The 230,686-nt window shown below is 40.8% G+C and carries 190 protein-coding genes (1 of these 190 running past the window's edge); 80 read left to right on the top strand and 110 right to left on the bottom strand.

The window, feature by feature from the left end:
- Nucleotides 1-339, top strand: partial view of an SGNH/GDSL hydrolase family protein gene (locus PQO05_RS15760; protein WP_273628310.1) — the 3' portion only. The gene continues 738 nt to the left of window position 1, outside the view; the window shows 339 of its 1,077 coding nt (coding positions 739-1,077); its start codon lies off the left edge, out of view; it ends in the stop codon at nucleotides 337-339.
- Nucleotides 340-378: 39 nt separating this feature from the next.
- On the opposite strand, the gene PQO05_RS15755 is transcribed toward PQO05_RS15760, so the two are convergent.
- Nucleotides 379-954: a hypothetical protein gene (locus tag PQO05_RS15755; protein WP_273628309.1), complete on the bottom strand. Its 576-nt coding sequence runs from the start codon at nucleotides 952-954 to the stop codon at nucleotides 379-381.
- 185 nt (nucleotides 955-1,139) lie between these two features.
- Between PQO05_RS15755 and PQO05_RS15750 the strand changes: the two genes are divergently transcribed.
- Nucleotides 1,140-1,829 (top strand): CoA transferase subunit A, encoded by a 690-nt coding sequence (locus PQO05_RS15750; protein ID WP_273628308.1) that lies wholly within the window; start codon nucleotides 1,140-1,142, stop codon nucleotides 1,827-1,829.
- A 195-nt stretch (nucleotides 1,830-2,024) separates the two neighbouring features.
- Entirely contained in the window at nucleotides 2,025-2,654 is a 630-nt protein-coding gene (locus PQO05_RS15745; protein WP_273628307.1) for a 3-oxoacid CoA-transferase subunit B, read from the top strand.
- Between the two features lie 112 nt (nucleotides 2,655-2,766).
- Here PQO05_RS15745 and PQO05_RS15740 read toward each other — a convergent pair whose 3' ends face one another.
- The 5 genes from PQO05_RS15740 to PQO05_RS15720 all read right to left on the bottom strand — a co-directional run bounded on the left by PQO05_RS15740 (nucleotide 2,767) and on the right by PQO05_RS15720 (nucleotide 7,933).
- Nucleotides 2,767-3,411, bottom strand: a complete 645-nt coding sequence (locus PQO05_RS15740) for a uridine kinase family protein (RefSeq protein WP_273628305.1) — start codon at nucleotides 3,409-3,411, stop codon at nucleotides 2,767-2,769.
- Nucleotides 3,404-4,615: a DPBB and LysM peptidoglycan-binding domain-containing protein gene (locus tag PQO05_RS15735; protein ID WP_273628304.1), complete on the bottom strand. Its 1,212-nt coding sequence runs from the start codon at nucleotides 4,613-4,615 to the stop codon at nucleotides 3,404-3,406. The genes PQO05_RS15740 and PQO05_RS15735 overlap by 8 nt, the downstream gene beginning before the upstream one ends.
- A 20-nt stretch (nucleotides 4,616-4,635) precedes the next feature.
- Nucleotides 4,636-5,394, bottom strand: coding sequence for a DUF4905 domain-containing protein (locus tag PQO05_RS15730; protein ID WP_273628303.1), 759 nt, complete (start codon nucleotides 5,392-5,394; stop codon nucleotides 4,636-4,638).
- Nucleotides 5,395-5,585: 191 nt separating this feature from the next.
- Nucleotides 5,586-7,046 carry an OmpP1/FadL family transporter gene (locus tag PQO05_RS15725; RefSeq protein WP_273628302.1) on the bottom strand — a complete coding sequence of 487 codons (1,461 nt, stop codon included), beginning with the start codon at nucleotides 7,044-7,046 and terminating at the stop codon, nucleotides 5,586-5,588.
- 20 nt (nucleotides 7,047-7,066) lie between these two features.
- Nucleotides 7,067-7,933 carry a hypothetical protein gene (locus PQO05_RS15720; protein WP_273628301.1) on the bottom strand — a complete coding sequence of 289 codons (867 nt, stop codon included), beginning with the start codon at nucleotides 7,931-7,933 and terminating at the stop codon, nucleotides 7,067-7,069.
- A 101-nt stretch (nucleotides 7,934-8,034) separates the two neighbouring features.
- Between PQO05_RS15720 and proS the strand changes: the two genes are divergently transcribed.
- The 6 genes from proS (at nucleotide 8,035) to mnmE (ending at nucleotide 14,162) form a co-directional block, all read left to right on the top strand.
- Nucleotides 8,035-9,507: a proline--tRNA ligase gene (gene proS / locus PQO05_RS15715; RefSeq protein WP_273628300.1), complete on the top strand. Its 1,473-nt coding sequence runs from the start codon at nucleotides 8,035-8,037 to the stop codon at nucleotides 9,505-9,507.
- Between the two features lie 85 nt (nucleotides 9,508-9,592).
- The gene (locus PQO05_RS15710) at nucleotides 9,593-9,967 is read left to right on the top strand and encodes a four helix bundle protein (RefSeq protein ID WP_273628299.1); all 375 of its coding nucleotides are present in this window, start codon (nucleotides 9,593-9,595) and stop codon (nucleotides 9,965-9,967) included.
- 38 nt (nucleotides 9,968-10,005) lie between these two features.
- The gene (locus PQO05_RS15705) at nucleotides 10,006-11,145 is read left to right on the top strand and encodes a cystathionine gamma-synthase (protein ID WP_273628298.1); all 1,140 of its coding nucleotides are present in this window, start codon (nucleotides 10,006-10,008) and stop codon (nucleotides 11,143-11,145) included.
- Nucleotides 11,146-11,269: 124 nt separating this feature from the next.
- Nucleotides 11,270-12,088: a TIGR02757 family protein gene (locus tag PQO05_RS15700; RefSeq protein WP_273628297.1), complete on the top strand. Its 819-nt coding sequence runs from the start codon at nucleotides 11,270-11,272 to the stop codon at nucleotides 12,086-12,088.
- Between the two features lie 69 nt (nucleotides 12,089-12,157).
- Nucleotides 12,158-12,730, top strand: coding sequence for a hypothetical protein (locus PQO05_RS15695; RefSeq protein WP_273628296.1), 573 nt, complete (start codon nucleotides 12,158-12,160; stop codon nucleotides 12,728-12,730).
- Between the two features lie 61 nt (nucleotides 12,731-12,791).
- Nucleotides 12,792-14,162, top strand: coding sequence for a tRNA uridine-5-carboxymethylaminomethyl(34) synthesis GTPase MnmE (gene mnmE, locus PQO05_RS15690; RefSeq protein ID WP_273628295.1), 1,371 nt, complete (start codon nucleotides 12,792-12,794; stop codon nucleotides 14,160-14,162).
- A gap of 94 nt (nucleotides 14,163-14,256) precedes the next feature.
- Here mnmE and PQO05_RS15685 read toward each other — a convergent pair whose 3' ends face one another.
- Both PQO05_RS15685 and PQO05_RS15680 read right to left on the bottom strand, forming a co-directional pair.
- On the bottom strand, nucleotides 14,257-14,697 hold the full coding sequence (locus PQO05_RS15685) for a hypothetical protein (RefSeq protein WP_273628294.1): 441 nt from the start codon (nucleotides 14,695-14,697) through the stop codon (nucleotides 14,257-14,259).
- Nucleotides 14,698-14,862: 165 nt separating this feature from the next.
- Nucleotides 14,863-15,273 (bottom strand): hypothetical protein, encoded by a 411-nt coding sequence (locus tag PQO05_RS15680; protein WP_273628293.1) that lies wholly within the window; start codon nucleotides 15,271-15,273, stop codon nucleotides 14,863-14,865.
- 157 nt (nucleotides 15,274-15,430) lie between these two features.
- Here PQO05_RS15680 and PQO05_RS15675 point away from each other — a divergent pair, with 157 nt between their 5' ends.
- The 3 genes from PQO05_RS15675 (at nucleotide 15,431) to msrA (PQO05_RS15665) (ending at nucleotide 18,709) form a co-directional block, all read left to right on the top strand.
- Nucleotides 15,431-17,416 (top strand): tetratricopeptide repeat-containing sensor histidine kinase, encoded by a 1,986-nt coding sequence (locus PQO05_RS15675; RefSeq protein WP_273628292.1) that lies wholly within the window; start codon nucleotides 15,431-15,433, stop codon nucleotides 17,414-17,416.
- Entirely contained in the window at nucleotides 17,403-18,053 is a 651-nt protein-coding gene (locus PQO05_RS15670) for a response regulator transcription factor (RefSeq protein ID WP_273628289.1), read from the top strand. Before PQO05_RS15675 ends, PQO05_RS15670 begins: the two co-directional genes overlap by 14 nt.
- A 164-nt stretch (nucleotides 18,054-18,217) precedes the next feature.
- Nucleotides 18,218-18,709 (top strand): peptide-methionine (S)-S-oxide reductase MsrA, encoded by a 492-nt coding sequence (msrA, locus tag PQO05_RS15665; protein ID WP_273628288.1) that lies wholly within the window; start codon nucleotides 18,218-18,220, stop codon nucleotides 18,707-18,709.
- Between the two features lie 16 nt (nucleotides 18,710-18,725).
- Here msrA (PQO05_RS15665) and PQO05_RS15660 read toward each other — a convergent pair whose 3' ends face one another.
- From PQO05_RS15660 to PQO05_RS15630, 7 genes are all read right to left on the bottom strand, one after another.
- Nucleotides 18,726-19,901 (bottom strand): polysaccharide lyase 6 family protein, encoded by a 1,176-nt coding sequence (locus tag PQO05_RS15660; protein WP_273628287.1) that lies wholly within the window; start codon nucleotides 19,899-19,901, stop codon nucleotides 18,726-18,728.
- Nucleotides 19,902-20,007: 106 nt separating this feature from the next.
- Complete coding sequence (locus tag PQO05_RS15655; protein WP_273628286.1) at nucleotides 20,008-22,419, bottom strand: bifunctional YncE family protein/alkaline phosphatase family protein; 2,412 nt, start codon at nucleotides 22,417-22,419, stop codon at nucleotides 20,008-20,010.
- Between the two features lie 162 nt (nucleotides 22,420-22,581).
- Nucleotides 22,582-24,138 (bottom strand): DUF5689 domain-containing protein, encoded by a 1,557-nt coding sequence (locus PQO05_RS15650; RefSeq protein ID WP_273628285.1) that lies wholly within the window; start codon nucleotides 24,136-24,138, stop codon nucleotides 22,582-22,584.
- A gap of 26 nt (nucleotides 24,139-24,164) precedes the next feature.
- The gene (locus PQO05_RS15645; RefSeq protein WP_273628284.1) at nucleotides 24,165-25,610 is read right to left on the bottom strand and encodes a SusD/RagB family nutrient-binding outer membrane lipoprotein; all 1,446 of its coding nucleotides are present in this window, start codon (nucleotides 25,608-25,610) and stop codon (nucleotides 24,165-24,167) included.
- A gap of 13 nt (nucleotides 25,611-25,623) precedes the next feature.
- A complete protein-coding gene (locus tag PQO05_RS15640; RefSeq protein WP_273628283.1) occupies nucleotides 25,624-29,040 on the bottom strand; it encodes a SusC/RagA family TonB-linked outer membrane protein in 3,417 nt (1,138 codons plus the stop codon).
- Nucleotides 29,041-29,047: 7 nt separating this feature from the next.
- Nucleotides 29,048-30,019 (bottom strand): FecR family protein, encoded by a 972-nt coding sequence (locus PQO05_RS15635; RefSeq protein ID WP_273628282.1) that lies wholly within the window; start codon nucleotides 30,017-30,019, stop codon nucleotides 29,048-29,050.
- 148 nt (nucleotides 30,020-30,167) lie between these two features.
- On the bottom strand, nucleotides 30,168-30,788 hold the full coding sequence (locus tag PQO05_RS15630) for a sigma-70 family RNA polymerase sigma factor (protein WP_273628281.1): 621 nt from the start codon (nucleotides 30,786-30,788) through the stop codon (nucleotides 30,168-30,170).
- A gap of 231 nt (nucleotides 30,789-31,019) precedes the next feature.
- Here PQO05_RS15630 and PQO05_RS15625 point away from each other — a divergent pair, with 231 nt between their 5' ends.
- The gene (locus PQO05_RS15625) at nucleotides 31,020-32,438 is read left to right on the top strand and encodes an inorganic phosphate transporter (protein WP_273628280.1); all 1,419 of its coding nucleotides are present in this window, start codon (nucleotides 31,020-31,022) and stop codon (nucleotides 32,436-32,438) included.
- Nucleotides 32,439-32,463: 25 nt separating this feature from the next.
- Entirely contained in the window at nucleotides 32,464-33,285 is an 822-nt protein-coding gene (locus PQO05_RS15620) for a universal stress protein (protein ID WP_273628279.1), read from the top strand.
- 5 nt (nucleotides 33,286-33,290) lie between these two features.
- On the opposite strand, the gene PQO05_RS15615 is transcribed toward PQO05_RS15620, so the two are convergent.
- The gene (locus PQO05_RS15615) at nucleotides 33,291-35,648 is read right to left on the bottom strand and encodes an ABC transporter permease (protein WP_273628278.1); all 2,358 of its coding nucleotides are present in this window, start codon (nucleotides 35,646-35,648) and stop codon (nucleotides 33,291-33,293) included.
- Between the two features lie 140 nt (nucleotides 35,649-35,788).
- The gene (locus PQO05_RS15610) at nucleotides 35,789-37,858 is read right to left on the bottom strand and encodes a tetratricopeptide repeat-containing sensor histidine kinase (RefSeq protein ID WP_273628277.1); all 2,070 of its coding nucleotides are present in this window, start codon (nucleotides 37,856-37,858) and stop codon (nucleotides 35,789-35,791) included.
- A 307-nt stretch (nucleotides 37,859-38,165) separates the two neighbouring features.
- Here PQO05_RS15610 and PQO05_RS15605 point away from each other — a divergent pair, with 307 nt between their 5' ends.
- Together PQO05_RS15605 and PQO05_RS15600 are read left to right on the top strand one after the other, a co-directional pair.
- Nucleotides 38,166-39,326 (top strand): MFS transporter, encoded by a 1,161-nt coding sequence (locus tag PQO05_RS15605; RefSeq protein ID WP_273628276.1) that lies wholly within the window; start codon nucleotides 38,166-38,168, stop codon nucleotides 39,324-39,326.
- 80 nt (nucleotides 39,327-39,406) lie between these two features.
- A complete protein-coding gene (locus PQO05_RS15600) occupies nucleotides 39,407-39,697 on the top strand; it encodes a hypothetical protein (RefSeq protein ID WP_273628275.1) in 291 nt (96 codons plus the stop codon).
- 76 nt (nucleotides 39,698-39,773) lie between these two features.
- On the opposite strand, the gene PQO05_RS15595 is transcribed toward PQO05_RS15600, so the two are convergent.
- Nucleotides 39,774-40,526 (bottom strand): hypothetical protein, encoded by a 753-nt coding sequence (locus PQO05_RS15595; RefSeq protein ID WP_273628274.1) that lies wholly within the window; start codon nucleotides 40,524-40,526, stop codon nucleotides 39,774-39,776.
- Nucleotides 40,527-40,813: 287 nt separating this feature from the next.
- On the opposite strand from PQO05_RS15595, the gene PQO05_RS15590 reads away from it, so the two are divergent.
- Both PQO05_RS15590 and PQO05_RS15585 read left to right on the top strand, forming a co-directional pair.
- The gene (locus PQO05_RS15590; protein WP_273628273.1) at nucleotides 40,814-42,586 is read left to right on the top strand and encodes a DUF885 domain-containing protein; all 1,773 of its coding nucleotides are present in this window, start codon (nucleotides 40,814-40,816) and stop codon (nucleotides 42,584-42,586) included.
- A 110-nt stretch (nucleotides 42,587-42,696) separates the two neighbouring features.
- Nucleotides 42,697-43,089 (top strand): BLUF domain-containing protein, encoded by a 393-nt coding sequence (locus PQO05_RS15585; RefSeq protein WP_273628271.1) that lies wholly within the window; start codon nucleotides 42,697-42,699, stop codon nucleotides 43,087-43,089.
- A gap of 13 nt (nucleotides 43,090-43,102) precedes the next feature.
- Here the strand turns inward: PQO05_RS15585 and PQO05_RS15580 are convergent, their stop codons facing one another.
- On the bottom strand, nucleotides 43,103-44,662 hold the full coding sequence (locus PQO05_RS15580; protein ID WP_273628269.1) for an FAD-dependent oxidoreductase: 1,560 nt from the start codon (nucleotides 44,660-44,662) through the stop codon (nucleotides 43,103-43,105).
- Nucleotides 44,663-44,751: 89 nt separating this feature from the next.
- Here PQO05_RS15580 and PQO05_RS15575 point away from each other — a divergent pair, with 89 nt between their 5' ends.
- Nucleotides 44,752-46,479, top strand: coding sequence for an ATP-binding protein (locus PQO05_RS15575; protein ID WP_273628268.1), 1,728 nt, complete (start codon nucleotides 44,752-44,754; stop codon nucleotides 46,477-46,479).
- Here PQO05_RS15575 and PQO05_RS15570 read toward each other — a convergent pair.
- Nucleotides 46,476-47,486, bottom strand: coding sequence for a PAS domain-containing protein (locus tag PQO05_RS15570; protein WP_273628266.1), 1,011 nt, complete (start codon nucleotides 47,484-47,486; stop codon nucleotides 46,476-46,478). The two genes, PQO05_RS15575 and PQO05_RS15570, sit on opposite strands and share 4 nt — an antisense overlap.
- 122 nt (nucleotides 47,487-47,608) lie before the next feature.
- Nucleotides 47,609-48,562, bottom strand: a complete 954-nt coding sequence (locus tag PQO05_RS15565) for a hypothetical protein (RefSeq protein WP_273628265.1) — start codon at nucleotides 48,560-48,562, stop codon at nucleotides 47,609-47,611.
- Between the two features lie 280 nt (nucleotides 48,563-48,842).
- Here PQO05_RS15565 and PQO05_RS15560 point away from each other — a divergent pair, with 280 nt between their 5' ends.
- Nucleotides 48,843-49,469, top strand: coding sequence for a chloramphenicol acetyltransferase (locus tag PQO05_RS15560; RefSeq protein WP_273628264.1), 627 nt, complete (start codon nucleotides 48,843-48,845; stop codon nucleotides 49,467-49,469).
- Nucleotides 49,470-49,523: 54 nt separating this feature from the next.
- Here the strand turns inward: PQO05_RS15560 and PQO05_RS15555 are convergent, their stop codons facing one another.
- The gene (locus tag PQO05_RS15555) at nucleotides 49,524-50,111 is read right to left on the bottom strand and encodes a DUF4142 domain-containing protein (protein WP_273628263.1); all 588 of its coding nucleotides are present in this window, start codon (nucleotides 50,109-50,111) and stop codon (nucleotides 49,524-49,526) included.
- A gap of 188 nt (nucleotides 50,112-50,299) precedes the next feature.
- Here PQO05_RS15555 and PQO05_RS15550 point away from each other — a divergent pair, with 188 nt between their 5' ends.
- Complete coding sequence (locus PQO05_RS15550) at nucleotides 50,300-50,662, top strand: hypothetical protein (RefSeq protein WP_273628262.1); 363 nt, start codon at nucleotides 50,300-50,302, stop codon at nucleotides 50,660-50,662.
- An 11-nt stretch (nucleotides 50,663-50,673) separates the two neighbouring features.
- On the opposite strand, the gene PQO05_RS15545 is transcribed toward PQO05_RS15550, so the two are convergent.
- The 5 genes from PQO05_RS15545 to PQO05_RS15525 form a co-directional block, all read right to left on the bottom strand.
- Nucleotides 50,674-51,474, bottom strand: coding sequence for a hypothetical protein (locus PQO05_RS15545; RefSeq protein WP_273628261.1), 801 nt, complete (start codon nucleotides 51,472-51,474; stop codon nucleotides 50,674-50,676).
- A 49-nt stretch (nucleotides 51,475-51,523) separates the two neighbouring features.
- Nucleotides 51,524-52,144: a dethiobiotin synthase gene (bioD, locus tag PQO05_RS15540; protein ID WP_273628260.1), complete on the bottom strand. Its 621-nt coding sequence runs from the start codon at nucleotides 52,142-52,144 to the stop codon at nucleotides 51,524-51,526.
- Nucleotides 52,141-53,265: an aminotransferase class I/II-fold pyridoxal phosphate-dependent enzyme gene (locus PQO05_RS15535; protein WP_273628259.1), complete on the bottom strand. Its 1,125-nt coding sequence runs from the start codon at nucleotides 53,263-53,265 to the stop codon at nucleotides 52,141-52,143. The genes bioD and PQO05_RS15535 overlap by 4 nt, the downstream gene beginning before the upstream one ends.
- Nucleotides 53,266-53,333: 68 nt before the next feature.
- Nucleotides 53,334-53,708, bottom strand: a complete 375-nt coding sequence (locus tag PQO05_RS15530) for a hypothetical protein (RefSeq protein ID WP_273628258.1) — start codon at nucleotides 53,706-53,708, stop codon at nucleotides 53,334-53,336.
- Between the two features lie 66 nt (nucleotides 53,709-53,774).
- Nucleotides 53,775-54,548 carry an XRE family transcriptional regulator gene (locus PQO05_RS15525; RefSeq protein ID WP_273628257.1) on the bottom strand — a complete coding sequence of 258 codons (774 nt, stop codon included), beginning with the start codon at nucleotides 54,546-54,548 and terminating at the stop codon, nucleotides 53,775-53,777.
- A gap of 83 nt (nucleotides 54,549-54,631) precedes the next feature.
- On the opposite strand from PQO05_RS15525, the gene PQO05_RS15520 reads away from it, so the two are divergent.
- Nucleotides 54,632-54,988 (top strand): GIY-YIG nuclease family protein, encoded by a 357-nt coding sequence (locus PQO05_RS15520; RefSeq protein ID WP_273628255.1) that lies wholly within the window; start codon nucleotides 54,632-54,634, stop codon nucleotides 54,986-54,988.
- Here the strand turns inward: PQO05_RS15520 and msrB are convergent.
- From msrB to PQO05_RS15500, 4 genes are all read right to left on the bottom strand, one after another.
- Nucleotides 54,978-55,457 (bottom strand): peptide-methionine (R)-S-oxide reductase MsrB, encoded by a 480-nt coding sequence (gene msrB / locus PQO05_RS15515; protein WP_273628254.1) that lies wholly within the window; start codon nucleotides 55,455-55,457, stop codon nucleotides 54,978-54,980. The two genes, PQO05_RS15520 and msrB, sit on opposite strands and share 11 nt — an antisense overlap.
- A 105-nt stretch (nucleotides 55,458-55,562) precedes the next feature.
- Nucleotides 55,563-56,183: a fasciclin domain-containing protein gene (locus PQO05_RS15510; protein ID WP_273628253.1), complete on the bottom strand. Its 621-nt coding sequence runs from the start codon at nucleotides 56,181-56,183 to the stop codon at nucleotides 55,563-55,565.
- A 100-nt stretch (nucleotides 56,184-56,283) separates the two neighbouring features.
- Nucleotides 56,284-59,484, bottom strand: coding sequence for a DPP IV N-terminal domain-containing protein (locus PQO05_RS15505; RefSeq protein WP_273628251.1), 3,201 nt, complete (start codon nucleotides 59,482-59,484; stop codon nucleotides 56,284-56,286).
- 45 nt (nucleotides 59,485-59,529) lie between these two features.
- Nucleotides 59,530-61,851, bottom strand: a complete 2,322-nt coding sequence (locus tag PQO05_RS15500; protein WP_273628249.1) for a transglycosylase domain-containing protein — start codon at nucleotides 61,849-61,851, stop codon at nucleotides 59,530-59,532.
- Between the two features lie 105 nt (nucleotides 61,852-61,956).
- Between PQO05_RS15500 and PQO05_RS15495 the strand changes: the two genes are divergently transcribed.
- Nucleotides 61,957-62,838 carry a polyphosphate kinase 2 family protein gene (locus tag PQO05_RS15495; RefSeq protein WP_273628248.1) on the top strand — a complete coding sequence of 294 codons (882 nt, stop codon included), beginning with the start codon at nucleotides 61,957-61,959 and terminating at the stop codon, nucleotides 62,836-62,838.
- 136 nt (nucleotides 62,839-62,974) lie between these two features.
- On the opposite strand, the gene PQO05_RS15490 is transcribed toward PQO05_RS15495, so the two are convergent.
- The 8 genes from PQO05_RS15490 to PQO05_RS15455 form a co-directional block, all read right to left on the bottom strand.
- On the bottom strand, nucleotides 62,975-65,563 hold the full coding sequence (locus PQO05_RS15490; RefSeq protein ID WP_273628247.1) for a GH92 family glycosyl hydrolase: 2,589 nt from the start codon (nucleotides 65,561-65,563) through the stop codon (nucleotides 62,975-62,977).
- 95 nt (nucleotides 65,564-65,658) lie between these two features.
- A complete protein-coding gene (locus PQO05_RS15485) occupies nucleotides 65,659-68,799 on the bottom strand; it encodes an efflux RND transporter permease subunit (RefSeq protein WP_273628246.1) in 3,141 nt (1,046 codons plus the stop codon).
- Between the two features lie 56 nt (nucleotides 68,800-68,855).
- Nucleotides 68,856-69,956 carry an efflux RND transporter periplasmic adaptor subunit gene (locus PQO05_RS15480; RefSeq protein WP_273628245.1) on the bottom strand — a complete coding sequence of 367 codons (1,101 nt, stop codon included), beginning with the start codon at nucleotides 69,954-69,956 and terminating at the stop codon, nucleotides 68,856-68,858.
- A gap of 31 nt (nucleotides 69,957-69,987) precedes the next feature.
- Complete coding sequence (locus PQO05_RS15475) at nucleotides 69,988-71,262, bottom strand: TolC family protein (protein WP_273628244.1); 1,275 nt, start codon at nucleotides 71,260-71,262, stop codon at nucleotides 69,988-69,990.
- 80 nt (nucleotides 71,263-71,342) lie between these two features.
- Nucleotides 71,343-72,743, bottom strand: coding sequence for an AcvB/VirJ family lysyl-phosphatidylglycerol hydrolase (locus PQO05_RS15470; protein WP_273628243.1), 1,401 nt, complete (start codon nucleotides 72,741-72,743; stop codon nucleotides 71,343-71,345).
- Nucleotides 72,744-72,909: 166 nt separating this feature from the next.
- On the bottom strand, nucleotides 72,910-75,495 hold the full coding sequence (locus tag PQO05_RS15465; RefSeq protein ID WP_273628242.1) for a phosphatidylglycerol lysyltransferase domain-containing protein: 2,586 nt from the start codon (nucleotides 75,493-75,495) through the stop codon (nucleotides 72,910-72,912).
- A 74-nt stretch (nucleotides 75,496-75,569) separates the two neighbouring features.
- A complete protein-coding gene (locus PQO05_RS15460) occupies nucleotides 75,570-76,349 on the bottom strand; it encodes an amidohydrolase (protein ID WP_273628240.1) in 780 nt (259 codons plus the stop codon).
- Between the two features lie 53 nt (nucleotides 76,350-76,402).
- The gene (locus PQO05_RS15455) at nucleotides 76,403-77,548 is read right to left on the bottom strand and encodes a methionine aminotransferase (RefSeq protein ID WP_273628238.1); all 1,146 of its coding nucleotides are present in this window, start codon (nucleotides 77,546-77,548) and stop codon (nucleotides 76,403-76,405) included.
- 81 nt (nucleotides 77,549-77,629) lie between these two features.
- Between PQO05_RS15455 and PQO05_RS15450 the strand changes: the two genes are divergently transcribed.
- From PQO05_RS15450 to PQO05_RS15430, 5 genes are all read left to right on the top strand, one after another.
- Nucleotides 77,630-78,601: an ABC transporter substrate-binding protein gene (locus PQO05_RS15450; protein ID WP_273628237.1), complete on the top strand. Its 972-nt coding sequence runs from the start codon at nucleotides 77,630-77,632 to the stop codon at nucleotides 78,599-78,601.
- Complete coding sequence (locus PQO05_RS15445; protein WP_273628236.1) at nucleotides 78,601-79,473, top strand: ABC transporter permease; 873 nt, start codon at nucleotides 78,601-78,603, stop codon at nucleotides 79,471-79,473. The genes PQO05_RS15450 and PQO05_RS15445 overlap by 1 nt, the downstream gene beginning before the upstream one ends.
- Nucleotides 79,466-80,215, top strand: coding sequence for an ABC transporter ATP-binding protein (locus PQO05_RS15440; protein WP_273628235.1), 750 nt, complete (start codon nucleotides 79,466-79,468; stop codon nucleotides 80,213-80,215). Before PQO05_RS15445 ends, PQO05_RS15440 begins: the two co-directional genes overlap by 8 nt.
- A gap of 43 nt (nucleotides 80,216-80,258) precedes the next feature.
- Entirely contained in the window at nucleotides 80,259-80,531 is a 273-nt protein-coding gene (locus PQO05_RS15435; protein ID WP_273628234.1) for a hypothetical protein, read from the top strand.
- Between the two features lie 309 nt (nucleotides 80,532-80,840).
- Entirely contained in the window at nucleotides 80,841-81,362 is a 522-nt protein-coding gene (locus PQO05_RS15430) for a tetratricopeptide repeat protein (protein WP_273628233.1), read from the top strand.
- Nucleotides 81,363-81,638: 276 nt separating this feature from the next.
- Here the strand turns inward: PQO05_RS15430 and PQO05_RS15425 are convergent, their stop codons facing one another.
- Entirely contained in the window at nucleotides 81,639-82,082 is a 444-nt protein-coding gene (locus PQO05_RS15425) for a c-type cytochrome (RefSeq protein ID WP_273628232.1), read from the bottom strand.
- Nucleotides 82,082-83,368 carry a PQQ-dependent sugar dehydrogenase gene (locus PQO05_RS15420; protein WP_273628231.1) on the bottom strand — a complete coding sequence of 429 codons (1,287 nt, stop codon included), beginning with the start codon at nucleotides 83,366-83,368 and terminating at the stop codon, nucleotides 82,082-82,084. The genes PQO05_RS15425 and PQO05_RS15420 overlap by 1 nt, the downstream gene beginning before the upstream one ends.
- Before the next feature lie 362 nt (nucleotides 83,369-83,730).
- Here PQO05_RS15420 and PQO05_RS15415 point away from each other — a divergent pair, with 362 nt between their 5' ends.
- Complete coding sequence (locus PQO05_RS15415) at nucleotides 83,731-84,507, top strand: hypothetical protein (protein ID WP_273628229.1); 777 nt, start codon at nucleotides 83,731-83,733, stop codon at nucleotides 84,505-84,507.
- Between the two features lie 201 nt (nucleotides 84,508-84,708).
- Here PQO05_RS15415 and PQO05_RS15410 read toward each other — a convergent pair whose 3' ends face one another.
- Together PQO05_RS15410 and PQO05_RS15405 are read right to left on the bottom strand one after the other, a co-directional pair.
- A complete protein-coding gene (locus PQO05_RS15410) occupies nucleotides 84,709-85,659 on the bottom strand; it encodes an aldo/keto reductase (protein ID WP_273628227.1) in 951 nt (316 codons plus the stop codon).
- 20 nt (nucleotides 85,660-85,679) lie between these two features.
- A complete protein-coding gene (locus PQO05_RS15405) occupies nucleotides 85,680-85,904 on the bottom strand; it encodes a hypothetical protein (protein WP_273628226.1) in 225 nt (74 codons plus the stop codon).
- A gap of 131 nt (nucleotides 85,905-86,035) precedes the next feature.
- Here PQO05_RS15405 and PQO05_RS15400 point away from each other — a divergent pair, with 131 nt between their 5' ends.
- The 4 genes from PQO05_RS15400 (at nucleotide 86,036) to PQO05_RS15385 (ending at nucleotide 88,335) form a co-directional block, all read left to right on the top strand.
- Nucleotides 86,036-86,983, top strand: coding sequence for an MBL fold metallo-hydrolase (locus PQO05_RS15400; RefSeq protein ID WP_273628225.1), 948 nt, complete (start codon nucleotides 86,036-86,038; stop codon nucleotides 86,981-86,983).
- Nucleotides 86,984-86,998: 15 nt separating this feature from the next.
- Complete coding sequence (locus PQO05_RS15395; RefSeq protein ID WP_273628224.1) at nucleotides 86,999-87,262, top strand: DUF3820 family protein; 264 nt, start codon at nucleotides 86,999-87,001, stop codon at nucleotides 87,260-87,262.
- Nucleotides 87,263-87,369: 107 nt separating this feature from the next.
- Nucleotides 87,370-88,029 (top strand): peptide-methionine (S)-S-oxide reductase MsrA, encoded by a 660-nt coding sequence (msrA, locus tag PQO05_RS15390; protein ID WP_273628223.1) that lies wholly within the window; start codon nucleotides 87,370-87,372, stop codon nucleotides 88,027-88,029.
- Nucleotides 88,030-88,095: 66 nt separating this feature from the next.
- Nucleotides 88,096-88,335, top strand: a complete 240-nt coding sequence (locus tag PQO05_RS15385; RefSeq protein WP_273628222.1) for a hypothetical protein — start codon at nucleotides 88,096-88,098, stop codon at nucleotides 88,333-88,335.
- Between the two features lie 117 nt (nucleotides 88,336-88,452).
- Here PQO05_RS15385 and corA read toward each other — a convergent pair whose 3' ends face one another.
- Entirely contained in the window at nucleotides 88,453-89,574 is a 1,122-nt protein-coding gene (corA, locus tag PQO05_RS15380; protein WP_273628220.1) for a magnesium/cobalt transporter CorA, read from the bottom strand.
- Complete coding sequence (locus PQO05_RS15375) at nucleotides 89,574-90,188, bottom strand: WbqC family protein (RefSeq protein WP_273628219.1); 615 nt, start codon at nucleotides 90,186-90,188, stop codon at nucleotides 89,574-89,576. Before PQO05_RS15375 ends, corA begins: the two co-directional genes overlap by 1 nt.
- 39 nt (nucleotides 90,189-90,227) lie before the next feature.
- On the opposite strand from PQO05_RS15375, the gene PQO05_RS15370 reads away from it, so the two are divergent.
- Nucleotides 90,228-91,100 carry a lysophospholipid acyltransferase family protein gene (locus PQO05_RS15370; RefSeq protein WP_273628218.1) on the top strand — a complete coding sequence of 291 codons (873 nt, stop codon included), beginning with the start codon at nucleotides 90,228-90,230 and terminating at the stop codon, nucleotides 91,098-91,100.
- Between the two features lie 9 nt (nucleotides 91,101-91,109).
- A complete protein-coding gene (locus PQO05_RS15365) occupies nucleotides 91,110-92,156 on the top strand; it encodes a glycosyltransferase family 2 protein (RefSeq protein WP_273628217.1) in 1,047 nt (348 codons plus the stop codon).
- Here the strand turns inward: PQO05_RS15365 and PQO05_RS15360 are convergent.
- Both PQO05_RS15360 and aroQ read right to left on the bottom strand, forming a co-directional pair.
- Nucleotides 92,122-94,728, bottom strand: coding sequence for a mechanosensitive ion channel family protein (locus tag PQO05_RS15360; protein ID WP_273628216.1), 2,607 nt, complete (start codon nucleotides 94,726-94,728; stop codon nucleotides 92,122-92,124). The two genes, PQO05_RS15365 and PQO05_RS15360, sit on opposite strands and share 35 nt — an antisense overlap.
- Before the next feature lie 56 nt (nucleotides 94,729-94,784).
- Complete coding sequence (gene aroQ / locus PQO05_RS15355; protein WP_273628215.1) at nucleotides 94,785-95,204, bottom strand: type II 3-dehydroquinate dehydratase; 420 nt, start codon at nucleotides 95,202-95,204, stop codon at nucleotides 94,785-94,787.
- A gap of 41 nt (nucleotides 95,205-95,245) precedes the next feature.
- Here aroQ and xerD point away from each other — a divergent pair, with 41 nt between their 5' ends.
- Entirely contained in the window at nucleotides 95,246-96,145 is a 900-nt protein-coding gene (gene xerD / locus PQO05_RS15350) for a site-specific tyrosine recombinase XerD (RefSeq protein WP_273628214.1), read from the top strand.
- A 216-nt stretch (nucleotides 96,146-96,361) separates the two neighbouring features.
- Here xerD and prmC read toward each other — a convergent pair whose 3' ends face one another.
- Nucleotides 96,362-97,222, bottom strand: coding sequence for a peptide chain release factor N(5)-glutamine methyltransferase (gene prmC / locus PQO05_RS15345; RefSeq protein ID WP_273628213.1), 861 nt, complete (start codon nucleotides 97,220-97,222; stop codon nucleotides 96,362-96,364).
- A gap of 33 nt (nucleotides 97,223-97,255) precedes the next feature.
- Between prmC and ribD the strand changes: the two genes are divergently transcribed.
- From ribD to bioB, 6 genes are all read left to right on the top strand, one after another.
- The gene (gene ribD, locus PQO05_RS15340) at nucleotides 97,256-98,308 is read left to right on the top strand and encodes a bifunctional diaminohydroxyphosphoribosylaminopyrimidine deaminase/5-amino-6-(5-phosphoribosylamino)uracil reductase RibD (protein ID WP_273628212.1); all 1,053 of its coding nucleotides are present in this window, start codon (nucleotides 97,256-97,258) and stop codon (nucleotides 98,306-98,308) included.
- 4 nt (nucleotides 98,309-98,312) lie between these two features.
- Entirely contained in the window at nucleotides 98,313-99,179 is an 867-nt protein-coding gene (locus tag PQO05_RS15335) for a DMT family transporter (protein ID WP_273628211.1), read from the top strand.
- The gene (locus PQO05_RS15330) at nucleotides 99,180-99,794 is read left to right on the top strand and encodes an IMPACT family protein (protein ID WP_273628210.1); all 615 of its coding nucleotides are present in this window, start codon (nucleotides 99,180-99,182) and stop codon (nucleotides 99,792-99,794) included.
- Nucleotides 99,795-99,885: 91 nt separating this feature from the next.
- Complete coding sequence (locus tag PQO05_RS15325; RefSeq protein ID WP_273628209.1) at nucleotides 99,886-100,164, top strand: hypothetical protein; 279 nt, start codon at nucleotides 99,886-99,888, stop codon at nucleotides 100,162-100,164.
- Nucleotides 100,165-100,252: 88 nt separating this feature from the next.
- On the top strand, nucleotides 100,253-101,602 hold the full coding sequence (gene mgtE / locus PQO05_RS15320) for a magnesium transporter (protein ID WP_273628208.1): 1,350 nt from the start codon (nucleotides 100,253-100,255) through the stop codon (nucleotides 101,600-101,602).
- A gap of 27 nt (nucleotides 101,603-101,629) precedes the next feature.
- The gene (gene bioB, locus PQO05_RS15315; RefSeq protein ID WP_273628207.1) at nucleotides 101,630-102,637 is read left to right on the top strand and encodes a biotin synthase BioB; all 1,008 of its coding nucleotides are present in this window, start codon (nucleotides 101,630-101,632) and stop codon (nucleotides 102,635-102,637) included.
- Between the two features lie 188 nt (nucleotides 102,638-102,825).
- On the opposite strand, the gene PQO05_RS15310 is transcribed toward bioB, so the two are convergent.
- From PQO05_RS15310 to PQO05_RS15300, 3 genes are read right to left on the bottom strand one after another with little or no spacing between them, the layout of a single operon-like run.
- Nucleotides 102,826-103,440, bottom strand: a complete 615-nt coding sequence (locus PQO05_RS15310) for an HAD-IB family hydrolase (protein ID WP_273628206.1) — start codon at nucleotides 103,438-103,440, stop codon at nucleotides 102,826-102,828.
- The gene (locus PQO05_RS15305; protein ID WP_273628205.1) at nucleotides 103,419-105,122 is read right to left on the bottom strand and encodes a hypothetical protein; all 1,704 of its coding nucleotides are present in this window, start codon (nucleotides 105,120-105,122) and stop codon (nucleotides 103,419-103,421) included. The genes PQO05_RS15310 and PQO05_RS15305 overlap by 22 nt, the downstream gene beginning before the upstream one ends.
- A 1-nt stretch (nucleotide 105,123) precedes the next feature.
- A complete protein-coding gene (locus PQO05_RS15300) occupies nucleotides 105,124-106,005 on the bottom strand; it encodes a UbiA prenyltransferase family protein (RefSeq protein ID WP_273628204.1) in 882 nt (293 codons plus the stop codon).
- 388 nt (nucleotides 106,006-106,393) lie between these two features.
- Between PQO05_RS15300 and PQO05_RS15295 the strand changes: the two genes are divergently transcribed.
- From PQO05_RS15295 to PQO05_RS15280, 4 genes are all read left to right on the top strand, one after another.
- On the top strand, nucleotides 106,394-107,650 hold the full coding sequence (locus tag PQO05_RS15295; RefSeq protein ID WP_273628203.1) for a putative DNA modification/repair radical SAM protein: 1,257 nt from the start codon (nucleotides 106,394-106,396) through the stop codon (nucleotides 107,648-107,650).
- A 5-nt stretch (nucleotides 107,651-107,655) separates the two neighbouring features.
- On the top strand, nucleotides 107,656-108,411 hold the full coding sequence (locus PQO05_RS15290) for a TIGR03915 family putative DNA repair protein (protein WP_273628202.1): 756 nt from the start codon (nucleotides 107,656-107,658) through the stop codon (nucleotides 108,409-108,411).
- A gap of 814 nt (nucleotides 108,412-109,225) precedes the next feature.
- Entirely contained in the window at nucleotides 109,226-109,807 is a 582-nt protein-coding gene (locus PQO05_RS15285; protein ID WP_273628201.1) for an HD domain-containing protein, read from the top strand.
- Nucleotides 109,808-110,646: 839 nt separating this feature from the next.
- Nucleotides 110,647-112,002, top strand: coding sequence for a PhoH family protein (locus PQO05_RS15280; RefSeq protein ID WP_273628200.1), 1,356 nt, complete (start codon nucleotides 110,647-110,649; stop codon nucleotides 112,000-112,002).
- Here PQO05_RS15280 and PQO05_RS15275 read toward each other — a convergent pair.
- Nucleotides 111,994-114,189 (bottom strand): FUSC family protein, encoded by a 2,196-nt coding sequence (locus PQO05_RS15275; RefSeq protein WP_273628199.1) that lies wholly within the window; start codon nucleotides 114,187-114,189, stop codon nucleotides 111,994-111,996. The genes PQO05_RS15280 and PQO05_RS15275 overlap by 9 nt on opposite strands.
- 180 nt (nucleotides 114,190-114,369) lie before the next feature.
- Here PQO05_RS15275 and PQO05_RS15270 point away from each other — a divergent pair, with 180 nt between their 5' ends.
- Nucleotides 114,370-116,949, top strand: coding sequence for a phosphoenolpyruvate carboxylase (locus tag PQO05_RS15270; protein WP_273628198.1), 2,580 nt, complete (start codon nucleotides 114,370-114,372; stop codon nucleotides 116,947-116,949).
- 136 nt (nucleotides 116,950-117,085) lie between these two features.
- Nucleotides 117,086-117,616: a DUF4142 domain-containing protein gene (locus PQO05_RS15265; RefSeq protein ID WP_273628197.1), complete on the top strand. Its 531-nt coding sequence runs from the start codon at nucleotides 117,086-117,088 to the stop codon at nucleotides 117,614-117,616.
- On the opposite strand, the gene PQO05_RS15260 is transcribed toward PQO05_RS15265, so the two are convergent.
- From PQO05_RS15260 to PQO05_RS15220, 9 genes are all read right to left on the bottom strand, one after another.
- Entirely contained in the window at nucleotides 117,608-118,810 is a 1,203-nt protein-coding gene (locus PQO05_RS15260) for a DUF763 domain-containing protein (protein WP_273628196.1), read from the bottom strand. The two genes, PQO05_RS15265 and PQO05_RS15260, sit on opposite strands and share 9 nt — an antisense overlap.
- A gap of 63 nt (nucleotides 118,811-118,873) precedes the next feature.
- Nucleotides 118,874-119,410, bottom strand: a complete 537-nt coding sequence (locus tag PQO05_RS15255; protein ID WP_273628195.1) for a GDSL-type esterase/lipase family protein — start codon at nucleotides 119,408-119,410, stop codon at nucleotides 118,874-118,876.
- Between the two features lie 311 nt (nucleotides 119,411-119,721).
- Nucleotides 119,722-120,975, bottom strand: a complete 1,254-nt coding sequence (locus tag PQO05_RS15250; protein ID WP_273628194.1) for a tetratricopeptide repeat protein — start codon at nucleotides 120,973-120,975, stop codon at nucleotides 119,722-119,724.
- Between the two features lie 5 nt (nucleotides 120,976-120,980).
- Entirely contained in the window at nucleotides 120,981-122,093 is a 1,113-nt protein-coding gene (locus tag PQO05_RS15245) for a tetratricopeptide repeat protein (RefSeq protein WP_273628192.1), read from the bottom strand.
- 9 nt (nucleotides 122,094-122,102) lie between these two features.
- Complete coding sequence (gene gyrA, locus PQO05_RS15240) at nucleotides 122,103-124,739, bottom strand: DNA gyrase subunit A (RefSeq protein WP_273628190.1); 2,637 nt, start codon at nucleotides 124,737-124,739, stop codon at nucleotides 122,103-122,105.
- 153 nt (nucleotides 124,740-124,892) lie between these two features.
- The gene (locus PQO05_RS15235; RefSeq protein ID WP_273628189.1) at nucleotides 124,893-125,288 is read right to left on the bottom strand and encodes a hypothetical protein; all 396 of its coding nucleotides are present in this window, start codon (nucleotides 125,286-125,288) and stop codon (nucleotides 124,893-124,895) included.
- Nucleotides 125,289-125,406: 118 nt separating this feature from the next.
- Complete coding sequence (gene hemF / locus PQO05_RS15230; protein ID WP_273628188.1) at nucleotides 125,407-126,315, bottom strand: oxygen-dependent coproporphyrinogen oxidase; 909 nt, start codon at nucleotides 126,313-126,315, stop codon at nucleotides 125,407-125,409.
- A gap of 47 nt (nucleotides 126,316-126,362) precedes the next feature.
- On the bottom strand, nucleotides 126,363-127,625 hold the full coding sequence (locus tag PQO05_RS15225; RefSeq protein ID WP_273628187.1) for an MFS transporter: 1,263 nt from the start codon (nucleotides 127,623-127,625) through the stop codon (nucleotides 126,363-126,365).
- A 109-nt stretch (nucleotides 127,626-127,734) separates the two neighbouring features.
- Nucleotides 127,735-127,932 carry a cold-shock protein gene (locus tag PQO05_RS15220; protein WP_074489033.1) on the bottom strand — a complete coding sequence of 66 codons (198 nt, stop codon included), beginning with the start codon at nucleotides 127,930-127,932 and terminating at the stop codon, nucleotides 127,735-127,737.
- Nucleotides 127,933-128,398: 466 nt separating this feature from the next.
- Here PQO05_RS15220 and PQO05_RS15215 point away from each other — a divergent pair, with 466 nt between their 5' ends.
- Nucleotides 128,399-130,183: a glycoside hydrolase family 15 protein gene (locus tag PQO05_RS15215; RefSeq protein ID WP_273628186.1), complete on the top strand. Its 1,785-nt coding sequence runs from the start codon at nucleotides 128,399-128,401 to the stop codon at nucleotides 130,181-130,183.
- Between the two features lie 99 nt (nucleotides 130,184-130,282).
- Here PQO05_RS15215 and PQO05_RS15210 read toward each other — a convergent pair whose 3' ends face one another.
- A complete protein-coding gene (locus tag PQO05_RS15210) occupies nucleotides 130,283-130,576 on the bottom strand; it encodes a hypothetical protein (RefSeq protein WP_273628185.1) in 294 nt (97 codons plus the stop codon).
- Nucleotides 130,577-130,750: 174 nt separating this feature from the next.
- Here PQO05_RS15210 and PQO05_RS15205 point away from each other — a divergent pair, with 174 nt between their 5' ends.
- Entirely contained in the window at nucleotides 130,751-132,835 is a 2,085-nt protein-coding gene (locus PQO05_RS15205; protein WP_273628184.1) for an ATP-binding protein, read from the top strand.
- Between the two features lie 124 nt (nucleotides 132,836-132,959).
- Here PQO05_RS15205 and PQO05_RS15200 read toward each other — a convergent pair whose 3' ends face one another.
- Nucleotides 132,960-134,126, bottom strand: coding sequence for a hypothetical protein (locus PQO05_RS15200; RefSeq protein WP_273628183.1), 1,167 nt, complete (start codon nucleotides 134,124-134,126; stop codon nucleotides 132,960-132,962).
- A gap of 399 nt (nucleotides 134,127-134,525) precedes the next feature.
- On the opposite strand from PQO05_RS15200, the gene PQO05_RS15195 reads away from it, so the two are divergent.
- Both PQO05_RS15195 and PQO05_RS15190 read left to right on the top strand, forming a co-directional pair.
- Nucleotides 134,526-135,413, top strand: coding sequence for a 3-hydroxyacyl-CoA dehydrogenase family protein (locus tag PQO05_RS15195; protein WP_273628182.1), 888 nt, complete (start codon nucleotides 134,526-134,528; stop codon nucleotides 135,411-135,413).
- Between the two features lie 60 nt (nucleotides 135,414-135,473).
- Nucleotides 135,474-135,764, top strand: a complete 291-nt coding sequence (locus tag PQO05_RS15190; RefSeq protein ID WP_273628181.1) for a hypothetical protein — start codon at nucleotides 135,474-135,476, stop codon at nucleotides 135,762-135,764.
- Nucleotides 135,765-136,002: 238 nt separating this feature from the next.
- On the opposite strand, the gene argS is transcribed toward PQO05_RS15190, so the two are convergent.
- On the bottom strand, nucleotides 136,003-138,099 hold the full coding sequence (gene argS / locus PQO05_RS15185; RefSeq protein WP_273628180.1) for an arginine--tRNA ligase: 2,097 nt from the start codon (nucleotides 138,097-138,099) through the stop codon (nucleotides 136,003-136,005).
- 81 nt (nucleotides 138,100-138,180) lie between these two features.
- Between argS and PQO05_RS15180 the strand changes: the two genes are divergently transcribed.
- From PQO05_RS15180 to PQO05_RS15165, 4 genes are all read left to right on the top strand, one after another.
- Entirely contained in the window at nucleotides 138,181-139,623 is a 1,443-nt protein-coding gene (locus PQO05_RS15180) for an arginine deiminase family protein (protein ID WP_273628179.1), read from the top strand.
- A gap of 101 nt (nucleotides 139,624-139,724) precedes the next feature.
- Nucleotides 139,725-140,651, top strand: coding sequence for a citrulline utilization hydrolase CtlX (gene ctlX, locus PQO05_RS15175; protein WP_273628176.1), 927 nt, complete (start codon nucleotides 139,725-139,727; stop codon nucleotides 140,649-140,651).
- 213 nt (nucleotides 140,652-140,864) lie between these two features.
- Nucleotides 140,865-142,259, top strand: a complete 1,395-nt coding sequence (locus tag PQO05_RS15170; RefSeq protein WP_273628175.1) for an arginine decarboxylase — start codon at nucleotides 140,865-140,867, stop codon at nucleotides 142,257-142,259.
- Nucleotides 142,260-142,465: 206 nt separating this feature from the next.
- Nucleotides 142,466-143,188 carry a hypothetical protein gene (locus tag PQO05_RS15165; protein ID WP_273628174.1) on the top strand — a complete coding sequence of 241 codons (723 nt, stop codon included), beginning with the start codon at nucleotides 142,466-142,468 and terminating at the stop codon, nucleotides 143,186-143,188.
- 127 nt (nucleotides 143,189-143,315) lie between these two features.
- On the opposite strand, the gene PQO05_RS15160 is transcribed toward PQO05_RS15165, so the two are convergent.
- Nucleotides 143,316-144,035, bottom strand: a complete 720-nt coding sequence (locus tag PQO05_RS15160) for an RluA family pseudouridine synthase (RefSeq protein ID WP_273628173.1) — start codon at nucleotides 144,033-144,035, stop codon at nucleotides 143,316-143,318.
- Between the two features lie 147 nt (nucleotides 144,036-144,182).
- On the opposite strand from PQO05_RS15160, the gene PQO05_RS15155 reads away from it, so the two are divergent.
- On the top strand, nucleotides 144,183-144,686 hold the full coding sequence (locus tag PQO05_RS15155) for a hypothetical protein (RefSeq protein WP_273628172.1): 504 nt from the start codon (nucleotides 144,183-144,185) through the stop codon (nucleotides 144,684-144,686).
- Nucleotides 144,687-144,814: 128 nt separating this feature from the next.
- On the opposite strand, the gene PQO05_RS15150 is transcribed toward PQO05_RS15155, so the two are convergent.
- From PQO05_RS15150 to PQO05_RS15125, 6 genes are all read right to left on the bottom strand, one after another.
- On the bottom strand, nucleotides 144,815-145,504 hold the full coding sequence (locus PQO05_RS15150; RefSeq protein ID WP_273628170.1) for a response regulator transcription factor: 690 nt from the start codon (nucleotides 145,502-145,504) through the stop codon (nucleotides 144,815-144,817).
- 96 nt (nucleotides 145,505-145,600) lie between these two features.
- Nucleotides 145,601-146,719, bottom strand: a complete 1,119-nt coding sequence (locus tag PQO05_RS15145) for a TlpA disulfide reductase family protein (RefSeq protein ID WP_273628169.1) — start codon at nucleotides 146,717-146,719, stop codon at nucleotides 145,601-145,603.
- Nucleotides 146,720-146,726: 7 nt separating this feature from the next.
- The gene (gene gatB / locus PQO05_RS15140; RefSeq protein ID WP_273628168.1) at nucleotides 146,727-148,196 is read right to left on the bottom strand and encodes an Asp-tRNA(Asn)/Glu-tRNA(Gln) amidotransferase subunit GatB; all 1,470 of its coding nucleotides are present in this window, start codon (nucleotides 148,194-148,196) and stop codon (nucleotides 146,727-146,729) included.
- A gap of 412 nt (nucleotides 148,197-148,608) precedes the next feature.
- Nucleotides 148,609-151,287 (bottom strand): alanine--tRNA ligase, encoded by a 2,679-nt coding sequence (gene alaS, locus PQO05_RS15135; RefSeq protein ID WP_273628167.1) that lies wholly within the window; start codon nucleotides 151,285-151,287, stop codon nucleotides 148,609-148,611.
- Between the two features lie 160 nt (nucleotides 151,288-151,447).
- Nucleotides 151,448-153,622 carry a hypothetical protein gene (locus tag PQO05_RS15130; RefSeq protein WP_273628166.1) on the bottom strand — a complete coding sequence of 725 codons (2,175 nt, stop codon included), beginning with the start codon at nucleotides 153,620-153,622 and terminating at the stop codon, nucleotides 151,448-151,450.
- Between the two features lie 2 nt (nucleotides 153,623-153,624).
- Entirely contained in the window at nucleotides 153,625-155,496 is a 1,872-nt protein-coding gene (locus tag PQO05_RS15125) for a transglutaminase-like domain-containing protein (protein WP_273628165.1), read from the bottom strand.
- A gap of 125 nt (nucleotides 155,497-155,621) precedes the next feature.
- Between PQO05_RS15125 and PQO05_RS15120 the strand changes: the two genes are divergently transcribed.
- The 4 genes from PQO05_RS15120 to PQO05_RS15105 all read left to right on the top strand — a co-directional run bounded on the left by PQO05_RS15120 (nucleotide 155,622) and on the right by PQO05_RS15105 (nucleotide 161,227).
- On the top strand, nucleotides 155,622-155,960 hold the full coding sequence (locus PQO05_RS15120) for a MerR family transcriptional regulator (RefSeq protein WP_273628164.1): 339 nt from the start codon (nucleotides 155,622-155,624) through the stop codon (nucleotides 155,958-155,960).
- A 458-nt stretch (nucleotides 155,961-156,418) separates the two neighbouring features.
- Nucleotides 156,419-158,566, top strand: coding sequence for a ComEC/Rec2 family competence protein (locus PQO05_RS15115; RefSeq protein WP_273628163.1), 2,148 nt, complete (start codon nucleotides 156,419-156,421; stop codon nucleotides 158,564-158,566).
- Between the two features lie 72 nt (nucleotides 158,567-158,638).
- Nucleotides 158,639-159,286, top strand: coding sequence for a hypothetical protein (locus tag PQO05_RS15110; RefSeq protein ID WP_273628162.1), 648 nt, complete (start codon nucleotides 158,639-158,641; stop codon nucleotides 159,284-159,286).
- Nucleotides 159,287-159,358: 72 nt separating this feature from the next.
- Entirely contained in the window at nucleotides 159,359-161,227 is a 1,869-nt protein-coding gene (locus PQO05_RS15105; RefSeq protein WP_273628161.1) for an LTA synthase family protein, read from the top strand.
- On the opposite strand, the gene PQO05_RS15100 is transcribed toward PQO05_RS15105, so the two are convergent.
- Genes PQO05_RS15100 through PQO05_RS15090 form a run of 3 tightly spaced genes read right to left on the bottom strand, consistent with a single transcriptional unit; the run spans nucleotide 161,217 to nucleotide 163,548 of the window.
- The gene (locus PQO05_RS15100; RefSeq protein WP_273628160.1) at nucleotides 161,217-161,843 is read right to left on the bottom strand and encodes a hypothetical protein; all 627 of its coding nucleotides are present in this window, start codon (nucleotides 161,841-161,843) and stop codon (nucleotides 161,217-161,219) included. The genes PQO05_RS15105 and PQO05_RS15100 overlap by 11 nt on opposite strands.
- 2 nt (nucleotides 161,844-161,845) lie before the next feature.
- Nucleotides 161,846-163,111, bottom strand: coding sequence for an adenosylmethionine--8-amino-7-oxononanoate transaminase (gene bioA / locus PQO05_RS15095; RefSeq protein ID WP_273628158.1), 1,266 nt, complete (start codon nucleotides 163,109-163,111; stop codon nucleotides 161,846-161,848).
- Nucleotides 163,108-163,548, bottom strand: a complete 441-nt coding sequence (locus PQO05_RS15090) for an NUDIX domain-containing protein (RefSeq protein WP_273628156.1) — start codon at nucleotides 163,546-163,548, stop codon at nucleotides 163,108-163,110. The genes bioA and PQO05_RS15090 overlap by 4 nt, the downstream gene beginning before the upstream one ends.
- A gap of 209 nt (nucleotides 163,549-163,757) precedes the next feature.
- Between PQO05_RS15090 and PQO05_RS15085 the strand changes: the two genes are divergently transcribed.
- Nucleotides 163,758-164,951 (top strand): pyridoxal phosphate-dependent aminotransferase, encoded by a 1,194-nt coding sequence (locus PQO05_RS15085; protein ID WP_273628155.1) that lies wholly within the window; start codon nucleotides 163,758-163,760, stop codon nucleotides 164,949-164,951.
- Between the two features lie 111 nt (nucleotides 164,952-165,062).
- Here the strand turns inward: PQO05_RS15085 and PQO05_RS15080 are convergent, their stop codons facing one another.
- The 5 genes from PQO05_RS15080 to PQO05_RS15060 form a co-directional block, all read right to left on the bottom strand.
- Nucleotides 165,063-165,641 (bottom strand): outer membrane beta-barrel protein, encoded by a 579-nt coding sequence (locus PQO05_RS15080; RefSeq protein WP_273628154.1) that lies wholly within the window; start codon nucleotides 165,639-165,641, stop codon nucleotides 165,063-165,065.
- Nucleotides 165,642-165,761: 120 nt separating this feature from the next.
- Nucleotides 165,762-166,340: a hypothetical protein gene (locus PQO05_RS15075; protein ID WP_273628153.1), complete on the bottom strand. Its 579-nt coding sequence runs from the start codon at nucleotides 166,338-166,340 to the stop codon at nucleotides 165,762-165,764.
- A gap of 384 nt (nucleotides 166,341-166,724) precedes the next feature.
- Entirely contained in the window at nucleotides 166,725-169,904 is a 3,180-nt protein-coding gene (locus PQO05_RS15070) for an efflux RND transporter permease subunit (protein ID WP_273628152.1), read from the bottom strand.
- A gap of 26 nt (nucleotides 169,905-169,930) precedes the next feature.
- Nucleotides 169,931-171,064: an efflux RND transporter periplasmic adaptor subunit gene (locus tag PQO05_RS15065; protein ID WP_273628151.1), complete on the bottom strand. Its 1,134-nt coding sequence runs from the start codon at nucleotides 171,062-171,064 to the stop codon at nucleotides 169,931-169,933.
- Between the two features lie 8 nt (nucleotides 171,065-171,072).
- Entirely contained in the window at nucleotides 171,073-172,524 is a 1,452-nt protein-coding gene (locus PQO05_RS15060) for a TolC family protein (RefSeq protein WP_273628150.1), read from the bottom strand.
- A gap of 299 nt (nucleotides 172,525-172,823) precedes the next feature.
- On the opposite strand from PQO05_RS15060, the gene spt reads away from it, so the two are divergent.
- From spt to PQO05_RS15005, 11 genes are all read left to right on the top strand, one after another.
- Nucleotides 172,824-174,029, top strand: coding sequence for a serine palmitoyltransferase (gene spt, locus PQO05_RS15055; RefSeq protein WP_273628149.1), 1,206 nt, complete (start codon nucleotides 172,824-172,826; stop codon nucleotides 174,027-174,029).
- Entirely contained in the window at nucleotides 174,026-175,141 is a 1,116-nt protein-coding gene (locus PQO05_RS15050; RefSeq protein WP_273628148.1) for a hypothetical protein, read from the top strand. Before spt ends, PQO05_RS15050 begins: the two co-directional genes overlap by 4 nt.
- A complete protein-coding gene (locus tag PQO05_RS15045; protein ID WP_273628147.1) occupies nucleotides 175,138-176,121 on the top strand; it encodes an NAD-dependent epimerase/dehydratase family protein in 984 nt (327 codons plus the stop codon). The genes PQO05_RS15050 and PQO05_RS15045 overlap by 4 nt, the downstream gene beginning before the upstream one ends.
- A gap of 28 nt (nucleotides 176,122-176,149) precedes the next feature.
- Nucleotides 176,150-177,472 carry an inositol-3-phosphate synthase gene (locus PQO05_RS15040; protein WP_273628146.1) on the top strand — a complete coding sequence of 441 codons (1,323 nt, stop codon included), beginning with the start codon at nucleotides 176,150-176,152 and terminating at the stop codon, nucleotides 177,470-177,472.
- Between the two features lie 386 nt (nucleotides 177,473-177,858).
- Nucleotides 177,859-180,399, top strand: coding sequence for a DUF5686 and carboxypeptidase-like regulatory domain-containing protein (locus tag PQO05_RS15035; RefSeq protein WP_273628145.1), 2,541 nt, complete (start codon nucleotides 177,859-177,861; stop codon nucleotides 180,397-180,399).
- Between the two features lie 20 nt (nucleotides 180,400-180,419).
- Entirely contained in the window at nucleotides 180,420-181,145 is a 726-nt protein-coding gene (locus tag PQO05_RS15030) for a CDP-alcohol phosphatidyltransferase family protein (protein ID WP_273628144.1), read from the top strand.
- A 59-nt stretch (nucleotides 181,146-181,204) separates the two neighbouring features.
- Nucleotides 181,205-181,738, top strand: a complete 534-nt coding sequence (locus tag PQO05_RS15025; protein WP_273628143.1) for a DUF4833 domain-containing protein — start codon at nucleotides 181,205-181,207, stop codon at nucleotides 181,736-181,738.
- Between the two features lie 10 nt (nucleotides 181,739-181,748).
- On the top strand, nucleotides 181,749-182,375 hold the full coding sequence (locus PQO05_RS15020; protein WP_273628142.1) for a sterol desaturase family protein: 627 nt from the start codon (nucleotides 181,749-181,751) through the stop codon (nucleotides 182,373-182,375).
- A 3-nt stretch (nucleotides 182,376-182,378) separates the two neighbouring features.
- Nucleotides 182,379-183,326: a phosphatase PAP2 family protein gene (locus tag PQO05_RS15015; RefSeq protein ID WP_273628141.1), complete on the top strand. Its 948-nt coding sequence runs from the start codon at nucleotides 182,379-182,381 to the stop codon at nucleotides 183,324-183,326.
- A gap of 166 nt (nucleotides 183,327-183,492) precedes the next feature.
- Nucleotides 183,493-184,218: a hypothetical protein gene (locus PQO05_RS15010; protein WP_273628140.1), complete on the top strand. Its 726-nt coding sequence runs from the start codon at nucleotides 183,493-183,495 to the stop codon at nucleotides 184,216-184,218.
- Nucleotides 184,219-184,332: 114 nt separating this feature from the next.
- Complete coding sequence (locus PQO05_RS15005) at nucleotides 184,333-184,911, top strand: CAP domain-containing protein (protein ID WP_273628139.1); 579 nt, start codon at nucleotides 184,333-184,335, stop codon at nucleotides 184,909-184,911.
- A gap of 3 nt (nucleotides 184,912-184,914) precedes the next feature.
- Here PQO05_RS15005 and PQO05_RS15000 read toward each other — a convergent pair whose 3' ends face one another.
- A complete protein-coding gene (locus tag PQO05_RS15000) occupies nucleotides 184,915-185,376 on the bottom strand; it encodes a DinB family protein (RefSeq protein WP_273628138.1) in 462 nt (153 codons plus the stop codon).
- A gap of 59 nt (nucleotides 185,377-185,435) precedes the next feature.
- Nucleotides 185,436-185,825 (bottom strand): DUF5655 domain-containing protein, encoded by a 390-nt coding sequence (locus PQO05_RS14995; RefSeq protein ID WP_273628137.1) that lies wholly within the window; start codon nucleotides 185,823-185,825, stop codon nucleotides 185,436-185,438.
- 166 nt (nucleotides 185,826-185,991) lie between these two features.
- Here PQO05_RS14995 and PQO05_RS14990 point away from each other — a divergent pair, with 166 nt between their 5' ends.
- Both PQO05_RS14990 and PQO05_RS14985 read left to right on the top strand, forming a co-directional pair.
- Complete coding sequence (locus tag PQO05_RS14990; protein WP_273628136.1) at nucleotides 185,992-186,858, top strand: YitT family protein; 867 nt, start codon at nucleotides 185,992-185,994, stop codon at nucleotides 186,856-186,858.
- Between the two features lie 99 nt (nucleotides 186,859-186,957).
- The gene (locus PQO05_RS14985; protein WP_273628135.1) at nucleotides 186,958-189,747 is read left to right on the top strand and encodes an outer membrane beta-barrel family protein; all 2,790 of its coding nucleotides are present in this window, start codon (nucleotides 186,958-186,960) and stop codon (nucleotides 189,745-189,747) included.
- Nucleotides 189,748-189,769: 22 nt separating this feature from the next.
- Here PQO05_RS14985 and PQO05_RS14980 read toward each other — a convergent pair whose 3' ends face one another.
- The 25 genes from PQO05_RS14980 to PQO05_RS14860 all read right to left on the bottom strand — a co-directional run bounded on the left by PQO05_RS14980 (nucleotide 189,770) and on the right by PQO05_RS14860 (nucleotide 221,528).
- Complete coding sequence (locus PQO05_RS14980) at nucleotides 189,770-190,744, bottom strand: D-2-hydroxyacid dehydrogenase family protein (RefSeq protein ID WP_273628134.1); 975 nt, start codon at nucleotides 190,742-190,744, stop codon at nucleotides 189,770-189,772.
- Between the two features lie 77 nt (nucleotides 190,745-190,821).
- Nucleotides 190,822-191,706, bottom strand: coding sequence for a TIM barrel protein (locus tag PQO05_RS14975; protein WP_273628133.1), 885 nt, complete (start codon nucleotides 191,704-191,706; stop codon nucleotides 190,822-190,824).
- A 103-nt stretch (nucleotides 191,707-191,809) separates the two neighbouring features.
- Nucleotides 191,810-192,829 carry a PorP/SprF family type IX secretion system membrane protein gene (locus PQO05_RS14970; protein WP_273628132.1) on the bottom strand — a complete coding sequence of 340 codons (1,020 nt, stop codon included), beginning with the start codon at nucleotides 192,827-192,829 and terminating at the stop codon, nucleotides 191,810-191,812.
- A gap of 3 nt (nucleotides 192,830-192,832) precedes the next feature.
- Nucleotides 192,833-193,795: a T9SS type B sorting domain-containing protein gene (locus tag PQO05_RS14965; RefSeq protein ID WP_273628131.1), complete on the bottom strand. Its 963-nt coding sequence runs from the start codon at nucleotides 193,793-193,795 to the stop codon at nucleotides 192,833-192,835.
- 19 nt (nucleotides 193,796-193,814) lie between these two features.
- Nucleotides 193,815-194,522, bottom strand: coding sequence for a hypothetical protein (locus PQO05_RS14960; RefSeq protein ID WP_273628130.1), 708 nt, complete (start codon nucleotides 194,520-194,522; stop codon nucleotides 193,815-193,817).
- A 23-nt stretch (nucleotides 194,523-194,545) separates the two neighbouring features.
- Complete coding sequence (locus tag PQO05_RS14955) at nucleotides 194,546-195,376, bottom strand: hypothetical protein (protein WP_273628129.1); 831 nt, start codon at nucleotides 195,374-195,376, stop codon at nucleotides 194,546-194,548.
- A 290-nt stretch (nucleotides 195,377-195,666) separates the two neighbouring features.
- Complete coding sequence (locus tag PQO05_RS14950) at nucleotides 195,667-196,221, bottom strand: hypothetical protein (protein ID WP_273628128.1); 555 nt, start codon at nucleotides 196,219-196,221, stop codon at nucleotides 195,667-195,669.
- Between the two features lie 3 nt (nucleotides 196,222-196,224).
- Nucleotides 196,225-197,583, bottom strand: coding sequence for an ATP-binding protein (locus PQO05_RS14945; RefSeq protein ID WP_273628127.1), 1,359 nt, complete (start codon nucleotides 197,581-197,583; stop codon nucleotides 196,225-196,227).
- The gene (locus PQO05_RS14940; protein WP_273628126.1) at nucleotides 197,573-198,493 is read right to left on the bottom strand and encodes a hypothetical protein; all 921 of its coding nucleotides are present in this window, start codon (nucleotides 198,491-198,493) and stop codon (nucleotides 197,573-197,575) included. The genes PQO05_RS14945 and PQO05_RS14940 overlap by 11 nt, the downstream gene beginning before the upstream one ends.
- Nucleotides 198,494-198,566: 73 nt before the next feature.
- The gene (locus PQO05_RS14935) at nucleotides 198,567-199,427 is read right to left on the bottom strand and encodes a hypothetical protein (protein WP_273628125.1); all 861 of its coding nucleotides are present in this window, start codon (nucleotides 199,425-199,427) and stop codon (nucleotides 198,567-198,569) included.
- Between the two features lie 22 nt (nucleotides 199,428-199,449).
- Nucleotides 199,450-201,462, bottom strand: coding sequence for a hypothetical protein (locus PQO05_RS14930; protein ID WP_273628124.1), 2,013 nt, complete (start codon nucleotides 201,460-201,462; stop codon nucleotides 199,450-199,452).
- 114 nt (nucleotides 201,463-201,576) lie between these two features.
- Nucleotides 201,577-206,568: a contractile injection system tape measure protein gene (locus tag PQO05_RS14925; RefSeq protein WP_273628123.1), complete on the bottom strand. Its 4,992-nt coding sequence runs from the start codon at nucleotides 206,566-206,568 to the stop codon at nucleotides 201,577-201,579.
- Nucleotides 206,561-209,236 (bottom strand): hypothetical protein, encoded by a 2,676-nt coding sequence (locus tag PQO05_RS14920; protein ID WP_273628122.1) that lies wholly within the window; start codon nucleotides 209,234-209,236, stop codon nucleotides 206,561-206,563. Before PQO05_RS14920 ends, PQO05_RS14925 begins: the two co-directional genes overlap by 8 nt.
- Before the next feature lies 1 nt (nucleotide 209,237).
- Complete coding sequence (locus PQO05_RS14915; protein ID WP_273628121.1) at nucleotides 209,238-213,011, bottom strand: hypothetical protein; 3,774 nt, start codon at nucleotides 213,009-213,011, stop codon at nucleotides 209,238-209,240.
- Nucleotides 213,012-213,026: 15 nt separating this feature from the next.
- Complete coding sequence (locus tag PQO05_RS14910; RefSeq protein WP_273628120.1) at nucleotides 213,027-213,452, bottom strand: GPW/gp25 family protein; 426 nt, start codon at nucleotides 213,450-213,452, stop codon at nucleotides 213,027-213,029.
- Nucleotides 213,445-213,744 carry a PAAR domain-containing protein gene (locus tag PQO05_RS14905; RefSeq protein ID WP_273628119.1) on the bottom strand — a complete coding sequence of 100 codons (300 nt, stop codon included), beginning with the start codon at nucleotides 213,742-213,744 and terminating at the stop codon, nucleotides 213,445-213,447. Before PQO05_RS14905 ends, PQO05_RS14910 begins: the two co-directional genes overlap by 8 nt.
- 9 nt (nucleotides 213,745-213,753) lie before the next feature.
- Nucleotides 213,754-215,547, bottom strand: a complete 1,794-nt coding sequence (gene vgrG / locus PQO05_RS14900) for a type VI secretion system tip protein VgrG (RefSeq protein ID WP_273628118.1) — start codon at nucleotides 215,545-215,547, stop codon at nucleotides 213,754-213,756.
- Complete coding sequence (locus tag PQO05_RS14895; RefSeq protein ID WP_273628117.1) at nucleotides 215,547-216,224, bottom strand: CIS tube protein; 678 nt, start codon at nucleotides 216,222-216,224, stop codon at nucleotides 215,547-215,549. Before PQO05_RS14895 ends, vgrG begins: the two co-directional genes overlap by 1 nt.
- Before the next feature lie 12 nt (nucleotides 216,225-216,236).
- On the bottom strand, nucleotides 216,237-216,407 hold the full coding sequence (locus tag PQO05_RS14890) for a DUF5908 family protein (protein WP_273628116.1): 171 nt from the start codon (nucleotides 216,405-216,407) through the stop codon (nucleotides 216,237-216,239).
- Between the two features lie 7 nt (nucleotides 216,408-216,414).
- Nucleotides 216,415-216,879 (bottom strand): phage tail protein, encoded by a 465-nt coding sequence (locus tag PQO05_RS14885; protein ID WP_273628115.1) that lies wholly within the window; start codon nucleotides 216,877-216,879, stop codon nucleotides 216,415-216,417.
- On the bottom strand, nucleotides 216,869-217,336 hold the full coding sequence (locus PQO05_RS14880) for a phage tail protein (RefSeq protein ID WP_273628114.1): 468 nt from the start codon (nucleotides 217,334-217,336) through the stop codon (nucleotides 216,869-216,871). Before PQO05_RS14880 ends, PQO05_RS14885 begins: the two co-directional genes overlap by 11 nt.
- Before the next feature lie 46 nt (nucleotides 217,337-217,382).
- The gene (locus PQO05_RS14875) at nucleotides 217,383-218,963 is read right to left on the bottom strand and encodes a phage tail sheath family protein (RefSeq protein ID WP_273628112.1); all 1,581 of its coding nucleotides are present in this window, start codon (nucleotides 218,961-218,963) and stop codon (nucleotides 217,383-217,385) included.
- Nucleotides 218,964-218,987: 24 nt separating this feature from the next.
- Nucleotides 218,988-219,830 carry a hypothetical protein gene (locus PQO05_RS14870; RefSeq protein ID WP_273628111.1) on the bottom strand — a complete coding sequence of 281 codons (843 nt, stop codon included), beginning with the start codon at nucleotides 219,828-219,830 and terminating at the stop codon, nucleotides 218,988-218,990.
- Nucleotides 219,830-220,468, bottom strand: coding sequence for a Pvc16 family protein (locus PQO05_RS14865; protein WP_273628110.1), 639 nt, complete (start codon nucleotides 220,466-220,468; stop codon nucleotides 219,830-219,832). The genes PQO05_RS14870 and PQO05_RS14865 overlap by 1 nt, the downstream gene beginning before the upstream one ends.
- A 190-nt stretch (nucleotides 220,469-220,658) precedes the next feature.
- Nucleotides 220,659-221,528, bottom strand: coding sequence for a helix-turn-helix transcriptional regulator (locus PQO05_RS14860; RefSeq protein ID WP_273628107.1), 870 nt, complete (start codon nucleotides 221,526-221,528; stop codon nucleotides 220,659-220,661).
- A 449-nt stretch (nucleotides 221,529-221,977) separates the two neighbouring features.
- Between PQO05_RS14860 and PQO05_RS14855 the strand changes: the two genes are divergently transcribed.
- Complete coding sequence (locus PQO05_RS14855) at nucleotides 221,978-222,475, top strand: molybdopterin-dependent oxidoreductase (RefSeq protein WP_273628106.1); 498 nt, start codon at nucleotides 221,978-221,980, stop codon at nucleotides 222,473-222,475.
- Here PQO05_RS14855 and PQO05_RS14850 read toward each other — a convergent pair whose 3' ends face one another.
- On the bottom strand, nucleotides 222,476-223,474 hold the full coding sequence (locus PQO05_RS14850; protein WP_273628105.1) for a cytochrome-c peroxidase: 999 nt from the start codon (nucleotides 223,472-223,474) through the stop codon (nucleotides 222,476-222,478).
- Between the two features lie 235 nt (nucleotides 223,475-223,709).
- Here PQO05_RS14850 and PQO05_RS14845 point away from each other — a divergent pair, with 235 nt between their 5' ends.
- Complete coding sequence (locus PQO05_RS14845) at nucleotides 223,710-224,009, top strand: CHC2 zinc finger domain-containing protein (protein WP_273628103.1); 300 nt, start codon at nucleotides 223,710-223,712, stop codon at nucleotides 224,007-224,009.
- A gap of 1 nt (nucleotide 224,010) precedes the next feature.
- Here the strand turns inward: PQO05_RS14845 and PQO05_RS14840 are convergent, their stop codons facing one another.
- Nucleotides 224,011-224,817 (bottom strand): SDR family oxidoreductase, encoded by an 807-nt coding sequence (locus tag PQO05_RS14840; protein ID WP_273628102.1) that lies wholly within the window; start codon nucleotides 224,815-224,817, stop codon nucleotides 224,011-224,013.
- A 164-nt stretch (nucleotides 224,818-224,981) separates the two neighbouring features.
- Here PQO05_RS14840 and PQO05_RS14835 point away from each other — a divergent pair, with 164 nt between their 5' ends.
- The 3 genes from PQO05_RS14835 (at nucleotide 224,982) to PQO05_RS14825 (ending at nucleotide 229,303) form a co-directional block, all read left to right on the top strand.
- The gene (locus PQO05_RS14835; RefSeq protein WP_273628101.1) at nucleotides 224,982-226,256 is read left to right on the top strand and encodes an NAD(P)/FAD-dependent oxidoreductase; all 1,275 of its coding nucleotides are present in this window, start codon (nucleotides 224,982-224,984) and stop codon (nucleotides 226,254-226,256) included.
- Nucleotides 226,257-226,602: 346 nt separating this feature from the next.
- Entirely contained in the window at nucleotides 226,603-227,460 is an 858-nt protein-coding gene (locus tag PQO05_RS14830; protein WP_174314437.1) for a sigma-70 family RNA polymerase sigma factor, read from the top strand.
- 397 nt (nucleotides 227,461-227,857) lie between these two features.
- Nucleotides 227,858-229,303 carry an amino acid permease gene (locus PQO05_RS14825; RefSeq protein WP_273628100.1) on the top strand — a complete coding sequence of 482 codons (1,446 nt, stop codon included), beginning with the start codon at nucleotides 227,858-227,860 and terminating at the stop codon, nucleotides 229,301-229,303.
- Nucleotides 229,304-229,410: 107 nt separating this feature from the next.
- On the opposite strand, the gene PQO05_RS14820 is transcribed toward PQO05_RS14825, so the two are convergent.
- Nucleotides 229,411-229,665 (bottom strand): hypothetical protein, encoded by a 255-nt coding sequence (locus PQO05_RS14820; RefSeq protein ID WP_273628099.1) that lies wholly within the window; start codon nucleotides 229,663-229,665, stop codon nucleotides 229,411-229,413.
- A gap of 37 nt (nucleotides 229,666-229,702) precedes the next feature.
- Nucleotides 229,703-230,590, bottom strand: coding sequence for a DUF6515 family protein (locus PQO05_RS14815; RefSeq protein ID WP_273628098.1), 888 nt, complete (start codon nucleotides 230,588-230,590; stop codon nucleotides 229,703-229,705).
- Nucleotides 230,591-230,686: the final 96 nt, after the last annotated feature.

The raw sequence follows: 230,686 nt of genomic DNA, 5'->3' as shown, positions 1-230,686 counted from the left end.
ATTGTTTTAAAACCGGATAACCCTGAATTTAAACATCGATTCGGCACAACGCCACCCGCTGCTGAAACTATCGTGAATGCTTACCGTGACATGGTTAAAAACATCCGCGTCAAATATCCTAAAGCTCAAATCATTTGTGCATTGGGTAGTATGGATGCTACTAAAGAAGGATCGCCATGGCCGGGATATATTACTACTGCGGTTAATCAGTTAAATGATAAAAATATTAAAACGCATTTCTTTCCCTACAAAAATACCAACGGGCACCCAAGCAAGGCCGAACAGCAGGCAATGGCTGATGATCTGATTAGTTATATTGATAAAAATATTAAATGGTAACAAAAATGCCCCGGTTAATGAACTGGGGCATTTTTGTTATTAAGTTTCTATATGTTCCCGTTCTTCGGGACTGTTGCTTCCGTAATCTGGTCCGCGATTGTAATCTGAGTTCCAGTTAGCTTCGCCGGGTACATTCTGATCGCCGCCATCACCAACTTTATTTTGATTTGGATTGGCATTGGCGGGTTGATTGGGTTGCGTGCCACCATCATAATCAGCTGTGCCTTCCTGGTACTTTTGGGCAGGATTTAAATAACCTTCACCATGTTTTACAGGTTCGCCCTGCTGATGTTCGGGTTTAAAATTATTAAACTCGGGGTGTTCTTCTGATGGTTCGGTGCGGTTAAAGTAAGCATTGGTATTACCTGCATAACGTGACGGGTTGGCCGAATCATTGCCAGATGTAGTTACATTGCTTTTGCCAAAGTTTTTACCGCCTGTTGTCTGTCCTTCGTGCCCTGGACCGTCCGGGTCAGCCATGTGGGCTTCTCCAAAAAGATAGTGACGTTTCAGGTCTTTTTCTTCGAGGTTATGGTCGTCCTCAACCTTATAACCTCTTGGCTGATTGTCGCCGTTCTCAGCATTTTCGGGGTTGTTATATTCTTCTTCACTCATGACTGTAATGATTGGTATAGTTATAAGCTATCGCAATGAAAATTGTTTCGCAATAGTTAATTATTTAGTCATTAGTCATTAGTCATTAGTCATTGATTTAAATATAGAGGCAAAAACATTAAACGTGTAACGCTAAACGTCCAACCTATTTCTTACTTTAGCAGGCAACCAATTATAATATTTTCATGAACAAAGTTGTCAGTGGTGCCGAAGAGGCCATTGCGGGAATAACGGATGGGATGACACTCATGCTCGGCGGTTTCGGCTTATGCGGTTTGCCCGAAAACTGTATTACAGCCCTTGTTAAAAGCGGTATTAAAGATCTTACCTGTATCTCAAACAATGCCGGGGTTGATGATTTCGGTATTGGCCTGATGCTGAAACAACGCCAGGTTAAAAAGATGATCGCATCTTATGTTGGTGAGAATGCCGAATTTGAACGCCAGCTATTAAGTGGCGAACTGGAAGTAGAACTCATCCCACAAGGAACCTTAGCTACCCGTTGTATGGCGGCAGGTTATGGTATGCCTGCCATATTTACACCCGCGGGTATCGGTACAGAGATAGCCATAGGCAAAGAAGTCCGCAATTTTAACGGCAAGGATTACCTGATGGAAATGGCCTTCGATGCTGATTTTGCCATTGTAAAAGCCTGGAAAGGGGATACTGCGGGTAACCTCATTTATAAATCAACAGCAAGAAATTTTAATCCTGTAATGGCGATGGCCGGTAAAATTACCATTGCCGAGGTGGAGGAACTGGTTGAACCAGGAGAGTTAGATCCTGATCATATTCATACGCCTGGGATTTATGTGCATCGAATTTTTAAGGGTGAGGATTATGAAAAAAGAATTGAAAAACGTACTGTACGTTGATTTGAAGTGATTTTTTATAAATAAAATGTAAAACGCCTTGTCATTGCGAGCGATAGCGTGGACAACCGACCGAAGGGAGCTCATTAATACAGGTGAAAACAAACACCTCATTAATAATCTCGTCGCAAGCATATTCGATCTGTATGGCTACGGGATTGCTTCGTGCCTCGCAATGACAAATTATATATTAATAGAATGTGGAACAAGGAGCAAATTGCTGAGAGAATAGCATTAGAAATAAAAGACGGTTACTACGTTAACCTGGGTATCGGCATACCAACACTGGTTGCCAATTATATTCCTGATACGATGGATGTAGTATTACAGTCAGAAAATGGCTTACTGGGCATGGGGCCATTTCCATTTGCGGGTGAGGAAGATGCAGATACCATTAATGCAGGTAAACAAACCATTACCATGCTGCCAGGCTCGGCTGTGTTTGATTCTGCAATGAGCTTTGGTATGATCAGGGCCCAAAAAGTAAACCTTACTATTCTTGGTGCGATGGAAGTATCCGAAAACGGAGATATTGCTAACTGGAAAATCCCCGGTAAAATGGTGAAGGGTATGGGAGGGGCAATGGATTTGGTGGCTTCTGCCGAGAACATTATTGTGGCCATGCAGCACGTTAATAAAGAAGGCGAATCCAAATTATTGCCTCAATGTACCTTGCCATTAACAGGCGTAAACTGTGTAAAAAAGATAGTAACAGAATTGGGCGTATTTGATGTATTGCCCGAAGGCGGTTTTAAAGTGGTGGAATGTGCGCCGGGAGTGACGTTAGAGGAAATTAAGAAAGCGACGAAAGGGAAATTAGTAGACTAATTTAAAATGAAACGTCATTGCGAGGTACGAAGCAATCGCGCGAAGTTTACAGAGCCGCTCTGCTTGTCGGGGATTGCTTCGTACCTCGCAATGACGTGATTGGTGTAAATTGCTAAACGTCCTGTGCGAAAACTTTTTTATGTAACTCCTTAGAAATCTCCTCGGTAATTACAATAATATCTTCGGCTACATGGGTGTTATTGGTGATAACCCTGTCACACTCATTTTTATAGGGTAATAAGTACTCTTCGTAAGCCGGTTGCACGTGGTTGTGCCATTTGTACATCACGTCATCGTGCGAGTAGCCACGCTCTAACAGGTCGCGTTTAAGGCGGCGTTCGAGTGCCACGTGCTCTTCTGTATCAATGAAAATTTTCATATCCAGCAAATCGGCAATAGCTTTAAAATGCAGGATAAACAAGCCTTCAACAATAATAATGGGAGCGGGCTTTACTTCCAATGTTTTGGGTATAGCATTGGGGTTATTAAAAGTATATTCCTGCTTGTAAACCGTTTCATAACGCATCAGGCTTTGAATATCAGCCAGGAAATGATCATTATCTATGGTAGCAGGTAAATCAAAATTGTAGAGCTTATTTTCTTCGGCCGTCATGGTATGGGCCACAGGGATGTAATAATCATCCTGCGAAACAAGGCATACTTCTTCAGGCTTAAAATGTTCTAAAAAGCACTTTAAAAAAAAGGTTTTGCCCGACCCGCTTCCGCCGGCAATACCAATTATATAGGGTTTATTCATTCGGGACGCCGTAACTGATATTTACATGAAAACGCTTATCAAGCGCACCTAACGATTCTGCAACACTCTTCGTCATCACTAATATAACATCTTTAGTCGACTCGCTGTCTGTAAATCTGCCAACTACTTTTGCAAACGTAGTGCGATTCGTCATAGGGTTGGTAATTTTTATAACCGTACCGATAGGTGCAGTGCGGTGTAAGATCAGTTTTTTAGATTGATCGAGGGTTGGATCATCAAGCGTAGTGGCTACACCTTTTTCATTCTTCTCGAACAAACCATATTTAGATGGGGCATGGTGCTCGGCATTTAAACTATCAGCAATAGTTGCCACATTTGTAGTATCGCGTCTTGCCGGTGGTACGGTATCGTTCTTTTCAGGTTTTTCCTGTACAGAGAAAGTCTCAACCGGGTGCGTAGCAGTAACCGGGGCAGTTGCACCAGCAGCAGCGCCTTGTAAAATATTAAGCGTCATACCCGGGCTAAGGCTATTGCTCTTGAGGTTATTGCGTTGCTTAATATCTTCAACCGTGCTGTTAAAGCGTTTAGCCACGCTGTACAGGTATTCGTGCTTGGTTACTTTGTATTGTACAATAGTACCGTTCTCGCCGGTATTGGCAGGTGTAGTTTGTGCCTGTTGCTGTACCGGAGGAGTTACGGGCGTTTGCTGCTGTACTACAGGTTGTGTTTGAACAGGAGCAGGGGCTGCCGCCTGAGTTGCCGGCTGCGCACCTGCACCCTGACGGATATTAATAACCTGACCCGGTTTAAGGTTATCACTTTGCAGGTTATTTAGCTTTTTAATATCCTCAACTGTGGTATTAAAACGGCGTGCTAAACCATATAGGTATTCATGCTGTGCAACTTTGTATTGGATAACTGTACCTGCTGCCACTGTAGAGGTTTGTACTTGCGTTTGTACCGGAGCAGGCGCAACAGCTTGTGCAAATGGCAGGTCGGTTGGTACTTTAACAATATCGCCTTCGTGTAAAACAGCGCTTTTATTAAAGTTTATAACAGCCTGCGGTTTTACGTTGTAACGGCGGGCAATGGCATAGTAAGTTTCTTTGGGGGCTACTTTGTGTAGTATTACTTTTTTACCGCTTTGGTTCTCTACACCAACCGAATCAATAACCGGGTTGGCAAATAACGAAGCCGAAAGGGTAGAAAATGATAGTACAAGTAATAATATTTTCAATCTCATAAAGGGGTTTATGCTGTATTTTACAGGTTTAAAACTTTTACTACAGACCGGTTTTTTAACCAGATCAAACTATTCTTATAAACTATAAACGCCTCGGGTTGCAATTTTTGTATGTCGTTATTCATAATATCGTCAAATAGCAATTCGCCGGTTATGTTAAAGACATGCAAATGTTGTGTTAAATGGCTCCCATCAAGCGCGTGCAAAGATACAATTCTAAAGTTATTGTGCTGGAGATAATGTACCACATTTGCGTGTGGTTTTAAAAATAACAGATCGGGGGGAAGTTCGTCAGCCTGGATCATGTTGGGGAAAAAAATATGGCTATGCATAACATCAGTACCCGGCTCATAGGCACCAACTCTTTGTCCGCTTTGCTCGTTAATTACATACAACTTTTTAGGCTGAATGCGGGCATCGTAAACTACTATTCCTTCGGTGCTAAGCTGTTCAAAATTAATGTTATAGTCTGTCCACAATACGTTGCCAGTTGTGCCATTAATACTGGTTAAACCTTTATGTACCGGAACTGCTTCTGATTGATAGCCATGCAAAAGCAGCACACCTTTATAGGCTGTTTCTATCCCGCTTAACCAGCGCTCGGGCATTACCAGGGCTTTAAAATTAAGGTTGCCGGTGCTGAGATCTATAGCTGCAAAGCTTACCTGCTTATTGGTGCTGTCGCGCAATTCGAGGAAAATGGTGTCGGTAAAGTTGTCAATTTCCATGCGCCAGATAGGCACATCAAAAGCTTGAGTTATAGTTGCGGTCAATAGCATATCGATTTGCAAATATGAAAAAATACCCGGATGCTGCGTTTGTTACTGAAGATTAAAAAACGTAGAGACACAATACTTTGTGTCTCGTTATACAGAATTTACAAACAAGACACAAAATATTAGTCTCTACAGGTGTAAACAACGAAGCCCGATTGTTTTACAACCGGGCTTCGTTTATGGGTTAATTTATCTTAGAATCTCATCCCCAAAGTTAAGAATACATTGTTATAAGTATTTTTAACCTCTGCACCATAGTTTGTTGCAGTAGCCAGCTCGTAAGGGAACTGGGTTGAGTTACCGCTTACGTGGGTATAAGTAGCATCAACATAATAAGCGCCGAAACGATAGCCTAAACCACCGCTTACAGTGTTAATGTTGCCGCCATATTGCGCTAAAGGATTGCCCTGTACACCGTAACCACCACGGATGTAAAGCTGATCTGCTTTAATTTCGGCGCCTACGTGCGCATTTACTACAGATTTATATAAGCGTTTGATGTCGTTATTATCCGGGCCAGAACCGTCATAATCAAGGTTCATGCTCGAGTAGTCTTCGTACTCAACATCACCCGTAATAAAACCGATGGTACCTAAAAATACTGATGCACCACCTGCCACTTTAAGTGGCGTGCGCAGGTTATAGCTAAACGGATAATTGTTTGCACTGGCACCGTTTGATCCGCTGCTTAATTTAGTAGCAAGGGCTTCATTGTAGTTATCGTCGATATTGTACCAGGTAGGGGTGGTAAAGGTTACACCTAAACGTACCACTTCAACAGGTTTGTATATTAAACCAAAGCGGGCGTTGAAACCGTTACCGCGTGTTTGCTGATCTTGCGAATAAACCGAAGTATACTGCCTGTTTACAGCTACGTTATTTTCTAAAACAGATGCGGTACCTGTTTCGGTAAACGCGCTTGTGGTGTTGTAGCGGATATCGGTAATGCCGATACCCAAACCCAGGTAAAGTTTATTGCTGTAGTTGGCACCCATCGAAAGATCGATCTCTGATTGGCCGCCTGTGGTGTACGAGTTTTTAACCTGGTTTACACCTGCAAGTGCATTGCTTTTGTATATACTACCAGTTCCGTTTGCATAAGCATCAATTAGGTTTTGATCATAAGCCCAACTGGCCAGTGAGCCAGGGTCATTAATACCATAAGCATTAGCCTGCTCAGCGTAATAATTACTGATGGATGTATTAGGATTATGGCCTGAGTAAGAAGTATTCTGGTAATAATTATTGGTACGGTTGTATCCCACACCAAAGTTTAAGCTTAACCAGCCTTTTGTTTTATCGGCATTGTTATTATTCAATCTCGAATAAAATACAACAGACGCATTGTTAAGGTTAAGCTGGTTTTGTGTAGCCTGGGTTGACTGGCCAAAATAAGTTGCATTTGTTTTAGATGCATTAAACTCGGGCGTAATGCTCAGTTCAGAATGCGTGAAAAAGCCTAAGCCCGCAGGGTTGTTACCGATAGAGCTTAGATCGCCGCCTACTGCTGTACCGGCATTGCCCAAAGCTTTAATACGCGAGGTTGACCCCGGTTGAAAAGTAGAGAACCTTAATGCATCTTGCGCATATTGGGCATAAGTTGTTTTGGTAATTGCTACTATAGCAATTACGCTTAATAAGTATTTGGTCTTCATTGATGATGTGCTAATTGTAATTAAGGTCTAACTGGTCTTGAGCCACCGCCGCCGCCGCCACCACTGTTACCGCCGCCACCGCTGCTGCTTGGCATTGAGTTGGTAGAACGTGTTGGTTGATATGTTGGATAATCGGTCCTGGTAGGGCGTGTTTGCCTGCCTTGTCCGTTATTATAATTACCATTGCTGTTGCCATAACCATTTGTAGTGATCCTGCGGCCATTACTGTTAACCGCACGGCCCGGATAGTAACCGGCATTTCGATACGCACCGCTATAACCTACGCCACGAACAGAGCGGTTTGCATACGCACCACCTGGCTGTCCAGAGCCACGGTATGGGCGTGGGGTACCTCTGTAACCACCATATCCGTATCCATAACCGCCACCGTAGTAACCGCCATAATAGCCTCCATAACCGTAGGCAGAGTAAATACCCCAATATGGATAACCGCCGCCCCAGCCAATGCCAAAGGGTGAATAACCATAATAGCCACCGTAGCCAAATCCAATACCTAAGCCCCAGCCATAGCCTCCATACGCACCACCGTAACCTGCATAACCACCATAAGTAGGGGCAGAGGCATAATCGTAATAATAATCGTCGTAATAATTAAACGGTGTGTTGTAAGCAAAGCGGTCTATGCGCGATGCATAGCTGTCGTAATAGTAATAATCATCATCGCCATAGGTTCCCGAGTCATCCTGCGGGGTAGTATAAACGTTTTGATTGTATGCAATTTGCATGGGTACCTGTTCACCAGCCTTGGCTTTAGTGAAGTAAACATCGTCGTCAACTTGTTGATTAGATGCGAGTTTCTGTGTAGAACATGAAGCAAATGCCAGTAACCCTATAAGCATTGCCCCACTAATTATATTGCGATTCATGGTGCAGAAGTTAAATTTCAGTTCAAATAAAGTTTAAATTTATAATTTTGACGACAATAATACATAATTGAATAGTCAAAATCCATTCCACAAAACATATTATGAGTAAAGGTATCATCAGTAAAGACGAAGATTATTCACAATGGTTTAACGACCTTGTAATAAAAGCAGATTTAGCCGAATATTCTCCGGTGCGGGGATGTATGATTATTAAGCCATACGGTTACTCGATCTGGGAAAAAATGCAGGCAGTGCTTGATAAAATGTTCAAAGACACCGGGCACAGTAATGCTTATTTTCCGCTGTTTATACCAAAATCGTTCTTCTCAAAAGAGGCAAGCCACGTAGAAGGTTTTGCTAAGGAGTGTGCTGTTGTAACACATTACCGTTTAAAGAACGACGGAAATGGTAATATTATTGTTGACGAGGACGCCAAATTAGAGGAAGAACTAATTGTAAGGCCAACTTCGGAAACCATTATCTGGAACACCTATAAAGGCTGGATCCAATCGTACCGCGATTTGCCTTTGTTAATTAACCAATGGGCTAACGTAGTACGCTGGGAAATGCGTACCCGTTTGTTTTTACGCACCAGCGAATTTTTATGGCAGGAAGGCCACACTGCACACGCCACCGCAGAAGAAGCAATTGCTGAAGCAGAACAAATGCTGGATGTTTATGCAGATTTTGCCGAAAACTGGTTAGCAGTACCGGTTGTAAAAGGCCGTAAAACACCTAATGAGCGTTTTGCAGGTGCTTTAGATACCTATTGTATCGAAGCTTTAATGCAGGACGGTAAGGCTTTGCAAGCTGGTACTTCACACTTCCTTGGTCAAAATTTTGCCAAAGCTTTTGATGTGAAATTCACCGATAAAGAAAACAAGCTTGATTACGTTTGGGCTACTTCATGGGGTGTATCAACCCGTTTAATGGGTGCTTTAATTATGTCTCACTCAGATGATGCTGGTTTGGTAATCCCTCCAATGCTGGCGCCTATCCAGGTTGTTGTTGTGCCGATTTACAAGCACGATGAAGAGCTGGAAAACATCACTGCTTACGTAAAAGGTTTAACAGCTGAATTAAAAGCAAAAAATATCTCGATTAAGTTTGATAACCGTGATACACAACGCCCTGGTTTTAAATTTGCTGAATATGAATTGAAAGGTGTGCCATTGCGCGTTGCCATCGGTAGCCGCGATATGCAGAACGGAACAGTTGAGCTGGCCCGCCGTGATACACGCACCAAAGAAACCGTAGCACAGGAAGGTTTGTCAGAACGTATTGAGAAATTACTGGAAGAAATTCAGCAGAATATTTTCCAGAAAGCTGCCAACTTTAACAAAAAAAATACCACCGAGGTAGATACTTACGAAGAGTTTAAACGTTTATTGGATGAGAAGCCAGGCTTTATATCTGCCCACTGGGATGGTACACCAGAAACCGAGCAACAGATAAAAGATGAGACTAAGGCTACAATCCGTTGTATACCTTTGAACAATAAACAAGAAGCAGGTAAATGTATTTTAACCGGCAAACCATCAACGCAAAGGGTGTTGTTTGCACGGGCATATTAAGCTTTAGTGAGTGGTTGATTGAGTGAATAGTGAGTTGTTGAATAACGCATACTAAGCAAATCTTAATTAACCACTTATAATAGAAATGGCATCATTTACAGATTTGGATGTTTGGAAAAAGGCAAGAGAGATAAGGATCTATATTTCTGAATTGGTTAAATCTTTCCCTAAAGAAGAAATATTTAGACTGTCGGATCAAATTATTCGCTCGTTCAGATCAATTGGTAATAATCTTGCTGAAGGACATGGCAGATACAATTATCAGGATAATATACGTTTTTGTGTAATGGCCAGAGGTTCTTTATCGGAAACTTTAGACCACATGTTAATTGCACTTGATGAAAATATTATAGCAATTGAGGTGCTGGAATCATTTCAAATAGAACATGATAATTGCCTCAAGTTGATAAACGGTTATATTCAATATTTAAAAAAGAAGAAAAGTGAAATGGGAGCTTAGAACTACTCACCACTCACTTAATCAACTATTCACTACAGATGAAATTCGGAACAAAAGCAATACATGCAGGGCAGGAGCCCGATCCATCAACTGGCGCGGTGATGACGCCGATATACCAAACATCAACCTACGCGCAAAAATCGCCGGGCGATAACAAGGGTTATGAATATTCGCGTGGTACAAACCCAACCCGCAGCGCTTTAGAAGGTTGCTTAGCTGCTTTAGAAAATGCAAGATTTGCTTTAGCATTCTCGAGCGGTATGGGTGCTACTGATGCAGTAATGAAATTATTGCAACCTGGCGATGAGGTAATTACAGGTAACGATTTGTATGGTGGTTCGTACCGCATCTTCACTAAAATATTTGCTAACTACGGTATCAAATTCCATTTTTTGGATTTATCTGACCCGGAAATTGTTGCCCAATACACCAACGAAAATACCAAACTGGTTTGGGTAGAAACCCCAACCAACCCAACTATGCAAATTGTAGATATTGAGGCTATCGGTAAAATTACCAAGGCTAAAAATCTAACGTTTGTGGTTGATAATACTTTTGCTTCGCCATACCTGCAAAACCCGATTGATCTGGGTGCCGATATTGTGATGCACTCGGTAACCAAATATATTGGCGGCCACTCAGATTTGGTGATGGGTGCCCTGATGTTAAACGACGAGGACCTATATAAACGTCTCTGGTTTATTTATAATGCCTGCGGTGCTACTCCGGGTCCAATGGATAGCTTCCTGGCCTTACGTGGTATTAAAACGCTTCACCTGCGTATGAAAGCGCATTGCGAAAACGGCAAGCAGGTAGCTGAATTTTTAAAGACCCATCCCAAAGTTGATAAAATTTACTGGCCGGGCTTTACAGATCATCCTAATCACGAAATTGCCAAAAAACAAATGCGTGGTTTCGGCGGTATGATCTCGATTACTTTAAAGGATGCTGATTTGGCAGAGACTTTCCGCATTGCATCAAACTTTAAAGTATTTACTCTGGCCGAATCATTAGGTGGTGTAGAATCTTTATTAAACCACCCCGCTACCATGACCCATGGTTCAATACCTAAAGAGGTACGCGAAAAAGTAGGCGTGGTTGATAGTCTGCTGCGCCTAAGCGTAGGGGTAGAGGATATTGAAGATTTACTGGAAGATTTGAAGAACGCTCTTTCTTAAATAGTAGCAGTTTATAAGTGGCAGTAGCAGTCGAATATCAATCTGTTACTGCCATTTCTTTTTCTATTGCATAGATTTACGATTAACAACACTGCTACTGCTACTTACAACTGCCACTACTTCCATGATCCACGATCTCCAAGCCTTTCTCGACTCCAAAGTTGCCCAGTATAACCGCCCGGATTTTATAACCAATGATCCGATAGTTATACCACACAGCTTTACACAGAAGCAGGATATCGAGATTATGGGCTTCTGGGCAGCTATACTGGCTTGGGGTCAGCGTGTAACCATCATCAATAAATGCCGCCGGCTGATTGAACTGATGGACGGCGCACCATACGATTTCATCATGAACCACCAGGAGCCTGATCTTAAAAAGCTGTTGAGTTTTAAGCACCGTACGTTTAATGATGTAGATACGTTGTATTTCATCAGTTTTTTTAGATGGCATTACGAACAGTTTGATAGTCTGGAAGATGCGTTTCTACCACAAACAAAATTTGTCATTCAGAGCGATAGCGAAGAATCTTCTGCAAGCGACAAAGTGACCGTCGAATTAACGCTCAACCATTTTCGCCGCTATTTCTTTTCTCTGCCCGATTACCCTCATCGTACCAAAAAACACATCTCATCACCTTCACAAAAATCAACCTGCAAAAGGCTAAACATGTTTCTGCGCTGGATGGTGCGTAAGGATGAAAATGGTGTAGACTTCGGTATCTGGAACAAAATTTCTCCAGCCGATCTCATCATGCCCTGCGACCTTCATGTAGACCGTGTGGCCCGTAACCTTAAACTCATTACCCGCAAACAAACCGATTGGCAAACGGCAGTTGAATTAACTGCGCATCTTAGCGAGTTCGATCCACTTGACCCGGTGAAGTATGATTTTGCTTTATTTGGATTGGGGATAGAAGAGAAGTTTGGCTTTGGGTTATAATACTGTATGTTTCTTGTTGATTTTCAAAGATTATAGTTATACTTTAGGGTCAACATTAAACCTACTTACATGCACAAATCAACCTTATTTTATTTGATAGCAGCAGTTGTGTTTTTTAAGACAACTGCTGATGCTCAAGAAATTGTCAAGCCAACATTCAAATACCTGAGTCATATTACATATTCGGTAACTTTGAATGAAAAGGTAGAAATTAGAGATATTGTTGAGATTAATGAGAAAGGCCAATTACATCTTAGAAGCAAATATTATAATGGAGTTGCCGATACAACCTATCAATTAAGTAATAATACAATTAAAAAGTTGAATGAGATTTTCAACGGAAATACTCCATTAAACTCTTACATGACCACCAAAAAATTGCAAAATGGGCATCACTTTGCTGGTCCTCTTGAATATTTGGATTATATTGATCAGCAAAATAAGTCTCATCAAATCATTATTGTTGAGCCTTTTATGGAAAGTAGATTTAATGAAGCATTAGATAATCTTGCGATCCTTCCATCAAAGGGAAATACAAATTTAAAAGAAGTTAAAGATCCAACACTCGAAGATCAAATTCTAAAAACTCATAAAGCCGCATCTTATATACCCAAAATAGAAGAACCTCCACCGATGATGTAAAAAACATGATTTTGCATAGACTTTGCAATACGCAAATTATACCGAACTTTGCAGTATTATCATGAACTATACTACCGACGATACCATAGTGGCCCTGGCCACACCCAACGGAACAGGCGCTATTGGCATTATCCGCCTCTCGGGGCCCGATGCTGTAGCCATTACCCAAAAAGTATTTAAAGGGAAAGACCTAAGCAAACAGGATTCGCATACCATCCATTTCGGCCATATTGTTGATGGTGCAGTGGTGTTGGATGAGGTTTTGGTATCGCTATTTATCGCGCCCAAATCATACACCCGCGAGAATGTGGTGGAGATCTCTTGTCATGGTTCTGCATACATTATCGAATCGGTTATTAAGCTGCTTATCAGGAGTGGGGCAAGGCCGGCCCAACCAGGTGAATTTACTTTAAGAGCTTTCTTAAATGGACAGCTTGATCTATCTCAGGCAGAAGCAGTTGCCGATCTGATAGCTTCTAACTCTAAAGCTTCACAACAAGCGGCCATGAGCCAGTTACGTGGTGGTTTTAGCAACCAGTTAAAAGGACTTCGCGAACAACTGGTAAACTTTGCTTCGCTAATTGAGCTCGAACTCGATTTTTCTGAAGAGGATGTAGAATTTGCTAACCGCGATCAGCTTAAACAACTCATCGTCAATATACTTACTATTTTAAGTAAACTGATCCAATCGTTCGAACTAGGTAACGCTATTAAACAAGGCATTAATACAGTTATTGCCGGCAGGCCAAATGCCGGTAAATCGACTTTATTAAATGCGCTCTTAAATGAAGAACGCGCAATTGTAAGTAATATAGCCGGTACAACCCGCGATACGATTGAAGAAATACTGAACATTAACGGTGTAAATTTCCGTTTAACAGATACAGCAGGCATTCGTGAAGCTACGGATACCATTGAAGCCATAGGTGTGCAAAAAGCTTATGAGAAAATTAGCCAGTCGGCCATATTGATTTATGTGTTCGATGCACTTGAAATTAGTCTGGCCGATTTAAACGCTGATCTGGAAAGCTTGCAGCGCCCCGGTTTCCCGATGCTGGTTGTTGCCAATAAAATTGATTTGCTAACGCCATTGCAAATAGCCGAATTGCCGCATACCGAAAGTATGATGCATGTATCAGCCAAAGAAAAGCAACATATCGACGAACTGAAACATAAAATTTATCACACCGCTATTAAAGGCCAGTTGAGTGGCGACGAAACGTTGGTAACCAACATCCGCCACCTCCAAGCACTTCAAAAAACGGAAGAATCACTAAGCCGTGTATTAGACGGTATAGACAACCCAATTACTTCTGAATTTTTAGCGATAGATATTAAACAAGCATTACACTATTTAGGCGAAATAACCGGCAGTGTTACTACTGATGATTTGTTGGAGAATATATTTAGTAAGTTTTGTATCGGCAAGTAGCACAAAATCAAACATATCTATTCAATCAAATTTGATCCTAATCATAATGTTTAAGTTATCGAGGCTGAATAAACCGAAGTAGTTACAAAAGATATTAGTTTCTTTTTAATTTAAATGCGATGCTATATCCAAGCCCTGATTGTGTCCCAAAAACGGGGAGTGATAAAAACACGCTATCGTATTTAACAGAATAGGTAAATGAACCATTCAATCTTGGGGTAAATGGAAAGTTGCCTTTTATGTAGGCAGCCGCAGAGGTATCTGTGAAAAGAATGGTTTGATTATTGACAAGATACGTCCCATTTCCAACAAAGTAGTTGGCTGATGGATTCGTTGAGCTAAATTTTCCGTTCTGTAAGGAAAAGAGCACATCTGCTCCAAAAGTTACTCCCTGTTGGTTAGCTGCTGAAATAGGGGTTACTACCAATTTACCGGAATAGCTGCCGTTTAAAGTTTTCTTTTCATCATTGGCCTTTTTACATCCTCCGGCTATGAGCAATGGTGGCAAAAGAAATAATAACTTACTTGTTTTCATGGCTTTGTTTTTTTATGAAGACGATATAACCCTGTTTTTGCTACAGTATATCTATGAAGATATATGAATAGATCTGGTACAACGGGCTCACTTCACTTTGAAAACGGAGCGATAAATGTACCGCTCCGTTTTCATCACTGGACAGTGTTCTAATCTAGCTTACAGTTAAAAACTATAGGTCACATTTGCAGCAAGAATCTGACCAGAAGCAGTACCCTGTTTTACCATGGTACCATCCACAAATATTTGCACAGTAAGGGTTGAAGATGCGTTTGCACCCGTTGCTCCAACTGAACACACAGCCTCTACAGTACCGCCAGGTGCTGTAAGTTCCGGGCTTGTCCAGGTTGTTCCGCTAAGGCTCGTCGCGGAGGTTTGTGTTGCATCATATCCATACGCCGCGTTGTTTATGCTGCTTCCTGCGGAAACGGTAGCTTTAAAGTACACTTTATGCGATGCTTTTGACGGTGGTGTAACATTGCTGTCGCCTTTTTTGCTACAAGACGCCAATAATAGCGTGATTGCAATTAACGGAAAAATGCGAAAATGGATTTTTTTAAAGAAATTGTTTTTCATGGCTTTATGATAAAAGATGTTTTATAAGTGTTTAGCAAAGAAAACGATGGTCTGTAATTCATACAATCGCCAGAAACCTGTATTTATTTCTACCTGAAAACAGGTATATCTGAAATCGTCATGTAGCAGATAAAAAAAATTCTGCACATTTATCACCATGTTAAAGTTCATTTTGTCGGGCTGCTGCCTGATATTATTATGCGTTATTGCCGATGGTCAGGGGATTGTACCCACAAATGAAAAAGCCTATACTGACAGCCTTGAGCACGTTTTGAGTGTAACACAGTCGGATAGCATTAAGGCGAGGACTTATTACTTATTAAGCGATTATTGGCGATTAAAAGATACGGTAAGAGGAAAACAATACCTGGCAATGGCCAAAAGCTCAGGGGCTAAAAATGAGTTCAATAAAGCCTTATACTACTACTTTAAAGGGCAGGTATATTTTAACTTTAATACAGATATGGCTGCCGCCGCCTTCATGGAGGCGAGTAAACAATTAGCTGCTTTTAATACTAATGAGGCTCGCAAATTTAGATCGGGTGCTTATTTCAATTACGCCCAGATGCAACAGGGAAAGAAGGGGTATTCGTTTTCTATTGATGTTATTTTAAATAAAGCAATTCCATTAATGGAAAGGGCGGGTGACGACGAAAAGCTTGGACATCAATACTCCCAATTAGGTATTCTTTTTATGTATAATGGCCAGTTTGACAAAGCGGCTATATACATGAATAAAGCGATAGTGTTGTTGCAAGCCAAGTATCCCAAGTCTACCACATTGCTATTGGCTTATATCGGTGCTGCAGCTAATTATTTCTACATGGAAAAAAATAGTGAAGGGAAAAGCATGCTCGATAAAGCTAAGCAAATGCTTGCACCTTATCCCGAATCTATCAATTACCCATATTATTATAATAGTGAAGCACTTTATTATACAGGGATCAGCGCATTTGATAAGGCATTAAAGAGCTTGGATATGGGTATAGCACTCGCCAAAAAGTTTAAGCAGCCGCCCATGCTCCAGATGCTGGTGTTCAGAAAATATAATGTTTTCTATGAAATGAAGGACTATAAAAAGGCAAAGCAATTTCTGGAGGATTTGATTAAGGAAGGTTTGATCACGAAAGATTTGCGCAACCGCAAAACCATATATGACCAACTTGCAAAGACTGATGCACAACTTGGCCTGATGGCCGAGGCCTACAAGTGGTCTACGGCTTACAGCAGTTTAAGTGATAGTATGAGCAATAGCAAGTTTAGAGAAGACATGAATGCACTTGAAATTAAATTTAGAAATGCCGAAAACCAGAAAGAGATCACAGCTTTAGAAAACGATAAAAAGCAATCTGCCTTAGCTGCCAAAAACAACAGGCTGGCCAGCTGGTTGCTTTTAGCTTTAAGTTTGTTCATCCTGGCCGTAGCTATATCGGCGGTTATATATTTTAGAAATACCAAAAAGATAGCAACACAGAAACTAAAAGACATGGAGCAGGAGCAACGTCTTACTGTCAGTAAAGCCATGATTGAGGGGGAAGAGAAAGAACGGGAAAGAATTGCCAGGGACTTACACGATGGCCTGGGAGGGATGTTAGCCGGGGTAAAGATCAATCTTTCCAGCTGGGCCACAAACCATAATGCACCGACACCTGATGTAGAATTATATCAAATTGTTGGCCAGATTGATCGATCTGTACATGAACTGCGCATGATAGCCAGGAATATGATGCCCCAAAACCTAATGACCCTTGGCCTGGAAGCAGCTTTAAAAGATCTGTGCGAATCTATCATAACGGAAGATATTCACATCAGTTTTCAGGCCATTGATATTGACAGAAATATTCCCTTTCCTATACAAATAGCGATTTACAGAATTGTGCAGGAATTGTTGGCTAATGCATTAAAACATGCCAATGCCAAAAATATGGTAATACAATGCAGCCAGGACAAAAACGTCCTTTTTATTACCGTAGAAGATGATGGAATTGGTTTTGACATAGATAGTATCAAAACAAAAGCAGGACTGGGGTTAAATAATATCGAAAACAGGGTTAAGTATTTGAACGGAAAACTTGAAATCAATTCGACCTTAAATGAAGGAACATCAGTAAATATTGAACTTAACATTGATGAACAAGCATAACATTATCATTGCGGTTGTTGATGACCATCCTATTGTAATTCAAGGTATAGTATCGCTCTTAGCTAAATATAAGAATATACAAATAGCAGGTACATTCAATACCGGAAGAGACTTTATGTCTTTTCTACCGAACAATCATATTGATGTGGTCCTGCTCGATATCATGCTGCCCGACGACAATGGCATTGATCTCTGCAGGGAAATTAAGATCATTTCTTCCGGTACTTTTGTTATTGCACTTAGCAACCATACAGAAAGGGGCATGATATTAAAGATGTTACAGAATGGAGCTAGCGGATATATATTGAAAAATGCTTCCGTTGATGAGATTATAAATTGTATATATGCAGCTGTATCGGGTAATATTGCCTTTAGTGACGAAATTAAGGCTATTATAGCTCGTCCTTCGTTGCCCGAATTAAAAGGAAGCCCACAGCTCACCAAACGTGAAAAGGAAGTGTTGCAGTTGGTAGCCCAGGGGAAAACAACCACTACCATAGCGGACGAACTTTTTCTAAGTCCACTTACAGTAGAAACCCATCGTAAAAACCTGATGAAGAAATTTGAAGCAGGGAATTCTATCGAATTGGTTAATTTGGCTAAACAACATTTGATTATTAAACAAAACCCGGATTAACCGATTTTTATCCCCTCGAATGGCATTGTTATTTGCTGTTCGTGGGTCGGTCATTTTTACATCAAATTGGGCCATTTCTAACCCTAAAACCATATAATAATTCAATACATCCTTGCCTTTTATGCATTTGTACCATACCTTTAATTTATTAATAACAATATGATATGAATACTGAAAAAGCCATTCTGGCCGGCGGTTGCTTTTGGGGAGTAGAAGAATTAATCCGTCATCAGCCTGGCGTAATTTCTACCGTGGTGGGATACACCGGGGGCGATGTTGCCAATGCTACCTACCGCAACCACGGTACACATGCAGAGGGTATTGAAATAGTTTTTGACCCAACCCAATTAAGCTATCGCAAACTGCTGGAGTTCTTCTTCCAGATCCATGATCCAACTACCCGTAACAGGCAGGGTAATGATATAGGTACATCTTACCGTTCGGCTATTTTTTACTTAGATGAAACGCAGCACGAGGTAGCCAATGCATTAATTGCAGAAATGGATGCTTCTGGTATATGGCCCGGTAAAATTGTTACCGAAGTTGTACCTGCAACAGACTTCTGGAATGCCGAAGCCGAACATCAGGATTATCTACAGAAAAATCCATACGGCTATACCTGTCACTATGAAAGGCCTGAGTGGAAGCTGAGCTAACTACCAGGTAATTCGATCAATTCTCATTACGTATAACCGGGCTCTTTGTTCCGGTTATTACATTATCAGTAAGCGTATTATTAAAAGGCGCAACATCCTGCATGGTACGCGAAGGATATTTCTTAGTATCGAATTTCCCGGTCCAATCGGCATTTTTACTATCACCAATTAAAATTCCGGTTGTGCAGTTGGTAATGTGATTGTTTTTAATCAGGCAATCACTTGCGGCTATGTAAAAACCAATCTCTGTTTTTCCTTTTGCCATGCCGTACATCAGCCTGATGCCAATAGGCAAACCATCTAATGTATTATTAGTGATGATATGATGCGTTCCATTAACACGGATGCCGCCTGTACCACCTTTAAATGTATTGCTATCAATTAAACAATCATGACCGCCGCGCATTACTAATTCGCCTTGGCAATCTGTAAAATAGTTATTGATATACTTATTGCCCGAACTTTTATTACTGATAACCTCAGCTTCGCCATTACAACGGGTAAAGTGATTATCACGCACAATAGAATAGGCATATTGCGTACCGAGCATTACCGGGTCCTGGCCAATTTGTACGCACTCGCCGCCATTAAATACTTTCCAGCTTACTTTGTCTTTATCCTTAAAATCGTTGTGGTCGATAAGTGAGTGCTGAGGAACTGCATCCGCTGTTATTTTTACCTGTAACTCTTGGTTATCAATATTGCTGATGAAGCTGCAATGGTCAACCCGGTTGCTTTCGCCTTTGCCAGATATAACAACAATAGGCAGGAACTGATCCTTAGCCGCATTCTTTGTGAATGTACAAGCTGTAATGCGGCAGTATTTAGAATTCTTTAGCTCGATCAAAACGCCACCCTGTGCCTTAAAAACATTGCAGCCCGAAAATGTTAAACCCGATATTTCTGTATAAGTGCCTGTAAGTTGAAATACCGGTTTATTGACATCGCCTGAAAAAACTACTTTCCCCGGTGTTTCCGCGCGAATGATAACCGGCTTAGTACTTGTTCCATTAGTATTTACTGTCGATTCCCAGTTGGTGTAATTACCGTTTGCAATCACAATTTCATCACCTGCAACAGCTTTATCTGCAGCGTTTTTAAATTCAGAGGGGCTGGCAACTTTGTATATGTTGCCAGCCATACCTGATAGGGTAAACAGTAAACTGCTTACCAGTATTAGTAAATGTTTCATTTATAGGTTTTATTTGGCTGAGGCAAAATACCTAATAATGAGTACACAAGCTTGAAAACTGACGGGTTTATCTGCGATAACGTATTCGTAAAACTTAGTTTACACTTTAATCATCATCATCTTTTTTCTTCTTCTCCAGTATTACAAACGCACTGCGCCTTGGTGCCGGCATTACAGAATCTTCACCTTTTACAGATTTCCAGATCACATCATTAAGTTCCAGATCAGGCACTGCATCTTCTTTTAAGAAGTTAAAAGTTTCAGACCTTTTGCTGCTTTTATTTACGGTTACATTGCGTTGGTTAAGATCAACACGGGCGGGTTTACATTTGTAAGGGGTTAAATCTGCTTTATTGGTAAAGCACTCGTAAAGTGGCAGCGCAGCAGCATCGTACTGACTCATTGGTGGTAAGCCCAAAATCAATTCGATGGTGCGTAATACCCCAGAAGTAGAATACATGCTATGCACAACCGTATTGCGCTTTACATAAGGCCCGGCTACAAACACAGGCGAACGGTGTGCATCAATATGATCGGGACCATTCTGCGCGTCGTCCTCCAAAATAAATACGACTGACTCGTTCCATATCGGACTATTAGAAAGGTGTTCTATAAAACGACCAATAGCCAAATCATTATCGCCAACGGCTGCAATAGGAGTGTACTTACCTTTCTTTTGGCCGCTGGTATGATCGTTAGAAATACGGATGGTACTTAATTGCGGTACAGCATTAATAGTTACCAGCGAATCAAAATCATGCTCCCAGGCATTTACCCGTACCTGGTCTTTAATATCGAGATCAAAACCCGGCGAAAACGGACTCATGTGTCCTTTCAATGATTTTAGTCCGGTTCTGTCATACTCGCCAAACTCGCCATAGCTGCGATAGGTTACACCGGCACGTTTGCAATAATCCCAAATAAAACCATCGCGTGGGTAAGTTGCCGGGCGGCCACCTTCGTAATTGCCGGTACCACCCCGTTTACCATAGCTGGTAGGCCAGGTTTTCTCAACCACATCGCTCGCATAGGCTGCCATGCTCCAATTGTGACCGTCTGCACTAACTTCGGCATCAACATAAAAGTTATCCATCAGCACATACTCATCAGCAAGGGCATGGTGGTTCGGGGTAACCTCTTCGCCGAATAAGCACAAAGATTTATCACCATTACCTTTTTTCATATCGCCCAAAACCTGGTCGTAAGTGCGGTTTTCTTTGATGATATAGAACACATGCTTAATCGGCGATTTCTCACCTTGTTTACGAGGGATTGGGTTGCCAGCTTCGCCATCAGCGGTAACGGTACGTTTATCTGTAAATGGCGTATTAGCGTAAACCTGTTTAGTGTAAGTTTTCAATTGTTCCTCATTCGGAACTTCAATAAACGACAGTGTGCCTTTAAACAAGCCCGCAATGTATTGTAGTTGTGCATTTGCTGTACTACCTGTCTGGTAACCACTATTGTCGGCTTTCGACATAGGCTGAGGGCCTTCCGGGTTAGGCAGCGAAGTTTCGCCTTTACCATTACTTACCATTAATTTGTTGCCCAGTACTTTAACACTGGTAGGGTACCAGCCAACCGGGATAAAACCCTGGCTTTTGCTATTGCCCTGTACGCTTACGTCAAATACAGCCAGGCAATTATTATCCGCATTGGCAATGTATAAGGTTTTTTCGTTGGGAGATAGCGCCAATCCGTTTGTGGTTGAACCTGTTAAAATAGTTGGATACAATGAAGTTGACATTGTTTCAATTACCTTATTGGTTGAGGTATTGATGATAGAAACCGAATTATCATTCGCATTAGCCACATAAAGTAACGTTCCCTTTTTATTCAACAGTAGTTCGTTAGGATGACTGCCGGTTTTAATCAACCCGGTAATACTTTCAGATTCGGTATTCATCATGGCCACGTCCTGCCCACCCCATAGAGAAACGTAAAGTGTTTTTTCATCGGCTGATAAAGCACAACTGTAAGCGATAGTAGGTAGCTGGATTTTATTGATTACGCTGTTCTTTTTCAGATCGATAATATAAATGCTGCTGTCTTCTTTCGTAACCGTATATAACTTACTGTTATCCTTGTTAAGCACAATACCCGCCGGACTAATCTTTGCTTTCGGCCAGGGCGCACCAAGAACGATAGTATCTGCCGGTCTTAGCTTATTATTTTTGATTTCAAAATTCAGAATGGTATTGTCGTTACCACTTGATACATAAAGATGCTTTTCGTCACTGCTGAAAGCCAAACCGTACCACGATTTATCCAGTTCGCGCTCATCTAATATCTTTTCACGCTGCGGATCAACGAGTTGAAGTGATTGCGTGCTTTGCCCATTGTTAGTTATCGCAAGTAATTTACCGGATGGGCTTAATTGCATATTCAATGGTAAATCGCCCAGTTGAATAGATCGGCCTGACGGGCTCAGTTTCCAACCATTGGGTAATAATATCTGCCCGGTTTGTTTTATTTTACCCGGCAGTTGTGCCACTGTGGCGCTTACTGCAAAACTCATTACTAAGGTTATTATCGAACCCGATTTTCTGAAAAACTTACGCATATTCTAATGTACGGACTATATAATTATTGATGTAAATAAAATGACGACTGCCAATCCTGGTAAAGATCGGCAGTCATCGTGATGCAAGGGTTAGTTTAGTGTTATTATTTTACGCATTTATTTGGTTACCGAGGTAACGTCTGTGCCTGTTTCTATATCGGTTAGGGCAGATGTAGGGCTCATGGTGAGGAAAGTGTAACCACGAGCTTTGGTCCAGATCTTACTGGTCATGTTAAAGGTGCCGCCCAGTTTTACAAATATGCCTGCATCAGCTGGTGTACTGTGTGGTATTACATAGCTATTTGATCCCTGGAAAATAAATGGCTGATCAACTCCGGTAGTAGGGTCTTTCAAATGATAGTGATCGTTATCAACAGCCAGATACCCTTTGCCTGTTGTTGCATTGTAGATAGTAGTAACGCCTGTACCACCAAATAATACAAAATCAACAGGTACCGAAGTATTGGTTACATTAGTGCCCACAAATATGGCTATGCCACCCGCGTTACCACTATTTGGCAATAAACCAGTACTGGCGCTACCAAAACCGTCACCATCTGTAGTTACATAAGCAATTGTCCTGATCCAGTTGGCTGAGCTGATATCTGTTGTGTTAGGGCCATCGATCTTTTTGTTGCTTCCTCCAACATAGAAGAAATCGCCCTGGTTTACTTTGCCGCTGGTAAGGTTAAACTTATAAGTACGGCCACCACCTGTTGCCCAACCGGCTCCCGGTGCATCACCTGCATTAGGGGCAGCAGTACCGGCATTGGTACAGGTTACCACAGCCATTGGCGTTTTAGAGAAATCGATATTCTGTGTAGCCCTAAACTGGAAGTACTCGTAGTTACCATCGGCACCTTTTGAATCGTTTACATAACCGGTAACAATTACCGGGTTTGGACCTAATGAACCATCTGGATCTACAGGCTTAACAATATCGGTAACATCGGCACCACTACGCGGCCAAACCTGGAATATAGTCTTACCTGCTGCATTTAAGCTTTGGAACAGGACACCGGTAAATGTTGCACTGGCAGGTATAGCATTATTGGCATAGCTTGCCGTGGCTTCGGTATGTAATACAATACTATCGGCGCCGTTAACAAGATATTTTTCTCCGGCATAAGTATCCCCGAATTTAGGTACCGGGATAACTGTTGCGGCTGTTATTTTAACTAAAGTACTTTCGTACTGATCGGGATTAGCCTTAATCGTATAACTCGAGGCCGTGCGAACAGTAACAGCATTATTGGCTGAGACTTTAGTGATATTGCCAGCGGTTAAACCTGCTATTTGTAATGCACCATTCACGCGTTTTAATACTGCGCCATTAACGTTAACAATTAATGAATCGCCCGAATGATAAGAAGTGGATGAAGAACCAAGCGCCAGATTAATACCTCGTGTGGCGGATCTTCTGATGTTTTGAAGTACCACCACATCTTTAGGTACGTTGCCAGAATCTGGATTTGATATTACGATACCCACAATCTCGGTAGCACCCTGCATATTTTTATCTGTTAAGGGTACGTCGCTGCCTTTATACAAAGCCCGCAGATCGCTCACGGCGATGATTGGACTTAAAGTACCGTCGGCAAAATCATGCTTTTTACAAGCACTTATCAGCAGCATTGCAAAACAGCAAATGATATATAAAATTCTTGTTTTCATTTCTTTGAGTTTATCCTGATTTGTAATTATGGTTTTTGCCACCAAACTTGCGTACTAATTTCGTCTGGTCCCTGTGCCGCAACTGCGGCTGTATAATTAGCACCATTAGTTGATTGGATATAAACCGGATAATTTAAGCGAGCCGGCATTACGCCATTATTTTTTAAACCTGCGCCTTTAGGCAAAATAGGATGCCCGGTACGGCGGTACTCGAACCATGATTCCATATCGGTGAAAAACAAGCTATAGTATTTTTGCTTGTGGATGAGTTCCATTTTATTATCGAGGCTCTGCGTATCATCCCATTTTACTAATTGGAATGTGAGATAATTGGCGGGTGGCGTTAATCCCCATAAAGTGATGGCATTGGTAACACCTGTCTCGTAATAGGTTTGTGCCGGTTTAGCACTAATCCAGCCTTTGGCAGCAGCTTCGGCCAGTATAAATTGTACTTCAGAATAGTTGAGAACGTTACCTAACAAAGCTTCGGTTTGCAGCGTAGTTGGTAAGGTAGATTTACCTGTTAACAGCTGACCAACCGGGTAGCCGCTTGGTACACCTGCATATTCACCCTGGTAGAGGGTTGCCCATTTGCCAATACGTGGGTCGCTCCAGGCATTCAGGTTGTCTACAAAGAAACTGCCCAGGCTTGGGGTATACCAGTCGGCAGCGCGCCAGGTTGCGAAAGGAGATACATAGGGTGCAACACCATTCCATCTTAAAATGGCAGAATCATCATTACTACCCATAATAGGATAGGTGCCTGGGCTGGTATCAACCATTTGTTTTATTTTGGCCGATGTATTGGTAACATCTTTTGCTGATACCCTTAACAGTAAGCGCAAATACAATGAGTTACCAAACTTGCGCCAGTTGGCTGCTACGCCTTTGAATAATGGGTCGCTTGATGCTAATACGTTTGTACCGCTGGTCAGTAGTTTATTGGCCTGCTCCAGTTTAGCAAACAAGTCAGTATAAATGTCTTGTTGTTTATCAAAAGCAGGAGTGAAGATGCCGTCTTTAGCTTTGGTTGCATTGAAGTAGGGGATATCGCCATAAGTATCTGTCAACATAGAAAATACCCAAGCTTGGCATATTAACGCAATACCCTGATAAGTTGGACTGGCGGTTTGTACGCCACCATCATAGATATCATTAAAATTGGCCAGTTGCAGGTACCAGGCATTCCACAGGTAATCTGCTTCCGATTTCAGGATGTCGTAACGGAAAATCTTGCCGTCGGTATCGCCCATATTAACGGTTACCTGCATCAGCTCGTTGGTAATACGTTGGCTGCGGCTCATATTGGCCGATACTACGCTAGCTATTGCCGGGGCTAATAATGCCTGCGGCAAAGCATGATCGCTGGTATTAGGATTGGTGTTCATATCCTCGAAGCCCTTTTTGCAGGAGCTTGCAGATATGCATACCAATACGATGCTCAAATAAATGGTATATGTAAATTTTTTCATGATCTGTATCTGATTAAATGCCTACAGTTAAGTTAAAACCAAATGTGCGGGTTGATGGAAATTGACCGACCTCGAATCCCTGGTTAATGTATCCGTCGTTAAGGGTACCAAATTCGGGGTCGAAGCCCGGCCATTTGGTGATCATTAACAAATCTCGACCGTAAACACCGATGGTTACACGGGTTAAACCAAAGCGGCTAACCTGGCGTGAGGTGAACGTATAATCGAAACGAGCTTCGCGCAGCTTAACAAAGTCGGTAGAGTAGGTGGCGCCTTCCACATTTGAGCGACCGTAGTGCATAGTATAATAGTTAGTTAAGTCTGTCGCCACTACATCATTTGGCCTGTAAGTACCATCAGGATTTTGGATTACGCCATTACCGATGATACCATTGTAGCGGCCCGGCAAAGTATTCTTCGTTTTACCCTGTTCTGCCAATACTGCTGATGTAAGTGAGTATGCAACTGCACCATATTGCGCATCAACCAAAAAGCTAAAACTGAATTGTTTATAGTTAAATTGGTTACCAATACCGGCTTTCCATTTAGGGTTGGTGTTGCCGATGTATTTCATATCGGTAGTAATTACAGGGTAGCCGTTCTGATATACAATTTGTCCACTAGGTGAGCGTTGGTAGCCGCGGCCATACAAATCGCCCATACTGCCGCCAACTGTGGCTATAATAGCACCATTATTACCCGGGCCGGTTTGCAGTGTTAAGCTGGTTAAACTATCTGTTAATGATAAAATGCGGTTACGGTTGGCCGAGAAGGTGGTATTGATAGTCCAGGTAAAATTACGGGTACGGATTGGGCTGCCATTGGCTGCAATCTCGATACCTTTATTTTGCACAGCACCTGCGTTGATGATCGCAGCACTTACACCAGATGATCTGTCTACAGTAGCCGTCAGGATCTGGTCCTTAGTCTTACTTTTGTAAACCGATATATCGATCCCTAAACGGCTGTTAAATAAACGCCACTCGGTACCCAATTCGTAACTGGTAGTAAACAATGGTTTCAGATCCAGGTTGGCAAGGGTAGTAGGATTAGCCAATCCGCCCGGGAAATTGCTTACCGGTGAATACGAATAAGAAGTTAAATAAGGTGTTTGCCTGCCGCTACCTACACCTGCAATTGATCCGCGAATTTTGGCATAAGAAATGGTTTTAGGCAGTGTAAACATCTCCGACAGTATTGCACTGGCGTTTACTGAGGGATAAAAGAAAGAAACGTTATTGGTTGATGTTGAAGTTGCCAGTACACTGTTCCAATCGTTACGGCCGGTTGCATCTAAAAACAGGTAACCTTTGTAGCTCATAGCCAACAAACCGTAAAAGCTGTTAATAGCATACTCGCTTTTGTAAGGCAAGGCCGTAACCACACCTGCAGAGTTAGCCAGGGTAAATATGCCAGGATACAGTAATGAATCTGCCCTTAGCTCGCTTTTGTTGTAATTGTTTTTAAGCATGCTGCCACCACCGGTTACGGTTAGGTCGAAGTCCTTTTTAATGGTTTTGTGGTAACGCAGCAAGAAATCACTGGTAACTTCCTGCGAAAAGATGTTCTGGGTTCTGTACATACCTTTGGTAAACTTCTCGGTATCATAAGGGCGTTGTTCAGAACGTTGATCGTAGGTAAAATCCAGCGCTGTGCGCACCATCAAGCTTAGGTCTTTGGTGAAGTTGTAAGTAGCCTGGATATTGCCTGTTAAGCCGTTACGGTTAAGCTTATTAGGCATTTGTTCGGCAATGAGGTATGGGTTATCCGGGTAGCTGCTGAAAGGATAGCTTTGTTTGATATTCTCCTGACCCGGCAACCAATAATCCTTTAACCAGCTTACATCGGCATTGGGTTCCCAAAACATGTTCCAGTACATGATAGACTGGTTATTGTAGCCCGTAGCCGGTAAGTTATCGCTGGTTTTGTTAGTGTAGTTGATAGAGGTGGAGATCTTTAATTTATCAGACACTTTCTGATCAACAGCCATAGCAACCGTGTTTCTTTTGTAACCTGTGGTAGGGATCAGCCAGGTATTGTTAACGTTTGTTGCAGAGAAACGTGCTGAAGTTTTATCAGTACCACCGCTCAATGTAACGCTGTTGGTAAAGGTTTTGCCGGTTTCAAAGAAATCTTTACGGGCATCCGGATAAGCAACCCAGGGTGTACGGGTTGTACCACCTGTGTGGGTTGTTGGATCGTACTGGAAAAATGATTGCCCATTAAACGCAGGTCCCCAGGCTGAACTTGTGCTTCTGGTACTTGCACCGTCAGCTGTAGCACCGTAAGAGTAATAGTTGGCACCATCTATACCCTGACCATAATCAAACTGATAATCTGGCCATCTCGAAATAGTTTCTAATGCAGTGTTTGAGTTAATGGTGACGTTAACCTTGCCATCTTTAGATTTGCCGCTTTTTGTAGTGATAATGATAGCACCGTTTGCACCACGCTGGCCATATAGTGCTGCTGCACCGGGGCCTTTTAATACAGTGATGCTTTCAATATCTTCAGGGTTAATATCATTCAATCCGCTACCAAAATCAACAGGCGAATCACTGTCGAGGTAAGCAGCGCTGCCTGTACCTGTAGTACGACCGCTACCATTGTTTATTACCACACCATCAACCACAATCAGTGCTTCGTTTTCGCCGGTCAGGTTACTCTCGCCACGTAAAACGATACGGTTTGAACCAGTAGGGCCCCCGTTAGAGCGGATCAAATTTAAACCTGCCACTTTGCCCGATAATGCATCGGTCCAGTTATTGGATAATGCTTTGGTGATCTGCTCACCTTTAACAACTGTCGCCGAGTAGCCTAATGCTTTTTCATCACGCTTAATACCCAGGGCTGTAACTACCACCTCGTTAAGCGCTGTGGTTGATGCATCCATAATAATGGTGATGCCCGCTGTATTTTTATCATAGGTTTGGGTTTGTGCGCCATAACCCACCATCGCAAAATTTGCTTTGCCACCTTTAGGGATTTGGATAGAGAACCTGCCATCGCCATTTGATGAGCCTAATGCTTTTTTGTTGATATCGCTTATCACCACCCCAATCAGCGGTAGTTTATCATCAGATGAAATGATGGTACCATTTACGGTTACCATTTCCAGTTTTTTAATAACCAGGTTACCATCCACATTCTTAAGGCCAATGCCTGCTTGTTGTAACTGGTTTACCAACTGATCGAAGGAAATAGTTTCTGATGACAGGTTGATCACCTTGCCCATATTTACATCGGCATCAAAAGCAACTTTATAGTGGTAGGTGTTTTTCAGCTTATCGACAATAACCTGTATTGTCGTCTGTTTTTGGCCGAAACTGAGCTGACCGGGATTACTCTGTGCCATTAAACCGGCCGGGAGCGAGAGCGCCAGTATACACATCAATAACCTGAATTGATTAAGTAGAAGTTTGAGGTTCATGTTTAAATTAGAATAGTAGAATAGTTTGAAAATCTTGATAGCGGTATTTAATACCGGTTGCATAGCTTAAGCCTTTCAATAAATTATCGAGGCCGGTATCTTTCATTTCTCCGCTAAAACGAGGATGTTGTTTAGCCGAAGGCAAAGTTTCTACCTTAATATTGTACCAGCGTTGCAGTTTAATGGCTATTTCTTCGGCAGTATTATTTTTGAAGTATAGCGTTTCGTTTTGCAGGGATGTGGCATCAGGCTGTTCTACCTTTTGCATATCAACATGGTGGTTGCTTACCTGGTAGTTTAATTGCTCGCCAGCTTTTAGGAAGTGAGTATGCTTGTCGGCAGTAATTCCGACTAAACCGTTTGCTACTTTAATTTCGGCTATCTCATTTTTACGCGAATAAAAATTGAACGAGGTACCCAACACGGTTAAGTCTACTCCGTTTTGTGCATGGATGATGAAAGGCTTTTTAGTAAGATGTTTTACATCGAAAAAGGCTTCGCCCGATAACTGTACAGTTCTTTTATTTACACCATAACTATTATCATACTTAATGGTCGAGTTTGGTGCCATGTAAACCAGCGTACCATCCGGTAAGGTTGCTTTGCCCCGCAAGTTTACCGGAGTTTTAACCGTGAACTGTTGTTGTTTTGCGGTTTGCTTGTTCGATTTCAAATAAAGCAGACCGAAGGCACTTACCAACAATAAACTAGCAGCAATAGCCATGTAACGGTATTTGTTTGATCGGATAGGTTTAACATTTGTTAAGGGTTCGGCATCCAGTATTCTATTGAGCAGGCTATCCCATTCGATTTGTACTTCGCGGGTTGGTAAGGCATTTTTTGCCTCGTCGCCCCGGCGACGCAGGTAATCGAGCAGGTATTTGTTTTCGGCTTGTTCGTTTAGCCAGTCATTTATCGCTTGGTCTTCGGCCGGGCTAGTTTCTTTATTAATGTACTTTAACAGTATATCCCAATTCACGGTGGTTATTTTGTTAGAAGAGCACCGTGTGGCAGGTTTCCACCAAAAGAAATAGTTAAATGTGTGTTAATATTTTGTAAACCACTAAAAACAAAAAAGCCAGATTAATCTGGCTTAGGTATAGAGTTTGTTTTAGAGTGATTACATTTTAAGAGGGGAAGTGCAGAATGATAGTGAGCAACATCAGCCCACCGGCGATGGTTGCTTTATCGAAATTACCGTGATGTACCATTGTGCTTAAATGTTCAATGGCTTCGCGCATATTGTATTCTACTTTCTTTTCAGATATATCCATAATATCGGCAATCTCATAATTTTTGAGGCCGAGTAAACGAAGTTCGATCATTTCACGGCGCGCCACTGGTAATTTTTGGATAAGCTCCTGAACAATTTTGATGGACTGCTTGGCTACAAATCGCTCTAACGGATTGTAAGTGTCTGTAGGGATTTCAAACAACTCGTCAGAGAATTGTGCGGTTTGACTCGAAAGATTCAATGATTTCAATGCACCATTTCGTGCAGCACGAAACAGGTAAGGCTTGAGTTGCTGTATCTGTAACTTGTCTTTCTGTTGCCAAAGATTCAGGAAAAGATCGGATAATGTGTCTTTAGCCAGATCGCGGTCTTTCACGATGGAGTTAACGTAATGAAACAGCGGTGTATAGTTTTCTTTGAAAATGCTTTCAAAATCATTTGCTGTTATTACAAAGTATGCATTTCCCGAATCCATCTGGGCAGCAAAATAAACCATGCTATGTTTAGTCAACAAAAACCAGAGTTTAACTTTGTGTTAAGTAAGATATTTGTTACGATTAATGGCTCTAATCCATAATTAAGCATTAAAACTAATTGTAAATTTTTAAGTATGAATGGGTTAATATAAAAACTAAACAGATATGATAACAATTTGTTAACACTGATTTTAGGCGAAATAAAGCGCTTATGTTTTTATTTGATGGAAGGTTCATTAGTATAACCATTCACCATTGATTTATAACTTATGCCGCTTTTATTAAATATAACTACGCTTCCTTTTATTGGTGAGGTTAATCTGGTTGGCTCAATGCTGTTAGTATTTTTTATTTGCTTTTTGGCCGTTGTTTGCTTCGAGTTTGTGAATGGCTTTCACGATACAGCTAATGCTGTGGCTACCGTAATATATACTAAGGCCTTAAAGCCAGTTATAGCCATACCCTGGTCGGGCTTCTGGAACTTTATGGGGGTGTTTTTAGGTGGAGTAACAGTTGCCATGGGTATACTTAAACTGGTGCCATTAAATGAGTTAATGCGTTTGCCTGTACAAGTTGGCGCCTGCATGGTTATATCTGTACTACTGGCATCCATTATGTGGAATATCGGTACCTGGTATTTGGGCATACCCTGCTCAAGCTCGCACACTATGATTGGTGCTATGATAGGTGCAGGGCTCGGCTTTACCTGGTATTATGGTGGCAAAGGTGTAAACTGGGGGCAGGCCGAAGAAATTGGTTTATCGCTTATTATATCGCCTATAATTGGATTCGGGCTTGCTGCCTTGCTCATGCTTTTCTTAAAGCATATCATTAAATCAAAGGCATTATTTCATACACCAACGGGTGAGAACGACAGGCCGCCGATACTCATCAGGTTATTACTGATCACAACATGTACCTTGGTTAGCTTTTTCCATGGCAGTAACGACGGGCAAAAAGGAGTGGGGCTGTTGATGTTAATACTCATTGCATTTTTCCCAGCGAAGTATGCTATTAATCATAGCGTGTCAGAAAGTAAAATTCAGAAAGCTTTAAACCAAACAGAACAAGTAATACAACATACACAACAATCAGGTAATGGTATATTTCTGAAGTTAGACTCTGCTGTAAAGGTCTGCAAAACAGATTTGGCTGCCGAAAATAAGACTACAGATAAAAATGCTGCTTTTAAATTTCGCCTCTCCCTTCAAAAGGTAATTACCAATATTAAAAAGATTACAGAGGACGATAAGATTAAGCTGGCCGGGAACGATAAACACACACTTATTTCGGCTTCAGAAGATCTGACCCACGTAACTGATTTTGCACCAATATGGGTTATTGCCACTATCTCTGTTTCATTGGGACTCGGCACCATGATCGGCTGGAAACGTATTGTGGTAACTATTGGCGAAAAAATAGGTAACGAACACCTTAACTATGCCCAGGGTGCTACTGCCGAAATTGTGGCGGCATCAACCATTGGCTTAAGTACCTCATTCGGCTTGCCTGTAAGTACTACACACGTGCTTTCGAGCGGCATAGCAGGGGCAATGGTAGCATCGGGTGGTAAAAACAATCTTAATAATAAAACATTAAAGAATATAGCCATTGCCTGGGTGCTAACCTTGCCGGTAGCTATTGTTTTAGCGTTTATATTGTTTATGGTTTTCCATCTGTTTATTTAATAAACTTTACCTCAACCTATTTAAGATGAAAAAGATACTTGTTGCTACAGATTTCTCTAACAGTGCCCTCAATGCCATGAAATATGCTATGGAACTGGCTAAGGTACTGCACATGGAAGTTTGTGCCATACACGCCATACACCCTACAGAAGGCATCAACAATAGCACCTACAATGCTATTTTTATTGAGGATTACTATAACAACAAAAGACAAGCACTTACAGATTGGGTAGATAATTGCGCCCAGGAAGAACGCTTTAAAGATGTTAAAGTAACAACGCTTTGCGATGTAGGTTTTTTAAAGGCCGTTATAACCCGTTATATTAAGCAGCACCCTGTTGTGTTATTGGTAATGGGTATTACCGGTGCAACAGGTATAACCGGCATTGTGGGCAGTAATACCAGCATGATGGTAACCAAGGTTAAAATACCTACGCTGGTTATCCCACTCGAAAGTAAATTTTCTAAGTTCCCGGTAATTACGCTGGCTACCGATTATGAAACCCGTTTATCTGCCGAAGATATTAACGCGCTCAACGAGATGGTTAAGGCATTTGGATCTGAAAAACTGCGGGTATTATATATCGACGAAAATCTTGATCCCAAACTGCTTGAAGCCGGTGAAACTAAACTTAAAGACCTGATTCAGCATACCGAATTGGAGTTTAATTACATTAACAGCAGCAGCCCGTTAAACGGTATAATGGATTTTATTACTACGCATGAAACCGATATGATCTGTTTGGTAAAACACCACCACAACATTGTATACCGGTTATTTACCCGTAGTACAGTAAACCAGGTAATGAACCGTTCTGTAAAAGCTATACTGGTTTTGCACGAATAGTCAAATTATTCAGCTTTAATACTATTAACCGGATTTGCCAATGCTGCTTTAACAGATTGAAAACTTACGGTTAATACGGCAATAATAATAGCCACCAGTCCCGCAATAGCAAAGGTTACCCAACCAATTTGTATACGATAGTTAAAATTTTGCAGCCATTTATTCATGGCATACCATGCTACAGGTGTGGCTATTACAATGGCAATTAGTACCAGGCTCACAAATTCGCGGGTAAGCATTTGGGTGATACCGGCAACACTGGCACCCAAAACTTTACGGATCCCAATCTCTTTCGATCTGTTTTCGGCCATGTAAGCTGCCATGCCGAAAAGGCCCAGGCATGAAATAAAGATGGTTAAGCCTGCAAAGATGGACGATAGTTTGCCTGTTTTTTGTTCGTCATTAAATTTCTGCTCGTATTCCTTATCAACAAAATTATACGTGAATGGGTAAGCTGGATTGTATTTCTTAAATATTTGTTCTGCCACTTGTAAATCTTTTGCCGTTCCCGATCGCGGGTTTAATCTAATCAATGTATTATAAGCCCATTGTTTTGAGCCAATTACCATCATTGGTCCTGTATTAACATAGGGCGAGCGGATAATGAAATCTTTAAATACCCCAACAATTAAAGTGTTAATAGCACCATTGCGAATAAATTTCCCTACAGGGTTTTTAATCCCCATTTGTTTCACAGCAGCCTCATTGAGCAGGCATGAAGCCGTATCCGCAGGATGCGTTACAAGGTCGATGTCGCGGCCATCTATCAATTTCATGCGCATGGTATTAATAAAATTGCCTGCAGTACCAACGATAGAGAATAACACATTTTGTTGATCTTTATTGGTTCCTTCCCAGCCATAGCCAGAAGCGGTTCGTCCATCGGTGGTTACACTTAAGCTTGTTTTACATACCGAAGATGCGATGCCACGGTTAATCATTTCGTCTTTTATCAGGTCGTAATTTTTCCTGATATCACCCTCAATTGGCACTTCAACCAGGTTGTTGATATTATATCCCGTATCGCGACTCTGAGCAAACTTTATTTGTCTGTAAATAATTATGGTTGATATTACTAACAAAATTGCAACAGCGAACTGAACAACAACCAATACTTTGCGTAGGTTAAAACCATTACGTGCAATTGTAATAGTGCCCTTTAATACTTTAACCGGTTTAAATGATGAAAGCATAAATGCCGGATAACTACCTGCAAGCAAACCTGTAAAAAACATAAAACCAATAAACGACAGCCAGAATAAAGGATCGGCATAGTTAATAAACAAGTTCTTTTCTGTTAGCTGGTTAAATGAAGGCAAGCAAGTCTCAACCAATATTATAGCAATAACACCGGCTATTAACGTAATAACCAATGATTCACTTAAAAATTGATTAATTAAAACACCTCTGGTAGCACCAATTACCTTACGCACGCCCACTTCACGCGCCCTCTTTTGGCTTTGCGCTGTGCTTAAATTCATAAAATTAATGCAGGCAATCAATAAGATGATTAGTGCAATTGTCATTAACAAATGCACAATTTGTATGCGGCCACCTGCCTGTTTACCATTCTCGAAATTTGAATATAAACGCCATTTGCTGAGTGGATGTAGAAATAGCTCCGTGTTAATTTTAGGGTCGTGTTTAAGTAATAGCCCTTTAATTTTATTATTTACACTATTAATGTTGGCATTGGGCTGTAATTGCACATAGGTATTATAGCTGTTGCTATTCCATGAATTATCATATTTAAGATAGGGGTTGGCCTCTATCGATACCAGGTAGTCAAAATCGAATTGTGTATTATTGGGCAGGTCTTTTAAAACGCCTGTTACTTTGTAAGTATCTTTATTGTTGATTTTTACCAGTTTATTGATTGGGTCTGTGTCTCCAAATAGTTTGCGCGCTAACTTTTGGGTTAAAACAAGGCTGTTTACATCGTCAAGCAAATGATCCTGGCTGCCTTTTAACAGCGGAAAGGTAAACATGCTAAGAAATGGCTTGTCGACATCATTTCCTTTAGCCTTAAAGCTTTTATCACCATAACTAAATAAGCGTTCGGTGGTCCAATAAATACGGCTCGAATATTTAACCTCGGCATAATCGTCCTTTAAAGCTTTAGCTACAGGCCCGGCGGTTACATCCCAACACCCTGCATATTCTTTACTGATGGTACGGTTCCAAACTTTGTAAAGCGTGTTCTTATTAACGTGGAAGTCGTCATAGCTATATTCATTTTGTATCCATGCAAAAATGAGTATAGCACCTGCCATACCAACTGCTAAACCGGTTATGTTAATGAATGAGAAACCTGGTTTATTCCGGATGTTTCTCCAGGCAATTTTGAAGTAATTTTTGATCATGATGGGCTGGCCTTGTATCTAATTAAAGAGCAAAGTTGTGCCAGTATTTCAATTGGTTGATTTTTAGATTATTATGAATTTAAACGAATGTTAAACTGTACGAAAACGAACATCTTACGTACGATAGTATTACAAGATTGTTAAGAGGCAATTGGCAGCGAAATATAAAACGTAGTCCCCATACCCACCTGGCTTTTAAACCATATACGGCCATTATGTCTTTCAATGATCCGTTTGGAAATGGACAGCCCTAAACCGAATGGCTGCTCGCCATTGGTTCCAAATTTTTTGGCTGGGGTAAACATCTCAAAAATACTATCACTTTCTTTATCAGGGATGCCAATGCCGCTATCTTCAACAGCAATAAGCACGTCTGCACCTTCTTGCTGTATAGTTACATTAATAGCACCACCTTCATGACTAAACTTAATGGCATTTACGATGAGGTTGTTAAACACACGCCATATTTTTTCGTGGTTTACGTTGGCCACAATAGGAGAGTCGCCACCATTGAAAGTTATTTCCTGGCCTTTTTCTTTAGCCTTAAACTGCAATAGTTCAACCGAATCGTATAGGAGCGCCCTTAAGTCGAGATTCTGCTTTTCTATAACTTCGCTTTCATCGGCAAGGCCCGACTTTAACAGCTCACTAATCATTTCCATAGAGTAGATCCCTGTGGTCTCAATCAGCTTCAGCATGTGGCGGCTTTCTTCCGAAAACTCGTCTTCGCCCAAAAGCATGGTGGCCAGGCCTGTCATGCCCGATAAAGGGTTTCGCAGATCGTGCGCCATAACCCGCATAATACGGATGTAGTTTTTATTTACGCGTTCCAACTCGTCGAGCGTTACATGCAGTTGTTGATTATGGATAGTGGCATTCTTATGGTTACGTTGTGTTTTTTTCAGATTACGTATCATCATAACCATAATCACCAAAGTTAAAACTACTATAACGCCTATGCCGGTGAGGTATATTTTTTTCGATTGATTTCTGCGTTGCAGATCTGAAAATGATTGCCGCTGATTTAAAGTATTCAGTTCACGCTCTACATCTAATTGATACAGGCTAGCCGAAGTAGTATTAATTGAATCCTTTATCCTGATATAATCTTCCTGATATTTATAGGCATCAATAGGTTTCTGTATCTTGAAAAGGTAAGCTGCATATTGGTGGTTCCATTCAAGGTTCAAATCGGGATTATCTTTATAGTACAGGTTTAGCAACGCACGTGCATGGCTAAATGCCTCTTCGGCCTTTTTATAATCGCCAGATTGTATGCTGAGCTCAGCCAGTTTAATGTAAGGAGGAATATGCAATCCATCAACTTCTTTCACAGGTATGGCAAAACACGAGTCGAGATATTGCCTGGCTAAAGTCCAATTACCCTTTCTCATGTTCAGGCCCGCAAGGTTATCATACACAACTTCTCTTGCGCCGTTTATGTACATATTGCCAACCAGTTTACTCTCCTCTGCTTTAGCAATCAGTTTCAGGTCTTCAATAAAGTAATATTGCGCGCTATCATTAATCCCCGCTTTAAAATAAGCGAATCCGGCATTGCTAAAAGCTCCCTGGCGCATAAAAAACAAGCGTTGCGGTGTGTATTTATCTACGCAATGCAGTAATTTGCTACCACCTTCGGCCCAGTACTTCGCGGCAAGCTTATACTTTTTCTGGCTAAAATAAATGTAAGCCATCTTTTGCGCAAGGTTTCCATCATCGCAACTGCCATCGGCTAATACTTTTTTTCCTTTGTTGTAGTAATCGAGGGCAGCAATGTATTTTTTTGCTCTCATACAAGCATCGCCTTTAAGTAGCACAGCCTGAAAATATTCGTTTGGATATTCTTTTATCCGCGATTCGTTCTTGAAAAAAGCAATTGCGCTATCGGCATACAGGTTCATTTTTGCAGAATGGGTGCCGCTAAAAGTTCCATCATCGTTATGATTTGCTTTTATAAAATAATAAGTGGTGATTACTGGGTTATCTGAAGCTATTTGCGGGCGAAGCTGCTCTGTAAGTTTTAAGGCGCTGTCTTGCTTACCGGCAACAAACAGGCTGTCTACCGTTTGAAAATCTTTTTTTAGCTTATTATATGAGGTGTTAGTTTGTTTAACGCAGGATGAAGTTAAAAATATAAGAATGAAGGTGACTGTTGTAAATTTAAATTGATTAATCGAACGAATTGCTTTTAGGCAGAGTAACTTCATAAAGAGAGCAAGTTGTGAAAATTAACAGGGCATAAATATCCGCAGAAAATCATCGAGCCCTTAATTTAATAATTTCAATTATAAATAAAGCTCAACAATGGCGATTCTTAATATATAGGTTTTTAATTTTTCCTTTATTGAAAAACTACTTATCTATTAAGAAAACCGGATCTATTTAAACCAATTAAAATTCGGTTTAGGCATTGGCATCAAATACGTGAAAACCTATCTGGCAGATTTTACAAAATGATTTTATTGTGTAATTGCCTGATTGTTAAATATTAAATATACGTTAATTTTGCGGCAAATGTCTCATATACGTACTATTGGTACTTCGCCACGCAACATTCGGATAGCCAACGCCATTTTCTTTTTTATTTCAGGTTTCAGTTACTCGGCCTGGGCTGCACGCATACCTACAATAAAACATAATTTACATTTAAACGAAGCCCAACTAGGTGCTATTTTATTTGCATTACCTGTTGGTTTAATGCTAACCATGCCCTTAACTAATTATTTATTGGGCAAGTACAGCAGCCGGGCTATTATGCTTTTGGGCGCATTGTCATTTAACCTGATGCTATGTTTTGTAGGATTTGCCGCGGCACCCTGGCAATTGGTAATTATACTCTTCGGCTTTGGATCGGCACGTAACCTGTTTAATTTAAGTACCAATGCACAGGCTGTAAGTGTACAAAAGCTGTACGATAAATCAATCATCACCACTTTTCATGGTATATGGAGCATCGCAGGTTTTGCAGGTGCTGCGCTCGGTTATATTATGGTGAGCTTTAACGTGGCCACCAACTGGCATTTACCTATTGTAGGTGTAAGCATGATGGCATTATCATTATTTGCATTCTCTAACACATTATATGAGCCTGTGGTGAAAATTCAGGAGCGGAAACCTGTGTTCTCATTGCCCGATAAATTTCTGATCAAGTTTTCGGTGATTGCCTTTGTAAGTATGGCTTGTGAAAATACCATGTACGATTGGAGCGGTATTTATTTCGAAAAAGCAGTGCATAGTTCAAAACCTACTGCAACAGCAGCGTTTGTATTTTATATGGTGGCTATGACGTCGGGCCGTTTTCTGGGCGATAAACTGGTTAGCCGGATTGGTATTAAAAGGATATTGTTTTATAGTGGTATACTAATCAGCACAGGTTTGTTAATTGCTGTGTTATTGCCATATACTGTACCGGCCATCATTGGGTTTATATTTACGGGTTTAGGCGTGTCGTGCATCGTTCCGCTCATCTATAGCCTCGCGAGTAAATCAACCAGTATGAGTAGCGCCCGTGCGTTAGCCTCTATTTCAACAATCAGTTATCTGGGCTTTTTAATAGTGCCGCCAATGGTTGGCTTTATTGCCGAAGCAGCGGGTATCAGGTTCTCCTTTGCTGTGATTGCAATGATGGGTAGTATTGTGATATGGATGGTATCGAAAATTAAGGAAGGCGAGTAGGGGATTCCAGCCAATCGAAACAATTATAGATTAACCCTGTTGGTTTTATGAAGAGTTTATTAACTTAAAATAAAACAACTATGGATAAGATAAGGAAATTTGATTTGATGGAAAAGATTGTCCACGAATTAGAAGACTTAAAAAATAGTCAACAAGCCATCATTCAAAAACTGGCCAAAATTGAGGTCGATAATATCGATCTTGGCGATAAAAGGCTTGATAAAGATTTACCGGATATGCACCAGCGCGTGTCAGATAACCTGGATAGCATTGCAGCAATACTTGAATATTTTGCCGGCCAGGCCGATGAGTTTAACAACAAGAATAATATTGCTGCCCTTAAGGAGCAGGAAACCATTAACAATCTATAACAGATAGGTTTATAAAAGAAGAAAGCCTGCTGATAAATTATCAGGAGGCTTTCTTCTTTTATATTGTTTATGCAAACTATAGTGCAAAACGCAGACCTAAGCTGGTTTGATACACTTGCATTTCCTGATGGCTTACATAACGGCCCTCATGGGCATCATTTTTAATATTGAAACCGGTTGGGGTATCCAGATAATTTTCTCGTAATACTAAACCAACACCTTCAGATAATTTCCAGGTTAAGGCAAGGCTTGCACCGTAAGCAAGCGCAAATGATTTTGAGCTATATTGGGTAAACGTAGCTGTTTGTGTACCTGCATAGTTATCTAAAACGGTAACTATCTCTGGGGTTGAGAAACTTTTTATTACACCACCAACAATGCGGCCATCAATAATAAATTTACTGCCCAAATTGTGGTTATACTGCGGGCCAACCATTAAACCGAAACTGCTGTAACGTTTGCTTGCTGTAACGGTAGATGTATAAGCGTTACCATCAACACGGTAACCGTTTGATAAATTGGTAACATCATTTTCATTTAAACGGCCCTGATCCTGGTAGGTTAATGATACTGCAAAGCCCCAGTTTTTATGAAGATAGAAACCGCCTTCAAAATCATACATCACACCTTTTTTGGCAAAACCTGCTTTGTTGTTTGCACCGCCACCAGTTGCACCGTAATCAGCTTGTTTAAAACTGGCCATTGGTGCCGAAAGGCCGCCGGATATACTTAAATAATTGCTTGGTTTATCTTGAGTATCTTGTGCTTTTGCGTTAAAAACAAAAAGTGTACAGCAAAGTAGGGGTAGTGATAGTATGAGTTTTTTCATGTGAAACTTAACGACGGGACTATTTTATTATTACATTATATTTCCGAATCAAAATTAGTTAAATCTGCCAAATAGAGGCAGGTTTTAAACTAAAATGAAAGGTATTTCACACTTTTTAACATATATAACTTACTAACAAGGCTTTAATGTAGTATTACCGATGTGTCTCGACTAACGCAATAAGAGATTTGTTAGATACGCTAATCTTCAAATATTTACCGAATAATGGTGATTGCTGTAACTTTTAAGTAATAAACATATCTTAGTTGCATAATAAATTTTTCCTGATGAAAAGAAATTCTATTCTCTGCACAGCTACCTTAGTTGCTCTGTGTATTGCTCCATTAACTGCCAGGCTACAACCTAAAGCCTGGGTAGCCAAATCAGATCAGTACACTCAAAAATTGATTGATCTGGATAAAAAATATTCGCCCGAGTATGGGTCATCACAAGGTTTGGCCGAGTATGATACTAATATATCTGTGCCCACATTGGCTAATCAATTAGCGGAGAGGAAGGATGAAGAAGCTTTAGTAGCTGAATATACAGCCGCCTTAAAAACAGAAACATCTGCCCCTGTTGCGCAAGATTTAAAGATCTTGATCGGTCACCTGAAATTAGGATTTCGCCAGCAGGATTTTGAGATGCAGAAAGAAGTTCCGTTTATGAATGCTGCCGAAAGTATTTATAACGGCTTAGATATTTTGCTTGACGACCAGACACCCGAAGCACGCCATGCAGCTGCGGTAATGCGTATCCGCAAGTATGCAGGATTAGAGAAAGGATACAGGCCAATAACTGCTATACTTCAAGAGCGTGTAGCACAGCAAATTGCCAAACCAAATATGATTTATCCGGGCAAGCAACAAATGGAAGTCGCCTTATCGCGCAATGCCAGTATTATTGCCGGGATACCCGAGTTATGCAAGAAATATAAGCTGACCGGTTGGGAAGAACCTTATGCCGAGTTGAAGAAACAAGTTGAAGCATACGACCAATGGACACGCGAGCATGTATTAATCAAAGCCCGTACAGATTTCCGTTTACCCGCCGAAGAATATAAACTTAACCTGGAAGGCTATGGTGTTGATATTGCGCCTGCAGATTTGGCCAAAATGGCCCATGCAGCTTTTATCGATATACAAAACCAGATGAAACCAATTGCCGAGGAAGTTGCCAAACAACGCCACCTGCCATCGAGCGATTACCGGGATGTAATTCGTGAACTTAAAAAAGAGCAGATCCATGGCGATTCTATTATCCCTCTATATGAACGCCATTTAAAAGATATTGAAGGTATTATTCGCGAACACCAATTGGTAACCCTGCCAAATCGCCCGGCTATTATACGTTTGGCTACAGCTGCCGAAACAGCACAAGGCCCTGCACCACACATGGTACCTCCGCCATTTTTAAATAATACAGGCCAGCGCGGTGTATTTGTATTGCCTTTAAATATGCCGCCTGCACCTGGCGAAAAGGAAACTGCCAAGTTTGATGATTTTACTTTCGATGCTGCATCGTGGACCATCATAGCACACGAAGCACGCCCGGGCCATGAATTACAATTTGATAAAATGGTAGAAGAGGGCGTATCTAAAGCACGTGCCCTTTATGCTTTCAACTCAACCAACGCAGAAGGTTGGAGCTTATATGCTGAGTATATTACACGCCCTTATATGCCTTTAGAGGGTCAACTAGTATCGTTAGATTATCGCTTGTTACGTGCTGCTCGTGCATTTTTAGATCCGGAATTGCAAGCCGGTACTGTTACACAGCAACAGGCGCTGGATATATTGATGAAGGATGTAGTACAATCGCGTGCGTTTGCACAACAGGAAGTTGAGCGTTATTCGTTACGCGCACCTGGGCAGGCCAATAGCTATTTTTATGGCTTCACCAAAATGATTGCTTTACGTAACAATGTCGAGATTGCTTTGGGCAGTAAATTTAATGCGTTGCGTTTTCATGATTTCATCCTGTCGCAAGGCTTGCTTCCACCGGCTTTGATCCGCGAAGCGGTGATGAATGATTTTGTTCCGGCCGAGAGAGCAAAGTAAAACGCTGGATATACGGAAGGCTATTAATTGACCATATCAGTTAATAGCCTTTTTGCTTTATATTGATATTATTTAAACAAGCAATTACCATTTGCGTATAAGCTAGTACCATGTATTTTATTATCTATACCAGTTATGCGGCTATCGATTTTAATGATGATCTGCTCAAATCATTACTTATACAATCGCGCGATAGAAATAAGGCGATGAGTATCACCGGCATGTTGTTTTATTTCGACGATACATTTATTCAATTAATCGAAGGTGGGGAGGATGAAGTAAAATTGCTTTACCAGGATATTTGTAATGATACAAGGCATAAACGGGTTATTACCTTAAAACAAGGCGAGCGTTCTGAGCGATATTTTACAGACTGGTCTATGGGTTTTAAATCAATTAACAATAATGAATTAGATACGGTTGAGGCTTACCGGAATTTGCAAGCCCCAACTAAACTTAGCGATTCTGCATTCTTTAATTTGTTAAAGCTTATAGCTGCTTAAATGATAAAAAGCATTATTCTCCCAGGTTAATTTGCTGTAATTCTTTACGGGCCGGGCCAGTTAAAACTTCGCCGTTAATATCAAAACGGGCACCGTGGCAGGGGCAGTCCCAACTTTTTTCTTCCTGATTCCAGTTCACAATACATTTGGCGTGGGTACAAACAGGGCTTAATGCATGTATTTTGCCGGTACCATCACGATAAGCTGCAATTTTTTGTCCGTTCACTTCTACAACTTTACCGCTATCTGGTTTTAATCGTTTTAATGAGTCTGTTTCGTGAATGTTAAACCTGTCGGCTATAAAGTGGTAAGCAACATCCGCATTTTCTTTAACAAACTCAGTAAAGCCATCTATAGGTTTAATGCGAGCCGGGCTGAATATCTTTTCGTATTTCCCTTCATCACCAATAACAAGGTCGGATAATATTTTTGCGGCAATTGAGCCCAACATCATGCCATTACCATTATAACCTGTAGCACAATAAACACCTTGAGGTTCGCCGGGCATTTGCCCGATATAAGGAAAGCCATCTACAGGCACATAATACTGGGACGACCATTTATATTTAACCGATGATACGTTATAGTATTTTCTGATATATTTTTCCAGATCTTCAAATGCTTTCTCTGCATCTTCGTGGCCGGTCTTATGATCATTACCACCGGCAATCAGGAACTTTTGTCCGTCAATTTCGTGTGTACGGAAATAATGATAGGGTTCCTGCATATCATAAACTAATGCATCAGGATATTTATCGTCTGTTAATTTAACTCCCAATACGTAACTTCGATAAGGCGCACAGCGAAAGTTAAACACATTAACGCCGGGCGGCATGTGTGTGGCGTAAATAATTGCACGTGCACTAATTGGGTTATTATTGGTTGCAACCTTAAACAACCCACCCGACTGCTCAAACTCTGTAACCTGTGTATAATTAAGCACTACGCCACCAAGTTCTATAAATTGCTGCTGAATTGCCTGCAAATACTTAAGCGGGTGAAATTGTGCCTGATCTGGTAATGCCACAGCCTTTTGGTATTCAACCGGTGTCGGCACATCATCCGTATAATTAATAGATACACCTACATTTTGAGTGCCCGTGTACAAGTCATCCAATTGTTTAACCTCATCATCGGTTTCTGCATATACAAATCCGGTTTTGGTTTCATAATCACAATCAATTTTATAGTGTTTTATATTGCTGTTTATAATATCGAAACCCTCATTAATAGCATCAGCAAATAATTGGGCACCCTCTTTACCAAAAGCACTTTCGGCTTCGGCATAAGTAGTATCAGCAAATGTATTCAAATGAGCACTTGTACCGCCAGTGGTACCAAATCCTGCTACATAACTATCTGCTACCACACATTGCTTCCCTGCCTTTTGGAGCATCAGGGCGGTTGTAATACCAGTAATACCTGCGCCAACAATTAATACATCATACGAAGTATTAATTGTAGCTTCCTGATCTTCTGTTAAAGATATGCCGGTTTGCCAGGGGCTTTGATGTTCACCATCACGCAGGGCAGGGGTAGGTACTGTTTTTTTATCACTTGCTTTATTTTTCATAATTGTAGATATATTATCACTACAATTAAATTACAGGTAGTGTTTGAGTGCTGCGCTTTCATTTTACATTATAAAAAACCTATTTTTACATGGTGCGTAAAAAGACTAATCCGCATAACATCAAAATCAGCTACCAAAATTTGGCACATACAGATACAACAAAAGCGAGCATCCAGGCAGATATTGAGGCCGTTGGCAAAATCCCGGTCGTAGATTCCATTCTTGAAGTAATTTGCCGTACTACGGGAATGGGGTTTGCTGCTGTTGCACGTGTAACAGACCAGCAATGGATAGCATGCAGTGTACGTGATGAAATAAACTTTGGCCTTGTACCAGGTAGTGAATTACAACTGGAGACTACCATTTGCCACGAAATACGGCAAAGCGGTGAGAGTGTTATTATAGATCATGTTTCTGAAGATCCTCAATTTTATGCTCACCATACCCCGGCCATGTATGGTTTTCAAAGCTATATATCAATACCCATCGTTCGCAAGGATGGTACATTTTTTGGCACTTTGTGTGCAATAGACCCCAAACCTGCTAAGCTAAATAACCCACAAGTTATTGGCATGTTTAAGCTTTTTTCCGAATTGATCTCTTTCCACCTTAATGCAATAGAACTATTAGACGTTAGCGAAACCAAGCTTACCGAAGAACGGAAAAGCAAGAAATTACAGGAGTTATTTAATAAAGAATTATCTACAGCCAACAAGAAACTGGCAGAAACACAATATAATCTTCAAACCATGGTAAGTAAACTTACCGAAAGTGAAGATAAGCTAAAGCAAGCAATAGAAACTGGCCGGATGGGCACCTGGAGTATCAACCCCAATACTTACGAAGTAACCATGTCGAACTTTGTGAAAGAGATGTTTGGCTTCCCGCTGGATCAGGAAATATCAATAGAAGAAATTGTAGAAGCGGTTGACCCGGATTATCGCCAGATGCTGATGGATGTTTTAGGCAATGCCATTGCCCGGCATGAATCGAGCGATACCGAATATCCGATAACCAACGTTGTAACCAATGAGCGTAAATGGGTTAAAGCAACAGGCAAAGTGTTTTTGAACGCCAATGGAGAAGCTGCTGAGTACTCGGGTATTTTTATGGACATTACCGAACGCAAGATGGACGATATTCGCAAGAACGATTTTATCGGCATGGTTAGTCATGAACTTAAAACACCCCTCACATCATTAAGTGCTTACATCCAGATGCTGCATGCCAAAGCGAGGAGAACAGATGACGTATTTACCACTGGTGCCCTTGAAAAAGCGAATACGCAGATCAAAAAAATGAGCACCATGATCAATGGCTTCTTAAACGTATCCAGGCTTGAATCGGGTAAAATACAGCTATTAAAACAGGCCTTCCTTTTAGATCAGCTGGTGAGGGACGTGATAGAAGAAACAACGCTTACCGTATCCAGCCATACTATCACATTTATACCCTGTGAACCACTTACTATTACGGCCGATCGTGATAAAATTGCCAATGTGATCTCTAACTTATTAAGCAACGCCGTTAAATATTCGCCCAAAGGTAAAAATATAGAAGTGCGGTGTGAAATCGTTGACGGTAAGGCGCAGGTAAGTGTAAAGGATGAGGGCATGGGCATTAAGCAGCAAGACCTTGAAAAATTATTCAGTCGTTTTTACCGTGTAAATAGTAAACATACCCAGCATATATCAGGCTTTGGTATAGGACTTTACTTAAGCGCCGAAATTATTGAACGCCACGATGGCCGGATCTGGGTAGAAAGTAAATCTGGAGTAGGATCAACATTTTATTTTGGCCTTCCGTTCAAACGTTAATCGGCTGTTTTATCAATGATACGTTTAATAACAGCATCCAGTTCCTGGGTTGTTGTTTTCAAATGCTTTACCAGCTCGCTTAATGAGCTATCCTTAATCAGTTCCTTATCAAACAATTGCATTAAACCCAAAATGCTAGCCACAGGCCGCCTTATTTCGTGCGAATTAATTTGTGCAATTTCCATCAGTTGCTCATTTTGCTTCATAATGCGGAGTTCTTTTTCTTTGAGCTCCGTAATATCCTGCATAGCGCCAACCATTCTTATCGCTTTCTTATCCAGGTTTCTGATAATATACCCCTGATCGATAATAAAGGCTACAGAATTATCAGCCTTAAGATAACGGTATTCTTCGCGCCAAAATTTAACGTCTTTGCTATTAATAGCCGCATTGATACTCTTTAAAACATACTCTTTATCATCGGGGTGGATGTGGTCGGCCCAGGCATCGATTGGTCCGTTCTTGATATCTTCGGTATAGCCAAAACTGGATTCAAAACTTTTACCCCATTTAAGCCGGTTATTTTTAAGGTTCCAATCCCAGATTACATCTTTAGTGGCTGCAGTAACTAATTTATAACGCTCGTTACTTAAACGTAAGCGTTCTTCGGCTCTTTCCTTTACCCTGCGGGCCTTTATAATTTCTGAAATATCCCTGGCCGATGCATATAGCGTGCCATCCGGCAACTGCGTAGCATTCCATGATAGTGATTTATATTCACCGTCGATACAGCGATATCGGTTATAAAAAAGTAAAACAGTTTCATTACGATTTAAAGCATGATATTGCTCCATCGTTTCCGGCACATCGTCCGGGTGAACAAGACTTATGAAAGGGCGGCCTAATAAATCTTCATCCGCATAACCCAAAGCATCCTTAAAAGCACAATTGGCTTTTATAATAAGTCCGTCGGCCGAAAAATGGCACAACAGATCGGGCGAAAGGTTAAAGAGCATATCGAGGCCCGCAGCATAATCAACACATTTTAAATCAACGGCACTATCCATTTTATAACTATTAATTACTTTTCTTTTTATGCCCTTGACATTTTTTACAACATGTCAGTAAAGTACAAAAAGGTAATTAATGAAGTTTTGTTCATTTTGGTCAGTTCGCCATTGTGGGCTTATTACTGGCCTTTGGTAGTGGTATGCTTATCTGTTTTGGGTGCAGCTGTAATACCTTTAATGTGGATAGAAATAATACTTGCATGAGACATGCCCAATGTTGAACCCGGAATTATCTTAAAGAAATATTTAAGATAAGTATTCATAATATCCTGAGATTCTTTAATATATGTAGCTTTAAATCCTTCCTCCATAAACGCAACTAAAGGAATGCGGTAAATCATATTTCCTTTATCATCTACATATATCGAAAATGAATAATAGAAATCGCGATACGCCTTATTAATTACAATATCAAAAGTAGGGTCGAGGTAGTCGTCAGAAGTATCGAAATTGTTCTCCATAGTAGGTTCCGTTTTACGCTGCTCAACCTTAACCATTGGGCTTTTGCTAATCAGCTGAACGGGCTGCCGGGCGGCAAATGCAGCTTTATAATTACTATTGGCCTTAGCTACCAGTTTGCTGATAAAAATACTGTCTTTGCGGCCTGGTCTGCGTAAAATGGTACTGTCACTATGCAAAGTGTTTTTGATGTAATTATCAGCATACAAAATCATGTATACCTGTGCCCCGGTAACATCAATAAGCCCGTCTTTGTATTTCAATATTTCAATCACCAGGCTATCTTTACTCATTTTTTTTACCTTGAGCCAGGCACGTGCTGTATTAAAAATAGAATCGTAACCCCGGCTTAGCGGGAAATTGATCAATTGTTTTTTGATGGGGCTGTAGATACGTGCAGAATCATCTGAAATAAAACTCATCTTCCATTGTGGTTCCAGTTGGTAACCATAATCGTTAAACGATAAGCCGTTTTTCATCCGCCGTGCCACTTCGGTATAAGTAATGCCTTGTATTGATTTGAAGGAGATTAAATCTTTAGCACCGTTATGAGATACAATACCTTTACGCTTACAGCCGGCACCAATTATAGTGAAGGCTAAAAGCAATATCATTCCGAATATTTTAGCAGTTTTTTGTTGAATAAGAAGCATAAATCATAGGTGTACTTTGTAGTTTCGAATATAAATTGTTTTTACACAATGTTTGGATTAAAGATATTTTAAAGCATTTGTGTTAAATACTAATTAAACTTAAATAGCACTAATTAGTGTTAATGTTTAATAGAAATGCATTTGTATATAACGTGTTACCTGGTTGTAAAACTGATTTGTTTTATGCTGCCAATTATAGGCGGATGATTATTATTGCAGAATAATAACTCCCTGCCAGAATATGAAACAAAAATTAGATATTGATAGCTGGGCCCGTAAAGAACATTTTAAATTTTTCGGCCAGTTTGAAGAGCCTTATCATGGTGTTAATGTAAATATAGATTGTACAGCCGGGTATCGCTTTGCCAAAGAAAACGGTGTTTCTTTCTTTTTATACTACGTGTATCAATCACTGTCTGCGGCTCATATTATCGAACCGTTTAAATACCGATGGGAGGGGGGGGATGTTTTTATTTATGATAGAATAGATGCCGGATCGACCATTGGCCGCAGTAACGGTACTTTTGGTTTCAGCCATATCAATTATTCACCATCATTTGAAGAATATATAGAGGGGGCCAACCAAGAAGTTAAACGTGTGCAGGAAAGTACACTACTAGAGCGTAACCCTGCAGGCAATGTGATCCGCTATTCGGCCTTGCCCTGGATCGATTTTACCGCGCTATCACATGCACGGATGTTCTCATTCCGCGATACCTGCCCCAAAATATCATTCGGTAAAATAACCGAAAGCAATGGTAAAAAGACGATGCCGGTTTCTATCCATGTACACCATGCGCTTGTTGATGGGCTGCATGTGGGTCAATATATAGATTGCTACCAGGAACTAATGCACAAAGGACTATAAACAAAAAGGGAACAGCTATACAGCCGTTCCCTTTTTGTTATTGCTCAAAAGAACTTATTTTAAGCCGTCTTTGATTTTTTTGATAGCATCTAAATGCGCCTGTACAATTGGAGCTGTTTCGGTAGCAAAGGCTTTTAAATCAGCATCTTTACCGTCTTTAGCTTCGCCGTTCATCAGGTCTAAAGTCTTTTTGTGACCATCAACCATAGCATCAACATAAGCTTTATCGAAATCTTTACCGTTTAATTTGCTCAAATCATCCATTTTTTTCTGGTGATCGGCATCAACTGTAGCTGGTAAGGTGATGTTTTTTGCTTTAGCAATTGCCATCAGTTTTTCGTTAGCTTTACCGTGGTCTGATACCATCATATTAGCAAAATCTTTAACTGATGGGTTAGTGGTTTTAGTTAAAGCCAGTTTGCCTAAAGCAACTTCGGCCATACCGCCATTAGCAGCATCGGTAGCAAATTTAGAGTCTGACTGATCTACTGCGATACCGCCTGTAGCAGCAGCATTAGTAGTTGTGTCTTTAGTTTTGTTTAAACTGTCTGCGCTTTCTTTAGCATCTTTTGGTTTGCTGTTACAACCCTGGAACGCAAATGCGGCCGCAGCGATCATAACCATGTAACTTAACTTTTTCATAGGTGTTAGTGTTTTTGATTTGTTTTAGAACACACTATGTTAAATTAAGTTTTAATTAAAATATTATTGTTTATATATCAGGAAGGAAATACAATTTAATATTTAGAATATATGTAATTGTGAAATAGTGTTAAATGAACTGCAAATGAGATAAATATCATTTATATTGCTTTGAAATAACTAATTAGATGAACAACTTTATCGCTGCAATTTTATTTACATCAATCTTTAATACAGTTGACTTACCCATTATACCCGCCGAAGTGGTATCCAAACACATGGGAGAGACTGTAAAAGTTGTAGATAAGGTTTATAGCAGTAATACCGATACTAAAGATATAGTACTAAAGGTTGGTGGGGCTTCAGATCATCAATATCTCACTGTAATTATTAAATTAGATGGGCAGGAGAAGGCAATATACACCGGTTATAATATTTATGTAACCGGCAAGCTGGTTAAATATAAAGGAGCACCGGCAATTATTGTCAATAATTCAAAACAGATCGGTATTGTAATGGCCGACCATGATCTTCGTAAAGCCTTTAATTAATTGGAGGAAATTTATCGTACGTACTGCCCATTTACAAACTTGTAGGTTATTGCCGAATCAATCTTAATAACCCTGCCTTTACGCAAATCTGTGCCCTTTTTGGTGACGAGGATATCGTTGAAATCTTTCCCTGTATTTAAGAATTGAATTTTTCCATTGTAGCTATAACAACTGTTAGGCTTTTTAGGATTACAATTACCCTGGTTTGTATAACTCATACCGGTTATATGAGCGATTTGCTTAAAGTTATTGTTGTAATAGGTATATAAAATCATCGACTCTTCAAGTTCACCCATATTAAGGCCTGCTCCCCCAAATACAAAGCCAATATTCTTTCCAATAGTTTTTACCTCGAAGTTGCCTGCTTCACCCATTTGGCCTATTCCATCTGTAATATTTTCAGATACTTCGGCCCAAACATTACTTGTTTTGTTGAGGACTATAAATTTAAAGGCGGGAGAGCAAGCCATACATCTAAGCATATCATCGTCGGGGTTTAACGATAGCAATACGTATAGCATTTTACCATCAATTGTAACCAGGCTATCGGCATATAAAATCTTAGAAGTAAATGGCATAGGTGATGTTAATGAAAACTTGTTCAACACGTCCGGCTCATTACATATAAACTTCGAGCTATTGGTTTTGATATCATAATTACCCTGGTACAGGGCCTGCATAATACCTTGCTTAGTTAATGGTTTTGCAGATCGCAGTTTTAGTTGAGCCTGAGTTGTGAACGTGGCGAACAATAATAAAGAAACAGCTAATGCTAATTTGCAAAAATGCTTAGGGGTAAAAAGCAAATACATGAATAATTGTGTTAAAGATTAAGTACCAGTGAAGATAATTATTCTTTTATTAAATAGCTGTGATTAAATCACACGCATTAATAATAGCCTGTTTATCAATAGTCTCCAATTGTGGAACCTTACCAAGGAGTTTTAACCCAGTATACTGTAGGATATATCTTTCCGATTCAGCATCTGTTTCGCCATTAAATATGATGCCTTTAATTGGGATATTTTCCTGTTGTAATGCCTTCCATGATAATATGGTATGATTAATACTGCCCAGGTAGTTTTGTGAGATCAGGATCACTTCGGCCTGTAGTTTTTTGATCAGATCGATCATTAAATCATACTCATTCAACGGCACCATTAGTCCGCCTGCACCCTCAATAATCAATATGTTATCAGTCTCTGGTATTGAAAAAGCATTCATGTCGATAACAATACCATCAATAGCAGCCGATTTATGTGGTGAATAAGGTTGCGTAAGCCTGTAAGTTTCGGGATGGAATACAGTTTGGGTATTAGATACCAGTGATTTAACTTTCAGGGTATCGCTCTCGTCTAAGTCGCCTGATTGGATAGGTTTCCAGTAGTCTGCTTTCAATTTTTCAGTTAATACGGCAGATGTAACTGTTTTGCCTATTCCGGTGTCTATACCGGTTATAAATATTGGGTTTTGCTTAGTCATTTGATCAATTTATTTAAAGTATTAGCCAATAATTCAATTTGCTGGTGTGTGTTGTAAGCATGCATGCAAATACGCAGGCGCTCTGTACCAACAGCAACCGTTGGGCTAAGTACAGGCCGAATATCGATACCTGCATCTTTTAGTTTCTCTGATATATGTTTAGCTTTCTCATTGCTACCCACCAGTACACAATGTATAGCACTTTTACTTTCCGAGCCAATTTGAAAATCGACCAGGTATTTGTTCAATAGCTGAATATTTATATGCAGCTTTTCTATTTCAGATTGAGCTTCATCCAGTAAACGGTACGCCATCTTAATAGCCGCCAATTGGTGAAATGAAGCTGCTGTACTATAGATAAATGATCGTGCGAAATTAACCAGGTATTCGCGCAGTAAATTACTGCCTAATACAATAGCACCATGTGTACCCATCGCTTTGCCGAAAGTAATAACACATGCAAATATTTCTTGCTGCAAGTTTAACTCATCTATAATTCCCTTACCGAATACGCCGATAGCATGCGCTTCATCGACAATTAACTGGGCATTATATTTTTTAGTCAGATCAAGCATAGTGGTAATAGGAGCGATGTCGCCATCCATAGAATAAACACTTTCCACTACCACGTAGATCTGTCCTTTAGCATTTTTGAGCTTTTCTTCAAGACTGGTCAAATCATTATGGCGAAATGTATATCGATTTGCATTACTCAGCCTGATGCCATCTATAATAGAGGCGTGTATCAACTCATCGGTAATTACTGTATCTCCACGTTGCGGCAAACTCGAAAACAATCCCAGATTGGCATCATAGCCCGAATTAAACAGCAATCCAGCTTCGTGACTATGATAATTTGCGATCCAACGCTCTAAATCTTCTGCATAGCCCAGGTTGCCACTCAATAAACGTGAACCCGTTGATCCATTTAAATGATTAGGATGTTTCGCCAATTCATCAGCAATTAATTGCTTTAAAACCAACGAGTGCGCAAAGCCGAGATAGTCATTCGATGAAAAATCAATCAGATCAGTATTTTCAGGTTTTAGTGTCCTGAAGTTACCGGCTTGCTTACGTTCGTTAAGCCGATTGCTGAGATATAAATCTGCGGAATGCTTCATTTAATTTACTGCGAAAATAAAAAAAGCGGCATGATAGCCGCTTCTTATTCTTTTTAATTTAGATAAAATTAGTTTTGTTGAGGAGCGCCACCGCCACCGTTTTGCATACGGGCACGCATATCGTCCTGCATTTTTTTGTAAGCAGCTGCTTGCTCTGGTGTTAAAATAGTAGCAATTTTAGCTTGTGTAGCCTGTCTGATTGGCTGCATGCCAGTCATCATAGCTTGTCTGTCGCCATTGGCAGCTGTACGAACGCTATCCATTTTGGTAGACTGCGCAGTAAGAATAGAAGTTATTTTAGCTGTTTGGTCGTCAGTTAGTTTTAACTGCGTTTGCATAGATTTTGCCTGATCTTCAGGGCTCATACGCATACGGCCACCTTGTGCATGTGATGCTGCAGCAAATCCTACTACCAGGCAACACATTAAAAAGATTTTTTTCATTGTTTTTTAGTTTTATTAGTTCTTTGATAAAGATATACCCTTACGGTTTAATAACAAGCCTGTAACTTAATTGTTGCTTTGTAGCTTAGATATAGAACGTTGCATTTGGGTCATCATTGCCGTTAGGCTCTCCATAGTAGGTTCTGGAGTGGGCTGCGGCATGTGTGTGCTGAAATAAGCTTTAGCCTTCCATACCTCTAAAATATCCTCACCATTAATCTCGTAAGGTTCGTAAACCGGATTATCTGATACTAATTTTAACTTCTTATTTTCTTTGTATTTATTACCGATACGTTTATATACTACGCCCTCTGTTTTCGAGATCACTACGTAAGTTTCGGTAGCCTTGATGTCCGACCAATTCTCTACATATTCGCCAATTACAATACTGCCCGATAACAGAGGTAGCATCGAATCACCCTTAATCTCGAAAGCCCGGAAGGTGCCCTGCTTAAACATAGGTAAATAAAATTTAGGCAACGTACCTACAAATTCAGGATCGGCATAACCATTTAAATAACCGGCACTGGCTTTAACGGGCACCAGTTCTATATTCTCGTTATCTTCTTTATCAACTGTAATACTAAGCACTCTTAAATTAGCAGGGTTGCCTTTTGGTTTAGGCGCCCACTTCTCGTCAATTGTTTCATTGATCAATGCATCTATACTTACGTCAAAAAACACTGCTAATTTTTTTAGCAGATCATATTTCGGATCGGCACGATCTTCTTCATAAGCACCCACTAACGACCTTTTTATATCCATTTGGTCTGCAAATTGTTGTTGGGTTAAACCTTTTTTCTTTCTGAGAAATTTTAGGTTAGATGAAATTATTGACATAAAATTTGGAATTGCTAATTTTGTTAGTAACTTTATGCTCATAAAATTAGTAATTATTTTTTGACTACCAAAATTTATATCAAATGAAAAGGTTCATCTATATTATTACAGACAGAAACAGAAACAATTTGCACGTGGGTTTATGCTCAGACCTGGTTAAAACCCTGAAGTTTTACAGCGATATGCCGACCTTATTTTTTGATAGTGCCCAACAATTGAACCGCCTGGTATATTTTGAGGAGATCAACAACGAAGATATGGCGATGGAACGCTTTAAGTTTGTCAGCACCTTTACCCGCAGCCAAAAAGAAAAAATGATCAGATCTGTAAATGCGGATTGGGTAGACCTTACCATCGGTTTAAAATACGAGCAGGGGATACGTACCAGAACTTACGTTCGCCCGTCATTTGCATCGCGTATGCAAAAAGCTACTGCTTAATAAACTTAAGCGCGCCGGAGTTCATGCAATACCTTTTGCCGCCACGGTCGGCAGGGCCATCGTCAAATACGTGGCCAAGGTGTAAGCCTGTACTTTTTTCTACTACCTCTGTGCGTTCCATTCCGTAGCTGTTGTCGGTTACTACGGCTATTTTACTTGTATCAACAGGCCTAACAAAACTTGGCCATCCTGTGCCGCTGTCAAATTTATCGGCAGAATTAAATAATATTTCACCGGTTGCGGCACTCACGTATACACCTTTCTCGTGATTGTTCCAGTAAGCGTTTTTAAAAGGCGGTTCTGTGCCTTTGTTTACCATTATATCGTACTCGTTAGGCGTAAGCTTATTTTTCCACTTATCAGCCTGCACTTTTGTTGCTTTAGTATTATTGCTTTGCTGTCCGTTCATTTGTTCGCACCCAAACAAAACCAACGCGCTGAACAGAAATACATTTACTAACTTTTTCATCTTAAACTATTTAGTTATTAGTCGCTTAATAAGCTTTTTCCTTACAAATATTTAAAAGCTTATAAATTAAGTACGTTAGCGTGGTAAGTATAGTTTGTGATAAGATTAAATAGCTTTTGTTTTAGGGATTAATACACCATTTATGACATGAATTATACCATTGCTTTGTTCAATGTCATCAATTTCAATTGTGCTTTTGTTGCCGTTCTCGTCCGTCAAGATAATATTGTCGTTTTTATCTATTGTTGCCTTGATGGTGCAGCCCGCTAAAGTGATTAATACAGCTGTGCCTTTACCTTTGCGGATTTTTTTAGTTATACTTCTTTTATTCAATATACCCGAAACCGCATGGCAGGTTAATACATTGCACAGATCAAGATTATGAGCGGGTTTCATCAAGGTGTCCAGTTTCCCCGCGGGTAGTTTTTTGAAAGCCGCATTGTTAGGAGCAAATAGCGTAATCGGGCCTTTGCTCTTAAAAGTGCCGGTTAAGCCATCTACTCTGATGGCTTTTACCAGTATGCTAAACTCAGGATCGATGGTTAGGTTTTGGATAATATCTTTAGCAGCAAACATATCCACACCATCAACAGTCTTAACTTTTTTACTCTTGTTAATTTTCACCCTCACACTATCAGTAACAGGGGCCGAAGACATAGCCACTTTTTGCCCATAAGTTGTTATGCTTACACAAATCAGTATGAAAATTAATAAAGCCTTTTGCATATTACCGTTAATCCTAAACTCTACTTAACTATTTACACTACAGGTTGTTTTAAATAAAAAAAGCGACCAATAAAGCCGCTTCAGTTTTTTATTAAGTTGTTTACCAACCAGGTGTAAAGCCTAAGCCAAATACAGGCTTGCTAACATCATTACGGTTAATTGGGTAAGCCAGGTAAGGCTCTAACACAAAGAAACCAAATAAGTTAACCCGCATAGATATACCAAAACTTAATGCCGGTACACGCTGATTTGTGTTATAAACCGGTGCAATTACAGGTTTGCCATTAGCACCATTAATTACATTGCCAGATGCATCAGTTAGCGGTGCATACCCAATAATGTCCGGCGTTTTCTGGAATTTGATCTGGTTTCCTGCATTCCAGGCTAAACCGGCATCGAAGAATAAGTTTAATTCAGTAAACAGAAATTTCGATTTAATCTGTGATAATTTTTCTGGACCTGTAAATGGTAGCCTAACCTCAAAATTACCTACTGCAATGCGGTTACCCGATAACTGATCGACCGTAAACCCATTGGTGCTTACCTTGCTGCTATTATAAAAACTATCATACTCATATCCGCGAATCAGGAAAGGATACCCCACAAACATAGGGTACAGTAGGTCGTGCGTATCGCCAATCCGCCCATAGCCGTAAAAACGCGCGGCTAATGTTATGGGTGCGAGTCGTACATATTTACGCAGATCAATGCTTGGTGCAAAATAACGTGCAGTACCAAAATCATATTCGGCTTGCAAACGGTATCTATAACCATTTAAAGGTGATGCTATACCGAAGAATGAGTTATCGCCCACCAACGCCGTATTTACATTAAATAATGTAAACGGTTTAATGCTGATGCCATTGTTGTAGGGGTCTGATTCATAATCTGAGCGAGAAATATGCTGCCTGTCTGTAGCTATAGCCTGGTGAGATGTAGTGTCGTAATAAGTACTGTATCGGTCTACCCGGTAATAGTAATGCGATATACCAGTACCAAACTCAACGCGGCTGGTTTTCGAGAATGGATACGAAGTAAATATGCTTGCCTGATCCTGAAAAATACGGATCACATCGTAACGTTCCTGATCAACCGGTATATTTTTGCCCTGATAATTATAGGTTGACGGCACAAAGTTATAGTTCACATATTGGAAAGGAATATGCGATATAGACACGCCGAAATTCCATCTGCCTTGCTGGTTGATGTATGCCAGCTGGGCACCAAAATCATAGATCTGCCCATTTACTGAAGCCCCGGCATAAATCTGGTTTCGTCCTAATATATCACTAAATACACCTTGTATACCGCTGGCTAAACCTGCACCATAAGTACTTACGCCCACACCAACACCACTGCTTGCTAAATAATCGAGCTTAAATTGCGGGCGGTATGGCGTATTCTTGATAGAATCTGTAGGGATACGCGGATAGGCCAGATAGTTATTTAAATTGGCATTAATCAGATCAACTCCAACTGAGCGGGGAGGAGGCAGCATGGCCGCATCGAAATTGGTAAGCCCCGGATCTATAACTAATGGTTTAAACTCCGAAGCTTTGGCGTTATACAACGCGTATTTCTGCGAACGATAGTATGAGTAAACAATATCGTCGTTATTAGAAATGCTCAATGCCGGAGAATATTCTGTAATACCACTGATACCGGTAAACAGATCTGTCATCTGCTCGGTTTTACCGCTTGATGGGGTATACCGGTACATATTGCGGAAACCATCTTTATTCGACAGGAAATAGATTTGCGAACCATCTGCCGAGTATTGCGGGTTAAGATTATTAGCCCCGTTAAATACTTTAATATCCGTTATCTTATGCGTAGCCAAATCCAACTCGGCCAGGTTAAAGGTAATTTCCTGGGTTAGCGATTGATCGTAAGTGGTACGGTCTGATGAAAAGATGATCTTTTTACCATCCCTCGAAAAGCTGGGCTGGTAATCAGAATACTTGTCATTTGTGAGCTGGGTTACCTTTTTAGTATCCAGATTGTAGCTATATAAATCGCCCTGACCTTCTGACATCCCCTGGAAAACAATATCCTTGCCATTCGGCGACCACGATAGGTTACTGAACTGTTCTGCTTTCCCCATGGAAACATCCTGTAATACATGCCCGCCCGGGATACTCACAATCAGCATCCGGTTACGGCCACCTTTAAATACACTGAATGCAAATTTCTTCCCATCAGGCGACCAGGTTCCAGCCGATTCGATAAAGTTAAACTCGTCTATGTGGGTGTTAGATATTTTACTCGTGAGTTTCCTGATGACTCGCCCTGTTTTGGCATCCGCGAGGTAGAGATCGACCGTAAACAAATCCTTTTCCGACAGGAAAGCCAGATATTTACCATCCGGACTAATGGCCGGCGCAACGTTCATCTCACCAGCGTTCTTATTGTCGATGAGCCTTTTACCAATAGGTTTCTGAACCGTATCTATTAAAAATGGCTTGTAAGTGGCTTCGATAGAATTTTTCCACAGCTTGGATAATGTTTTATCATCATAACCAAACGTTCGCCTGATACCATATTCCAGACCAAAACGGGCTGTATTTTTAAAGAAAGGAACGATGATCGTATCGCCATAAGTAGAACCTAAAAACGACCAGAATGCTTCACCATATCGATAAGGGAAGTATTTAGTACTCTCTGTCAAATCTTTGACCGTAGGTATATCATGGTTCAGATAAGCATCGCGCATCCACATTGCGGTGTAGGCATCCTTTTTACCGAGCGAAAGATACTCGGCCATACCCTCAATCATCCATAGCGGCAAGTTATTAAGGCTTGCCAAACTGGTTGTATCGCTTTGCAGTAAAGAATGGTATTGAAATGCGTGTACCAACTCGTGGCCAATTACGTGGCGTGTAGTTTGGTTGGTTTCCATTACTGGCATTACTACCCGATTTTTTAATCCTTCGGTAACACCGCCCGTGCCTACACTAATTTCGCCATCAATAGCGGTAGTCTGCTGAAAATCGGGGTGATTGGCGTACAGGACAATCGGGTTAGCCTTACGAAAGGTATCCCTGAAAATCTGCTGATGTAAGGTATACCAAAGCTCGCTTTCTTGTGCAAAGCGCTTAACGAGACTATCATTTTTCATGTAATAATAGATCTCGAAATGCGGGGTTTTATAAACCTTAAACTTCAGATTTTTATAACGAACCTTGTTTTGCCCAAAGTACTGTGCATTTGCTTTGTGCGCATTTAACAGTACCATTACCAGGCAAAGCGAGGCAATAACAAGCCGTTTTAATTTATGTAACGCTGGGTATAGTTTAGGCATATAATCAGCAAGTTATCGTTTGTTAAATTTAAACAATTATGTTCATCAAAATGGTGTGGTCGGCTGTGTTGTTGGCGGTTCTACCGGTACAGGTACAGCCTGTGTAGTATCAATCGGTGCCGACAAAGTATCTGCAGAGGTAGTATCAACCGAAATACGTGGCGACGGGCAATTATATTCTTTCGTAATTTTGCCCCACGGTTTCGGGAAAGGCCCTGGCTGATAACCACTTTTCGGATCGGCATAAACCTTTTCCATAAAACGGCCGAATATCGGCAGTGCAGTATGTGATCCCTCACCACTTTCTGATGTATTGAAGTGTACGCTGCGATCATCAGCACCAACCCAGATACCTGTTACCAGATCTTTGGTGATACCCATATACCAGCCATCAACATAATCGCTCGATGTGCCGGTTTTACCGCCAATCTGGTTGCTTTCTTTTTTCCATAAGCCCGGATATTCCCAAAGGGCTTGCGAAGTACCACCCGGTTCTTCCATACCACCACGGAACATGTACAGCATCAGCCATGCAATTTCGTCGCTCAGTACTTTTTCTGTCTTCAATGTAAACTCTTCCAATAGGCCACCACTTTGATCGGTTATCTTGGTTACGAGCAAAGGATCGATTTTGTTGCCTCTGTTTAAAAAAGTACTGTAAGCACGTACCATTTCAAAAACAGAAACATCATTTGAGCCTAATGATACCGAAGGCACAGACTTAAGCGGGCTTTCGATACCACATTTGTGTGCATATTGAACCACTTTGTCCCAACCCACTTTCTCAGTCAGTTGCGCGGTTATAGAGTTAACCGATTTACCCATAGCCCAACGCAGCGACATTTCGCGGTACGAGAATTTAAAGTCGGCGTTGTTTGGCGCCCAAACATCGGGCTTGCCGTTATCCATATAACTGATAGATACCGGCTTATCGGTAAATTTATCGCAAGGGGTATAACCGTTATCCAACGCGGTTAAGTAAGCAAAGGGCTTAAATGTAGAACCCGCCTGGCGTTTAGATTGGTTTACGTGGTCGAAGTTGAAGTACTTATAATCGATACCGCCCACCCAAACCTTAATTTTACCGGTGGTTGGCTCAATGGTCATCATCCCGGTGTTCAGGATTTTAGCATAGTATTTAATAGAGTCAATGCTTGATAGGGTAGTATCGCGATCGCCATTCCAGCTAAAGATCTTCATCTTTTTAGGCTTCTTAAAATAGGCCTGTATTTGCACGGTATCGCCTTTATATTTCTTGTCTAACAGATCGTAGATTGGTAGTTTCTGCTCGGCCTTTAACACGAAATCTTTAATCTCCACACCGTGCGAATCGCGCCATGGAGCTTTTTTACCCCAAATGCTGTAGAAACGCTTTTGCAGCATCTTCATTTTCTCGTTCACTGCTTCTTCGGCATACTGCTGCAGGCGCGAATCGATAGTGGTATAAATCTTCAAGCCATCCTGATACAAATCATAATCATTGGCTTTTAACCATTTATCCAGCCATTTTTCTACCGCGTGGCGGATGTATGAATCGCCCTGAGAATCATTCTCAACATAACTCAAATCAAGATCTAAAGGCTTTTTAGTGTTTTCGTCGTAAATGGTTTTATTGATATAACCATATTTTTGCATTTGGCCCAATACGGTGTTACGGCGCTCGATAGAACGTTCAGGATAGCGGATTGGGTTATATACCGATGTTCCTTTCAGCATACCGATCAGCATGGCTGCCTGTGCAGGGTCGACCTCATTAGGGTTTTTATTGAAATATTTTAGCGTAGCTGTTTTTATACCGAATGAATTATTGCCAAACGGAACGGTGTTAAAATACAGCGTGAGAATTTGCTGTTTGGTGTATAAATGCTCTATTTTAAAAGCAGTAAGCCATTCTTTACATTTATAAACTATGGTACGTAATACCGGGATATGTTTGATAACACCCTGCGATTTACGCTTACGGGTTGAAAACAAATTCTTAGCCAGTTGTTGTGTTATGGTACTGCCACCACGTTTGTCGCCTTTGGCAGTTGATAATACGCTGGTAGCGAACGAAAAGAAATCGACGCCCGAATGCTTATAAAAACGTGCATCCTCGGTTGAGACGAGCGCGTTGATAAGGTTGGGTGAAATGTCTTTAAATTCGACAGGGGAGCGGTTTTCTTTGTAGAATTTGCCGAGAAGCTTACCATCGGCCGAGTATATTTCTGACGAAACCGACATGGTAGGAGTTTTAATATCCTGCATATCAGGCGTGTACCCAAACAACCAAAGGAAGTTAAGCTCTATGGCACAGAAAAATATAATTACGAAATAGATGAAAATTAAAAAACTACGTAGGAATATATTGTTTATTCGTCTGAACATTGGGTAAAGATGTGAAATTAAGCCACTATTTCATAGTGATCAACAAATATTAACAACGTAATTAAAACCACGAAATTTTACTTAAAATACTTAATAATTTTACTAATGGATAATATAGTTCAGGAATTTAAAATAACAGGCGAAAAAAAGGTTTCTTTAAATGACTACGACACCGCTTACACAAGTTCGTACAAAAAGGATGATGCCGAAGAGGTTCTAACTAATTTGATTAAGGAAACTGCCGAACTGCAAACTAAACTCTACGCAGATAATAGCTACTCGCTCCTTATCATTTTTCAGGCGATGGATGCGGCTGGTAAGGATGGGGCAATTGCTCATACCATGTCGGGCTTAAATCCGCAGGGCTGCCAGGTTTACAGCTTTAAACAACCAAGCGCCGAAGAACTGGATCACGACTTTTTATGGCGACACTATATTGCCCTGCCCGAGCGCGGCCGCATTGGTATCCATAACCGTTCGCATTACGAAAACGTGCTCATCACTAAAGTGCACCCTGAATTTATAATAGGAGAGCGGATACCGGGTATAAATAAGGTTGAGGACATTACCGACGACTTTTGGAAAGACCGCTATAAAAGCATCAAAGAATTTGAAAAACACTTAACCCGCAACGGCACCAAGATCATCAAATTCTTTCTCCACTTATCAAAAGACGAACAGAAAGACCGTTTTCTCAAACGTTTGGATACACCTGCCAAAAACTGGAAATTCTCTGCCGCAGATATCGAGGAGCGCAAATATTGGAAAGATTATATGAAGGCTTATGAAGATGCCATCAACATCACATCAACCGATGATGCGCCATGGTACATTATCCCGGCTGATAAAAAGTGGTTTACAAGGATTGCTATTTCGAGTATAATCCTCGATACGATGAAAAAAATGAATTTGAAAGACCCGGTGATTTCGGCGGAAGAAAAAGCCAAATTTGATGGAATCAGGAAGATGTTGGAGGAAGAGAAATAGATTTCTGGACAGAAGGACAAAAGAGTAAAGACCACCATTGCCGTCATTGCGAGGAACGAAGCAATCGCGAACTATACAGAGTGGCTCTGTATGCAGGGGATTGCTTCGTTCCTCGCAATGACGGAACTTACGATGCTTATTTCGACTCCCTGGTAAAAGTACCTGCATCAACAAAACTGCTTTTACCATCCTTAATAGCAATTGCTTTAACGGTTGTTGTTGCTGAAATTGAAAATGGTTTGCTATAAATTGTCGATGCTGCTGTAGGAGTACTGCCATCTAATGTATAGTAGATCTTAGTGTCCTTCTCCGCGCATTTAATTTCCATACTAAAAGGTTGGCTGAATGTTTTAGCTGAAGTACTGAAATATGGATTAGAGATAATCAAATCATCTGTTATTTTAGAAGTAGGTTTTTCCAGGTCATTTACAAACAGCTGATTAGGCAAACGCCCCATAAACACTTCAAATTCGCCGCCATTGATAATGTCATCATTGGTGATATATAGTTTATTGTAGGCATGTTTAGCCAGGTTCATACCCTGTAAATAGATATTACCTCGACCAACACTTGCATTTGCATTAAGGATGGTAAACTTCTTACCATTCTCAAGATTAATCACCGCCTTATCAAACTGCGGCAAACCAACCTGAAATTGATTTTGCCCCGGAGCAATATTATATAAGCCCAATGAGCTCATCACATACCAGGCCGACATTTGTCCGCAATCTTCATTGCCGGCCAATCCATCTGGCTTGGCGCTGTAAAGCGTATTCATGATCTTATTAAGATAAAGCCGTGTCTTATTGGGGTTTTCTGTAAAATTAAACAAATAAGCCATGTGGTGGCTTGGTTCGTTACCATGCGCATATTGGCCGATTAATCCACTTATATCATCCTGCTTACGGCCTGTGAGTGGCTCGGTTGTAGTAAACAATTCATCCAGTTTGGCTTCAAAAGCTTCTTTACCGCCAATACGGTTCATAAGCCCCTCCACATCCTGTGCCACCAGGAAAGAGTATTGCCAGGCATTACCTTCGGTATAATTATCATTTACATCGGTAGCTTTAAATGGTGTAAACCAGCCACCATTGGTACGGCCTTGCATAAAACCATTTTCGGTATTATTTAAGTTTTTCCAGTACTGAGCACGTTTAATATACTCATGGTAATCGGCATCATGATTCAGCATTTTGGCCATTTGGGCAATGCACCAATCATCATAAGCGTACTCTAAAGTTCTTGAAACGGATTCGTGTATGTCATCAATAAGTACTGCGCCATTTTTTCGGTATGAATCGAGACCAAACTGGTCGCGATTTACAGTAGCCTTCATATCTGTAAAAGCTTTTTCGGCATCAAAATCCCTGATACCTTTAGCATAAGCATCAACAATAACCGGGATAGAGTGATTACCAGTCATGCAAAAGGTTTCGTTCGATGCCAGTGGCCATACAGGCAACACTCCACCCTGATCATACATCGTTAAAAAGCTTTTTACAAAGTCGAGGGTGCGTTTACGGTCAATCAGTGCAAACAATGGGTGTTCTGCCCTGAAGGTATCCCACAACGAGAAAACCGTATAATAAGTAAAGCCATCTGCCTTATGCACCTGTTGGTCCATGCCACGGTATTGGCCGTCTACATCGCTGTAAACATTTGGGGCTAGCATGGTATGATATAAAGCGGTATAAAATATAGTTTGCTTTTGTTTAACGTAGTCAATGGGTTTTTCATTACCTTTTTTAGAGGATACTTTATTCGCCCCATAAGGGTTATAAGTAGCATTTTGCTGTTGTTGCTGCGATTGCATATTAGGCGCACCGCCTTCAATCTCAATCTTAGCTAAGGCATTTATCCAGGTGGTTTTGGCTTCTTTTTGTACACGCTTAAAATCGAAGTCGGGAACTTCGGCATTCAGGTTTTTTAATGCACCATCTGCACTTACCGATGAGATCCCTACTTTGGCGATAACCTCTTTAGGGTCATCAAATGTGATGTACATCTTTATATTTTTGCCCTGTAATTTTTCTTTTCCGTGTTGTACAACATCATTTAAGGCTATACCATAAGTTTTCAACGGTTTAGAAAACTTAGCGTAAAAATAAACCGATTGATCTTTAGCCCATGATTTAGACCGCCGAAACCCACGGATCTCATGATCGTTCACCACCTCAATCCATGAATCCAGAACCTCATCCCGGTGTTTCAGATCTATGATGATATTGGCATCGCCAGAATTTAAGAAGGTATACCGATGAACACCCACACGTGTTGTAGCTGTAAGCTCTGCGTCGATGTTATATTTCTCTAAATGCGTTTTATAATAACCAGGGGTTGCTATCTCGTTCTTCTTTTTAAATACAGAGCGATAATCAGTATTCAGCAATTTGGGATCGCCGGTGGTGGGCATAAACAATACATCGCAATAATCTGCAATGCCGGTACCGCTTAGATGGGTGTGTGAGAAGCCATAAACCACCGTATCGGTATAATGATAGCCTGAGCAACCATCCCAGCCTTCGAGCCTTGTATCGGGACTTAGCTGCACCATTCCAAATGGCACAACAGCACCGGGGTAGGTGTGCCCATGGCCGCCTGTGCCAATAAAGGGATCAACCAAAGGTGTGTAATCCTTTTTCTTTTGAGCTGATGCTGTGGTAATATAAAGCAGGGCAAGCAGCGTTAAAAAGGGCTTGCAGATGTTTGTTTTTCTAAGATGCATTATTTCGGTTACAGGTAACAACACGCAAATTAACAAGATTACCGGTATGTACCAACAAAAAACGCCCCGTGATTTACGGGGCGTTTTATTCATTTTTATGATTTTTTGATAGCGCCTATTTTGGCTAACAGTTTCCTGTTTTCGCGCCTGTGGATCAATCGATGCACAATGGCGTAAATAATAGGAAGAATCAGTAAGGTCAATATAGTTGAGGTTACCAAACCACCGATAACCACAATGGCCAAAGGTTTCTGTGTTTCTGAACCGATACCGGTTGATACCGCAGCCGGCATTAAACCAATTGCGGCCATCAGGGCAGTCATTACTACCGGACGAACACGGGAGATAACACCTTCCAAAATTGCAGTATCCAGCGGCATCCTGGCATCCAGATTTTTGCGGAATACCGAGATCAGGATCACACCGTTCTGGATACAAACCCCGAACAAGGCGATGAAACCAATACCTGCAGAGATACTGAAGTTGATACCTGTAATATGCAGGGCTAAGATACCACCAATTAAAGCGAACGGTACGTTAAGGATTACCAGTGTGGCATCTTTGGCGTTACCGAATGTCATGAACAAGATCAGGAAGATCACCAGTAAACAGATCGGCACCACATGCGATAATGTTTTTGATGCACGGATCTGGTTCTCAAACTCACCATTCCAGGTAAAGCTGTAGCCATGATCTAATTTTACTGCTGCACCAACTTTTTGCTGGGCTTCGGCAATGGTACTACCTAAGTCGCGGCCACGCACCGAGAATTTAACAGCGATGTAACGCTGGTTATTATCACGATAAATAAATGCTGGACCAGTTAGGGTTTTAATGGCCGAGATTTCTTTAATCGAAATCTTAGCACCATTCAACGTCGGCACCATCAGGTTCTCGATCTTTTCCTGTGTATCGCGGAAATCTTTTTGATAACGAACGCGGATATCAAACTTGCGCTCGCCTTCATAAAGCTGGGTTGCGGCTTTACCACCGATAGCCATCTCGATAACAGCATTGGCATCGGCAGTAGAAACGCCATATAAGGCCATCTTGCGCTGATCCAATTCTATCCTGAATTCGGGCTGACCTAAGTTGCGCAGCACACCTAAATCTTCAACACCCTGGATATTTTTCAACACGGCCATAACCTGGTCGGCTTTATGATCCAGCACGTCAAAATCTTGTCCGAATATTTTAACCGCCATTGATGCTGGTACACCGGCAACAGCCTCAGCCACGTTATCGCTGATCGGTTGCGAGAAGTTGTAGATAATGCCCGGGTATTTGCTCAGCTTCTTATACATATCGGCAATAAGCTCATCTTCGGTAATATTGCGTTTCCACTCTTTGTGCGGCAGTAAATCCACCTGGATCTGTACGTTAAAGAAACCTTTAGGGTCGGTACCGTCATTGGTACGGCCAACTTGCGACAGGGTTTGTTTAACTTCCGGATAGGTTGATAAGATCTCGCGCATTTTGTTGGTCACGTTCACCGAACTTTCGAGCGATGTACTCATTGGCAACTGTGCAGTTACCCATAATGCACCTTCGTTCAATTGTGGTAAGAACTCTGTACCCAAAAATTTGGCAGAAGCAAAAGTTAAAACCATGATCACTAATGACACGATTAAGCTTAACTTCTGATTTTTATAAGTGAAGGTAAACATGCGGCGGATACCGTTTTCGAAGAACAGTACAACCGGGTTATGTTTCTCTTTTACGTTTTTGTTCAGTAAAATACTCGATAGGGCAGGTACCAGTGTTAAAGTAAATATTAACGCTCCAATTAAGGCAAAACCTAAAGTGTAAGCCAATGGTGAGAACATTTTACCTTCTACCTTTTGGAAAGCGAAGATGGGAACCAAGCAGGTAAGAATGATAACCTTAGAGAAGAAGATGGATTTACCCATCTCTGTACCCACGTTTTTAAACAAGCTTAGTTTAGCCAGCTTGTTAAATTTCTCCATACCAACCTGGTGCGCCTTATGATCCAGCGCTACGAAGATTCCCTCAACCATTACCACGGCCCCGTCGACGATGATACCAAAATCGACAGCACCCATTGATAACAAGTTGGCGCTCATGCCTTTTAATCGCAAACAGATAAAGGCAAATAACAACGCTAACGGAATAACCAGTGTTACGGTTAAAGTGGTACGCCAGTCGGCCATGAACAGGAATACGATAACAGTTACCAGGATAATACCTTCGCAAAGGTTATGGATAACCGTTTCAGTACAAAAGTCCATCAAATTGGTACGATCGTAAAACGTATCGATCTTCACATCCTTCGGCAAAACGTTTTCGTTCAGGTCTTTTACCTTGTCACGAACGCGTTCCAATACCTCGGCAGGGTTTTCACCTTTACGCATTACCACAATACCTTCAATGGCATCGTTTTGCTTATCGCGGCCAACCTGGCCTAAGCGTGGTAAACCGCTTTCTTTTATTTCGGCAACGTCTTTGGCTAAAATCGGTACGTTGTTTACGTTCTTGATAATGATGTTCGAGATCTCATCGGTATTATTAATTAAACCGATACCCCTAACTACATACGCCTGGTCGTTTTTCTCAATTACATCTCCACCCACGTTAATGTTACTGCGGTTAATGGCATTGAAAACGTCAAGCGAGGTCAGCTCATATTTACGCAGCAGGGAAGGGTTAACACTTACTTCGTAGGTTTTTTCTTCACCACCAAAGCTGTTCACATCGGCTACGCCGGGGATAGCTTTAAACTGACGGTCTAACACCCAATCCTGAATAGCAGTAAGCTCGTGCAGTGATTTGGTGCGGCTTTTTAAAGTATAACGATAGATTTCGCCGGTTGGGCCATAAGGTGGCTCAACCTCCGGCTTAACACCGTCCGGAAGATCAGCATTGCTTAAACGGCTTAATACCTGCTGGCGCGCAAAGGCATCATCAACACCGTCATCAAAAATAATACGGATATAAGATAAACCGAATGAAGAGGTGGTACGCAGGTTAGATTTGCTCTGAACCGAGTTCAACACAGTCTCCATCGGGATGGTAATCATCTTTTCAACCTCCTCGGCACTACGTCCCGGCCATTGGGCTATGATGATGATCTGGGTATTGGTAACGTCGGGAAACGTTTCAATAGGTGTATTGCTATAGCTCCATACCCCTAAACCAGCCAGTACCGCCGTCATAAAGAAAACGAAGTACCGGTTTTTCAGGGAAAATTGTATGATGCCTTTAATGAATTTATTCATTGTTTCAATTAATCAATAATTAGCGATTAAACTTAATAAACTACTGTTAATCAATATTATTCAGCAGTTAATGCATCATATAACATCAGCTGATTTTTTGATACAACCAGGTCGCCGGGTTTTAAGCCAGAGCTGATATATGAAACATCATCAACGCTTTTTATAACGCTTACTTCGCGCACCTTTAAATCGCATTTGCTGTTGTAAACCACTACAAAATATTTGCTGTTATCAAAAACTACAGCCTTAGCAGGGATTGATACAGCCTGCTGGTTTTCGCTGTTGCTGATGGTTACGCTGGTAAACATTTCAGGCTTTAAAAGCATCTCTGTGTTAGGCAATACAATTTTAATTTTCATTACCTTGTTATCAGGATCAAGCACCGAGCTAATCTCATTTACCTTGCCTGTAAATACTTTACCAGGGTAAGCCAGGGTAGTTACTTTAGCAGTATAACCTTGTTTAACCTTACTGATGTCAGACTCGAACACGTTAGCCCAGATCCAAACATCCTGCATATTAGAGATAGTGAACATGCTCCCCGCGTTATCCTGGCGAATGAAGCTTCCTTGTGTAATGTTCTTCTCAACAATAAAACCGCTTTGTGGCGCCTTAACAACTAAAGTACCCGTTGCACTGGTGTTACCACCGCCATTGATAGCCAATTGTTGTTTTATTTTGCTGCTGGCAGCTACGGCTTTATTATAGTTTTCCTGAGCTTCGGTATAATCACGTTCGCTCGAGATACCGTTTTTGTATAAATATTCTGCCTGTGAAAGCTGGCGTTTAGCAATTGCCAGGTCTGCATTGGTTGATGTTAAATCGGTATAATTACCTGCAACATCGGCACTGCGGATAACAGCCAGGGTTTGGCCTTTGGTTACCCTGTCGCCCAAGGATACTTTAACTTCTAAAACCTGCCCGCTCGAGAACGGGAACACTTTAACTACATTATTATCATCAAAAGAAACCTCGCCCGATAGGTTCAGTTCATCTTTCATGGTGGTTGTTTTAGCAGTATCAATGGTAATTAGCTTGGCCATTGAATCGCTTACACATACCTGTTTATTTTCAACAGTTTCTTCTGTTTTATGCTTACACGCAGCAAGCAACGTTAAAGCGGCAAAACCGGTTACTAACGCTTTTGTCTTCATCATTTATAGTTTGTTGTTATCGAGTTAAAATTAATTATGGCTTAATTACGGTAACGCCAACGGCAAAGTTGAGGTCGGCGATAGATTTCTGCAGGTTATATTGCTGCTGCAAAATCTTAAGTTTGGTGTCTTTATAGCTATCAAAAAAGTCTATAAACTCCACTAAACCAATCTGGCGCTGCTTTAAGCTGGTCGACATGGCATTAAACAACTTGTCGTACTGCTCATTAAACTGCGTTTGCTGTGTAGTAAACAATTGCTGGTTCAGTTTATACTGATTAATAGCTTGTACTACATCATTACGTAAACGCACCTCATTATCCTGCAAAGTAGCCTGCTGGCTCATTACATCGTACTTGGCCGATTTAATATTGCCCTGGTTGCGGTTAAACACGGGTAGGGGAAGGCCGATTTGTAAACCGTAGTAGTTAGGAGCGTAACTGCTATTTTTATCGTACGAACCACCGATAGTAATATCTGGTGCAGCCATTGCTTTTTGTAAAGCCAGGTTATGCGTAGATGAGTTTAACTGATATTGGTTCGATAAATAATCGGGGCGGTTAGTTTTGGCCTGTTCAATTAAGGCAACTGCGTCAAGATTTACATCCTGTACAGGTTTGTCGTCGATAATTGGCAAAACAAAGCTGGTTTCTTTTACGTGCAACAGGGTTTTAAGTTCTGTTTGCAGTTCATTGATCTGGCGGCTGTTCTCAACCATATCGTTTTGTAAGCCAAATAATAAGGCTTTTAAACGGATTAGGTCTTTCATAGAAGTGTTGCCTGCATCGAAAGTTTTTTGCGTTGCATCAACAAGGTTACCTGCAGCTGTAATTTCTTTCTGATAAACCTGGCCTTGCTGAACCAAAGTAGCAACCTGACCAAAATCGAGTTGCAAATTGTAGCGCAGGTTACGCATCAGATCATTAAAAGCAGCTTCCTGAATTTGTGCATTATCTTTAGCAACCTGTATTTGTTTGCCACGTTTGCCGGCGGTAGTAAATACCTGGCTTAATTGTACAAACACCTGTCCGTAACCGTTTGAGTGGTCGAAGAATTTTCGGCTTGCACCGTCCCAGATGTTTTGATCGGTACTGAGGGTGGGGTTGTCCCAAAGTTTAGCCTGATCGATAAGTGCTTTAGTTGATTCTACATTATACTTTTGCGCAACCAAACTTAAGTTGTTCTGCAGAAATTGCTTTTCAGCATCCTGAAAGTTAAGCCTAAGTGTATCTGTCTGTGCTTTAGCGGTTAAGGTAGAAAAAAGTGTAAGAGCGGGTAATAAAAAAGTTAGATTCTTTAGTTTTTGCATGTTTCTGATCCCTATTCAACGTTACAAATCTTATAAACAGATATGAATTTTAGATGAAGTAATAATGCAAAACCTTCATTTTATTGCGGAATTACATTTTTATAGATCACATCGAAACTATTTTCGTAATGATGCCCTCCATCTAAAAGTATTACCTTGCAATTTTGTTTTGGCAGCTCATTAAGGGGAACGTCATCCTCGTCTTTTCCGAAAAAGCATGTGATTTTAACGTCGGTCATTTTCTCAATTTCGGCAGGTACTTTCAACTCCCTGTCGGACGAACCAAAGTTTAGTAAATCTGATACATGCACTTCAAAATCTGTATCCTTAGATGGCGATAACAAGCCTACATTATGTACTCTTTTTTTGATAGCCTCCGGTAAACGGTTGTAAATAAACGGCATTACATCGGCACCGAACGAATAACCCACCAGCACAATATTTTCCTTTTTCCAAAGTGCCGAATATTTTTCAATTAACGTTAAAGCATCTTGTGCAGTTTGTTCCGGCGTTTTCTTGTCCCAGAAATATTTTAAGGAATTGAGGCCAACTACAGGGATGCCATGCGATGCAAATTCAGAAGCGATTTGCTGGTCGAAGCCCGTCCAGCCGCCATCGCCCGAGATCATCAAAACCATATCATTGGTTTGGGCTGAACCCGTTGCTTCGGTTACTTTGATGGGCAAATCAATTTTCATGCTTGCTTCATTTGGCGCAAGTGCTTCCTGTGTTATAGATAACAAGTGAGCGTAAGCTTGTTTGAATTGCGGAACCCAGTTTTTTTCGACGGTATAACCGTGACCCACTTTTGGCAGCGAAACAACTTCGGCATGAGGCACCTTTTTAAGGAATGCAACGGTTGAGGCATAATCACAAATTTGGTCTGTAGTGCCCTGCATGGATATAAATGGTGCACTTAAATTACTAACCGGGCCAATATCATAACCCTTGTTATCATTTCGTTTAATACACTCAAATTTACCCGAACCTTTGCAAAGCGGTTTGTTGATATCAAGATCGGGACAAAATCCAAATGCAATTGCACCTTTAAATGTATTCTGCGGAGCTTGGGCCAACAAACCATAAACCAATGTGGCGCCTGACGAATAACCTAATAAGATTGGCGTGAAATAAGTTTTATAGCCCATTTCTTTCTGCACAAACTGGCTCATTTCCTCAAAATCGGTAGCCGGGTAAAGGCATTCAGCTTTGCTCTCGCGCATGTATTTGAGGATATGGCGAACATCAACTCCAATCAATAAAGTATTCGGCGATTTAACCTTAAGGGCAATACTTTCAATACCCTCGTTCCAGCCACCATCACCTGATACGCAGATAATTACATTATTGACCGCTTGGGTTGGTTTATATAAGTACATATAACCGAAGCCGCTGTAACGAATGGAGTCTGTGGTGAGGAGTTTGGCCTGGGTGGAGGTGGTGATTAAAGCCAGAATAAGTACTAATATGTGCTTTTTCATTAAGTCTGAATTATTACCGTCATTGCGAGGAACGAAGCAATCCCCGATTAGCAGAGCCTCTCTGTAGAGTTCGCAATTGCTTCGTACCTCGCAATGACGCGCTTATTTATGATAGGTATGTCTTATATATTTAAATCCGAAATCGAACCTCCGAAATCCGAAATCCCTATGGTTTCATAACTTTCGATATCGCCATAGGCAATTGCAATAAATCATAAGTATTCTCATAAACCAGATATTTATTGCGCCACAGCGGATCGAACTTCTCTTTAAAATCCCTCAACCCACGATAATGCCTAAACTGCTGGATCTTCTCATAAGCAAACTTGATGGTACGCTCGGGCAGATCTTGTGCCTTTTCGATACCCGACATAGGAGCGAGGCCCATATTCAAATACTGGTAGCCTTTGCCTTTGCAATAGTTAATCAGCTCGATAATCAGTACATCCATATTACCACCCGGTGCATCAGCCGTTTTACGGATTAGATCGTAAGTGGCTTCACCGGCGGCATAATCGGGGATTACGTTCAGGAAAGCCAATACCTTTTCATCCTCGTTTTCTAAAGTAATAATAGGTTGATTCTTCAACTGATCCCAATCAAACATACCTTGTGAGAATACAAGCTCTTCGCGGTCCATAGTGCGGAGCCATTCGTCGCTTACCAGTTTTAGTTTTTGCAGTAACCCCTCTTTAATTGGCGCTTCATATATTTTGGTGATGAAGCCTTTTTTCTGCATACTGTTAACCGCGTTACGCATTGATTTACGATCTTTACCTTCAAGCGTGAAAGTATTCAAATCCAGTATCGCTTCCTGGCCAATCACCATCCACTTTTTACCCAGATAGCCAAACAAATCGAGGCTGATGCCATCCACACGGTAATAAGCCGGTTTAATTCCCTGGTGCTGACAAAAACGCTCGAATTCACGCAAAATATCAGATTTGGTGCTCACGTTATCCTCGCAAACCGGCTCCTCCAGTACAATAGCGAAGTTATTAGCTACGCGATAAGCCAGAAAACCTTCATGCGCTTCGGAAAAGAAGAAGAGCTTATCGGCATAAGTTTTAAAGTAATCGACAGGAGAGTTGCCATACTTTTCTAAGAGATTATTAGCATCGTGAAGCTCGGTTTCGTCTATCTCACGCTCCAGAAAATAAGGTTTGATAAACGCATAAAAGACTAACCCAATAGCTACAACCCCAAAAACATTGATAGAATAAAGGAAAGTATGCGCGAACCGGGTATGCGGAACAATGCCACCCGAGTTAAGCAGAATGAAATTATCGAAAGTGCTGCGTATAGCAGCTACAAGCGAGAAATCAATATCGAAATGTTTTTTATCCAGATAATAAAAACCTACAATGCCGTATATAGTTACAGCTGCAAAAATCCACAAGGCAGCACCCAGGCTAAGGCTTTGCAGGTTGCGGTTGGTACGGATATAATATTGCTTCTGGGTAAGTAAAAGCGCAATCAATACAAATAGCGCAACCAACGATTCCTCATAATCAAAAGCCTTGGTAATGTGTCCGATTAAGGAAAATACACATAAAGCTAATGCAAAATACCAGGCATTGCGCAGTCCTCTGATGAGGAAAGCCGATGTTACAATCAGTAATATACCAATAATGATAACCAGGAAATTGGAGAAATAAATTGCTTGTACAGGCAGGAATTCACTCAACAACTTCACCCTCGATTTAATGGCTGGCGTTGATACCGAAATGATATTAACCATCCCCAAACCAAACAGCAATATGGCAGGAAAAATTCTTAAGATAAGATTGCCTTTATTAAATATAAAGCTAAATATCCCGGCAACCAGCGGTAACCAAAACTCGAACAAGCGATAGAGCAGGGTAATGGCCGCAGCCTCTGTTGTGCTGAAGCCACCGTAATGTTTCAGGAACAAAGTGAGTGACAATTCTATCGCACCCATGCCCCGCAAAAACGGAGAGATGATGAGGAACAGCGTGGCGATAATGTACCCCACAGCTGCCGCCTCGAATGATGGAACTTTACCTATGGCGGCCATTGCGATGAGTAAATGAGCTATCCCCATAAACTCGATCAGTAACGAAATCAGTACTGTTTGGATGAAGGCTTTGTAAGAGAATTTATCGGCCATAATCTCGTTCCAAATCAACTCAATCTCCGGACTTATGCGAATAATCAGCCTAAAAACTATTCCTCTTTTAAGTAATGAAAAAGTAGCCCATAATAGCACAATAATGAGCAGTCCGACACTACCGAAGGCCCACATTTCGCCCACAAACTGCTGGTTGGTGAGCATCAGCCAAAGCATCACCGGGATGGCCACCAAAAACACGGTGAAGATGCCTACAAAACCATAGATATAAGAGGCAAAATTGATGCGGCTTTTAGAGACATTTTTTTGCTCAATTTCCTTAGTGAAAAATGCCAGGGAAGTGACACCACCGCCGGGCAAAAAAACGCTGATGAAGTTGCGTTTCAGAAAAAGCTTGATGCCATCCCAGAGTTTTATGCGTGCACCAACCGTACGGAAACTGTACACATACATGTAAGCCTGGGTGGCTATGTATAAGAGGGTAAGGCAAATGCCGATGATGATCCAAACTGCTTTTGAACCGCGGAGCACACTGCCGGTACTCTTTAGTTCGGCTGATTGGTGGCGGATAAAATAAACGGCAAACAGCAGGAACAGAAACCCTAAAATTTCTTTAAAGTAAAAGTTCTTGTTTTTTAGATGTATCTGATAGCTCTTCATCTTTAACTTATCCCTCGTTCAATGATGCAATGTTCAAGAACCGGGATGAAGTTAAAGTGAAGTTCAATTATTCATCATTCCGGTATAGTAAACACGTCGGCATCCTTTAAAAAAGGGAAATAACGCCGTGCTTTAATAACTTCTTCTTTCAGTATCGAGAAAGTGTAAACATCTTCTTCGTCCCGTTTATAGTAAACAACGTTACCGGCCGGGTCAATACATTCCGAATCGCCCGAATGGTAAACCTCGTTACCATCGTGCCCCACACGGTTAACACCAATAACGTACGCAAGGTTTTCAATAGCTCGCGCAGGTATTAATGTGCGCCAGTGTAACGATCGTTTTTCGGGCCAGTTGGCTACCACAATCAGCAGGTCGTATTCGGCATTAACATTACGCAGCCATACCGGGAAACGTAGATCGTAGCATATTACCGGGCAAATTTTCCAGCCGTTTAATTCTACAATTAATTTCTCTGTTCCGGCCGTGTAAGTATCTTCTTCTTTGGCCATGGTAAACAGGTGGCGTTTATCATATTGGGCATAAGTGCCATCGGGGCGCATCCAGATGAGGCGGTTATAATAATGGCCGGCTTCCTCTATAATCAGGCTGCCGGTAACTACTGCGCCAAACTTCTGGGCAGTCTCCTGCATCCACTGCATCGACTTGCCGTACATTGGCTCGGCCAGTTTTTCGGCGTTCATTGAATAGCCGGTACTAAACATTTCGGGCAGAATAATTAAATCCGTTTTTTCACGAATACCCGCTAAGCGCAATGATATATTTTGTAAGTTTTTATCAATGTTCTCCCAAAAAAGGTGTCCTTGAAAAATGGTAATTTTAAGGTTCTCCATAAAGTTTTGTTACGGCTTGTAAATTATTGTTAATGTAATTTCAGAGCTAAAGTTTACAACTTTACTAATCTATCAACGGCTTTATCCAGTGTTTCTTGCCTTTTTGCAAAACAAAAGCGCAATACCTGGTGGTCTGTCCCCCTCGAATAAAAGGCCGAAACCGGGATGGCAGCCACGCCAATTTCTTTGGTTACACGTATAGCAAAATCGCTATCTTTCTCATCTGCTATGTTTTGGTAGCGCACCGATTGAAAGTACGAACCACTGCAAGGCAGTAACTCAAACCGCGTTTGCTTTAATCCCTCTCTAAAGTAATCTCGCTTCTGTTGAAAGAAATCGGGCAGACTTAAATAAACATTTTCGTCCTTAAGGTACGAGGCCGCAGCCACCTGCATCGGTGTATTCACACTAAACACGTTAAACTGGTGGATCTTCCTGAACTCCTGCATTAAATAAGCTGGGGCCATACAATAACCAATTTTCCAGCCTGTGGTATGGAACAGCTTGCCGAACGATGCGATAATAAAGCTACGCTGCTGTAGATCGGGGTAACGGGCCATGCTTAAATGTTGTTGACCGTCGAATACCAGATGCTCGTAAACCTCATCGCTTAGGATAATAATATCGCGGTTGTTTACAATGTCATTCAGTTGCTTAATATCATCTTCCTGCAAAATGGTAGCAGTTGGGTTATGCGGCGAGTTAAGGATGATCATCCGCGTTTTGTTGTTCACCAGCTTTTTCACCATATCCCATTGAATGCGATAATCAGGCGGATGCAACTCTAACGATTTTACGATGCCCCCCATTAACTTAATAGTAGGGGCGTAGCAATCATAAGCAGGCTCGAAAATGATTACCTCATCATTAGGATGAATAATAGCACTAATGGCTGTAAATATAGCCTGTGTGCCACCGGCAGTGATGGTAATCTCGGTATCGGGATTGTATTGTGCGCCATAAAGTCTTTCCGTTTTCTGGCTGATCTCTTCGCGAAGTGATAGCAGTCCGGGCATCGGAGCGTATTGATTATGACCATCTTTCATGGCCTTTTGCACTAATTTTTGCAGAATAGGCGAGCACTCGTAATCAGGGAATCCCTGAGATAGATTAATAGCGCCAACCTCATTAGCCAGGGCCGACATTACTGAAAATATAGTAGTGGGCGTTTGCGGTAGTTTTGAAATCACTGGTATCATGTAATGCCAAATTAACGTAAAAATGGCTTAAGGCGTATACATTTATAAACCTTATGTTTCTTAAATGTTTATTTTAGGCCCATGAAGCAGATTTTTAAGTTAGCCCCATTACTATTTGTTTTAGGCCTTGCAGCATGCAAGCAAAACGCACCCAAAGGCGTACCTGTTGTTGGTTTTGTTGATGCTTTTGAGGATGCAACCATTTCACAAGCCCGTGTTGGTTTCACCGATGCACTAAAGCAAAATGGTTTTAGTGAAGATAAAAAGACAGTCGAAATTAAATATAGCAATGCAGAAGGGAGCATCCCAACTTTAACCCAGATTGTTAACCAGTTTGTAAGCAATAAGGTTGATCTGCTGGCTACCTGCACTACTTTGGCCTCGGTTACGGCATCGCAAAAAACTAAAACAATCCCAGTATTTATGATGGTTTCGCCAACGCTGGAGCGTGCCCACTTAATACCTGCCGATGGTAAAGCACCAACCAATTTGTTTGGTGCTGTTGAAGATCTGCAATACATTGATACCTCATTCGCCCTGATACCTAAAATTCTGAAACCCAAATCAGGTAAACTGGTGGTAGGGATGATCTATAATCAGTCAGAACCACAATCAGCCGATGCTTTGGCACGGATCCAGTCTCTGGCTAAAGGTTTAAATGTTACGATCGTGGCATTACCCGTTAATTCATCTGCCGATGCACAACTGGTTACCCAATCACTGTTAAGCAAAAACATCGATGCCTTTTTTGCCAATCCTGATAATACGGTATTCGCATCATTCGAAACTATCCTGAAAAGCTGTAATGAAAAAAACGTACCGATTTTTACCAGCGAAGCCGGTTTAGTACAGCGTGGCGCAGTTGCTGCTTTTGGTGCAGATATTTACCAATGGGGATTTCAGGCGGGCTTACAGGCAGCTCAGTATTTAAAAACACACAGCACCGCAGGTTTAAAACTAGAGATGGTGAAGATCCGCAAACGCGTATACAATCCTGCTGTTGCTGCTAAATATCATCTAACTATACCTCCAAATTTTCAGGCTGTTAAATAATGGATTTCTACCTCACCGCTTTATTGCAGGGTTTATGCCTGTCGGCCATTGCGCTGGGGGTATACCTTTCCATGAAGATCTTTAACATCCCCGATATTACTACGGATGGCAGTTATACCTTGGGTGGAGTGGTTACGGCTACCATGTTAACGCACCATCAATCGTTATGGATAACTATTCCGGCGGTATTGGTTATCGGTGGAATTGCAGGTGCAGCTACGGGTTTAATTCATACCAAATTAAAGATCAATGCATTATTGGCAGGGATATTAGTAATGACGGCTTTGTATTCTGTTAATTTGACTATTCTCGGTCGATCTAATGTGCCATTGCTTAATACGGCTTCGATATTCAGCTTATTGAATATAACATCAGACTCTAATCAGAATAGCTTAGTTATATTATTAATCATAGTCATTTTACTTGTTACGATGATTGGTTACCTGCTTAAAACAGATTTCGGTATTGCGATGCGTGCAACGGGCGACAGTGAGCAAATGATCCGCGCCATGGGTGTAAATACCGACCGGATGAAAATTACCGGGCTAGCCTTAGCCAATGCGCTAACTGCTTTAAGCGGTTTTATGATGACCCAGTTTCAAGGCTTTGCCGATATTAATATGGGGATAGGCATTGTAATTACAGGACTTGGCTCGGTTATTATTGCCGAAACGCTAATTAATTGGTTCCGCATTACATCTGTTGTTTGGAGCTTGTTAATGGTTATTGGCGGCGCTGTAGTATTTCAGTTAGTACTGGCTGTTACGTTAAGTATTGGTATTGATGCCAACCTGCTGAAATTAGTAACCGCTGTATTTGTATTATTAATTGTGAGTTTACCACGTTTATCATTCCGGAGGCAACATGTTTGAGATAAGGGATGTATATAAAACCTATAATAAGGGGCAGGTAAGCGAAGTGAAAGCCTTAAATGGGATTAACCTCAATATTGCCGAAAAAGATTATCTGGTAATTGTAGGCTCTAACGGCTCGGGTAAATCTACCTTGTTAAATATTATTGCAGGTAGTGTGTTGCCGACTTCAGGTAGTATTATATTGGATCAGGAAGATATTACCAAATTGCCCGATCATCAGCGCAGCAAATGGCTGGCAAGGGTGTTTCAAAATCCACTGAGCGGCACGGCATCAGGATTGAGTATAATAGATAACTTTAGGCTGGCGGCTATCCGTACGCAACCCAAAGGACTTAAAATTGGTATCAGTGACCAGTTTGTAAAACAGGTGAAGGATAAAATAGCCACACTGGGTTTAGGTTTAGAGGATAAGATCAATCAGCAAATGGGAACTTTGTCGGGCGGCCAACGTCAGGCTTTAACGCTGCTAATGAGCGTAATGGACCATTGTAAAGTGCTACTACTGGATGAGCCGACTGCTGCGCTCGACCCAAGGTCAGCCAATATAGTAATGGAGACAGCTGACCGCATTGTAAAGGAATTTAACCTTACAGCAATACTGATTACGCATAATTTAAAAGACGCTTACACATACGGTAACCGCCTGATACAAATGGGAGAGGGACAGATTTTGCGCGATTTAAACGGCTCTGAGAAGGAAATACTCCAACAAAATCATTTATTTGAGTGGTTTAGTTGATCTTAAAAATTAATGGCAAAGTAATTGCAATAGGGTAATTACTATGAAAAACATTAATTTTAAAGAAATAAAAGACGCCTACCAGTTGGTAGAAGGCGCTAAGATAAAAGGTAAAAATTACGAAGAGATTTTCGAACTTGGGCATTACGATGCCAACAAACGTGGGTACACCCTTTACCCGTTTGAAGATGGTGTACGCTTCGAAGATTTTTGTGTAATTGTATCAGAACGCGAACTCAAAACTAATTATGTAATTGAAGGAGTAAACGTAAATATCCCGATTGTAGAGCAACAATCTGTGCGTTTATCAGCCTAAATTAAATGTCCATATTGATAGTATGCATATACATTTACTTTGTATGCATACTATCATCTTTTAACAACAAATTTTGAAGCTATAGTTTAATTAGCTATATTGCATAAGCTTTTTAAAATTATGTTGTACAGAAAACTCCAATTCATCATTATCCGCAAGCAGCCTACAGCCGGTTTGCCTGGTAATGTTTAGCTATTTGATAGCCACCTTAGCCCGATTTAAAGGGCACTCTTCATCTATCTACTTTTTGTTTTTTTATTAATGATCGGACTAAAAAGACTAACCGATCGAAGGATTTTTTTATTTAGAATGGACACTTACTATAACATCGAAGAGAAATATCTCCTGGCTGTTGAAGAACTGAAATACGGAGAAACCCCCAAAAGTTTGCAATTATTGAATGAGATCATCGCTAATGATCCGTTACACGCACGTGCACACTTTCAACTGGGTAAAATTTATTATTACGATTTAAACGATTACAATACTGCAGGCTTCCACTTTAAAACAGCAAATGAGCTGGAACCTAATTTTCCGGATGTTTATTTCCACTACCTGCACCTGCTGCAGTTTTTACAAATGGAAAAACAGTTTGAAGTGGTACGCGCCAAAGCAGTGACTGTACCGGGTGTAAACCTGGCTTCAATTTATTTACTGGCCGGTTTAATTGACGAGCGCCACAAAAACTGGACTGCCGCAACGGATAACTACCGTCGTGCTTTTTTAGAGGTGATCGACAGCGCCTTGAAGCAAGAAATTGAGGATAGCCTGAAACGTATTAGCCAAAAGGTTAAAAAATCTCAGGATATTTCGTATACGGTTATTGATTAAAAGATTCAAGAATCGAGAATCAGGAATCAAGACAGCCCCTCAAAAACAAGACAGCCATTCAGTGATGAATGGCTGTCTTGTTTCCCGCCCGTCATTGCGAGGAACGAAGCAATCGCGAACAGTACAAGTCGACTTTGTAAAGCTACTCTGTAAGTAGGGGATTGCTTCGTACCTCGCAATGACGGGCTTAGGGGTAACAAGAAAGGCTTCCCAAATTGGAAAGCCTTTTTTGTTTAATATAAATCCGAAATCGAATATCCGAATTCCGAAATAATCCTACTTTTTCCCTCTTAAAGCAGTAACCTCACTAACCTTAACTGCACTTGCTTTATTAGTAAAGCTGTTACGAACGTAGGTTAATACATCAGCAATTTCCTGATCTTTCAGCATATCGAAAGATGGCATGGTGTTAGAGTAGCTATCACCATTAATGTCCACATCCTCGCTAAAGCCATGCAGCACAATTTTGATGATCTTGCTCTTGTCACCTAATACGTAAGTGGTTTTAATCAACGGTGGGTTCATGTGCTGTACACCGCCGCCATCAACCTGATGGCATGATACGCAATATTGCATGTAAACTTTTTGCCCGGCAGCAATCGACGAACTTAAACTTGCAGCAGGTTTCTTAGCTGCAGTTTTTTTATGTTGTTGGGCATAACTGCCGATAGCTAAAAAGCAGAAGGCTATCAGCAGCAATGATCTGAAATAAACGGTCATTATTTTTTGTATGATATTTTATAGATAAAACCTTTAGAGTCGTCGGTTACATAAATAGAACCATCTGCAGCCTGGGCTAACCCGCATGGGCGATGCTCGGCGCGGCCAGAGGCAACGTTTTCTGGTGATCCGGCAAAGTTATCAGCAAACACTTCCCAGTCGCCAAAAGGTTTACCATCCTTAAACGGTTGGAAAACTACAAAGTAACCAGCTTGTGGTTCTGGTGCGCGGTTCCAAGAGCCGTGGAAAGCGATGAACGCACCATTTTTGTATCTGGCAGGGAATTGGTTGCCGGTATAAAACAACAAACCATTCGGTGCCAGGTGACCAGGGAATGCAACCGCAGGATCGATAGCGTTTTCACCGCCGGTTTTCTTGCCATCGCCGCCATACTCAGGAGCTAAGATCTTTTTGTGTTGCTGCTGATCGTAATAGATATATGGCCAGCCGGCATTGTCGCCTGGTTTAATGGCATATAAACATTCAGCAGGTAATAAAGCTGATTGCTGTACGGTAAACATATCCGGGAAAATATCGTGCAACTGATCGCGGCCATGCTGCATTACGAAGAGTTGGTTTAACTCGGTATTCCAGTCCATACCAACTACGTTACGTAAGCCTGTAGCATAACGCACGCCGTCTTTATAATGCTGATCTGGTTTATCAGCTTTAAACTGCCAGATACCGGCAGCCGAGTCCAGGATAGGGCAACCTTTCTGCCCCATTGAACCTTTCTGACGGTCTTTTTCCTGACAAGAGTTTGAGTAAGCACCAATGTTAACATACAGGTTACCTGCATTATCTAACAAAATAGCCTTAGCCTCATGCTCATGACGGCTTATTAAACCGGTCACAATACGTTCTGGTTTAGTTGGATCTATTACTTCGTTCTTATCATTCAGTTTATAACGGAAAACTTCCTCGTCTGATGAAGCATACAGGTATCCGTTTTTGATGTAAACGCCGGTACCGCTAAAATCACCGAATTTGGCCTTGATGGTAGTAGTACCATCGCCGTTATCGTGTAAAACAGTAATGCCTTTAGCATCTTTATTACGCCTTGCGTTAAAGTTGCTTTTTACATAAATGTCGCCTTGGGGGGTAGCGGCAATGTGGCGGGTAGTGCCCAGGCCTTCAGCAATAACATCTGCCTTAAAACCTGCGGGTAATTTAAGTCCTGCGGGTGTAGCAGTTGTGATATGCTTTTTACCTGGCGTAGTGAACGACAGCAGGCCGACTACAGCCACCGTCGATAATAATGAGGTGATTAAAAACTTGTTTTTCATAATGCGATGAGTCTTATACCTCAAAATAACTCAATATCCATTAATTATCGAAATATGATTGCTAAACGATGGTAACAATATTGCCTACTTTATTAAAAAAATATTTTTCAGGATTTTCCCAATAAAATTCTTTTGAAGCGCAACTAATGTTTAAACTCAGAATTATGTACCGATATAAATTAAATTATCAATATATAATTCTTTATATATAAAATATAATGGTATTTATACTATGTGTGATTAAACCTTGGCCTCATTTGCATAGTCATATATGCAAATCGAAACAAAACGGATACGATCAGAAAATCAATTAAAAACAACCGAAATTCTGAAAGTGTCAAAACACTTTAAAACGAAATAAAATGAAAAAGTTAGCAATAATATTAGCAGTAGGCGCAGCCGGATTATTAAACGTTAAACCCGCTAACGCTCAAATACATTTAGGCCTTAATTTACATTTTGGTAATGTAGGTGCACATGTAGTAGTTGCCCCTCCGGTACAGGTTGTTAATTATAATGCCTACGATAACGATGACGACTTCTACTACTTACCAGACGCTGAAGCTTATTACGACGTAGCACAACAATGCTACTACTATAATGATGGTGAACAATGGATCCACGCCGCATATTTACCAGGCCGCTTCCGCGATTTCGATTGGAGAAATGCCCGTCACTACGAAGTACGTGCCCGCCGACCATACATGAACCACGACCAGTACCGTACCCGCTTCGGTGGCTTTGACCCAAGAATGGGTGGTTATGATAACCGTTATGCCAACCGTGGCGGATTTGACCACAGGGATGACAATAGAGGTGGATGGAATGGGGACAATCGTGGTGGATTCGACCATAGGGATGATAACAGAGGCGGTTGGAACGGTGATAACCGTAACCAACAACCTAACAGAGGTAACTATGGCCAGCCACAACAAAATAATGGCGGGCAACAAAACCAAGGCCGTGGTGGCAACTACGGTCAATCTGCCGGTCAAAATAATGGTGGACAACAAAACCCAAACCGTGGTAATGGCCAACCACAAAACAATGGAGGCCAAGGTCAAGACAGAGGTGGCAACAGGGGAGAAGAGCACTTTGCTGCCAACAAAATGGGTATGATGCGCCCAGCCAGGTTCTAAGCTAATTAACTCCCATATATATGCTGAAAAGGCCACCGATGTTATCGAGGTGGCCTTTTTTATGAATTGATTTTTACGTAGAGACACAATACTTTGTGTCTCTTTTGTGTGGATCAATCTGTATAGAGACACAAGGTATTGTGTCTCTTTTGTGTGGATCAATCTGTATAGAGACACAAGGTATTGTGTCTCTACGATTTCTTAATATTTGCTGGCTTTATCTAAAAGCTCAATTGCATCTTGCGATAAATTCAATTCAACAGCTTTGGTAATTTCGCTCAACTGCTCTACACTGGTAGCACTTGCAATAGGCGCAGTAATACCCGGGCGGGCAATTAGCCATGCTAAAGATACAGCTGCTTGAGTAGCGTTATATTGACTTGCAACTTCATCCAAAGCATCCAAAATACTATGACCACGATCATTCAGGTATTTTTTTATACCTGCACCACGTTTGCTTTTGTTCAAATCATCTTCCGAACGGTATTTACCGGTTAAGAAACCGCTGGCTAATGAGAAATAAGTAATTACACCGATGTTGTTTTCGAGAATAACCGGCTCCAGATCGTTCTCATAGCCTGCACGTTCGTATAAATTATACTCGGGTTGCAGGGTTTGGTAGGCAGCAAAGCCGTTATCCTTACTCACCTTCAATGCTTCTTGTAAACGTGCGCCAGTAAAGTTTGATGCACCGATAGCACGTACTTTACCGGCTTTAATCAGCTTGTCGTAAGTTTCCAGGGTTTCTTCAAGTGGCGTATCCTGGTCGTCATCGTGCGATTGATATAGGTCGATATAATCAGTCTGTAAGCGGTTTAATGAATCCTCAACAGCCTGGTTAATGTATTTGGCCGATAAGCCTTTTTTGCCTTCACCCATTGGCTTGCCCACTTTAGTGGCAATAATTACATCATTGCGTTTTCCACGGCTTTTAAGCCAGTTACCAATAATGGTTTCAGATTGTCCGCCTACGCCGTTATGTGCCCAGTAAGAGTATACATCAGCCGTATCAATAAAGTCTAAACCGCTATCAATAAAAGCGTCTAAAAGTTTAAATGAGGTTGGTTCATCAATGGTCCAACCGAACACATTACCCCCAAAGCAAAACGGCGCTACCTTGATGCCCGATTTGCCCAATTCACGTTTTTCCATAGGTAGATTTTAGTAGGTAATTATTTGATCTGATCAGCTAATTCATCAGCCCAGCCACTAAAATAAGGGTCGGTACCTGCTACACGGATCCAATTACCGTGTTCTTTAGCAATTAGCAAGTGGATGGTTTCGTCAGTAGAAATAAACTCATAAGCCTCATCATAAGCGCTGTGGTCTAATCTTTTAGCAATGCCTTCAACGGGGCCATCAGACCCGGTAAGTATAACATCAAATTCTTTTTCCATAATATTTTCGTTGGTGGTGTAACAGCAAATTAAAGCATTGTGTTTAACATTTATGGTTTTGTATTTCGAAATGCGCATTAAAACCATACCTCCATCGTTTTGTTGAAAAGAACAGAAACCTATTTTATATAATGATTAAGAAGAATAATGTAAACTTTTTCCAGGTTGCGCAAGGCGTTTGGGGAATGAAACTAATGTTTGTAAACGTATTTATGATTGCCAATCGCCGTGGTGTAAGAAAGGGCTGGGTATTGGTTGATACCGGTCCGCAGGGTTCGGCTGATAAAATTATAGCGATGGCCGAAACACTGTTCGGTGTGGGGACAAGGCCTTCTGCAATAATACTAACGCATGCTCACTCAGATCACAGTGGTTCATTAGAAGCTCTATTAAAACACTGGAAAGTACCCGTTTATGCCCATGAATACGAATTACCATATTTAACCGGAAAATCCTCCTATCCGCCAGCCGACCCAACAGTTGGTGGCGGCATTATGAGTCTGTTTTCAGTATTCTTCCGCAGAAAACCATTAAAACTGGGTAATAAAGTTAAGGCGATTGATATGGCCGAAAGCCGGATCCCTGAACTACCCGAATGGAGGATCTTAGCTACACCAGGTCATTCGCCGGGTCATATTTCTTTATTTTTCCCGCTGAATACAACATTGATTGCGGGCGATGCTTTTACAACTACTAAATCAGAATCAGCCATTTACCTGCTCAACTCTATTAAACAGCTATCAGGCCCGCCAATGTATCTTACGCCCGATTGGGAATCGGCAAAGAAATCAGTTGTTAAACTGGCCGCTTTACATCCGCGTATAGCTGTAACCGGGCACGGACCCATTATACGTGGCCACGAATTGCGGGAAGCATTAGATAACCTGGCCGAAAACTTCGACGAGCTTGCTGTGCCAACCAGCGGGCGTTATGTAAAGCAAGCTGCCCTGGCGGATGAAACAGGCGTTTTGTATGTACCGCCATTTAAAGCCAATACTAAATTTGTTGCCGCAACCATCATTACTGGTTTACTGGCCGGATTTATAATTGCCCGGCAGATACATAAATCGGTAGCATAGCCGTATCTTTACCGGGTGGAACCAGTACAACCAGACACCTCTATTTTAATTGATATTTTACGCACTAAAATGCCCTATGGTAAACATAAGGGCATTTTAATTGTGGATCTGCCCGTCTCATACCTTGAGTGGATGCACAGCAAAGGCGCTATGCCTGCCGGCAGATTGGGTATGATGATCGCTACCATTCATGAAATTAAAATCAACGGCATGATGGCGATACTATATGAATTGAAGAAGCGATTAACTGATACTCCTCAAAGAAGAGGGGACTATTAGTAAGTCTCCTCCTTTGGAGGAGATTTAGAGGAGGTTATTGCACTCCTCTTACAAACCCCGTAAACCATAGCCCATTATACTACGTTAGTACTATAAATCAATTAGCTATGATCAACAAATTTGTTTTCTATATAGCCGGCATTATGATGTTGGCCGGATGCGCTAATGCGCAAACTTCAGAAAGCGGCAATGGCTTTGCTGTTGTGCCCCAGCCTAAGCCGGGGCAGGAGGTGGCTACTTTCGGCGGCGGCTGTTTCTGGGCCATGAGTGAATCCATGTCCGAACTTAAAGGCGTAGATAAAGTTGTAGCAGGCTTTGCCGGTGGCAGTACTAAAAACCCAAGCTATGAGGATGTTTGTACCAAAACTACAGGTCACGCCGAAGTAGCGCAAGTATATTTCGATCCTAAAGTAATCAGTTACGAAACATTGGCTGAGGCTTTCTTTTACGCGCATGACCCTACCGAATTAAACTACCAGGGGCCGGATGAGGGTACTGATTATCGCTCTATCGCTTTCTATCGTACACCAGAGCAAAAGGCGACTTTAGAAGCCGTGATTAAAAAGGTGAATGATAGCAGGCATTACAGCAAAAAGATTGTAACCCAGGTTGTACCCTTCAAAGTGTTTTATCCCGCCGAAAAGTATCACCAGGAATATTATAAAACGCATGGCGATAGCCCATACATCGCATCAGTTTCTGAACCCAAGGTGATGAAAATGCGTGCAGCAATGCATGCTTATTTGAAGCCCGAGTATCAGAAATAATAATAGCTTTTCAAACAATCATTGTTTAACTTAGTTGTGATAAATAACATCTAAAAATTAAATACTATGAGCATCCCTGAAAACGAAATTGCCTTAAACAACGAGGACAACGATAACCCAAGAAATTCAAGCAACGAACAAGAAAATTTCCAGACACAAGAAAGTGATTTATCTGGCGATGGTAATGATGTAGAACCTGCTGACGAGACACCAGATATCCAAGGCTTAAATACTGCTTACGATGCAGCCGAATCGTCATTCACGCTTGACGTTGATCACGGTATTGCACCGAAAAAAGAAGATTAAGCATATATTTGCATAAACAAGAAAGCCCTTCGATAATCGAAGGGTTTTTTGTTTTATCATTATTGTCGTTCCTCCTCGCAATGACAAATTATAGAATAGATGGTATAAATAAAAATATTACAATCTATTAAACCACCCTTTTCTCCAAAAAATAAACACCAATCCAGCCGCTATTAACAGCATAGCTGCCAATGCAATAGGGTAGGCATGATGCATATAAAGTTCGGGCATGTTATCCGGTATAATATGGCCTTTATCATCCTGGCGGGCAAAGTTCATCCCGTAAATACCGGCTATGAAAGTTAGGGGGATAAATATAACCGAAATGATGGTGAGCACCTTCATAATCTCGTTCATGCGGTTGCTTACCATTGATAGGTACAGGTCCATAATACTGGTGGTGATCTCTTTGTAGCTATCAATAACATCCATAATATGGATACAATGGTCGTAAGCATCGCGCAGATAAGTTTTAACCTCGGGCGTAATCAGCGGACTATCGCTGCGGATCATATCATTAATCTTGTCCCGCTCTGGCCAGCTTACTTTACGCATCATAATCAGCTCACGTTTCATGTGCTGGCTATCGTACATAATGGTTTTATCGGCACTTTCGTAAAGGCGGTCTTCCAGTGTATCCAGCGATTCACCAATATCTGCCAGTACAACAAAATAAGTATCAATAATGGTATCCATCAGCGCATAGCACATATAAGCAGGCCCCGCTGTACGAATGGCACCTTTGCTTAAATTAAGCCTGTTTATCACAGCCTCAAAACAATCATTATAATGCTCCTGGAAACTGATGATCAAATCATCTTTTACAATTACAGAGAATTGCGTATTAAAGATCTCATCCTGCGCTGCCGATAGTTCGATAATACGACTGGTAGCAAAAAAGTAACCTTCGTACTCATCAAATTTGGGGCGTTGGTGGGTATTGGTAATATCCTCCAAAACCAATGGATTGATCTTTAACAGTTCACCCATTTTTTCAATCAGGGCAGCATCACCAAGTCCGTTAACCTTAATCCAATGGGTGTGGTTCTTGCATTTAGCAAACTGATCGAGAATCACGCCTATATCATCACCTTTTGACGATACTACCTCGGCTTCGTTGTAAGAATATACGGTAATTTTAGGTTTAAGCGCGTCATCTGGTATGCGTACCATGCCTGGGGCATCGCCAACTTCGCCCATGCGCTTATGCTTAAAACGTGATCTCTTGTTTTTGCTCATTACAAATAATTTATTGCTTGGGGTCCCTGGTTAAATAACAGGTCAACAATGCTCAGGTTCTTTAAAAAACCTTTACGTTCTTCAAAAACCTGAAAGTACGGCTTTTGTTCAGTAGCAACTTCTTTTTTAGCACTAAAAGCATTACGCAGATCTGTTACCGTTTCGGGATAACGGGCCTCATAAGTTTCAGTATAATTGGGCGGCGTTTTAATTTTCAACAAGCGCATAATCAACTCCAATTGTTTCTGATTATAGTCGAACAAATACGTTGTTTCTTGCTCGTAAAAAGGGGCAAAGTCAGCCTCGTAATACTCAAAATAGGCCGAACGGCGATAACAAGCCTGCAGGCTCATCCAGTGTAAACGCTGCCATCTAAAATCGTAGCTTATCTTTACATCTTTGGCTGGTGTATGGACTTTTGATCCTTTTACAACCGGTACAACAAGCGTTAAAAGGCCATCGGGCGAATATATATTGGCCCGGTTACGGTATGTTTGTTTGGGGAAATGCTCGTCGCGTTCTATCCACAAATCGGGTTTATACTGGGTAATTTTAGTAAAATACTCAACCGGTGGCAGATAAAACATGGGCAGCAGCGCACCTTTTTCAATCATATTAGTTTATGTTTGTAGCTTAAAAATTTTTCGAAATTAATGATAAAAAAAGGGCTTACAAGTTTAGCTATCTTCTTTTTATACCTACTATCGCTACTGCCGTTCTGGTTTTTATACCTCATAGCCGATTTTCTGTACCTTATTCTGTTCTATATTGCGGGCTACAGAAGAGCTGTGGTGCAAGAGAATTTAAGAAATTCATTCCCCGAGAAAACTGAAGACGAAAGAAAAATTATCGAGAAAAAATACTTTCATTACCTGGCCGATTTATTTGTTGAAACCATTAAGGCCATTTCCATGACCGAAAAACAGGTTAAACGCCGTATGTATCTGCTGAATGAGGAAGTGGTACAACATTATTTTGAACAGAACCGAAGTATAGTTGCTGTTGTAGGCCATTATGGCAATTGGGAATGGGGCGCGTTGCGTACCAGTTTTTTAACCAATCATAGGCGGATAATTATTTACAAACCATTGCACGATAAAGCATCGGATGAGCTGTATAAGAAAGTGCGCAGCAAGTTTGGCGTTACACTGGTGACCATGAAGGCTACGCTGCGTAAAATGGTTGAATACCGGAATGAACTATCAATAAGTGTTTTTGCATCCGATCAAACTCCTGTGCGTGAAGAGGCACATTTTTTTACACCATTTTTAAACCAACCAACTGCCGTTTTTCTTGGAATTGAAAAAATAGCCACACTATTTAACTCGGTTGTTATATTTGCCGATATACGCCGTGTAAAAAGGGGATACTATCAGTGTACGTTTGTGCCATTGATAGAGGAACCAAAACAAACCGCTGAATACCAGATAACCGAAGCGCATGTGCAATACCTGGAAAAAGTGATCAGGGAAGAGCCGCCATACTGGCTGTGGTCGCATCGGAGATGGAAGTTTAAGCCGGAATAAAGAAACTAAATGGACATTAAACCTAAAGTAGCTGTAGTAATATTAAACTGGAACGGACTAAAATATTTGAGCCAGTTTTTGCCTGATGTGGTACAATCCACCTATCCCAACCTGGAAATTGTGGTGGGCGACAATGCCTCGTCAGACGGTTCGGTTAATTTCCTGAAAGCGCAATTCCCTGCCGTTACCATTATACAAAACGATGCCAATTACGGCTTTACGGGTGGCTATAACCGTGTTTTAGCAAAGGTTGAGGCTGATTATTACATTCTGCTTAATTCGGACATTGAAGTTAGCCCAAACTGGATAGAACCAGTTATTGAGCTGATGGAAACCGATGTCATAATTGCTGCAGCTGCTCCTAAAATTAAATCATACGCACAAAAAGATCATTTTGAGCATGCAGGCGCTGCTGGTGGCTTTATAGATCATTTAGGCTATCCTTTTTGCCGTGGCCGGATATTTTATGATGTAGAAGAGGATAGAGGCCAGTATAACCAATCAGGAGAGATCTTCTGGGCATCGGGTGCGGCTTTATTCATCAAGAAAAAATATTGGGGTTTATCCGGCGGTTTCGACGAACAGTTTTTTGCGCACATGGAGGAGATTGATCTTTGCTGGCGATTAAAAAACATGGGCTACAAAATAATGTACTGTGCCGAATCTGAAGTTTTCCATGTGGGCGGCGGGACATTGGATAAGGAAAACCCTTTTAAAACTTATCTCAATTTCCGCAATAATTTATTGCTGCTGAAAAAGAATATGCCTGTATACAAATCGGTACCTATTATCACTATCCGTTTCTGGATGGATTTGCTGGCCATTTTCCGCTTTATGAACGAAGGCAAACGTAAAGATGCCTGGGCTATTAGCCGTGCGCATCAGAATTTTGTGCGTAAGCTATTCTCGCCGGCAGATAAAAAAACTAAGACTAAACCCGCTGTAAAGGATCAGGCAAATTTAACCGGGATGTTTAAGAGCAGTATTGTAAAAGAGTTTTTCATCAACAAAAAGAAACACTTTACTGATCTGGACCCTCGTCAGTTTTACCGGTAGTCGATTTATCCTCGCTTTCTCTCAAATTAGTTTCCTTCGCTTCTGTTTTATTGGCTGCAAGCGTGGGTTGCGGGCTAACCGCAATTGAAGTAGATGGTGTTGAAACCGGTGATGGGTGTGGTAAAGGCAGTTCAGCATCTTTATCCCAGTATAAATGCACATCCTGCTGCGGGAATGGTAAAGAAATGCCTTCGGCTGCAAAAGTGGTATAAACCTCGGCTAAAATGCGGCTTTTAAGTTCCTGCCATACGGCGATGTCGGCTGCCCAGAAAAGCATCCTGAAATCTACAGAACTCGCGTTCAGGTTGTGCAGCAACACCACAGGAGCAGGATCAAGCATAATATCATCGCGACCGGTCAGTAGTTTTTTCAGAATCTCTTTAACCTTTTCTACATCAGAACCATAAGCCACCCCAATAATAAGTTCAACACGGCGGTTGCTGTTACTAAGCGTCCAGTTAATTACGTGCTGCGATATCAGGTCGCCGTTAGGGATAATCACTTCCGCACCATCACCGGTTAACAATTTGCTCGACCGAATACCGATCTCCTTAATAGTACCAGATTTACCGGACACCTCTATAACATCACCAATCTCTACCGGTTTTTCAAATGCCAGTATTAAACCCGATACCAGGTTGTTTACAATATTCTGCAAACCGAAACCGATACCCACACCAAAGGCACTAATGATAATGGTGATCTTATCCATAGGCACACCCGAAGCTGCCACTGCGATAAAAAAGCCAACGGCAAACACACTGATGCGCACAAGCAGCATCGAGGTTTTATTTTTGCGCTTTTGTGGCTGTGTACCTTTATGTTGGCCAGCAAAATCGTAGAAATAATTAATAATTTTCGCAGCGACTGATGATAGCCAGATCACCACTATAAATACAACAATGCTGCCCAATGTAAATTGCGTACCGCCCAGGTTATGCGATATTTGCATCAGGTTGGTTAGCCAGTCCCAGATGTTATCTTCAACACCAAGGTTTTGTGCCAGCATTATCGCCCACATCAATACAGCGGCTTTATTAAGTATGCTCCTGAATTTGCTTTGCAGTAACTTAAAATCGAGAAATGAACTGATGCCCGTATCGCTTTTGTTGGCTTCCAGTTGTAAAAACAGGCTTTCCATTAATATTTGTACAAACAGGTACAAGGCAAAGGCCAGCCATAAATTAAGGTTGCCAGTAACCGCTGTAATTTTGGCAAGCGTAAAGCGCCCGCTAACATTAAATACAAATGAGATTACCTGCAGTACGACGAATATCTTTAAGATAATTCGCCAGTACGGTGGAAATTCTTCGGGCTCCTTATGATCCCTTAAAAACCGGTAGCCAATAAATGCAGAATATCCCGAAACTATTAATACAATTACCCTATCTACGTTGGAAGTCTCTACAAAGAGGTTACTGATCGCATAAATGATGGAAATAAAGAACAGCGTGCGCAAAAACTTATAAAGTGTTGGCGGAAATACTTTTCTTACCAATAACAATACACAAGTGGTGGCGATCAGGAAAAGCCCTTCCAAAAATACGGCAGGTGGGTGATCGTAAAAATAGGGTTGGATAACCATGCAAACAATAATAGCCGAGAGCATTGGGTGCCTGGCCACATAATTGGTTTGCAATAATATTTTATGCGGATCTGTACGGGTGTTTGAAATTTTACGGCGATTAGCGAACACCCAGATAAAGAACAACGCCAGGATAAAGAAGCCCACAAAATGCATTACCATTTCACGGCTGATCATAAACTTCAATAATTTGTAGTTCATGTTTATGGTATCATCCAGCGCAGAGGCAAAGGTAGTACCTGGGGTGGCTTTCATATCCCAGATATAGTTACTCTCTGACGAGAATGCCTGTTCGCCAAAGTTGCGTATCTTAATATTGAGGCGGTCTTTTTGATCGAGGATGGAGATATAAATATCAGCCACCCGGTTTTGAAGCAAGCCGATTTTTAAAAGGTTAACCTTATTAAGCGAATCGAGCTGTTTATGTTTAGACATTACCGCCTTGATAGGCTGGTTTGCTGTTTGCTGCAAGCTTGTATCGGCAGGAACAGTACTGAAAGTCGAGTCTTTCTTAATCTCATTCAGATCAGAGCGCATTTGCACCAGTTTGCTGTTGATGTCGGCGAGCTGATCCTGCCACTCATCTAACTGGTCTTCGGCACGGGTTAAAATATCTCGTATAGCATACAGGTAACGTAGGGTGTTCGATTTGTCCTGATCGATCAGATTTTTAACAATAGTAACTCGTTTTTGAAAGCTGGGTAATTGCTTGCTGATCTCGAGGGTATCAAAACCGTGCGACAGGGTTACGCTGATCTGAGTAAATGAGTTATTATAGTACTCCACCTTTTGCAAAAGCATATTCAGCGAGGTATCCGAACGTTTCAGGGTACGCATCATCGAATCGCGGTGCAAAATACTGGCACGCAATGAATCGCTTTGGGTACGTTTCTTCCTGCGCAGCTGGCCAAAGCCATCATCGGTAAAAGAACATACCAGCGCTCCGGTTAACAATACTAAAAAGAGATACTTTAAATGTTTTTGCATCAGCATGGCTTCATTAACGCAGAATGTATGTTTCCGTTTTAAGGGATTTCAGAAATTTATTTGGTCAGATAATGCTCCAACGCCAAACGGTACGAGTTTAAGCCGAAACCGGCAATAACCCCCACACAACTTGCCGCCAGCATAGAGTGGTGTCTGAAAGCTTCACGTTTGTGCACGTTAGAAATATGTACCTCGATAACCGGCGTATTAATGGCCGCAATAGCATCGGCAATGGCGATAGATGTATGGGTGTATGCGCCCGCATTCAGGATCACACCATCATAGCTAAAACCAATTTCATGCAGTTTATCAATCAGTTCGCCTTCCTTATTGCTTTGAAAATATTCGATCTCTACTTCGGCATATTGTTTACGCAATTGCACTAAATAGCTTTCGAAACTATTATCGCCGTAAATAGATTTTTCCCTTACGCCAAGCAGGTTTAAATTTGGCCCGTTAATAATTTGTATCTTCATCAATCCAAACTTAACTATAAATCGGGAAAACTAAAATCAAGGTGGAGTGGCAGCAGGCAATAAAAGGGTTTAAAAGTTATTTGAAGTTAGAAAAATCGATGTCGGCTAACTCTATACAGGCTTATAGCCGGGATATATATAAGCTACAACAATTTGCAGAAACACAAATAGTTATACTAAAACCAACTGCGGTAACCTTAACCGATCTTCGCCAATTTCTAACCTGGATCAGCGAATTGGGCATGATCCCAACTTCGCAAGCCAGAATTTTATCAGGGATTAAGGCTTTCTATAAATATTTGTTGCTCGAAGATGAAATTAAGATTGACCCGTCTGAATTATTAGAGTCGCCCAAAACACGTCGCAAGTTACCCGATACATTAAGCATGGTTGATATTGATATGCTCATCTCAGCCATCGATCTTTCTAAACCCGATGGCGCACGTAATAAAGCCATTCTGGAAGTATTATACAGTTGCGGCCTACGGGTATCTGAATTAACGGAGCTAAGAATCTCCAACCTATACCTCGATATCGAATTTATTAAAGTAGTAGGTAAAGGCAGCAAAGAACGCCTTGTGCCTATTGGTAGTTCAGCAACAAAAGCATTAAAGATCTGGCTTGAAGAAGTTCGTGTACATATCCCCATCAAAAAAGGAGAGGAAGACCTGGTATTTCTCAATCGCCGTGGCAGTCGCTTAAGCCGTGTTTATATTTTTATGGTGATTAAGGATCTGGCCGAAATTATTGGATTGAAGAAAAGTATTAGTCCGCACACGTTCCGTCATTCATTCGCTACCCATCTTGTTGAAGGCGGCGCCGACCTGCGCGCTGTACAGGAAATGTTGGGCCACGAAAGCATTACCACTACAGAAATTTATACGCATCTGGACAGGGATTATTTGAAAAGTACGATTACGCAGTATCATCCGAGGAGCTGATTAGTTATTAGGTTATTGGAAACCTGAATCTTATTAGCCGTTTCGAGCGTCCACGCTTGAAACTAATTCTAATGGAGCGTCTACGCTCCTGAATATCATTGGCCGGTTTGCATTTTTACTTTTGACAAGAGCGTGGACGCTCTATTAGAAATATAATTTAAGCGCGGACGCTTAAATTGGCGGGTGAGCTATCGAATAACTTAGTAACTCAATAACCTAATAACTAGCCCAACCACATTTAATCATCCTATCCCGTCCGCTCATATCTTTCCTTAACTCAATGTTTATGAATGATTTGTTATTTAACATCTCAATCGTTTCTTCACCATAACTTTCATTGATCTCAAAGAATAGTAATCCGTTATCATTAAGGTTTTTTGTAGCGAAATCAGCAATTGCATTGTAGAATAATAAGGGATCTTCTTCGGGTACAAACAAAGCTGTATGCGGTTCAAAATCTGTTACATTGGTATGCATCTGGCGCTTATCAGTTTCGGTAACGTAGGGTGGGTTACTTACGATAACATCAAGCTTTTTATCCAGTTTAATATTTTCGTGAGCCAGTATATCAGCATGGATAAAGTTTACCTCGACCTGGTTGTTAGCAGCATTTCTTTTTGCCGTTTCTAATGCACCGATTGAGATATCGATGGCCGAAACCGTAGCTTGTTTTAATTCATGTTTCAGTGTAATGGCAATACATCCGCTGCCGGTGCCAATATCAAGTATATTTATTGGTGGTAATTCTGAGCTTTCAATAATCCAGCCTACTAGTTCTTCAGTTTCCGGACGGGGGATAAGTACATTAGGATTTACTTCGAATTTAAGTCCATAAAATTCAGTATGGCCTAAAATATATTGTAAAGGTTCGCCGGTTTGTAGTTGATTTAGTATTGTGGATAGTTTTTCAGATTGCTCATCAGTCAATTCAGTTTCTGGGAAAGCCTTCAATTTTGCTTTGCTATAACCCGTTAACTCGCTTAATACCAAAGTGGTGATCGCATCGGCCTCTTGTACATCGTACAATGGAACCAACATTTGCTTGAAGGTATTAAAAGCATCCTGCACAGTTTTCATTCAACAAATAAACATAAAAGCTACCTTTGCGCCATGTTTGAACATGAAAAATATATGCAGCGATGCATCGAACTGGCCCGGTTAGGTGCAGGCTATGTAAGCCCGAACCCGATGGTAGGCGCTGTAATTGTTCACAATGATAAAATAATAGGCGAGGGGTATCACCGTCAGTACGGCGGTCCGCATGCCGAAGTTAATGCCGTAAACATGGTATTAACCAATTTTGCCGATGCTGAAGAGCTGCTCAAAGAATCAACCATCTACGTTTCGCTTGAGCCCTGCGCGCATTATGGCAAAACACCTCCCTGTGCCGATTTGATTATCAAACACCAAATCCCAAATGTGGTTGTTGGCTGCCGAGACCCTTTCGACCAGGTAAATGGCAAGGGGATAGAGAAACTACAGGCAGCAGGTATTAATGTTGAAGTAGGAGTTTTAGAAAAAGAATGCCGGGAGCTGAACAAACGCTTCTTCACCCGCGTAAAAAGTCAGCGTCCGTACATTATATTAAAATGGGCAAAAACAGCTGATGGCTTTTTTGCGCCGGATGACGACAGGCAATTTTGGATCAGCGGACCAGAGTCGCGCCGGTTGGTGCACCAATGGCGTGCCGAGGAAGATGCGATATTGATCGGCAAGAATACCGCCATGATTGATAACCCGCAATTGAACCTGCGCCACTGGGAGGGTAAGGCGCCTAAACGTGTGGTGATTGACCGTAGGCTAGAATTGAGCAAAGATTTAAATATATACGACCAAAGTGTTGAAACATTGATATTTAACGAGATTAAAACCGATGTTGAAGACAATATTAAGTATATTGCGCTCGAAGATTTCGACCGGTTTGTGCCGCATTATATTTTATACCAGTTATACCTGCAGGATATCCAGTCGGTAATAATTGAAGGGGGCGCACACACGCTTAATAGTTTTATTGAAGCGGGATTATGGGACGAAGCCAGAGTATTTACCGGCAACACAGTTTTAAATAAAGGCATACCTTCACCTGCTATTATGGGTGTTGCTGCCGAAGAATACAGGGTAGGAGAAGATACCTTAGCAATTTTATACCATCAACCTAATTGAGTAAATGATATACATTTTTTTAAGCGTTTGCTGCAGTGTGGCGGTTTCCATTATGCTGAAACTGGCCAAACGCTACAGTATTGATGTTTTTCAGGCTATCATCTGGAATTATTCTATCGCTATTATACTTACCTGGATTTTCCTCAAACCGCAGTTAGGCTCACTGCCATCAGCGCCTGTATCCAGCTATGCTATACTTGGCTTCTTGCTGCCGGCCGGGTTTTTAATTATTGCTTTATCTGTAAGGGTTATCGGTATTGTACGTACAGATACAGCGCAGCGCCTTTCACTAATAATACCGTTGCTTGCTGCTTTCTTTTTATTTAATGAGCAACTAACCGCCTTTAAGCTTATTGGCATTGCCGTAGGCATTTTAGCGGTTATTTTATTATTAATTAAACCGGTGGACCGCCGCAACAATATCCGTAAAACCGGGACTCTATTGTATCCAATAGGTGTATTTATAACCTTCGGTATTGTTGATGTGATGTTCAGGCAGTTATCAGTGATAAAGGAAGTAACATTCCCAACCTCACTTTTTGCCATTTACATTATTGCTTTTGTGCTCTCGCTCATTGGCTTGTTTTACATGGTACTTACCAAAAAGGCAAAGTTTCAGTGGCGATATATCGGTTTCGGCTGGATATTGGGCGTGGCTAATTTTGGCAACATCTTATTTTACATATTGGCGCACAAGGCTATGGCGAAAAGCCCTTCAGTAGTATTCTCAGCCATGAATATTGGTGTTATAGCCGTGGGTACACTTGCCGGTACATTTTTATTTAAAGAAAAAACAAGCTGGGTAAACCGGATGGGCATTTTACTGGCCATTGCAGCTGTTATGATTATTGCTTACGCGCAAACGCACTAAATGTTATTCGACGATACTTATTTAACCATTGCCGAGCCTGTTGAAGGCATACACCGGGTAAGCGGCAGTAAATTTTTAAGCTTTGCTTATCCCATAAAAAGCGAGGCAGAAATTAAGCCGATTATCGCTAAACTAAAAGCATTGTATCCACAAGCAAACCACCATTGCTGGGCTGTAAAACTGGGGACGGATCAGTCGGCTCAACGTTTTAATGATGATGGCGAACCTGCGGGATCTGCGGGCAGGCCTATCTTAAATACGCTTTTGTCCAAACGGCTAACCAATATTATGGTGGTTGTAGTCCGTTACTTCGGCGGAACCCTGTTGGGTATCCCGGGTCTGATCAGTGCTTATAAAATAGCGACCGAAGAGGCTTTGAATACGGCAAAGATCATCGAGAAAACGTTCAACGATGTTTACCAGGTTAATTTTGATTACCTGCAAATGAACGATGTAATGAAGGTAGTAAAGGATTTAAACCTTGAGGTGCTGGAAACCCAGTTCGATACAACATGCGTGCTAAAATTCAGCGTTAGAAAAACTCATATCGACCAGGCTGAGCAGAAATTCTTAAAAATCAGCAATGTGAAATTAACTTATTTGTATAGTAGTTAATCAACAAAGGAAACTTTTTAATTATTTAAGAAATTTTTAAAACATTCTTGTTTACATAGTGTTGTTAATTGGTTATAAACCTTGCAACAAAATGAATACACTACCAATTGGAATCTACCTCGAAGCCGAAAAACGGTTCGAATTTGATTTCGTTAAACATCTTTTAAAAATTTCTTTCTTTAAAGAAAGACGTAAAGCTGGCAGCATTGTATCGCCGTTCCGTATGGTGAAAAACAATGATGATTTGTACCTGCTGATCCACAATTATGGCAAGCTGGGTGAGCGTAAGATCATGATCGAATCAATGGATCAAAATCAACTGGTGATCAATCACGAAAACACTTCCTACAAGCTTCAGAAAGTGGCTTAAGATATTTTTTTAAACTGAATAAAAAGGGTGATTTATAATCGCCCTTTTTTGTTGAATATGCCCTGTATAATGCTTATTTTGGGCAGGTATGCAATCTTTCGAAATAAATAAATCAGATCTCCTGAAGATAAAGAATGCGCTTGAAGCTAATGATACTGAGCTTCAACGTGTTTTGGGAGAGTACCACGCCTCCGAGATTGCAATTCTATTTGAACGGCTTACCCCCGAAGAGCGCGAAAAAATTATCAATGTTCTGCCATCTGACATTGCTTCGGAAGTTATCTCCGAAATGGACGAGGAGAACCACCCCGAGCAGATCTTGTTTAATCTTCATCCCGAGAAACGTTCGGAGATTATTGAAGAACTGGATTACGATGATGCGACGGATATTATCTCCCAACTCGAAGAACACGAGCAGGAACAGGTATTAGAACATATCGACCAGGAGGATGCCACCAACATCCGTGCCCTGTTACATTACGACGAGGATACGGCCGGCGGTTTGATGAACACCGACGTTATTAAACTCAATGCCAACCTCAATAAAAAAGACGCACTGGAAGAAGTAATTAGACAGTCGGAGGAGAAGGAAGAGTTTTATACTATTTACGCTGTTAACGATCGTGATATTCTGCAAGGTATTGTGTCGCTGAAGGATATCATTAAATCCAAACCGGATGTAATGGTGCACGATCTTTTAAAAACAGATTACGTTTACGTTAAAGCCGAAGTTGACCAGGAAGAGGTGGCCCGCTTGATGTCGCAATATAACCTAACCAGTATCCCGGTGGTGAACGACCACCTGAAACTGCTCGGCCGCATTACCATTGATGACATCATCGACGTAATGGAAGAAGAGAATACCGAGGACATTTTGAAGATCTCCGGTGTATCTGAAGATGAAGAATTGAGCGGTAACTGGAAAGATGCCGTAAAAAGCCGTTTACCATGGTTAATTATTAACCTGGGTACTGCTTTCTTAGCAGCCTCAGTTATCAGGCATTTTGGTAATTTAGAAGCCAAGCTACCCATTATAGCTGCCTACATGACCATTATTGCGGGTATGGGTGGCAATGCAGCCACACAGGCCCTCGCTGTTACGGTAAGGCGTATCTCATTAAGTGATTTAACAGATGCGCAGGCCTACAATACCGTATTAAAAGAGTTTTTAGTAGGGATGATTAATGGCGCCGTTAACGGTATCATTGTATTAGTGGTAGCTTTATTTTATGATGCCAACCCAATGCTGGGCCTTGTTTTGTTTTTAGCCATGACGGGTAACCTTATTGTTGCAGGTTTAACCGGAGCATCCATTCCATTGTTATTGAAGCGTTTGGGAATTGACCCCGCAGTGGCATCATCAATAATTATTACAACTTTTACAGACTGCATAGGCTTTTTGCTGCCTTTATGGTTAGCATCCGCACTTTTATTATAAATTTGAAGCTTTATAATTTCATCACACATGACTGAAGTAAGATACAACTGGACGAAAGAGGAGATTGCTGAAATATATCACACCCCATTACTGGACCTGATTTATCAGGCAGCAACTGTTCACCGCGAAAATAAAGATTATGCCGAAGTACAGATCAGCTCGCTGATTTCTGTAAAAACAGGTGGTTGCCCTGAAGATTGTGCGTATTGCCCGCAGGCGGCACGTTATAACACAGGTGTAAACGTGCATGCTATATTACCTAAAGAAGAAGTAATTGCTGCTGCCGAAAAAGCTAAAGCAGGCGGTGCATCACGTTTGTGTATGGGTGCCGCATGGCGCGAAGTACGCGATAACCGCGATTTCGACAAGGTACTGGAAATGGTTACCGCCGTTAACGACCTTGGTATGGAAGTTTGCTGTACCCTGGGTATGCTTACCGAAAGCCAGGCGCAACGTTTGGCTGATGCGGGCCTCTATGCCTATAACCACAATTTAGATACGTCTGAAGATGATTACAAGCGAATTATCACCACCCGTACTTATGATGATCGTTTACAAACCCTGGATCACGTGCGTAAAGCCAAGATCAGCGTTTGCAGCGGCGGCATCATTGGTTTAGGTGAAACCGTTGCAGATCGGATCTCGATGCTGAAAACATTATCTAACATGCCTAAACACCCCGAGTCTGTACCAATCAACGCATTGGTGCCGGTAGCAGGTACGCCACTGGCCGACCAGCCACGTGTTTCTGTTTGGGATATGGTACGCATGATTGCTACTGCACGCATCGTAATGCCTAAAACGGTAGTACGTTTATCGGCAGGCCGTACAGAGATGAGTACTATTGAGCAAGCATTATGTTTTATGGCAGGCGCTAACTCCATCTTCGCAGGCGAGAAACTGTTAACCACACCAAACCCATCTTTTGATACCGATATGGCCATGTTTGAGCTGTTAGGCCTAACCCCACGCAAAGCCTTTAAAAACGGCAGACCGAACAGGGTAGAAGAGGTTAAAGAAGAAGTAAGTATTTAATTAGAATACGATATAAAAGAAAAAAAGGTCGATGTGTACAACATCGGCCCTTTTTATTTCCTATTAATGCATCCTCCCCAGCGCGTCATTGCGAGGAACGAAGCAATCGCGAACTTTACAGAGCGGCTTTGTAGGTCGGGGATTGCTTCGTTCCTCGCAATGACGCGCTGAGTTATTAATAATCGTGTTTAATAGCTCCTGTAAAACGAATGATCTGCAAAAGCCAGTAACTCTTTATCACCATTACTATCGCCGTAGGCATAGAGAATATAATTCTTGCGGTCGGGATAGGCGGCAAGCAGGCGGGCTACTTTCTCTGGTCCGTGGCAGTTTTTGGTTAGGAATACCCCTGTAATTTTATCATCAATTACCTGTAATTGCGTAGCCAATACCGTTTTAATGCCCTGCTCAATAGCCCAGGGATTAATCCAGTTTTCGGCAGAGGCGCTGATGATGATTACTTCGTGGCCTTGCTCATGGTGCCATCTTATTTTAGCCAGGGCATCGGGATTAACCAATTTATCTATAACGGATTTAAATCCTGTGCATAGTGCTGTGAACTTATCCACTTTAACCCCGGCAAAAAAGGCTTTAAATAATCGTTCTTTAGCCTGGTAATTGGGGATTACCTTCAGCTTAAATAAAGCTACGAAAGGCACAACCATTAAGGTGCCCGATAATATGCGCCAAAGTTTGGTAGCATACCATACAAACACAGGCAGGGTATCGCGTGTGGTTATGGTGCCGTCGAAATCGAAAGCGGCGATTACTTTTTTATCTGTTAATTGAATTTCTCCGCCCATTTTAAAAATTTTGATTCGGGGTAATTGGCAACATTATCAGGTATTATAAATTTAGAATCAGACCGGATGAAGATCTCAACCTTTGGAACTCCATCAAGAATTGCTTCTTTATACGGAATATGGTTTTCCTCCAAACGAAAACGGTTCGCCTTTAAATCACCAAACTGAACGGTGATGGTTTGATGCGCGGCTTTCAACTTGGCAATCTGATGGTTCACCAGCATTGTCATCATTAAATTCCAACCGAAACCGCCAAAGGTTAAAACCACATTAAAAATAATGAAGAGGTATAAAAAGCCTCTTAATATTTTGTGTTTGGTATGATATAATTCGGCAGCCAGTAATACCACAATAGGCAAATACCATAATTGCGGAATATACCTTGCCCACCAGGATTCGGGCATGATCAATACCACTGCTAAAATTACAGCTATCAGGTAAACCAGGTTTTTAATTAGCGCAAACTTACCGGGCTTCAGCAGCAATACAACCAGCAAAGCGAAGGCGAGCAACAGTATCCCGCTAAAAAACGGACCAAAGCCTGCTATACGCGTATCTGGCTTAAATGAATTGGTAAAATCTGTTTTATTAACCGTGAAGGGAATTTTAAGTGTTACGGTCTTTTGTTTATCAGAAATCTGGTTATCGGTATGGGCAAGCAGCGAAGTAAAAAGCTTATCCATACCACCTTTCTGCTCAAAACCAGGCGGCAGGTTATAGCCCACAATATCTACTTTATTTTTACCCATTAACGGATAAAACGGATGCTGAAACTTAACCGTATTAACTACATAAGGATTATAGCCCACAATCAACACAGCTACAATACCGGATGCTATTGCCGTATAAATAACCTTCTTAAACAACTCAATCTTTTTAGTATACAGCAACCAACCTAAAAAAGCTGCTGTAAATATCACCACATAAACCAACCCTGTAAACTTTACATTAGCTCCAATAATAACCACCACGGCAAGTAAAAGCAGGTTATAAATACTGCTATCAAAAACAAGCCAGATAGCTACTACAAACAAGCATTGTACCATCATGGCCAGTTGCCCATCAACATAAGTGCTGATTAGCTGGTTAATAATAATAGGGTTACAGGTAGCCAGTATAGCTATCAGTATACATCTCGGCATCGTTAGCTTATTTAAGCCTAATAGCAACGATAACATGAGGCAGAATGTAGCAATAAGTAATATCAGGTTGGCGGCCTTGCCAGCTTCAATATGCCCGGTTAAGGCGTACAATGTGCTCTGCGGGATCTCGACACCCTTACCGTAATGATTAATATAGATAGCCATATTAACCGATTTTGGCAGTAAGGTTTTAAACGTATTCCAGCCATGTGCTAATTGGTAGATACCTTCCTGGTGGTACGATTGGCCATCGTAGGTAACATCATAAAAACAGCAGGCAATTATAACAGAGGCGATTATTACTAAAGCACTTATTATTACAGACTGGATAAAAGCACCGGTGTTGTTGAGTTTGTTTTTGCTGATGAAGTAATAAAGCCCCCCAGTTAAAATAAACGCCATTGGAAACTGCCATGCAGCAACCGTAAACCCTGCAAAAAAACAGAGTGCCACTATGATCAATACCATAGCAATGGTAGTAATCAGCATACCGCCTGTTAAAAATAAAACCCGGTTATTGCGTTGTAAAGAAAGCTGCATATTAAACCTTCAGGTAAATAATTAAGAAAAACGATACGATCCAACCGAGGATAATCACTTGCAGAAAGCGGTTTTTAAGCAGCACCATAGTAGGGCTACCGCTAATTAACCAAACAAAGGTAAGCTGCAGGTATCTTAATATACCGAGTATCACAAAAAACGAGGTGAGGTAAGTATTGCCCCCAAACCGCGATGTAATTTCGGGCGAAGTGCAATACATAATGTAACACACAATTACTACGGTAGCCATTACGGTAATAGCTACGTTTAAAAAGTCGAGATTATAACCTTCTAAGTTTTTGCGTGCTTTCTGGTCTGTCTGCACATAAATATAAACATCATCGCGGCGTTTGGCCAGGGCCAGGAAAAGCGCCAGCACCAGGGTCATCAAAATGATCCAGTGCGAGAGCCCTGTATTTGTAGCTGCTCCGCCAATTAAAATACGCAACACAAAGCCGGTAGAGATCAGCATTACATCCAGTAGCGAAACATGCTTGAGTTTAATGGTGTACAAAATATTTTGCACAAGGTAAACACCTGCTACTATGCTGGCAACCGTGTTACCTAAAACAGCAAATAATAACGCGGCTGCAATAAGCAAAACAACAATTAAAACAATACCTTCTTTAACGCTAACTGCGCCGCTGGCTAAGGGGCGGTTACGTTTTTTAGGGTGTATTTTATCCTCCTCAATATCCAGCATATCGTTAAAAACATAAACAGCGCTGGCTAAAAATGAAAATCCAAAAAATGCCAGAAGGCAATTATGAATAACAGCTGGCTGATAAAGCTTTAATGCGAAGAAAGCCGGCAGGAAAATAAACAGATTTTTGCTCCACTGGTGTACACGGAGAAGCTTTAGGTAGGAGCTGAGTTTTTGCATATTTGTCCATAAATATAGCGTATTTTCTGACCTTTAGCGCCGATGTCAAGCGTAAAAAATACGATACTACTGTCTTTTCGAGTTACTTAGAGCATTAAGTTGTGAATTAGTTAATAATATAAACTAATCCGTTGTACTCTAACTTTCCAAGAATATTTTGATTCTCGATTCTTGTCTCTTGATTCTATTCTGCTATTACCTTCACATCCATGCTTCCCCTGGTAGCTTTAGAATACGGACAAATAATGTATGCTTTATTAGCCAATTTCTGAGACTCTTCAATGTTAATATTGGTTCCATGCTCTGTAATTTTTATCTACAACCTGAGGCACTGATAAAGGTTTAATAGAATTTTTATTTGCTAATATTTTTAGTAATTTTGATTTGTATGAATGTGGAGAGGATTACCGAAAAGTTAAACATATTGGCCGATGCCGCTAAATACGATGTATCGTGTGCATCGAGCGGGAGCAAACGGCAAAACAAGGATAAGGGTTTAGGCAATGCCAGTAACGGCATTTGCCATACCTACACCGAAGACGGGCGATGTGTTTCTCTATTAAAAATCCTGTTTACCAACGTTTGTATTTACGATTGTGCCTACTGTGTATCGCGCAAAAACAATGACATTAAACGAGCCGCATTTACGGTGCAGGAAGTGGTGGATCTTACCATCAGTTTTTACCGCCGTAATTATATAGAGGGCCTGTTTTTGAGTTCGGGTATTTTTAAGGATGCCGATTATACGATGGAACGTTTGGTACAAGTAGCTAAAAAACTTCGCCTCGAACATAATTTTAACGGTTATATCCATCTTAAAAGTATCCCCGGTGCCAGTGACGAATTGATGCGTGAGGCTGGCCTGTATGCCGATCGACTGAGCATTAACCTCGAAATGCCAACCGAAGCAGGGCTTAAACTTTTAGCGCCAGAGAAAAACCGGCAGGACATGATCACGCCGATGAATTTCCTGAAAGATGAGATCATCCTGCGTACCGAAGAAAAGAAACTGTTTAAGAAAGCACCTATGTTTGCTCCGGCTGGTCAGAGTACCCAGGTAATTATTGGTGCCACGCCGGAGACCGATCAGCAGATCCTGCAAATGTCTGATCAGTTTTACAAGGGCTTTAAACTCAAGCGCGTTTACTATTCGGGCTATGTGCCGGTATTGAGCGATAGTCGTTTGCCTGCTCTAAACACAGCTGTACCCATGGTCCGTGAAAACCGGCTTTACCAGGCCGACTGGCTGATGCGCTTTTATCACTTCAAGGTAAATGAAATTGTAAACCATGATAACCCGCTGCTCGATCTGGATATTGACCCTAAACTGAGCTGGGCAATACGTAACCTGCATGAATTTCCTGTAGATATTAATAAAGCCGATCTGCGAATGATATTACGCGTGCCGGGCATCGGCGTACAATCGGCGCAAAAAATTGTAGCTGCAAGGGCTTTCCGTAAATTGAACTGGGATCAGCTTAAAAGACTGGGCATTGCTATAAATCGGGCACGGTATTTTATCACCTGTAATAGCCCGCAATATGAGCGGCGCGACCTAACCGGCACGGCCATTAAACAATACATCCTGGCCGAATCACAGAGTAAATACATTAAAAATTCGACCGTACAATTAAACCTGTTTTGATTGAGATGACCACCCTGATTTATGACGGTACGTTTGAAGGTTTACTGACGGCCGTTTTTGAGATTTACGAACAGCGCCTTACCCATGTACGCATGCAGAAAGGGGAGTGGCACAATACCGCCCTGTTTGAAAACGTGGTTAAAGTAGTAACAGAAAATACCCGAGCTACCCGCGTATTAAAAGGATTAAAGCAGAAACTCTCTGCGCAAGGCCTGCAACGCCTATATGCCGCCCACATGGCCGAAATGGAAGGGGAGGACGACAACCTTGTTGGCTATATCCGCTATGTATTTGATTCGCCAAAAAATGTTGAGGAAGATTATGGGAACAAATATGTAATGCGTGTATCGGAAATTGTGCGGATGGTTAGGCGTGAAAAACACCGGATGGAGGCTTTTATCCGTTTCCAGGAATTGAAGGATAAAACCTATTACTCTGCCATAGAACCTGACTATAATGTGCTGCCATTGCTCATTAAACACTTCAGAAATCGTTATGCCGATCAGAAATGGATTATTTATGATATTAAGCGCAGTTATGGCTTGTATTATGATCTGCACGAAACCCAATATATCTCACTCGATTTTGCCACCATTAACCCCGGTAATGTAATTTCGGCTTATGAAGATAATGAAGCTGTATACCAGGAACTCTGGCGTAATTATTTTACCAGTGTAAACATACCTGCCCGCAAAAATACCAAGCTGCATTTACGCCATGTACCCAAGCGTTATTGGAAACATTTGACAGAAAAAATTTAAAATTAGTTTTTTGAGAGGGACTAGAAACTATAAAAACATCAGAATATGTTGATAAGCAGTATGTTAATTACGTATTGCAAATCTGCGTTTTTGATACAATAAAGCTAATTAATTCATTTTTAAGCTGTTAATAACTTGTGCTTTTCTGTTGGTAAACCTGTTAAGAAAAACTATCATTTTTTATTTGCAAAACATACTGTAGCACAGTACCTTAGAAATATCAGAACGACGTACTTTGACAGCCTTGGGATACGGAAATTGAAATCGGGCGAATCTTCGGAGGAGCTAAAGATCAAGGGAAGACCCTAAGTTACCACGGATAATCACTATCATTTAAAAGGTGCAGCCACAACGCAAGTGACGGCGCATTAAGTGATGAACCGCGCAAGCGGGGATACATGAATACGAATATATTACCGGGATAACTTACCAGAGGTATTGTGGTTTGCACGCTTGAACGTGGTGCCTTATGGGGTGCAGCGTGAAATTGCAAACAAAAGCAATGATTATGACAAGTAGGTACTGCTTCGGCAGCACAGAAAACCAGATCGGTTAAATTACTAAAAGCGTTTATTGATGCTTTATGAGCAGCTACGGTTGAACATAAGGTTGAGAACGGAGGCGACATCTTAACGAAGTCGGCCTCCGTTTTCGCGTTATAGCAAATCTCTTTCCCATTTGTCATTCAGAGCGATAGCGAAGAATCTTCTTCGATCTGCATAGCTGTCATATTTACAGCAGAAGATTCTTCACTGCGTTCAGAATGACAAAAGAAAACCCCTACCTTTAAATCACAAACCACTCCTAATAATTTATGAAAACCGAAATCAACAAAATCCTCCAATTCTTACATGTTGCAGAAAACCTTAAAAGATTAACCCGCCATAGCTGGTTATCAGATGGCCGCCGCGAAAGTGTGGCCGAGCATACCTGGAGGGTTTCTATTATGTATTTATTGGTTGAACCCTATTTGGGCATTAAGGTAGATTCGACCAAGATCCTGAAGATGATCATCATCCATGATATTATTGAAGCTTTAGTTGGTGATGTACCTGCTTTCGATACTTTTAATGAAGAAGTGAAACAGCTAAAGATTGAAAATGAAACCCGTGCTATTGAGGATATAAGGATGCAACTGGATAATGAAGTAGGAGACAACTTCTACCACCTATGGCACGAGTTTGAAGCCAAGGCTACTAATGAAGCGAAAGTTGCCAATGCACTTGATAAGCTGGAAGCCCAGGTTCAGCATAACGAAGCCGACATTAATACCTGGCTGGATATTGAGAAAGAAATGCTTTATATGATGGATAAGCATGTAAACTTCAATGAGTTTCTGATACAGTTAAAAGATGCTATAGTTGAAGAGGGGGCTTTGAAACTGGCAATGTTGTAACTCTTTACTAGTTTGTCATCTCGACGATAGGAGAGATCTTATACGATGAAAAGGCAAGCTGTACAAGATTTCTCCTATCGTCGAAATGACAAATCCAATAAAATGAGTTCTATTTAAATTATTCTCATTGATTTACAATTAATTATAATAATTATTAAAAATAATTATGCTTTTTACTTGACACGTATAGTATTTTAATCCGATATTGCATTTATCAAGAACGACGTACTTTGACAGCCTTGGGATACGGAAATTGAAATCGGGCAAATCTTCGGAAGCGCTAAAGATCAAGGGAAGACCCTAAATTACTACGGAAAAATCAATGTCACTAAAAAGGGTGATAGACCACGTGAGTGGAAAACCATTCAAAAATGAAGATATGCGCAAGCAGAAGATCATTTAAAGGTGTTAAATTACCGGAGATAGTTTACCAGAGGTATTGTGATTACAAATTGAGGTGTTGTGCTCTACGGGGTACAGGGCTGAAAAAGTGGAATCAGAACAATGATTTAACAAGTAAGCTACTGCGTTGCAGTTAAGAAAGGTAAATCGGTTAAATTACTAAAAGCGTTATTGGTGCCTCGCGAAAGACTACGGTTAATCAAGAGGTGTAAAACGGAGATCACATTGAACAAATGTTGGTCTCCGTTTTCGTTTATAAGAGGTTTTGGGCCGCCAAACACCCGCTGTGTCATTGCGAGCGATAGCGTGGCAATCTCGTAGCTATACCGATCTAATAATGCAGGCGACGAGATTGCTTCGTACCTCGCAATGACAAAATTATACAGATAGCTTCCATTACATACTTCACCATTCCTAAAATCTTTTAATTTAGCATTATGTCTAAAGAGAACAGGAGCCGTGCTGCTGCAGGTGCTAAAAAAATATTTGTATTAGATACTTCGGTGATCCTTTACGATCATAACGCTTTCGAAAACTTCCAGGAGCACGATGTAGCCATCCCGGTGCAGGTTCTTGAAGAATTGGATAACATGAAAACGGGCAACGATACCCGCAATTTCGAAGCACGCAGCTTTATCCGTTTAATGGACGAATTTGCTGGTCAGCATAACCTTAACGCATGGCTACCTTTACAGGGACATAATAAAGGACAGTTTCGGGTAGTAATGAATAAGCCATCAGTGATGATGGATGCCGAGGCTATATTTGGTCCGGGTAAAACCGATCATAAAATCCTGAACGCCGCCTTAGCTTTACAGGAAGAGCATCCGGATAAAAAAGTGATCCTCGTGTCCAAAGATATTTGCCTGCGTCTCAAAGCCAAATCGCTCGATCTAAATGCTGAAGATTACGAAACCGGCAAAATCAAAAACCTCGACGAACTATATACCGGCAAAACAGTACTGGATAAACTGACTGAAAAAACCATTAACCAGTTTATTAAACAACGTGTTGCCGCGCCAGAAACTTTAGGTATTAAGCCGCCGCCGGGTAACCGCTTCTATATCCTCAACAGTAAAAACAAATCAACCCCTGGGTTCTATAACTCAAGCACAGCTTCGGTAGAGCACGTCTCAGATCAGTCGGTATTTAATATATCGCCCAAAAACACAGAACAGGCTTTTGCTATACATGCATTGCTCGATCCTGAAATTAAACTGGTAACTATACAGGGAAATGCAGGTACCGGTAAAACACTGATAGCGCTTGCAAGTGCTCTTGAGCAACGTAAAACTTACAGGCAGATCTATGTTACCCGGCCAATTGTACCGCTGAGTAACAAAGATATTGGCTTTTTGCCCGGTGATGTAAAAAGTAAGGTAGACCCATACATGGCACCAATATGGGATAACCTCAAATTTATCCGTGAGCAATTTGCTGATGACCCTAAGATGCAGGGGAAGATAGATGAACTGGTTACTACCGATAAGATCTCTATCGCTCCTCTGGCCTTTATTCGTGGCCGTACGCTGACTAAGATCTTCTTTATTGTAGATGAGGCCCAGAATTTGACCCCGCACGAAATTAAGACCATTATTTCGCGTGCAGGTGAGAACAGTAAGTTTGTGTTTACCGGGGATATTTACCAGATAGATACACCATATCTGGATGCCGAAAGTAATGGCTTATCATACCTGATCGACAGGGCTAAGGACCATCCGCTTTACGCACACATCACCCTGCAAAAAGGTGAACGCAGCGAACTGGCCAATCTGGCTACAGAGTTATTGTAAAATAAGGTTATCAGTAATACGCTGAATATCGTTAGCTATTTTATTAATGAAACCCAGTTGCTCTTTCAATAATTCCTGATCGGCTACTTTTTCGTCAGTTAGCTCATCTTCATTAACGCTTTGTTCGGCAGTAAATTCAAAACTGTTGCCACCTAATTTTTTGCTTACCTCATTCAGTACAGCAATATCGCGTTTCAGCATTTTAAGGTTATCAGCACGCAGGTGGATCAGCATGCTGGCACCGGTTATGTTTGATGCAATGGTTGCCAGGTAAGAGGACAGGATATGGTTCAATACCACAAACTTATGCACATCTTTGCTCTGTTTCTGTTTACTCTTCGGTTCAGAAACCATACGCTCAAATGCTGCCGATAAGTTGGCCGATTTTACAAAAACATCTTTCCGCGCCAATTTATAATCGGTAGTACTTTGTGGTTTACCGGTTAAATGCTCGCCCAAGGTCATTAGATACCTAATGTTCGCATCAACAACTTCCAATAAGGTTTGTCGTAGTTGTTCAGACTCCCATGATGGGAATATCAGGTAACTGGCTAAAAATGCGATAGATGAGCCTATAATGGTATCTATAATCCGTTCTTCTGCCACATCCAGATGCCCTACACCCAAAAAGCGGAACAGGATGAGCACATAAGGTGTCATAAAAATAACGCTGGTGATGTAGTTGATTCGCAGAAAACTGTAAGCTCCCATCATAAATACCATCAGTAATGCTACTTCGAGGGTTTTGTTGTGTACAAAGGTGAGTACCAATACGCCAATAGCCCCGCCGATAATGGTACCAAATACGCGCTGGTAATTGCGTTGTTTAGATAGGCTGAATCCTGGCTTCAGAATCACAATAATGGTGAGCAATACCCAGTAACTATGGTGTCCGAAAACGATCTTCTTACCCGTGAAATGATTGATCAACTCTAATAACCCGTTACTCTTGGTAATCACAAAACCGGTTAAACAAACCAATGCTACACGTAAAGCATGCTTAAATGTGGCCGAAGTAAAGGTAAGGTTATCGAAAAAGATGTGCGGCGTATAATCCTGATGGGCAACAAATTTGGTGTACTCCACATCGCCCTTTTTCTTATCGATCAGGCTTTCTGCCGATTTAGAGTTATAGTATTTGCATACATCCGATATCTTTTGGTTTAGATCACGAACATTAATCAAGATCTTCTTTAAAACCAGATTGCTCGACCCACTTAAATGACTGGAAGTAGCGTCAATCTCATTCTTTAAATTTTCCAGATCAGGGCCAAAGTTTTTAATCCGGCGATATCTCGAATTGGCCAGTATGGCATAACCTATATTATCCAATTCGCCGGCCATTTGGTGTACCAGTTTTGCAATATGGGGTAGCACCTCAGTTCCTTCAAAACGGTCGCGAATTTCCTGGTAATCGTAATGTGTGGCCATAATCTGCTCAAACATATCAACCAGATCAACAAAGGTTAATACCAATACACGGCTGGCATGGGTTGATTCTCTTACAATTAAGCGGGTTTTAAACAATAGCTCTCGAACATTATCCTGATGCTGACTAACCTTTATTTGCTGCGAAACCAGTTTCTTGTAATTGTCTTCAATATCAGTCTCCGGCAGATAAAAATCGGCTTTTATGCGAAGGAACTTAACCACGTCAACAATGTTCTCGCCTAATGCCTGCTGCGCCGCCCGGTATGGCCGGATACCGAAGAAAACAAGGCTCATAATCATATACCAAACGCCGCCTACAGTAATCAGTAAACTATAATGCAGTACTTCGCCAGGTTGCAGGCCTTTATCCATCATAAATATCATCACCAATAATGATGATGTACCAACTGCAGCAGCGCGGTTGCCATACACCGTAAACATGGAGAACAAGAAAGAAAAAGCAATAACCTCGATACCCAGCGTATACACATTAAGCCTTGCAAAGCCTGTGGTAATGGAAACCAAAAGCAGCAAAGCATTACAGGCCAGCATAGCATTACGCTTATAAACTTCGGGCCCTGGCGTATCAACCACACAAACGCAAATAGCACCTAATGATAAGGTGAGGCCTAACTCGAGCTGATTAAATTGTGCAAAGATGAGTGAGGGGAGCAAAACGCCTATAGTAATGCGTAATCCGTCTGAAAAATACTGGCTGAAGAAGAAACTTTTTATTTCGCGGGATGGTACGGCCATTTTAGATTTTTCGGGGGATTGGTACTGCAAATTTATAACAAATAACGTTTATACATTAAATAGGTTGAAGTTTGTAACAAAAACATTGTCGATAATCTCAGTAGATAATTATATTTACCAACAATTCAAAACAGGTTATAAAAGAAACCTGTTTTTTACTCAGATCTCTCTAAATCGTCTATGTCATCTGCAAACAACCTTAGTCAGCGTGAATCCGTCTTTAATCAGGAAGTAATTACACGTTTTGAGCTTTACAACAGTCTGTTTTTAACCCTGCCTTTTTACCAGGTTAAAGATACCGGTAACCTGTTGCCATTTTTTAGCGCACATTGCGAAAAGGGCACAGCCAACCAGGAATCACCCGCTGAAATTATAAAGTCGTTCTTTAAGAAGTACGTACCAGATATTGATCACCAGGAACAACTTAACCGCTTATTCCGCTTTATACAGTATATAGAAAGGCAAGTTGTATTGTTTGATGCCATTGAAGATTCATCATTCAGTAAAACCACCAAGTTCGACGAGAGCGGTACACTGCAAACTTTGTTACAACAAATTGCAGGCGACGAAAGCCAGCGCGAAACCATTAAAGAGAAGCTTAAAAACTTTTCACTGCGCTTAGTCCTTACTGCGCACCCAACCCAGTTTTACCCAAGCCGAGTGTTGGGTATCATGACTGATTTGATCGAAGCGCTTAAAACAAACGATATCAATAGCATTAACTTGCTGTTACAACAACTGGGTAAAACGCCGTTCTTCAATAAAACATCGCCAACACCTGTTGATGAGGCTGTGAGCCTGATCTGGTTTTTAGAGAATGTTTTCTATCATGCATTAGCCGCTACACAATCAAAATTAAATGAAGCTTTTGATGTGGATGGCTTAGCTAACCAACTACTCGAAATGGGCTTTTGGCCGGGCGGCGACCGTGATGGTAACCCTAACGTTAAAACAGATTCTACCAAAACAGTAGCTTCATTATTAAGGCAGATCATTTTCCGCTGTTATTACCGTGATTTCCGTAATGTGAAACGTCGTATCACATTTAGAGGTGTTGAAGATGCTATGAAGGATTTGGAAACCATCCTTTATGATAATGCATTCAACCCACAGGAAGATCCTGAAAATTTACAGGGCGAAATGCTTACATTATTACAAACAGTAAAGGATAAGCTGATTGCAGACAACTACAGCCTGTTTGTTGACATCATAGATGATTTGTCGCACAAGATCAAATTATTTGGCTGTTATTTCGCTACGCTGGATATCCGCCAGGATAGCCGTGTATTGCGTAATGTGTATGACTACATTGCACCTAAAGTTGGTGTAATACTTCCTGAAGGTTATGATGATTTAAGCGAAGCTGATAAATTAAAAGCAATTGAGTTTGCCACAGAAGCAGATTTTGTTTGCCCTGATGATGCTGATCCGTTGATTCAGGATACACTTAACACTATTCGCCTGGTAAAGCAAGTGCAAAAACAGAATGGCGAAAAAGCTTGTCAGCGATTTATTATCAGTAACTGTCAGCAAGCATCTGATATTTTGCAACTGATTAACCTGTTTTTATGCAGCGGCTGGAAGAAAGACGAGCTGACCATTGACTTTATGCCGCTTTTTGAAACCGTTAACGATTTAAAAGTTGCGGCCGAAGTAATGGAAACACTTTATACCCATCCATTCTACAAAGAGCATCTGGCAGCAAGAGGCAATAAGCAAACTATTATGCTTGGTTTCTCTGATAGTACCAAAGACGGTGGTTACTTAATGGCTAACTGGTCTATCTACAAAGCCAAAGTTGAACTAACCGCAATGGCTAAGAAATACGACATCGACCTGGCGTTTTTTGATGGCAGGGGAGGCCCACCCGCACGTGGTGGTGGCAAAACACACCGTTTCTATGCCTCAATGGGTCAGGAGATTGCTAATAACCACATCCAGTTAACTATACAAGGCCAAACTGTGAGTTCGCAATACGGTTCTGTTGATACGGCAAGGTTCAATATCGAGCAATTATTTAATGCAGGTATTGCTTCTGCATTGCATCAAACACAAAAAGATTTGCTGGATGATCGCCATAAAGAGCTAATCTCGATAATGGCTGATGAAAGTTATAGTTTGTTTATGGGCCTGCGTAAACATACGTTATTTACCGAATACCTGGAGAAACTGAGCCCGCTTAAATTGCTTTCTGGTGCAAACATCAGCAGCCGCCCAACTAAACGTAATGGTGATGCGCCTTTAAAATTGGAAGATTTGCGTGCTATCAGCTTTGTAACGGCCTGGAGCCAGCTAAAACAAAATATCCCTGGCTTTTATGGTGTTGGTGCTGCACTGAACAAAATAAAAGGAGAGGGGCATTGGGACGAAGTTGTAGAGCTTTACCACAAATCTGGCTTCTTTAAAACGATGATCGATAATTGTATGATGTCGATGTCGAAATCAGATTTCAGGGTTACTGCGCACTTAAAGAACGATCCTAAATTTGGCGAGTTCTGGCAAATGCTATATAACGAGTTTGAGCAAACTAAGAGATTACTCCTTGAACTAACTGATACACAGGTATTAATGGAAGCTTATCCAACGGAAGGAAGATCAATTGCCATCCGGGAAAAAATTGTGCTTCCGTTAGTGATTGTTCAGCACTATGCTTTAGAATGTTTGAATAATACTACTGATGAAGAGCTGATTAAGGTTTATAATAAGCTAGTGATCCGCACGGTTTACGGCATTGTAAATGCCGGTAGAAACCTGGCATAACCCTATTAATAATAACTTGAAAAGCCGGATGAGTAATATTTCATCCGGCTTTTCTTATTAATGGCTAAATGTCATATAATTGTAAACCAATTAATGCCTGTGTATGTTACAGGTATAGCAACCATTATTTTATAACATGACTAAAAACTTGATGTACGTATCAGCAATGATTTTGTTGATTGCCGGACAAGCTTGTAATAATAGAAAAGCAAAAAACTTTAACCAAAGTACATTGGTTGATGACCAGGGTGCAAAATTTATTGTGGCTGCCAATGAGGCTGGCGTTACTGAAATTAAAGCCGCTTCATTGGCCGAGAATAATTCTAAAAATCCACGCGTGCTCGATTTCGCCAAAATGATGCTTAATGATCATGTAAAAGCGGGACAAGAACTTAAAAAGATAGCTGTAGAAAAATATGTGAGCCTCACTGATACGATTTCGCAGCAACACCAGGCTATGCTGGGTGATTTAATGAAACAAAACGGACCAGCTTTCGATAAAGCTTATATGCAGATGATGGTAAGTGACCACGATAAAGTGATTCAGCTATTTAATGAAGTTGCCGAGAACACCGATAAAAAACTGGTTGATTTTTCGAACAAAACCACACCGATTTTAAAAATGCATTTAGATTCTGCAAAAGCAATCAGCGCTTCGTTAAAATAGACGTAACTGCTGCTCTACAGGCGGTTTTGCTTTACCCATAACTGTACGGCCGCCATGTCGCCACGAATTTTCACGTTCCTGCTGTATTACCTGGTCAAAATTGGCATTAGGGGTAAAATCCTGTTCGGCTCGTTGCGCTATTGCCGTTAAACTGCGAATAGCATCCTTTTTTTCAGATTGACCGATTTTTGCTTTATATATTGCAGTCTGCAAAGTTTTTAAAGTTTCATCATAAACCTTAATGGGGACAGGGAAGGGGTGACCATCCTTTCCACCATGTGCAAACGAAAACCTTGCCGGGTCTTTAAATCTTGCCGGCGTTCCGTAAATAACTTCGCTAACCAAAGCCAGTGATTGTAATGTTCGTGGGCCTAAACCTTCGAGTAATAATAATTCTTCAAAATCTTTAGGCCGTTTTTCATGCGCCAGCCATAGTACCGCACCTAAACGTTTCAAATCAACATCTTCGGCGCGTACATCATGATGGTTCGGCATCATCAGTTTGTTTATTTCGGCCAGCATATCATTCGGATGTTCATCAGCCATCTGCATAATGGCATTGCGCGACGGATCAGCCGCTTTATCAGCCATGTTTAAAATCATACCGGCATTTTGCCCGTAAATAAATGTATGCGGATCGTTTACAAAAGATTTTAAACCTTCAGAATGCCAGTGATAACGGCGAGCGGTCTTATTTGTCGCACTCATACCTTGCTGTACAACAGTCCATTGCCCGCTTTTACTTACAATAAAATTGTGGGTATACAATTGGTAGCCGTCCTGTATAGCTGTATTATCAACCTTGGCAGCCAGCTTGCTGCATTTAACCAGCTCTGTACCATTTAAACCGGTTTGATTACCAATTTTAAGCAGCTCATTCGGCGTTTCGCGCGAATATTTTCCTTTGCCGCCGGTTATATAAATTCCAAGTTCTTTAGCATGCGGATTTATTGATCTTTTCAAAGCGCCCATAACCGATGTAGTAATTCCGGACGAATGCCAATCCATTCCCATAACAGCACCCAAACTTTGAAACCAAAACGGATCGCTCAAACGGCGAATAAATTCATCGGTACCAAAATCCATTACAATGGTTTCTGCAACAGCGAGGCCAAGTTTCGCCATACGTACGGCAAGCCACTGTGGTACATAACCATAATGTAAAGGTAAATCTGCAGAACCCGAACGTTTCATTTACTAACAAAGTTAGCAATATGGTTTAAATAAACCTAAAGCAGCAGTGATATAATAATGAATTTAATTAGAAGCTAAATAAGGCTTTATAATTTGAGCCAATAGTATATTCCCCCGTGCATTTAAATGTAAAGTATCGCCACCGTTAAATTGTGGGTTGAGCATACCAGCACGAACAAATTTTGAATAAAGATCTATATAAGTTATATGAGAGCTGCCGCATAGATTAAAAAGCTTTTTATTATAATCTTCAATAAGACCTTTATAATCGGCAGAACGCGGCAAAAGTGAATTAATATATATTTTTGTTTCTGGAGAAATTGAATTAGCACGTTTCAAAATTTTGTGCATGTAAGCTAAACATGTATCATTGGGCTGATACCGCATATCATTAGTACCAATTTCTATAAAAATTTTTTTCGGATGGCCTAGTAAAACATCATCAATTCTATGATAAACACCGATGGTGTTATCACCCAATATACCACGATTTAGAATATCGGCATTTTTAAAAAGCTCAGCAGCATCAAAGAAAAAAAATTCACTGTCGCCGATAAAAACTACATTGTTTGAAGTTACGCCTAATGTTTTATATAGCATATCCCGATGGTATAAATACCCGGTATGTTGATATGCAATAGTGCTGATTTTATTATTTTCTTTATGCCTGTATATATAAAATGTGATAACAAACACATTTAGAAAAATAGAAAAAACAAGGAGCCTAATAAGATTAGATTTTGTAATTAACATAAATTAAGTATCTACATGGTATACTGTAAAACTAATAATAAGTACAGTGAATACAATATATTACAATTATTTAGTCACTTATTTTAAGTCCTATAATTAACATTATGTTAAGTAAGTATTGTGTTAAAAAGGCCTCTCTTTCGAGAAGCCTTTAAATATTATTTTAATGCGTCGATCTGCTTTTGAATCTCAGTTGCATGTGCTGTATCCTTTTTACCTAAGTAATAAGTTTTAAGGTTGTTTAATGCATCATAAGATTTTGGGTTAAGCTCTACCGCTTTTTGCAGGTATGGCTTAGCTGTATCAAATTGTGCGCCTGCTTTAGCTACAGCAGCATCGTAAGCTTTTTGCTGATTTGCAGGTAATTTATTAGCAGCATTATACATATCAATAGCCGGGTTAAGCAATACATAACCCAGGTTAAGGTTAGCTTCGAAATAGTTCGGATCAATTTCTAATGCTTTTTTGTACATATCTGCTGCTTTAGCAAAATTTTCTTCTTTTGCTTTTTGCGCTGTTGCTTTGCTTGCAGCATCTTTGGCTTTAGTTAAATCTTTGCCTGCAGATTCTGCTGCTTGTGAGTAAGTTAAACCAGCATAGTAGTACAATGATTTGTTTTTAGGATCATTAGCAATAGCTGCGTTGATTTTGTCGATCACTTCTTTTTGTCTGCCTGTTTGCAGGTAAATTTCTACCTCACGTTTGCGAAAATCTGCGTTAGTTGGATATTTAGTAACAGCTTCGCTTACAGTTTTTAAAGCACCTGTAGTGTCTTTATTTAATAAATAAATTGAAGATAAATCTGTATAAATGTGTTGTTTACCAGAATAGTTAGTAGTTAACAATTTGTTATAATTGGTAATAGCTTCCGGGTACATATTGGCGTTAGCTGCTGCTAAACCTGTGTAGTAAATTGCGTTTGTATCTTCAGGCAATACAGAACGATAGTAATCAAATGCTTTGTAAGCGTTTTTGAAATCCTTGTTCTGATACTCTCTAACACCCTGGGTTAACTGGTATTGTGCCAGGTTAACATTAGCGTGATCGATCAGTTTTTTATTTTCGCCTTTGGTGTCTAATTCTTTAGCTTTTTTAATAGCCTCTTCTGCAGTTGCAAATAATGGAGCTGATGTAGCCGGAACTGAATCCTGGACTGCTAACGACGAGTAAATAGCACCTTTTAATGCAAAGGTTTGCGGCATTACCGAAGTTTTCTCGTTAAGAGCTGCTTTATCGATCGAGGTTTTAGCATTAGCAATGCTTGTAGCAGCAATAGCGGCAGTTAATTTGTTACCTCTTGAGGTTTCATATTTATCGTACTCGCTTTGTGCGTTATTTAACTCCCCTTTTTGCGCAAATGTTGTTGTCGCAACAAGGCCAAGCAAGCCGGTCATTAAAATCCTGATTTTCATACTTATTAATTTGTTAGTTGTTTTAATTTATCGTTAATCCTATTTAATTGGTCTTCGTTCCTGGTTTTCAGATAGGCCCATTGCAATAATTGTAAACATTGCAAATTGTTCGGCAATATAGTATTTGCTTTTTCAAACCACTGAATTGCACGCCCAATATTTTTCTGCTGGTCGCCATCTTTATTGGTATATTCTTTAAAGTACAATAAACCTAAATTAAAAACAGCATCATAATACCTGCTTCTTAATTCAATGGCCTGTAAATATAATGACTCTGCCCTATCGCCATCGTTTAAATGATCGTAACAATTTGCTGCCATAAAAGCCAACTGAGCATTTTTAGGATTTTTGCTCAATAATTGTGGCAGTAAGGGTGCTAATGATTTATAATCTTTACGATTTGTGTAAATGTTTGCTTCATCATAAAGTAAGGCATCATCTTCAGGTAATAATTTGCGGCCTTTTTGAAGTACCTGTAATGCTTTTGTAGTATCGCCCAGGGATTTATAAACATTGGCAGCTGCAACTATATCTTCACTTTGTACCGTGTCTGTATTTAATAATAAGGTATAAGATCGGGCCGCATCAACATATTTACCCAACAGATTGTTAGTATAGGCGATGTAGCCATTAATGCGGCGGTAACGGGGAACAAAGTGTTGGGCCTTTTGGAAATTACCCAGTGCGGTTTCATATTTTTTATCCTGTAAAGCAGCAGCGCCTTTGCGGATATACACATTACCAAGACAGCGTTTAGAGAAATCCATCTCCACCTGGTATTTAAAGATCTGACCGCTGCCCGAAAGATGATCTACCAGCGCACTGATCTGATCCAAAGTATTAGCGGGAACCCCTAATTTATTCAGCGAATCGGTATACAATATACTACTGTAAACCACTGCCCTGAAAACGCTTTTGGGCACGTTTGATGAATCTTTTTTAGTTTTTATCAAACTATCAACCTGCTTGCGGGCATTGGTAAGATACTTAAGATCTTTCTGTTGCCTGTAAAAAGCCAGGTTGTTTACTACACCTTTCAGCGCCTCCGTTTGGCTAAACGCGAACGGTGTAGTAAACAATAAGATAAAAAGCGATAAAATTATTTTACGCCCCAGCATAGTTATTTGTTATTCTTCTTCAGTTTCGTCCTGATCTTCTTCTGTATCGGGCTCGTCTGTTATTTCATCGGCATCTTCAATTGTGTCAGTCGCAACACCCATAGTATCAGCTTCTGTTGGTAGTTTTGTACCTTCGGTACCTTCTTCTACAACTAAAGCCTCTTCTAATTCCTCTTCTTCGCTGTGCTCAATTTTAGCTACCGATGCAATCTCGTCGTTGTTTTTAAGGGTAATTAACCTCACCCCTTGTGTTGCACGACCCATTACACGCATTTCGCTCACCGCAATACGGATGATGATACCCGATTTATTGATGATCATTAAATCATCCTGATCAGTAACATCTTTTATGGCAACAAGTTTGCCTGTTTTTTCAGTTACACTGATAGTTTTAACACCTTTACCGCCACGGTTAGTAACGCGGTAGTCATCAATGTCAGTACGTTTACCGTAACCTTTTTCTGATACCACCAATACCGAAGTACCCGGATCATTAATGGCGATCATACCAACAACCTCATCCTTATCATCTTCCAGCGTAATACCACGTACACCGGTTGCAGTACGGCCCATCGGTCTAACAGTCGATTCGTTAAAGCGGATCGCCCTGCCCGAACTGATGGCCATTACAATTTCGCTGGTACCTGTAGTTAATGTCGCAGCCAGTAAAGTATCACCATCGTTAATGTTAATAGCGTTGATACCGTTTGAACGCGGACGAGAATAAGCATCCAGAGATGTTTTTTTGATGGTACCTTTAGTGGTACACATAATGATAAAGTTATTCTCCAGATATTCTTTATCTTTCAGGTTGATCAGCTTAATGTATGCTTTGATCTTCTCTTCTTTAGGAATATTGATGATGTTCTGGATGGCACGGCCTTTTGAAGTACGTGTGCCTTCCGGAATTTCAAATACGCGTAACCAGAAACAACGGCCTGCTTCGGTAAAGAACAGCATGTAGTTGTGGTTCGATGCAATCAGTAAGTGCTCAATGAAATCTTCATCGCGGCTGTTACTTCCTATAGCACCTTTACCACCACGTGCCTGGCGACGGTATTCGGTTAATGCAGTACGTTTAATATAACCTTCGTGCGAGATGGTGATAACCACGTCTTCATCCTCAATAAAGTCTTCAGTTTGCATTTCTGCTGCTGAGTGTACTATTTCGGTTTTACGCTCATCGCCATATTTCTCACGGATCTCGATCAGCTCATCTTTGATGATCTGCATACGCAGGCCTTCATCGGCAAGGATAGTTTTTAAGTAAGCAATGGTTTCCATTAAGGCTGCATACTCATCTTTAATTTTATCACGCTCCAGTCCGGTTAACCTTCTGAGGGTCATATCCAGAATAGCACGTGCCTGTATGTCGCTTAAACCAAAACGGCTCATTAAACCTTCGCGGGCTTCTTCAGGCGTATTTGAGCTACGGATCAACTGAATCACTTCATCCAAATGATCTAAGGCGATCAATAAACCTTCTAAAATGTGTGCGCGTTTTTCGGCTTCCGCCAAATCGTATTTAGTACGACGGATAACCACCTCGTGACGATGCTCCACAAAGTGGTGGATCAGGTCTTTAAGGTTCAGCATCATTGGGCGGCCTTTTACCAGCGCAATGTTATTTACACTGAAAGAGGTTTGTAATGATGTGTATTTGTATAAGTTATTTAAAACGATTGAAGAGTTAGCCTCACGCTTAATTTCATAAACGATACGGATACCTTCGCGGTTTGATTCATCACGGATGGCAGAGATACCTTCGATCTTCTTTTCGTTAACCAACTCGGCGGTACGCTCAATCATCATCGCTTTATTTACCTGGTAAGGTATTTCGCTGACAATGATACGTTCACGTTCGCCATTGTAAGTTTCAATCTCGGCACGGGCACGGATCACAATCCTACCACGACCGGTTTCGAAAGCCTCCCTCGCTCCTTCTACACCATAAATAATACCACCTGTAGGGAAATCGGGGCCTTTGATGTGTTGCATCAGTTCGCCAACTTCCGCATCGCGGTTGTCGATATAAGCTATAGTTGCGGTAACAACCTCGGTAAGGTTGTGCGGGGCCATGTTAGTAGCCATACCTACCGCGATACCAGAGGCACCGTTTACCAGTAAGTTAGGGATTTTTGCAGGCAGTACAGTTGGCTCTTCCAGCGAGTCATCAAAGTTCAACTGATAGTCGATAGTATCTTTGTTGATGTCGGCCAGCATCTCTTCAGCAATGCGCTCAAGTTTTGCCTCTGTATAACGCATTGCCGCCGGTTGGTCACCATCGATAGAACCGTAGTTACCTTGTCCGTTAACAAACGGGTAACGTAAGCTCCAGTCCTGCGCCATACGCACCATCGCATCATATACCGAAGTATCACCATGCGGGTGGTACTTACCAAGTACCTCACCTACAATACGTGCAGATTTTTTATGTTGTTTATTGGCATTTAAACCCAGATCAAGCATACCGTAAAGTACACGGCGGTGAACCGGCTTTAAACCGTCGCGCACATCGGGAAGTGCACGTGATACGATAACAGACATTGAATAATCAATGTACGCCGAGCGCATCTCTTCATCAATATTTATCGGAATTATTCTGTCTTCTTTGTGTGGATTTTCGTTTCCTGTATCTTCAGCCATTTTTTATTTATTCAGTAGAAAAATGTTACGCTTGTAACTGGTTTTAAGATGTTTTTATAGCGACCTGCGAAGATAAGAAATTTAACATAAAAACCACATTAAGTTACCAACACTGCGTATGGCATTGGGCTCTCGTTATGTATTTGAGGCCTATTACTTTACTTTTCTCCAATATTCTTCCACCTGCATACCCGATGGCAATTTACCACTAAAAGTCAAAGTATCATGATTAAGTTTAATATGGTAATGGATGGTTTTACCGGTAAGGTTTGATGGCTGCGTGCTGAATGTTTCTGTCTCTAAGCACGTATCACCCAGCAAGGTATAATCGCCGCCCTGGTATTTTATAGGTTTCTCTTTGGGCTCGATGATAAAGGCATCAAAATGAGTGGCATCGTACTTGCGTTGTAGCTTATACTCGTTGGTGCCGCTATCTATCTTGCCATTATAAATACCGCCTACAAACTGCCAGGTACCTTTTAGGGATTTAGGTTGTTGAAAGGCAGAGAGGATAAGTATGGCTGGGATGATGAAGAAAAGTTTTTTCATGATGGTTTAAACTTTACCGTCATTGCGAGGAACGAAGCAATCGCGAACTGTACAGAGCGGCTCTGTAGGTCGGGGATTGCTTCGTTCCTCGCAATGACGTTCTTATGGGTGATTGGCATTACACCCAATCAATCCCCTTTTTTAGTAACGATAAAGTGCGCTCTTCATTGCTACCGGCTTCTGGTTTAAAGTTGTAGAACCATTTGGCCGTAGGCGGTAAGCTCATTAATATCGACTCGATACGACCATTGGTTTCCAGTCCGAATTTGGTACCGGCATCATACACCAGGTTAAATTCGGCATAACGGCTGCGGCGTAAGTATTGCCATTCCTGCTCGGCTTCAGTATAGGTTTTGTTGCGGTTACGGTTAACCAGTTCTGTATAGATGGGTACAAATGAACGGCCTATCGCTTTAGAAAACTCGAATATGGTTTCCCAGCTCAGGTTATCATCAGCTTTTAAACGATCATAAAATATACCGCCTATGCCACGGGTTTCTTCGCGATGTTTGATGTAAAAATAGTCATCTGCCCAGGTTTTAAATTTGGTGTAGAATTCGGCATTAAACTGATCACAAACCGATTTCAAATGATTGTGGAAGAATTTGGCGTCATCCTCAAACACATAATGCGGGGTAACATCAATACCACCACCAAACCAACGGATTGGCTCCTCTCCTGCTTTGGCAGGCATCTCGAAGTAGCGGATATTCATGTGGATGATGGGTACCATCGGGTGGTTGGGATGCATTACGATAGATACACCAGTTGCAAAAAAATCATCGCTATCAGCATTAAAAGCTTTTTTAACAGCATCAGGTAATTCGCCATGTACAGCAGAAAAGTTAACACCACCTTTTTCGAGGATGTTTCCGTTTTGTAGTACACGGGTACGGCCACCACCACCGCCTTCACGTTCCCAAAGTTCTTCTTCAAATTTGGCAACACCGTCAAGGGCTTCTAAACCTGCGCAAATTTCATCCTGTATCTGGCGATAGCTTTCGGCTATCAGTTCCTTAGTGATCATAGGCGCAAAAATGCAGAAATAATAGAACTGACAAAAACTATTATCACTTAAGCTACATTGGCATGACCAACAGGTTCATCACCATCAGTTTCTACATAATTAAGATCTTTACCAAAGCTCTCTTTTAAACGGCTGAGCGCCAGCAGCGCCACTACTGTAAGGATCACCATCATAATGTAACCGCTTTTAATCATGCCATAATGCACAACCAGTAAATTAAAACCTGCGCTGATTGGGATTAATGCCCCACGCACAAAGTTTGGAACCGTAGTAGTAACGGTAGAGCGGATATTGGTACCGAACTGCTCTGAAGCAATGGTAACAAACGTAGCCCAGTAACCAACTGTGCAGCCCATAAAGAAGCTGAGGGCGATAAATTTTTCGGTAGTAATACCTGTGCTGCCCAAGTAGCAGAATGTGCTTACCAGCGTAAGCAATAAAAACACCAGCATAGTCAATCTGCGCGATTTGGTGAACTGCGCAAATAAGCCCGCTGCAATATCGCCAATGGCAATGCCGATATATGAGTACATGATGCCTGTACCCGGGTTTAAAACTTCTTTAGCACTCAATGCCTTACCAAACTCGGGCGATTGGGTTATCAAGATACCAACCACATACCATAGCGGTGCGCCAATTAAAATACAACACAAATATTTGCTAAACCTGCCCCAGTTGTTAAACAACATTAGCATATTGCCTTTAGATACATTACTTTTTTCTACCTGCTTAAACATCCCCGATTCGAACGTACCCAAACGAAGCAGCAACAAACAAATCCCTAAACCACCACCCACAAAATAAGCTATGCGCCAGTCGTGTTTACCAACTTGCGCAGCAGCAACTGCACCCAACAGGCCAATAACGGCAACAATCATAGTTCCGTAACCACGTTTCTCTTTGCTTAGGGTTTCGCTGACCAGGGTAATGCCTGCGCCAAGTTCACCTGCCAGGCCTATACCGGCTATTACACGCACTATTGCGTACCAGGTAATATCGTGTACTAACCCGTTGGCAAAGTTGGCCAGCGAGTACATTAATATCGATCCAAATAATACTTTAATACGGCCATATTTATCGCCAATAATACCCCAGATAATACCACCTACCAACAGGCCGAACATTTGCATATTGAGTACAAATGCACCGGTTGTGCGCATATCTGCCTCGGGCACACCAATATCATGTAAACTTTTAAGGCGGATTACAGAGAATACAACCAGATCATATATATCTACAAAATAGCCCAGTGCAGCAACCAGTACCAGGAAAATTACATTTTTAGTGAGCTTATCGGCGTTGTTGGTCATTAGTATTTTTAATTGGAGAGCCTAAAGTAGTAAATGTACTTTAACAGCAAAATAAAAAGCATAAAAAAACCCCTGCATTGCAAGGGTTTCATCATATCAGAACGATAGATTATATCTTTTTCACTTTTACAGCTTGTAATCCTTTTCTGCCTTCTTCCACATCATACTCTACGTCATCATTGTCCTTAATGGCATTTACGCCACCTTGTACATCTTTGAAATGTACAAAAAGGTCTTTACCATCTTCGGTCACGATAAAACCGTAGCCTTTTTGTGTGTTAAACCATTTTACTTTTCCAGTTTTCATAATTATAAATACGTATTAAATTTTTTATTGAAGATTAATGTCATTAGCCCAACTGAAAAATAAAACTTAATTATCAGAAAGCAAAAGGCTTAACCCTTACTTTTCAAATATATAAAAATGTATTTAAAATAATAAAAATTAATTTTTTATGAATTTTTGTAAAAAACTGCTGATTTATAGCACGTTTCGACGATAATTTAAAGCAAGTTTCTGCTTTTTTGAAGAAAAATAATGAGAAATGAAGCAAGAGCCGGGAATCAAGAATCGGGACAAAAAACCAGTTACTTTTTGTGTCTAAAAGACGCATTTTACGAAGGGAACCAAGAGTCGGGGATCAGGAATCGAGACAAAAAATAAACACGGCTACTCATTGTCAAATTAGCTAATTACCAAATAGACAAATTGACAAATTGTCAAATTAAAATCCCATCAACAAATTCAAGAATCCCTTGTTACAACCCTTATCATGGAAAGACACGTTTACGAGACCGGGATTATAGGCAACTGCGGTTTCCTGGCCCACGTTAATAAAAATACCAATATAGACTGGCTTTGCTGGCCCCGATTTGACAGCACTTTTATTTTCGGAGGCCTGCTGGATACAAAAAAAGGCGGCGAGTTTAACATCCGCCCGGAAGGCGCTTATACCAGCAATCAATACTATCTCGAAAATACCAACGTACTGATCACCGAAATTACCCTGGCTAACGGCGAAAGCTACCGGGTAACCGATTTTGCTCCACGCTTTTTTGAGCACCAACGTTATTATAAACCTTTGATGCTGGTACGTAAGGTAGAGGCTATTGAAGGCTCGCCACGTATTACGGTAAGGTGTTCGCCTGTATCAGATTATGGCGAAACCCAGTTAACTGTTAACCGCGGCAGCAACCATATCCAGTTTTTGGGTGGCGATGAACGTATCCGTTTGACAACCAATATCCCTATCAGTTATGTGTTTGATGAACAAGCTTTTGTACTCAATGAGGTAAAGTATTTGGTACTTACCTACGGCGAACCTCTGGAAGCTCCACTAATCAGTACAGCCGATCGCTTTTTGAGCGAAACTACGGCTTATTGGCGCAGATGGATTAAGCACTCCTCTATCGCCGGCTTTTACCAGCCTTTTGTGATCCGCTCGGCTTTGGCTTTGAAGATCCATCAATATGAGGATACCGGGGCTATCATAGCGGCAAGTACCACCAGCCTGCCCGAGTTTCCGGGTAGTACCCGTAATTGGGATTACCGTTATTGCTGGCTGCGCGATACTTATTATGTGATCCAGTCGCTTAACCACATCGGTCACTTCGAGGAGATGGAGAAGTATTTCAGCTATGTAACCGACATTTCTTTTGCCGAGGATAACCGCTACCAGCCCCTGTACGGTATCACTGGTAAAAAGACACTTACTGAGATCATCTTAAATGATTTAGATGGCTACATGGGCGAAAAACCGGTGCGTATAGGGAATCAAGCCTATGAACATATCCAGAATGATATTTACGGGCAGGTAATGGTTTCGATGTTGCCACTGTATACAGACCACCGTTTTATCTTTGCAGAACGTAAGGATTCGGCCAAGTGGATCGGATACATCCTGAACAAGATTGAAGCCACCATTGATGAGAAAGATGCGGGGATCTGGGAGTTTCGCAATATGGCAAATATTCACTGTTACAGCAATCTTTTCCAATGGGCGGGCGCTAATGCTGCCGAGAAAATGGCACGCACCATTAACAACCAGGAACTGATTGATAAAGCCGTAAACTTGAAAAACCGTGCTGCCGAGCATATTGAAAGCTGCTACGATCCCGAACGCAAGGTATATACCAACGCGGCCGGTAGCACCTATCTTGACGCAAGTACGCTGCAACTCATCAACATGAACTACCTTGACCCTACCAGTGATCGCGCAAAAGACCATTTGATAGCCCTTGAGAAAGAATTAAGAACACCTAACGGATTATTTTACCGCTATCTCCACGCCGATGATTTTGGAAAGCCTAAGACTACCTTCTTAATCTGCGCCTTCTGGTATGTAGAAGCTCTGGCTTGTGTGGGCCGACTGGATGATGCTCAGAAAGAGTTTGCCAACCTACTGCAATACAGCAATCACCTGAAACTTTTCAGTGAAGATGTGGATGAAGAAAGCGGCAGTATGTGGGGTAACTTTCCGCAGGCCTATAGCCACGTGGGGTTAATGAATGCCGCCTACCGCATTGCCATGAAACTGGACAGGCCGATATTTTTATAGTTGTGAGTTTTGATCCGATAGCTATCGGATTAGGGAGTGAAGATTAAACCAAAAAAGGCCGGGTAATTACCGGCCTTTTTTGGTTTATAGAATTTTAGATTAATGTTTTGTAGTACTTTTTTTAGTAGTACTTGTAGTGGTTTTGTTTGCGTTATACCTCATGTCGGGCGTACCATCTTTTTTAGTTGGCCCGGTTGTGGTTTTTGTAGTGGTTTTGTTTGCACTGTACCTCATATCTGGCGTGCCATCTTTTTTAGTTGGTGCAGTAGTTTTTGAGGTTGAAGTTGAACTGGCTTTCTTAGTACTTGATGTAGCCGTTTTGGTTTGGGCGCTTAGCATTGTAGTGCTTAATGCCAGTAGTAGTACGGATGTGATTTTGAGTAGCTTTTTCATAACAATCCAATTGGTTTATTTATACAACTTATTGGTATTAATTTTGTTTTTCAAGCATTTTAAAATGCATGCTGTATGATACTTATTCCCATCATCTCTAAAAGAACATTATTTAGCCCTTACTGTTATATGAAAATATTTTAACTTAGGCGTTTACTCTATGATTAAGCATTAATGAGCCCCTCCGACTATCTTTTAAGCAATGAGCAACTCATAGAAGTGCTTTCACTCACCAACACGGCTACCGCCATACATGTTACAGAAGATGCTATAATTCAGCTGGCTAACGATGCCATGTTGCAGATTTGGAATAAAGATAGCAGTGTAATAGGCAAAACTTTAGAAGATGCCCTTCCCGAACTGAAAGGCCAGCCGTTTATCGAAATGTTTAAACGTGTTTGGAATGAGGGGATCACCATTTCGGGCACAGATACCCCTGCCGATCTGATAGTTAATGGCAAATTACAGACCCTATATTTCGATTTCGAATACCGCGCCATTAAGAATGCCGAAGGTAATACCATTTGCATTTTACACACTGCTACAGATATTACTGATCGTTTTCTGGGGAAACAGGCCATTGAGCGTGCTATAGAAAAGGAAGAGGCCCTGCAGCGCGAACAAGCTTTAAATGAAGAACTTGCCGCCGCTAACGAAGAACTTGGAGCCGCAAATGAAGAATTAAATGCGATTAATGACGAGCTGCAGGAAACTCAAAACACTTTAAACAACCTTAATAACGAACTGGAAGAGCGGATCTTTGACCGTACGCTGAAGCTGTTTACTTCGCAGGAAAATCTGGAGAAGCTGAATAAAGAATTACATGACAGCGAAACCAAACTGGATCAGATACTGAGCCAGTTACCGGCACCCGTTGTAGTTTTAGAAGGCCCTAATCAGGTAATTACAACTACTAATGATTCCCTGCTTTCATTCTGGGATAAAACCAGGGAACAGGTTATGGGCAAACCCATGCTGGAAGTTTTTCCCGAACTGACCAATCAGCGCTTCCCGGCACTTTGGAAACACGTTTTTGAAACCGGCGAGGTAATAACCAATCGCGAAACCCAGGTTATCTTTAACAGGCCAAACGGCGGCAAAAGGTTGTTCTATGTCGACTACTATTATCAGCCTCTTAAAGATACTGAGGGCAACACCACAGCCGTATTAGCCACCGTTATTGACGTTACAGACAAAGTATTGTCGCGCCAGCGGGTTGAAGAGGCTGAGAACAAGCTAAGAATGGCAATTGAGTCATCCGAACTTGGCACCTGGTATTACGATGTAGAGAAAAGGGAGTATGTATTTTCAGATCGTTTAAAGCAGATCTTTGGATTTTATCCGGAAGATGAAGTAACAAACGAACTGGCAACTCAACAAATTACCGACGAATACCGGGATGAGGTTGTAAGACTGGTAAATGAAGCAATAACAAATAATACCAACTATCAGGTTGAGTATGCTATTACAGGATTTCACGACAAGCAACTCCGCTGGATACGTGCAACCGGGAAATTGTATCCGGCACATGGTGTACACCCGGCCAATTTTTCGGGTATAGTAATGGACATTACCGATCTGAAGGTTGAGGAGCAGCGTAAAGACGATTTTATCAGTATTGCCAGCCACGAGTTAAAAACGCCCACTACTGCTTTAAAAGCCTCATTACAGCTTTTGGACCGGATGAAAGAGAAGCCATCCCCAATATTTCCAAAGCTGATTGAGCAAGCCAACAGAAGTATGGATAAGATAACAGGCTTAATTGATGAGTTGCTTAACTCTACACGTACAACTGAAGGCCAGCTGCACCTCAATAAAGCCACATTTACCATTGCCGATATGTTGAACAGCTGCTGCAACCACGTACGTATGGCAGGCAAACATAAACTGATTTTGCAGGGCGACGAACATTTGCAGGTTTTTGCCGATGAGCACCGTATAGACCAGGTGGTGGTAAACCTGGTAAACAACGCCGTAAAATACGCACCCGACAGTATCGAGATTTATTTTATTGTAGAAAAACTTGGCGATATGGCCAAAATATCGGTGAAAGATACAGGCCCTGGCATTAGTGCCGACAAAATCCCCCACCTGTTTACCCGTTACTACCGTGCCGATTATGCCGGTTCGCAATACTCTGGTTTAGGTTTGGGCTTGTACATCAGCTCAGAAATTATTAAACGCCACGGTGGGCAAATTGGGGTTGATACTGAATTGGGTAAAGGCAGTACATTTTGGTTTACGTTGCCGTTGAAGTAAGTATTTTTCGTAGGAACACAACCATGTTGTCATCTCGACGAAGGAGAGATCTTCTGCGTGTAGAAGTCCTACTTTACAAGATTTCTCCTCCGTCGAAATGACAAATTCTAACAAGTCATTTTTACTACATCCCCTTAGTCAACTCTCCCATCTTCTCATTAAAATTTCCCTTATTAATCCCGACAATCTGATCTAAAGCTTTGAAGTAATTTTCATCGCCTGCTTCTTTTTTGCCGCAGCTTAATAATTGTATTACCGCAGGGAATCCTTTTTCGGCTTCAATCTTTCTTACAATCAAAGCATTCAGCATAAAAGAGACTCTCAGTGTTTTAGGCGCGGGTGAAAAATTTGCTGCATCGAGGTAAAGTTTCAACCAGTCGGCATCGGGGTGTTCGGCAATGTAGGCTTTAAACTTAGTTTGTAATTCGGGCCATGTAAAACCCCAACTCCCGCCGTATAGATAGGCACAACCTTCGTCTACAGGGCGGTTAATTACATCTGATGATACTACAGCACGTAAACGCTCATGCCATAAATCATGCGGATCGAAACGGTATTTAAGGTCGGTCCAGGCATTTAGCATCAGGTTCTTATTATTCTCTTTTGTTGCGAGAATGTCGTTAGGGATGCCGTTATATTCCAAGCGGTAATCAACACCCAGTATCTGCTGCGCTTCGGTAAAATTATCGCAGTAGTAAATATCAGTCAGTTCATCGGGAGCTTTCAGTTTTTTATTATAAAACTGAACCTTTTTGTAGTATTCATCCGCATCAACGGCGCTTAGGGTATCTTTATAATAAAAAGTGAGCGTGCCTTTCTTTTTGCTTTTCCAGCTGTGGGTATACATTTTCAAGGGCGAGCTGAAATAGAATTGATTGCCCTTTTTCTGAGCCAATAGTTTAAAGTTTGCCCTTAAAACAGGTTGCCCATCTTTTATCCCCATGTAAGCTAACTGTACAATTAGGCTTCCGCTACCGTCGCCTACTAAGTTAGTGAGGTATGCTTTGTAAGGAGCAGGATCTTTAAAAGCGGCATTTTGTTCCATGCCCTTCATTTCATCCAGCAAGGCAGAGGTTGCCAGCAGGTTTTCATTAAGCACGTAAGTATTATCCTTGTTAGGCTTTTCCTTGTGTTTAAGGAATCCATTTAGAGAATTGATAAGCTGTGATCTTACAACAGTGTCTTCGGGTAAATGGAGGTTATTTGAAATGATAACCGTTTGACTATATACCGATAAAGTAAGACAGCCGAACAATACCGCAATGAAAAGTCTGATTAAATTGTGTTGCATGATGTAGGTTTTATAAGCAAGATACTTATTTATGGTAAAATGTTGCTGGTTAGGTAATTTATCTAAGAAATTATAGAGCGTACTGCCCTTAAATCATAAACCCGGGGGAAGCGGATACCGGCCATGTGGCTAAGGCCTGTGTAGTATAAGCGTAAAACGGGACTACAGCAACCGACAACATACTGCAATTGATTTACGAGGTATTTAAATACAACTGATAACTTAACCTCGCAGAAGATTATTAATGAGGTGTTCATTTTATCGGTATTAATGAACTCCCTACGGTCGGTTCTTCGCTGTCGCTCTGAATGACAAAAAATGTAAAATTGAAGAAGATATTTCAAACGTTCAATATGACAAACAGGATGAAACTATTAAACCTTTTTTACACATTTGGATATGGAAAATATTACGGTAATAGGTTCGGGTACTATGGGTAATGGCATAGCCCATTTGTTTGCACAGTATGGATATCAGGTTGCACTAGCGGATATTAATCAACAGGCTTTAGATAAGGCCATACAAACTATTACCGCAAATTTCGATCGCCAGATTAAGAAAGGCACTGCAGATGAAACAACCAAGCAAAAGGCGCTCGGTAATATCACCACCTTTACAGATTTGCAACAGGCGGTAAAAGGCGCACAACTGGTTATTGAGGCAGCTACGGAGAACAGTGAGATTAAACTCGATCTGTTTAAACAATTGAGTGAGTTATGTGCCGATGATACCATACTGGCCAGTAATACATCATCTATTTCTATCACCAAAATAGCTTCAGTAACTAAAAATCCGGGTAATGTAATTGGGATGCATTTTATGAACCCGGTACCGGTGATGAAATTGGTTGAAGTGATTCGCGGGTATACCACTACCGATGCTGTTACTGCCACAATCATGCAACTGGCAGAAAAACTGGATAAAGTACCTGTTGAAGTAAATGATTACCCGGGCTTTGTGGCCAACCGTATTTTGATGCCAATGATTAACGAGGCTATTTATACCCTCTACGAGGGCGTAGCCGGCGTGTACGAGATAGATACAGTGATGAAGCTGGGTATGGCCCACCCGATGGGTCCGTTGCAACTGGCCGACTTTATTGGCCTCGATGTTTGTCTGGCAATTTTAAATGTTTTACATGCAGGTTTTGGCAACCCTAAATATGCGCCATGCCCTTTGCTGGTTAATATGGTAACCGCTGGGCATAAGGGAATTAAAACCGGCGAAGGTTTTTATAAATACACAGCGGGCAGTAAAGAACTAATTGTAGCACCAAAATTTGCATAAACAGGGTTAAACTTTCGGTGTTATTAGTTGTCAGACGAAATAAATAACAACTAATAACTTATGAAAGCAGCAACTAAATTAATATTAGGGTTAGGCTTGGTTGGCACACTTTTTACCTCATGTGCCGGCGACTATTATGTTAGCGAAAGACCAGCAGAACCCTATTATGTGCGCCCGGCATCCCCTTATGCCGACGCTTATTGGGTACCCGGCGAATGGGCCTGGCGTGGAAACCGATATGTTTATGTTAACGGATATTATACCCATGCCCGCCACAATCATGTTTATGTAGCCGGATACTGGCGCCACACCAACCGTGGCCATGTTTGGGTACACGGGCATTGGAGATAGTTTTTGATTTCGGAAGTCGGATATTCGATTTCGAATTTATTCTTAGCACGAAAGGCTTTCTGTTTAGAAAGCCTTTCGTATTTTATACATCACGTCATGCCGAATTTATTTCGGCATCCCACAGGACAGGTAGCAAACTTTGTATATCCGCTTAGCATGTGGGGTGCTGAAACAAGTTCAGCATGACGGACGGAGAAAGAAGAGCGATAGATTAACTCAATCAACCACTCACTATACCTTACATCCTTTCCGGCACTTCAATACCCAACAATCCCATTCCTTTGCTTATCACCCTTGCCGATGCAGCTGATAATTGTAGACGGAATTTCTTCAGAGTTTCATCCTCAGCCTGTAATATCGATTTTTCGTGGTAAAACTTGTTGAAGGTTTTAGCGAGTTCGTAAACATAGTTTGCTATAATAGCCGGGCTATAGTTTTTAGCCGCCTGACTGATTATTTCCGGGAACTGCGTTAAGGCAATGATCAAGTCGCGCTCAACGGCATCTAAAGTTTCTATCGGCAAAGTTTCGCTATAATCAACTCCTGCCCTGCTCAATACCGATTTGATACGTGCATGGGTGTACTGTATAAACGGACCAGTATGCCCCTGAAAATCTATCGACTCATTAGGATCGAATAACAGACGTTTTTTCGGCTCAACTTTAAGCAAAAAGTATTTTAGAGCTCCCATACCAATGATGTGGTAAAGATGATTTTTATCTTCTTCGCTGTAACCTTCAACCTTACCTAATGCTTCGGTTTGGGTTTTGGCGGTTTGCTCCATTTCAGAGATCAGGTCATCGGCATCAACAACTGTACCTTCACGCGATTTCATTTTACCCGATGGCAGGTCGACCATACCGTACGATAAATGGAATAAACCTTTTGCCCATGTTTTGCCCAATTTCTGGAGGATCAGGAACAACACTTTAAAGTGATAATCCTGCTCATTACCAACCACGTAAATAGATTCATCCATGTGGTAATCATCGTATTTCAATTGTGCAGTACCCAAATCCTGGGTAATGTAAACCGAAGTACCATCGGCACGGCGTACCAGTTTTTCATCAAGTCCATCAGCAGTCAGATCTATCCAGACAGAGCCATCTGGCTTTTGGAAGAACACGCCACTTGCTAAACCTTCTTCTACAATATCTTTACCCAATAAGTAGGTGTTAGATTCGTAGTAGAATTTATCGAAGCTAACACCAAGTTTATTGTAGGTTTCTGTAAAACCTTCATAAACCCAGCCATTCATCGTTTTCCAAAGACTAATTACCTCTTCGTCGTCAGCCTCCCATTTTTTTAACATTCCTTGTGCCCGCTTGGTAAAAGGAGTTGCAGATTTTGCAAGTGCAGTTATCTCTTCTTTTTCTTTTTCAATTTTTTCTTCACTTTCTAAAGCCGTTTTTAACAATTTGTTTAGTTGTTTCAATTTAACCTCTTTGTCTTCTGCTGAAAATTCAGATGTAGTTATTGCAAATAATTGTTTAACAGAGATTTCTTTATCAAGAATAGATTCACAATTTCTGTGAAATGGGAGACCGAAGTAATTGTAACCAATCTTACCTAAATCATCGATAAGTCTATCAATATCGTTGTAAATATTATTTTCTAAGACAGATATCTTTTCAAGATGGCTTTTTACTTTAACTAATGTACTAGTAGAAAATATAGATAAATCGTTTTGTTTATAAATCCCGTCAAGAATTGAACTTAATTCTTTTTTAATCTGTTTGTCGGCAATTACATAATATTTACCAACCAATTTATCACCTTTCATGTGCGATGAAACCGGGGTCTCACCATTGCCAAAATCTTGCCAGGCCAGCATTGATTTGCAGATGTGGATGCCGCGATCGTTCACCAAATTAGCTTTAATCACTTCGTAACCATCAGCAGCCAGAATTTCCGAAACAGAAAAACCCAACAGGTTATTGCGTACGTGCCCCAAATGCAGAGGCTTATTGGTATTTGGCGAAGAATATTCAACCATTACTTTTTTACCGTTTGGTTTGCCTACGGTAAAATCAGGTGTAAGGATGGTATTGTTCAGCTGATCTAACCAGTAGCTATCGCTTAACGAGATATTCAGGAATCCTTTAATCACATTAAAGCCTGATACCTCGTTTACTTCATTCTGAAGAAATTCGCCAATATCAGTACCGGTTTTTTCCGGTGATTTTTTAGAAAACCGGGTAAACGGAAAAGTAACGATGGTTACCTGGCCTTCAAACTCTTTGCGGGTTTCCTGCAAATTAATATCGGCTTCGGCAATATCGGTATTATATAAAGTCTTAACAGCTTTGACAGCCGCTGCTATAATAAAATTCATTCGGCAAAATTAATAAATTGCCGCAACCCGCCCGAAATATTTATATCCTGAAAATTTGATATAGATTTGTGTTAATACTTTATGATAAACGATAAACATTTTAAGATCAACGTTACCTCAGAAATTGGCCGTTTACGTGCGTTGTTAATACATAGTCCCGATAGCGGTTTGGGTAAAGTTGTGCCCTCTAAAGCGCAGGACTGGCTTTTTGAAGACATTATTCACCTGGATACCATGCGCAAGGGCGAGTATGATTACTACGTTAAACTGCTCATGTATTTCCTGGACGATGCAAAAATAAACGGACGATTAGCCGAGATCGATTCATCAGAAAACGAACGTGCTTTCTACAAGCCGGATAACAAAAACTTCCACGCATCTAATAAAGTCATCGAATTTCAGTCGCTATTGACAGATATTTTGGCTGATGAAGAAACCCGTTTAAAACTGGTAGCCTCGGTGTGCGCCATTGAAAGCTGCAACTATCGCCTACAGGAGCAGCTGACCAATACAAACCCGGTTGATCTGGCTAAAGTATTTATATCAGGCTCGTTAAGCGACGGAAAGATGATCTTTGCCCCCATCCCCAACCTGATCTTTTCGCGCGATATTGGCATCATCATTAACGGCCACGTACTCATTAACAAACCTGCTAAAAAAGCACGCTCGCGCGAAACTTTGCTGGCACGTTATATTTTCTTTAATCATCCGCTGTTTGCTGCTTACCAGGACAAGATCATCGAGATTCCGGAGATGGAGCAATATTTCCTCCGCCCTGGCGAGGATAATGATGAACGTACCACCCTCGAAGGCGGCGACGTAATGGTGGTAAGTGCCGACCATGTAATTATCGGTTGCAGCGAGCGCACATCCGCCAGTGGTGCTAACGAGGCCATTAAACTGCTGTTTGAGAACAAGGTGGTAAAGAAGGTTACCGTAGTTAAAATTCCGCATAAACGTGACTACATGCACATCGATACCATTTTTACACAGGTAAAACGAAACGTTTGGGTACTACTGGGTTCGCTGGCCATAACCAAGGCAGCAGTGAATGAAATTGAGCCAATCTCGTGGTTTGTAGATAAACGTTTGAAAGACCGTCCGGAGATTATCCAGTTTTTCAGCGATCAGCAGCAGCCACGCCACTTTAAGAGTTTGGAGGAGTTACTGGATGATATTAGTCAAGTTGATCTGCAAAGTACAGAACCTACAAAGTTCATCTATTCAGGCAATAACACCTTCCCTTTTGATGCCCGCGAGCAATGGACGGATTCGTGCAACCTGCTAGCCCTTAAAGAAGGCGTTGTTTTAGGCTATGACCGTAACGATAAAACAGTAGAAGCATTTAAAGCCAGTGGGTTTAAAACCGTGAAAGTAACCAAGCTACTACAACAGCTTGAAAATAAAAAGATTACGATTGATGATTTGCAGGATCTGTTGATACTAATGCCATCGTCTGAGTTATCCCGCGCACGCGGTGGTTTCCACTGTATGAGTATGCCGCTGTTAAGGGACGAAATATAAATGTTCATTGGTTCACTTGTTCATTGGGTTCATTAGTCTAAGAGCAGACTATGCAACAAGTACCAATGAACAAGTGAACCAATGAACCAATGAACTAAAAAATGAACCAATCCACATCTACCATATTAATGATCAAACCTGTTAGGTTTGGTTATAACGAGCAAACGGCCGAAAGCAACGCTTTCCAAACCAACATTGATTTAAAGGCCGAAGAAGCACAGGTCAACGCATTAAAAGAGTTTGATGCGTTTGTAGCTATGCTGTACAGTAACGGCGTTAATGTGATAGTGATTGATGATACACCATCGCCGCATACACCAGATTCCATATTCCCAAACAATTGGATCTCGTTTCATGATAATGGCGACATATTGCTCTACCCCATGCAAGCAGAGAACCGCCGACTGGAACGTCGGAAAGATATTATCCGCCAACTCGAAGAAAGTTACAGCGTTAAGCATGTGATAGATCTGAGCCATTTTGAAGAATTGAATCAATTCCTGGAAGGTACCGGCAGTATGGTTTTGGATCGGATTAATAAAATTGCCTACGCCTGCCTCTCCCCTCGCACTGATGCTGAAGTACTTGAAGCATTTAGTAAGCAGGAAAATTATAAAGTACTGTTATTTAATTCAGTAGATGCAAATAATCAACCTATATATCATACCAATGTGGTAATGTGTATCGGTACTGCTTTTGCTGTTATTTGTCTCGATAGTATTAAAGATGCGCAGGAAAAACAACTGGTAGTTAACACTTTAAAACAATCTGGTAAAGAGGTAATCGATATTACTTTCGAGCAGATGAACCAGTTTGCCGGCAATATGCTGGAAGTTGAAAGTATAAGTGGGGAAAAGCTATTGGTAATGTCGCAAAAAGCCTATCAATCTTTAACCGCAGAACAGGTTACTATCCTCAGCAAATACGCCCGTTTAATTTATGCTGATCTTGATACGATTGAAACCCTCGGTGGTGGCAGCGCACGCTGTATGTTGGCAGAGGTACATTTACCTAAAATTGTAGCTTAGAAATTTATAGTTTTTTCTGTAAGGTATTAAAGTATCGAAAAGTGCGCGAATGTGTTTATATTTAATTGATTACCAGTTGTTTCTGTCGGTCATTTTTCTCTAATATTTAACATAAACGTTAACTAAAAGTAATCATTTCAACATATTAAAAAATAAAGCGCTTTGTTAATTAAAAAAATCACATTTTTGCGCAAAATATAGTAGTAAAAATAGATGCAAAGTTACCAGGAGTTCCTTGACCTGAGTGTGGGTTTCCCGCAGGAGGGTTTCGAGATCATAGAAGACGAATTATTCTTTAACGATCTGAACCTGATGGAGATGATAGAAACGTACGGCACCCCCCTGCGTTTTACCTATCTGCCCATTATCTCAAAAAAAATACAACAGGCCAAGCTGATGTTTCAGCAGGCTATTGTGAAAAACAACTACCGCGGTAGTTATAAGTATTGCTATTGCACCAAGAGTTCGCACTTCAAACATATTGTTGAAGAGGCGTTGCGCAACGACATCCACCTTGAAACATCATCAGCCTTTGATATGCCGATGATTGATGCGCTGGAGAAAAAAGGTGTGGTAACCAAAGATATTACTGTGATCTGCAATGGTTTTAAAACCTTCCAGTACAAACAGTATATTATTGATATGCTGCACGATGGATTCAGTAACATCATCCCGGTGCTGGATAACAAAGAAGAGTTCAACATTTTTGATGACGAGATTGAGATGGACACCCCTTGTAACCTGGGTATCCGTATCGCAGCTGAGGAGCAACCTGATTCGCAATTCTATACTTCGCGTCTGGGTATCCGCCAGGAAGACATCATCGATTTTTACTACAACAAAATTGAGAAAAACCCTAACTTTAAATTAAAGTTACTGCACTTCTTCATCAATTCTGGTATCTCTGACACGCCCTATTACTGGAACGAGCTGGAGAAATATGTTACCCTGTATTGCAAGCTGAAAAAGATCAACCCGGATCTGGATACTTTGGATATTGGCGGTGGTATGCCGTTTAAAGATTCGCTGGTATTTGATTTCGATTACGAATACATGGTAAACGAGATTGTAAGCCGTATCAAAGAAATCTGTGCCGAGAATGACACCATCGAACCGGATATTATCACCGAGTTTGGTAAATATACCGTGGCTGAAGCTTCCGGTATCCTTTACAAAGTATTGGGCCGCAAGCAACAGAACGACCGCGAGCGCTGGTTAATGCTGGATGGTTCATTCATTACCAACCTGCCTGATGTTTGGGCTCTGAACCAAAAATACATCCTGCTGCCAATTAACAACTGGGATTCTGAATACGAGCGTGTAAACTTAGGTGGTATTACCTGCGACGGTCAGGATTATTACAACCAGGAAGCCCACATGAACAGTGTGTTTATGCCGAAGACACGTAAGGTACAATACCTGGGTTTCTTTAACACCGGCGCTTACCAGGAAGTATTGAGCGGTTATGGTGGTATCCATCACTGCCTGCTGCCATCGCCTAAACACGTTATCATCCGCAGAAACCGCGACGAGACATTCAACTTCGAGGTATTTGGCGAAGAGCAAAATAGCAAACAAGTATTGAAGATACTGGGCTACACGACTTAGTGGTGAGTTGTGAATGGTGATTAGTGAGTAGTTCACACATAGTATTAAATAAAAAAGGCGCAAATAATGCGCCTTTTTTATTTGTATTTTTTTTGCTGACAACTGATAACAGACAACGGACAACCAAATAATTGCTCGATAGTTAAACTTTTAATATATTAGTTCTATTCAAAGTACAAATACCAGATAACCTTAAACCTGTATTTATGACTCATGAAGAAGAACAGCGACTGAAAGATCTTGTAAAAGATGCTTTAAAAGAACAGAAGCCCGGCTGGTTAACGCTTATTGAAAGAATCATTATTCCCATTATTCTTTGTATTTCTACTGTAGTATTAGGGGTAGTTGGATGGCGATCAAACGAAACTCAATTAAAATTAACTGCGGATAAACAGAAGTTAGATTCTATTAATACCGACAGAAGTTTCCAGCTGAATTTGGTGGAGCAATATTCTCAGGATATTTCGTCTGGTGATACCTTAAAAAGAAATAATGCCAACTATCTGCTTAGGTTAATGGATAGTACTTTCGCAAAAAAGGTATTATCTTATCCCTGGTATTCTTCTTATCAGGAAAAAGAGGGTGTGGTTTATAATAAAGAAGGTAATGACATTATTAAAAGTCAGAGCGATATACTTTTAGGCTATTCAAATATCAAAGTTTATTATTCCGACGCTTCACAAAAAACAAAAGCAACTTCAATAAATAAACTACTAAAAGATCACGGCGCACAATCAGATGTATCAGTCCCTAATTACTCGCTATCGAAGGTTAATAACCAGATTGTTTATTATAGCGTTTCGCAGCTAAATTACTGTAAGGCAGTGCAGAACTTACTACAGAAAAGCAACTATGGAAACTTTGAAATAAGGCAAAGCTCAGGCGCATCGCAAACTATTCCCTATTTCAAAATCTATGTCACTCAATAGACCTTAGTAGTGACTAGTGATTATGTGAGTAGTTCATCAATAATATAAATACAAAAGGCGCATTATCTGCACCTTTTGTATTTATATTATTGCCGACAACTGATAACAGACAACCGACAACTAAGGGCTACGAGTCGAATTTATCCAGCAATTTCAATAATGTGTCAAAATCTTTAGGATACGGTGCGTGGATAGTTACTTCAGTTTCTTCATTGATTTTAAAGGTAACCTCGAAAGCATGCAAGGCGAAACGTTTCATAATCGGTTGCTCTTCCTGGTCTTTACCTAAATGGTATTTGCGCTTAAGCGACGACAGGAACACAGGCTTACCTTTATACATTTCGTCGCCGGCAATTGAGGCGCGTTGGGTAGCCAGGTGGATACGGATCTGGTGCATTCGGCCTGTTACCGGGCGGCACTCTACCAGGGTGTAATGTTTATAATATTTTAAAGATTGAAACCAGGTTTCGGCCCGTTTGCCATCTTGTCTGCTGATGCTTACACTGCCTTTACCGGTGTTAAGGATGGGCAGGTCTACAAATAGTTCTTCAAACACATGCGTGCCTTCTATCACAGCATGGTATACTTTTTTAACCTTCCGGCGCTCAAACTGCATAGATACCAGGCGGTAAGCTTCGGGGTTTTTAGCAATAATCAGTGCGCCAGAGGTCTCTTTATCCAGGCGATGGCATATCTGTGCATCGTCGTGATAGCTTTTGGCTAAACGCAGCATGTTAATCTCGGCGCCTTCGCGCTCATCGAGGGTACTTATAAACGGGGGTTTGTTAACTACAATTATATTATCGTCTTCAAACAATATCAGGTCTGCAAATTTTGGAATCTTCATATTTAACGGCCACAAAAATACGGTTAATTACTGATACACTCCACCTTAACATTTAACAAGCACTTAAGTACTGCAAAAACAAAATATTATTATCCATGTTAAGCAATTATTATCCAAATATTTACTTACATCAAACCCTATAATAACATGAGCACTAAAAGTAAAACCACCGCATCCGAAGAAAAAGGTTTCTTCGAAAAAATAATCGACCAGGTTTCAGAAATCTGGGAAGGCACCAAGGATAAAACTGAGGACATTGTAGAAACAGTGGAAGACAAAGCTACTGACGCTAAAGAAGCCATTGCTAAAACGGTAACTAAAGCTACTAAAGAGATAAAAGCTAAAGTTTCTACAGCTAAAGCCAAAGCACCTGCTGCTAAAAAATCGGCAACAGCGGCTGTTAAAGCGGCACCGGCTAAAGCAGCATCAGCAGCAAAAACCACGGCTACTAAAGCTAACACAGCAGTTAAATCTGCAGCAGATACAACTGCACATAAAGCGACAGCAGCTAAAGCAAGTGCAGCAAAAACTGTTACCAAAGCGGCTGATAAAACAAAGGCAGCCGTAAAAAAAGAAACCAAGCCTGCTGCCAAAGCAACAAAGGCAGCTGCGCCAAAAGCGGCAAGCACAACAAAAAAGAAAACAGCCTAACACCGTAGAGACACAATACCTTGTGTCTCGTATACAAATTAATCAGGAGACACAAAGTATTGTGTCTCTACAAAAGAAAAAGAACCATATAACAAAAACGGCCCCCGAATTATCGGGGGCCGTTTTTGTTATGCTTCAAATTTGTAGCCTACTCCTTTTACTGTGGCAACATATTGTTCGCCCAGTTTTTCGCGTAGTTTGCGGATGTGCACATCAATGGTACGGTTGGTAACTACTACCGAATCTTCCCAGATGTTTTTCAGTATGTTTTCGCGGGTGTATACTTTACCTGGTTTTGAGGCCAGTAAGTACAACAGCTCAAATTCCTTTTTGGCTAATACCACCTTGTTTCCGTTCTGGAAAACCAGATAAGCTTCACGGTCAATAACAAGGTCGCTCACTTCAAGCTTATTGTCGCTCACTTCTTCCGGAGAAGAGTTTCTGCGTAATATGGCGTTGATGCGGCTTACCAGTGCGCGTGGCTTAATTGGTTTGGCAATGTAATCATCGGCGCCAACGTTAAAGCCGGCAATTTCAGAGTACTCTTCGCTGCGTGCAGTTAAAAACACCATAAAGGTATTTTTAAACTCGGGCATGGTACGCATAATGCGGCAGGCTTCTATCCCATCCATTTTAGGCATCATAATGTCTAAGATGATTAGGTCTGGCAAAACCTTTTTAGCCTCATTAACACCTTCCTGGCCGTTGCTTGCCGAATAAACCTGATAACCTTCTTTCTTTAAATTATATTCTATCAATTCAAGAATATCCGGTTCGTCGTCAACAATTAAAATTTTGTGTTTGGTCGAAGTACTCATAGAGCTAAATTTTGCATAAAAGTAACTGCTTTAAAGCACCAAATGATTAGTTAATTGTTAACAAATTGTTAATCTTCATAATTAGTTAACAATAAGTTAGGGCTTGCTGAACGTCTTCTTTAAAATTTCTTCAAGATCAAGGCCGGTTACGTTCTTAGCTACAATAACTCCCTGTGGGTCAATGAAAAAGTTTGACGGGATAGCTTCGATATGATATAACACCTCGGTTGGGCCTTCAAAACGTTTTAGGTCTGATGCATGTTGCCACGTTAATTTATCAGCATTCACCGCTTTCTGCCAATCACTTTTATCAGTATCCAATGATATACCCAGGATATTTAAGCCCTTATCATGATACTGTCCGTACAGTTTTACAACGTTAGGGTTCTCGGCACGGCAAGGTGCACACCATGAAGCCCAGAAATCAACCAGTACGTATTTGCCTTTAAAGTCCGACAGTTTCACCGGCTTGCCATTCATATCATTGGTGGTAAAATCAGGTGCCTTATGCCCTACCGAAAGCGGCTTGGCAGCCATCATTTGTTTAATAAATTTTTGCACGCCGGGGTTATCCTTAAATTCTCCCTGGATGTCATCTGCATATTTCACCAGGTCCGACTCGTAGCGCATGCCATCTAACGAGGTTGCTGCATAGAAACCGGCCAGTGATTTCTTATTATCGTTAACAAATTTCAAAACAGCTTTGCTGTAATCGCTCAGGTTGTTTTGGAAAATCGGTGTATAGATTTTCAGTAATGAATCTTGCTTACCACCCGCTGCTGCTTTAGACTGATATTCTGCAACCAATTTGGAGTTTTTCTCACCGTACAAATTACTGATCTTGTTAAAGTCCTGAATTTTTGCTGATTCATCAGAACCGCTTACCTGGTAAGCATGAGCCGAATCGGCCAGGTTTGTTTTGAAATTAATTTCATCACCGTTTTGGGCAATCAGATCAAAAATGGCGTCATTGGCGCGGATCTTAAATAAATTGCTGTATGGGGTCGATCTTTTAAATTCAAATTTACCATCCGGTGCAATCTGGGTCGAATCAACAACCGTTACACTCGCCGTATCAGCGGCCAAAAGATAAACCTTTTTGGCTTTACCAAAATTGCTAACCTCGCCGTCAATCTTAAATCCGTTTTTATCCTTGCACGATGCCAGTGCAGCAACCATTAACGCTGCAGTATAAATTTTATATGTGTTTTTCATTTGATGTTTATGCGTTTTCTAATGCTTTCATTAATAGCTGATTTGTTTTTTGCGGGTCGATCTTCCCTTTCGAGCGTTTCATAATTTCGCCCATAAACAAACCTAAAACTCCTTTTTTTCCTTTTTGGTATTCCTTTACCTTATCAGGATGTTTTTGCAACGCTTCCTGTATAAATAGCTGCAGGTCGTCGCTGTTTTCGCTGATCAGCAAATTTAGCTGTTCTGCCAGTTCTACCACACTTTTGCCCGAATGTTTTAACAAGGCCGGGAAAAGCTTTTGAGCAGCCACTGTATTATTGATCTTACCGCTATCAACCAAAGCTATTACGTCAGCAAGATCTTTGGGGTTTAATCCCGATTCAATTAAAGTTGAACTGTGCTCGTTCAGATACGATTTAACCGGCCCCATCATCCAGTTGGCAGCCGATTTATAATTAGCCGTATGCTGAATCAACTGCTCGAAGAATAAAGCCAGCTCTTTATCTGATGTTAATACCGAAGCATCATAATCAGTTAAGCCTAAATCTGTAATATATTTATGATATAGCTCTGATGGCAAAGCCGACATTCCTGCCTTAACACGTTCAATATATTCGTGCGAAATGCTTACCGGTACCAAATCGGGCTCGGGGAAATAGCGGTAATCGTTTGCCATTTCCTTGCTTCTTAAAACAGAAGTCTCACCAGTATCGGCATTAAAATTCAGGGTATTTTGGTCGATATAGCCACCGTTTTCAATTACTGCAACCTGACGCAGAAACTCGTACTCAATAGCCCGCTGCACGTTACGCACCGAGTTTAAATTCTTTACCTCACAACGGTTACCATATTCTGTCGCTCCTTTTTTGCGGACTGAGATATTTACATCACAACGTAAACTACCCTCTTCCATATTGCCATCGCAAATATCGAGGTAGCGTACAATTTTGCGGATCTCGTTAAAATATAGGGCGGCTTCTTCGCCACTGCGCATATCGGGTTCAGAAACAATTTCCAGCAACGGTACACCGGCACGGTTTAAATCGATCAGTGAGTTTCTATCATCCTGATCGTGGATGCTTTTACCGGCATCGTCTTCCATGTGGATATGGTGAATGGCAATTGCTTTTTCGGTACCGTCACTTAAACGGATGGGGATCCGGCCGCCAATGCAAATCGGCTGCTGATCCTGCGTTATCTGGTAACCACGCGGCGAATCGGCGTAGAAATAATTTTTACGGGCAAAAGTATTGTAAGGATTTATTGCGCAGCCGCAAGCCAGGCCCATTTTAACTGCATACTCAACCATACGCTCATTAGCGAATGGCAAAGTACCCGGGTGACCGATTGACACCATACTTACATGGTGGTTTGGCATTGCGCCATAAGCAGCCGAATCTGAACAGAAGGCTTTGCTTTGCGTTGATAACTGGGCATGAACCTCGAGGCCTATTACTAACTCGTATTGTTCAATTACCCTGTCTGATATTTCTGTCATAGCAAAATTCGGTTATACCTGATTTGCATCATATATAACGCTGTATAGTTATTAAAGCGCAATATAGTGTTAATCGGTATAAAGTTTAAAATCAGTTTCGATAAATACGACGAATATTATAGCAGAAATTTGTGTTTGCAGATTTACAAATAGGTTATAAATAGTCAACGCGCTAATTTAACTTACAGGAGGAGTTAAACTAACGCGTTTATAATTGGCTGGCCAAATCTAAATGATATTTTAAAATATGCAAAGTTTTTTTGCGATACGTCATGGGTACACCATACACGTCATGCTGAACTTGTTTCAGCACCCCACAGGACGGGTATGCAGTATACCAAGCACGTTTGCCTGTCCTGTGGGATCCCGATCCCAACGATAGTCGGGACGGGATGACGGGTTGAGATTTACGTTATTGAATAAACGAAACCGCTTTACTCAACACCTTATCCAAACCACTCAAATCCTTACCACCAGCTGTAGCAAAGAAAGGCTGGCCACCGCCACCACCCTGAATCTCTTTGGCCAGTTCGCGAACGATGTTGCCTGCGTTAAGGCCTTTATCTTTTACCAGATTTTCGGCAATCATAACAGTGATGTTAGGTTTGCCGTCAAAATCTGCAGCTAATACCAGGAACAGATTGGGTACAATATCTTTTAACTGGTATGCCAGGGTTTTAACAGCATCCGCATTTGGCAGGGCTACACGCTCTGCAATGAAATTGATACCGTTAATATCTTGTGCCTTCTCTGCCAGTTCTGTTTTTAAACCAGATGCTTTAAGCTGGATATTTTTCTCTATTTCCTTTTTAAGCTTAGCGTTTTCGTCCAGTAAGTTTTGCACGCTTGCGGCAACATCTTTCGGGTTTTTCAGCAATTCCTTTAATTGCTGCACCAGTTTACTTTGGTCGCTGATATAGTTTTCGGCAATAACACCGGTAATGGCCTCAATACGGCGTACACCGGCTGCTACGGCACTTTCTGATATAATTTTGAAGAACCCAATTTGCCCGGTTGATTTTACGTGTGTACCGCCGCAAAGCTCTTTCGAGAAGTTATCATCGAAAGTAATTACGCGTACAAAATCACCATACTTTTCGCCAAAAAGTGCGGTTACACCGCTATCTAAAGCTTGCTGGTATGGTACGTTGCGTTCTTCTTTCAAATGTACATCCTCGCGAATCTTAGCGTTAACAGTTCGCTCAATTGCTTCCAGATCCCCATCAGATATTTTGCTGAAGTGCGAAAAGTCGAAACGCAGGTAATCTGCATTTACCAATGAGCCTTTTTGTGCTACGTGGTCGCCCAGTATTTGTCTTAACGCTGCCTGTAACAAGTGGGTTGCCGAGTGGTTGCTTTCGGTAAGCATGCGTTTACCATTATCTATAATTGCGTAAACAGGCGCTGTAAGATCAATATTAGGGTTAATAGCATCAGTATAATGCACAATCAAACCGTTCTCTTTCTGGGTATCAGTAATGATTATATCATCATAATCCTTATAATCCTGGCTATCGTCTTTTTTAAACTTAGTTGGACTTAGTACACCGCTATCACCTACCTGGCCACCGCTTTCTGCATAAAAGGGAGTTTCATCCAATACAATCTGGTATTGCTCTTTGCCTTTGGCAGTTACCTTACGGTATTTGATAATGCGTGCTTCGGTTTGAAACTGATCATAACCAACAAAATAAGTTGGTTTGTCGCGGCCCACCATTACCCAATCGCCGGTATCAACGGCGGTTGCTAAACGTGAGCGGTTCTTTTGCTTTTGAAGTTCGATCTCGAAGCCTTCAATATCTACAGAAAAACCTTTTTCACGGGCAATCAATTCGGTTAAATCGAACGGAAAGCCAAATGTGTCAGAAAGTTCAAATGCTGCTTCGCCAGAAATAATTTTGTTATCAGTTGTAGCTACTGCTTGATCAAAACGGCTTAATCCTGTTTCAAGTGTTCTTAAGAAAGAGTTCTCTTCTTCCAAAACTACTTTCTGCACAAAATCTTTCTGTGAATACAACTCGTCAAACACACCCTTAAACTGATCGGCCAGTAAAGGCACTAACTGGTTTAAGAATGGCTCTTTAAAACCCAGATATTGATATGAATAACGCACAGCACGGCGCAGAATCCTGCGGATTACATAGCCTGCCTTATTATTTGATGGTAACTGACCATCTGATATCGCAAAGCTGATAGCACGGATATGGTCAGCCATTACACGCATGGCTACGGCATCATTCCAGTCGGCATCACCGGGTACGGCAGCAGCATTATATTTCTTACCGCTTTTCTCTGCAATGAATTGGATCATTGGCTGAAAAACGTCGGTATCGTAGTTCGAAGTCTTATTTTGCAGTACACGCACCAAACGCTCGAAACCCATACCGGTATCCACGTGTTTGTTTGGCAATGACTGTAAGCTACCGTCTTTAAGGCGGTTAAACTGCATAAATACGTTGTTCCAGATCTCAATAACGTTCGGATCATCAGCATTTACCAGGCTTGCGCCCGGTACTTTGGCACGTTCTTCATTGCTGCGGCCATCGTAGTGGATTTCAGAACACGGACCGCAGGGGCCGGTTTCGCCCATTTCCCAGAAGTTGTCCTTTTTGTTACCAGGCAAGATGCGGCTTTCGTCTACATATTGTTTCCAGAAATCGTAGGCTTCCTGGTCTTTAGCTAAACCTTCTTTCTCGTCACCCTCAAAATAGGTAACGTACAGGCGGTCTTCATCAATGCCGTAAACTTTTGTCAGCAGTTCCCAACTCCAAGCAATGGCTTCTTTTTTAAAGTAGTCGCCAAAGCTCCAGTTGCCCAGCATCTCGAACATGGTGTGGTGATAGGTATCGATACCCACCTCCTCCAAATCGTTATGTTTGCCCGATACACGTAAACAACGTTGGGTATCGGCTACACGAGGTGCCTTGGCGGGTGCTTCGCCTAAAAATATATCCTTAAACTGGTTCATACCAGCATTGGTGAACATTAAAGTAGGGTCGTTTTTTACAACGATGGGTGCCGATGGCACGATGGTGTGCCCTTTAGAAGCAAAAAAGTCTAAAAAAGCCTGACGTATTTCCTGAGCTGTCATAAGGATGCAAATGTAGTATTTAGTCGGGAAGTCCGAAAGACAGGAAGTTCGTAAGTTTTTAGTAACAGTGGTGAGTGGCAGTAGCAGGAGTTACCTATTAAATAAGAAAGCACATTGATATAAATACCAATGTGCTTCTTTGCCCTTCTCCGAATGGTTGTTAACCTTGTTTTTCTAAAAGGATTTGCTTGCCATTAAACTCGGCAGCAGCGTCTATAATAGCCATCAGCGATTTCCAGTCGGTCACCTTTTCGAAATTACTGTTATAAACACGCGTAACTTTGATATTTAAAACATTACCGTTAAGTGTTGCTGTTGATGCAAACGAACCTGTTTTATTAGAGCTGTTTTTTACCAATTCTTCCAGCCCCTTAACGCTGTATCCTTTAGGGATATTAATTGAAATAGTATAGGTTATGGTGCGTGCAGCATTCATATACACATCAATTTTGCGATCTTTTTCTTTATCGGTAAGGGTTAAAAAGCCACCGGTTAGTTTACCCGCATCTACTATATAATTAGCCCCAGCTTTTTTCACCATGTTATTTAACACAAAGGTTGAATTATATTCAAAAACAGGGTTTGTATTTTCAAGTGCATTATTAACTATTTTAAAGTTGCTCAACTGTTCAGGCTCCTGATCGTATTGCGCTTTGATTTTGGCTGTAAAAATTTTAGGGATATTATTTCGCGAATCATTAAAAGCAGCCTGAAATGCATCATACATTCTACTGGTTTCAGGAAACTTACGAAGCCGTTTTTGTAAATCGTCGCCTTTTACCAAATTGGTATAATAATTATCTATTTCGTCATAGGCCAAAAGGTCCTTTTGATCGTCATGTCGCATATCCCCTGTTTCTCTAACCTGCCTTTCAATCTTTAGCTTCTGCATGTTATCCGGCAATAATGAAACATTCAACTTCTCTGATAGCGTATTTTCTGCACTTGGTTGTATCGGCATTATATCTACTCCTTCAGTAAAAGAATAGGTGGTTATACCTTTTCTTTTGGGATATAAGATAATTGCATTTTCACCTTGGTACCTTGCCGGAATTTCATTAAAATGGGTTACCACATCATCAAAGCACATATAATATGTTTTTCCGCCATCTTTTACTCTTACTATTGCTGTAAAATCATCCGGATTAAAAACATTCTCCAGTGTATTACTGGTTCGCGAACTTACAAGGGCAATATCGTTTTCAATTTTGAGATCATTTAACAGCAAGGTCATCATCATGGCATTGTATGAACCATTTGCCCGGCGGGCATTAAAATCTATGCCGTCCTTAATGTTATCTGCCGTATAGGTACAAAAAGTATTATATTTCCATATATCGTACAGAACCTTCAATAAAGTATCTTTTGATGCGGCTTTAACACCTTTATTGCCATCAAAATAATCTTTCAGCTGTTTTTCAGGGTCTTTAAAATAGTAATGTGTATTTTCATTGAAGGTGCTTTCAAAATCGCTTTTATTCGAATCAAATGCTGTTGGGGTTTTGTCACGCTTACGACCAAAAGCTGTTTGTTCCATACCAAATTCGCTGCCAATTTCAATATAAGGATATTGCCTTAGCGGCGAAGTCCATAAGTATGTTTGGTATTTAGGCAGGTTGGTTAATGTTATAGCAAAAATGCGGTTATCATCTTTGTCCTTAGTTTCAGTAAAATGTGGTGCATTGTTTCCATAAACACATTGTACATCTAATTTGCTATTGAACTGAAATTTCAGATCATAAAATAATATCGGGTATTCATTGGTTAGCATAATCAGGTTATCGTTTTCCTGGTATGATTCGCCTGATCTCATTAATGAAGATTTAGAATATGATACGTAATAATCTAAAATATCTCCTGTTTGTAAACCAGAAACAGCAATTTTTCCCGTCAGATTTTTACCATTCTTATCGTTCTTCAATAATACTTCTTCATTCGTTGGCACAATTATTTCGCTGCCGTTAGGTTTAATAATTTTTACCCCAACAACTGTTTCTTTGGTGTTGCGGGATATAAAAAAGCCTGTTACCTCACGCCGCTGATATTCGAGTGTCGAATACTTTTCAAGTGCAACCTTGTCATTAATTTTCACTCTTTCATGAAATAACCTAGATATTTCGCTCTTAATGTGTACAGATCTTTTTAAATTGAAAGACCTGGCTATAACCACAGCACTTTCTTTATTTAAATCTTCGGGGATTGATGTTACCTTAAATTCGGGGCTGGCTGCGTCCCATACTTCCTTCTGCAGGGCCACCTGTTTTTGATCATAAGTTTGCGCAAAAAGGCTTAAGGAAAGGCTTAAGAAAGAAAGGCTTAGTAAAGTTTTTTTCATTTTTATGATAAGGGTTTTAGTACTACGGTTTCGTTATATGCTTTATTTAATTGTTCGAGATCTTTATTCCACTGCTCAAATTTGGCCTGGTTAAGGTGGGTGTTTTTTATCAGCAGTGTCTTCTTATAGCTTAGCTTATTCCCCTGCATAACATACTGAATATGAAATTCATAATCGGTATTTACGATATTAAGGTTCTGCGGCATTTCGGCCACTTTATAATTATCGGGGATGGTTAACTCCGTTTCGCGGTTAAGGTTAATGGTGTGCGAAAACCAATAATCGTGCTTGCGTTCACTTGTTTTGATGGCTGCATCATTAAGTTCTTTAACTTTATCAAACTCGATATAGTAGGTTTTACTAAAGTTTGATACCGCATTTTTATATTCAAAATCGTAACTGGCGTTTAGGTTACTACCCTGATCGGCCAGGTTACTTACATTGAGGTTTTTAACGTGGTAGTCGTTATTAAAATGGGCTAAAAAGTGGGTAAATACCTCATCTGTATTTTCTTTTTTAACGCTGTTAATGCCCGATAAAACATCTTCTTTATCTTCACCCTGCCACAAGTGGGTAACCTTTCCAACAAAATCATTCCCGCTGATGGTTACTTTGTCTACCTCATTATCTGCATTCTGGCCGGGCAAAGCTTTGGGTACGTGGTTTAAAATATATTTTTCGCCATCCTCAATTAAAATATGGCGGCCCTGTATGCGTTCGGCATATTCATCGATCCCGATGTAGGTTTCTGTAGCATCCAGAAAGTAGGTTTTGCTCTTGTACATCAGGGCGCATATCATGTGATTATCTACTGCAAGAGATGGTGTCGAATAATCATAAGCGATATGATTGGTACCCAGCCAGCATAAACGGGCATCGTATCCTAATGAAATCAGCAAGGCTTTGGTGAGGTTGGCCATACCTTTACAGTCGGCATATTTTTTACGCAGCACTTCATCAGGTTTTTCGGGTTTAAAGCCGGCAATCCCGTTTTCAAAAGCAATATAGCGGATGTTGTCCTGCACCCAGTAATACACCGCCTTAATTTTATCCAGATCGGTTGTTGCTTTAGCAGTTATCTCTTTGGCTTTTTCTTTAATCTCCGCATCGGAATAAGTATCCTTTGTGAGTTCGTGGTACCAGGCATACTGATCGGCCAAAGAACCAAAATAGGTAAACTTTTGGCCGCCAACGGAGGCTGATTTACACTGAATGAGCAAATGCGGGTATAAGTAAGTTGGACCGGGGCTGTGGTCTTCCCGCTTTTCGGCAGGCAGGTTTTCGGCCGTATATGTAATTAAATCCGCATCCTCATTTTGCAAGTAAACGGATGTCTTTTTAATGTCGAGCCCATTAAAATTAAACTCTTTAATGTCGACAGACATCCAGCGGGGTACTTTAATAGTTATTTCTTTATGCGCAATATCAACTTCATCGCTGAAACTTATGCTTGTGAAATACCGCGGATCGTTGTATGTTTCTTCTACCTTAACTTCTCCTTTGCTCCCTTTATTTTTTAACAACATGGGGAACAGGCAAACCTTAGCATCAGAATAAAAAACATCGCTTACGGTATAAAAACCATAGTAAGGCTTAAAATCTGAAGGCGTATGCCCATCTACCTTACATGATACCGAATTGATCTTGATCTGATCGTTATACATAATGGCAATGGGCATCGTAGCCTGGTAGCCCTCGCTAACGTAAGTTGTAGCCTGATCCTGGTTAATCTCGACCCTGGATGTTTTGGAATTATAAACGATCTGGTAATTATCTTTTGCCGACGAAATATGGATGGTAGAATCGGGACCGGTAGCAGCTGACGCCCGCAATGCAAACAAGGCACCGCCAAAAAGGAGAATAAGGTTTTTCAATTCGTATAAATTCAGGTCTCTAAAGATATATTTTTTACGAAATAATTAATACACTCAACTACTTTTTTTAGTTACTGATTTTGAGAAAAATGAAGAATAATTAAAAAACCAATACATTTGTGATTATGGCTTATAAAGAACGCGAGGAGATCAACAAAATTTATTATACCATGGGCGAAGTATCGGCCATGTTTGATGTTAATCAATCTTTATTAAGATACTACGAGAAGGAGTTTGATATCCTTCAGCCTAAAAAGAATAAAAAAGGCAACCGTTTTTTCACTGCCGAGGATGTAGAGAACATCAAGGTAATACTGCACCTCATCCGCGATAAGAAATTTACCCTCGAAGGCGCCAAAGAGCACATGCGCCAAAATATCAACGCAGCGAAAGACCAACAGCGGATTATTTCTTCGTTAGAGAATATGAAGAAGTTTTTGCTGGAAGTAAGGGATGCTTTGTAAATATCTATAAAGTAGAGGCCTGTCACACTGAGGCACTCGAAGTGTCGCGCGCAGATGCCCACCCACCATACTTCGACGGAGCTCAGCATGACATCCGCTGCCGCAAGTTTCTAACCCAGCACGTCATTGCGAGGAACGAAGCAATCTCAGACCGATTAGCACTACCTTCAATACCGCAGAATCAGTTTTCCATTAGGATATGGTTTGAAGTATATGAATCGTCAGTGGATGTACTTTTTCTTTTTCCGCAAAAGAAAAAGTACCAAAAAGAAACTTAGCGTAGCGATCTCATGAACACCTTAAAAAACAAAAACTTGTGAATAAACTCGTGGCTGCTTTATTTTCTATTAAAGTAAGTGCTGTGGCCACTGTTGTGCTACCCGAAAATCAAGAGGCCACATGAGAACGATTATTTACGGTTCTTCCGAGCTTTCGCAATTCTTTAAAAAACTCTTATCTTGGCCTTAGCAGCAATAACACTGCTTAACAACCTTACACAATTAAAAATGATTGCCGAACATAAAGGTGAAGTGCCTTTTGTTGTATATACCCTACCCTTTTTAGCCGGTATATTTTGTGCGTTATTTTTTAATATCCATAGTATTTCTGTTCCAATTGTTGTTTCTGCCTGCCTGTGCGGAACGTTTGTACTGCTTAATTTACTTTACAATCGATTTAAACTCTATCATTATCAGTGGGTTGGTGGTTTACTCATCCATCTGATACTATTTACCATTGGCATAACAACCGTACAACTTCATAACGACCGTAACTACGCCGATTACTTCGCCAAACAAAAGGCCGATCACATACTGGTAAAAATAAACAGCGAACCAACGCTCAAAGGCAAATACTGGCATTGCAGTGCCAATGTGGTACAAGCCAATAATAAAGGAGTCGGCAGATTAACGCGTGGCAAAATGCTGCTGACCATCATGGCCGATAGTATTACCAAATTTCAATATGGTTATGAGTTATTAATCCCGGCTAATTATAAACCGGTTGATCCACCGTTTAATCCGGGTGCTTTTAATTATAAGGCCTACCTGGCTAACCAGCATATTTATGAGCAGAGCTTTTTGTTTCCGGGCCAGTTTAAGATTATTAATAAGGATGCCGGCAACCCTGTGATGGCATACGCTATTAACCTTCGACAGCAACTGGTTCAGAAATTCAAAACCAATATGGCTGATACGAATGCCGCGGCCGTGGCATCCACATTAATACTGGGCTATAAGGCTGATTTAAACCCTGATGTACTGCAAGCCTACACCAAAACAGGCACAGTGCATGTGCTCTCAGTTTCGGGCGCGCATGTGGCTATTGTGTTTGTGTTTATCAGTTTTATGCTGAGCTTTTTAAATGGCTCGCGGTACGGGCAATGGGTCAAGGCCATAATTTCTATTATACTGATCTGGGCGTATGCTTTGCTTACCGGCTTCTCTCCTGCAGTTTGCCGTGCCGCGGTGATGATTAATATGATAATTTTAGGAAAGGCTGGTTATCGTTATACCAATACGGCTAACCTGCTGGCCTTATCTGCCTTTGTTTTGTTATTGTACGATCCGTTACTAATCGCAGATGTTGGTTTTCAGCTTTCTTACCTGGCTGTGCTTGGGCTCATTATGCTGCAACCCGTGATGTTTAAATGGTTTGAGTTTAAGAATAAGTACATCAGTAAACTGTGGTACTATATTTCGGCATCGCTGGCTGCACAGATCATTACGTTTCCGTTAAGTGCTTTTTATTTTCACCAGTTTCCTATTTACTTTTTGCTGAGTAATTTATTCATCATTATCCCTTCGGAAGTGATTTTGTTCAGCGGGATCATCGCTTTGCTGGTACCGCAGCTACCCTATATCAGCAAAGTTATTTTCTGGGTGTTGGAAGAGACTATCCTGATTATGAACAAAGGGTTGCAATTCATTGAGCAGCAACCCTACTCCTCTGTAGATAAAATATGGTTTAGCAATTACGATTGCGTATTACTGTTCATTGCGGTTATGACTTTCTTTTACTTTGTATATAACCGCAAGTTTTGGTTGTTAAGATTAAGTTTAATTTGCCTGCTGGTTACAGCTGTTTCGGCAAGCTTTCAGAAGATAAAAAGTATGCAAACACAAAGCATAACTTTTTACAGTTTGAGCAAGCATCAGGGTATACTTTTTAAAAATGGCAAGCAGGGAATTTTGCTTACAGACCTGCCTCTTACCGACCCCAATTTTAAGTACTCCATCCAGCCATGTGTTGACAGTAACCGGGTAGATAATTTGCAGATTTCAACATTTTATAGCAATTTAAATGTTACTTATTTAAGGAAGAAATCTTCGCTCGTACAGTTCCTAAATAACCGCGTTTTGATTTATGATCCTCACCTTCAATTTACAAAATTGCCTAAAAAATTGGCCGTCGATTACATTTATGTCACCGGCAATCCGCACAGTTCTATAAATTTCATCAATCATAATTACAGCTATAAAAAATTGGTGATTGATGGGAGTAATTCTCCGCAAACCATTAAAAAGCTTGTAAATGAAGCGGATAGCCTGCATATAAATTATGTGGTTTTAAAACGTAACAAATCGCTGGTAGTGACATCTAACTGACAAACTGAGTTAAACGAAAAAGAAAATTTGTATCTAATTCAGAAAACGAATAACTTGTATCAAATTAAAACCATGAAATTAAAATTCTTAAGTGTTGCTTTTGGCATCGTCCTGTCAGCAACTGCATTTACTGCATCGGCACAAAAAGCTTATACCGAGGGTGTTGTCAACTATACTGCAACAGCAGGCGGACAAACAATTGACTCTCAACTTTTCTTCAAAGGTGATTCAAGTTCAACATCTGGAAAAAGAGGCCCTGCTACCATTAAAACAATTATGGCAAACGGTGGCGACTACCTGGCTATTTTAGTTGATGTGCCAATTGCTAACATAAAAAAAGCAGCTATCGGTACCCCTGCCGAGTTAGAATCTTTTAAAGACTCTGAGCCTCAGTTTACCTTTACCCCAAGTACAGAAACTAAAGTAATTAATGGCTTTAACTGCAAAAAAGTGGCTGTTAAGGATACTAAAAGTGGCCAATCTTACGATGCATGGGTAACTAATGATGTTACTGTGCCGGTTACTATTATTACCAAATATTTTGCATCTGCGGGTGGTTTTCCAATCCAGTTTACTACGTTACAGATGGGCCAGCCATTATCAATTACAGTTAAATCAATAACTGGCGATAAGGCACCTGCCGGTACTTTCTCTATCCCTGCCGGATACGATAAAATTACAATTACAGACCTTAGTACTTTAGGTGGCGGCCAACACTAAGAGAAATTCTTCATTAACAATTCATTAAAAGCTTCTTAACATTGTGGTTAAAATGAGTAATTTTGACCCCTCATGTTAAGGAGCTTTTTTAGTTTTTGCCGGTATTTCGCATACTGGCTCATTATATTTTTTCTAACCCGCCTAACCTTTGAGCTTTACTTTATCAATAAGCTCAGGACTGTCTCTTTTAAAGAGATCCTGCTTACCTATGTACATGGTTTGTGGCTCGATTATTCGGCCGCTGCCTATATCTGTATCATCCCGTTATTAGTGTTCATCGTTAACTGGTTTATTCCTAAGGGCAACGTACCACCCGTATGGCTTAAGGTATATACCTGGTTTTGTGTGCTGGTTATCGCTTTTTTAACCATTATCGATCTTAATATTTTCCGCGAATGGGGTACCAAGGTTAACTATCGTGTATTCAATACCTTATATGTAGCACCATCTGAAGCAGTGGCTTCAACCGGCTCATCGCCTATCGGTTTAAGCATCACCATTGGTGTTACGCTGTTGGTTCTTGGTGTGGTTATATCGCTTTTTGTAGTTGATTTTAAATTCAGGAAACCGAAAGAGACTGTCAGCTTTAAAATTCCCTTCTCACTTTTTCTTTGCTTCGTTACCATCATTATCATACGGGGAGGTTTGTTTGGCTCCCCAATTAATGAACAACGGGCTTATTTCTCGAACAAGCAGATCCTCAACCAATCTGTACTCAATACTGAGTGGAACCTGATGAATAATGTGGTTGATAACCTGCGCGCACCGCACAACACGTATGAGTTTATGCCGAATGAAAAGGCTTTTACTATTGTAAATGACCTGTACACGGTTAAAAAAGACACCACAGTAAAGATTTTAAATACCGACAGGCCTAACGTTGTAATTATCCAACTGGAAAGCTTTACTGCTGATATTATCGAATCATTAGGCGGCGATAAAGGTGTGGCGCCACATTTCGAAGAGTTTATTAAAAACGGTGTACTCTTCAATAATATCTACGCAGCCGGCGACCGTACCGATAAGGGCGTAGTAGCTATATTAAGCGGTTTTCCATCGCAAGCGACACGAACCATTATTACCGAAGATGGCAAGCAGAAGAAACTTCCTGCCATATCATCAAGCTTAAAGAAAGCCGGTTATACCACCTCTTACTTCTATGGCGGCGATAGTGGCTACATGAACTTTAAATCATATATAGAGCATCATAGTTTTGATGACCTGTCTGATGAAGAAAGTTTTTCTAAAGACGAACTCAAATCAAAATGGGGGGCTTATGATGAAGTTACCCTGCGCAAAAGTGTCGATTACCTCGATAAGCAGCAACATCCTTTCTTTTGCTATATCCAAACCCTGAGTAATCACGAACCATTTGAATTACTGGGTAAACCCAAGTTTCCGGGTAAGGATAATGGGATGATGTTCAGGAGCACAGCCTATTACACTGATTCATGCCTGAATGCTTATTTCGAGCAGGCTAAAAAGCAGCCATGGTATAAAAACACGGTGTTTATTTTAGTGGCTGATCATGGTCACCGTTTGCCACGCAATACTTCAGAGGCTTACGATCCGCGTAAATATCATATTCCTTTATTGTTTTTTGGCGAGGCCATCAAACCGGAGTTTCGTGGTAAACAGATGAATGTATTGGGTGGGCAAACAGATATTGCAGCTACGATATTATCGCAATTAAACTTACCACACAAAGATTTTCATTGGTCGAAAGATTTAATGAATCCTTACACTAAGGAGTTTGCTTTTTTTGATTGGGATAACGGGCTTGGCTTTATGCAGCCATCGCAAAGTATTTCTTACGATAATGAGGGGAACAAGGTGATTTACACCGGAAAAACCAACGTCAGGGAATCGCTAACCGACGAAACCCTGACGAAGGGACAAGCTTACCTGCAAAAGGTATTTACTACTTATCTTAATTATTAATAACAGCCGGATTAACCTCTTTAGTCAGTTGGGTAACCCACTGGTTAAAGAGGTCTGTCTCTATTTTCACAGCCTGTTCTGCGTGGTGTTCCCACTCAGGCGAGAAGTGTTTTAATTGGTTAATCATTTCTTCGAGGTGGCCTTCTTCTTCCAGAATAATTGATTTCACGTTTACCTTACTACCGGTCTCGGTTAATACATCCTGGTAGATGGGATAAAGCTCATCGGCGCGCACCTCAATGGCATAAGTAACCAAAAGGTATGCTGCAAAACGCAGATCGCCTCCTGAAAGGTTTAATGTATTTTTAAGATAACGGCAAACCGAAACATCCAGCTGATTCAAATAATATTTACTGCTCGATGGTGCCAGCAAATAATCAACTGCGTAAGTTGGGCAGGTATCGGCAGCAACACGTTCAATTTGTTTTTTAAGATAGAAAGCATGGCGGTGTTCTTCGGCCGCATGCTTTAGTATAATGTATGTAACCGTGGTTGGGTCTTCACTGGCCGAAATTTTACGTGCGCCGGTGTTCTCCATTAATGATAGTGTATTTAACCAGCGGGCGTGTAATTGATCATCACCTACTATTGTCGAAAGCACATTACTTAAACCCATATTTATATCTCGTTTAAAGCGTCAATAATTTTGCTGTAAATATAAGCCAGTTGCTCGTTTGTAATACAATATGGCGGTAAAATATAAATGATATTACCCAAGGGGCGCAATATAATACCGGCATTCAGGAAGTAATTATATAGGCGATCGCGTAGCGGACTCAGGTATGAAGTCGAGTTACCTGTCTCCCATTCCAGCGCAATGATAGTTCCCGTTTGCCTGATGGTACGCACTTTTGGATGGTTCTCAATCTGCGTTCTAAACTGCTGATGCTGTGTGACAATGCGCTCGATATTAGCAGGCGTTTCATCGCTCACAAACAGATCCATACTGGCCAATGCAGCACTACATGCTATCGGATTAGCTGTAAATGAATGCCCGTGGAAAAGGGTCTTCATCTTATCATCAGATAAAAACATATCATAGATCTGGCTGGTACAAGTCGTTATTCCCAAAGCCATGGTACCACCGGTTAGGCCTTTGGAGAAACACATAATGTCTGGTTGCTCGGTAATGTAGTTACAGGCGAACGGCTTACCTGTCCGGCCGAAACCAGTAAAAACTTCGTCGTCAATAGTGAGTACGCCTTCTTGTTTGCAATGCTTAACCAGTTCATTCAGCCATTCCGCCTCGTACATAATCATCCCGGCCGATCCTTGCACCAGTGGTTCGAAAATAAAACAAGCTAATTCGGATCTGAGGTTTGAGATCTGAGATTTGAGATCCTGGATATTTTCTTTTGTTGGAAGATCGATGAACTCTACTTCGAATAATAGATTATCAAAAGCGGCGGTGAATGCGCTTCTGCCACTTACTGCCATAGCTCCAAAAGTATCACCATGGTAAGCATTCTTAAAAGCTACCATTTTGGTCCTCGCTTTGCCTTGATTATTCCAGTATTGCAGGCACATTTTAATGGCAACTTCTATAGCCGTAGAACCATTGTCTGAATAGAAAACCTTCTTTTGATTATCAGGAATGATGGCAAGTAACCGTTCTGCCAGCTCAACAGCCGGCTCGTGGGTAAAGCCCGCGAAGATTACATGCTCCAACTTTTTAAGCTGCTCGGCTACTTTTTGGGCTATATGCGGATGGGCATGCCCGTATAAATTAACCCACCATGATGATACCGCGTCGATGTATTCTTTGCCGTCTTCACCAAACAGAACTGCGCCTTCTCCTCTTACAATACCTACCGGCAATCCGGCGGTTTGCATTTGTGTATACGGGTGCCATATTATTTTGGCATCCCTTTCTGCTAATGTCATTTTTGTTTGTTTAGTAATTTAACAACGTGCTGGTCTATCGGGAAGGTCATGTCACTTACTTTTAAATCAGTTAACGATGCCCATCTAAAAGATTGTAGAGGTTCAACGGTCCCGTCAAAATCAAATATCTTGGTTTTAAAATCCAGATCGAGGCTGGTGAGGTTCTTCACCCAATAATAAACGCTGATGATCTGCGAATCATTGAAAGCAGACTTCAGGTAAAAGTCTGTTGTATAAAAATGCTCCAGCACTTCAATCTCAACATTACACTCTTCCATAAACTCGCGTTTAAGGCCATCTATTAAGCCTTCGCCAAGCTCTAAGCCGCCGCCGGGAAATTTGGTGAACTGGTAACCGTATTCCTGCTCATCGCTGATTAGTATTTCATTATGCTCGTTTACAAGCAAGCCGTATACACGTACATTAAATAGCGCCATTATTGTTTCAATGTGATGGTCCGAGACCGATTTGTTGATGACTTCCGTATTGAATTTGCTACTGTTAGGCGCAAGGTTTAAACAGAATTTAAGACCGCAGTAACATATTTTTCCTTCAAGACGATAAATTGTGGTCAAATTTAAAAACAAGTCATCAATTAGCAGTAAACTAATTTTCTATATTTGCCGCCGACATATAAAATACTGCTATGAGTGCTTTAAGTAACCGGATTAACAATCTGTCTGAATCTCAAACCATTAAAATGGCGAAAATGGGCCGTGAGCTCGCCGCCAAAGGTGTTGATGTAATTAGTTTAAGTTTTGGTGAACCAGATTTCCATACGCCTGAGTATGTGAAAGATGCAGCCAAGAAGGCCATGGATGATAATTTTACTTATTATACCCCTGTTGCCGGATACCCTGAACTGCGAAAGAGTATCGTAGCTAAGCTAAAGAACGAGAACGGATTGGATTATGATGTATCACAAATTGTGGTATCAACCGGTGCTAAACAAGCTATTGCTAATGCGGTGCTTTGTTTGGTTAACCCAGGCGAAGAAGTAATTATCCCTACGCCTTACTGGGTATCTTACTCTGAAGTTGTGAAACTGGCTGAAGGCGAAAGCGTTTTCATCAACACTACCGTTGAACAGAACTTTAAAATTACGCCTGAGCAACTGGAGGCTGCTATTACGCCTAAAACCAAATTATTTATGTTTTCATCGCCTTGTAACCCTACAGGCAGTGTTTACAGCAAAGAAGAATTAGCCGGGTTGGCCAAGGTTTTCGAACGCCACCCGCATGTATACATCATGTCTGACGAGATTTATGAGCACATCAACTTTATTGGTGGCCACGAGTCTATAGCTCAGTTCGATGCTATTAAAGACCGCGTGGTAATCATCAATGGTTTCTCTAAAGCCTTCGCAATGACTGGCTGGAGAATCGGTTACACGGCATCTAACAGTGAAATTGCTGCTGCTTGTGATAAAATGCAAGGACAGATCACCTCTGGTACCTGCTCTATCACCCAACGTGCCGGTACTGCTGCTTATCAGGGTGGTTTAGAGTCGGTATACGAAATGCGCGATGCATTTAAACGCCGCCGTGGTTTGGTATATGATTTATTGAAAGATATCGACGGTGTTAAAACCAACCTGCCTGATGGCGCTTTCTATTTCTTCCCGGATGTTACTTCATTCTTTGGCAAAAGCTACAATGGTAAGACCATTAAAGACGCTGATGATCTGAGCATTTATTTACTGGAAGAAGGCCACGTAGCTACTGTTGGTGGTGATTCATTTGGTGATCCAAAATCAATCCGTATCTCTTACGCTGCTGCTGATGACAAATTGGTAGAAGCTTTAAGACGTATTAAAGAAGCATTAGGTAAATTAAAATAATCTATCTTTTTACAAGAGACACAAAGTATTGTGTCTCTACGGACAATGTATAATGCAAGAAGCCCTTCAAACTGAAGGGCTTCTTGCATTATTAAAGATGTGATTGTTTATTTACAGTTTAAAGCCGTAAGCAATACGTAAAGCAACCTGACCAAAATTATCGTTTTGGCCAGAATAATAATCGTAACGCGCACCAAAGTCTAAGCCAAAATTAGTAGCATACCCAATACCTGGCGATAAAATCATTTTTACATTTTTATCGCTACCTGTAGTTTCAAAACCTGCTCCACCTTCAGCACTTACATAAAGGTTTTGTCCGGCAAAAATTTTAGCGCCAATTTTTACAGGTATTATACCGTAATTATCAAACTTTACATTGTTGTAAACAGTTTTGCCTCCTCCTATTGCAATAGACTGTGTAAACTCACGTCCAAAAAAGTTAGTATAACCAGAGGTTAGCATTAAAGATACAGGGCCTTTAACGTCATACTGTAACCTTAACGACCCACCCAGTGAAAAACGCGACACATATCTGATGTCATTGCCTACCGGTAATCCTGGCTCTACGCCAATACCTAAACGCCAGGTGTTTTCAGAATCTTTTGCTTGTGCTTCAGCATGCTGTGAGATAGATAAACAGGCAAATGCAATAACTGCAAATGCAACTCGTGATAATTGTTTAATGGTCATATATTTTTTTTAGAGGCGCAATGATAAGGAAAATAGTTTTGCTGACTAAAATTAGTTGACAAAAAAAGGCCTTCCGGATAACCAGAAAGGCCTTTTTTAATTAAAGATGTGATTGTTTATTTACAGTTTAAAGCCGTAAGCTACACGTAAAGCTACCTGACCATAGTTAGGACTGTTAGCGCCAGAGTAGTTATCATAACGTACACCAATATCAAGTCCTGAACCCGACATGGCGTAACCAATACCTGGTGACAGAATTAACTTAGTGCCTTTGTCGTAACCGTTATAAGCATTATCATTGGTTTCGAAACCGGCACCAACTTCGCCACTTACGTAAGCATGTGGAGCAAAAAAGGCTTTAACACCAGCTTTTACCGGTACAATACCATAATCGTTTAAGTTGGTTTTACCACCACCTGGTAAATCGTAATTTCTGGCAAAATAGTTTGTATAACCAGATGTAAGCATTACAGATACGCTACCGTTTAAATCTTTTTGTAAACGTGCGGTACCACCTAATGCGAAGTGTGAAAAATCACGCATGTTACCTACAGGTAAACCTGGCTCTACGCCTATTCCAAAACGCCATGCTTGTGAATCATGACCGGTTGATTGAGCTTTAGTAGTTGTGTTCGTAAATAATAAACCGGCAAATGCAATAGCCGCTGCTGCCAATTTAGTTGTTTTTGTAATTTTCATTTCTGTTAATTTTAGTGAACAATTGTTAGATTGTTATTCATGTCCACTTGGGCAAATACTTTGCCATTAACGCCATTTTAAGGCTATTTTAACATTTCAAGGCATGCTGAATCTGATAAATATTATCCTGAAAAAACAGCTTCTATAAGCTGAAGAACAGGTGTTTAATACTCCCTGCATGTTTAACTAAGCGTTAATAAATAGCCTTGTTAAAATAATGTTAACCCATGCCAGTGCCAAAATGAAAATTGTAACACTTAGGATACACTTTGTGTACTAATAAGAATATAATGGTTGGTTTTCATCACTAATTATGACACCCTAGAATACAAAAAAAGGGAAGCAATGCTTCCCTTTAATCTTATTCAAATAACGTTTTCTACATTAATGCTGCGAGAATTTTTTGTCATCATCTTTATGTGCATCCTGTAATTCTTTCAGTTTTTTCTCGCCATAGGCAAACTTGGTAATCACATAAAACAGCACAGGTACTATAAATATAGCCATTGATGTTGCTGCAAGCATGCCGCCAAACACCGTCCAGCCGATTGTTTGCCGCGCTACGGCACCAGCACCAGATGCAATCAGTAATGGCGCTACACCCAGTATAAAGGCCATAGAGGTCATGATAATTGGCCGCAAGCGCAACCTTACCGCATCAAGCGTAGCTTGCTCCAGGTCCATCCCACCATCTACACGTTCTTTGGCAAACTCAACGATCAAAATCGCGTTCTTGGCCGAAAGCCCGATGAGCGTTATCAAACCAATTTGCGCGTACACGTTGTTGGTGAGTTCGGATTTGAATGTTAGGAACAGAATGGCACCGAACGCGCCAAGCGGTACTGCAAGCAATACAGAGAATGGCACTGACCAGCTCTCATACAACGCCGCCAGGAAAAGGAATACGAAACCAATGGACAATATAAATATGTAGATGGTTTTAGAGCCCGACAGGATCTCCTCCCGGCTTAAACCCGAAAACTCATAACCATAGCCCTGTGGCAATGTCTGCGCAGCAACTTCCTTCAAGGCATTTAACGCATCACCGCTACTATAGCCCGGTTTAGGGTTGCCATCAATCTCCGCCGAACGGAACAAGTTATAATGCGAAATTAACGGCGCATTCTCAATGATCTTGTACGACATTACGGTACTCAGCGGTACCATCGTACCGGCTTGGTTCCGTACAAAGTACTGCCCAATGTTCTGGATATTTGTACGGTAGTTGGTATCAGCCTGTGCCACCACGTGGAAGTTTCGGCCATAAATAGTAAAGTCGTTAATGTATGCACTACCCATGTAGGTTTGCAGGGCAGTATTAACATCAGCTACAGTTACCCCCATACGTTTAGCTTTTTCGCGATCGATAGTTAGCTGATATGCAGGTGTGCGTGCCGTGAAGAAACTGAATGCCTTGGCAATCTCCGGTCGCTTATTAACTGCCGCTATAAAGTTTTGCATTACCGTCTCAAAGTTTTTAATATCCCCGCCGGCTTCTTTCTCTTCCAGAATGAATGAGAAACCTGCTGTACTACCCAAACCAGGAATGGCTGGCGGCGGAATAACAATTACGTTTGCTTCTTTAAATCTTGCCAGTTTTTGTTGTAATTGCCCAACCAATGCAAATAGCTGATCTTTTTTCTCCTTTCGCTCGTCCCATGGTTTTAACTGTACAAATATGGTGGCACTATTTGATTTACTGGCAAAGTTAACCGCGTTTAATCCGCCCAATGCAGCGTAGTGCCCTACAGCTGGTATGCTATCCAGTACTTTCATCATCTGATGCAATACCTCAACCGTACGTTGGGTTGATGATGCTTCGGGCAAATCATAAGTAATATAAACCCGGCCGTCATCCTCGGTAGGTATAAAGCCCGATGGTTTGCTTTTAAACAGCAGTACCACGCCTACAATTATACACAGCAAGATTATGCCTACGAGTTTGTAGTGCTTAATACTATGGTCTACACCATTACGGTATTTATTCGTTACCCGATCAAACCAACCGTTAAATTTATCGAAGAACTTATCGAGAAAGTTTTTCTTTTTATCAGGATCGTGTGGCTTTAATAATAAGGTACATAAAGCCGGGGTTAATGATAACGCGATAAAAGCTGAAATCAACACCGAAATAGCAATAGTGATAGCGAACTGTTGATACAATCGCCCTACTATACCGGGCACAAACCCTACCGGCACGAACACCGCACCCAAAATTAATGCAATAGCAATAACTGGTGCAGAAATATCGGCCATGGCATGTTCGGTAGCTTCCCTCGGCGACATTTTCTCTTCATCAATGTAATGCTGCACGGCTTCTACCACCACAATGGCATCATCCACCACAATACCAATAGCCAGTACGAAACCAAACAGCGTTAACGTATTGATGGTGAAGTTGAGCGGTATAAAGAATATAAACGTACCGATAATTGATACCGGGATTGCCAGAACAGGAATTAAGGTAGCCCGCCAGCTTTGCAGGAACAAAAACACCACGATAATTACCAGTACCAGGGCAATAACCAAAGTTTCTACCACCTCGCTTACCGATACCTTAACCACAGTAACAGACTCAAACGGAACTACATAATCAACCCCTGCCGGGAATGATTTTTTTAGTTCGTTCATGGTGGCATAAACGCCTTCGGCAGTTGCAAGTGAGTTACTGTTAGGTGCCTGGTAAACCAATAGATATGAGGCACGTTTACCATCAACAAATGAGTTACCAGAGTAGTTAAATTTACCCAGTTCAACACGCGCTACATCTTTTAGGTGTACAATAGCACCGTTATTAGGCTGGGTACGTACAATGATATTCTCAAACTCTGCCGGTTCAACTAAACGGCCTTTGGTGAGTACGGTATACTCGAAGGTTTGTCCGTTCTCTTGCGGTGGTGCACCTACAGTACCTGCGGCAACCTGTACGTTTTGCTCGGTTAGGGCGGCTGTAACATCGCCTGCCGTCATGCCCAATGCAGCCAGTTTATCAGGTTTAAGCCAGATCCGCATACTGAAATCATCGGCACGGGTAAATACGTCGCCCACACCTTTGGTACGTAATAATGCGTCCCTGATGAATACGTTGGTATAGTTATCTAAGAAAGTAACGTTATGGCTTCCGTTTGGCGAATAAATAGCCACCAGCATTAATATACTGGGGTTACGTTTACGTACGGTTAAGCCCAAACGCTGTACTTCCTGCGGTAAGGTTGGTGTGGCAATGCCCACGCGGTTTTGCACATCTAATGCAGCAATATTAATATCGGTACCAACCTCAAAGTTAACCGTCATGCTCATTTGGCCGTTACTGGTGCTGTTACTTTGCAGGTAAGTCATACCTGGGGTACCATTAACCTGTACCTCAATTGGGGTGGCTACTGTTTGTTCAACAGTCAAGGCATCGGCACCTGTATAGGTTGCTGTTACCTGTGCTGTTGGTGGTGTAATTTCCGGGTACTGGCCTATCGGCAGACTGCTCATGGCCAATAAGCCCACTACCACAATCACTATCGATATTACAATAGCTGTTACCGGCCTGCGTATAAAGGTATCTGCGATCATCTTTTTATATTCTGGTTACCGGTATTTTATTTTGCTTGTTGTTTAGCTCCTGGAGCAGTTTGCTGCTGAGGCGCACCTAAAGTTATTTTTCCACCGTCTTTTAGGCGTTGAAAACCATCGGTGATAATTTTATCGCCTGCATTTAATCCATGTAATATTACAATCTGGTCTTTAATACGTGGGCCTATCATCACTTTGTGCTGATGTGCAACGGTATCGGTAGCAATAAATACAAAGTACTCTCCCATTTGCTCGGTTACTGCTTTATAAGGAATCTGCACACGCTCGCCCGATTCATTATTGAGCACGCTTAACACCCCACTCATACCATCTTTTAACACATCCTTATCATTAGGAAACTCCACACGTACCTTGATACTACCGGTTTGGTTGTTCACCCCACGATCGATGGCGAATATTTTGCCCGGCTTATTATATTGTGTACCATCAGAAAGCTGTAACCTAAAAGTAGAATCGGTGCTGCTTTTCTGGTAAGCATAAAAACGAGGCAGGTCCTGCTCGTTCACCACAATATCAACAGCAATTGGGTTTTCTGTCGATATGGTATTTAACAAAGTAGTACCCGGCGTAACCTGTGCACCCAGTTTTACCTGCGATATACCGATACGGCCCGTAAATGGAGCAGTAATAATAGAGTAAGAAAGATCTGTTTTGGCAGATAATACACCTGCTTTAGCAACTGATACTTGTGCCTGGTTAGTGGCCAGTGCAGCAACTGCTTGGTCGTAAGTCTGGCGCGCAACTGCATCCTGCTTTAATAGAAAAGAGTAGCGATCGGCATCTTTCTGGGCTTTCACCAGATTGGCATTAGCACTTTCCAAATTGGCCTTAGCCTGTTCATAAGCGGCTATGTATTTGCGGCGGTCTATCTCGTAAAGCTCTTTTCCCTTCGGCACCACCTCGCCTTCTTTAAAAAATATGCCTGTGATAAATCCGGCTACCTGGCTGCGCAGCTCCACACTATTAAGTGCTACAACTGTGCCCTGAAAAGGATCATAATAAACGGCATCGGCTTTTTTAGCTTCGGTAACAGCCACAGGCGTTGCCGGAGGTGCGGCATTTTGTTGTGCTTTTTGTTTACAAGATGCCAGCAATGTTAAACTTACTGCCGTAGTTAAACCTAAGTATTTTATGTTCATATAGTTGATTATCTTACTGGTAAAATTCCTAATGCCTTTTGCAAATCAATTTTGCTCGATAATAATGTAAAGAGTGCGTTATAATAATTCAGCTCTGCTGTGCGCAGATCAGACTGTGCTACAATAACATCGAGGTAAGTTTTGATGCCTTCACGATATTGCAGTTCTACAACATGGTACACATCCTTAGCCAAATCCACATTCTGTTTTAACAATATCCAATTAGTGTAATTACTTTTATAAGCAGCCATTGCCTGCACATATTCTGTGTTAATTACATTCCGGGTATTTAATATATCAAGGTCAGTCCTATCGGCTTGTAACCTTGCTTTGCTGAGATTTTGCAGGCGCTTGGTGCCGGTAAAAATGGGCATACTCAGACTTAGGCCTACTAAAGATGTCGGAAAATTATTGTTGTACTGATCGGAAAAATGATCGTTTGCATAAAGAAAATTATAGCTGCCTATTGCCGATAATGAAGGCAGCCAGCCAAATTTGTAATAGCTTACATTTAAAAGCTGCAGGTTTTTTTGAGCTGCCAATTGTCGATATTCTACCCGGTTTTCTACATTAAGCGTTTGGTTGGTATCAATCACAGCCTCCTGCACATATCGGGTTGAATCATATTGCAGGTTCAATGGTTTTTCTGATGGTAAACCCATCACCTGTTTCAAAAAGGCTATTTTACTTTTAATGGCTTCTTCCGTTTGCTTACGGCTGGCTATAGAATTGTTTAAGGAAATAGTTGCCTGTTTATAATCTGTTTTATCAGACACTCCGGCCTGGTACCTGCTTAACGCATCTTTTTGGCTTCGTTGCAGCCTTACAATATCTTCGTTTAATATATCCAGTTGCCTTTCCGACAGCAAAACATCAAAAAATGATTTACTTACATCGGCTACCACGGCAATCTGGCTTACTTCTGTGCCTTCCTTATAGTATAACCTCGAGTATTTGGCTGCACGTGCCGCCAGAAATACATCATTATTATAAATAGTCTGGCTCGCCGAAAAAGTAACGCTGGTTACGTTTTTAGCTATACCACCTATTGAAGATGTTGGTGTAGTTGTTGAAGTACCGGTGCCGGAAGTACCCCCGGTTGTACCACCAGTGCCGGTGCCTACCCCCGTCCCTGTTCCAGTTCCCGTGCCACCTGTGTTTGTACCAGTTCCGCTTCCGGCTGATGTAGCAAGCGTACGTGCCGCACTTTGAAAGTAATAATTATAGCTTCCGTTCGTTGTTACCTGAGGCAACCAGCCCGACAGACCTATGCGGATGTCGCGTTCATTAATCTGCTCGTCAATAGCGGCTTGCCTTACCGCCGGTTGGTTACGCAATGCAAACTCTACACATTGGCGTAATGTTAAGTTACCATTAACGGTATCGGCAGCAGTTTGCGCCAAAAGTTTGTTAGTTACTAACAGCAGAAATAAAAATAATGGGTAGTATGTTTTTTTCATGCAGGTGGTTGATGCTGTAGAAACATATATTTACAATATTAGTTTACTTAAAAAAAATAAAGCTAAAAAAAGTTACAATACTCAAACATAGAATAATTTAGCTCTCTGAATTGAATCTAAAACTGCTTTTCGGGCAGAAAATATTTTGTTTTAGATTACAGGATAAAATAAATTTTTAATTAATTTGCCCAATGGTATTTTATTACGCTTCGTAATGATGTGCAAAAAAATTACACACCAAGTATAAGTTATAAGCTTTTTCATGGTATTTTTACAAAAAATTTAAGCAGAGTTAATACATGGGTAAAAAACTACATGATAAAATCGCTCAGTTTACGGAGGCGGCTGCAGCCCGGGAACGAGGAGTATATCCCTTTTTCAGGCCAATTGAGTCTGGTCAGGATACTGAGGTTATTATCGATGGCAAACGGGTATTAATGTTTGGGTCAAACTCTTATTTAGGTTTAACCAATCATCCCGCAATTAAAGAAGCTTCTAAAAAAGCTATAGACAAATATGGTACCGGATGCGCAGGCTCTCGTTTCTTAAACGGAACGCTTGACATCCACATCGAATTAGAAAACAGATTAGCAGAATACGTTGGTAAAGAAGCTGCTGTTTTATTTAGCACTGGATTTCAGGTTAACCTGGGTGTATTATCAAGCATCACCGGTCGTAACGACTATTTGATCCTTGATGAATATGACCATGCCTCTATCATCGATGGTAGCCGTTTATCGTTTTCAAGAGTAATTAAATATGCACATAACGATATGCAGGATTTACAGCGCAAGCTGAGCCTGTTGCCGGAAGAAGCTGTTAAACTAATCGCTGTAGACGGTATTTTCAGCATGGAAGGCGATATTGTTAAATTACCTGAATTAGTAAAAATAGCAGACCAGTATGGCGCCAACATTATGGTTGACGACGCACACAGTCTTGGTGTTATAGGTGTTAAAGGTGCCGGTACAGCATCACACTTTGGTTTAAATGACGATGTGGACCTTATTATGGGTACATTCAGCAAATCATTTGCATCATTGGGTGGTTTCATTGCTGCCGATCATGAAACTATTGACTACCTGAAACACCGTGCACGTTCATTAATGTTTAGCGCAAGTATGACACCTGGCTCTGTAGCCAGCGTTATTGCAGCCCTTGATATTATTGAATCTGAACCAGAGCGCATTCAAAAATTATGGGATAATACTAATTATGCCATGAAGCTTTTACTGGACGAAGGTTTTGACCTTGGCCCAACCGAAAGCCCGATATTACCTATTTACATACGTGATAACGAGAAAACTTATATGGTTACCAAATACCTGCAAAACGATGGTGTATTTGTTAACCCGGTTGTTTCTCCTGCTGTACCATCAGACTCGTCTTTACTGCGTTTCTCTTTAATGGCCACGCATACCTTCGCACAAATCGAAGAAGCGGTTGATAAGATTTCAAAAGCCTTTAAAGTAGTTGGTGTAAATACCGTTAAAGAAAAGATATGATAAATATACTGCCTGTTAGTTCCAAAAAGGAACTAACAGCTTTTATTGATTTCCCCCACGATCTGTATAAAAATGATCCGAACTACGTACCGGAACTTTTTATAGCCCAAAGAGACCTGCTAACCAAGCACCCTTTTTTAAAACATAATTCGCTACAAAACTATCTTGCTTACCAGGATGGTAAAATTGTAGGCCGCATAACTGCCATATTAAATAACCATCATAACGAATTTAATAAAGCCAATGATGGCTTTTTTGGTTTCTTTGATGCTATTAATAGCAATGAAGTGGCCGATGCTTTATTTAAAGCAGCTATTGCGTGGTTGAAAGATAAAAAGGTTAGCACCATTATAGGCCCTGTAAATTTCTCGACCAATGAACCAAGCGGTTTGCTGGTTAAAGGCTTTGATAGCCCACCTGTAATGCAGATGACTTACAACTATCCTTATTACGAAGACCTGATTAAAAGACAGGGCCTCGAAAAAAAGATAGATCTGATTGCCTATATATTTGGCGATGAAGGTTACAATGAGCGTTCATTTAAGCTACTTGGTGCTTTAGAAGAGCGTTTAAACAGAAGTAACATTACCATCCGCAAGCTAAACCTGAAGAAATTTAAAGAAGAAGCTGAAGCGCTGCATAAAGTATATAACTCGGCCTGGGATAGCAATACCGGCTTTGTGCCATTGACGGATGAAGAATTCTTCTACCTCGCTAATGATCTTAAATTAGTTGTCGACCCCGATTTTTGCAGCATTGCAGAGCATGAGGGTAAAGTAGTCGGTTTCTCGCTAACTGTACCTAATATCAACGAGATCCTGATTAAGATTAAACGCGGACGTTTATTGCCTACCGGTATTTTCAAATTACTTTTAGGTAAAAAGAAGATTAAAGGGATCCGTATTTACGCCTTAGGTGTTATTGAAGGATACAGAAAACGTGGTATAGAGGCTGTGCTTTATGGTAATGTAATTAAAGAATACAAGCTCAAAGGCCTCAAATATGCCGAGGCTGGATGGATATTAGAGAATAACGATATGATGAATAAGGCGCTGCTTGATATCAATGGCGACCCTTACAAAACATACAGGTTATACGAAAAAGCAATATGAAAGAGCGGGTTTTAATAACCGGCGCCAGCGGCTTTGTTGGGTATCATTTAATTGTTGAGGCGCTCAGCCAAAATCTGGATGTATTTGCAGCTGTAAGAAAAAACAGCCAAACAGATCATTTAAAAGATTTAAACATTAAATTTACCTATCCAAAGTTTAGTGATATTGCAACACTAACAGAAGAGATAAAAACTAACCAATACGATTATATTATACATGCAGCCGGTGTAACCAAGGCAAAATCGCAGGCACAGTATAATCATATAAACGCAACATATACCGCAAACCTGGCTAAAGCAGCTGTAGCGGCTGGAGTTAAAAAGTTTGTTTTTATAAGCAGCCTGGCAGCAGGGGGCCCACTTAGTACTCTTAACGGGATTATATCCGAAAGCGATAAGCCGCATCCGGTAACCCAGTATGGTAAAAGTAAACTGCTTGCTGAAAACGAATTAAAGAATATCCCTGGTTTAAACTATACGATTTTAAGGCCAACGGCTGTATATGGGCCACGTGAGCGCGATATATTTATCGTTATAAAGCAAATAGTTAAAGGTTTTGAGCCATACATTGGCCGTGCCGAACAAAAATTAAGCTTTATATACGTTAAAGATTTGGCTGTGGCTACCATGAAGGCAATATATGGCGGCGATAAACGTACTTACAACATAGCCGACGGTAACTTTTACACCCGGTACGAAATGGCGAATATCATCAAAGATATACTCCTTTTTAAAACCATCAAGTTTCATCTACCTGTCACGTTTGTAAAATTAGTTGCATCGTTAACAGAAAAAGTTAGTTCTTTGAGCCGCAAAACACCAGCTTTAAACCGCGATAAGCTAAATGAATTACTGGGTACCAATTGGGCCTGTAGTATTGAGGCCGCGAAACAAGAGCTGGGCTTCTACCCCCTTTACAACTTAGATAAAGGACTGGAAGAAACCATTAAGTGGTACAAAGAACACAAATGGTTAAAATAAATTGAACTCGAATAATAAATTAGAATAAATGAAAAATAACGTTCAACCTGCTGAAGGTAAACTGGGTATCTTAATACCAGGTTTAGGTGCAGTAGCCACAACTTTAATTGCCGGCGTAATTGCCGTTAATAAGGGCTTAGCACAACCGTTTGGGGCTTTAACTCAAATGGGAAATATCCGTATTGGAAAAAGAACTGAAAATAAATACCCGAAAATTAAGGACTTTGTGCCGTTGGCAGATCTTAACGACATCGTTTTTGGTGGTTGGGATGTTTACAGCGACAACGTTTATGAAGCAGCAGTACACGCTAAGGTTTTAGAGAAAGATCTGTTAACTGGTGTTAAAGACGAATTAGAAGCAATTGTGCCTATGAAGGCTGCTTTTGATAAAGACTATGCTAAAAACTTAGACGGCGAGCACGTTAAAACCGGTACCCGTTTAGAGTTAGCGCAACAATTAATGGCTGATATCGAAAACTTTAAAGCAGAGCACGGCTTAAACCGCGTAGTGCTTTTATGGTGTGGTTCAACCGAGATCTATTTCGAAGAGAGCGATGTGCACATGACACTTGCTAACTTTGAAGCTGGTTTAGCTGCTGACGATAAATTGATTTCGCCAAGTATGCTTTATGCTTACGCAGCTTTAAAATTAGGTGTTCCATTTGCAAACGGTGCCCCTAACTTAACAGTTGATATCCCTGCAATGGTTGAGCTTTCTAAATTAACTGAAACTCCAATTGCCGGTAAAGACTTTAAAACAGGCCAAACTTTAATGAAAACCATTCTTGCTCCAGGCTTGGCTGCACGTTCATTAGGTGTTAAAGGCTGGTTCTCTACCAACATTTTGGGTAACCGCGATGGTTGGGTTTTAGATGATCCGGATAACTTTAAAACTAAAGAAGTATCTAAATTAAGCGTACTGGAAGAAATTTTCCAACCAGAGCTTAATCCAGAATTATATGGTGAGTTATACCACAAAGTGCGTATTAACTACTACCCTCCTCACGGCGACAACAAAGAGAGCTGGGATAATATCGATATCTTTGGTTGGCTAGGTTACCAAATGCAAATCAAAATCAACTTCTTATGCCGCGACTCTATCCTTGCAGCACCAGTTGGTTTAGACTTAGCATTGTTCAGCGATTTAGCTAAACGTGCAGGCATGAGCGGTATCCAGGAGTGGTTATCTTTCTACCTGAAATCGCCACAAGCTGCACCAGGCTTACGTCCGGAGCACGATATCTTCAAACAATTAATGAAATTACAGAACACTTTGCGTCACATGATGGGCGAAGATCTAATTACCCACCTGGGCTTAGATTACTATCAGGACTTAATTGAAGCCCTGTAAGTTTCAATACTTATAATAGAAAGCCATCCCGATAATTTCAGGATGGCTTTCTTGTTTCCGGACCACTCCGTTAATTATTGCTCTCTCCCATCTCTCTTCATACAAAATTCACAATTGTTAAGGTTTGTTAATTATTAGCAGCAATTGCGCGTAATAAATCATATTTACAGCGATGTTTTTTGAGAGTATCGCAAAAACTAATCAATCATTTGATTAATTTTTGACTTTATCACAACAATTAAGAAGAATATATTTTTAACCTTTGCCTGTTGGGATTAAACTTCGAATTGATAAAAATGTCTGACCTGATTTGCAAGCTAAAAGCCTGTTGCTATTGATGCAAAATCAGAAAAAACATCAACCGATACGGCATACTGGCTTCATAAATGATTTATAAAAGATTTTTACTTCTCCTGTTATTTGTAGCCTCGTCTGCTGTAGTTTTTGCACAAAACACGGTTGTGAGCGGTACTGTAACTGATGCTAAAACCCACCACCCTCTCTCCTACGTTACCGTTGCTTTTACAGGCAGCAGTATTGGTATGAATACCGACGATCATGGTAATTTCTCCTTAACATCGGCAAAGCCATACACTAAATTAAGCGTATCTACCGTAGGCTACACTACTGCTACATTTGATGTTGAGCCAGGCAAAGAGCAGGTTATTAACGTTAAACTTGTTCCTGTAGCTAAGCAATTGAACGAGGTTGTTATTAAATCAGCCAAAAAAGAAAAGTATCATAATAAGGATAACCCGGCTGTAGAGTTGATCCGTAAGGTGATTGCCAATAAGCCGAAGAATCGCCCCGAGAGTTACAATTATGTAGAGTACAAGGCTTATGAGAAAACGCAGATGTCGTTCATTAACGTATCTGAGAAACTGTCTGATAAGAAGTTCTTCCGTAAGTATAAATTCTTCCTCGATAATAAAGACAGCACCACCATCCCCGGTAAAACCATTTTGCCGGTGTTTATGGACGAAAAGCTGAGCCAGTATTATTACCGTAAAAGTCCGGAGAAAACAAGAAACCAGATCCTCGGCCAAAAAAGTGTCGACTTCGGTAACTTTATGGATAGCGAAGGTTTCGGCACCTACTTTAAGCGTCTATATGCTGATGTTGACATCTACAGGAACAATATTTTCCTGATGACCAACATGTTTCTGAGCCCTATTGCAGATGAAGCACCTACATTCTATAAATTCTTTATCACCGATACTGTTAATGTTGGTAATACCAAACTGATCAGGTTAAGCTTTACGCCACGTAACACGACAGATATGTTGTTCGAGGGTGATATTTTCATCACTTTAGATGGTAACTACGCCGTACAAAAAGCTGATTTAACGATCAATAAAGCCATCAACCTCAACTGGGTTCGAACCATGAACGTTAGGCAGGAATATGAGCAAAATCCTGATGGCCGCTGGCATTTAAGCAAAAGTGATGCACGTGCAGATTTTGGTACCCGCAAAAATGGCGATCACGGCATCTTCGGCGAACGCACAGTTACTTATAGAAATTATAAGGTTAACGTTCCGCATGCTGATACTACTTACGAAAGTGTAGTAGCTTTATCAGATGAGGTTAAACACCGCAGCGACCAGTTTTGGGCAGAAAATCGATTAGACACGCTGAGCAAAGCTGAGTCAAAAGTATACGCCAATGTGGATAGCCTGAAACGTATGCCATCATTCAGACGCACTGCTGATATTGCCACTTTACTACTGGCAGGTTATAAATCTCTCGGTCCGTTTGAAATTGGCCCTGCTAATACATTTTACAGCTTTAACCCGGTTGAGGGTTTAAAGCTTCGCTTCGGTGGCCGCTCTACCCCAGCCTTAAGTAAGCGCTACTATTTCGAAACTTATGCAGCTTATGGATTTAAGGACGAGAAATGGAAGTACTTTTTAAGCGGTACGTATTCGTTAAATAATAAATCGATCTATGCTTTCCCGCAAAATTACATCCGGGCCAGCTTCCAGCGCGACACCAAAATACCGGGTGAAGATTTGCAGTTTGTGGAGGAAGATAACTTTTTGCTCTCGTTTAAACGTGGTGTAAATGATAAATATCTATATAACGATTATTACAGATTAGATTATGTAAAAGAATTTGAGAGCCATTTCTCGTACGCCCTGGGCTTGCGCAAATGGACACAGGCTCCTGCAGGGTCTTTATACTTCACCAATTTTGTGGACGGCCAGCCTAACTCCATCAGTGATTTAACAACTACCGAAGCCACTCTGCAATTACGTTATGCGCCGCACGAGCAGTTTTACCAGGGCAAGCTGTATCGTACGCCAATTTATACCCGCTACCCAATCTTTTCCTTAAACATTGCCCAGGGCTTTAAAGATGTATTAAGGGGCGAGTACAATTACACCAGGGTACGTTTACGCATTGATAAGCATACCTATTTCTCGCAACTGGGCTATGCAGATATTTCGTTAGAGGGTAGCAATATCTTCGGGCAGGTTCCTTATCCGTTGTTGAGTATCCCGCAAGCAAACCAAACTTATGCTTACGATATAGACTCGTATAACCTGATGAACTTTATGGAGTTTGTGTATGATCGTTATGCTAGTTTTAAAATAGACCAGCATTTTAACGGCTTCTTTTTTAACAAGATACCGTTATTCAAAAAATTAAAATGGCGCGAAACACTTTCGGCCAAAGTATTATACGGCAGTTTACGTGACGAAAACAATCCGTCAATCCACCCATCACTATACCAATTACCGGTTGCGGCTAACGGTGTACCTATTACTTACACCATGGGCAATAAACCTTACGTAGAAGGTAGTGTTGGTATCGAAAATATTTTTAAATTTATTCGTGTAGACCTTGTAAAAAGATTCGACTATTTAGACAATTCTAACGTTGCTGAATGGGGAATACGCACAAGAGTCGATTTCAATTTTTAACTTTGCAAACGGGGAAACTTATGGAACAGCAAACAACATCATTACGCACCACACTTCAACTAAGTATCTATAAGGTAATAGATCCTTTTGTTAAGGTGTTAATTAAGCTTGGTTTAACCCCCAATGCGGTAACAACCATTGGCTTTATGTTGAACGTAGGTGTGGCTGTTATTTTTATTTTTGGTGCCGAAGAAGGTAACCGCGGTGATTTAACTTATGTTGGCTGGGCTGGCGGACTAATCCTTTTTGCCGGTTTATTCGATATGTTGGATGGGCAGGTTGCTCGTTTAGGCAATATGAAATCAACCTTTGGTGCACTGTATGATTCGGTGGTTGACCGTTATAGCGAGCTGATTATGTTTTTAGGTATCTGCTGGTACCTGGTAGCTCATCATTACTTTTTAAGTTCGCTGTTTGCGTTTATTGCGCTCATAGGTTCGATGATGGTTAGCTATGTACGTGCCCGTGCAGAGGGATTGGGTATTGAGAGCAAAGGCGGTTTAATGCAACGCCCCGAGCGTGTAATTACTATTGGTTTATGCGCAATACTTTGCGGTGTATCATCATTATACATCGGCGGTGATTATAAACTATTTATTCCTGGTATTAAATACCACGTATTTGAAACCATGTCTATATTTACAATTCCTATTGTTGCCCTGGCATTTTTGACAAATATTACAGCATTTAACAGGTTAATGAACGCAAAAAAAGCCTTGCTCGAAAAGGAAAATTCTGAAAAATAATTAAATTGAGTTTGAAGAGATCTGTTATAATTTTAATGCTATGCATTGGCACTTTGCTTTTGAGCAAACCAGATGCAAAGGCAGCCGTTGCAAATAAGTATCTTGTTACAGATACCACTAAGAAGAAAATTAATTTTCCAACCTTACCTGCCAATATTAACCGCCTGTTTTATGTACAGCGCGACCCGAACACCAACACCATAGTTTACGAACTAAACATGGGTGCTAACGGCGAATTAAATACCGAAGAGCCAATGCACGTTTATTGGATTAAATACAATGAGCATGGACAGCACGAGGAGTTAAACTTTATACAACGTAAATTTGCGTACGGTTTAACCCAAAAACCGTTGGGGAATGGTAAATACGACATCCGTTTTGTATCGTATAAAAAGTTTGCGTTAACTTTAATGAAGTCAGCAGACGGTAAATATCACATTTACGCAACAATTGCACAGAAACAAGCCATACTTAATCGTATTTTTGTTAAAATTGAAGGTGGATCGTTCTGGCTGCCCAACGTTGTGTATGTTGAACTGAAAGGAACGGACCCTGCCACCGGCCAAGAAATAGTAGATAGATTTAAACCCTGATTAGCAAGAAATGAAAAAGAATTATGTGTCAAACTCGCAAGAGTCGGTACGAATGTTTAAGAGCAGTTTATTAGAAAGCTTATCAAAGGTTCATTTTTTCGTACCTATTATTATATATCTGCCGGTTGTGCTGTACTGTTTATACATGGCCATCTTTGATGCACATCAATCTGTAGGCCGTATATTAGTGCTATTAGTTTCAGGTTTATTTATCTGGACTTTTACCGAATACGTACTGCACCGTTTTGTATTCCATTTTGTACCTAAAGCAGAGTGGGCTTTACGCTTACACTTTATATTCCATGGCGTACACCATGATTATCCGAGCGATAAAAAACGTTTGGTAATGCCACCTTCTGCAAGTATCCCTTTGGCGCTGGGCTTCTTCTTTTTGTTTAGGGCAATATTACCACAACACGAAGATGTTTACGCATTTTTTGCGTCTTTCATCTCTGGTTATTTAGTTTACGATATTGGCCACTATGCTATCCACCACTTTAACTTTAAAGGCGGGATCTGGAAAAGCATTAAAAAACACCACATGCTACATCACTACCAGGATCCTACAAAAGGTTATGGTGTAAGTTCTGCGTTATGGGACAAAGTGTTCCGGTCTGATTTTGAGGGTCAAAAATAAAAGATGGACCTCTACTCCTCCGCTGAACTATTTCCTCCGGTAAAAATAAAGACCGCCATTACGCTTGCCCTGCTCTCTGCAGCTTATGTGGCATTGTCGTCTGTACTTTTAGGTTTTAAAACAGATCAGCTGGTATTGATCGGCTTGGTAAATGGGTTATATTATTTATCGGGCTATACACGCAGGTTCGTGACCGGCTTTGCCATATTTATAGTGTACTGGATCATATTTGATTATATGAAACTCTTCCCTAACTACCACTATAACCCTGTTCATATAGGAGATTTATACAATACGGAAAAAAGCTTATTTGGTATCCATACCAACGGAACGATATTAACGCCAAATGAATACCTGAAAGCTAACAGCCGTACCTGGATTGATGTTGTTACAGGTTTCTTCTATCTCTGCTGGATTCCGGTACCGTTAGGATTTGCCGCTTATCTATTATTTACCCGCCCGAAAGAATTTTTAGGTTTTGCATTTACTTTCTTCCTCGTAAACTTATTGGGCTTTGTGGTATACTACACTTTCCCTGCTGCACCGCCATGGTTTATACAAGAACATGGCTTCCATTTTATCCCACTTACTAAAGGCAGCACTGCAGGTTTGGCACGTTTCGATAATTATTTTCACGCAGGTATTTTTAAATCGATATACACTAAAGGTTCTAACGTATTTGCGGCCATGCCGTCGCTGCACTCATCATACCCCGTAATTGTATTGTACTACGGTATCAAAAACCGGTTGAAGTATGCCAACATCGTTTTCGCCATTGTGATGGTGGGAATTTGGTTTACTGCAGTTTATGCCAGTCACCATTATGTGCTCGACGTTTTGGCAGGTATTACTACAGCCGTATGCGGAATCAGCCTGTTTAACCTCATTTTAAACAGAAGCAAAGGTTTTCAACGGTTTATCTCGCGCTATCAACAATTAATTACCCGTTAATTACCGTCCGCAAAAGCAGATATTTTTATTCTATCAGTTAAAGTAACACTTTAACTCAAAATTTTTATTGGCTGATTATAACTTAATTATACTTTTTCCGTACTAATGGGCACAACCTTTGATATTATAATAATTACATTAGTTATATGTTTATATCAGCCTGTATATGAAAAAGTTATCACTTTTTATCTTCATAATATTTGCGACCTTACGTGTTTTCGCTCAAAATACACTGGCCGATAGTTTACAAAAGCAAATAGATACTGCTTCATCAAATGCACTTAAAGCAAAACTTTATAACCAGCTGGCTATAAGTTATATGGGATATGCTGCATTACAAGACAGGCAATTAAAAACTGCTTACCAGGAAAATGTTTTAAAATATACGCTATCAGCCATACACCAGTATTCGCGAGCTGACGATAGCACTGGCTTACGCACATCGTTTGATAGACTGGCCAGAGTATATCGCGACCAGAAAAAATATAGCCCGGCTAAATGGTTCATCCTGCAATCAAATACCATGGCACGTGAACAAAATGATGTACCTAACATTGTGGCCTCGTTAATTACCCTTGCCGGTATTAAGATGGACATTCATGATTTTGATTTAGCCCGCAGGGATCTCCGTGAAGCGTTGCAGTTATCTTCATTAAACTGTTACACCAACCAGCAAATGGATGTGATGTTAAGTTATGCCCGTTTATACAACAGTACTAATGGCGGCAAACAAGCTGCCGAAGCAATGAAGCGTTATACCTTTATGAAAGATAGCGCCGCCCGTGATTCGGAGGCACGTATGACTGCCAAACTGCGCACAAGAAAAAAGTACTATACGGTAAATTACAGGTCACCAAAAAAGAGCAACACACAGAGTATAGCCGCTTTGTAATTGTAAGCTGTTTTATCATAGCAATTATATTGATTGCAGGTATCATCATATTTTACAGACGGAAACGTTAAAAAGCAATTAAACTATTAATTGCTTTTTTTGTCTCAATACTATATGAACAAGAGGTGGATTATAGGCGGGTTATTAACCATATTGCTGCTTGGCATTACGGTATTGGTACAATCACAAAGCATAACTGCGAACGATAGTTTTAAACAAGATTTCTTATCACGTATAAATAAAGTGCGCGCCGTTGGTTGCAGTTGTGGTAAAAAATATTATCCACCCGCTGCCCCGTTAACATGGAACAATAACCTCGAGATTGCTGCACAAGGCCATGCACAGGACATGAACTTTCACAACTATTTTAACCACACCAGTAAAGATGGCCGTAACAGCGAAGACCGGATTGTAGCTGCCGGATATTATTTTAATGGCTATCGCAGCTTTGCCGTTGGCGAAAACATTGCTTACGGACAGCAGAGTATTGCCGAAGTTAGCGATGGCTGGTTTAAAAGCGTAGGCCACTGCCAAAACCTAATGAACCCACAATTTAAGGAAATTGGCATTGCACGTAATGGCCTTTACTGGGTACAGGATTTTGGCGGCCGCGAAAGCTTTACACCAGAAGAGCAAAAGCTGATAAAACAAGGCAACGTGCGGATGATTATCAAAAAAGAACGCTCGGAATAATTATTACCTGTTTAGAGCACGCTTCAGAGCCATAATATAACCCGTGTGTAAACCTTCGTGAAAAGGTAAAAAAGCTATGGCCTCATCAATATTATTGATTTCAAAATTATAGCGCACGGTCCATGGCTTGTAACCGGCAAAAGCATTGCTATTATAATCAAGTTCTAACTGATCTATTGTTGATACCAAGAGGCGTTTAATTTGTTCGAAACCGCCCTCTTCAACATTACCTTCTGGTTTTGTATCTGATTTATAGGTATTGAAAAATACTTCGTCGATATCCGAATGCAAACCTGCACGTTTATAGCATATATTTTGTTGTGCAGCAATTAGATGACCAATATTCCAGATCAGGTTATTATTAAAACCTTCAGGAATTTTATTGAGTTGTTCGATTGATAAACCGTCAACCATCTTCAATACATTAACCCTTGTTTTGCGGATAACTTCAAAAGCGTAATTCATGTGGTAAATGTAAAAAGCTTTGGCCTATTGGCAAGTGCTATCATAAAATATAATAGCTATTATCCGCCTAAATGATAGGCCTGCTTCATGTAGCTTAACACCTCTTCGTTCAGGTCTTCTGGCAAATTCATCCTGAAATGATGATTAAACTGATTTGCATCGCCCGGCACCTGCGCCATTTTTGTAAAGCAGGTATTATCGGGATATAATTGTTTAAACGGGAAAACCACATGGATAAAACTCTTACCCAATTGTGTTATCCAGGCAATACGTTTGTGGGAATTGGAAACCGCGATCATACTTTTGGTTGGATGCAGCGTTACATCATTGCCGAGCTTTTTAAACTCATTCACAAAATGATTAAATAGCATCAGTGTATGTTCTGATTTACCCGCCAAGAAATTTGCTATCTGTTTAGCTTCTTCCTGATTTAATTGATTATCTACCATAAACTCACTGACGATTAATTGTCTACCTAAATTAGTTATTATACAAACAACCATCAATTAAGTCTCAAAACTGTAATTAAACGTTATTGGGGTGTTTTCTTAATCTTAATTCTTTAAATTAGGCACCAAGCCCCTGTTATCGTAACCTTAATATTGATCAACCTATATGAAAGTTAAAGTTAAAGCAGAGATCCAGAATTTCGTTTCCATTATATTGGGCATCCTATCAGCAGCAATCGGATTGAAAGGGTTCTTATTATCCAGTAAGTTTATTGACGGAGGTGTTACCGGTATCTCCATGCTCGTAGCCGAAACAACCGGTTTGCCCATCTCTATTCTCATATTTGTGATCAATGCACCTTTCCTTTATTTAGGTTACAGACGATTAGGATTGCTCTTTGCAATAAAAAGTGCTTTAGCCATTGGCGGTCTATCGCTATGCTTGGCATTTGTTCACTTCCCTGATGTTACGCCTGATAAATTGCTTACCGCTGTATTTGGTGGCTTCTTTATAGGTGTTGGTTCTGGCCTTGCCATGCGTGCCGGCGCAGTATTGGACGGTACAGAAATTGCCGCTGTATTAGTAAGCAAACAAACACAATTGCTAAGGGTCAGCGACGTGGTATTATTGCTCAATGTGATTATATTTTCAACGGCAGCTTTATTTCTGGGTGTCGAATCTGCTTTGTATTCCATTCTCACCTATGTGGCAGCCTCTAAAATGATCGATTATATTCTGAATGGTGTTGAGCAATATACAGGTATTACTGTAGTGTCAACCAAAAGCGATGTGATCCGCAGGGTGATAACCCAAAGATTAGGTCGAGGTGTAACAATTTATTCCGGGAAAAGCGGATATGGTAAAGACGGTCAGATTAACGACCCACGGGATATTATTTTCACTGTAGCTACCCGATTGGAAATCCCATCTATCAAACAAGCTATCTTGAAGATTGATCCGTCCGCATTTATCGTGCAGCAAAGCATTGACGATACAACTGGCGGCTTATTGAAACGCAAAGGCATCCATTAAAGAAGTTACGCTTTGCAACAATTATATGACATATTAATACTGCGTTAAACTAAGGTTTATCTTCATCGTCAATAGGGAAACCCCTTACCCCTATTTTCAATGACTAAAACTTTACTAATTCTTATCTTCAGTATCCTTGTAATCAGCAGGGCATCCGCACAACAAGGCCGTGCCGTAATGGGTACAGTGGCCGATTCAACCGGTGCGCTGCCCGGCATTAACGTAAAACTAACTTCTGATAAGGATAGTACGGTTGTAGCTACCTCGGCCAAAGGTTTATTCAGCTTCCCATCAGTTATCAGCAAAAATTTTAAGGTTACCGTTTATGGTATAGGGTATCAAACTTTTGTACGCCGTTATGTGATGGATAACAGCAACAAGCCCATTCTGCTCGATCCTATCAAATTAGCCATTGAAAGCAAAATGCTGAAAACGGTAAATGTAGTAGCCGTTAACCCTATCACCATTAAAGAAGATACGGTTGAATATAAAGCCAGCGCCTATAAAGTCCGTGAAGGTTCACCGGTTGAAGATCTGTTGAAGAAACTCCCGGGCGTAAGCGTAGATAAAGACGGTAACGTAACTGCACATGGGAAACAGGTAACCAAAGTACGTGTTAATGGTAAAGATTATTTTACCGGTGATGTACAAACAGCTACACAAAACCTGCCTGCCGACATTGTAGAAAACATACAGGTTATTGATGACTATGGCGACCAGGCCAACCTCACCGGCATTAAAACCGGCGACCCTGATAAAATATTAAACATCACTATACAGAAAGGTAAACGCAACGGCAAGTTTGGCCAGGGTACAGTTGGTGCAGGTAATGATGATAAGTATGTAGCCAAAATATCGGCCAATGCTTTTTACGAAGATACTCAGCTCTCTTTACTGGGTACAGTAAATAACAATAACACCAATGCCTTTAATTTCGGCAGCGGCTCAGGGGGAAGTGGTAGCGGAGGCGGCGGTCGTGGTGGTTCACAAAGCAGCGCAAGTAATGGAATCAGTACTGCCAATGGTATCACGATCAATAAATCGTTAGGCTTTAATTACCGCGATGACTGGGGCAAAAAGATTACCACTTATGGCAGCTACAGCTTTGCCGATAAAGACAGGACTACAGAAACCACGTCGCAACAACAAAACCTTTTTCAAAGCGGTGCCATTATTAATAACGATAATACTACCGATAAAAATCACAGCATCAACCATCGCTTTGATTTTAATATGGAGTATAAGATTGATACGGCCAACTATTTAAAAATCAATCCGAGTTTCTCTTACGGATCTTCCAATGATATCAATAATGATATTTTCTCTAACAGCCGGTTAAATACGGTAACCAACGGTACAGATAATAGTATAACCAATGCCAACTCGCCAACTGGTGGTGCTAACATATTATACAATCATAAATTCAAGAAAAAGGGACGTAATTTTAGTGTTTCGGGGAGTGTCAATTTCTCTAAAAGCACCTCAGATCTGGATGACCAGTATAATACACAAACAGATTCTGTAATTGTGCCTCTGCATCAGCAAATTAACACGATGAACACCTCACAGAAGGTTAATGCGCATGCATCCTATATCGAACCTATCGGCAAAACTACTTACCTCGAAGCCAACTACACTTACAGCTATACTAATACCGATAATAACAGGTTGAACTATCGTTTCGACCCGGTTACGCATGTACCCATGTACATTGACTCATTGAGTACTTTGTATAACTACCAATTTATTACCAATAGTTTTGGCTTAAACCTGCGTGGTGTAAAACCCAAGTATAATTATACGGTGGGTTTGGTAGCCAAGCCAACTTCACTTAATGGCGAATCGCATAATTTTGAAACCTCTACCCACACCTTTAACCTGGTGCCTACCGCCCACTTTGTATACAATTTCGCCAAAAACCATACGCTGAATTTCAACTATAGCGGAACTAACAATATGCCAAGCTTTACGCAATTACAGGTACAGCCCGATTATTCTAACCCGCAAAATATTGTGTACGGTAACCCCAACCTGAAACCTGAGTTCAGCAACAATTTCACACTACGTTATAACCAGTTTGATATTGCAAGCGGCAACTCGCTTTTTACCAATTTAACCTTTAACGAAACACAGAATAAAATTGTAACCAATACCCAACCCGTTGCCAATACCGTACTTAACCCTGGTGATAAAAAAGATAGCACTGTGCAGGAGACCCGCTATTTAAACACCAACGGTTTTTACTCAATGGGCGGTAATTATTCGTTTTCGAAACCGTTTGCAAATCGTAAATACACCGTAAGCTTAATGGGTGGCGCTACCTACAGCAACAACGTTAGCTATATTGAGGGCGACAGGAACCTAAGCAAAAACTTAGTGTGGAACCAGGGTGCCAAGGTTAGGTTTGATCTGGATAGTATCATGGATACCGAGGTAAGCGCCAACTACAGCGCTAATACTACCAAATACAGTATCCCCTCATCCGTAAATGGTGATGCCCGTACCTGGACTTTGGGTTTGGATGGACGTAACTTTTTCTGGTACGATTTAATATTAGGCTATAACCTTACCCAAACCATTAATCATGGTTTTAGTAGTACGGTTAAAACCAACCCTACCCTGTTAAGCACTTATGTTGAGTACCAGTTTCTAAAGAAACATATAGCCTCACTACGGTTTCAGGCATTCGATTTATTTAACCAGAACACAGGTATTACGCGTACCGTAAGCAGTAACCAGATTATTGATACGCGCACCAACCGTCTAGGAAGATATTTTCTGCTTTCATTTACCTTGCGTTTACAACAATTTGCCGGCGGACGGAAAGGTGGTGGTTTTAGAAACGGCGGAGGCGGCCGTGGTGGAGGCCGGAGAGGTTCTTTTGAATAGCAAAATGGTTAGATCAGCAGAATTAATGCTGATCTAACCATTCGTTCAAAATATTTACGGTATCGCCATAAAATAAACGATACGTATTTTCGGTTACATAGCCGATGTGTGAAGTAGCAAGCAGATTATCCAGTTTACGAAGTGGATGGTCTGCCGGTAATGGTTCTACATCAAACACATCAATGGCTGCTCCTGCTATCTTCTTCTGTTGAAGTGTTTCAATCAAAGCCTTCTCGTCAACCAATGGACCGCGCGAGGTATTGATGAATAATGCCGTCGGTTTCATCAGATCAAATTCTTGTTGACCAATAATACCTTTTGTACGGGCGCTTAGCACCAAATGGGTGGTAACGATATCCGCCTGTTTAAACAGTTCTTCTTTAGTAACCAGTTTAGCTCCTAAAGCCTCAGCTTTTTCTTCGGTAAGGTTCTGACTCCAGGCAATCACGTTCATATCAAAAGCCCTGGCAAACTGTGCAATTTTTTCGCCCACGCGGCCCAAGCCCACAATACCTATAGTTTTACCAGCCAGATCCATGCCAATTGTTTGCTGCCAGCCGCCAGATTTAAAGTTGGCATTTTCTTGCGGGATATGCTTCGCAAGGGCCATCAACAAAGTCCAGGTAATTTCTGGTGCACCAGTTGACAAGTAACGTGTATGTTTAAGTTCGATATTAAACTCAGCCACCGCTTCATTATCTATTGATGCATTACGTGCGCCGGTTGATACAATCAGTTTTAAATTCGGCAATTGCATTAAAATATTACGCGTTAACGGTGTACGTTCGCGCATTACACAAACAATGTTGAAAGGCAACAAGCGTTCAACAACTTTTGCTTCATCTGCAATGTGATCGCTAAAAACTGTGATATCCGCAACAGATTTCACATTATCCCAGTCTGCCATGTTAAGGGCAACCTGTTGGTAATCGTCTAATACGGCAATTTTAGATTTGTTTTCCATAATAAAATCTGCTGCATAGATAACACTTTCCAAATTAATTTTTTAGTTCTGAAAAAGAAAAGCCGCTTAACCTTCTGAATGGCAAGCGGCTTTAAATATTTAGATATCAATTATACCAGGTTCTTTTTGATATAAGCAATACTTTGCGAAATGCTATCATACGGATCGCCAGGGCATTTATCCTGCTCAACAAAGAAATATTTCAGTCCAGCTTTATCAGCATTGGTGAAGATCTTCTTAAAGTCGATAGTACCATTACCTACCTCGGTAAACATACGCTCAGGAGTTCTGTCCATATCCTTTACGTGCCATAATGGGAAACGGCCCGGATGCTCGTTAATCAATTTAATGGGATCCTGGCCAGCTTTGGTTACCCAGTACAGATCCATCTCCATTTTTACCAGGTTTTTGTCGGTATTGTTCAGCAATATCTCGTAAGGATATTTACCGTTCTCTTGTATAAATTCAAAATCGTGGTTATGGTAAGTTAACTGGATACCATTTTTCTTACATCTTTCACCGGCCTTGTTAAAGGTTTCGGCTATCTTTTTATAATGATCTAAGTTACCACGCTCTGGTAAAGAAAGATAAGCACAAACCATGTATTTAACACCTGCTTCGGCTGCGTCATCAACGGCTTTATCCCAATCGTGCAGTAAAGTACCTTTGGTATCTGCACCGTTAGTTTGCTCTTCACCTAAACGGTAGTGGCTGCTTGGCATTATTAAGCCGTTTTGTTTTAACAATGCAGCAAATGCCTTAGGATTCATGCCATAAAATTTCTCGTCACCAGTATAGGTCGCACCTTCAACAGAGGTAAAACCTATCTGTGCCACTTTAGCTAATGTAGCAGCAGGATCGGCGGCCATGTGATCCCTAACGGTGTACAATTGTAAACCGATATACTTTTTATCATACGCAAATAAATGCGGAGCCGCCAAAAGACCTGCCGATAGCATGGCCGTAGTTTTTAGAAATGAACGTCTTGAAGTCATATAATTGGTTGGTTTATTGTGTAAAAATAACACATTTATTAATTTACCAAAGACTTGCTTAATTTAATTAGGTTTAATTTTCTGTAAAAATGATGTGAACGTTTTAAAAATAGCACCGGTTATAATCAATGCGATGGTAGCCTTTACTTAAATATATCCCAATAGACAACTCGTGCGAACCATAGCTGTAATTACTTAGCGGCGTTAACGAGTAATCGAAAGCATAACCAATGCGTAAACGCTCTGTTGCAAAAAACTCAATCATCCCGATAACTGCATTGGGCTTCTGTAAGCTGTTTTGCAGGTTTGATTTATTGTATAAAGGGATTGCAGAACGATAAGTACTACCGACCCAAATACGTTCGCCCAATAAAAAAAAGGCATTCAGGTCCAGACTGGTTGGCCCGGCCAGATCATCTTTAATTAAAAATGATGGTTTAAATTTAACAGCATCATTAAGCGTAAACATAGCCCCGGCGGTAAGGTAATAGTGCGGTTCGGGCACGGGTACAGATATGGTTGTTGCTGTTGTACCTTTAATTAAATGCGCCACTAAATTATCTACAGAAAAGCCCGCAAAGAAATCGTTATTGGTATATAAAGCCCCTAACCTGGCATCGGGCAAAATAAAACTCTGGCTGCCTACCGGTACGTAAATATCGCCGGGCTGTACGGCATTCAATTTAGATCCGTCAATCCCGTTTTGTATAAAGCCGGCTCCTATACCAAAGCTTAGCCTGCTATTTTCATCGCTGCCAATTTGTAATTTGTAGGCATAATTAGCATACGCGGCAAGGCTGCTTTGTGCGCCAATTTTATCCTGCGATAGTAACAAACCTACTCCCACTTTATTATCCATCAAAGCGGCATCACCTGCTAATGAGAATGTTTGTGGCGCACCTTGCAAACCCGTCCACTGTGAGCGATAGAATGCACTTAGATAAATATCTTCTTTATAGCCTGCATAGGCAGGATTTACATATAAACCGTTAAATACATACTGACTAAACTGGGCATCCTGCTGGGCTTTTGCCGTCAGCGATATAAAAAAGCAAGCCAAAGTAAAGCCAAACAGCTTTATTACGCTCTTTATTTTAAACCCAATATATCTATGTTTATCCATTACTTAACGTGTTTGTTTGGATCTGAGCAGTGTGATGTAGCCATTGTATGTTTCCCAAACCCCCGAGAGGTATTTAACTTTTAGCACATAGAAGTACGTACCTTCATTAAGCCCCTCGCCTGTCCAATCATTGTGATAGCCTTTTTTCTGATACACAGCGTTACCCCATCGGTTAATGATGATGATCTCGTTTTCAGGAAAAATGGAAAGTTCCGGTATTTCGAACGTATCATTTTTGCCATCCCCGTTAGGGGTAAAAACGTTTGGAATACTTAGGCCTGCTATCTGCTTAATATCAGTAGAGGTATTATTCTTAGTGTATGTATCATTTTCAGTCGACGTAACCGTGGCCTTATTAGTAATGGTTCCGCTTTTGTTAGATCGTGCAAGGAACGTTAATTCGGCCTGGCCATAACCTTCAAAATTAGTTATGCTCCAACTTAAAGAGTGGGTAGCCTGATCGAAATTGGGCAAGCCTTTGTCCCAGGTAACCATTGACAGGAACTCGAGTCCGCTCGGCAACGTATCTTTTACCATTACATTGGTTGCCGGGTAAGCGCTGGCATTTTTAACGGTTAATACATAGGTATATGAGGCTCCAACAATCACAGGCTTATCTTCTGACTTCTTAACGATCGCCATATCAACAGGAGCTGTACCGCTTAATACTTGTACTTCTTCTGATGCAGATGATGGACACGATGCAATATTTAACGCTTCTACTTTATATAATCCAGGTTCGGTAGCCTTAAAATTAGGTCCAACAGCACCGGAAATAGGTTGACCATCTTTATACCATTGGTAGCCTGACGCATTTACTGCATAACCATGTATAATAACCGAAGAGCCAGGATCGATGGTAAATGTCTTTTTCTGTGCCGAAGCCTGAGTTATAGGCAGCACAAAGCCTGCTACTGTAAAAAGCAGTAGCAGGCGTAAAAAAGATATGCCAAACCCTGATCCCAAACGGTTAAAGCGTTATAGATTAATTAAAGGTAATAGTAGGTGTTTGCGGTGGATCAACAACAGTAACAGAAGCATTCGCTGTACCCTTACAACCTGAGTTTAAACTATAACTAACCTGTAGCGTATAGGTAATTGCTGTAGCAGAAGAGGCAGTTTCTTTTACAACAAGCGGGTATCCTTTTCCACCGTCTGCATCAGAAACGTTTTGGCCATTTCTTTGCCACTGATAAGTATAGGTATAAGCGCCATCTAATGGTTGTGTAAGTTTTAATGTTCCTGTTGTTTGTCCTCCAGAACAGATCGGATCAATCGGTGTCAACGCTAGGTTTAAGGTAGGCAATACATATACCTTATTTATATTTGTAATTGGAGACGAACAACCAGCTGTATTAATTATTACCAATTGATAATCATAATAACCAGCACCTGAGGCTGTTTCAGAATAAGTATTATCAGTTGTTCCCTCTTTAACTAATTGTTTTGTACCGGTATTATCTATTTTATACCAGTCGTATTTATAACCGGCAATAAAAGCGGGACCGGTAAGGTTAATTGCAGATCCATCGCAATAAATTTTAGAAACATCTGTAGCAGCTGCCGGAGGTGTAGTCAAGGCGTCTTTGCTGGGGCCGTTGACAACAACTGTCGTTTGTGCGAATGATGCTAATGAAGCGGTACATAACAATAGTGTAATTGCTAAGCTTAGGTGTGTAAAGATTCTTTTCATTTGTTGTTGTTTTTAAAAGTTTTTTATCGCGGTGTTATTGTAGGTGTTGAAGGTGTTGGGTCATAAACTACATTGAAATATTTTCGGCAAACGGGTGCGAAAACGATATCATCCAGGGCAAAATCATTACCGCTGGCTATAGTGTTTTTATTGATGATGCTGATTTTAACGGAAGTACTACTGCCCGAATTCCAGGATGTGGGAATAGTAAAGTTTTGCCAAAGACCTGTTGTTGATGACAATGCAAATAATGGATAAGTAATAGTGCCTATTGTAAAACTCAGTTGTGCCGGATTACCCGAATTGGCAGATGCACACCATATAGAAAATATGTAATTAGTATTTGGCGTAACAGTAATATTCTCAGACCATACTATTTTGTCTTTTACAGTATCGCCATTAATTACCATCATGTTACGTGGATTACTGCTACTACCTGTATGATCGGCAAAAGAATCATACCCGTCATGCACACTATGAGGATTAGTTGTAATTGTGTATTTACCTTCTGGGTACAACGTTCCACTACCATTTGGAGTTAAATAACCATAATCGCTGATGAAACCACTTTTGCCACTGGTGAAATCACCATTTACTACTTTATTTTGGCTCATATCACCAGTTTCCCACCAATATAATCCTGCTGTAGACACAGAAATAGATGAAGTCTTTTCACCGGTACTCCAGGTCCAGTAAGGCGCGCCAGCATCAGCATTTAATTGAATAGGAAATGTGCAAGTGGTTTTCTTGGTTGTATCACCGCAGCCTGTAGGCGTATATACACTGGTATTATTATAGTGAGAAAAATCGGTGAGTGTATTAAAACTTTTAAAATGATAAGATGCGTTAGGCAAGAGCGCACTTATTCCCCAACAAAGAATAGTAACACACGCAAAATTTAAATAAGAATGGAACTTAAGATAAGCCCTACGCATAGATGTATTTAATCGCAAACAATATATTAGCTGTTGGAGCAGCCCTTGTTACGTATAAATACGTGCGTAGGTTTAGCGTTTAAAGAAAAAAGTTACCCACAAAGCAATTGTAACACAAAGGTGACACAGGCTTAAACAGCAGGTTTCACCTAAGGAATAAAACAGATTATTTATCGAAATTATTTTAACCGGGTGCGTGTGAAAGCGAATTACAACCTGATTATTTTTACGGGGCCTTTTGCGCCTGAATAATCAATCATTGAGCAGAAATTATAATGTTGAAGGCTTTTTTTCAGCCAGGCTAATTGCGGGTCGAAGAAGATTTCATCGGTCGGCTGGCCGGTAATGAGCCGGATTAGCTTATAGTTTAACAGCTCGTATTGTGTAAACAAACCGGTAAAGGCCTCTCCTGCTTTGGTTCGCATACCATCACCCTGCAGTCGTTGATTTTTCAGGTATTCCTGGTACTGTTTGATCTCTTTTCTTAACGCATCATAAAATATGGTCAGCATATTGTTGAGATCAGCTTTTTCGATCCGTAGAACCAGATACAGGTTTGATGAGGTGATCAGATAACCCACTATATGCAAACCTTTATGATAAGTACAATAATTGAGGGCCTGGGCTATCATCAGTTTGTTTTGATCATCGGGGAAGTGCTGCTTCCATAGCCCGGTTTTCAACAATAAGGCATTAACAGGCACATCAGCAGGCATGTCGATGTTTATATTTAAAGTGATCTCAGTATTGCCTTTCTTTGCCATTGTTTAATGAGAAATGCTGATCGTTTTATTTTCCTTCTTCAGTTCGTTCCGCAATCCCGAAAACAGTTCTTCCTTAGTGACAACCGTATCATTTCTTTGGATAGCTGCGAGCGCACAATAGCGTAGTATATTGATAATGGCCCCGCCCGCCAGTTCATAATCTTCGGCTACTTTATAAAGGTCAATATCCGGGTGCAGCGTGCATTTGCCTGAGAAGGCGTTTTGCCAGAGCTGATAACGTTCTTCTACCGATGGCATGTTGAAATGGATCATAGATTGAAAACGCCGGGTAAAAGCCTCGTCCATATTGGCCTTAAGGTTTGATGCCAGTATCACAATGCCCGGAAAATCCTCGATACGCTGCAGTAGGTAGGCTGTTTGTTGATTGGCATGTGTGTCATTGGATGAATTAGCCGCTGTACGTTTACCGAACAGCGCATCAGCTTCATCGAAAAACAGGATCCAGTCTGTATGTTGTGCGGTATCAAATACCTTAGATAAGTTTTTTTCTGTTTCCCCAATATACTTGGATATGATCATAGATAGATCAACCTTGTAAACATCCCTCCCGGCTGCTTTGCCAATAAGCGTTGCCGTAAGCGTTTTACCGGTACCGGGCGGGCCATAAAACAAACTACGGTAACCGGGTTTAATTTTTTTAAATAACCCCCAATCGTTCATTAATGTTTCGCCATGCTGCAGCCAGGTGTTTATTTCGGTAATCTGTTGCATTACATGTTCGTCAAGCACAACATCCTCCCAATCCATTGGGGTGGTTATTTTTTGTGCCGGGAAAGACGCGCTTTTCTCTATCTGTAACTGCTCGCCTGTTAAAAAATAATTGAACCAGCTATTGTTAAGGCTTAATATCCCATTTAAGCGTGGCAGATAGGCATCTGTTTCGGCCAGAAACAATACTTCTTCTTTTATGAGTATGCTGTCTTTACTCAGCAAATCCAACACCACAGTACGTAACTGCGGATCGGATGATGCAATTAAAAAACATAAGGTTTGCCCCGTTGGTAAAAAGCCGCTATGATTTTTGTCAACTACACCACCAAACTCGGTAAAACCCCTGTCGTAAATTTGGTTTTTTCCAAAAAACACATCCAACACATCTGGCCGTACATGTGGGGCCATAGCCAATACCAATGCCAAACGGCCGTAAATATCCAGCCTCCAATCTTTAACCGAAGCGGCATAAGGGCTGTCTATTTCCGACAGATCTTGAGGCGCGATATCAAGCCAATTATTCTCATGCCCTTCTTGCATCAGGTAGGTTTTAATAACCTGGTCTATAACCTGTTGCAGCCAGTCCATCTCCTGCTGTAGCACCAATAAATCTGTTGGTTTAGATTCCATTATTTAAAAATAGCTTTTCTACATCGTCTAAACTGGTATCGGCCCACCTAAAATAATATAAAGCCGTATTAGGGTTCAGCTGATTAGCCTGCAGCATATCCAGCATACTGGCGGGTGCCCCTGTTGGCAGTTGGGTATTATATAATGTATCGTGGTAAAAGTCGTATTCATAAAATTCGCGGGCCCACTCTTGCTGCACTTGTCGCTGTGTAAGTAATTCGCTTACAAAGTGGTCCAGCTTCTCGTCCTGGATAACCAGTTTGCGGGCTTTAAAAAATGCAGGCCTTCGCTTAGATTCCCTGTTATAAAATTCAATGTCTTTTGACTGGATTGTTTTAACCGATGCCTGGCCGAAGATATCCACCAGTCCAAAATTCTCAGCATCAGTAGCAATTTCCAGTTCTGCGTTATCAGAACTGGCGATGGCCAGTGTCCAATCGGCCGTAGTAGCGCATTCTGTAACCACATAAATATCCCTGAAAGAGTAAATAGTTTGTGTCAATTTAATGATCAACGATTGCTGTATGTTATTCCAGTTGGTGATTTTAACAGCTTCGGGATCGTTGCCTTTAAAAATAAAACTCCCTTCTGACGAAAAGGCCAGGATCTGCTTACTGTATTCAAAATCCTCATCAAGCGGCCCCCGGCCGTTACCCCTGCCCGAATATGGCTTGGCTACGCCATCACTAAAACTCCAGCCTGCCGGGTTTAGTTTTATACCGTACTTAATTTCAACATCATGCGCTGTGATAACCCCGTTTCGAAAGATATTACCCAGGATGATCATTTCTCCATTTCTGATCTGGAAAAAATCGCCCGGGTAAACGTTCTGATTAATTGGCGCCGAAGGAATAAAACCGCCTGTTCTGCTGTATAAATTCCGGTAAAACTTATGGTAAATGCGTTCCATGAGCTAAGGTTTATTTAACAAGGTACATGATCCACCGCTCTTTTTTTATCAGAGCGGTGGATATGTTTTAACATTATGATGCCAGAGCGGCAGCATTTGCAGCTGCAAGGCCGGCTTGTAATGATTTCAACTTAACCTGTGCTTTATCTAACGATGCTTTAGCATCATTAAGTTGGTTGGTTGTTACAATCAGTGCTTTTTCGATACGCTGATAGTTATTTTTTGCGTTTTGGTAAGCTATGTTCAAGGTAGATTCTAATGAATTTGGTTTTAAATTAGATACTGTATTATCCTTGATGGTTGGTTGAGATTTACCGGTAAGGAACTGATAAAAATCAATCGACTGCGTATAACTTAATATCAAAGCAGCTTCAGACTCTATATTTAAGGCATTAGCGGTAAACGAGGATTTAACGGCAACCAGGGTTAACGCCACTGCATTATTCGCATCCTTGCCTGCAGTACCAATGAGGCTAACTAACTCATCAGAAATAAGCGGATTTAAAGCCTTTTTTCTAATAATGGTGGTGGATAGTTTATCAATCAGTTCGGCCGTATAAATTAATTTATCAATTACAGATTTCAACTGCTTATCCAACTCATTAGTTTTATTTCTGGCAACGGCAATTTCCTTTGACGCTATTTCAGAATTGTTTAACAGATCTAAAGCACCTTGTACCATTTGATCTACCAGCTTTTTATTATTATAGGTCTGTGTCCTGTTATTGTCAGCCAAAGACAGAAATCCCTGAAAATTGATGGTTTTTTCTGTAAGTGAGGTAACAATAGATTGAAACTGGTCAACGCTGTGTTGTGCATTTATAACACTTAAATTTAAGGCATCCAACTCTGCCTTTTTACTTTCCGTTATACCATACTTATTAATTCTTCTAATCGGTACTAACGGTGTAATATCTAATATGGGAGTTTTCATAAAATGTAGTTTTTAATAAGGTTTACTTTGTGTATGAAAATTTTGCCTTGTTCTCAAAATCAGATATGGCATTGCTATAATTATTCGCCTCATCCTCACTCACTGTAGCTACAGAAACAATAACCGGAACGTATTTTTTATTTGCAACTAATAGATTACCAAAATTATCGGTAGTATCGGGGCCTATAAATGTAATGTAACTGGTGGTTGTTGGTTTTGCAGCATTGTCTTCACCCTGAGTGGCTGTTGCCGAAAGTTTTTTGCTGCTATCTGCCGGCTTGTCATATTTAATAGCAGGGCTGTAATTACCGGCCGAAACCTGTTCGGCCAATGGCAAATTAAAGAAAAAGCCGGGTTTGCTATGCCGTTGAGCTACCAAGCCCTGGAGTGCATCTGATTTGGTAACCTGCGATTTTGATCCTTTTATGATATCCTGGCTATCAATATTTTGCAAAATCACATATTCTATCTCTATCAATGATTTTAGCGACGTGCTGTTAAGCATTCCATTGGTAACATCCCCCGGCTCGGGCAAAAATATACATCTGTATTGTATATCATCACCTTTAAGTAATGGCTCATCAACATCAAACGTTAATTGCATTGAATAGGATAATTTATCCTTATCATGCCCATCATTTGTAGAAATATCATTTTTTGTACTTTCACTTAATGCGGCTGTAAACTTTGCTTCTAACGATATGTTTTTTTCATTTGCACTAATTTTGCCAACTACGATATCTGTATTTTTTACTTTTTGTAATTTGTTTTTCATGCAAAAAGGTCTTGATGGGGCCGATAGAAAGTCATCAAAATCGTTGAGCGTTTTTTTGTAATCGTTATAATAAGCAGCCATAACAAATACTACATAACTTTCGCCTACGGTTATCGCGTCATCATCAGAATCGTGTAATTCATCCCCCTTATTATCTTTATCTGTTTGTGAATAAATGAGGCCGGATATTTTTGAATCCTTATACGTTAACTGGTCATAAAAGGCCGGATCCCCATCCTCTGTTATCACACGCGGATAAGAAACATATTGGCGCGTAGTGCCGTTTACTAGTTCCTCAGCATTTGAAATAGAGAAGGTATCTTTTTTACTTTCCTTAACAACAAAAACATAATAAGTTTCTACAGGGTAAGTAGGCCTTTTAGCATTATCCTTGGCGGCAAATGGGGTTTTAATCGTATCAAATGATACAGTAATGCTTAAAGGTGGTTTTGGAGGATTTTGAGCTAAAAACAAATCATTGTCAATAGAATCTTGTGAAGTATCGGCATCCACCACCAGGTTTAAATTTAACTCGGCATTGGTTGAATAATAAGCAAACTTTGAAGCGATATAATTTATGCAAATATCTTCAAGCGCCCCCTCAGCAACCTTTTCATTAGCTGAAACTTCTACCTGTGTAGCATTGTCTGCTATTACCGACTGTGAAGCGGCTTCATAATCAGCTGACGTTATTTTAAGCAAATTTTTGATGCTGGCATTGGTTGTTTTCGCTTTATCGAGCACAATTGACGAGGTAACCTGCGAAGTGTATTTCGATACGTCCATGGCTATTTTTGATGCAACCTCAGCCTCGTAAGCAGTTTCATTCATGTAAGCGGCCACTGTTTGCGCCTGATGAAATACATCAGTATCAAAATCGGCCGCATTAATAATGCTAAAGATGCTGCCAATATCACTTGCCAATCTAACGATTGAATTGGCCGCTATTTGCACGTTAGAAGCACCAACAGCTGCATTGGTAACAGCCTGTTTCAGATATTGATCGGCCTGCGTTGCTGTACTTACCAGGTTGTTAGAAATATTGGTATTAACAACTGCAATTTGCTTAATCGTGTTTTTGAATTTTAAATCACTTTTCGAATTTGTAAGCTTATCATCGGCAGTAATAGTAGCTCCCTCTGCATGATAAAGGGTAAACATAGACGAATTGAACTGCGATTGCAGGTTTTTTTCGTCCAGATCAAGGGCCTGTAACGATGCCACTACCGTGGCATTAAGATTTTCGTTGTATGAATTCATAATATTTTAGTTTATTGATTAATAATCTGTTACTTATACATATAACCGCTTAATGCTGGTTAGCTACTGTCTATTCTTTGATATGGTATAATTGCTTCCATAAGGTTTAAGGTTTTAATATGGCCATTGTACGTGGATTGGTTTATCCATCCACGGGTATTTAATAATTGAAAAAGAGAAAGGAGATTTATTGATCAGGATATCATAGGCGCGTTTTTCTACTGTTAGTTCCCATCGCTCATCCAGCTCAACCAACAGGCCATCCCTTACCAGCCAGTTACCTCTAAAACCGGCAATTGAGGTGCTGCCTATGGCGTTCCAATAACCGATAACTGCATTAATCAAACCTTCAATTAACAAGCGCTGCTCCTCTGTTATAGTAATACCACCAGGTATGGGATGTGATAGTGGTACACCACATAGCACTTTATTGAGTGGTAGTAACGGTTCTTCTGTTTCGGTTAACCCGGTTACTACGTATTGCAGATAATGTACAGTGTTGCTTTGAATAGGGGTATCTAAAAACTTCTTGTCGGCAGTAAATCCCAGTCGCTCAAAAAGCATGGGGATATAATTACTAAGCAGTACTATACCCGCATTTTTAACCGGTATGCCCCCTTTAATTGTAGTGTTATTATTCTTTTTCTCGAGCATATTTTTTATTGGTAATGTTATTTCAGTTTTAATTGGAACGGGTTTTATCGTGTTGTGCTGATCTTTCAAATAATTAAAAGAGATGAGTAACGATGGTGGCAGGTAGCTTTGCGATTTGCCGACATCGCGGATAAAATCGGTTTTGTTAATACCACGCTTAACGCAAATATCCCACAGTAACTCATTCCAGATATTTTCGGTAGAGATAATCCGCCAGTTATTAGTACTCCAGGCCTTAATTATTTTTCTGAAAAGGATGTACTGCATTTCTCTGGCAGTAATACCGGTAATAACGATATAGCCCAATGAAGTATACAACTGCCCAATGATATTTAAAAGCGATTGTTTAGGCTTCTCTAAATGTGTTATGGCCGCTATTAATTGATCAATATTAAGCGATTGGCTTAGCCATTGCATTTGCTGCTCAGGCACAACCTCTTGCTTTAATACCGATAAAACCTTCGCCGGATGATGGATAATGAGTTCGTTAAGCAGTTCTTTTATATGCCCTGAGTTTGATTTAAACCAAAACGGGATTTGTTTTTGAATAATAATGGCATAGCTTAATTCATAAAGCAGGTTCTTGCTTTCTGCAGCTATTAATTGCTCGGATGGTAAACCTACAAACCCAATACTCTGATGACTAATGAACGCCGGACTACAAGCTGACAAAGCATCCTGCAATGCCGCGTTAACCCGAATATGATTACGTTGCATAACTGATTTAATAAACACAACGTCCACATCTGCCTGTTGAGTAAGCTGATAGAGGGATTGCTTTACTAATTTATTCAATTCTATAGCCGACCAGGAGCCTACAGTAATTAGCTTCCAACTCTGTTGCCAATATTCATCAATTAGTTTATCGGCTATCTGTGATGATGCCGTGAGCAGAACGATATCATGTAAGATCCTGATGGACTCAATCTCCTGGGATAAATTGCCGGAAGAATTACTCATAATCCACAAAGCAAACTGATTAAACGTAACAGATGATTTAATAAGCGCTAAACGTTTGGGTGTAAATAGAATATATGCGATGAGCTCTCTTAATTTTGCAGGATTTACATCGAGCGCAAGGTTAATAAGCGCTGTTAATTTGATCTTGGTTTTGTTGTATTTTATAACCGCGGCTGACTTAACGAGGCCATCTTCAATTAATAAGAATAACTCATTTTCTGTTAATTGATGTCCATTTTCTGATTTATAGGTTACACTGTGCTGTGTTGATAAATTATCAGGAGGAGTTACAGGCAATAATCCTATATCTGTAACATCAAAGGCTTGTTCTACAGCAGCTTTAAAGATACTTACCGGTAATTGTTTACCATTAGCAGAGCCGGTATATTTTTCGAAACTATCCTTATAAATTGCATGAAGCCGTTTAATAATTTCGGATTCTGCAAACTGTGGAGATATACGGTAAAGAACAGCAGCATAAGTTTTAATCAGTAATTCAAAGCCGGTTTTAAGTGGTACTGATGCGGAATCGATGATCTGATTTGCAGCGATAATAACAGGCGACAAACGCTCTTCGGCAATATTAAATGATGATAATACTGCTTTCCTGAAACGTGCTGAGAATACCTCAATATTAATATCTCTTAATATATCAGCCGCCTGGATTTCCTGATATAAGTTGATCAAGCGTAATCTGATCTCTTGATTGCTAACAGTTTTCAGCTCAGCGGCAACAAGCCAAGTGTATTGCTTAATCAATGCCTCCCCTAATCGTTTATCTGCTGATGTTTCGGTATGGGTTGAGCTTTTAAAATGAATGAGTTGAGGCAAAACGCGTTCATTACTTAATGAAAACTCTGACAAGACTGATTCTCTGAAATATCTTACCAAAGCCCCGCTCCTGCCTTTGTGTTGGCTATACTTAGTTAAAGCGTCTTTGTAAATTTTGGTTAAGCGATTTACGATTTCGGCTTCGGTAATATTAATTAAGATGTGGCTAATTATGGTTGTATATTCTTTGATTATCAGATCCATCAGAATTTTTCCCTGCGGAATAAAGGAATCGGTAGAATTAATACCACTAATGCCAGCTGTTATACTCTGATCGGATATATTAAACTGAGATAAAACTGATGCATTAAAAGACTTCTTGAAACGAGCAACTTGTGCACGATGGATGTTGTAATCAGCAATACATTGCCAATATAGTTCTGTTAGTTTAATTACAATTTCTGTTGATGCTATTTTTGGCAATTCATTGGTAATTATGGCTGTATATTGTTTAAGCAATAATTCCATTAAACGTTCGCCTTGCGGGATGAGATAATTAAGCAAGGCACTACTTAACCGACTTTTATATTTTCTCAGCTCAACAATTTGTGGATGAGTAAAATTGTTTAATAATAACTGTCCTACCTCTGCTTGTTTATTTGAGTAAGTAATGAGCTGGTTAATTTGCTCAACAACAGTAGTTGTGTTTGCTATAGCTATTGTTTTAATTGTATCAGTCGGAATTTCTAAAAAAGGTAGTTTCCTTTGTAGAACTAATCGACCTATAACACCATTAATTTCAGCTACTTGAGTACTTGGTATTAATTGATAAAATTCCCCGAATATCCAATTTAATATAATCTCTGGTTTAAGTTCAGGAGAGATAATCATTGCCTTTAAAGCAATGGTTAACAGGTTTTCATCAACAGCTAAACTTAATGAAGCGTAAATTGAATTTTTTTGAACCTCATTTGATACGAGTTGCAACCGTACAAATACCGGTGATATTTTAGCCTGGTTAATTAGCGCCTGGATTACATAGCTATCCAAAATATAAGGTAAAAGTACTCGCAGCCCTACTTTATCATTATACTGAATGAGTGCATTTAAGGCAATTTTTGGATACAGCCTGATGTTTTTAACTAACGACTTTTGAGTGGATAAAAATGCCGCTTTATTACTTATACCAGTATATAGTTGAGTAATCAGCTCCTCTATCAAATCAGCAAAACGTATGGATATGAAGGTTGAATTACTCCCGGCTTCGTTAATATAAACTGCAGATAAATCGGAATAAGCATCTATAAATGAACCTATTTTACTTAAATCGTGTGCCTTGATATTGGTTAAACTATCCAGCAAATTTATTTTGGATAATGCCGCACTTTTAGCGATTTCGACAATGCAATAGTTCAAAAAAGCTTTGTTATCTACAGACGCATTTTTGTTAGCATATAAAAATTGAAGGGCTATCTGTCTTAATGTTTTAAGATCTGTATTTAGGTTATTGTTTCTTCCTGCCTTGTTTAAAAAACGGATGGTTTCAATTATCAGCGTTGCCGAACTCTCACTTAGAGCATAAAATATTTGTTCAAGTGATACTTCATTTAATAAATAAAAAACACTGTTATACAGATATTTATTATATTTAATCGAAAGAATTAGTTCTCTGAATTTCGAACGATTTTGGCTTGATAAGCTTATAATCAGCTCGTTAAATCCTTTTCTCTCTATTGCAGTATCCGGGGCTTTTTCTCCTTTTAAATAGGCTGATAATGTTTCCCATAAATCGGCTACATCTTCAATTCGTGTGGAACTAATTTGTGTGGCATGGAGATCTTCCTCTTTAATAATGGCTTTTATGGTTTGCAAAAAGTCAGCCTTTACCCCATAGTTTCTGCTTACTATTTCAACGGCACGTTCAATTAAGGCAAGCAGCTCCGCATAGGCAATATTATAATGAGCAGCCATTTGCCTGATGGTGCTTTTCATGTAAGCTACCTTATTAAAAACAGTCCCCCGTTCGGTAAGCAAATAGTTGAGTATCCACAGCCACAATTGCTTTTTAAAATCGCGGGTGCTGGTTTGTACAATGGTTTCCTTAACCTGTATTTTAGTTAGCTCGTTCGAGAACTCAATAACCTGGGTATGATTATTAGGCTCGAGGCCCTCAATAATTTTAATAATATTGGGCTCGCTTATTTGCCAGGCTATACGTTTTCTAACGTTTTCATGCGTTACCCCCACAGATCGCAGCATTTCAATTACCCGCTGCCGGTTATTTTGCAATTCATAAGCCAGCATTTCGTTAACTGTGCCATCTGTAGCTTTATAGCTCCAGGGCATTAGCCCATTTAGTAAAAAACTGCTGATGAGGTAGATATGCGAAGTATCCTCACTTAGTATTTCGAGATTGCGGCCTCCCCTGTTGGCATAAATAATAAGGTCTATCAGTTTTTCATTTAGCTGGGTACGCAGTTTGGTACTCAGTTCAAATTCAAGGTTGTTATAGTCTATCGGACCGAGATCAATTTCGAGCGATTGGATACGCCATGTTTGCTCGGGCGGGCATACTTTATCAAACACCTCGGTAACCTCCTTAGGCATATTTATCCTACTCCAGGTGCTCAGGCGCTCCTGTAGCTCAGAACCTCTTTCCTTTTTATCGAAAAGCGTGTTCCACCTAAACTTAGAGATGATATGGCTGTTATTCTCACTCATTATCAGTCAAATTAAGTTCGGTTAATAATGTGGTGAGTATTCCGGTATATTCACTTTGTGAGGTTACAATTTCGGTTGTTACCTTACTTTGATAAGTAATGCTGTTATGCCAGTTAGTGAATGCAGGGATCCAGTTTTTTAGTGCGGCAGCCTCAACAAAATGATATTTATAAGCTGTTTGCACCGGGAGGTTATCTTGCAAAAAAAGATCTAAGCGATTCTTAAAATCGAGCGTATTAAATGCCGGGATAAATGCCGGGAATACTAACTCCAACCTATTGGCAAAAAGCGGGCTATCTTCAAATGAACCGATCTCGGGTCCCGAGGATATTTGTACGTTAAATGAATACCCTGTACCCTGTATTGGTTTCCAGGTTTTATTGGTCGATTCGCTTGTCTGCCGCGCTGCAGTAAAGGAAGTATTGCTAATAACCAAGCTTCCATTTTGCAATTGTGTTGCCACATTTACCGGGGGATTAAGCCGCAGCACCCGATCAATAATTACCGCCTGATCATAATTAAAGGTATCGCCAATTTTCCAACTCATATTGGTGGTATCATCTTTTATTATAATCACCAGATCAGCAAACTGGGCAAGCAAATTGGTTTCAATCAACAGGAACCCTTTGCGCTCTTGCATCAGCCATAAAGCAAGCCCTATATCACCGGCGTTTGCCACGTTATCATAACTCGCAGCTATAAAATCTTTGTAGGCAACTTTTAACCCGAATAACAAGTTAAGTTTTAACTCGATAGATGAGTAATTAATAAAATCCTGTTCGGTTAACTTTTCTGCTTTATCAATTTCTTTCGAGTTGAAGATAAAGTCATTGGTATAACCACTCAATATTATTTCCTCGTCTTCCGGACTTAATACCGGTATTTCAGCGCTTATTTTATGGGCTCCCGAATAATTATAAGCCCTTTGGCGGTAATAACTTAGCAAACCCAGGTTTTGCAGATAAAGGCTTTTAAATATCACCTGGTCTTTTAAGCTGTTACCAGAATATACCGATCCGTTGATAACGGCATTCACAACCATCGGCGATTCGCCGTGCCGGGCCAGTAAATGATCAAGCATATCGTTTCTCCGGGTCAGGCTGTCGGTTTCATCTTCCATAAAATCCATCAAACCCTTGATGTAAGGATTATATGGGTCATCCTTATATGCCGCCCAGCCGTCAATGTCTAACTGCTCATCACTCTCAATCGCCATACTGAAACTAAATGCATTACTGTTTTTGAGCAAAGGTTTAATGTAAGGCACATCATACAGTGATTGGTAGAAATAGGTTGGCGAAAACACCTTGTAAGGCACTGGGTATTCGCCATGCTCTCTTTGATATTTGTCTTTCTCTTCATAATAATTAGCCCGGTCTGATGGTGTACCTGCCAAAGAATTTTTGAAAGAAAATAAACGATGAACGTTGGCCAACTGTGAAAACTGATTAGCCAATACCTGGTCGAACAAAGTTAGGTACCCTTTTAACTGCCGCGATTGCGCAATCTGGTAATCCAATGCATTGGAGTCGATACCATTAATACCAACTCCAAATATTTCGGGGAAAGTGTTTTGGATCGAATAATAATCATTAATATCCCTGTATTTCCCACGCGGCAAAGCCGGCTCGGTATCTATTGTACTACCAAACACCACGCTAACATCCTGCTGTTGTGATTTTAAAATTGTGGGGCTTAATGCAGCACTTTCGGTTTGCACTTTAACACCATTACAATATATATCAAGCCCATGCACTACAGACTTTGGAATATCAATTTTTAACAGCTGACCGGAGCTCGTCACAATTATACTCCCCGTCGGTTTCTCAGTATCAGTAAAACTTAACGCAGAAACAGCATTAACACCTTTTATATCTTCAATTAAATGGGCCAGATCAATAGTATAAACCTGTGTTCTTTTATCTGTTAAGTCGTCGGATGAGATCCATCCATTATCCAGCAGAGGGCCATTATAAATAATATTGCTCCTAGCACCTTCCGCAATTAATTGATCATAGCCGGTAGGCACAATCTTAGGGAAGATATAATTGTCGACAGCATCCTGGATCAGCGATAAAATAGTGGTCAGGTTTTTAACGTTATCTATATCAATGCGGCCTTTAACCAGTTGTATTACCGGCTGTAAAGGCAGTGGTTTCAGAAATATTTCGCCCAGGTTCCTGTTCTTATTCAGGTAATAAAATGCAGCTATACAAACATCATTAATTGTTTTGCCATCGGTTATAGACTCATCAATAAGCAGGTAAGTTTGATAGATGCTGCTAATTACCGAAAGCTCATTAGTTGCCGGTACAATTACTGCATTATTAACCGGGGCTATACCATCAATTACATATTTGCGGTAATCAATAATAGTTACCGGCGAGGTAGTTAATATGTCTTCGGGCAAATAAAACTGGTTCTTTACCCGTAAATCTCCGTTAGGTTTGGTTAAAATATCGCTTACCGAAAAATTGTTACAATAACCCAATTCGGTTAGTGCAAAGCAAAATTGATCCAATATAGTTACACCGGGGTCGCTTGCGTTAAGGTTAGTCCACTCGTTACCGCTATGCTGCTGGATATAGGCCAAAGCCTCGCTTTTCAGCGATTTAAAATCCTGCGTTATTGGCAGCTGCACGTCGAGTATGTAGTTCGGACTTTCCATATCACTGCTCAATTATAATTTGGTGGCCCATACACGACACGATCAGTAAATCATCAGTCGTTGGCTTTACGCTATGCTGATCCTCTGCCGTATTTATACTAACTTCATCTGTACCTGTTTTAAATGTCACGCTCTTAACTCCCGCTACACCATTTATGCTCCTCAAAAATTTGGCAACTATCGTGTCAGTAATTCCCTGATCAATGGTTAGCTGAACCTGATCACTAATAATCCAGGGTGATAAAAATAGGTTTAAAGCATCATTAATTGTTTTTTGCAGCCCTTTAGGCTCGAAACCTGTATCAATAGTTATGGTAGCCGTGATACACACACACAGGAAATTAAAGTTCGATACAGTAACCCCAGCAAATGTTGAGGCGCGCTCATTTAAAAACTTCGAAATACTGGCCTCCTTGCATTCTGTTATCATCGGCTTATAGGCATCCGGATCAACATCTGTTCTGCTTCGCTTTACCAAGTAAACATTAGTTGTGCGCGTCACCTTATTAAATACAGCTTTAGAATAATAAATTTCGGGGTTTTGATGCTTGATGAGCCGGTAATAATCTTCGGCGTTAACAGCGCGGTCTTTAGTTTTAAGCCTGCTGCTTACACGCTGGTTCATACCGGTTTCATTTTCAGCAGGCTTACCGCCGAAAGATGGAAAAGGCTGCACAACGGTCGCAATCTGTGGGACAAGTGTTTGAAGCTTAGTTATAGCATTGCTTGCCAAATGCGGCGAAACTGTATCAGCCGAAAATAAACTGCCGCTGCGCTTTGCTATAAAGCCATTGGTAGTAACAAAAATAGTATCGGCATAAGATGATGGATCATTAACCTTTGCAGCAAACCAGTATTTCCCATCCGGCATCGCAGTATTTTGGTTGCTGATATCATCAGGCACATTCAATTGAAGTATCCCCGAACAGGTTAAGCCATTTGTACCATCATATAATACCGAAAGATCTTCCCAACCATTTTCGGCCAGATAGCTGTAACTAATTTGTTTATTGAGATTATTGTTGATGCCGTATTTACGGTTAAACTCAAAGTATAAGTTGATGGAGTTGGCAGGTACCAGGTTATCCATCCCTAAAAACAAATAACCGCTATAATTTACTGCTGGAAACAGTGGGATTCCGCCAGTAATTGGCTCTGTAATATCAACAGAATAATAGGCATTAGTATTTGCCTGCGTGCTATCATAAACCACCTGATTTTGAAATGGAGCGTATAGAAAGCATTGTATAGGATAAGTGCCTGTAGCATGATCAAAAACATACTCCTGCGAAGCCGAATAATGAGCAACCAGGTTATTTACAATTGGTGCAAAAGGTGGATTTGCCGGTTGAATAATCTCTGCTTTCTTTTTATCCTGATCTTCGGTATCCTTATCATTGGCTATTTCATAAACCGTGAGTGCGTTGGCTGTAGCAATACTGGCCACCACTTTAGGATAAACCTCGCTGCCGAAACCATACGCAGGTGTAGCCAATGTCATTTTCATAAAGCCCGAATCACTGGTTTCCTCAAACTTTAATGGTGTAAGTTGTAAATTAGGATTGCAGGGCAACGTACCGTTGTTATCGAAAGAAAAGAAACTCGAATTACTTAGCGTATGCGTTACCTCGGTGGTACCACCCGGTTTTACAGCATTACAACTGGTGCTGAATAGCGTACTTGGTAAAGGCGGATCACCGGGCAATGGGTTTTGGATTTGCTGTTTATAGATGCATTCTGTTGTACAGTTTTGCGCGGTGCAAACCATTTGTGTGCTTACCTTTAAATTAGTCCAGCCTTTGGGTTGCAACATCTTAAAATCCACACCAAAACTGCAATTATTGAAAATTGGCTCCGGATTTGGTGCGTTAGGGTCTACAACAACAGGCACTGTGTCAGGCTTATCTTTAATATAATCCAGCACTTTACCGATAAATGATTTCTCTTCCTGCTCTGGCACAACCGGTTTGGGTGGGTTGAGGTAGTTGTTATATTGGTTGTAATAATTTGCGAAATCATCGGGCAAATTGTTCCAGTTCAGTTCAATGCCCAACTCGTTTACCGGCTTGCTAAATATTTCATTGTTACCGATTATAAAACCAGCATTTACAGCCGGTACAGGCCCCCAGAGCGGATATGGCGTTTTGGTACTTACTGCACCATAATCATTATAAAGCTGAAACGTACTGACATTTAAAACATTAACCTCTACATTGATGGATTTGAGAACAGGTGCTGTTTGCGTATTGGTAAACGAGCTAAATTCTATTTTAAGCATCGGCCATACGCTTTGCAAACCATCGGGATTTATTACAAAGGGTTCAATTGGTGGCTGGGCAGCATTTAAATCAATCTCAACAATAAACTGTGTTACCGTATCAGCAATTTTATTGGCTTGAAAGGATGGCGTAACCGTTAACCAGGCTTCTGCTGTACTGAGATAATAAGTAGCCATGATCAGCATTTGAGGATCGATGGCGGTAGTAAAATTTAGCATCACTATTATCTTCCGGCTACCCTCCCTTAATAAAAATAAGGGCGAAGCAAAGGCTATCCCAATTTTTGCAGGTGTACTGGTTGCCGTTACCGAACTGCCGAAGGTTTCCCAAGCCAAAGTTTTACCGCTAGTATCTTGCTGTATAATTCCCGGTGTTGGTATGCTTTTAAGATAAAGCGAAGCCAGTTTACCTTTTATAACCTTATTAAGTGTATAAGCACTGGTAATAACAGCGGGGTTAATATCTGTATCCCTTTCGGTTGCAAATAGTATCGGGTTCTTATCTGCATCAATACCTGCATTGAGTAACGTACCTGCCGGGAGCTTAAAAACAGCATCGTGTTTAGTAAGGGTGGCATAAACAAACACGCTATCGGCTATAGCGGGTTTTATAGTTTGCCTTAAAATATCCTTATAGTAAAACTGTAAATGCTTTTGCGAAATAGCATTTAACTGTTCCTGATGATTTTTCAGCAGATGAACAAAAGTGCGCAAGAGCGTAGTATCAGGAAAACTGCTCTTTTTAACACTCTGGTTTTGGTAAGCTAAATCAGCCTGGGTAATAATAGTGCCGAAAAAATTGAATAAAACATCGCCCGCCTTTTTCAATCCGTTAAATACTCCCCAGAAATTAAACATCGTGTTTATCTTCAGGTCATCTTCCAGATCATCAGGGCCAAGCACCTGCCAGTATGGGGTTTTATCCTTATTCTGTTTCCAGATTATCTTATCGAAACCATCGAACTCGTAATAATTAACAGGATCTATTTCTGAGATCGGCGACGATCGGCTCAGCCTATCTCTCAAAGCAATAACAGCCCAGAAATAGATGCTGATATTGTTTTTAACCTGATCTAATACATACGTTTTAAGGCTGTACTGCGGTGCAGAGCTTTGCATGTAATACGTCCACCGCTCTATCTGTTTAAATACCTTGATAAGCAGGTCAAAAAGCTGATTGACTAAATCAACCATCACAATATTCGAGCGTATATCAGAACCCGACCACTGTTCCAGCTTCAAACAAATATCGATGTATAGCGACTGGTATTGCTTAAAGTCAGTTTTTGAAATAGAAGCCAATAGAAAAACGGGATCTTTAAATAAAAACGGTTCCCAGGTTCCATTTACAGTATTCGTGTTATCATAAAAATTGATCAGCGAAGCAAAATCTGTCAGGAAACAAAGCATATCCCTTTCTGTCCGCCCGTCTATCAACAACGAGGCGGGGAGTAATGCTTTCTCCAGCGATTTTAAAGCGCTAATTTGATCAATCATATTTATCTGTTATCATCACAAATTGGTACCCTCATTCAGGTGAAAAGGGAATACATAATTGTGCCTTGTATTAACCTGGTTATACACGTAAGTAATTGCAATCTCTACTACGCCGTTAACTATATCTATAAAATTGACTATCACATCGGTAACCGTTATTCGCGGCTCATTTTGCAGTAATGAGGTCTTTACCGCGTCTTTGATTTCGCCCTTCAGGGTTTCATCCATTTTGCGGAAAAAGAACTGCTGCAGGCCCGAACCAAATTGAGGTTCCATGCAACGTTCGCCGGTATTGGTTTGTAAAATAATGTCGATCGAATCATTGATATTGTCCTCATAGGCCGTCATATTCAACTGATGGTTACCCGCAGAAAACGTAACCGGGAACGACCAGCCCGAGCCCAAAAAGTTATTTTCCAATTTATTGATCTGACTATCCACCTATCATTACATTAAAAGCGCCTAACATAATTTGCCCCCCATGTGCGGTTGTATCACCCATTCGCGCGGCCGGCATACCACCAATCATAACCGTTGCCGATCCCTGTACAATAGAATCGGGCGGGCCTACACATACGGCCATATCGCCCACACGCGCGGCCGGTAAACTGCCAATTAAAACATTTGGGGCACCCGGCCCTATAATTGGGCCGCCTACATGCGGTATAGGCACAAGGGCCGGTGTTTGCATAGGGCATTGGTGAAAATCTGTTAATCTTGCTGCTGGTGGCATATTTTCAGTTTAGTTAATCATAATCATGGCACTTTTCAGGGTCATTTGCATACCGCTGCTAATCTTGGCAGTCATACTGCCCTCTGCCGAATATTCCATTTGAGCGGTTTCTTTAACATTCAGGCCGCTTATGGCTACATCTCCGCTTGATGACTGGATGGTTATACCCATATCGCCTTTAATGTTCACCTTTTGTGCGGCTTGTATATTGATGTTATTATTACTCTTCATGGTAATACCATCTGACGACATTACTATACTATTGCTGTTCTGATCCTGTATCGTGATACTTTTATCTTTATCACTATAAATCATCGTGTTCTTGTTAGGTGTGTTAATAGTCAGTATCTTATCCGTATCGTTAAACTCCACGTAGATACCCGATTTTGAAACGATAGACTTCAATGAGTTTTTATCATTCGGCGTCAAAATGCTGTAAGGTTTTATTTGGGATGAACTATACATACTACCGAGGATAACGGGGTATCTCGGGTCTTCATTCAGAAAACCCAGTACTACCTCATCTCCTACTTCAGGCAAAAAGAAAGCACCGGCACCGCTGGTTGAATAGAAATTAGACAAGCGCGCCCAGATGCCCTGTCCGCTTATATCAAACATTTGCACATTAACCAGTATGCGGAACTGACCATCAGGATCTTCGGACATTTGCTTAACCGTACCGTTAATCAGGCCACGTGCGGCAGGTAACACACCCGAATTTGGTGGCGACATTACATCAGGCTCTTCTATAAACCAGGTGTTTGGCAAGCCTATGGATGTTTCGGTATTCCAGTTACCATCCGAAATATCATGCACAACAGCAGATACCAGGTGATCCCCATTAAACCTATCACCCAAACCAGCCAGCGTAATATAGTTACCCGGCAATACCAGGCTGCTACCCTGAAACTTGGCCTCGCCTATAATTTTAGAGTATTCGCTTTTAATCAATTGGGCTTTAGCCCAGTCAGTTAGATCAGCAGACTGAAGCGGCGCTGTGGTTTGCACCTGAAATTCGGAAAGCCCCACAACATTAGAGAGCGTTTTGGATGACAGATTTCCTGGTCCTGCCAGGTTATTGGCAGACGATGCTGTGGCAACTGCCTGCGTAATAAAATCCCAACTACTGGCCTTAACTGATCCTAACTGTGTAACAGCATTCAGTTGGGCATTAAACTCCAGCAGGTCAATCCCATAAGTTATGGTTAAAACTGAAGTAGTGTTAGCATCGGGTTTAATAACCGAAACTGTGCCATCAGAAACGGTTACTATCATACCATTGGCTTCGGCGCGTGAGAGTACAAAATCCCAGTCGGTTACATAATATTGAACCTGCTCGGGCCATTGGGTTGTGGTAGCCGTAACACTGGCGGTAAGGCCGGAGTATGTGCGAATTATCGAACTCATAACATCACTATCCTTCTGTTTAGAGAATGTGAGATTTTTCCGACCAACGATCATTTTGATGGCCGAATCCCTGCACTCCACCTCCAGCGCAGAACCAATCAGATTATCAATTCTAATGGTTTGCGCTGTTATAATGCCTTTAAATATTAAAGCGTTTGTAGAATCGTACCCTGCCTCAATAGTTACCTCGGCGCCAGGCACAAAAGTAGAGGAAGAACTAACGGTAAAATTACCCTCGTCAGCCTCTCCGTCCAAAATTGTAATTCTGGCTATGGAGATCTTATTAACCCGTTTCTCTACATGTACCGCATGGATCTGCACCGTATCAGGGACTGCATTGCCGGCAACCTTTACGGTAAAGGTTACCAATCCACCTATTCTGCCAGCTGCTGCCATTACGATGGTTGAATTATAGGTGGGAAAATCAGTTTACTAACCCCTGTAAGGTTTCTGAACTTATTGAGGTTATTGTATTTGGCAACCTGCACATAGTATGAGTTATCATTCCATACCTTTTGGCACAGCTGCGGCAAGCTCATCCCCTCAACAACATTTACCATGTGGGTTACATCCGGCGAAGCCTGTTTGTCTTGCTTTTTAACTGTGGTTGGTGATATATACTGGCTAAACCCAAGCGATATTTTAGCCCGTAACGGGCTGCCATCGGGCTTAAATAAGGTGTAAGATATATCGAACGATTTAAGTACCCCTTTAAAGGTGATGCTACTGCCCCACTGAATTTTTACAAAATTGGGCCGGTGAATGTCACCATTATAAGTGTAGATGATTTTCTCGAGCGCGGAGATTTCAGTGGCCATACTAACCCTTTTGGAATCGACGATACCGGTACAATCAATCACGATGTCGAAATTGAGTTTATCACTCGAGGTACATTTATATTTTTGTGAGGCAGAACTCGAATCGGGTATCTGCTGCTCGTTGTATTCTACATTACGTCCCCATTTAAGCGTATCGGGGTTTATCATTACAGAATATGGCTGGCCGCTTATTGGAGATTGATATTCCTCATCGGTGTAGCCTGTGATCTTTAATAATTCCAAACTGGCATTCATAAGTTGAGGATATTATCGTTTATAAGTTTGTTTCTTTGAAGTTTCGGAAATGATTCTTTTGCATTCTTCGAGCAATTGCCGTTTAAGCATGTTCAGATCTTTCTCTCTTATCGTACCTGCATTGCTTTGCCCGGTAGACGATATTTCTGTTTTAATCACTATTTCTCTGATCTCGATCGGCATAAGTTTTTTAATCAAACAGGTTACCAAACATGGTATCGGGCGAAACGGCGAAATAGGTATAAGCCAGTTCGATGGATTCCATCACGATCTCATTTTCCTGCGATTTAAGATCGGATACCGCGTATTTAACCGGGTATGCGTTATAAAAAGTCCATAGCACACATACGGTTCCGTCAGCACTTAAAAGGCTTAATGAAACATCGTGTGTGGTAATATTATTAACCAGTCCTTCATCAATTGTGGCAGCGCACCAGTCAACCAGTTGCGAACCTTCGGGTATCAACGCTCTTTTCAGTACCAGGTTTTGACTGGTTGATACAGTGGGGAGCCGGTATTTAAACCGGTTCTCCCCGCCGCATACAACTTCTTCAACACTCAGTTCTTTCGAAAGGCCGGATACTTCCTGAAAAGCTGCATCCTGCCCCTTAAAGGAGAGCTCGAAATAAAAACCAACCAGGTAATTACTTTGCATTGGTTATAATCAATTGCTCGTGTGCAATTTCAATGGTATCAACAGCCACCTCGTTACCATCCGATTTTAGATCTGTACTGGTAATTTTGGTTGGCCAGGCATTGTTTAACTGCCATTGCATGGTTGTACCGCCCGACTCATCCAGTAACCTGATAATCACCGTACGCCTTTTAATCGTGTTCATGGTAATTTCTGCGTGCCATGCCCAGAAAGAGTTATCGTTCACAAAAATCCCTCTCTTCATGGTTACGTTACCATATTTTGCAATACCGGGCATTTTTTCGGTTGAAAAAAGCGGACTATTGCTTTTACGATATTCAATGATCTGATTTTCGACATCCATACCGGATACCTCCTGAAATGCCACGCTTTTTAGCTCCGTTCCAAGATCTACCTCAAATCTGAACTTCGGCATCGGCCATGTTGCGCCTTCTTTGCTTCCGTCATCTGCTGCCATAATATTTTAGTTTTTAGTGTTAATAAATTTGATTGATATTTTAAGATTAGCTTGAAGTAGCCATTTGTTGCTGGAAAGTGATTACGATAAACTCAGCCGGGCGAACCACTGCAACTTTTACCATCACGTTCATAAACCCGTTCAGGATGTCATCCGATGTCATGGTGGTACCCAGCCCGCAATCAACCGAGAATGCATCAGATGCAGAAGCGCCCTGCAAGCCCCCTTCTTTCCAGATGGTGGTCAGGAAACTGCCGATCATGGCCTTAACACCTTCCCAGGTATTTTTATCATTCGGCTGAAACACATAAGGTTGCGAAGCCAGCTTACACGATTGCTCCAGCATGATGAGTGTACGGCGAACCGGCAAATAGCGCCAATCCTGGCTGTTGCCATCCAGTGTACGAGCTCCCCATACGAGGATACCGATACCGTTGAAGAATCTGATAGCATTGATAGATTTACCAGAAACTGCATCCACGTTTAAGTTGGCCTGTTGGGTCTCTGACAAGCGGATGGGTAATGAAACAGCACCAATTATCGATGTATTTGCGGGCGCTTGCCAAACACCTTCCTGGTTATCAATGGTGGTCATTACACCGGCCATACCACCGCTTGGCGGCAATATATTGGCATCAAACAAAACATGTTTAATAATAGCCGCATACTGCTTGCTGGCGTTTAACAACGAGTTATTGTATTGTGTTACGGTTAAAGGCGGGCTCGATGGCGTTTCGATACCTGCTATTACAGCGTTTACCACCGGGTCTGGGTTGCTGGCCGGGCTTAACAGTGGTGCCAGTTGTTTAATATCGCCACCAAAAAGGTTGGTATAGTCAAGATCCGAATTTTGCATAATGGTAGTGCCAATAAACGGATAGTATGCTGTACCATAGCTTAAACCCTGCACACCAGTGTTATTTCTAAAGGTGGTTATATCATTGGTATACATAATCGGATCAGGGTTGCGGCCGCCGATGATGTCAAACACGCTGATATTGCTTTGCATCGCTGCATTTTGGCCCAGCATGCTTTGCATCAACGTAGAGTTATCAGCCACAGAAAGCAAAGTTGCCTCCGGGCATATATACATGGTTGGCTCCTGCTCATTCAGCAGTAAATACAAACCGGCTGTCAAATCGGCCAGCTTTACATTAGGGTTTACAATTTGTGCACCCGGTGCAGAAGTACTGCCCGACGGAGGGCCATAAGTACCTACCGAAACGATATAAGCATCGCCACCACCATTTTGATAGAACAGCCTGATACTGTTATACAAATAATAAATGGTATTTGGATCGGGCAAAATAGAATAATAGCTGCCATTGATCATCATATAATCAGAATCGGCCGGTTTAGCTTTTTGCTGTACCAGGTAATACTGCGGCGAATACTGCTTAGCCGGTGGTGCCGGCGGCGCAGGATCTGGGTAACAAAAAATAGCCTGAAACTCGGCAAACGAGCTTACCTTCTGAGGCACATTTAAATACGATTTCCCTTCATACTGTGCTTGCGGCGTATAGCCGATGAAGGCCGGTATCGCGGTAGCTACTGCCACTACCGAATTGGGAAAGGCATTGAGCTCGTTTATATAGACGCCCGGTGATTTAATGTTTGATTGAAGCATAACTTATATTTTTGGTTTGGTTATTTATACATATACATACATGGGTGACGATATCTGTTGCTGATTATCTATGCTCACAATCCCAATCCGTTTAGGATCCGGATTAGGCAAGCCTTTGAAAATGGTTTTAACTGATGTACTTTTAGCTGAAGATTCGTTCCCTCCTGATGCAGGATTATTAACGAGATCAAACTTGTATTGAGGTACTTCGCTTAACGGAATCAGGTTATTGCCGGATGAAAACATCATCGCCTGTTGTCCACTATCAATAGTAACATTAGTTGGCGGGCTAAAGCTAATATCAGCCTTACCTACAATTGCAGGATTGCCTAACGCCAGGGCACTTTTATTAATAACATAATACTGCCATTGGGTAGACCGCGCTGTATAATTGATTTGAAACTGTGCAAAGCCAGTAGCGTTGCTATATTTTAACAGATCATCAAACTGCACATTCAAACTGCCTATGCAGGTAGTATCTGTATCTTCTGATTGTGTTTCTTTTAAAAGAACAACATTCGAGTCAGATACAGCAATGATTGATTGACTATCATACACCAGTTGCCCTCGCCAACTCACGGGCAGATCTGTAAAATAATTGAAACTCGGGTTATTAGTCTGAATTTTAAAGCCGAAGGAATTTTGACCGGTTACTTTACTGATATGATTAAGCAAAGCTGATAATTCGCTTGTGGAGTTACTGTACAATTCAAAACCATTAATCTTATTTCTGATGATAAAGCCGAAACGCTTTAATAGCATTTGCGTACCGGCATCGGGCACAAACTGCAGGCAGTTACAAACACCTTTATCAAAGTAAGTGTGCGTTACTGCTACATTAAATGCTATTTTAAAACTGCTTTGCATTATGCCGTTATCAAGTTTGATGATTGAGATACCATTGGTGTAAAGCCTTCGGCTTCGTTGCCCTGTATGGTAACAAGCCTTAGTTTATAAATTACGGATGGCTGATATTTAGCGCCCATAGCCGTCCATAAACTATGCATTTGGTGATAGCCTATCTTTTCAATCTCAAACTCCAGCTTGCTTAACCCAGCCGGGATATTCGAGAACGAACTGGCATCAACTGCAACATTGATCTGGAAAAACAGGATCACTGCGTTTATGAATTTCAATGTTTCGTTATAATCGTCAAAATTGCCGCTGATTAAAAGATCGAGGTTGTAACGCTCGGCAGGGTTTACATCTGCATAGCTGCCGTTCTCTAATCTTTTGTTCCGGATATAAAATGGTTTCGAAGTTTCCTTCTCGATATTGATAAGTGATATTACAACTTTATTCTGATTAGCCAATGGTATTGCACCACTGTTTTCAATTAAATTATTCAGAATAACTTTGCTTTCCGTTAGCCCAAAACGGTTCCTCAAAAACTGATCAAGTATATCGTTAGTGAATTGAAGTGCCTTGTTGATCATGTCAAAAATTGTTGGTTCGGTTGTATAGGTAGTTTGGGCGTTTGGATTGCCTGAAGTAAAATTAGGCATAAGGTTTACGGTATGCTAAAATTAACCATGTACGTTCCGTATACAAGCGTAAAGGGCATTCTTTAAAAACGTAGACAATTCGTAGACCGATAGTTATGCATACAAACTGTTGATATATAGCACAATGCGATAAACAGGTGATACCTGCATTAAAATTTGATTACGAAATAACGGACTGAATAAAATAGTGTTAATGCTGGCCTACAGCTTTCAGATAGCTTCTGAGATCCTGCTCTTTACCGAGCGACATCTTCTTTTTCAGGCGGTATTTATGGGTACGTACGCTATCCTGATTAATGGCGAGGAGGTTCCGGATGTCATCGTTTGACATGTTCATTTTCAGATAGCAGCAATACTTTAAATCTACTGGGGTTAGCACAGGGTATTTTTTGGATAGTACCTTTAGAAAGTCAGGATCAGTTTGTTCGAAGTATAGTTTAAAATCTTCCCAAAGCTTATGATCGTTGGCCGACTTTTTAATGGAGTTTACAATAGAAGTGAGTTCGGCCCTCACGTGATCGTCAACCCTGCCGCAAAGGTTTGCGATGCGGTCTTTAACTTTTAATAAGATCTCTACTTTTTGATCGAGCTCTAATACGTATCGGCTTAAGTTTCGCCCTTCACCCAATTCATTACTTTTTTGAATAACTGCCCCAAGAAGCGTTGAACTGACCATGCTTTTTGCAGATCCTTCCTTTAAAAGAAAAATGGAATTAATCCTCGACCGAAGATACGTTTCGTTCCCCATCGACTCATAAGGATAAGTAAAAACAATAAGCGTATCAGACCATGATAGATCTTCCTGCTCCTGCCTGCGGGTAAGGCAAAGAATAGGTATTTCCGGCCGCTTAATAAACGTAATAAAATCATTAAGGGCGAATTGATTATTTCTGAAATTAATGATAACAAGGTCGGGGTTTAATGATTTAACTATCCCGATCAAGTCAGACATTTTGGTAGCCGAAACAATATTGTACGGAAAGCCATTCATACTATTTAATATAGTTGATAAGGCAGCCGTTTCATCACAGCCAATTACGATGAGTTTATCAGCGTTCATCAGAAAAGTACACCTTATTGCAAAGTTGTTTTTGTTCTGTAATTGCCCGATAAACAATTGGCCGTTATATTAATAAATTGGCTTTTGTACGTACTTTTTATGGCATAGTACCATAAACATAATTGGGTTTTTAGAGTGCTGTTATTACCTATAGCCTTAAGCCATACAGTGGTAAACATTGCCTTTTCCATAAAAACTGTGAATTTAGGTGGAGACTAATATACGTATGTATACAATATATATTATATAAAAAATTAATTTATTTTACACCCAATTAGCGTATTTAATTAGATACTCAATGATATTATTAATTAGATAAATAGTATTACAATACAACAATTATATGATACAATATTTCGTATTAGATAAATACAAGATTTTCATTAAATAATTTCCTGATTAAGTATTTCAATTTTGCTTACCCTCCAACAATTAGTAATTTAACAGCAATGAAAAACATTAATTTTTTTACCCTGGTATTTGCCTTCACATTTATTGGTTTGATGGCTAAAGCACAAACGGCAGAAGTTGCTATTGGCGGCGATGTAACCCAGCCTTATAAACTGAATGCCACTAATTTTGCGGCCATGAAACAGGTAACCGTTAAAGTTACCGCCAATGATGGCCGCGAACATGTTTACAGCGGCGTTTCACTTTATGATATTTTAACCCAGGCAGATGCCATCCCTAATAAACAACTGAGAGGAAAATCATTAACTAAATACGTTCTTGTATCTGCAGCAGATGGTTACCAGGTGGTTATTGCCTTACCCGAGGTTGACCCAGCATTTACAGATAAGCTTATTATTTTAGCTAACAAGGAAGATGGTGAAGACCTTGCCGCCAACTTTGGCCCCTATCGCTTGATTGTGCCGGGCGATAAAAAGCCGGCAAGGAGTGCCATGCGGGTGGTAGCAATTGATGTGCTGACAGCCAAGAAACCTTAATTAATGGTTGTTAAACCGGCGGTCGTTGATAAAGTCGACGTCGGTTAACGTTTTCAGGAAGGCAATGATTTGCGTCTGCTCCGTTGGTGAAAGGGCAATCCCTACTTTGCCATCCTGTCTAAAAACGGGGTCGAGATTAGCGTGATTTTTCATACCCGAATTATAATGCTGCAGAACTTCTTTCAGTGAGTAAAACCGCCCGTCATGCATGTATGGGCTGGTGATTTCTATATTACGGAGCGATGGTACACGAAATTTGCCTCTGTCAGCTCGTTGGTGTGTCATACTATCCCGGCCAATATCTATTGAAGTTTCCTCGAGTCCGTTGTTTCGGTATGAGAGGTCTGTAAATAACGGTTCGGTGTGGCAGGCTTCGCATTTTTGCCTAAATAAAGCATAACCCGCCTGCTCGTTTTCAGTAAATGCTCCCCCTGCTTCGTGTCGTATATATTTATCGTACTTGCTGTTGGCCGAAACCATCATTACCGTAAACTGGGCTATTGCCTTCAACACCATTTCCTGAGTTATTTTATCACTGCCAAATACTTTTTTAAATTCAGCAGGGTAACCAGCGTGGTTTTGCAAGGTGTACAGCACATTACTCATGGTATTGCCCATCTCGCAAGGGTTAGTCAAAGCATTTACGGGTACTGCCTCGTGGTTATTGATCCGGCCATCCCACATAAATTCCTTTTGCCAGGCCAGGTTAAAAAGCGGTGGTGCATTACGTGTGCCTTTGCAATTTTTTATTCCACGACTTAAGGCGCTGCCCAGATTGGCAAATGCGGCTGAGGCCTGGTGGCAATTACCGCAAGCTACCGTTTTATCAACAGACAAAAGCGGATCATAAAACAAAGCTTTACCTAACAGAAAGCCATCCTTTGTTACGGGATTCTTATCAAAATCATATACTGGTTTGCGAAAATTGGAAGGTTGTTTAAACTGAATAGTATCAATACCGGCAGCAGATGGTAATTCGGACGAATACTGAAACGCCATTAGCCCAACAAAACATATAGGGATCAAGAAAACGAAAAGCTTAACCTTTATCATACCTTCAGAAACAAATATAGATACTCATCCTCTAACATTCAGATTGCAGCCTTACTGAATATTATTTTCCATACAATTTAATTTTTATCAGCTTAACCTCAGGGCTTTAAAGCTTAGATGCATTTGATAGCATTTAATTTACTGGTTAATCGCTTATTTTTACCTCAAGGCTAATCAAATAGTGGCCGAACAAGAACTAATGCCATCAGAAAATAGTACTAACCTTAACCAGGTGCAATTAGATATAGTTACCGTTGTATCAAGTTACATTCCACTTCAAAGCAGTCACCGCGCGTTAAAAGGCGCTTGTCCATTCCACAACGACCAGGGTTTATCATTAATGATCTCGCCCCAGAACAATATCTTCAGATGTTTTGGCTGTGGTAAAGACGGCGGCCCGGTTGAGTTTGTGATGGAAATTGAGAAAAAATCGTATCAGGATGCCTTAAGCAGCCTTTCATTAAGACTGAGCCCTCAATAGTTTAGAACTGACAGTTTAGCCAGTCTTTAACTTTAAATTCGTAATCGAGTAGTTCGCTTACTTTGGTGCTGCTTACTATTTTCCATCCTTTGAGTTCATCTTTAAATTCAGGAATTTCGAATCCGCCTTGTCTGGCAGCACCGGTGTAAAAGTCAGACCGGCTTGGATGATCTGGCGAGCATCCGTTAAATACCTGTCCGAAATATTGGCCTTTAACAATAGCCATCACTACGCCAACCGCGTCAACCTGATGAATTAAATTAACCGGGGCTTTACCATTCGCAATATCCTTTTTTCCTGCAAAAAATCTTCCCGGATGTCTGCCTGGGCCTACTAATCCACCAAATCTTACTATAGTCGTTTTAAAATTTGGTTGACTTTGAAATATTAGTTCAGCTTGTAATAACAGTTTGCCATTCTCTGTGTCGGGTTGTGGGTCTGAATTTTCATTAACCTCGATGCCTAAATCTCCATAAACACCTGTAGTGCTGATATAAATTACTTTGGATATTTGATACTGATTAATAGCCGAGATGATATTGTTAATTTTCTGCAGAAACAATTCCCCCTCTTCCGCCTTAATTTGGGGTGGGATGCAAACCACCAGTAAATCACAATCAAAAAAATCAGGATTAGATTCACCAGCGTTCTGATCAATCTGAATAAGAAAAGGTATTATACCCACATCAACTAGCTCGCTTAGTTTCGATTTGGAAGTTGTTGAACCTTTTACAGCAACGCCTTCCTGCAATAATGATTTAGCCAAGGCAAAACCGAACCAGCCGCAACCTAAAATACTTACCGTCATTTAAAGCAAACATAAAACATCATTGGCAGCTTTCAGCATGTATGTAAACAATGTAGCGTCACCAATTGTCAGGCATAAAGCATAAATGCATTTCTTAACCCAGTATAACTTTTTAACAGTCTCAAACCCTGATATTTGTTATAGAAACAAGACATAATAACATCATGACAAGTTTAGAATCTAACGAAAAAAAAACGAGGATAGTGATTGTTGGAGGCGGATTTGCAGGCTTAAACCTGGCGCAAAATTTATATAAAACCAAAAACTACCATATTACCCTGGTAGATAAAAATAACTACAACTACTTTACCCCGCTGCTTTACCAGGTGGCTACAAGTTTCCTCGATCCTTCGAGCATTAGTTATCCATTTCGTAAATTATTCAGGGATAAGAATATTAATTTCAGGATGGCCGAATTTTTACGGGTTGACCCGGCAACACAAACCATTTACTTAAGCGATGGCGAATTGCAATACGATCAGCTTGTATTTGCAGCCGGCGCTAAAACCAACTTTTACGGTATTGAGAGCATCGAAAAAAATGCCATTTCGCTAAAAGGCATTGATGATGCTTTGAAAATGCGGAACGCCCTGCTTACCACGCTCGAACTGGCCGCAAAGGCAACCGACCTTGCAGAGCGTAGAAAACTGCTAACCATAGTAGTAGCTGGCGGCGGCCCAACCGGTGTTGAAGTGGCCGGCATGTTAGCCGAAATGAAAAGCTACATTTTAAAGAAAGACTATCCCGAGTTAAAGAATGCTAAAGGAGCCATTTATATTGTAGATGGCTCAGAAAACCTGTTATCGCCAATGAGTGATAAAACGCATAGCGAGACTAAGAAAGCCATGCTCGATTTAGGTGTACAGGTAAAATTAAAAACAAGGGTTGCCGATTATACCGACGGTATAGTACGTTTTGCCGATGGCGATGCCATTGAAGCCGGAACACTAATCTGGGCAGCCGGTATTACCGCCAATGTGTTCGAGGGTATCCCACTGGCAAGCCTGGGTGTGGGTAAACGCATGAAAACCAATGAATTTAACCAGGTTGAAGGTTTTGAGAATATCTGGGCTATTGGCGATATCAGCGTACAAATTACAGACCCAGCCTACCCGCACGGGCACCCGCAACTGGCACAAGTGGCCATACAGCAAGGTGTTACTTTGGCGAAAAACTTTTTAGCTGTAGAAAAAGGCAAAGCAATGAAAGCGTTTAAATATTTCGATAAAGGCGAAATGGCCATTGTGGGCCGCCATCATGCCGTGGTTGATCTGTTTAAACATAAGGTGCATTTGAGTGGGTTTGCCGCTTTATTTATCTGGTTGTTTATCCACCTTGTTTCGCTGGTAAATTATAATAACAAGGTACGCACACTATATAGCTGGGCAGTTGCGTTTATAACCCGTGACCAGGCGCTGCGAATGATTTTCAGACCTTGATGTGTTGGGTGCATACAGTCGAAAAAGTGTTATTATGACACATTTTACTGACATTTAAGTAATGCCCGAGCATCAAAAACTGGCTAATGTATCTATACCGTATTAAAAAACAGTATAAATTACGCTTTTTTACATAGCAACTACAATGGTTTACTTATCTTTGTAAAAGAAAAAAACAGGCTTCAATATTAATTATCACAGATCAATTCCCTGTAAATACAGGCATCAAATATCATATTTGCATCTGATAAAAATTCTAAAAGCCAATCATTTTTTGTTTAATTTTTACTTCTGAAGAAAAACCGGTTTTTTATGGTTATATTCAGGACGAACCTTTAATATATTTATGAGACAACTCAAAATTTCCCAATCTATTACCAACCGCGAATCACAATCACTGGATAAGTATTTAAGTGAGATTGCAAAAGTTGATTTGATTACCGCACAGGAAGAAGTAATATTGGCACAAAAGATCCGCGAGGGTGACCAGGCCGCTTTAGAGCGCTTAACAAAAACTAACTTACGTTTCGTTGTATCGGTAGCTAAACAATACCAAAACCAGGGATTGACTTTAGGCGATTTGATTAACGAAGGAAATTTAGGCTTAATTAAGGCAGCCAAACGTTTTGATGAAACCAAAGGTTTTAAATTTATCTCGTACGCCGTATGGTGGATCCGTCAATCTATTTTATCTGCCGTTGCAGAGCAATCACGTATTGTACGTTTACCCTTAAACCAAATCGGTTCATTAAGCAAAATTCATAAATCGGCTTCTAAATTAGAGCAGGATTTAGAGCGCCAGCCAACTCCTGAAGAATTGGCTAACGATCTGGAAACTACTATCGAAAAGATCTCTGATTCATTAGCTAACTCTGGCCGTCACGTATCTGTTGATGCTCCTTTTATCTCTGGCGAAGAAAATACTTTGCTTGATGTATTACAAAGCAGCGATGCCGGTACTGATAACGACCTGATGGTTGATTCACTTTCGCAAGAGATCAAACGTTCATTAAACGTTTTGGCCGAACGCGATCGCCAGGTAATTGCCTTGTTCTTTGGTTTAAACAACAACGCGCCTCATTCATTAGAAGAAATCGGTGAAAAATATAACCTGACCCGTGAGCGTGTTCGCCAGATTAAAGACAAAGCATTATTACGCTTAAAACAAACTTCTAAAGCAAACCTGCTGCAGTCGTACTTATAATATTAACTCATTTGAGTGTGAAGCCCCTGTAGGAAACTACAGGGGCTTTTTTGTGGATTGCAAATTAAAAGCCCTACCGTAACCCCACATCTTTTTCTAATAACGAATTTGTCATTTCGACGATAGGAGAAATCTTCTGTGCTTTGCAAAGTCAACATGCAGAACGCATAAGATTTCTCCTCGCCCCTGATGCACAATCCCATCGGCTCGTTCGAAATGACAACCTTTTTATGGGTATATGGTGTCTTTTAAAGGGACAAGCAACAGCATTATCAGCTTTAATAAAAATGAAAATTGAGGCAATTTTAATGCCCTTTCTGCTTTATATTACACACATCACACAATTAAAGGTTGACAGCAGCAATTAATCGAGTAATTTTGTCGACTTAATTTTAGTATGATCAAAAAGCCCATCGACCTCCTGCTGAAAGAATCGGCAGATGAAGGCGAGAACTCCTTAAAACGCACACTCGGCCCCATTAATCTTATCCTTATTGGGATAGGTATTATTATTGGTGCGGGTTTATTTTCATTAACAGGTATAGCTGCAGGCCAGCACTCGGGCCCGGCTGTAACTATATCATTTATTATTGCAGCGTTGGGCTGTACTTTTGCTGCCTTATGTTATGCCGAGTTTTCGGCCATGATACCGGTAGCAGGTAGCGCATATACTTATTCGTATGCCACTATGGGCGAACTGTTTGCCTGGATCATCGGATGGGATCTGGTGCTCGAATATTCTGTGGGTGCAGCAACAGTGGCCATCAGCTGGTCGCAATACCTAACCAAGTTTTTATCCTGGTTCGATCTTTACTTGCCTCCGCAACTTACCCTCTCTCCTTTTGAAACAGCCAAAGCGGCCAATGGCGATGTGGTGAGTGGCATTATTAACCTGCCTGCTGCATTAATTGTAATTATTGTTACCAGCATCATTATCCGTGGTACCAAAGGTTCGGCATTGGTTAACGCCATTATTGTGAGCTTAAAGGTTGGTGTGGTATTGGTATTTATTGCAGTTGGCTGGTCGTTTATTAATCCACAGAATTATCATCCATACATTCCTCAGAACACAGGCGTTTGGGGCAACTATGGCTGGTCGGGGATATTACGTGGTGCAGGTTTGGTATTCTTCGTTTTCATTGGGTTCGATGCTGTATCTACTGCTGCCCAGGAAGCTAAAAATCCACAACGTAACATGCCTATTGGCATCATAGGCTCATTAGTAGTATGTACTATCTTATTTGTGATCTTCGCCCATGTAATGACGGGCATGGCCAACTATAAAGAATTTATCGGCTCTGGCGCACCGGTTGCTATCGCGATCGAAAAAACACATTACCAATGGTTAAGCAAAGCAATTGTGCTGGCTATACTAATTGGATATACTTCCGTTATTCTGGTTGATCTGCTTGGTCAGTCCCGGGTGTTTTTCTCAATGTCGAAAGATGGTTTATTGCCTAAGGTATTTGCCGATGTACATCATAAATTCCGTACACCCTGGAAATCAAACATTGTGCTTTGTGCTTTCATAGCCCTGTTTGCGGCTTTTGTGCCCATTCGCGTAGTTGGTGAAATGACGAGTATTGGTACCTTGTTAGCCTTTGTAATGGTTTGTGCCGGTGTATTGATTTTACGTAAACAACAACCAGATGTTCATCGTCCGTTTAAAACCCCATTAGTGCCATTGGTGCCTATACTGGGTATTTTAACCTGTTTTGCCATGATGACCTTCTTGCCCGGCGATACTTGGTTAAGGCTGATTATCTGGCTGGCTATTGGCTTGGTTATTTATTTTACTTACGGCAAAAAGAATAGTGTATTGGGCAAAGCATCGCGGCAATAGCATACTGCTGGCTCTTTAATATCGAACACCGAATGCCCAATATTGAATAATGAAGTTAAACTTCGATGTTCGAAATTCAATATTCATTATTCGATATTGTTCAATTCTTAAAATATTTTAAAGCGTCTCTGCTTATAATGGTGTGCATTAATTACACGTAATTGATGCACACCTCTTAGTTTCACTTCTTTACCCTGGTAATTAAATTCAATATCATTTGAATTGGATGTATCATCGAGCCTCGCTCCTTTTTCATAAGATGAATCATCAATATCGCGCGGCTCTTCGTTGCCAACCAATCGGCCTACCTCGTAGTGAAGTACCACTATCATTACAATATAGAATAAATACTTGGGTTTCATGATCTCAACTTTTTATAGTCAACCAAACGGCGAATGATTATTGTTTAACCTCATCCACCTTCACTACCTCATATACATCTTTACCATCCTGTTGAATAGGCTGATAATAAGTTTCGCCAACTTTAACGTAGGTAACATCCCCTACTTTTGTCTCCTTACCACCTTCGGGCAAGCTGGTAACTATAGAGCCAGCTGTTGGCGGAACAACGGTATACCCTTTTGATGATTTCTCGTAAAAAGTACCACCATAATAATAGTTATTGGTGGTAGAGCCTGTAACCACTACGGTTTGTGCCGAACTTGGCAGCGTTGTAACTACTGCACCAACCGGAGCCTGCACAACGGTATAGCCGCCATTACTCTGCGTATAATAAACACCCTGATCATAATGATACTGCTGATTTGCTACAGTCACAATAATGGCTGTAGTAGCCAATGCTGCTATAAAGAAACCCCATGGATGATAAGCCGGCCCCCAATAAAACGGACGATATGGATGATAATAATATGGGTGATAGCTATAAAAGCTTCGGCCGCCGTACACATAAGGTGGCCTTGTATAAGGGCGATAATTATTTTGCCTTACCACAGTATTGCGACTGTTGTTAACGTTAATATTTACGTTGGTATTGCCGCTGTTAATATTTGTACGGTTGCCATTATTGCGGTTACCTGAGTTATTGTTATTTATTCTGTTGCCGTTATTGTTTGCAGTGTTGTTAGGCCGGTTAATGCCGCCTGTATTGGGCCTGTTAGCTCTATTATTGTTCGGTGTTCTACTGGTAGAGCCCGAACTGCCAGGCCTTGACATGTGGCCGCCCCTGCGTTGAGCAAATGCGCCGGATATATTACATATTGATACAATTAGTAAATAGGCTATTGAAACTCTACCAATCGTTAATAATTTGTTTACAATCATTTTCATATTGAGGTTATTAAGTAAAAACAAGGGGTTAATTTTAAAATACAGACCAATTACTGTAGTTAGTTTTTTTATTCAAATAAAGCACTGTTTAGGCAG

Source organism: Mucilaginibacter jinjuensis (assembly GCF_028596025.1).
GTDB classification, from domain to species: Bacteria; Bacteroidota; Bacteroidia; order Sphingobacteriales; family Sphingobacteriaceae; genus Mucilaginibacter; species Mucilaginibacter jinjuensis.
This window is presented reverse-complemented; position numbering and strand designations above follow the sequence as displayed.

What these genes read in the sequence shown, in the direction of transcription:
- PQO05_RS15180 (WP_273628179.1), top strand. Translation starts at nt 138,181, where the DNA reads ATGATAAACGATAAACATTTTAAGATCAACGTTACCTCAGAAATTGGC.
- PQO05_RS14940 (WP_273628126.1), bottom strand. Translation starts at nt 198,493, where the DNA reads ATGGAACGCATTTACCATAAGTTTTACCGGAATTTATACAGCAGAACA.
- PQO05_RS15550 (WP_273628262.1), top strand. Translation starts at nt 50,300, where the DNA reads ATGAACAACTTTATCGCTGCAATTTTATTTACATCAATCTTTAATACA.
- msrA (WP_273628223.1), top strand. Translation starts at nt 87,370, where the DNA reads ATGATCAACAAATTTGTTTTCTATATAGCCGGCATTATGATGTTGGCC.
- PQO05_RS15105 (WP_273628161.1), top strand. Translation starts at nt 159,359, where the DNA reads ATGTTAAGGAGCTTTTTTAGTTTTTGCCGGTATTTCGCATACTGGCTC.
- PQO05_RS15165 (WP_273628174.1), top strand. Translation starts at nt 142,466, where the DNA reads ATGACTCATGAAGAAGAACAGCGACTGAAAGATCTTGTAAAAGATGCT.
- PQO05_RS14865 (WP_273628110.1), bottom strand. Translation starts at nt 220,468, where the DNA reads ATGCCTAATTTTACTTCAGGCAATCCAAACGCCCAAACTACCTATACA.
- PQO05_RS14995 (WP_273628137.1), bottom strand. Translation starts at nt 185,825, where the DNA reads ATGGTAGATAATCAATTAAATCAGGAAGAAGCTAAACAGATAGCAAAT.
- PQO05_RS15255 (WP_273628195.1), bottom strand. Translation starts at nt 119,410, where the DNA reads ATGCTATATAAAACATTAGGCGTAACTTCAAACAATGTAGTTTTTATC.
- prmC (WP_273628213.1), bottom strand. Translation starts at nt 97,222, where the DNA reads ATGAAAACTGTGCAGGATGCTTTTAATACCTTCAAGCAAATGTTGGTT.
- mgtE (WP_273628208.1), top strand. Translation starts at nt 100,253, where the DNA reads ATGCAATCTTTCGAAATAAATAAATCAGATCTCCTGAAGATAAAGAAT.
- PQO05_RS15700 (WP_273628297.1), top strand. Translation starts at nt 11,270, where the DNA reads ATGATCCACGATCTCCAAGCCTTTCTCGACTCCAAAGTTGCCCAGTAT.
- PQO05_RS15375 (WP_273628219.1), bottom strand. Translation starts at nt 90,188, where the DNA reads ATGATTGAAAAAGGTGCGCTGCTGCCCATGTTTTATCTGCCACCGGTT.
- PQO05_RS14945 (WP_273628127.1), bottom strand. Translation starts at nt 197,583, where the DNA reads ATGGAATCTAAACCAACAGATTTATTGGTGCTACAGCAGGAGATGGAC.
- bioD (WP_273628260.1), bottom strand. Translation starts at nt 52,144, where the DNA reads ATGACTAAGCAAAACCCAATATTTATAACCGGTATAGACACCGGAATA.
- PQO05_RS15030 (WP_273628144.1), top strand. Translation starts at nt 180,420, where the DNA reads ATGGAACAGCAAACAACATCATTACGCACCACACTTCAACTAAGTATC.
- PQO05_RS15045 (WP_273628147.1), top strand. Translation starts at nt 175,138, where the DNA reads ATGAAAGAGCGGGTTTTAATAACCGGCGCCAGCGGCTTTGTTGGGTAT.
- PQO05_RS14905 (WP_273628119.1), bottom strand. Translation starts at nt 213,744, where the DNA reads ATGCCACCAGCAGCAAGATTAACAGATTTTCACCAATGCCCTATGCAA.
- PQO05_RS15410 (WP_273628227.1), bottom strand. Translation starts at nt 85,659, where the DNA reads ATGGAAAAACGTGAATTGGGCAAATCGGGCATCAAGGTAGCGCCGTTT.
- PQO05_RS15625 (WP_273628280.1), top strand. Translation starts at nt 31,020, where the DNA reads ATGCCGCTTTTATTAAATATAACTACGCTTCCTTTTATTGGTGAGGTT.
- PQO05_RS14925 (WP_273628123.1), bottom strand. Translation starts at nt 206,568, where the DNA reads ATGAGTGAGAATAACAGCCATATCATCTCTAAGTTTAGGTGGAACACG.
- PQO05_RS15290 (WP_273628202.1), top strand. Translation starts at nt 107,656, where the DNA reads ATGACCACCCTGATTTATGACGGTACGTTTGAAGGTTTACTGACGGCC.
- PQO05_RS15580 (WP_273628269.1), bottom strand. Translation starts at nt 44,662, where the DNA reads ATGAAAAATAAAGCAAGTGATAAAAAAACAGTACCTACCCCTGCCCTG.
- PQO05_RS14895 (WP_273628117.1), bottom strand. Translation starts at nt 216,224, where the DNA reads ATGAATGCCAGTTTGGAATTATTAAAGATCACAGGCTACACCGATGAG.
- PQO05_RS15075 (WP_273628153.1), bottom strand. Translation starts at nt 166,340, where the DNA reads ATGAAAATTACAAAAACAACTAAATTGGCAGCAGCGGCTATTGCATTT.
- PQO05_RS14885 (WP_273628115.1), bottom strand. Translation starts at nt 216,879, where the DNA reads ATGCAAAGTAATTACCTGGTTGGTTTTTATTTCGAGCTCTCCTTTAAG.
- aroQ (WP_273628215.1), bottom strand. Translation starts at nt 95,204, where the DNA reads ATGAAGATACAAATTATTAACGGGCCAAATTTAAACCTGCTTGGCGTA.
- PQO05_RS15480 (WP_273628245.1), bottom strand. Translation starts at nt 69,956, where the DNA reads ATGATGAAGACAAAAGCGTTAGTAACCGGTTTTGCCGCTTTAACGTTG.
- PQO05_RS15705 (WP_273628298.1), top strand. Translation starts at nt 10,006, where the DNA reads ATGAAATTCGGAACAAAAGCAATACATGCAGGGCAGGAGCCCGATCCA.
- PQO05_RS15500 (WP_273628249.1), bottom strand. Translation starts at nt 61,851, where the DNA reads ATGTTCAGACGAATAAACAATATATTCCTACGTAGTTTTTTAATTTTC.
- PQO05_RS15250 (WP_273628194.1), bottom strand. Translation starts at nt 120,975, where the DNA reads ATGAAAATCAGGATTTTAATGACCGGCTTGCTTGGCCTTGTTGCGACA.
- PQO05_RS15685 (WP_273628294.1), bottom strand. Translation starts at nt 14,697, where the DNA reads ATGAAAACAAGTAAGTTATTATTTCTTTTGCCACCATTGCTCATAGCC.
- PQO05_RS15260 (WP_273628196.1), bottom strand. Translation starts at nt 118,810, where the DNA reads ATGAAACGTTCGGGTTCTGCAGATTTACCTTTACATTATGGTTATGTA.
- PQO05_RS15120 (WP_273628164.1), top strand. Translation starts at nt 155,622, where the DNA reads ATGGCTTATAAAGAACGCGAGGAGATCAACAAAATTTATTATACCATG.
- PQO05_RS14935 (WP_273628125.1), bottom strand. Translation starts at nt 199,427, where the DNA reads ATGAAAACTCCCATATTAGATATTACACCGTTAGTACCGATTAGAAGA.
- PQO05_RS15740 (WP_273628305.1), bottom strand. Translation starts at nt 3,411, where the DNA reads ATGAATAAACCCTATATAATTGGTATTGCCGGCGGAAGCGGGTCGGGC.
- PQO05_RS15495 (WP_273628248.1), top strand. Translation starts at nt 61,957, where the DNA reads ATGGATAATATAGTTCAGGAATTTAAAATAACAGGCGAAAAAAAGGTT.
- PQO05_RS15010 (WP_273628140.1), top strand. Translation starts at nt 183,493, where the DNA reads ATGAAAAAGTTATCACTTTTTATCTTCATAATATTTGCGACCTTACGT.
- msrB (WP_273628254.1), bottom strand. Translation starts at nt 55,457, where the DNA reads ATGAAAAAGTTAGTAAATGTATTTCTGTTCAGCGCGTTGGTTTTGTTT.
- PQO05_RS15520 (WP_273628255.1), top strand. Translation starts at nt 54,632, where the DNA reads ATGAAAAGGTTCATCTATATTATTACAGACAGAAACAGAAACAATTTG.
- PQO05_RS15640 (WP_273628283.1), bottom strand. Translation starts at nt 29,040, where the DNA reads ATGAACCTCAAACTTCTACTTAATCAATTCAGGTTATTGATGTGTATA.
- proS (WP_273628300.1), top strand. Translation starts at nt 8,035, where the DNA reads ATGAGTAAAGGTATCATCAGTAAAGACGAAGATTATTCACAATGGTTT.
- PQO05_RS15425 (WP_273628232.1), bottom strand. Translation starts at nt 82,082, where the DNA reads ATGACCGTTTATTTCAGATCATTGCTGCTGATAGCCTTCTGCTTTTTA.
- PQO05_RS15200 (WP_273628183.1), bottom strand. Translation starts at nt 134,126, where the DNA reads ATGCAACACAATTTAATCAGACTTTTCATTGCGGTATTGTTCGGCTGT.
- alaS (WP_273628167.1), bottom strand. Translation starts at nt 151,287, where the DNA reads ATGACAGCTCAGGAAATACGTCAGGCTTTTTTAGACTTTTTTGCTTCT.
- PQO05_RS14915 (WP_273628121.1), bottom strand. Translation starts at nt 213,011, where the DNA reads ATGATTGATCAAATTAGCGCTTTAAAATCGCTGGAGAAAGCATTACTC.
- PQO05_RS15585 (WP_273628271.1), top strand. Translation starts at nt 42,697, where the DNA reads ATGTATTTTATTATCTATACCAGTTATGCGGCTATCGATTTTAATGAT.
- PQO05_RS15235 (WP_273628189.1), bottom strand. Translation starts at nt 125,288, where the DNA reads ATGAAAAAACTTTTCTTCATCATCCCAGCCATACTTATCCTCTCTGCC.
- bioA (WP_273628158.1), bottom strand. Translation starts at nt 163,111, where the DNA reads ATGACATTAGCAGAAAGGGATGCCAAAATAATATGGCACCCGTATACA.
- PQO05_RS15590 (WP_273628273.1), top strand. Translation starts at nt 40,814, where the DNA reads ATGAAAAGAAATTCTATTCTCTGCACAGCTACCTTAGTTGCTCTGTGT.
- PQO05_RS15555 (WP_273628263.1), bottom strand. Translation starts at nt 50,111, where the DNA reads ATGAAAAAGTTAAGTTACATGGTTATGATCGCTGCGGCCGCATTTGCG.
- PQO05_RS15110 (WP_273628162.1), top strand. Translation starts at nt 158,639, where the DNA reads ATGAAATTAAAATTCTTAAGTGTTGCTTTTGGCATCGTCCTGTCAGCA.
- PQO05_RS15100 (WP_273628160.1), bottom strand. Translation starts at nt 161,843, where the DNA reads ATGGGTTTAAGTAATGTGCTTTCGACAATAGTAGGTGATGATCAATTA.
- hemF (WP_273628188.1), bottom strand. Translation starts at nt 126,315, where the DNA reads ATGATCACTAAGGAACTGATAGCCGAAAGCTATCGCCAGATACAGGAT.
- PQO05_RS15600 (WP_273628275.1), top strand. Translation starts at nt 39,407, where the DNA reads ATGGATAAGATAAGGAAATTTGATTTGATGGAAAAGATTGTCCACGAA.
- ctlX (WP_273628176.1), top strand. Translation starts at nt 139,725, where the DNA reads ATGAACCAATCCACATCTACCATATTAATGATCAAACCTGTTAGGTTT.
- PQO05_RS15005 (WP_273628139.1), top strand. Translation starts at nt 184,333, where the DNA reads ATGAACAAGAGGTGGATTATAGGCGGGTTATTAACCATATTGCTGCTT.
- ribD (WP_273628212.1), top strand. Translation starts at nt 97,256, where the DNA reads ATGTTTGAACATGAAAAATATATGCAGCGATGCATCGAACTGGCCCGG.
- PQO05_RS15465 (WP_273628242.1), bottom strand. Translation starts at nt 75,495, where the DNA reads ATGAAGAGCTATCAGATACATCTAAAAAACAAGAACTTTTACTTTAAA.
- PQO05_RS14920 (WP_273628122.1), bottom strand. Translation starts at nt 209,236, where the DNA reads ATGGAAAGTCCGAACTACATACTCGACGTGCAGCTGCCAATAACGCAG.
- PQO05_RS15295 (WP_273628203.1), top strand. Translation starts at nt 106,394, where the DNA reads ATGAATGTGGAGAGGATTACCGAAAAGTTAAACATATTGGCCGATGCC.
- PQO05_RS15735 (WP_273628304.1), bottom strand. Translation starts at nt 4,615, where the DNA reads ATGAGATTGAAAATATTATTACTTGTACTATCATTTTCTACCCTTTCG.
- PQO05_RS15680 (WP_273628293.1), bottom strand. Translation starts at nt 15,273, where the DNA reads ATGAAAAACAATTTCTTTAAAAAAATCCATTTTCGCATTTTTCCGTTA.
- PQO05_RS15755 (WP_273628309.1), bottom strand. Translation starts at nt 954, where the DNA reads ATGAGTGAAGAAGAATATAACAACCCCGAAAATGCTGAGAACGGCGAC.
- PQO05_RS15420 (WP_273628231.1), bottom strand. Translation starts at nt 83,368, where the DNA reads ATGAAAAACAAGTTTTTAATCACCTCATTATTATCGACGGTGGCTGTA.
- vgrG (WP_273628118.1), bottom strand. Translation starts at nt 215,547, where the DNA reads ATGGCAGCAGCTGGCAGAATAGGTGGATTGGTAACCTTTACCGTAAAG.
- PQO05_RS14860 (WP_273628107.1), bottom strand. Translation starts at nt 221,528, where the DNA reads ATGAACGCTGATAAACTCATCGTAATTGGCTGTGATGAAACGGCTGCC.
- PQO05_RS15535 (WP_273628259.1), bottom strand. Translation starts at nt 53,265, where the DNA reads ATGAAGCATTCCGCAGATTTATATCTCAGCAATCGGCTTAACGAACGT.
- PQO05_RS14890 (WP_273628116.1), bottom strand. Translation starts at nt 216,407, where the DNA reads ATGCCGATCGAGATCAGAGAAATAGTGATTAAAACAGAAATATCGTCT.
- PQO05_RS15360 (WP_273628216.1), bottom strand. Translation starts at nt 94,728, where the DNA reads ATGCAAAAACATTTAAAGTATCTCTTTTTAGTATTGTTAACCGGAGCG.
- PQO05_RS15285 (WP_273628201.1), top strand. Translation starts at nt 109,226, where the DNA reads ATGAAAACCGAAATCAACAAAATCCTCCAATTCTTACATGTTGCAGAA.
- PQO05_RS15565 (WP_273628265.1), bottom strand. Translation starts at nt 48,562, where the DNA reads ATGATATTGCTTTTAGCCTTCACTATAATTGGTGCCGGCTGTAAGCGT.
- mnmE (WP_273628295.1), top strand. Translation starts at nt 12,792, where the DNA reads ATGAACTATACTACCGACGATACCATAGTGGCCCTGGCCACACCCAAC.
- PQO05_RS15645 (WP_273628284.1), bottom strand. Translation starts at nt 25,610, where the DNA reads ATGAAAAAATTTACATATACCATTTATTTGAGCATCGTATTGGTATGC.
- PQO05_RS15335 (WP_273628211.1), top strand. Translation starts at nt 98,313, where the DNA reads ATGATATACATTTTTTTAAGCGTTTGCTGCAGTGTGGCGGTTTCCATT.
- PQO05_RS15415 (WP_273628229.1), top strand. Translation starts at nt 83,731, where the DNA reads ATGAAAAAGTTAGCAATAATATTAGCAGTAGGCGCAGCCGGATTATTA.
- PQO05_RS15040 (WP_273628146.1), top strand. Translation starts at nt 176,150, where the DNA reads ATGAAAAATAACGTTCAACCTGCTGAAGGTAAACTGGGTATCTTAATA.
- gyrA (WP_273628190.1), bottom strand. Translation starts at nt 124,739, where the DNA reads ATGGCTGAAGATACAGGAAACGAAAATCCACACAAAGAAGACAGAATA.
- spt (WP_273628149.1), top strand. Translation starts at nt 172,824, where the DNA reads ATGGGTAAAAAACTACATGATAAAATCGCTCAGTTTACGGAGGCGGCT.
- PQO05_RS15050 (WP_273628148.1), top strand. Translation starts at nt 174,026, where the DNA reads ATGATAAATATACTGCCTGTTAGTTCCAAAAAGGAACTAACAGCTTTT.
- PQO05_RS15485 (WP_273628246.1), bottom strand. Translation starts at nt 68,799, where the DNA reads ATGAATAAATTCATTAAAGGCATCATACAATTTTCCCTGAAAAACCGG.
- PQO05_RS15145 (WP_273628169.1), bottom strand. Translation starts at nt 146,719, where the DNA reads ATGAAAAACACATATAAAATTTATACTGCAGCGTTAATGGTTGCTGCA.
- PQO05_RS15205 (WP_273628184.1), top strand. Translation starts at nt 130,751, where the DNA reads ATGAGCCCCTCCGACTATCTTTTAAGCAATGAGCAACTCATAGAAGTG.
- PQO05_RS15605 (WP_273628276.1), top strand. Translation starts at nt 38,166, where the DNA reads ATGTCTCATATACGTACTATTGGTACTTCGCCACGCAACATTCGGATA.
- PQO05_RS15090 (WP_273628156.1), bottom strand. Translation starts at nt 163,548, where the DNA reads ATGGCGCTATTTAATGTACGTGTATACGGCTTGCTTGTAAACGAGCAT.
- PQO05_RS15280 (WP_273628200.1), top strand. Translation starts at nt 110,647, where the DNA reads ATGTCTAAAGAGAACAGGAGCCGTGCTGCTGCAGGTGCTAAAAAAATA.
- PQO05_RS15155 (WP_273628172.1), top strand. Translation starts at nt 144,183, where the DNA reads ATGAGCACTAAAAGTAAAACCACCGCATCCGAAGAAAAAGGTTTCTTC.
- PQO05_RS15660 (WP_273628287.1), bottom strand. Translation starts at nt 19,901, where the DNA reads ATGAAACATTTACTAATACTGGTAAGCAGTTTACTGTTTACCCTATCA.
- PQO05_RS15190 (WP_273628181.1), top strand. Translation starts at nt 135,474, where the DNA reads ATGAAAGCAGCAACTAAATTAATATTAGGGTTAGGCTTGGTTGGCACA.
- PQO05_RS15330 (WP_273628210.1), top strand. Translation starts at nt 99,180, where the DNA reads ATGTTATTCGACGATACTTATTTAACCATTGCCGAGCCTGTTGAAGGC.
- PQO05_RS15730 (WP_273628303.1), bottom strand. Translation starts at nt 5,394, where the DNA reads ATGCTATTGACCGCAACTATAACTCAAGCTTTTGATGTGCCTATCTGG.
- PQO05_RS14985 (WP_273628135.1), top strand. Translation starts at nt 186,958, where the DNA reads ATGACTAAAACTTTACTAATTCTTATCTTCAGTATCCTTGTAATCAGC.
- msrA (WP_273628288.1), top strand. Translation starts at nt 18,218, where the DNA reads ATGAATACTGAAAAAGCCATTCTGGCCGGCGGTTGCTTTTGGGGAGTA.
- PQO05_RS15445 (WP_273628236.1), top strand. Translation starts at nt 78,601, where the DNA reads ATGGATTTCTACCTCACCGCTTTATTGCAGGGTTTATGCCTGTCGGCC.
- PQO05_RS15385 (WP_273628222.1), top strand. Translation starts at nt 88,096, where the DNA reads ATGAGCATCCCTGAAAACGAAATTGCCTTAAACAACGAGGACAACGAT.
- PQO05_RS15225 (WP_273628187.1), bottom strand. Translation starts at nt 127,625, where the DNA reads ATGACCAACAACGCCGATAAGCTCACTAAAAATGTAATTTTCCTGGTA.
- PQO05_RS15310 (WP_273628206.1), bottom strand. Translation starts at nt 103,440, where the DNA reads ATGGGCGGAGAAATTCAATTAACAGATAAAAAAGTAATCGCCGCTTTC.
- PQO05_RS15610 (WP_273628277.1), bottom strand. Translation starts at nt 37,858, where the DNA reads ATGAAGTTACTCTGCCTAAAAGCAATTCGTTCGATTAATCAATTTAAA.
- PQO05_RS15275 (WP_273628199.1), bottom strand. Translation starts at nt 114,189, where the DNA reads ATGGCCGTACCATCCCGCGAAATAAAAAGTTTCTTCTTCAGCCAGTAT.
- PQO05_RS15620 (WP_273628279.1), top strand. Translation starts at nt 32,464, where the DNA reads ATGAAAAAGATACTTGTTGCTACAGATTTCTCTAACAGTGCCCTCAAT.
- PQO05_RS15170 (WP_273628175.1), top strand. Translation starts at nt 140,865, where the DNA reads ATGCAAAGTTACCAGGAGTTCCTTGACCTGAGTGTGGGTTTCCCGCAG.
- PQO05_RS14975 (WP_273628133.1), bottom strand. Translation starts at nt 191,706, where the DNA reads ATGACTTCAAGACGTTCATTTCTAAAAACTACGGCCATGCTATCGGCA.
- PQO05_RS15400 (WP_273628225.1), top strand. Translation starts at nt 86,036, where the DNA reads ATGATTAAGAAGAATAATGTAAACTTTTTCCAGGTTGCGCAAGGCGTT.
- bioB (WP_273628207.1), top strand. Translation starts at nt 101,630, where the DNA reads ATGACTGAAGTAAGATACAACTGGACGAAAGAGGAGATTGCTGAAATA.
- PQO05_RS15725 (WP_273628302.1), bottom strand. Translation starts at nt 7,046, where the DNA reads ATGAAGACCAAATACTTATTAAGCGTAATTGCTATAGTAGCAATTACC.
- argS (WP_273628180.1), bottom strand. Translation starts at nt 138,099, where the DNA reads ATGAATTTTATTATAGCAGCGGCTGTCAAAGCTGTTAAGACTTTATAT.
- PQO05_RS15245 (WP_273628192.1), bottom strand. Translation starts at nt 122,093, where the DNA reads ATGCTGGGGCGTAAAATAATTTTATCGCTTTTTATCTTATTGTTTACT.
- PQO05_RS15015 (WP_273628141.1), top strand. Translation starts at nt 182,379, where the DNA reads ATGGACCTCTACTCCTCCGCTGAACTATTTCCTCCGGTAAAAATAAAG.
- PQO05_RS15195 (WP_273628182.1), top strand. Translation starts at nt 134,526, where the DNA reads ATGGAAAATATTACGGTAATAGGTTCGGGTACTATGGGTAATGGCATA.
- PQO05_RS15150 (WP_273628170.1), bottom strand. Translation starts at nt 145,504, where the DNA reads ATGAGTACTTCGACCAAACACAAAATTTTAATTGTTGACGACGAACCG.
- PQO05_RS14950 (WP_273628128.1), bottom strand. Translation starts at nt 196,221, where the DNA reads ATGGCAAAGAAAGGCAATACTGAGATCACTTTAAATATAAACATCGAC.
- PQO05_RS15615 (WP_273628278.1), bottom strand. Translation starts at nt 35,648, where the DNA reads ATGATCAAAAATTACTTCAAAATTGCCTGGAGAAACATCCGGAATAAA.
- PQO05_RS15085 (WP_273628155.1), top strand. Translation starts at nt 163,758, where the DNA reads ATGAGTGCTTTAAGTAACCGGATTAACAATCTGTCTGAATCTCAAACC.
- PQO05_RS15215 (WP_273628186.1), top strand. Translation starts at nt 128,399, where the DNA reads ATGGAAAGACACGTTTACGAGACCGGGATTATAGGCAACTGCGGTTTC.
- PQO05_RS15270 (WP_273628198.1), top strand. Translation starts at nt 114,370, where the DNA reads ATGTCATCTGCAAACAACCTTAGTCAGCGTGAATCCGTCTTTAATCAG.
- PQO05_RS15000 (WP_273628138.1), bottom strand. Translation starts at nt 185,376, where the DNA reads ATGAATTACGCTTTTGAAGTTATCCGCAAAACAAGGGTTAATGTATTG.
- PQO05_RS15455 (WP_273628238.1), bottom strand. Translation starts at nt 77,548, where the DNA reads ATGATACCAGTGATTTCAAAACTACCGCAAACGCCCACTACTATATTT.
- PQO05_RS14930 (WP_273628124.1), bottom strand. Translation starts at nt 201,462, where the DNA reads ATGAATTCATACAACGAAAATCTTAATGCCACGGTAGTGGCATCGTTA.
- PQO05_RS15365 (WP_273628217.1), top strand. Translation starts at nt 91,110, where the DNA reads ATGGACATTAAACCTAAAGTAGCTGTAGTAATATTAAACTGGAACGGA.
- PQO05_RS15570 (WP_273628266.1), bottom strand. Translation starts at nt 47,486, where the DNA reads ATGGATAGTGCCGTTGATTTAAAATGTGTTGATTATGCTGCGGGCCTC.
- PQO05_RS14875 (WP_273628112.1), bottom strand. Translation starts at nt 218,963, where the DNA reads ATGCTTCAATCAAACATTAAATCACCGGGCGTCTATATAAACGAGCTC.
- PQO05_RS15305 (WP_273628205.1), bottom strand. Translation starts at nt 105,122, where the DNA reads ATGCAGCTTTCTTTACAACGCAATAACCGGGTTTTATTTTTAACAGGC.
- PQO05_RS15210 (WP_273628185.1), bottom strand. Translation starts at nt 130,576, where the DNA reads ATGAAAAAGCTACTCAAAATCACATCCGTACTACTACTGGCATTAAGC.
- PQO05_RS15450 (WP_273628237.1), top strand. Translation starts at nt 77,630, where the DNA reads ATGAAGCAGATTTTTAAGTTAGCCCCATTACTATTTGTTTTAGGCCTT.
- PQO05_RS15325 (WP_273628209.1), top strand. Translation starts at nt 99,886, where the DNA reads ATGAATACACTACCAATTGGAATCTACCTCGAAGCCGAAAAACGGTTC.
- PQO05_RS15695 (WP_273628296.1), top strand. Translation starts at nt 12,158, where the DNA reads ATGCACAAATCAACCTTATTTTATTTGATAGCAGCAGTTGTGTTTTTT.
- PQO05_RS15750 (WP_273628308.1), top strand. Translation starts at nt 1,140, where the DNA reads ATGAACAAAGTTGTCAGTGGTGCCGAAGAGGCCATTGCGGGAATAACG.
- PQO05_RS15545 (WP_273628261.1), bottom strand. Translation starts at nt 51,474, where the DNA reads ATGTATTTGCTTTTTACCCCTAAGCATTTTTGCAAATTAGCATTAGCT.
- PQO05_RS15505 (WP_273628251.1), bottom strand. Translation starts at nt 59,484, where the DNA reads ATGCCTAAACTATACCCAGCGTTACATAAATTAAAACGGCTTGTTATT.
- PQO05_RS15440 (WP_273628235.1), top strand. Translation starts at nt 79,466, where the DNA reads ATGTTTGAGATAAGGGATGTATATAAAACCTATAATAAGGGGCAGGTA.
- PQO05_RS15530 (WP_273628258.1), bottom strand. Translation starts at nt 53,708, where the DNA reads ATGAAAAAAATCTTTTTAATGTGTTGCCTGGTAGTAGGATTTGCTGCA.
- gatB (WP_273628168.1), bottom strand. Translation starts at nt 148,196, where the DNA reads ATGACAGAAATATCAGACAGGGTAATTGAACAATACGAGTTAGTAATA.
- PQO05_RS15300 (WP_273628204.1), bottom strand. Translation starts at nt 106,005, where the DNA reads ATGCAAAAACTCAGCTCCTACCTAAAGCTTCTCCGTGTACACCAGTGG.
- PQO05_RS15490 (WP_273628247.1), bottom strand. Translation starts at nt 65,563, where the DNA reads ATGCATCTTAGAAAAACAAACATCTGCAAGCCCTTTTTAACGCTGCTT.
- PQO05_RS15220 (WP_074489033.1), bottom strand. Translation starts at nt 127,932, where the DNA reads ATGAAAACTGGAAAAGTAAAATGGTTTAACACACAAAAAGGCTACGGT.
- PQO05_RS14990 (WP_273628136.1), top strand. Translation starts at nt 185,992, where the DNA reads ATGAAAGTTAAAGTTAAAGCAGAGATCCAGAATTTCGTTTCCATTATA.
- PQO05_RS14820 (WP_273628099.1), bottom strand. Translation starts at nt 229,665, where the DNA reads ATGAAACCCAAGTATTTATTCTATATTGTAATGATAGTGGTACTTCAC.
- corA (WP_273628220.1), bottom strand. Translation starts at nt 89,574, where the DNA reads ATGAGCAAAAACAAGAGATCACGTTTTAAGCATAAGCGCATGGGCGAA.
- PQO05_RS14870 (WP_273628111.1), bottom strand. Translation starts at nt 219,830, where the DNA reads ATGCAAAGCAGTTTTAAAATAGCATTTAATGTAGCAGTAACGCACACT.
- PQO05_RS15710 (WP_273628299.1), top strand. Translation starts at nt 9,593, where the DNA reads ATGGCATCATTTACAGATTTGGATGTTTGGAAAAAGGCAAGAGAGATA.
- PQO05_RS15435 (WP_273628234.1), top strand. Translation starts at nt 80,259, where the DNA reads ATGAAAAACATTAATTTTAAAGAAATAAAAGACGCCTACCAGTTGGTA.
- PQO05_RS15430 (WP_273628233.1), top strand. Translation starts at nt 80,841, where the DNA reads ATGGACACTTACTATAACATCGAAGAGAAATATCTCCTGGCTGTTGAA.
- PQO05_RS15670 (WP_273628289.1), top strand. Translation starts at nt 17,403, where the DNA reads ATGAACAAGCATAACATTATCATTGCGGTTGTTGATGACCATCCTATT.
- PQO05_RS14815 (WP_273628098.1), bottom strand. Translation starts at nt 230,590, where the DNA reads ATGAAAATGATTGTAAACAAATTATTAACGATTGGTAGAGTTTCAATA.
- PQO05_RS14970 (WP_273628132.1), bottom strand. Translation starts at nt 192,829, where the DNA reads ATGGATAAACATAGATATATTGGGTTTAAAATAAAGAGCGTAATAAAG.
- PQO05_RS15065 (WP_273628151.1), bottom strand. Translation starts at nt 171,064, where the DNA reads ATGAACATAAAATACTTAGGTTTAACTACGGCAGTAAGTTTAACATTG.
- PQO05_RS15035 (WP_273628145.1), top strand. Translation starts at nt 177,859, where the DNA reads ATGATTTATAAAAGATTTTTACTTCTCCTGTTATTTGTAGCCTCGTCT.
- PQO05_RS15080 (WP_273628154.1), bottom strand. Translation starts at nt 165,641, where the DNA reads ATGACCATTAAACAATTATCACGAGTTGCATTTGCAGTTATTGCATTT.
- PQO05_RS15265 (WP_273628197.1), top strand. Translation starts at nt 117,086, where the DNA reads ATGACTAAAAACTTGATGTACGTATCAGCAATGATTTTGTTGATTGCC.
- PQO05_RS15745 (WP_273628307.1), top strand. Translation starts at nt 2,025, where the DNA reads ATGTGGAACAAGGAGCAAATTGCTGAGAGAATAGCATTAGAAATAAAA.
- PQO05_RS15370 (WP_273628218.1), top strand. Translation starts at nt 90,228, where the DNA reads ATGATAAAAAAAGGGCTTACAAGTTTAGCTATCTTCTTTTTATACCTA.
- PQO05_RS14850 (WP_273628105.1), bottom strand. Translation starts at nt 223,474, where the DNA reads ATGGCGTTTCAGTATTCGTCCGAATTACCATCTGCTGCCGGTATTGAT.
- PQO05_RS15070 (WP_273628152.1), bottom strand. Translation starts at nt 169,904, where the DNA reads ATGATCGCAGATACCTTTATACGCAGGCCGGTAACAGCTATTGTAATA.
- PQO05_RS15560 (WP_273628264.1), top strand. Translation starts at nt 48,843, where the DNA reads ATGAAACAAAAATTAGATATTGATAGCTGGGCCCGTAAAGAACATTTT.
- PQO05_RS15060 (WP_273628150.1), bottom strand. Translation starts at nt 172,524, where the DNA reads ATGAAAAAAACATACTACCCATTATTTTTATTTCTGCTGTTAGTAACT.
- PQO05_RS15655 (WP_273628286.1), bottom strand. Translation starts at nt 22,419, where the DNA reads ATGAGTTTTGCAGTAAGCGCCACAGTGGCACAACTGCCGGGTAAAATA.
- PQO05_RS15160 (WP_273628173.1), bottom strand. Translation starts at nt 144,035, where the DNA reads ATGAAGATTCCAAAATTTGCAGACCTGATATTGTTTGAAGACGATAAT.
- PQO05_RS14855 (WP_273628106.1), top strand. Translation starts at nt 221,978, where the DNA reads ATGAAAAACATTAATTTTTTTACCCTGGTATTTGCCTTCACATTTATT.
- PQO05_RS15575 (WP_273628268.1), top strand. Translation starts at nt 44,752, where the DNA reads ATGGTGCGTAAAAAGACTAATCCGCATAACATCAAAATCAGCTACCAA.
- PQO05_RS14825 (WP_273628100.1), top strand. Translation starts at nt 227,858, where the DNA reads ATGATCAAAAAGCCCATCGACCTCCTGCTGAAAGAATCGGCAGATGAA.
- PQO05_RS15405 (WP_273628226.1), bottom strand. Translation starts at nt 85,904, where the DNA reads ATGGAAAAAGAATTTGATGTTATACTTACCGGGTCTGATGGCCCCGTT.
- PQO05_RS15130 (WP_273628166.1), bottom strand. Translation starts at nt 153,622, where the DNA reads ATGAAAAAAACTTTACTAAGCCTTTCTTTCTTAAGCCTTTCCTTAAGC.
- PQO05_RS15475 (WP_273628244.1), bottom strand. Translation starts at nt 71,262, where the DNA reads ATGCAAAAACTAAAGAATCTAACTTTTTTATTACCCGCTCTTACACTT.
- PQO05_RS15460 (WP_273628240.1), bottom strand. Translation starts at nt 76,349, where the DNA reads ATGGAGAACCTTAAAATTACCATTTTTCAAGGACACCTTTTTTGGGAG.
- PQO05_RS15720 (WP_273628301.1), bottom strand. Translation starts at nt 7,933, where the DNA reads ATGAATCGCAATATAATTAGTGGGGCAATGCTTATAGGGTTACTGGCA.
- PQO05_RS15650 (WP_273628285.1), bottom strand. Translation starts at nt 24,138, where the DNA reads ATGAAAACAAGAATTTTATATATCATTTGCTGTTTTGCAATGCTGCTG.
- PQO05_RS15525 (WP_273628257.1), bottom strand. Translation starts at nt 54,548, where the DNA reads ATGTCAATAATTTCATCTAACCTAAAATTTCTCAGAAAGAAAAAAGGT.
- PQO05_RS14840 (WP_273628102.1), bottom strand. Translation starts at nt 224,817, where the DNA reads ATGACGGTAAGTATTTTAGGTTGCGGCTGGTTCGGTTTTGCCTTGGCT.
- PQO05_RS15470 (WP_273628243.1), bottom strand. Translation starts at nt 72,743, where the DNA reads ATGAAAAAGCACATATTAGTACTTATTCTGGCTTTAATCACCACCTCC.
- PQO05_RS15675 (WP_273628292.1), top strand. Translation starts at nt 15,431, where the DNA reads ATGTTAAAGTTCATTTTGTCGGGCTGCTGCCTGATATTATTATGCGTT.
- PQO05_RS14835 (WP_273628101.1), top strand. Translation starts at nt 224,982, where the DNA reads ATGACAAGTTTAGAATCTAACGAAAAAAAAACGAGGATAGTGATTGTT.
- PQO05_RS15595 (WP_273628274.1), bottom strand. Translation starts at nt 40,526, where the DNA reads ATGAAAAAACTCATACTATCACTACCCCTACTTTGCTGTACACTTTTT.
- PQO05_RS14830 (WP_174314437.1), top strand. Translation starts at nt 226,603, where the DNA reads ATGAGACAACTCAAAATTTCCCAATCTATTACCAACCGCGAATCACAA.
- PQO05_RS14880 (WP_273628114.1), bottom strand. Translation starts at nt 217,336, where the DNA reads ATGGCAGCAGATGACGGAAGCAAAGAAGGCGCAACATGGCCGATGCCG.
- PQO05_RS14960 (WP_273628130.1), bottom strand. Translation starts at nt 194,522, where the DNA reads ATGAAAAGAATCTTTACACACCTAAGCTTAGCAATTACACTATTGTTA.
- PQO05_RS15020 (WP_273628142.1), top strand. Translation starts at nt 181,749, where the DNA reads ATGAAAAAGAATTATGTGTCAAACTCGCAAGAGTCGGTACGAATGTTT.
- PQO05_RS15510 (WP_273628253.1), bottom strand. Translation starts at nt 56,183, where the DNA reads ATGCAAAAGGCTTTATTAATTTTCATACTGATTTGTGTAAGCATAACA.